At 72.7% G+C, this 207,677-nt stretch carries 204 protein-coding genes, 1 tRNA gene and 3 pseudogenes (1 of these 208 only partly in view); 103 read left to right on the forward strand and 105 right to left on the reverse strand.

All coding sequences use genetic code 11. The features are described 5' to 3' along the window. On the forward strand, positions 1–152 hold the final stretch of the coding sequence (locus tag ACFYUZ_RS12620) for an HAD family acid phosphatase (RefSeq protein WP_389308209.1). 478 nt of this gene lie to the left of the window's left edge; only the last 152 of its 630 coding nucleotides appear in the window; the start codon falls outside the window, past its left edge; the stop codon is at positions 150–152. Between the two features lie 5 nt (positions 153–157). Here the strand turns inward: ACFYUZ_RS12620 and ACFYUZ_RS12625 are convergent, their stop codons facing one another. Further along, positions 158–664, reverse strand: coding sequence for a hypothetical protein (locus tag ACFYUZ_RS12625; RefSeq protein WP_389308211.1), 507 nt, complete (start codon positions 662–664; stop codon positions 158–160). Between the two features lie 114 nt (positions 665–778). Here ACFYUZ_RS12625 and ACFYUZ_RS12630 point away from each other — a divergent pair, with 114 nt between their 5' ends. After that, entirely contained in the window at positions 779–1,426 is a 648-nt protein-coding gene (locus tag ACFYUZ_RS12630) for a lipoprotein (protein ID WP_389308213.1), read from the forward strand. A gap of 58 nt (positions 1,427–1,484) precedes the next feature. On the opposite strand, the gene ACFYUZ_RS12635 is transcribed toward ACFYUZ_RS12630, so the two are convergent. Next, positions 1,485–3,014 carry a ricin-type beta-trefoil lectin domain protein gene (locus ACFYUZ_RS12635; protein WP_389308215.1) on the reverse strand — a complete coding sequence of 510 codons (1,530 nt, stop codon included), beginning with the start codon at positions 3,012–3,014 and terminating at the stop codon, positions 1,485–1,487. Between the two features lie 106 nt (positions 3,015–3,120). Here ACFYUZ_RS12635 and ACFYUZ_RS12640 point away from each other — a divergent pair, with 106 nt between their 5' ends. The 3 genes from ACFYUZ_RS12640 to ACFYUZ_RS12650 all read left to right on the forward strand — a co-directional run bounded on the left by ACFYUZ_RS12640 (position 3,121) and on the right by ACFYUZ_RS12650 (position 7,561). Further along, a complete protein-coding gene (locus tag ACFYUZ_RS12640; protein ID WP_389308217.1) occupies positions 3,121–4,521 on the forward strand; it encodes a class II fumarate hydratase in 1,401 nt (466 codons plus the stop codon). A gap of 44 nt (positions 4,522–4,565) precedes the next feature. After that, positions 4,566–5,231, forward strand: a complete 666-nt coding sequence (locus ACFYUZ_RS12645; protein ID WP_389308218.1) for a DUF402 domain-containing protein — start codon at positions 4,566–4,568, stop codon at positions 5,229–5,231. A gap of 311 nt (positions 5,232–5,542) precedes the next feature. Further along, entirely contained in the window at positions 5,543–7,561 is a 2,019-nt protein-coding gene (locus tag ACFYUZ_RS12650; protein WP_389308220.1) for a SpoIIE family protein phosphatase, read from the forward strand. 80 nt (positions 7,562–7,641) lie between these two features. Here ACFYUZ_RS12650 and ACFYUZ_RS12655 read toward each other — a convergent pair whose 3' ends face one another. Then, positions 7,642–9,861 (reverse strand): transglycosylase domain-containing protein, encoded by a 2,220-nt coding sequence (locus ACFYUZ_RS12655; protein ID WP_389308222.1) that lies wholly within the window; start codon positions 9,859–9,861, stop codon positions 7,642–7,644. Between the two features lie 290 nt (positions 9,862–10,151). On the opposite strand from ACFYUZ_RS12655, the gene ACFYUZ_RS12660 reads away from it, so the two are divergent. From ACFYUZ_RS12660 to ACFYUZ_RS12670, 3 genes are read left to right on the forward strand one after another with little or no spacing between them, the layout of a single operon-like run. Continuing rightward, positions 10,152–10,676 (forward strand): PadR family transcriptional regulator, encoded by a 525-nt coding sequence (locus ACFYUZ_RS12660; RefSeq protein WP_389308224.1) that lies wholly within the window; start codon positions 10,152–10,154, stop codon positions 10,674–10,676. After that, complete coding sequence (locus tag ACFYUZ_RS12665; RefSeq protein WP_389308226.1) at positions 10,673–11,356, forward strand: ABC transporter ATP-binding protein; 684 nt, start codon at positions 10,673–10,675, stop codon at positions 11,354–11,356. The genes ACFYUZ_RS12660 and ACFYUZ_RS12665 overlap by 4 nt, the downstream gene beginning before the upstream one ends. Then, the gene (locus ACFYUZ_RS12670; RefSeq protein ID WP_389308228.1) at positions 11,353–13,725 is read left to right on the forward strand and encodes an FtsX-like permease family protein; all 2,373 of its coding nucleotides are present in this window, start codon (positions 11,353–11,355) and stop codon (positions 13,723–13,725) included. The genes ACFYUZ_RS12665 and ACFYUZ_RS12670 overlap by 4 nt, the downstream gene beginning before the upstream one ends. 66 nt (positions 13,726–13,791) lie before the next feature. Here ACFYUZ_RS12670 and ACFYUZ_RS12675 read toward each other — a convergent pair whose 3' ends face one another. Beyond that, positions 13,792–14,763, reverse strand: coding sequence for a hydrogen peroxide-inducible genes activator (locus ACFYUZ_RS12675; RefSeq protein WP_389308230.1), 972 nt, complete (start codon positions 14,761–14,763; stop codon positions 13,792–13,794). Between the two features lie 132 nt (positions 14,764–14,895). Here ACFYUZ_RS12675 and ACFYUZ_RS12680 point away from each other — a divergent pair, with 132 nt between their 5' ends. Together ACFYUZ_RS12680 and ACFYUZ_RS12685 are read left to right on the forward strand one after the other, a co-directional pair. Continuing rightward, positions 14,896–15,450 (forward strand): peroxiredoxin, encoded by a 555-nt coding sequence (locus tag ACFYUZ_RS12680; protein WP_086831070.1) that lies wholly within the window; start codon positions 14,896–14,898, stop codon positions 15,448–15,450. Positions 15,451–15,463: 13 nt separating this feature from the next. Continuing rightward, a complete protein-coding gene (locus ACFYUZ_RS12685; protein ID WP_389308232.1) occupies positions 15,464–15,997 on the forward strand; it encodes an alkyl hydroperoxide reductase in 534 nt (177 codons plus the stop codon). A 52-nt stretch (positions 15,998–16,049) separates the two neighbouring features. Here ACFYUZ_RS12685 and ACFYUZ_RS12690 read toward each other — a convergent pair whose 3' ends face one another. The 5 genes from ACFYUZ_RS12690 to ACFYUZ_RS12710 all read right to left on the reverse strand — a co-directional run bounded on the left by ACFYUZ_RS12690 (position 16,050) and on the right by ACFYUZ_RS12710 (position 21,791). Next, a complete protein-coding gene (locus tag ACFYUZ_RS12690; RefSeq protein ID WP_389308234.1) occupies positions 16,050–16,736 on the reverse strand; it encodes a hypothetical protein in 687 nt (228 codons plus the stop codon). Continuing rightward, positions 16,733–18,145: an AI-2E family transporter gene (locus tag ACFYUZ_RS12695; protein ID WP_389308236.1), complete on the reverse strand. Its 1,413-nt coding sequence runs from the start codon at positions 18,143–18,145 to the stop codon at positions 16,733–16,735. The genes ACFYUZ_RS12690 and ACFYUZ_RS12695 overlap by 4 nt, the downstream gene beginning before the upstream one ends. 164 nt (positions 18,146–18,309) lie before the next feature. Continuing rightward, positions 18,310–19,020, reverse strand: a complete 711-nt coding sequence (locus ACFYUZ_RS12700; RefSeq protein ID WP_389308238.1) for a transglycosylase SLT domain-containing protein — start codon at positions 19,018–19,020, stop codon at positions 18,310–18,312. A 377-nt stretch (positions 19,021–19,397) separates the two neighbouring features. Further along, positions 19,398–20,723 (reverse strand): PhoH family protein, encoded by a 1,326-nt coding sequence (locus tag ACFYUZ_RS12705; RefSeq protein WP_389308240.1) that lies wholly within the window; start codon positions 20,721–20,723, stop codon positions 19,398–19,400. A 306-nt stretch (positions 20,724–21,029) separates the two neighbouring features. After that, positions 21,030–21,791 (reverse strand): isoprenyl transferase, encoded by a 762-nt coding sequence (locus ACFYUZ_RS12710; RefSeq protein ID WP_389308242.1) that lies wholly within the window; start codon positions 21,789–21,791, stop codon positions 21,030–21,032. Between the two features lie 111 nt (positions 21,792–21,902). Here ACFYUZ_RS12710 and mgrA point away from each other — a divergent pair, with 111 nt between their 5' ends. Continuing rightward, a complete protein-coding gene (gene mgrA / locus ACFYUZ_RS12715; RefSeq protein ID WP_389308244.1) occupies positions 21,903–22,940 on the forward strand; it encodes an L-glyceraldehyde 3-phosphate reductase in 1,038 nt (345 codons plus the stop codon). Positions 22,941–23,349: 409 nt separating this feature from the next. Here mgrA and ACFYUZ_RS12720 read toward each other — a convergent pair whose 3' ends face one another. Next, positions 23,350–24,087 carry a prepilin peptidase gene (locus ACFYUZ_RS12720; protein WP_389308246.1) on the reverse strand — a complete coding sequence of 246 codons (738 nt, stop codon included), beginning with the start codon at positions 24,085–24,087 and terminating at the stop codon, positions 23,350–23,352. Between the two features lie 40 nt (positions 24,088–24,127). Between ACFYUZ_RS12720 and ACFYUZ_RS12725 the strand changes: the two genes are divergently transcribed. Beyond that, positions 24,128–24,499 (forward strand): DUF192 domain-containing protein, encoded by a 372-nt coding sequence (locus ACFYUZ_RS12725; protein WP_389308248.1) that lies wholly within the window; start codon positions 24,128–24,130, stop codon positions 24,497–24,499. Here ACFYUZ_RS12725 and ACFYUZ_RS12730 read toward each other — a convergent pair. Next, entirely contained in the window at positions 24,471–25,574 is a 1,104-nt protein-coding gene (locus tag ACFYUZ_RS12730) for a hypothetical protein (RefSeq protein WP_389308250.1), read from the reverse strand. The two genes, ACFYUZ_RS12725 and ACFYUZ_RS12730, sit on opposite strands and share 29 nt — an antisense overlap. A gap of 31 nt (positions 25,575–25,605) precedes the next feature. Further along, entirely contained in the window at positions 25,606–25,992 is a 387-nt protein-coding gene (locus tag ACFYUZ_RS12735; RefSeq protein ID WP_389308252.1) for a hypothetical protein, read from the reverse strand. Between the two features lie 122 nt (positions 25,993–26,114). On the opposite strand from ACFYUZ_RS12735, the gene ACFYUZ_RS12740 reads away from it, so the two are divergent. Then, a complete protein-coding gene (locus ACFYUZ_RS12740; protein ID WP_389308254.1) occupies positions 26,115–27,035 on the forward strand; it encodes a hypothetical protein in 921 nt (306 codons plus the stop codon). On the opposite strand, the gene ACFYUZ_RS12745 is transcribed toward ACFYUZ_RS12740, so the two are convergent. From ACFYUZ_RS12745 to ACFYUZ_RS12805, 13 genes and pseudogenes are all read right to left on the reverse strand, one after another. Then, positions 27,032–27,664, reverse strand: a complete 633-nt coding sequence (locus tag ACFYUZ_RS12745) for an OmpA family protein (protein ID WP_389308256.1) — start codon at positions 27,662–27,664, stop codon at positions 27,032–27,034. The two genes, ACFYUZ_RS12740 and ACFYUZ_RS12745, sit on opposite strands and share 4 nt — an antisense overlap. Before the next feature lie 9 nt (positions 27,665–27,673). Continuing rightward, on the reverse strand, positions 27,674–28,258 hold the full coding sequence (locus ACFYUZ_RS12750; RefSeq protein WP_389308258.1) for a hypothetical protein: 585 nt from the start codon (positions 28,256–28,258) through the stop codon (positions 27,674–27,676). Between the two features lie 28 nt (positions 28,259–28,286). After that, positions 28,287–28,892, reverse strand: a pseudogene (locus ACFYUZ_RS12755) (pilus assembly protein TadG-related protein); the annotation flags it as partial. Between the two features lie 41 nt (positions 28,893–28,933). Further along, complete coding sequence (locus ACFYUZ_RS12760; protein ID WP_389308259.1) at positions 28,934–29,149, reverse strand: Flp family type IVb pilin; 216 nt, start codon at positions 29,147–29,149, stop codon at positions 28,934–28,936. A 206-nt stretch (positions 29,150–29,355) separates the two neighbouring features. Next, a complete protein-coding gene (locus ACFYUZ_RS12765; protein ID WP_389308261.1) occupies positions 29,356–30,243 on the reverse strand; it encodes a DUF5936 domain-containing protein in 888 nt (295 codons plus the stop codon). 11 nt (positions 30,244–30,254) lie between these two features. Beyond that, positions 30,255–31,202, reverse strand: a complete 948-nt coding sequence (locus ACFYUZ_RS12770; RefSeq protein ID WP_389308263.1) for a type II secretion system F family protein — start codon at positions 31,200–31,202, stop codon at positions 30,255–30,257. After that, positions 31,199–31,396 (reverse strand): hypothetical protein, encoded by a 198-nt coding sequence (locus tag ACFYUZ_RS12775; protein WP_389308264.1) that lies wholly within the window; start codon positions 31,394–31,396, stop codon positions 31,199–31,201. The genes ACFYUZ_RS12770 and ACFYUZ_RS12775 overlap by 4 nt, the downstream gene beginning before the upstream one ends. Positions 31,397–31,541: 145 nt before the next feature. Then, complete coding sequence (locus ACFYUZ_RS12780; protein ID WP_389308266.1) at positions 31,542–32,885, reverse strand: CpaF family protein; 1,344 nt, start codon at positions 32,883–32,885, stop codon at positions 31,542–31,544. Next, complete coding sequence (locus tag ACFYUZ_RS12785) at positions 32,882–33,268, reverse strand: TadE/TadG family type IV pilus assembly protein (protein WP_389308268.1); 387 nt, start codon at positions 33,266–33,268, stop codon at positions 32,882–32,884. The genes ACFYUZ_RS12780 and ACFYUZ_RS12785 overlap by 4 nt, the downstream gene beginning before the upstream one ends. After that, positions 33,265–33,633, reverse strand: a complete 369-nt coding sequence (locus ACFYUZ_RS12790; RefSeq protein ID WP_389308270.1) for a TadE/TadG family type IV pilus assembly protein — start codon at positions 33,631–33,633, stop codon at positions 33,265–33,267. The genes ACFYUZ_RS12785 and ACFYUZ_RS12790 overlap by 4 nt, the downstream gene beginning before the upstream one ends. Before the next feature lie 3 nt (positions 33,634–33,636). Next, positions 33,637–34,887, reverse strand: coding sequence for a CpaE family protein (locus ACFYUZ_RS12795; protein WP_389308272.1), 1,251 nt, complete (start codon positions 34,885–34,887; stop codon positions 33,637–33,639). A 7-nt stretch (positions 34,888–34,894) separates the two neighbouring features. Then, positions 34,895–35,602: a Flp pilus assembly protein CpaB gene (gene cpaB / locus ACFYUZ_RS12800; RefSeq protein WP_389308274.1), complete on the reverse strand. Its 708-nt coding sequence runs from the start codon at positions 35,600–35,602 to the stop codon at positions 34,895–34,897. A gap of 118 nt (positions 35,603–35,720) precedes the next feature. Further along, positions 35,721–36,737, reverse strand: a complete 1,017-nt coding sequence (locus ACFYUZ_RS12805; protein WP_389308276.1) for a hypothetical protein — start codon at positions 36,735–36,737, stop codon at positions 35,721–35,723. Between the two features lie 353 nt (positions 36,738–37,090). Between ACFYUZ_RS12805 and ACFYUZ_RS12810 the strand changes: the two genes are divergently transcribed. Next, positions 37,091–38,812: a chitinase gene (locus ACFYUZ_RS12810; protein WP_389308278.1), complete on the forward strand. Its 1,722-nt coding sequence runs from the start codon at positions 37,091–37,093 to the stop codon at positions 38,810–38,812. A 57-nt stretch (positions 38,813–38,869) separates the two neighbouring features. Here ACFYUZ_RS12810 and ACFYUZ_RS12815 read toward each other — a convergent pair whose 3' ends face one another. Then, on the reverse strand, positions 38,870–40,258 hold the full coding sequence (locus ACFYUZ_RS12815; RefSeq protein WP_389308560.1) for a protein kinase: 1,389 nt from the start codon (positions 40,256–40,258) through the stop codon (positions 38,870–38,872). Positions 40,259–40,350: 92 nt separating this feature from the next. On the opposite strand from ACFYUZ_RS12815, the gene ACFYUZ_RS12820 reads away from it, so the two are divergent. Beyond that, on the forward strand, positions 40,351–41,703 hold the full coding sequence (locus ACFYUZ_RS12820; protein WP_389308280.1) for a M14 family metallopeptidase: 1,353 nt from the start codon (positions 40,351–40,353) through the stop codon (positions 41,701–41,703). Positions 41,704–41,763: 60 nt separating this feature from the next. On the opposite strand, the gene ACFYUZ_RS12825 is transcribed toward ACFYUZ_RS12820, so the two are convergent. The 3 genes from ACFYUZ_RS12825 to ACFYUZ_RS12835 are packed head-to-tail and all read right to left on the reverse strand — an operon-like array spanning position 41,764 to position 43,957. Then, complete coding sequence (locus tag ACFYUZ_RS12825; protein ID WP_389308282.1) at positions 41,764–42,174, reverse strand: RidA family protein; 411 nt, start codon at positions 42,172–42,174, stop codon at positions 41,764–41,766. Then, positions 42,171–42,932: an IclR family transcriptional regulator gene (locus ACFYUZ_RS12830; RefSeq protein ID WP_389308284.1), complete on the reverse strand. Its 762-nt coding sequence runs from the start codon at positions 42,930–42,932 to the stop codon at positions 42,171–42,173. Before ACFYUZ_RS12830 ends, ACFYUZ_RS12825 begins: the two co-directional genes overlap by 4 nt. Beyond that, positions 42,929–43,957 carry a sugar kinase gene (locus tag ACFYUZ_RS12835; RefSeq protein WP_389308561.1) on the reverse strand — a complete coding sequence of 343 codons (1,029 nt, stop codon included), beginning with the start codon at positions 43,955–43,957 and terminating at the stop codon, positions 42,929–42,931. Before ACFYUZ_RS12835 ends, ACFYUZ_RS12830 begins: the two co-directional genes overlap by 4 nt. Before the next feature lie 217 nt (positions 43,958–44,174). Here ACFYUZ_RS12835 and ACFYUZ_RS12840 point away from each other — a divergent pair, with 217 nt between their 5' ends. Together ACFYUZ_RS12840 and ACFYUZ_RS12845 are read left to right on the forward strand one after the other, a co-directional pair. Next, entirely contained in the window at positions 44,175–45,440 is a 1,266-nt protein-coding gene (locus tag ACFYUZ_RS12840; RefSeq protein WP_389308285.1) for an alanine racemase, read from the forward strand. Positions 45,441–45,458: 18 nt separating this feature from the next. Further along, on the forward strand, positions 45,459–47,039 hold the full coding sequence (locus ACFYUZ_RS12845; protein WP_389308287.1) for an amidohydrolase family protein: 1,581 nt from the start codon (positions 45,459–45,461) through the stop codon (positions 47,037–47,039). 19 nt (positions 47,040–47,058) lie between these two features. On the opposite strand, the gene mptB is transcribed toward ACFYUZ_RS12845, so the two are convergent. Both mptB and ACFYUZ_RS12855 read right to left on the reverse strand, forming a co-directional pair. Beyond that, a complete protein-coding gene (gene mptB / locus ACFYUZ_RS12850; protein WP_389308288.1) occupies positions 47,059–48,468 on the reverse strand; it encodes a polyprenol phosphomannose-dependent alpha 1,6 mannosyltransferase MptB in 1,410 nt (469 codons plus the stop codon). A 154-nt stretch (positions 48,469–48,622) separates the two neighbouring features. Then, positions 48,623–49,108, reverse strand: a complete 486-nt coding sequence (locus ACFYUZ_RS12855) for a hypothetical protein (protein WP_389308290.1) — start codon at positions 49,106–49,108, stop codon at positions 48,623–48,625. A 127-nt stretch (positions 49,109–49,235) separates the two neighbouring features. Between ACFYUZ_RS12855 and ACFYUZ_RS12860 the strand changes: the two genes are divergently transcribed. Together ACFYUZ_RS12860 and ACFYUZ_RS12865 are read left to right on the forward strand one after the other, a co-directional pair. After that, positions 49,236–50,447, forward strand: coding sequence for a pyridoxal phosphate-dependent aminotransferase (locus tag ACFYUZ_RS12860; RefSeq protein ID WP_030693207.1), 1,212 nt, complete (start codon positions 49,236–49,238; stop codon positions 50,445–50,447). 111 nt (positions 50,448–50,558) lie between these two features. Continuing rightward, on the forward strand, positions 50,559–50,951 hold the full coding sequence (locus ACFYUZ_RS12865; RefSeq protein ID WP_389308292.1) for a hypothetical protein: 393 nt from the start codon (positions 50,559–50,561) through the stop codon (positions 50,949–50,951). A gap of 127 nt (positions 50,952–51,078) precedes the next feature. Here ACFYUZ_RS12865 and ACFYUZ_RS12870 read toward each other — a convergent pair whose 3' ends face one another. Next, complete coding sequence (locus tag ACFYUZ_RS12870; protein WP_389308293.1) at positions 51,079–51,501, reverse strand: hypothetical protein; 423 nt, start codon at positions 51,499–51,501, stop codon at positions 51,079–51,081. A 116-nt stretch (positions 51,502–51,617) separates the two neighbouring features. Here ACFYUZ_RS12870 and ACFYUZ_RS12875 point away from each other — a divergent pair, with 116 nt between their 5' ends. From ACFYUZ_RS12875 to ACFYUZ_RS12895, 5 genes are read left to right on the forward strand one after another with little or no spacing between them, the layout of a single operon-like run. After that, positions 51,618–52,754 (forward strand): hypothetical protein, encoded by a 1,137-nt coding sequence (locus tag ACFYUZ_RS12875; protein WP_389308295.1) that lies wholly within the window; start codon positions 51,618–51,620, stop codon positions 52,752–52,754. Next, positions 52,751–53,968, forward strand: a complete 1,218-nt coding sequence (locus tag ACFYUZ_RS12880) for a toxic anion resistance protein (protein ID WP_389308296.1) — start codon at positions 52,751–52,753, stop codon at positions 53,966–53,968. The genes ACFYUZ_RS12875 and ACFYUZ_RS12880 overlap by 4 nt, the downstream gene beginning before the upstream one ends. Further along, a complete protein-coding gene (locus ACFYUZ_RS12885; protein ID WP_389308298.1) occupies positions 53,965–55,596 on the forward strand; it encodes a substrate-binding domain-containing protein in 1,632 nt (543 codons plus the stop codon). The genes ACFYUZ_RS12880 and ACFYUZ_RS12885 overlap by 4 nt, the downstream gene beginning before the upstream one ends. After that, entirely contained in the window at positions 55,583–56,173 is a 591-nt protein-coding gene (locus tag ACFYUZ_RS12890; RefSeq protein ID WP_389308300.1) for a hypothetical protein, read from the forward strand. The genes ACFYUZ_RS12885 and ACFYUZ_RS12890 overlap by 14 nt, the downstream gene beginning before the upstream one ends. 17 nt (positions 56,174–56,190) lie before the next feature. After that, positions 56,191–57,087, forward strand: a complete 897-nt coding sequence (locus ACFYUZ_RS12895) for a poly-gamma-glutamate hydrolase family protein (RefSeq protein ID WP_389308301.1) — start codon at positions 56,191–56,193, stop codon at positions 57,085–57,087. A gap of 138 nt (positions 57,088–57,225) precedes the next feature. On the opposite strand, the gene ACFYUZ_RS12900 is transcribed toward ACFYUZ_RS12895, so the two are convergent. Then, positions 57,226–59,061 (reverse strand): phosphoenolpyruvate carboxykinase (GTP), encoded by a 1,836-nt coding sequence (locus ACFYUZ_RS12900; RefSeq protein ID WP_389308302.1) that lies wholly within the window; start codon positions 59,059–59,061, stop codon positions 57,226–57,228. A 196-nt stretch (positions 59,062–59,257) separates the two neighbouring features. Here ACFYUZ_RS12900 and ACFYUZ_RS12905 point away from each other — a divergent pair, with 196 nt between their 5' ends. Then, positions 59,258–59,944 carry a hemolysin III family protein gene (locus ACFYUZ_RS12905; protein WP_389308304.1) on the forward strand — a complete coding sequence of 229 codons (687 nt, stop codon included), beginning with the start codon at positions 59,258–59,260 and terminating at the stop codon, positions 59,942–59,944. Between the two features lie 18 nt (positions 59,945–59,962). Continuing rightward, positions 59,963–60,565, forward strand: coding sequence for a TetR family transcriptional regulator (locus tag ACFYUZ_RS12910; RefSeq protein ID WP_389308306.1), 603 nt, complete (start codon positions 59,963–59,965; stop codon positions 60,563–60,565). Here the strand turns inward: ACFYUZ_RS12910 and ACFYUZ_RS12915 are convergent. The 3 genes from ACFYUZ_RS12915 to ACFYUZ_RS12925 are packed head-to-tail and all read right to left on the reverse strand — an operon-like array spanning position 60,531 to position 62,727. Then, positions 60,531–61,556, reverse strand: a complete 1,026-nt coding sequence (locus tag ACFYUZ_RS12915) for a glycoside hydrolase family 26 protein (RefSeq protein WP_389308308.1) — start codon at positions 61,554–61,556, stop codon at positions 60,531–60,533. The two genes, ACFYUZ_RS12910 and ACFYUZ_RS12915, sit on opposite strands and share 35 nt — an antisense overlap. Before the next feature lies 1 nt (position 61,557). Beyond that, positions 61,558–62,205: a vitamin K epoxide reductase family protein gene (locus tag ACFYUZ_RS12920; protein ID WP_389308310.1), complete on the reverse strand. Its 648-nt coding sequence runs from the start codon at positions 62,203–62,205 to the stop codon at positions 61,558–61,560. Positions 62,206–62,223: 18 nt separating this feature from the next. Then, positions 62,224–62,727, reverse strand: a complete 504-nt coding sequence (locus ACFYUZ_RS12925) for a DUF5949 family protein (RefSeq protein ID WP_389308312.1) — start codon at positions 62,725–62,727, stop codon at positions 62,224–62,226. A 150-nt stretch (positions 62,728–62,877) separates the two neighbouring features. On the opposite strand from ACFYUZ_RS12925, the gene ACFYUZ_RS12930 reads away from it, so the two are divergent. After that, a complete protein-coding gene (locus ACFYUZ_RS12930) occupies positions 62,878–63,279 on the forward strand; it encodes a tyrosinase family oxidase copper chaperone (RefSeq protein WP_389308314.1) in 402 nt (133 codons plus the stop codon). Continuing rightward, positions 63,263–64,129: a tyrosinase family protein gene (locus tag ACFYUZ_RS12935; protein ID WP_389308315.1), complete on the forward strand. Its 867-nt coding sequence runs from the start codon at positions 63,263–63,265 to the stop codon at positions 64,127–64,129. The genes ACFYUZ_RS12930 and ACFYUZ_RS12935 overlap by 17 nt, the downstream gene beginning before the upstream one ends. A 66-nt stretch (positions 64,130–64,195) precedes the next feature. Here ACFYUZ_RS12935 and ACFYUZ_RS12940 read toward each other — a convergent pair whose 3' ends face one another. The 6 genes from ACFYUZ_RS12940 to ACFYUZ_RS12965 all read right to left on the reverse strand — a co-directional run bounded on the left by ACFYUZ_RS12940 (position 64,196) and on the right by ACFYUZ_RS12965 (position 68,195). Continuing rightward, positions 64,196–64,474: a chaplin gene (locus tag ACFYUZ_RS12940; protein ID WP_389308317.1), complete on the reverse strand. Its 279-nt coding sequence runs from the start codon at positions 64,472–64,474 to the stop codon at positions 64,196–64,198. 297 nt (positions 64,475–64,771) lie between these two features. Then, a complete protein-coding gene (locus ACFYUZ_RS12945; RefSeq protein ID WP_389308319.1) occupies positions 64,772–65,248 on the reverse strand; it encodes a hypothetical protein in 477 nt (158 codons plus the stop codon). A 153-nt stretch (positions 65,249–65,401) separates the two neighbouring features. Further along, on the reverse strand, positions 65,402–66,301 hold the full coding sequence (locus ACFYUZ_RS12950) for a hypothetical protein (protein WP_389308321.1): 900 nt from the start codon (positions 66,299–66,301) through the stop codon (positions 65,402–65,404). A 234-nt stretch (positions 66,302–66,535) separates the two neighbouring features. Then, a complete protein-coding gene (locus tag ACFYUZ_RS12955; RefSeq protein WP_389308323.1) occupies positions 66,536–66,811 on the reverse strand; it encodes a hypothetical protein in 276 nt (91 codons plus the stop codon). A gap of 223 nt (positions 66,812–67,034) precedes the next feature. Continuing rightward, positions 67,035–67,682 carry a hypothetical protein gene (locus ACFYUZ_RS12960; protein WP_389308325.1) on the reverse strand — a complete coding sequence of 216 codons (648 nt, stop codon included), beginning with the start codon at positions 67,680–67,682 and terminating at the stop codon, positions 67,035–67,037. Positions 67,683–67,955: 273 nt separating this feature from the next. After that, the gene (locus ACFYUZ_RS12965; RefSeq protein WP_389308326.1) at positions 67,956–68,195 is read right to left on the reverse strand and encodes a chaplin family protein; all 240 of its coding nucleotides are present in this window, start codon (positions 68,193–68,195) and stop codon (positions 67,956–67,958) included. A gap of 382 nt (positions 68,196–68,577) precedes the next feature. On the opposite strand from ACFYUZ_RS12965, the gene ACFYUZ_RS12970 reads away from it, so the two are divergent. From ACFYUZ_RS12970 to ACFYUZ_RS13010, 9 genes are all read left to right on the forward strand, one after another. Further along, positions 68,578–69,636 (forward strand): DUF3344 domain-containing protein, encoded by a 1,059-nt coding sequence (locus ACFYUZ_RS12970; protein WP_389308328.1) that lies wholly within the window; start codon positions 68,578–68,580, stop codon positions 69,634–69,636. 1 nt (position 69,637) lies between these two features. Then, the gene (locus tag ACFYUZ_RS12975; RefSeq protein WP_389308330.1) at positions 69,638–70,774 is read left to right on the forward strand and encodes a glycosyltransferase; all 1,137 of its coding nucleotides are present in this window, start codon (positions 69,638–69,640) and stop codon (positions 70,772–70,774) included. Continuing rightward, on the forward strand, positions 70,771–72,222 hold the full coding sequence (locus tag ACFYUZ_RS12980; RefSeq protein ID WP_389308332.1) for a sugar transferase: 1,452 nt from the start codon (positions 70,771–70,773) through the stop codon (positions 72,220–72,222). Before ACFYUZ_RS12975 ends, ACFYUZ_RS12980 begins: the two co-directional genes overlap by 4 nt. Before the next feature lie 2 nt (positions 72,223–72,224). Then, a complete protein-coding gene (locus tag ACFYUZ_RS12985) occupies positions 72,225–73,553 on the forward strand; it encodes an O-antigen ligase family protein (protein ID WP_389308333.1) in 1,329 nt (442 codons plus the stop codon). A gap of 424 nt (positions 73,554–73,977) precedes the next feature. Continuing rightward, positions 73,978–75,537: a lipid II flippase MurJ gene (locus tag ACFYUZ_RS12990; protein ID WP_389308563.1), complete on the forward strand. Its 1,560-nt coding sequence runs from the start codon at positions 73,978–73,980 to the stop codon at positions 75,535–75,537. Continuing rightward, entirely contained in the window at positions 75,437–76,237 is an 801-nt protein-coding gene (locus ACFYUZ_RS12995; RefSeq protein ID WP_389308335.1) for a polysaccharide deacetylase family protein, read from the forward strand. Before ACFYUZ_RS12990 ends, ACFYUZ_RS12995 begins: the two co-directional genes overlap by 101 nt. Beyond that, positions 76,234–77,367, forward strand: coding sequence for a glycosyltransferase (locus ACFYUZ_RS13000; protein ID WP_389308337.1), 1,134 nt, complete (start codon positions 76,234–76,236; stop codon positions 77,365–77,367). Before ACFYUZ_RS12995 ends, ACFYUZ_RS13000 begins: the two co-directional genes overlap by 4 nt. Before the next feature lie 14 nt (positions 77,368–77,381). Continuing rightward, the gene (locus tag ACFYUZ_RS13005; RefSeq protein WP_389308338.1) at positions 77,382–78,059 is read left to right on the forward strand and encodes a lipopolysaccharide biosynthesis protein; all 678 of its coding nucleotides are present in this window, start codon (positions 77,382–77,384) and stop codon (positions 78,057–78,059) included. Then, on the forward strand, positions 78,056–79,201 hold the full coding sequence (locus ACFYUZ_RS13010; RefSeq protein WP_389308340.1) for a GNAT family N-acetyltransferase: 1,146 nt from the start codon (positions 78,056–78,058) through the stop codon (positions 79,199–79,201). Before ACFYUZ_RS13005 ends, ACFYUZ_RS13010 begins: the two co-directional genes overlap by 4 nt. A 30-nt stretch (positions 79,202–79,231) precedes the next feature. Here ACFYUZ_RS13010 and ACFYUZ_RS13015 read toward each other — a convergent pair whose 3' ends face one another. Beyond that, the gene (locus ACFYUZ_RS13015) at positions 79,232–80,650 is read right to left on the reverse strand and encodes a glycoside hydrolase family 26 protein (RefSeq protein WP_389308342.1); all 1,419 of its coding nucleotides are present in this window, start codon (positions 80,648–80,650) and stop codon (positions 79,232–79,234) included. A gap of 156 nt (positions 80,651–80,806) precedes the next feature. Here ACFYUZ_RS13015 and ACFYUZ_RS13020 point away from each other — a divergent pair, with 156 nt between their 5' ends. Then, positions 80,807–82,117, forward strand: a complete 1,311-nt coding sequence (locus tag ACFYUZ_RS13020; RefSeq protein ID WP_389308343.1) for an ATP-grasp domain-containing protein — start codon at positions 80,807–80,809, stop codon at positions 82,115–82,117. A gap of 26 nt (positions 82,118–82,143) precedes the next feature. After that, the gene (locus ACFYUZ_RS13025; protein WP_389308564.1) at positions 82,144–83,394 is read left to right on the forward strand and encodes a SidA/IucD/PvdA family monooxygenase; all 1,251 of its coding nucleotides are present in this window, start codon (positions 82,144–82,146) and stop codon (positions 83,392–83,394) included. Positions 83,395–83,460: 66 nt separating this feature from the next. Here the strand turns inward: ACFYUZ_RS13025 and ACFYUZ_RS13030 are convergent, their stop codons facing one another. Next, positions 83,461–83,694, reverse strand: a complete 234-nt coding sequence (locus ACFYUZ_RS13030; protein WP_389308345.1) for a chaplin — start codon at positions 83,692–83,694, stop codon at positions 83,461–83,463. A 176-nt stretch (positions 83,695–83,870) separates the two neighbouring features. Further along, positions 83,871–84,284 (reverse strand): rodlin, encoded by a 414-nt coding sequence (locus tag ACFYUZ_RS13035; RefSeq protein WP_389308347.1) that lies wholly within the window; start codon positions 84,282–84,284, stop codon positions 83,871–83,873. Between the two features lie 219 nt (positions 84,285–84,503). On the opposite strand from ACFYUZ_RS13035, the gene ACFYUZ_RS13040 reads away from it, so the two are divergent. Beyond that, positions 84,504–84,914, forward strand: a complete 411-nt coding sequence (locus ACFYUZ_RS13040; RefSeq protein WP_389308349.1) for a rodlin — start codon at positions 84,504–84,506, stop codon at positions 84,912–84,914. Between the two features lie 64 nt (positions 84,915–84,978). On the opposite strand, the gene ACFYUZ_RS13045 is transcribed toward ACFYUZ_RS13040, so the two are convergent. Then, on the reverse strand, positions 84,979–85,128 hold the full coding sequence (locus ACFYUZ_RS13045; RefSeq protein ID WP_389308351.1) for a hypothetical protein: 150 nt from the start codon (positions 85,126–85,128) through the stop codon (positions 84,979–84,981). A gap of 175 nt (positions 85,129–85,303) precedes the next feature. Between ACFYUZ_RS13045 and ACFYUZ_RS13050 the strand changes: the two genes are divergently transcribed. Both ACFYUZ_RS13050 and ACFYUZ_RS13055 read left to right on the forward strand, forming a co-directional pair. Beyond that, on the forward strand, positions 85,304–86,344 hold the full coding sequence (locus ACFYUZ_RS13050; RefSeq protein WP_389308353.1) for an LCP family protein: 1,041 nt from the start codon (positions 85,304–85,306) through the stop codon (positions 86,342–86,344). 94 nt (positions 86,345–86,438) lie between these two features. Beyond that, on the forward strand, positions 86,439–86,846 hold the full coding sequence (locus tag ACFYUZ_RS13055) for a rodlin (RefSeq protein ID WP_389308355.1): 408 nt from the start codon (positions 86,439–86,441) through the stop codon (positions 86,844–86,846). A 122-nt stretch (positions 86,847–86,968) separates the two neighbouring features. On the opposite strand, the gene ACFYUZ_RS13060 is transcribed toward ACFYUZ_RS13055, so the two are convergent. The 3 genes from ACFYUZ_RS13060 to mca form a co-directional block, all read right to left on the reverse strand. Continuing rightward, a complete protein-coding gene (locus tag ACFYUZ_RS13060; RefSeq protein ID WP_389308357.1) occupies positions 86,969–88,990 on the reverse strand; it encodes a thioredoxin domain-containing protein in 2,022 nt (673 codons plus the stop codon). Between the two features lie 150 nt (positions 88,991–89,140). Continuing rightward, positions 89,141–89,386, reverse strand: coding sequence for a hypothetical protein (locus ACFYUZ_RS13065; RefSeq protein ID WP_389308358.1), 246 nt, complete (start codon positions 89,384–89,386; stop codon positions 89,141–89,143). Beyond that, positions 89,379–90,260, reverse strand: coding sequence for a mycothiol conjugate amidase Mca (mca, locus tag ACFYUZ_RS13070; RefSeq protein ID WP_389308360.1), 882 nt, complete (start codon positions 90,258–90,260; stop codon positions 89,379–89,381). Before mca ends, ACFYUZ_RS13065 begins: the two co-directional genes overlap by 8 nt. Before the next feature lie 98 nt (positions 90,261–90,358). Between mca and ACFYUZ_RS13075 the strand changes: the two genes are divergently transcribed. From ACFYUZ_RS13075 to ACFYUZ_RS13090, 4 genes are all read left to right on the forward strand, one after another. Continuing rightward, entirely contained in the window at positions 90,359–90,760 is a 402-nt protein-coding gene (locus tag ACFYUZ_RS13075) for a DUF4307 domain-containing protein (protein WP_389308361.1), read from the forward strand. A 190-nt stretch (positions 90,761–90,950) separates the two neighbouring features. Next, entirely contained in the window at positions 90,951–91,448 is a 498-nt protein-coding gene (greA, locus tag ACFYUZ_RS13080) for a transcription elongation factor GreA (RefSeq protein ID WP_352023790.1), read from the forward strand. A gap of 108 nt (positions 91,449–91,556) precedes the next feature. Further along, positions 91,557–94,064, forward strand: a complete 2,508-nt coding sequence (locus ACFYUZ_RS13085; RefSeq protein WP_389308364.1) for a PQQ-binding-like beta-propeller repeat protein — start codon at positions 91,557–91,559, stop codon at positions 94,062–94,064. Between the two features lie 29 nt (positions 94,065–94,093). Then, entirely contained in the window at positions 94,094–96,385 is a 2,292-nt protein-coding gene (locus ACFYUZ_RS13090; protein WP_389308366.1) for a protein kinase, read from the forward strand. Positions 96,386–96,397: 12 nt separating this feature from the next. On the opposite strand, the gene ACFYUZ_RS13095 is transcribed toward ACFYUZ_RS13090, so the two are convergent. From ACFYUZ_RS13095 to ACFYUZ_RS13105, 3 genes are read right to left on the reverse strand one after another with little or no spacing between them, the layout of a single operon-like run. Continuing rightward, complete coding sequence (locus tag ACFYUZ_RS13095) at positions 96,398–97,252, reverse strand: ABC transporter permease (protein WP_389308367.1); 855 nt, start codon at positions 97,250–97,252, stop codon at positions 96,398–96,400. Beyond that, a complete protein-coding gene (locus ACFYUZ_RS13100) occupies positions 97,249–98,274 on the reverse strand; it encodes an ATP-binding cassette domain-containing protein (RefSeq protein WP_389308369.1) in 1,026 nt (341 codons plus the stop codon). Before ACFYUZ_RS13100 ends, ACFYUZ_RS13095 begins: the two co-directional genes overlap by 4 nt. A 40-nt stretch (positions 98,275–98,314) precedes the next feature. After that, positions 98,315–101,179: a BTAD domain-containing putative transcriptional regulator gene (locus ACFYUZ_RS13105; protein WP_389308371.1), complete on the reverse strand. Its 2,865-nt coding sequence runs from the start codon at positions 101,177–101,179 to the stop codon at positions 98,315–98,317. A 238-nt stretch (positions 101,180–101,417) separates the two neighbouring features. On the opposite strand from ACFYUZ_RS13105, the gene ACFYUZ_RS13110 reads away from it, so the two are divergent. Beyond that, positions 101,418–101,945 (forward strand): helix-turn-helix domain-containing protein, encoded by a 528-nt coding sequence (locus tag ACFYUZ_RS13110; protein ID WP_389308373.1) that lies wholly within the window; start codon positions 101,418–101,420, stop codon positions 101,943–101,945. A gap of 144 nt (positions 101,946–102,089) precedes the next feature. Here ACFYUZ_RS13110 and ilvA read toward each other — a convergent pair whose 3' ends face one another. Then, positions 102,090–103,319, reverse strand: coding sequence for a threonine ammonia-lyase (gene ilvA / locus ACFYUZ_RS13115; protein WP_389308375.1), 1,230 nt, complete (start codon positions 103,317–103,319; stop codon positions 102,090–102,092). A gap of 149 nt (positions 103,320–103,468) precedes the next feature. Between ilvA and ACFYUZ_RS13120 the strand changes: the two genes are divergently transcribed. From ACFYUZ_RS13120 to ACFYUZ_RS13130, 3 genes are read left to right on the forward strand one after another with little or no spacing between them, the layout of a single operon-like run. Next, on the forward strand, positions 103,469–103,990 hold the full coding sequence (locus ACFYUZ_RS13120; protein WP_389308376.1) for a MarR family winged helix-turn-helix transcriptional regulator: 522 nt from the start codon (positions 103,469–103,471) through the stop codon (positions 103,988–103,990). A gap of 31 nt (positions 103,991–104,021) precedes the next feature. Next, positions 104,022–104,492 (forward strand): sigma factor-like helix-turn-helix DNA-binding protein, encoded by a 471-nt coding sequence (locus tag ACFYUZ_RS13125; RefSeq protein ID WP_389308378.1) that lies wholly within the window; start codon positions 104,022–104,024, stop codon positions 104,490–104,492. After that, positions 104,489–104,740: a hypothetical protein gene (locus ACFYUZ_RS13130; RefSeq protein WP_389308380.1), complete on the forward strand. Its 252-nt coding sequence runs from the start codon at positions 104,489–104,491 to the stop codon at positions 104,738–104,740. The genes ACFYUZ_RS13125 and ACFYUZ_RS13130 overlap by 4 nt, the downstream gene beginning before the upstream one ends. A 34-nt stretch (positions 104,741–104,774) precedes the next feature. Here ACFYUZ_RS13130 and ACFYUZ_RS13135 read toward each other — a convergent pair whose 3' ends face one another. Next, on the reverse strand, positions 104,775–105,929 hold the full coding sequence (locus tag ACFYUZ_RS13135; RefSeq protein ID WP_389308382.1) for a cystathionine gamma-synthase: 1,155 nt from the start codon (positions 105,927–105,929) through the stop codon (positions 104,775–104,777). Between the two features lie 72 nt (positions 105,930–106,001). On the opposite strand from ACFYUZ_RS13135, the gene ACFYUZ_RS13140 reads away from it, so the two are divergent. The 5 genes from ACFYUZ_RS13140 to msrA all read left to right on the forward strand — a co-directional run bounded on the left by ACFYUZ_RS13140 (position 106,002) and on the right by msrA (position 110,935). Next, positions 106,002–107,111, forward strand: coding sequence for a hypothetical protein (locus ACFYUZ_RS13140; protein ID WP_389308383.1), 1,110 nt, complete (start codon positions 106,002–106,004; stop codon positions 107,109–107,111). Between the two features lie 137 nt (positions 107,112–107,248). After that, positions 107,249–108,865, forward strand: a complete 1,617-nt coding sequence (locus ACFYUZ_RS13145) for a M48 family metallopeptidase (RefSeq protein WP_389308385.1) — start codon at positions 107,249–107,251, stop codon at positions 108,863–108,865. 44 nt (positions 108,866–108,909) lie between these two features. Then, on the forward strand, positions 108,910–109,119 hold the full coding sequence (locus ACFYUZ_RS13150) for a hypothetical protein (protein WP_389308387.1): 210 nt from the start codon (positions 108,910–108,912) through the stop codon (positions 109,117–109,119). Beyond that, complete coding sequence (locus ACFYUZ_RS13155; RefSeq protein WP_389308389.1) at positions 109,116–110,243, forward strand: hypothetical protein; 1,128 nt, start codon at positions 109,116–109,118, stop codon at positions 110,241–110,243. Before ACFYUZ_RS13150 ends, ACFYUZ_RS13155 begins: the two co-directional genes overlap by 4 nt. 32 nt (positions 110,244–110,275) lie before the next feature. Further along, positions 110,276–110,935 (forward strand): peptide-methionine (S)-S-oxide reductase MsrA, encoded by a 660-nt coding sequence (msrA, locus tag ACFYUZ_RS13160; RefSeq protein ID WP_389308391.1) that lies wholly within the window; start codon positions 110,276–110,278, stop codon positions 110,933–110,935. A gap of 28 nt (positions 110,936–110,963) precedes the next feature. Here msrA and ACFYUZ_RS13165 read toward each other — a convergent pair whose 3' ends face one another. Together ACFYUZ_RS13165 and ACFYUZ_RS13170 are read right to left on the reverse strand one after the other, a co-directional pair. Further along, the gene (locus ACFYUZ_RS13165; protein WP_389308392.1) at positions 110,964–111,326 is read right to left on the reverse strand and encodes a DUF1330 domain-containing protein; all 363 of its coding nucleotides are present in this window, start codon (positions 111,324–111,326) and stop codon (positions 110,964–110,966) included. 72 nt (positions 111,327–111,398) lie between these two features. Then, entirely contained in the window at positions 111,399–112,451 is a 1,053-nt protein-coding gene (locus tag ACFYUZ_RS13170; protein ID WP_389308394.1) for an NAD(P)-dependent alcohol dehydrogenase, read from the reverse strand. Positions 112,452–112,579: 128 nt separating this feature from the next. Here ACFYUZ_RS13170 and ACFYUZ_RS13175 point away from each other — a divergent pair, with 128 nt between their 5' ends. Further along, positions 112,580–113,446 (forward strand): helix-turn-helix domain-containing protein, encoded by an 867-nt coding sequence (locus tag ACFYUZ_RS13175; RefSeq protein WP_389308396.1) that lies wholly within the window; start codon positions 112,580–112,582, stop codon positions 113,444–113,446. 53 nt (positions 113,447–113,499) lie between these two features. Here the strand turns inward: ACFYUZ_RS13175 and ACFYUZ_RS13180 are convergent, their stop codons facing one another. Both ACFYUZ_RS13180 and ACFYUZ_RS13185 read right to left on the reverse strand, forming a co-directional pair. After that, a complete protein-coding gene (locus tag ACFYUZ_RS13180; RefSeq protein WP_389308398.1) occupies positions 113,500–114,768 on the reverse strand; it encodes an Ig-like domain-containing protein in 1,269 nt (422 codons plus the stop codon). A 203-nt stretch (positions 114,769–114,971) separates the two neighbouring features. After that, the gene (locus ACFYUZ_RS13185; protein ID WP_389308399.1) at positions 114,972–115,307 is read right to left on the reverse strand and encodes a hypothetical protein; all 336 of its coding nucleotides are present in this window, start codon (positions 115,305–115,307) and stop codon (positions 114,972–114,974) included. A 111-nt stretch (positions 115,308–115,418) separates the two neighbouring features. On the opposite strand from ACFYUZ_RS13185, the gene ACFYUZ_RS13190 reads away from it, so the two are divergent. Next, on the forward strand, positions 115,419–115,697 hold the full coding sequence (locus tag ACFYUZ_RS13190; RefSeq protein WP_389308401.1) for an LPXTG cell wall anchor domain-containing protein: 279 nt from the start codon (positions 115,419–115,421) through the stop codon (positions 115,695–115,697). Between the two features lie 160 nt (positions 115,698–115,857). On the opposite strand, the gene hutH is transcribed toward ACFYUZ_RS13190, so the two are convergent. The 5 genes from hutH to ACFYUZ_RS13215 all read right to left on the reverse strand — a co-directional run bounded on the left by hutH (position 115,858) and on the right by ACFYUZ_RS13215 (position 122,067). Continuing rightward, positions 115,858–117,399: a histidine ammonia-lyase gene (gene hutH / locus ACFYUZ_RS13195; RefSeq protein ID WP_389308566.1), complete on the reverse strand. Its 1,542-nt coding sequence runs from the start codon at positions 117,397–117,399 to the stop codon at positions 115,858–115,860. 165 nt (positions 117,400–117,564) lie between these two features. Continuing rightward, entirely contained in the window at positions 117,565–118,725 is a 1,161-nt protein-coding gene (locus ACFYUZ_RS13200) for a GGDEF domain-containing protein (protein ID WP_389308403.1), read from the reverse strand. A gap of 132 nt (positions 118,726–118,857) precedes the next feature. Continuing rightward, positions 118,858–119,646 (reverse strand): enoyl-CoA hydratase/isomerase family protein, encoded by a 789-nt coding sequence (locus ACFYUZ_RS13205; RefSeq protein ID WP_389308405.1) that lies wholly within the window; start codon positions 119,644–119,646, stop codon positions 118,858–118,860. Between the two features lie 124 nt (positions 119,647–119,770). After that, positions 119,771–120,916 (reverse strand): adenylate/guanylate cyclase domain-containing protein, encoded by a 1,146-nt coding sequence (locus ACFYUZ_RS13210; RefSeq protein ID WP_389308407.1) that lies wholly within the window; start codon positions 120,914–120,916, stop codon positions 119,771–119,773. Positions 120,917–121,221: 305 nt separating this feature from the next. Next, positions 121,222–122,067, reverse strand: coding sequence for a biotin--[acetyl-CoA-carboxylase] ligase (locus ACFYUZ_RS13215; protein WP_389308409.1), 846 nt, complete (start codon positions 122,065–122,067; stop codon positions 121,222–121,224). 247 nt (positions 122,068–122,314) lie between these two features. Here ACFYUZ_RS13215 and ACFYUZ_RS13220 point away from each other — a divergent pair, with 247 nt between their 5' ends. Both ACFYUZ_RS13220 and ACFYUZ_RS13225 read left to right on the forward strand, forming a co-directional pair. Continuing rightward, on the forward strand, positions 122,315–123,928 hold the full coding sequence (locus tag ACFYUZ_RS13220) for an acyl-CoA carboxylase subunit beta (RefSeq protein ID WP_389308411.1): 1,614 nt from the start codon (positions 122,315–122,317) through the stop codon (positions 123,926–123,928). A 26-nt stretch (positions 123,929–123,954) separates the two neighbouring features. Further along, positions 123,955–124,167, forward strand: a complete 213-nt coding sequence (locus ACFYUZ_RS13225; RefSeq protein ID WP_030687388.1) for an acyl-CoA carboxylase epsilon subunit — start codon at positions 123,955–123,957, stop codon at positions 124,165–124,167. A gap of 66 nt (positions 124,168–124,233) precedes the next feature. Here ACFYUZ_RS13225 and ACFYUZ_RS13230 read toward each other — a convergent pair whose 3' ends face one another. Next, positions 124,234–125,658: an MFS transporter gene (locus tag ACFYUZ_RS13230; protein ID WP_389308413.1), complete on the reverse strand. Its 1,425-nt coding sequence runs from the start codon at positions 125,656–125,658 to the stop codon at positions 124,234–124,236. 37 nt (positions 125,659–125,695) lie between these two features. On the opposite strand from ACFYUZ_RS13230, the gene ACFYUZ_RS13235 reads away from it, so the two are divergent. The 3 genes from ACFYUZ_RS13235 to ACFYUZ_RS13245 all read left to right on the forward strand — a co-directional run bounded on the left by ACFYUZ_RS13235 (position 125,696) and on the right by ACFYUZ_RS13245 (position 127,305). Then, positions 125,696–126,385 (forward strand): TetR/AcrR family transcriptional regulator, encoded by a 690-nt coding sequence (locus ACFYUZ_RS13235; protein ID WP_389308415.1) that lies wholly within the window; start codon positions 125,696–125,698, stop codon positions 126,383–126,385. Between the two features lie 72 nt (positions 126,386–126,457). Beyond that, on the forward strand, positions 126,458–126,586 hold the full coding sequence (mmpB, locus tag ACFYUZ_RS13240; protein ID WP_093874383.1) for a morphogenic membrane protein MmpB: 129 nt from the start codon (positions 126,458–126,460) through the stop codon (positions 126,584–126,586). A gap of 113 nt (positions 126,587–126,699) precedes the next feature. Continuing rightward, positions 126,700–127,305, forward strand: a complete 606-nt coding sequence (locus ACFYUZ_RS13245) for a nucleoside triphosphate pyrophosphatase (protein WP_389308417.1) — start codon at positions 126,700–126,702, stop codon at positions 127,303–127,305. 15 nt (positions 127,306–127,320) lie between these two features. Here the strand turns inward: ACFYUZ_RS13245 and ACFYUZ_RS13250 are convergent, their stop codons facing one another. Beyond that, a complete protein-coding gene (locus ACFYUZ_RS13250) occupies positions 127,321–127,758 on the reverse strand; it encodes a hypothetical protein (RefSeq protein WP_389308418.1) in 438 nt (145 codons plus the stop codon). Between the two features lie 384 nt (positions 127,759–128,142). Between ACFYUZ_RS13250 and ACFYUZ_RS13255 the strand changes: the two genes are divergently transcribed. Together ACFYUZ_RS13255 and ACFYUZ_RS13260 are read left to right on the forward strand one after the other, a co-directional pair. Next, on the forward strand, positions 128,143–129,897 hold the full coding sequence (locus ACFYUZ_RS13255) for an acetyl/propionyl/methylcrotonyl-CoA carboxylase subunit alpha (RefSeq protein WP_389308420.1): 1,755 nt from the start codon (positions 128,143–128,145) through the stop codon (positions 129,895–129,897). 93 nt (positions 129,898–129,990) lie between these two features. Then, a complete protein-coding gene (locus tag ACFYUZ_RS13260) occupies positions 129,991–130,536 on the forward strand; it encodes a TetR/AcrR family transcriptional regulator (RefSeq protein WP_389308422.1) in 546 nt (181 codons plus the stop codon). A gap of 52 nt (positions 130,537–130,588) precedes the next feature. On the opposite strand, the gene ACFYUZ_RS13265 is transcribed toward ACFYUZ_RS13260, so the two are convergent. Both ACFYUZ_RS13265 and ACFYUZ_RS13270 read right to left on the reverse strand, forming a co-directional pair. Then, a complete protein-coding gene (locus tag ACFYUZ_RS13265) occupies positions 130,589–131,515 on the reverse strand; it encodes a DeoR/GlpR family DNA-binding transcription regulator (RefSeq protein WP_389308423.1) in 927 nt (308 codons plus the stop codon). Positions 131,516–131,740: 225 nt separating this feature from the next. Continuing rightward, a complete protein-coding gene (locus ACFYUZ_RS13270; RefSeq protein ID WP_123455044.1) occupies positions 131,741–133,180 on the reverse strand; it encodes an NAD(P)H-quinone dehydrogenase in 1,440 nt (479 codons plus the stop codon). A gap of 239 nt (positions 133,181–133,419) precedes the next feature. Between ACFYUZ_RS13270 and ACFYUZ_RS13275 the strand changes: the two genes are divergently transcribed. The 3 genes from ACFYUZ_RS13275 to ACFYUZ_RS13285 all read left to right on the forward strand — a co-directional run bounded on the left by ACFYUZ_RS13275 (position 133,420) and on the right by ACFYUZ_RS13285 (position 136,887). Further along, positions 133,420–133,857 carry a gamma-glutamylcyclotransferase gene (locus ACFYUZ_RS13275; protein ID WP_017239758.1) on the forward strand — a complete coding sequence of 146 codons (438 nt, stop codon included), beginning with the start codon at positions 133,420–133,422 and terminating at the stop codon, positions 133,855–133,857. A gap of 196 nt (positions 133,858–134,053) precedes the next feature. Further along, positions 134,054–134,857 (forward strand): purine-nucleoside phosphorylase, encoded by an 804-nt coding sequence (locus tag ACFYUZ_RS13280; RefSeq protein WP_123455042.1) that lies wholly within the window; start codon positions 134,054–134,056, stop codon positions 134,855–134,857. 377 nt (positions 134,858–135,234) lie between these two features. Beyond that, positions 135,235–136,887 (forward strand): phospho-sugar mutase, encoded by a 1,653-nt coding sequence (locus ACFYUZ_RS13285; RefSeq protein WP_389308425.1) that lies wholly within the window; start codon positions 135,235–135,237, stop codon positions 136,885–136,887. A gap of 169 nt (positions 136,888–137,056) precedes the next feature. Here the strand turns inward: ACFYUZ_RS13285 and ACFYUZ_RS13290 are convergent, their stop codons facing one another. The 3 genes from ACFYUZ_RS13290 to ACFYUZ_RS13300 all read right to left on the reverse strand — a co-directional run bounded on the left by ACFYUZ_RS13290 (position 137,057) and on the right by ACFYUZ_RS13300 (position 139,805). Continuing rightward, the gene (locus tag ACFYUZ_RS13290) at positions 137,057–137,773 is read right to left on the reverse strand and encodes a PH domain-containing protein (RefSeq protein ID WP_389308427.1); all 717 of its coding nucleotides are present in this window, start codon (positions 137,771–137,773) and stop codon (positions 137,057–137,059) included. 35 nt (positions 137,774–137,808) lie between these two features. Next, complete coding sequence (locus tag ACFYUZ_RS13295; protein ID WP_389308429.1) at positions 137,809–138,447, reverse strand: class F sortase; 639 nt, start codon at positions 138,445–138,447, stop codon at positions 137,809–137,811. A gap of 104 nt (positions 138,448–138,551) precedes the next feature. After that, complete coding sequence (locus ACFYUZ_RS13300; RefSeq protein WP_389308431.1) at positions 138,552–139,805, reverse strand: hypothetical protein; 1,254 nt, start codon at positions 139,803–139,805, stop codon at positions 138,552–138,554. 252 nt (positions 139,806–140,057) lie between these two features. Here ACFYUZ_RS13300 and deoC point away from each other — a divergent pair, with 252 nt between their 5' ends. From deoC to ACFYUZ_RS13320, 4 genes are all read left to right on the forward strand, one after another. Beyond that, entirely contained in the window at positions 140,058–141,017 is a 960-nt protein-coding gene (deoC, locus tag ACFYUZ_RS13305; protein ID WP_389308433.1) for a deoxyribose-phosphate aldolase, read from the forward strand. Positions 141,018–141,022: 5 nt separating this feature from the next. Continuing rightward, entirely contained in the window at positions 141,023–142,459 is a 1,437-nt protein-coding gene (locus ACFYUZ_RS13310; RefSeq protein ID WP_389308435.1) for an aldehyde dehydrogenase family protein, read from the forward strand. Beyond that, complete coding sequence (locus ACFYUZ_RS13315; RefSeq protein ID WP_389308437.1) at positions 142,452–143,345, forward strand: aldehyde dehydrogenase family protein; 894 nt, start codon at positions 142,452–142,454, stop codon at positions 143,343–143,345. The genes ACFYUZ_RS13310 and ACFYUZ_RS13315 overlap by 8 nt, the downstream gene beginning before the upstream one ends. A 79-nt stretch (positions 143,346–143,424) precedes the next feature. Next, positions 143,425–144,819 carry a TerD family protein gene (locus ACFYUZ_RS13320; RefSeq protein ID WP_389308438.1) on the forward strand — a complete coding sequence of 465 codons (1,395 nt, stop codon included), beginning with the start codon at positions 143,425–143,427 and terminating at the stop codon, positions 144,817–144,819. Positions 144,820–144,831: 12 nt separating this feature from the next. Here ACFYUZ_RS13320 and ACFYUZ_RS13325 read toward each other — a convergent pair whose 3' ends face one another. Then, positions 144,832–145,230 (reverse strand): hypothetical protein, encoded by a 399-nt coding sequence (locus ACFYUZ_RS13325; protein ID WP_389308440.1) that lies wholly within the window; start codon positions 145,228–145,230, stop codon positions 144,832–144,834. A gap of 52 nt (positions 145,231–145,282) precedes the next feature. Here ACFYUZ_RS13325 and ACFYUZ_RS13330 point away from each other — a divergent pair, with 52 nt between their 5' ends. Next, complete coding sequence (locus ACFYUZ_RS13330; RefSeq protein ID WP_389308442.1) at positions 145,283–145,972, forward strand: uridine kinase; 690 nt, start codon at positions 145,283–145,285, stop codon at positions 145,970–145,972. Between the two features lie 159 nt (positions 145,973–146,131). Here the strand turns inward: ACFYUZ_RS13330 and ACFYUZ_RS13335 are convergent, their stop codons facing one another. Beyond that, the gene (locus tag ACFYUZ_RS13335) at positions 146,132–146,854 is read right to left on the reverse strand and encodes a SigE family RNA polymerase sigma factor (RefSeq protein ID WP_030687432.1); all 723 of its coding nucleotides are present in this window, start codon (positions 146,852–146,854) and stop codon (positions 146,132–146,134) included. A gap of 168 nt (positions 146,855–147,022) precedes the next feature. Between ACFYUZ_RS13335 and afsQ1 the strand changes: the two genes are divergently transcribed. The 5 genes from afsQ1 (at position 147,023) to ACFYUZ_RS13360 (ending at position 151,111) form a co-directional block, all read left to right on the forward strand. Continuing rightward, positions 147,023–147,700, forward strand: a complete 678-nt coding sequence (afsQ1, locus tag ACFYUZ_RS13340) for a two-component system response regulator AfsQ1 (RefSeq protein ID WP_017239746.1) — start codon at positions 147,023–147,025, stop codon at positions 147,698–147,700. Further along, on the forward strand, positions 147,697–149,229 hold the full coding sequence (locus ACFYUZ_RS13345) for an ATP-binding protein (RefSeq protein ID WP_389308443.1): 1,533 nt from the start codon (positions 147,697–147,699) through the stop codon (positions 149,227–149,229). Before afsQ1 ends, ACFYUZ_RS13345 begins: the two co-directional genes overlap by 4 nt. After that, complete coding sequence (locus ACFYUZ_RS13350) at positions 149,226–149,831, forward strand: hypothetical protein (protein WP_389308445.1); 606 nt, start codon at positions 149,226–149,228, stop codon at positions 149,829–149,831. Before ACFYUZ_RS13345 ends, ACFYUZ_RS13350 begins: the two co-directional genes overlap by 4 nt. Positions 149,832–150,239: 408 nt before the next feature. Further along, on the forward strand, positions 150,240–150,821 hold the full coding sequence (locus ACFYUZ_RS13355; RefSeq protein ID WP_389308446.1) for a VanZ family protein: 582 nt from the start codon (positions 150,240–150,242) through the stop codon (positions 150,819–150,821). An 89-nt stretch (positions 150,822–150,910) separates the two neighbouring features. Continuing rightward, the gene (locus tag ACFYUZ_RS13360) at positions 150,911–151,111 is read left to right on the forward strand and encodes a PspC domain-containing protein (protein ID WP_389308448.1); all 201 of its coding nucleotides are present in this window, start codon (positions 150,911–150,913) and stop codon (positions 151,109–151,111) included. A 75-nt stretch (positions 151,112–151,186) separates the two neighbouring features. Here the strand turns inward: ACFYUZ_RS13360 and ACFYUZ_RS13365 are convergent, their stop codons facing one another. Together ACFYUZ_RS13365 and ACFYUZ_RS13370 are read right to left on the reverse strand one after the other, a co-directional pair. Further along, positions 151,187–151,552, reverse strand: a complete 366-nt coding sequence (locus tag ACFYUZ_RS13365; protein ID WP_389308450.1) for a hypothetical protein — start codon at positions 151,550–151,552, stop codon at positions 151,187–151,189. 173 nt (positions 151,553–151,725) lie between these two features. Continuing rightward, positions 151,726–152,880: an adenosine deaminase gene (locus ACFYUZ_RS13370; RefSeq protein WP_389308452.1), complete on the reverse strand. Its 1,155-nt coding sequence runs from the start codon at positions 152,878–152,880 to the stop codon at positions 151,726–151,728. A gap of 92 nt (positions 152,881–152,972) precedes the next feature. Here ACFYUZ_RS13370 and ACFYUZ_RS13375 point away from each other — a divergent pair, with 92 nt between their 5' ends. After that, a complete protein-coding gene (locus tag ACFYUZ_RS13375) occupies positions 152,973–153,764 on the forward strand; it encodes a GNAT family N-acetyltransferase (RefSeq protein ID WP_389308453.1) in 792 nt (263 codons plus the stop codon). 90 nt (positions 153,765–153,854) lie between these two features. Beyond that, entirely contained in the window at positions 153,855–154,631 is a 777-nt protein-coding gene (locus tag ACFYUZ_RS13380) for an alpha/beta hydrolase (protein WP_389308455.1), read from the forward strand. Here ACFYUZ_RS13380 and ACFYUZ_RS13385 read toward each other — a convergent pair. Continuing rightward, positions 154,617–155,588, reverse strand: a complete 972-nt coding sequence (locus ACFYUZ_RS13385; protein WP_389308457.1) for a LysR family transcriptional regulator — start codon at positions 155,586–155,588, stop codon at positions 154,617–154,619. The two genes, ACFYUZ_RS13380 and ACFYUZ_RS13385, sit on opposite strands and share 15 nt — an antisense overlap. Positions 155,589–155,650: 62 nt before the next feature. Between ACFYUZ_RS13385 and ACFYUZ_RS13390 the strand changes: the two genes are divergently transcribed. The 3 genes from ACFYUZ_RS13390 (at position 155,651) to ACFYUZ_RS13400 (ending at position 158,770) form a co-directional block, all read left to right on the forward strand. Beyond that, positions 155,651–156,910, forward strand: coding sequence for an MFS transporter (locus tag ACFYUZ_RS13390; protein WP_389308458.1), 1,260 nt, complete (start codon positions 155,651–155,653; stop codon positions 156,908–156,910). A gap of 96 nt (positions 156,911–157,006) precedes the next feature. Continuing rightward, on the forward strand, positions 157,007–157,714 hold the full coding sequence (locus tag ACFYUZ_RS13395; RefSeq protein WP_389308460.1) for a L,D-transpeptidase family protein: 708 nt from the start codon (positions 157,007–157,009) through the stop codon (positions 157,712–157,714). An 84-nt stretch (positions 157,715–157,798) separates the two neighbouring features. Further along, on the forward strand, positions 157,799–158,770 hold the full coding sequence (locus tag ACFYUZ_RS13400; RefSeq protein ID WP_389308462.1) for a sigma-70 family RNA polymerase sigma factor: 972 nt from the start codon (positions 157,799–157,801) through the stop codon (positions 158,768–158,770). On the opposite strand, the gene ACFYUZ_RS13405 is transcribed toward ACFYUZ_RS13400, so the two are convergent. Then, positions 158,767–159,042 carry an STAS domain-containing protein gene (locus tag ACFYUZ_RS13405; protein WP_389308464.1) on the reverse strand — a complete coding sequence of 92 codons (276 nt, stop codon included), beginning with the start codon at positions 159,040–159,042 and terminating at the stop codon, positions 158,767–158,769. The two genes, ACFYUZ_RS13400 and ACFYUZ_RS13405, sit on opposite strands and share 4 nt — an antisense overlap. A gap of 50 nt (positions 159,043–159,092) precedes the next feature. Between ACFYUZ_RS13405 and ACFYUZ_RS13410 the strand changes: the two genes are divergently transcribed. Together ACFYUZ_RS13410 and ACFYUZ_RS13415 are read left to right on the forward strand one after the other, a co-directional pair. Further along, positions 159,093–159,752: an HAD family hydrolase gene (locus ACFYUZ_RS13410; RefSeq protein WP_389308466.1), complete on the forward strand. Its 660-nt coding sequence runs from the start codon at positions 159,093–159,095 to the stop codon at positions 159,750–159,752. Next, on the forward strand, positions 159,749–160,828 hold the full coding sequence (locus tag ACFYUZ_RS13415; RefSeq protein WP_389308468.1) for a hypothetical protein: 1,080 nt from the start codon (positions 159,749–159,751) through the stop codon (positions 160,826–160,828). Before ACFYUZ_RS13410 ends, ACFYUZ_RS13415 begins: the two co-directional genes overlap by 4 nt. Positions 160,829–160,906: 78 nt before the next feature. Here the strand turns inward: ACFYUZ_RS13415 and ACFYUZ_RS13420 are convergent, their stop codons facing one another. The 11 genes from ACFYUZ_RS13420 to ACFYUZ_RS13470 all read right to left on the reverse strand — a co-directional run bounded on the left by ACFYUZ_RS13420 (position 160,907) and on the right by ACFYUZ_RS13470 (position 174,080). Continuing rightward, a complete protein-coding gene (locus ACFYUZ_RS13420) occupies positions 160,907–162,184 on the reverse strand; it encodes a thymidine phosphorylase (protein ID WP_389308469.1) in 1,278 nt (425 codons plus the stop codon). 80 nt (positions 162,185–162,264) lie between these two features. After that, positions 162,265–162,669 carry a cytidine deaminase gene (locus ACFYUZ_RS13425; RefSeq protein WP_389308471.1) on the reverse strand — a complete coding sequence of 135 codons (405 nt, stop codon included), beginning with the start codon at positions 162,667–162,669 and terminating at the stop codon, positions 162,265–162,267. Continuing rightward, positions 162,666–163,928, reverse strand: coding sequence for an ABC transporter permease (locus ACFYUZ_RS13430; protein WP_389308472.1), 1,263 nt, complete (start codon positions 163,926–163,928; stop codon positions 162,666–162,668). The genes ACFYUZ_RS13425 and ACFYUZ_RS13430 overlap by 4 nt, the downstream gene beginning before the upstream one ends. Next, positions 163,925–165,040: an ABC transporter permease gene (locus ACFYUZ_RS13435; protein ID WP_389308474.1), complete on the reverse strand. Its 1,116-nt coding sequence runs from the start codon at positions 165,038–165,040 to the stop codon at positions 163,925–163,927. Before ACFYUZ_RS13435 ends, ACFYUZ_RS13430 begins: the two co-directional genes overlap by 4 nt. Continuing rightward, positions 165,037–166,749 (reverse strand): ABC transporter ATP-binding protein, encoded by a 1,713-nt coding sequence (locus ACFYUZ_RS13440; RefSeq protein WP_389308476.1) that lies wholly within the window; start codon positions 166,747–166,749, stop codon positions 165,037–165,039. Before ACFYUZ_RS13440 ends, ACFYUZ_RS13435 begins: the two co-directional genes overlap by 4 nt. 117 nt (positions 166,750–166,866) lie before the next feature. After that, positions 166,867–167,931, reverse strand: a complete 1,065-nt coding sequence (locus ACFYUZ_RS13445) for a BMP family protein (protein WP_389308477.1) — start codon at positions 167,929–167,931, stop codon at positions 166,867–166,869. Positions 167,932–168,251: 320 nt separating this feature from the next. Beyond that, positions 168,252–169,472, reverse strand: coding sequence for an amidohydrolase (locus ACFYUZ_RS13450; RefSeq protein ID WP_389308479.1), 1,221 nt, complete (start codon positions 169,470–169,472; stop codon positions 168,252–168,254). A 116-nt stretch (positions 169,473–169,588) separates the two neighbouring features. Next, entirely contained in the window at positions 169,589–170,692 is a 1,104-nt protein-coding gene (locus ACFYUZ_RS13455) for a hypothetical protein (RefSeq protein WP_389308481.1), read from the reverse strand. After that, positions 170,689–171,582, reverse strand: coding sequence for an N-acetylneuraminate synthase family protein (locus ACFYUZ_RS13460; RefSeq protein WP_389308482.1), 894 nt, complete (start codon positions 171,580–171,582; stop codon positions 170,689–170,691). The genes ACFYUZ_RS13455 and ACFYUZ_RS13460 overlap by 4 nt, the downstream gene beginning before the upstream one ends. Before the next feature lie 9 nt (positions 171,583–171,591). Then, positions 171,592–172,791 carry a cytidylyltransferase domain-containing protein gene (locus tag ACFYUZ_RS13465; RefSeq protein ID WP_389308484.1) on the reverse strand — a complete coding sequence of 400 codons (1,200 nt, stop codon included), beginning with the start codon at positions 172,789–172,791 and terminating at the stop codon, positions 171,592–171,594. After that, positions 172,791–174,080, reverse strand: a complete 1,290-nt coding sequence (locus tag ACFYUZ_RS13470) for a DUF6716 putative glycosyltransferase (protein WP_389308486.1) — start codon at positions 174,078–174,080, stop codon at positions 172,791–172,793. Before ACFYUZ_RS13470 ends, ACFYUZ_RS13465 begins: the two co-directional genes overlap by 1 nt. Before the next feature lie 219 nt (positions 174,081–174,299). Between ACFYUZ_RS13470 and ACFYUZ_RS13475 the strand changes: the two genes are divergently transcribed. Next, the gene (locus tag ACFYUZ_RS13475; RefSeq protein ID WP_389308488.1) at positions 174,300–175,424 is read left to right on the forward strand and encodes a glycosyltransferase family 2 protein; all 1,125 of its coding nucleotides are present in this window, start codon (positions 174,300–174,302) and stop codon (positions 175,422–175,424) included. A gap of 50 nt (positions 175,425–175,474) precedes the next feature. Continuing rightward, on the forward strand, positions 175,475–176,740 hold the full coding sequence (locus ACFYUZ_RS13480; protein WP_389308568.1) for a polysialyltransferase family glycosyltransferase: 1,266 nt from the start codon (positions 175,475–175,477) through the stop codon (positions 176,738–176,740). A gap of 67 nt (positions 176,741–176,807) precedes the next feature. Here ACFYUZ_RS13480 and ACFYUZ_RS13485 read toward each other — a convergent pair whose 3' ends face one another. From ACFYUZ_RS13485 to ACFYUZ_RS13495, 3 genes are read right to left on the reverse strand one after another with little or no spacing between them, the layout of a single operon-like run. Continuing rightward, positions 176,808–177,629 (reverse strand): MerR family transcriptional regulator, encoded by an 822-nt coding sequence (locus ACFYUZ_RS13485; protein WP_389308489.1) that lies wholly within the window; start codon positions 177,627–177,629, stop codon positions 176,808–176,810. A gap of 50 nt (positions 177,630–177,679) precedes the next feature. Further along, on the reverse strand, positions 177,680–178,333 hold the full coding sequence (leuE, locus tag ACFYUZ_RS13490; protein WP_389308491.1) for a leucine efflux protein LeuE: 654 nt from the start codon (positions 178,331–178,333) through the stop codon (positions 177,680–177,682). Positions 178,334–178,393: 60 nt separating this feature from the next. Next, positions 178,394–179,974 (reverse strand): methylmalonyl-CoA mutase, encoded by a 1,581-nt coding sequence (locus tag ACFYUZ_RS13495; protein WP_389308492.1) that lies wholly within the window; start codon positions 179,972–179,974, stop codon positions 178,394–178,396. 181 nt (positions 179,975–180,155) lie between these two features. Here ACFYUZ_RS13495 and ACFYUZ_RS13500 point away from each other — a divergent pair, with 181 nt between their 5' ends. Further along, complete coding sequence (locus ACFYUZ_RS13500; protein ID WP_389308494.1) at positions 180,156–181,004, forward strand: peptidoglycan-binding protein; 849 nt, start codon at positions 180,156–180,158, stop codon at positions 181,002–181,004. A 153-nt stretch (positions 181,005–181,157) separates the two neighbouring features. Here ACFYUZ_RS13500 and ACFYUZ_RS13505 read toward each other — a convergent pair whose 3' ends face one another. Then, positions 181,158–182,285 carry a hypothetical protein gene (locus tag ACFYUZ_RS13505; protein ID WP_389308495.1) on the reverse strand — a complete coding sequence of 376 codons (1,128 nt, stop codon included), beginning with the start codon at positions 182,283–182,285 and terminating at the stop codon, positions 181,158–181,160. Beyond that, positions 182,285–182,965: an RNA polymerase sigma factor gene (locus ACFYUZ_RS13510; protein ID WP_389308497.1), complete on the reverse strand. Its 681-nt coding sequence runs from the start codon at positions 182,963–182,965 to the stop codon at positions 182,285–182,287. Before ACFYUZ_RS13510 ends, ACFYUZ_RS13505 begins: the two co-directional genes overlap by 1 nt. Positions 182,966–183,359: 394 nt before the next feature. On the opposite strand from ACFYUZ_RS13510, the gene ACFYUZ_RS13515 reads away from it, so the two are divergent. Then, on the forward strand, positions 183,360–184,097 hold the full coding sequence (locus ACFYUZ_RS13515; RefSeq protein WP_389308499.1) for a Clp protease N-terminal domain-containing protein: 738 nt from the start codon (positions 183,360–183,362) through the stop codon (positions 184,095–184,097). Positions 184,098–184,169: 72 nt separating this feature from the next. Here ACFYUZ_RS13515 and ACFYUZ_RS13520 read toward each other — a convergent pair whose 3' ends face one another. The 3 genes from ACFYUZ_RS13520 to ACFYUZ_RS13530 all read right to left on the reverse strand — a co-directional run bounded on the left by ACFYUZ_RS13520 (position 184,170) and on the right by ACFYUZ_RS13530 (position 187,167). Continuing rightward, positions 184,170–184,730 (reverse strand): hypothetical protein, encoded by a 561-nt coding sequence (locus ACFYUZ_RS13520; protein ID WP_389308501.1) that lies wholly within the window; start codon positions 184,728–184,730, stop codon positions 184,170–184,172. Positions 184,731–184,796: 66 nt separating this feature from the next. Then, positions 184,797–185,429 (reverse strand): DUF4328 domain-containing protein, encoded by a 633-nt coding sequence (locus ACFYUZ_RS13525; protein WP_389308503.1) that lies wholly within the window; start codon positions 185,427–185,429, stop codon positions 184,797–184,799. A 94-nt stretch (positions 185,430–185,523) separates the two neighbouring features. Beyond that, the gene (locus tag ACFYUZ_RS13530; RefSeq protein ID WP_389308505.1) at positions 185,524–187,167 is read right to left on the reverse strand and encodes a glycoside hydrolase family 20 protein; all 1,644 of its coding nucleotides are present in this window, start codon (positions 187,165–187,167) and stop codon (positions 185,524–185,526) included. A 140-nt stretch (positions 187,168–187,307) separates the two neighbouring features. Here ACFYUZ_RS13530 and ACFYUZ_RS13535 point away from each other — a divergent pair, with 140 nt between their 5' ends. The 6 genes from ACFYUZ_RS13535 (at position 187,308) to ACFYUZ_RS13560 (ending at position 192,148) form a co-directional block, all read left to right on the forward strand. Continuing rightward, the gene (locus tag ACFYUZ_RS13535) at positions 187,308–187,925 is read left to right on the forward strand and encodes a 2-oxo-4-hydroxy-4-carboxy-5-ureidoimidazoline decarboxylase (RefSeq protein ID WP_389308507.1); all 618 of its coding nucleotides are present in this window, start codon (positions 187,308–187,310) and stop codon (positions 187,923–187,925) included. 192 nt (positions 187,926–188,117) lie between these two features. Further along, positions 188,118–188,498 (forward strand): succinate dehydrogenase, cytochrome b556 subunit, encoded by a 381-nt coding sequence (gene sdhC / locus ACFYUZ_RS13540; protein ID WP_015035721.1) that lies wholly within the window; start codon positions 188,118–188,120, stop codon positions 188,496–188,498. A gap of 8 nt (positions 188,499–188,506) precedes the next feature. After that, positions 188,507–188,983 (forward strand): succinate dehydrogenase hydrophobic membrane anchor subunit, encoded by a 477-nt coding sequence (locus ACFYUZ_RS13545; RefSeq protein WP_389308509.1) that lies wholly within the window; start codon positions 188,507–188,509, stop codon positions 188,981–188,983. A gap of 25 nt (positions 188,984–189,008) precedes the next feature. Next, positions 189,009–190,763, forward strand: a complete 1,755-nt coding sequence (sdhA, locus tag ACFYUZ_RS13550) for a succinate dehydrogenase flavoprotein subunit (protein ID WP_123454928.1) — start codon at positions 189,009–189,011, stop codon at positions 190,761–190,763. Then, entirely contained in the window at positions 190,763–191,521 is a 759-nt protein-coding gene (locus ACFYUZ_RS13555) for a succinate dehydrogenase iron-sulfur subunit (protein WP_389308511.1), read from the forward strand. The genes sdhA and ACFYUZ_RS13555 overlap by 1 nt, the downstream gene beginning before the upstream one ends. Before the next feature lie 84 nt (positions 191,522–191,605). Then, positions 191,606–192,148: a hypothetical protein gene (locus tag ACFYUZ_RS13560; RefSeq protein WP_389308513.1), complete on the forward strand. Its 543-nt coding sequence runs from the start codon at positions 191,606–191,608 to the stop codon at positions 192,146–192,148. 21 nt (positions 192,149–192,169) lie between these two features. Here the strand turns inward: ACFYUZ_RS13560 and ACFYUZ_RS13565 are convergent, their stop codons facing one another. Next, entirely contained in the window at positions 192,170–192,466 is a 297-nt protein-coding gene (locus ACFYUZ_RS13565; protein ID WP_389308514.1) for a hypothetical protein, read from the reverse strand. A gap of 38 nt (positions 192,467–192,504) precedes the next feature. Next, positions 192,505–193,068, reverse strand: a complete 564-nt coding sequence (locus ACFYUZ_RS13570) for a MarR family winged helix-turn-helix transcriptional regulator (protein ID WP_389308515.1) — start codon at positions 193,066–193,068, stop codon at positions 192,505–192,507. A gap of 85 nt (positions 193,069–193,153) precedes the next feature. Here ACFYUZ_RS13570 and ACFYUZ_RS13575 point away from each other — a divergent pair, with 85 nt between their 5' ends. Next, on the forward strand, positions 193,154–194,377 hold the full coding sequence (locus ACFYUZ_RS13575) for an MFS transporter (protein ID WP_389308517.1): 1,224 nt from the start codon (positions 193,154–193,156) through the stop codon (positions 194,375–194,377). 32 nt (positions 194,378–194,409) lie between these two features. After that, positions 194,410–196,905, forward strand: coding sequence for a DUF4132 domain-containing protein (locus ACFYUZ_RS13580; RefSeq protein ID WP_389308519.1), 2,496 nt, complete (start codon positions 194,410–194,412; stop codon positions 196,903–196,905). Here ACFYUZ_RS13580 and ACFYUZ_RS13585 read toward each other — a convergent pair. After that, entirely contained in the window at positions 196,880–197,674 is a 795-nt protein-coding gene (locus ACFYUZ_RS13585; protein WP_389308521.1) for an alpha/beta fold hydrolase, read from the reverse strand. The genes ACFYUZ_RS13580 and ACFYUZ_RS13585 overlap by 26 nt on opposite strands. 150 nt (positions 197,675–197,824) lie before the next feature. Between ACFYUZ_RS13585 and ACFYUZ_RS13590 the strand changes: the two genes are divergently transcribed. The 3 genes from ACFYUZ_RS13590 to ACFYUZ_RS13600 are packed head-to-tail and all read left to right on the forward strand — an operon-like array spanning position 197,825 to position 199,471. Then, entirely contained in the window at positions 197,825–198,259 is a 435-nt protein-coding gene (locus ACFYUZ_RS13590; RefSeq protein ID WP_389308523.1) for a hypothetical protein, read from the forward strand. 5 nt (positions 198,260–198,264) lie between these two features. Then, positions 198,265–198,693, forward strand: coding sequence for a thiol-disulfide oxidoreductase DCC family protein (locus tag ACFYUZ_RS13595; RefSeq protein ID WP_389308524.1), 429 nt, complete (start codon positions 198,265–198,267; stop codon positions 198,691–198,693). 10 nt (positions 198,694–198,703) lie between these two features. After that, a complete protein-coding gene (locus ACFYUZ_RS13600) occupies positions 198,704–199,471 on the forward strand; it encodes a TetR family transcriptional regulator (protein ID WP_389308526.1) in 768 nt (255 codons plus the stop codon). 47 nt (positions 199,472–199,518) lie between these two features. On the opposite strand, the gene ACFYUZ_RS13605 is transcribed toward ACFYUZ_RS13600, so the two are convergent. The 3 genes from ACFYUZ_RS13605 to ACFYUZ_RS13615 all read right to left on the reverse strand — a co-directional run bounded on the left by ACFYUZ_RS13605 (position 199,519) and on the right by ACFYUZ_RS13615 (position 202,768). Next, positions 199,519–201,072 (reverse strand): ABC transporter substrate-binding protein, encoded by a 1,554-nt coding sequence (locus tag ACFYUZ_RS13605; RefSeq protein ID WP_389308528.1) that lies wholly within the window; start codon positions 201,070–201,072, stop codon positions 199,519–199,521. Positions 201,073–201,268: 196 nt separating this feature from the next. Then, positions 201,269–202,519 carry a metallophosphoesterase gene (locus ACFYUZ_RS13610; RefSeq protein ID WP_389308530.1) on the reverse strand — a complete coding sequence of 417 codons (1,251 nt, stop codon included), beginning with the start codon at positions 202,517–202,519 and terminating at the stop codon, positions 201,269–201,271. Between the two features lie 24 nt (positions 202,520–202,543). Next, complete coding sequence (locus tag ACFYUZ_RS13615) at positions 202,544–202,768, reverse strand: SCO4848 family membrane protein (RefSeq protein ID WP_389308570.1); 225 nt, start codon at positions 202,766–202,768, stop codon at positions 202,544–202,546. Positions 202,769–202,826: 58 nt separating this feature from the next. Here ACFYUZ_RS13615 and ACFYUZ_RS13620 point away from each other — a divergent pair, with 58 nt between their 5' ends. Beyond that, the gene (locus ACFYUZ_RS13620; RefSeq protein WP_030687556.1) at positions 202,827–203,066 is read left to right on the forward strand and encodes an SCO4848 family membrane protein; all 240 of its coding nucleotides are present in this window, start codon (positions 202,827–202,829) and stop codon (positions 203,064–203,066) included. Between the two features lie 244 nt (positions 203,067–203,310). On the opposite strand, the gene ACFYUZ_RS13625 is transcribed toward ACFYUZ_RS13620, so the two are convergent. Beyond that, on the reverse strand, positions 203,311–203,523 hold the full coding sequence (locus tag ACFYUZ_RS13625; RefSeq protein ID WP_389308532.1) for a DUF397 domain-containing protein: 213 nt from the start codon (positions 203,521–203,523) through the stop codon (positions 203,311–203,313). Between the two features lie 631 nt (positions 203,524–204,154). Between ACFYUZ_RS13625 and ACFYUZ_RS13630 the strand changes: the two are divergent. From ACFYUZ_RS13630 to ACFYUZ_RS13640, 3 genes and pseudogenes are all read left to right on the forward strand, one after another. Continuing rightward, positions 204,155–204,893 (forward strand): annotated as a pseudogene (locus tag ACFYUZ_RS13630) (XRE family transcriptional regulator). Positions 204,894–204,897: 4 nt separating this feature from the next. Further along, positions 204,898–205,368 carry an NUDIX domain-containing protein gene (locus ACFYUZ_RS13635; RefSeq protein WP_389308534.1) on the forward strand — a complete coding sequence of 157 codons (471 nt, stop codon included), beginning with the start codon at positions 204,898–204,900 and terminating at the stop codon, positions 205,366–205,368. 728 nt (positions 205,369–206,096) lie between these two features. Continuing rightward, positions 206,097–206,678: a hypothetical protein gene (locus ACFYUZ_RS13640; protein ID WP_389308535.1), complete on the forward strand. Its 582-nt coding sequence runs from the start codon at positions 206,097–206,099 to the stop codon at positions 206,676–206,678. A gap of 355 nt (positions 206,679–207,033) precedes the next feature. Here the strand turns inward: ACFYUZ_RS13640 and ACFYUZ_RS13645 are convergent, their stop codons facing one another. From ACFYUZ_RS13645 to ACFYUZ_RS13655, 3 genes and pseudogenes are all read right to left on the reverse strand, one after another. Continuing rightward, positions 207,034–207,372 carry an HNH endonuclease gene (locus ACFYUZ_RS13645; RefSeq protein ID WP_389308537.1) on the reverse strand — a complete coding sequence of 113 codons (339 nt, stop codon included), beginning with the start codon at positions 207,370–207,372 and terminating at the stop codon, positions 207,034–207,036. Positions 207,373–207,414: 42 nt separating this feature from the next. Continuing rightward, positions 207,415–207,488, reverse strand: a tRNA-Leu gene (locus tag ACFYUZ_RS13650). Between the two features lie 104 nt (positions 207,489–207,592). Continuing rightward, positions 207,593–207,677: pseudogene (locus ACFYUZ_RS13655) on the reverse strand (IS5/IS1182 family transposase); the annotation flags it as partial.

The raw sequence follows: 207,677 nt of genomic DNA on the forward strand, positions 1-207,677 counted from the left end.
AGGTCAGCGCGTACAAGACCGAGAAGCGCGCCGAGATCGAGGCCAAGGGCTACACGATCATCGCGAACATCGGCAACAACACGACCGACCTCGTCGGCGGCCACGCCGAGCGCGCCTTCAAGCTCCCGGACTACGGCGGCAAGCTCTCGTAACGGGCTCAGCGCGTGTTGATGTGGAACTCCATCCGGTCGTAGTCCCCGTCCGGGGTCGTGCGGATGTATCCGCGCGCGTCCTTGAAGTCGCCGGTGCCGCCGGTGACGGCGAGGTCGTAGGCGGCCGGCGCCTGGTTCGTGGTGTCGAGGGTGACGAGGGCCTGGGCGGTGAGCTGGCCGCCCGGTCCGCCGTTCAGGACGATGGTGCCGACGCAGTTCATGTCGGCCTGGTCGCCGGAGACGCGCACCACCGCGCAGGTCACGCCGTCGCGGCCGGTCTTGTCGCCGCCCTTCGTCTTGTAGAGGTCGTCCGCGAAGGCCATGACGTCCCCGACCTTGGGCTGTGGCGCGCTCTCGCCGGCCCCCTGGGCAGGGACCTCCTTGGCGTAGAGCGTGAACTCGAACCCGTCTCCGTCCTCGGCGACGACCGGGACGGCCGCGTACGAGACGGCGGCGAGGGCCGCGGCCGCGCAGACGCCGAGCGCTCCGGTCCTCCTGAAGCTGCGGATCATGTCCTGCCTCCCGTGGGATGGGGTCCCCCTCGGCATGCTTCACATTGTCCGGCGATCACCGCGGCTTCGCCCGTCCGGCGCGATCCGGGCCGCCCGGTCGGGGATCATGGCGCCATGCCAGAGAGAGCACGACCGACGCGCACGGCCGTCCCCGCCGCCCTGGTGGCGGCGGGACTGCTGCTGACCGCCTGCGGGACGACCCCGAAGCCCGACGCCCCGGCCGCCCCGCGGAAGACCGCCCCCGCCCAGCCCACCGCCGGGGCCACCGCCAAGGCCGCCGCCACGCTCGGCGGTCCCGGGACGGCCTGCGCGCTGCCCGTCTCCTTCGGGCTCGCGGAGGGCTGGAAGCCGGAGGCGATCGAGGACCCCGAGAACCCGGAGTTCGCGGCGCTCACCCGGCAGGGCCCGGCCGTCGTGCGCTGCGAGGTCGACGCCAAGCCCACCGGGAACATCGGCTACCTGCGGGTGTGGACGGTCGCGAAGGGCCCGGCCCGGGCCGCTCTCGAAGGCTTCGTGAAGGCGGCGGACAAGCCCTCCGCCGTCACCTACCGGGAGACGCGGGCGGGCGCGCTGGCCGCCACCGAGGTCACGTACACGTCGCGCAGCGCGCTCACGGACGAGGACAAGGAGCAGCGGGCCTTCGCCGTCTCCACCCCGAAGGGCGCGGTCGTCATCGTCCACCTCGGCGGTATGGACACCGACGAGCACCGCGCGATGCTCCCCGCCTACGAGCTGGCGAAGAGCACGGCGAAGGCGCTCTGAGCGTGACCGTGGCCCCCCGTCCCGCACCGGACGGGGGGCCACGGCGCGTGCGGGGCCCCTACGCGAACTTCTGGTTCGCGGAGCCGTCGCAGGTCTGGAGCCGGATCGGCTCCTTCGCCGCGCCCTGGGTGAGGCAGAGGCCGGTCGCGGCCGCGGGGCGGACGGTGGCGCCGTCGCGGACGAACTTCTGGTTGGCGGCTCCGCCGCAGTTCCAGATGATGAGCGCCTTGCCGGTCTGGTAGACGGCGCCCGGCACGTCCAGGCAGCGGTCCTGGGTGAGCTGGGTGTGGAGGGTCTGCCGGGCGGAGTCGTACCACCAGCCCTGGTTGCGGCCGCCGTGGCAGTCCCAGCCGAGGACGGCGGTCCCGTTGGCCGACTCGGCCGCGTTCACGTCCAGACAGTTGCCGGTCGCCTGGTTCTTCAGCGGCTTGTACGCGTCGTCCCAGGCGAGCGGGAAGAGCGTCGGGGTGCCGGAGGAGTTGACGTCGGCGCAGCTCGCCTCGCGCAGGCCCGAGTTGTAGATCTGGGTCAGGCAGGAGGCGAAGGCGCCGTGGCCGCTCTTGTTGGGGTGGAAGGACTGGCGGACGGAGTTCTCGTCGAGGCCGCCGGGCTTGGAGAGGTCGATGTAGAGGCCCCGGGCCCAGGTGTCCTCCATGCAGACCTCGTGGCCGTTGAAGAGCCGCGAGTTGTCGAGGTAGACCGCCCCGGTGTCGGCGGCGACGGCGCGCATGCCGCGCTCGAAGGCCGGGACGGCGGTGTTACGGCCCCACTTGGTGTCGGAGTCGTAGCCCATGCCGCCGCAGGCGAGCTTCCCGGGGAAGTTCGGGTTGTCGTGGAAGTCGGGGCCGATGGGGCTCGGGTAGCCCATGACGACGAGCTTGTAGTCGCCGTCGGCGTATCCGGCGTCGCGCATGACCGTCTTCAGGTCGCGGACGGTCTGCTCGACCTTGGGGACGAGTCCGTCGACGCGGGCCTGCCAGCCGGGGGCGTACTTGGGCTCGCAGGTGCCCTGGCTGAGCACGTAGCGCTGGACGCAGTCGGTCATGACGGGGCCGAACTGCAGGTCGTCGTTGGCGCCGGCGACGAGCAGGACCATCTTGATCCGGGTGTTGCGGGCCTTGATGGCGAGGTTGTCGCTCTGGACGAGCTCGTCGGCGTACTGCTTGGAACCGCCGATCCGGATGTTCCCGGTGTACGCGCCGGAGCAGGACACGTTGAAGGTGAGGTCCGCGGGGATCCCGGTGCGGTGGATGGCGGCGTCCGGGGAGCGGTGGCACCAGTTGGTGGGCCCGTTGGTGGGGGACTCGTACGTGCCGACGCCCTCGCCGGAGATCTCGCTGTCGCCGAGCGAGATCAGGCCGGTCCTGCGCTGGGCGAGCGGACGCTCCTCGGGGCTGCCGTAGATCTTGGTGGCCTCGGCCGCCCGGATCGCCTCCAGCTCGGGGGAGAGCGGTACGGAGGTGATTCCGGCCGCGGTGCTCGTGTCGGCCGCGCCGGCGGGGGCGGCGGCGGTCATGCTGCCGAGGGCCGCCGCGGCGGCCGCCACGGCCGCGACGGACCAGCGGACTCTGGACCTGGTGCGCTTCACTGCGCCTCCTGGAAGTGGGGTTACCCACGGTTTTTACTGGCCGGTACGCGCCTTGGGAATACATCGAACAAGACAAGTGCTCATCTTTTATTGGAGGTTGAGAAACATGAACGACACGGACGGGTACCGCATCGAGCACGACTCCATGGGCGAGGTGCGGGTCCCCGCACACGCCAAGTGGCGTGCCCAGACCCAGCGGGCGGTGGAGAACTTCCCGGTCTCCGGCCAGCGCCTGGAGCGCGCCCACATCGAGGCCCTGGCCCGGATCAAGGCCGCCGCCGCCAAGGTCAACGCCGAGCTCGGCGTGGTCGACGAGGACCGCGCCGAGGCGATCGTCTCGGCCGCGGAGGAGGTCGCCGAGGGCCGCTGGGACGAGCACTTCCCCGTGGACGTCTTCCAGACCGGCTCGGGCACCTCGTCCAACATGAACACCAACGAGGTGATCGCCACCCTCGCCACCGAGCGGCTCCCCGAGGGGCGCGAGGTCCACCCCAACGACCACGTCAACGCCTCGCAGTCCTCGAACGACGTCTTCCCCTCCTCCATCCACATCGCGGCCACCGCCGCCGTCACCCGCGACCTGATCCCCGCCCTCGACCACCTGGCCGCCGCCCTGGAGCGAAAATCAGCCGAATTCGCGTCGGTGGTGAAGTCCGGCCGTACGCATCTGATGGACGCCACCCCGGTCACCCTGGGCCAGGAGTTCGGCGGCTACGCGGCCCAGGTCAGGTACGGCGTCGAGCGCCTGCGCGCCTCGCTCCCCCGCCTCGCCGAACTCCCCCTCGGCGGTACGGCGGTGGGCACCGGCATCAACACCCCGGCCGGCTTCTCCGCGGCCGTCATCGCGGAGGTCGCCCGCGCGACCGGGCTGCCGCTGACGGAGGCCCGCGACCACTTCGAGGCCCAGGGCGCCCGCGACGGCCTGGTGGAGACGTCCGGGCAGCTCCGGACCATCGCCGTCTCCCTCACCAAGATCGCCAACGATCTGCGCTGGATGGCCAGCGGCCCCCGGACCGGCCTCGCCGAGATCAACCTCCCCGACCTCCAGCCCGGCTCCTCGATCATGCCGGGCAAGGTGAACCCGGTGATCCCCGAGGCCGTCCTGATGGTCGCCGCGCAGGTGACCGGAAACGACACCACGGTCGCGGTGGCGGGCGCGGCCGGGAACTTCGAGCTCAACGTGATGCTCCCCGTGATGGCCAAGAACCTGCTGGAATCCGTACGGCTTCTGGCCAACGCCTCCCGGCTCCTCGCCGACCGCACGGTCGACGGCGTCACCGCCAACGCCGAGCGCGCCCGCGAGTACGCCGAGTCCTCGCCCTCCGTGGTCACCCCGCTGAACAAGTACATCGGCTACGAGGAGGCCGCCAAGGTCGCGAAGAGGTCCCTCGCCGAGCGGAAGACCATCCGCGAGGTGGTGCTGGAGTCCGGCTACGTCGAGCGGGGCGACCTCACCGTCGAGCAACTGGACGAGGCGCTGGACGTGCTGCGGATGACTCATCCGTGACCTGCGCCGCAGCGCCGATGGGAGCGCGCCCCTAAGATCTGCGCATGACAGGATCGGACGGCTCCCAGCACTGGGCGCCAGGGGAGCACATCCTCTGGCGCTACCGCGGCAACGGCACCGGAGACGTGGCCATCTGCCGACCGGTGACCGTCGTCCAGGACACGCCCGAACTGCTCGCCGTCTGGATGGCGCCCGGCACCGAGTGCGTGCGGCCGGTGCTCGCCGACGGCACCCCCGTGCACGACGAGCCGCTCGCCACCCGCTACACCGCCCCGCGCACCACCGAGCGCGCCCACTGGTCCGGCACCGGGGTCCTCAAGCTGGCCCGGCCGAAGGACCCCTGGTCGGTGTGGCTGTTCTGGGAGCGCGGCTGGCGCTTCCGCAGCTGGTACGTGAACCTGGAGGAGCCCCGGACCCGCTGGACCGGCGGCATCGACTCCGAGGACCACTTCCTCGACATCTCCGTCTACCCCGACCGCAGCTGGCTGTGGCGGGACGAGGACGAGTTCGCCCAGGCCCAGCGGGCCGGGCTGATGGGGCCCGAACAGGCCGCGCGGGTCCTGGCCGCCGGGCAGGACGCGGTGGAGCTGATCACCTCCTGGGGGACGCCGTTCGCGGACGGCTGGGAGGACTGGCGGCCCGATCCCGCCTGGTCGGTGCCGGCGCTCCCGGCGGACTGGGACCGCACTCCGGCGCACACGGCTCCGTGAGACCCTTGATGCGCCCCCGGGGTTCAAACGTAGGATCGTCCTCCGCAAGGCCGACACCGAGCGAAGAGCACGTCAGACCGACCGAACAGCACGTCAAAGGCGTCATCCAGCGCAGGAACTGACCACAAGTCATCCACGAGGGGGAGAGCAGTGCCGGACGTGTGCCCGGGTGTGCCGACCCCCGCCCTTGCCGCCACTCGCGGAAGCTCCGCATCCACCGCGGAAGCGGGGTTTAGCCCTGCCGAAGGCGCGGCATCGGCCAACAGAGCGAGTGCATCGCACCACCGGCCCGGACGGACGGAATCCCACGCGTGACGGAGCATCCCACCTCCCACGAAGGCCGGCAGCCCCTGGCTGCCCGGCCGCAGGAACGCGCTCGCCCTCGCCAGGAGGCGGCGGCCGGCCTGCCCTCCGACGTGCCCGGCCAGGCGGGCGGCCCGGCGGCCGCCACGACCCCGGACGCGCCCCCGCAGCCCACCGGGCCGACCCCCGCCCCGGGCGCGGGCCGTCCCGACCCCCTGGGCGGCACGGACCACCCGAACTCCCCCGGCCTCCCCGGCGGTACGGGCCGTCCCGGCGGCACCGGGGCCGTGGCCCTCGCCGTCTCCCCGCAGCATCCCGGCGGCGGGGACACCTCCGCCCGGCGGGAGGGCGACCGGCTGCGGTTCGTCGGCGCCGCTACCCGGCGCATCGCCCGCGGCATCGACCTGGACGAGATCGTCCTCGGCCTGTGCCGGGCCACCGTGCCGACCTTCTCCGACGAGATCCTGGTCTACCTCCGCGACCCGCTCCCGGTGGGCGACGAGCGGCCGGTGGCGCCCTTCGTGCTGCGGCTGCGCCGCACCGACCGGCTGCGGTTAAGCGATCTGGAGGGCGAGGACCTCGTCCTCGTGCCCGATCCGGATCCGACCCCCGCGGCCGAACTCTGCGAGGTGCGGTCCGGCGGGGCGCTGGCCGAGGTGCTGCGCGGGGTGCGGCCGGTCTTCGGCGACTCCACGGCCGCCAAGACGGCGCTGGCCGAACTGCTCGGCCCCGAGCACCCGCTGCCCGGAGGCCTGCGCGCGGTCCTCGCGCCGCTGCGCGGCCGACGGCGGGTGATCGGCGCCGCCGTGTTCCTGCGCCGCCCCGAGCGGGCCGGCTTCGAGCCGAACGACCTGCTCGTCGCGGCGCAGTTGGCCACGCACACCGCGCTCGGCATCGACAAGGCCGTGCTGTACGGCCGCGAGGCGTACATCGCGGACGAGCTCCAGCGGACGATGCTGCCGGACTCGCTGCCGCAGCCGACCGGCGTCAAGCTGGCCTCGCGCTACCTGCCGGCGGCCGAGACGGCCCGCGTCGGCGGCGACTGGTACGACGCGATCCCGCTGCCCGGCAGCAGGGTCGCCCTCGTCGTCGGCGACGTCATGGGCCACTCCATGACCTCGGCGGCGATCATGGGCCAGCTGCGCACGACCGCGCAGACCCTGGCCGGTCTCGACCTGCCCCCGCAGGAGGTCCTGCACCACCTGGACGAGCAGGCGCAGCGGCTCGGCGAGAACCGCATGGCGACCTGCATGTACGCGGTGTACGACCCGGTCTCGCACCGGATCACCGTCGCCAACGCGGGCCACCCGCCGCCGATACTGCTCCACCTGGGCGGCCGCGCCGAGGTGCTGCGGGTGCCGCCCGGCGCCCCCATCGGGGTCGGCGGGGTGGACTTCGAGGCGGTCGAGCTGGACGCCCCGGCGGGCGCCACGCTGCTGCTCTACACGGACGGTCTCGTCGAGTCCCGGCTGCGGGACGTGTGGACCGGGATCGAGCAGCTGCGGGAGCGCCTCGCGGCGACCGCGCAGCTGACGGGTCCGGACCACTCGCCGCCGCTGGAGGCGCTCTGCGACGACGTCCTCGACATGCTGGGCCCGGGCGACCGGGACGACGACATCGCGCTGCTCGCGGCCCGCTTCGACGGGATCGCGCCGAGCGACGTGGCGTACTGGTTCCTGGAGCCGGAGGACGCGGCCCCGGGGCGGGCCCGGCGGCTCGCCCGGCGGGCGCTCGCCCGCTGGGACCTGGAGGAGCTGACGGACTCGGTCGAGCTGCTGGTCAGCGAGGTCGTGACGAACGCCGTGCGGTACGCGGAGCGGCCGGTGACCCTGCGGCTGCTGCGGACGGACGTGCTGCGCTGCGAGGTCGGCGACGACTCCCCGCAGCTGCCCCGGCAGCGGCGGGCGCGCGACACCGACGAGGGCGGGCGCGGCCTGTTCCTGGTGAACCGGCTGGCCCGGCGGTGGGGGGCGACCCGGCTGTCGGGCGGCAAGGTGGTCTGGTTCGAGCTGGCGACCCGTACCTGAGCTCCTCCGCCCCGCCCCGTACGACCTCCGTACGACCGAAGGCCGGACCCCCGTGCGGGGTCCGGCCTTCGGTCGTGTCGTCAGCGCGGCGGGCGGGTGGTGCTGTTCACGCCGGGGTCGCCACCGGCGTCCGGCGGCTGGATGGAGGTCGGCGGGACCGTCGGTTCCTCGGTCGCCGTCGGCTCCTGGGTGGGCTGCGGCGGCGTGGTGACGGGGTCGCGCGTCGGCTGCGGCGGCGTGGTGGCCGTCGAGGTCGGCGGGGCGGTCGGGGCCGTGGTGGCCGTGGTCGGCTCCTCGGTCGGCTCCTCGGTCGGCGCCTCGGTGGTGGTCGAGGTGGGATCGGGCAGCGTGCCGTCCTGGGCGGCGCCGTCGGTCTCCAGGTCGAAGGAGGCGTCCGAGCCGCCGTTCAGGGCGCGCTCGGTGTAGTCGCCCCAGATCTGGGCGGGCGTGCGTCCGCCGTTGGCGCGGCCGGGGTTGATGGTGTCGGTGAGGGTGACCTGGTTGCCCTTGGCGTCCTCGCCGAAGAGGCCGACGGCGGTGACCAGTTCGGGGGTGTAGCCGACGAACCAGGCGGAGCGGTTGTTCTCGGAGGTGCCGGTCTTGCCGGCGGCCTCGTAGTCGCCGGCGGCGCGGAAGCCGGAGCCGTTGCTCACGACGCCCTGCATGGCCCGGGTGGCGGTGTCGGCGGCCTCGCGGCTGATGACCTGGTCGCCGATCGCCTGGGCGCCCTTGACCGTGCGGTCCTTGTGCTCGGCGGTCTTCACGAGGGTCGGGGTGACCTTCTTGCCGTGGTTGTCGAGCGTGGCGTAGGCACCGGCCATGTCCATGGTGGAGGCGCCCATGGTGCCGAGGGAGATGGCGGGGGTCTCGGGGAAGCCCGCGCCGTCCTTCATGCCGAGGGCGAGGGCGGTCTTCTTCGCCTTGGCCGGGGTGACGTCGACGATCATCTGGGCGTAGACCGAGTTGATCGAGCTGTTGGTGGCCTTCTGGACGGTGACGGGGCCGTAGCTCTCGTCGTCCTCGTTCTCCGGCGCGAAGTCGATGGGGCTGCCGACGACGGGCCGCCGGCTGGTGCCGTCGTAGACGGTGCCGAGGCCGATCTCCCGCCCGTCCTGGGTGACCGCGTGGTTGTCGACGGCGGAGGCGAGGACGATCGGCTTGAAGGTGGAGGCGGGCTGGTAGTCGCGGCGGGTCGCGTTGGACATCCAGTGCTCGGTGGCGCCGATGCCGCCGTACATGGCGACGACCGCGCCGGTCTTCGGGTCGACGGAGGTGGCGCCGGCCTGGACGGTCGCCTGCTTCTCGTCGCCCTTGCGGTCGAGCTTGTCCTCCAGCTGCTTGTCGACCGCCTTGACGAGGTCCTTCTGCTTCTTCTCGTCGATGTTGAGGGTGATCGTCCAGCCGCCGGCCTTGATGTCCTCCTCGCTGACGCCCTGACGCATCAGCTCCTGGTTGGCGGCCTCGACGATGTAGCCGGTCTGGCCCTCCATGCCGGGGGCGGGCTTGGGCTTCTGCGGGACGGGGAACTTCATGCCGGCGCGCTCGGAGGCGCCGAGCCAGCCCTCGCCGACCATGTTGTCGAGGACGTAGTTCCAGCGGTCCTCGACGAGCTTGCGGCCGGTGGTGCTCGCGGAGGTCCAGTCGTACTGGTTGGGCGCCTGGAGCAGCGAGGCGAGGTAGGCGCCCTGGGCGGTGGTGAGCTTGGTGGCGTCGACGCCGTAGTACGAGCGGGCGGCGGCCTGGATGCCGTAGGCCGAGCGGCCGTAGTAGCTGGTGTTCATGTAGCCGGCGAGGATGTCGCTCTTGCTCATCTTCTGGTCGACCTTGATGGCGATGACCATTTCCTTGAGCTTGCGGGTCGCCGTCTGGTCCTGGCTCAGGAAGTAGTTCTTGACGTACTGCTGGGTGATCGTCGAGCCGCCCTGCTTGCCCTTGCCGGTGACCGTGTTCCAGGCGGCGCGGGTGGTGCCCTTGATGTCGACGCCGTTGTCCTTGTAGAAGGTCTTGTTCTCGGCGGCGACGAAGGCCTTCTGGACCGGCAGGGGGATCTTGTCGAGGCCGACGATCTCACGGTTGATCTTGCCGGTGCGGGCGAGGATCTTGCCGTTGGAGTACTTGTAGATGTTGCTCTGCATCGTCGCCTCGGCGTTGGCCGTCGGCACCGGGACCAGCAGGTAGACGACGTAGAGGGCACCCATGCCGAGCAGGCAGAACACGATGAAGGTGCCCAGGAGCTTCTTCCAGGTGAAGAGGCGGCGTATGCCGCTCTTCTTCGCCTTGCCCTTGTCCGGTCGGCCCATGTGTCCAGTCGCTCCGCTCGTCTTGTGTCCGGCGCCCTCGGTGCTGAGCCCGCCCGCGTCGGATCAGCTCAGCAAGCTAACACCGACGAGGCGGACAAAGGACAACCGATCACGTCTTTTCCGGACGTGAGAATCAGCACCCACGCCCAGAGGAACCGACGCTCGGGCGGCCCGGATGGTTGCGTGAGGGGATGGTTCCGTTTAGTGACCCCTCGGGGGCGCCTCGGCACCCGCGGGGCGCGCGCTCCGGCTATACATTGCGCGTATACACACCGTGTACAGTGGGCCGCATGTCCATCGGTCACACCCTCCTCGGGCTCCTGGAGTCCGGACCGCGCCACGGCTACGACCTCAAGCGCGCCTTCGACGAGAAGTTCGGCCAGGACCGGCCGCTCCACTACGGCCAGGTCTACTCGACCATGTCCCGGCTCCTGAAGAACGGCCTCGTCGTCGTCGACGGCATCGAGGCCGGCGGCGGCCCCGAGCGGAAGCGGTACGCCATCACCGAGGCCGGCATCACCGATGTCGCCCAGTGGCTCGCCACCCCCGAGAAGCCCGAGCCGTACCTCCAGTCCACGCTCTACACCAAGGTCGTCCTGGCCCTGCTCACCGGCCGCGGCGCCGGGGAGATCCTCGACACCCAGCGCGCCGAGCACCTGCGCCTGATGCGCGAGCTCACCCGGCGCAAGCGCGACGGCGACCTCGCCGACCAGCTCATCTGCGACCACGCCCTCTTCCACCTCGAAGCGGACCTGCGCTGGCTGGAACTGACCGCCGCCCGCCTCGACGCGCTCGCCGAGGAGGTCCGCCGATGAACTCCGTCCCGCTGCTCCGCGCCACCGGCCTGGACAAGGCCTACGGCCCGACCCCGGCGCTCGCCGGCGCCGACTTCGCCCTGCGGGCCGGCGAGGTCGTCGCCGTCATGGGCCCCTCCGGCTCCGGCAAGTCCACGCTCCTCCACTGCCTGGCCGGGATCGTCCGTCCCGACGCCGGCACCATCACCTACGACGGACGCGAACTCACCGCGCTCTCCGACGGCGCCCGCAGCTCCCTGCGCCGCACCGACTTCGGCTTCGTCTTCCAGTTCGGCCAGCTCGTCCCCGAACTGACCTGCGTCGAGAACGTCGCCCTCCCCCTCCGGCTGAACGGAGAGAAGCGGAAGGCCGCCGAGGCCAGGGCCGCCGAGTGGCTCGCCCGCCTGGAGGTCGACACCGTCGCGGACAAGCGCCCCGGCGAGATATCCGGCGGGCAGGGCCAGCGGGTCGCCGTCGCCCGTGCGCTCGTCACCGCCCCGCGCGTGATCTTCGCCGACGAGCCGACCGGCGCGCTCGACTCCCTCAACGGCGAGCGGGTCATGCGGCTCCTCACCGACGCCTCCCGGGACACCGCCGCCGCCGTCGTCCTCGTCACCCACGAGGCCCGGGTCGCCGCCTACTCCGACCGCGAGGTCGTCGTACGGGACGGCTCGGTACGGGACGCGGAGTGGGCCGCATGAGCCTCGGCACCTGGGCCCGCGACCTGACGCTCGGCGCCCGGTTCGCGGTCACCGGCGGCCGCTCCGGCCTGCTGCGCACCCTGCTGACCGCGACCGGCGTCGGCTTCGGCGTCGCCCTGCTGCTGCTCGCCGCCTCCTTCCCGAACATGCTCTTCCAGCGGGAGGTGCGGGAGTCGGTCCGGGCCGTCGACGGCAGCGAACAGGTCACCTCCGCCCGCCCCGACTCCTTTCTCCACCTCACCCGGAACACCGTCTACCGGGACGACGTCATCAGCGGACTGCTGCTGCGCCCCGAGGGCGACGCGCCCCCGCTCCCGCCGGGCGCGGACAGGTTCCCCGGGACCGGCGAGATGCTGGTCTCCCCCGCGCTCGGGGAACTGCTCGACTCCCCCGAGGGCGCCCTGCTCAAGGAGCGGCTCCCCTACAGGACCGTCGGGACGATCGGACCGGCCGGACTCATCGGCCCCGCCGAACTGCGGTACGTCGCCCACGTCGACTTCCTCAGCGCCGAGAACCTCGACGGACGCGGCACGCGCTACGGCTGGTCGGTGCCCGAGGAGCCGATGAACGCCTTCCTGATCCTCCTCGTCGTCGTCGCCTGCGTCGTCCTGCTCCTGCCGGTGCTCGTCTTCATCGCGACCGCCGTCCGCTTCGGCGGCGAGCAGCGCGACCGGCGGCTCGCGGCGCTCCGGCTGATCGGCGCGGACACCGCCATGACCCGGCGGATCGCGGCCGGCGAGTCCCTCGCGGGCGCGCTGCTCGGGCTCCTCGTGGGCCTCGGACTCTTCGCGGCGGCCCGGCAGTTCGCGGGCGTCTTCACCATCTGGGACGTCAACGCCTATCCCGGCGACGTGGTGCCGATGGCGGCCCTCGCCGTGCTCGTCCTCGCCGTCGTCCCGGTCGCCTCGGTCGTGGTCACCCTCTTCGCCCTGCGCGGAGTGGCGATCGAACCGCTGGGCGTCGTGCGGACCTCCGCCCCGCGGCGCCGCCGGCTCTGGTGGCGGCTGCTGCTCCTCGCGGCCGGCGCGGCCTTCCTCGTCCCGCTCGTCGGCGAGGTGCGGATGTCGGAGACCAGCATCGACGCCGTGGGCGTCGTGACCGGCACCACGCTCGCCCTCGTCGGCCTCACCACGCTGCTGCCGTGGCTCGTCGAGGCCGGCGTGAAGCGGCTGCGCGGCGGACCGGTGGCCTGGCAGCTCGCGGTCCGCAGGCTCCAGTTGAGCAGCGGCACCGCGGCCCGCGCGGTCAGCGGCATCGTCGTCGCGGCGACCGGGGCGATCGCGCTCCAGATGCTCTTCCAGGCCATGGAGACCGAGTTCACGCGGATCAGCGGCGAGGACACCACGCGCGCCCAGATCGCGATCGGCGCCGACGCCGGGACCGCGGCCGAGGCCCGCGGGATCATCGACCGCTTCGAGCGGACCGAGGGCGTGAGCGGAGCGATCGGCGTCGTCGAATCGCACGTGTGGCGAGCCGGACCGCTGAAGGCGGGCGAGGAGTTCTCCCCGATGGTCTCGCTCCGGGTCGGCGACTGCGCCTCCCTCCGGGAGTTCGCCACCCTCCCCTCCTGCGCGGACGGCGACGTCTTCGTCTTCCTCGCGCACGGCGCCCAGGGCAACCCGGACGACACGTTCGTCACCAGGGCCGCCCGCCCCGGCGCCACGGTCGCCCTGCGCGACCCGCATCCGCACCCGAGCGCGCCGAAGCCCCCGAAGGGCACCCCGCTGCCGCAGTGGCGCATCCCCGCCACGGCCAGGGTCGTCGACTCCCGCCCCGACCCGACGGGCATGTACGAGTACGGCGTCCTCGCGACCCCGTCGGCGATCGGCGCGCTCCCGCTCGACGAGCCCGAGGCCGTGGCCATGGTCCGGCTCGACCCGACGGTGCCGGACGCCGCCGACCGGGTGCGGAACACGGCGGACGCCATCGACCCGACCTCCTGGGTGCGCACCCTGAAGGACACCGAGCGGGACGCGGCGTTCTCCAGCGTCCGCACCGGCATCCTCGTCGGCTCCACCCTGACGATGCTCCTGGTGGCGGCCTCGCTGCTGGTCGCGACCCTGGAACAGCTCAGGGACCGCAAGCGGCTGCTCTCCTCGCTGGTCGCCTTCGGCACCCGGCGCTCGACCCTGGGCTGGTCGGTGCTGTGGCAGACGGCGGTGCCGATCCTCCTCGGCATCGCGCTGTCCGTGGCGGGCGGCCTCGGCCTCGGGGTGGTCCTCCTGAAGATGGGCGGGCAGCCCGTCCAGGACTGGTGGAGCTTCCTGCCGGTGGTCGGGATCGGCCTCGGGCTGATCGCGGCCGTGACGCTGCTGAGCATGCCGGTGCTGTGGCGGCTGATGCGGGCGGACGGGCTGCGCACGGAGTAACCCGCCGATCGCGTGTACGAGGGGCGGCGGTTCCCGGCACCGGGGGGTGTCGGGAACCGCCGCCCCTCACGCGTACGAGGTCACCCGCACCGGGAGCCCGCTCATCGCCCCGCGCAGCGCCTCCGCGAGCTCCTCGAACTCGGCGTGCCGGGCCGTGCCCGTCCGCATCGCGAGGGCGATCCGCCGCGAGGGCGCCGGTTCGGCGAACCGCCCCGTCCACAGGGCGGGGTTGCGGGCGGTCTCGACGGCCACGGCGGTGCGGGGCAGCAGGGTCACCCCGAGGCCGCCCGCGACGAGCTGGACCAGGGTGGCGAGTCCGGCGGCGGTGGTGGTGACCTCGGCGCCCTCGGTGCGCCCGGCCTCCCGGCAGATGTCGAGGGCCTGGTCGCGCAGGCAGTGCCCCTCGTCGAGGAGCAGCAGCCGGAGCTCCTTGAGGGCCTCGCGCGGGATGTCGTCCCGTCCGGCCAGCGGGTGCCCCTCCGGGGCGACCAGGACGAAGTCCTCGTCGAAGAGGGGGAGTTCGGTGACGCCGGGCACTCCGAGCGGCACGGCGAGCAGCAGCAGGTCGAGCCGGCCGGCCGCGAGTCCCTCCAGGAGCGAGGAGGTCTGCTCCTCGTGGACCTGGAGGTCGAGCTCGGGCCAGCGGCGGTGGACGAGCCGCAGGACGGTGGGCAGCAGATAGGGGGCGACGGTCGGGATCACGCCGAGCCGCAGGACGCCGGTGAAGGGGGCCCGGGCGGCCTCCGCCTCCTCCACCAGCTCCGCCACCGCGTCGAGGACGGTCCGGGCGCGGACCGCGAGCCGCTCCCCCGCGGGCGAGAGCAGCACCCTCCGCGTCGTACGCTCGAGGAGCTGGACACCGAGTGCCTCTTCGAGAGCCGAAACCGCGCCCGAAAGGGCGGGCTGGCTCATCCCGATGGCGGCCGCCGCGTCGCGGAAGTGCAGATGCTCGGCGACCGCCGCGAAGGCTCTGAGCTGGGAGAGGCTGGGCTGTTTGCCTCGGTGCGGGCCGTGCGGGGGGCTGTACGGGGATGCCACTGATAACCACCTTCGATCAACACGACCCACTCTAGCTATTTCACTGATCAATGCACTCCGTGCCATGCTGTGAGCCGTCCAACCCCCATGGAAGACCCCAAAAGGGACCCTTCCTGCCTGCAAGGAGAGCGTGTGCTCACTGTCGGTGACAAGTTCCCCGCCTACGACCTGACCGCCTGCGTGTCGCTGGAGAGCGGCAAGGAGTTCGCGCAGATCGACCACAAGTCCTACGAGGGCAAGTGGCGCGTGGTGTTCTTCTGGCCGAAGGACTTCACCTTCGTCTGCCCGACCGAGATCGCCGCCTTCGGCAAGCTGAACGACGAGTTCGCCGACCGCGACGCGCAGATCCTCGGCGTCTCCGGCGACTCCGAGTTCGTGCACCACGCCTGGCGCAAGGACCACGCCGACCTGCGTGACCTGCCCTTCCCGATGCTGGCCGACTCGAAGCACGAGCTCATGAGCGACTGCGGCGTCCGCGGCGAGGACGGCTTCGCCCAGCGCGCCGTCTTCATCGTCGACCCGAACAACGAGATCCAGTTCACCATGGTGACCGCCGGCTCCGTCGGCCGTAACCCCAAGGAGGTCCTGCGGGTCCTCGACGCGCTGCAGACCGACGAGCTGTGCCCGTGCAACTGGAACAAGGGCGAGAGCACCCTCGACGCCGCCGCCCTCCTCGCCGGCGAGTAAGGGCGGATCCGACATGGCTCTCGACGAACTGAAGTCCGCCATACCGGACTTCGCCAAGGACCTGAAGCTGAACCTCGGTTCGGTCATCGGCAACAGCGACCTTCCGCAGCAGCAGCTGTGGGGCACCGTCCTCGCCTGTGCGATCGCCTCGCGCTCGCCGAAGGTGCTCAGGGAGCTGGAGCCGGAGGCCCAGGCGAACCTGAAGCCCGAGGCGTACCAGGCCGTCAAGTCCGCCGCCGCGATCATGGCGATGAACAACGTCTTCTACCGGACCCGGCACCTGCTGTCGGACCCCGAGTACGGGACGATGCGCGCCGGTCTGCGGATGAACGTCATCGGCAACCCGGGCGTCGAGAAGGTCGACTTCGAGCTGTGGTCGCTGGCCGTCTCCGCGATCAACGGCTGCGGCCAGTGCCTGGACTCGCACGAGCAGGTCCTGCGCCAGGCCGGTGTCGACCGCGCCACGATCCAGGAGGCCGTGAAGATCGCCGCGGTGATCCAGGCGGTCGGCGTCACGCTGGACGCGGAGGCCGTGCTCGCCGAGTAGGTCCGAGCCGTACGAGAAGGGCCCCGGGGCTTCGCGCCCCGGGGCCCTTCCGTCACTTCTTGAGCGCCTCCATCAGCGCCAGCAGGTCCTGGGTCATGGGGACGTCGATCCCGGAGAGGTCGATCTCCCGGGTGTTCGCGGTCGCCTGCCCCGTGCTGGAGTCGTAGTCGTACTGCGACCAGATGCTGAGCTCGAACTCCGCCTGCCCGTCGAGGACGACCAGCTGTGCCCCCTCGTTCCCCGACTGCTCGAAGAAGGCCTGCTCGCCCAGGCCGTCGACGGGCTGCATGGTCCCGCCGTGGTTGTTCTTCGGCGCGAACTCGGGGCCGGGGTCCGCCTCCTTGTGCAGGGTGTACGTGACCGAGGCGCTGTACCCCTCGTCCGGGGGGCCGAAGGTGATCGAGCACCCGACCCGGAACAGGGCCGGGTCCTTGATGGACTCGCCGTCGCCGTCCTGCCCGGGCTTCCCCAGGACGCCTTCGAGCGCCTTCAGCCGGAGCGTGCGGCAGAAGTCCTCGGCGTCCCGGTATCCGCCCAGGTCGGGCCCCGGATCCTGCCGCTGCTGGTACGCGTAGAGGCCGCCGCCCCACACCGCCGAGGCGAGCACCGCGCCGCCGAGCGCCCACAGCCAGGGGCGGCGGGCCCGGGGCGGGCGCGGCGGACGGGGCGGCGGGACGTCGGTGAGCACCTCGGGAGCGTCGAACTCCTCGCCGCCCACGAGCTCCGGTTCCGAGATCACTCGCCCTCCCCCGCGCCGGCGCCCGGGGCCGGGACCGGCGCGACCGCGAAGGCCGTCGCGCCGCGCGGCTCCGGGGTGCTGCGCAGGGCCTGTTCGGTGCTGTACGCGCGCAGGTAGCCGACCACCGTGTTGAGGACGGCGACCAGCGGCACGGCGACGACGGCGCCGCCGATCCCGGCGGTGAGGCCGCCGGCGGCGACGGCGAGGACGACGGCGAGGGGGTGGACGCGGACGGCCCGGCCGAGGATGAACGGCTGGAGGACGTGGCCTTCGATCTGCTGCACGGCGAGCACGACGACGAGCACCATGAGGGCGGTGAACACGCCGTTGGTGACGAGGGCGACGACGCAGGCGAGGGCTCCGGAGATGACCGCGCCGACCAGCGGGATGAAGGCGAAGAGGAAGATGAAGACGGCGAGCGGGACGGCCATCGGGACTTCCAGGAACCAGAGCCCGAGGCCGATGAAGACGGCGTCGATGAGGGCGACGAGGACGGTGCCGCGGACGTAGGCGGTGAGGGTGCGCCAGGCGCGCGGTCCCGCGCCGGCGACGCCGGGCCGGGCCTGGGCGGGCACCAGCTTGAGCGTCCACTCCCAGACCTTCTTCCCGTCGTAGAGCAGGAAGAGGGTGCAGAACATGGCCAGCAGGATGCCGGTCATGGCCTCCACGATGACGGTGACGCCCTGGAGTCCGGCGGAGGTGATCTGCTCGGCGTTGGCGCCGATGGCCTCGCTGAGGTTCTTGGCGATGTCGTTGATCTGCTGCTCGGTGACGTGGAACGGACTGTCGAGCAGCCAGTGCTTGAGCTCCTCGATGCCGTCCTTGACGCGGTCGGACAGGTTGTCGACGTTGTCCATGACCTGCCAGACCACGAACCAGCCGACCAGGCCCATGACGACGAAGCCGGAGACGGCGGTGACGGCGGTGGCGAGGCCCCGGGGCAGGCCCTTGCGGCGCAGCATGGCGACGGTGGGCTGGAGCAGGGCGGTGACGAGGAGCGCGGCGACGAAGGCGAGGACGACCAGCTGCACCGAGCTGATCACCTTCATCAGCACCCAGACGGTGCCGGCGAGGACGAGCAGCCGCCAGCCCGCCTCGGCGGCCACGCGCATGCCCCAGGGGATGGCGGCGACGGGGTCGGGGCGGGCGGCGACGGCCGGGGCGTACGAGGGGGGCGCGGGGACGGAGAGGCCCGGGTCGGTGGCGGCCTCGGGGTCCGGAAGGGGCGTGGCCGTGTCCGGGTCGACGTCCGGCCGGACGGGTGCGGGGCTCGGGGCGTCGCGAGGGGGTCCGTACGGCGGTCCGAGCGGATCGTCCCGTTCCGCCTCGGCCCGGCGCTCGTCGAGGCGCTCACCCATGCGGCTCAGGCTCTCGCCCAGCCGGCTCAGCCATCCTGGCACTCTGGACATCTCTTCCTTCTTCCCCCCGCCGACTCTTCCCGCTCGCTCCCCCGGGAGCCCGTGGGGCCTACGAACCTACACGCAGGAAGCCCCTCACCTTAGGACGGTGAGGGGCTCCCGGAGGTTGAGCATGCCGGCACCGGGGGTTCGGAGGCGCCCCCGGACCACGCGGCCTAGTACCAGTGGTTGGCCTGCCAGAACGACCAGGCGCCACACGGGCTGCCGTAGCGGCCGTCCATGTAGTTGAGGCCCCACTTGATCTGGGTGGCGGGGTTGGTCTGCCAGTCGGCGCCGGCCGAGGCCATCTTGTGGCCCGGGAGGGCCTGGACGAGACCGTAGGCGCCCGAAGACGGGTTGGTGGCGCGGTAGTTCCAGCCGGACTCGTGGTCCACGATGTTGCTGAAGCACGAGAACTGGTCGGCCGACATCATCTGCCGGGCCATCGACTGGACCTCGGCGATGCTGTAGGAACCCTGCGCGGCGAAGGACGTGGAGCTGCGGATGGAGGAACGGCTGGCGCGCTCCTCGGCCTCCTTGCGCTCCTTCTCGGCCTTGGCCTCGGCGGCCGCCTTGTCGGCGGCCTCCTTCTTCGCCTCGGCGTCCTTGGCGGCGCGGAGGCGTGCCGTCTCCTCCGCGGACTTCTTCGCGGCGGCGTCCGCGGCGGCGGCCTGGACGTCGGCCTGCTCCGAGAGGGACGAGACCTGTACCTGGGCCTGCTCGCCCGCGGGGATGTCCGCGAGCAGCGTGGTGTCGGCCGCGGTGGCCTCGAAGTTGTCGTCCGAGGGCTGAGCGGCGTTGCCCGAGGCGACACCGGCGATGGCGCCGACAGTGGTGACCGCAGTGGCCGAAGCCACCGCGAATCCCCGGACCGAGATCCGGCTCACACGGTTTCCTTCCAGCACGCCCGCACAGGTGACCACGCGGGCGAAATCTTGCCCCTGGCACTGGTCTCCGACGTACGGGGTCACAGAAGACACGGGCCCGTGGTGCTGTGGGCGGCATACGACGACGGCTGTGGAGTTGTGTGGTGCGGTGCGCACCCCTGAGGGTGCACGTGTGCCGTATGCGGGGCCTGACGGAAGCAAGACTCTGCCGGACGGCGACACCGCAAGGCAATTCCGTGTTGCGTGTGAAAGCTCACACCTGGGTGGACGCACGGGATTTGGCGGATGGGGGCGACAGCGCGACGCCGCCCGGCTAAGCTCCTGCGCTCTGCCGGGCGGCGTCAACTTCCTTACCCGTACGGACGGGTGCGAATCGGTCAGATCTGGACGTCCTCCAGCATCTCGGTCACGAGCGCGGCGATCGGGGAGCGCTCGGAGCGGGTGAGGGTGACGTGGGCGAAGAGCGGATGCCCCTTCAGCTTCTCGATGACGGCGACGACTCCGTCGTACCGGCCGACCCGGAGGTTGTCGCGCTGGGCGACGTCATGGGTCAGCACGACCCGCGAATTCGCACCGATACGGGACAGAACGGTCAGCAGGACGTTCCGCTCGAGGGACTGGGCCTCGTCCACGATGACGAAGGCGTCGTGGAGGGAGCGGCCCCGGATGTGGGTGAGCGGCAGGACCTCCAGCATCCCTCGGCCGAGCACCTCCTCGATGACCTCCCGGCCCGCGACCGAGGACAGCGTGTCGAAGACGGCCTGCGCCCACGGGCTCATCTTCTCGGCCTCGCTGCCCGGCAGGTACCCCAGCTCCTGGCCGCCGACCGCGTACAGCGGACGGAAGACCATCACCTTCTGGTGCTGACGGCGCTCCAGGACCGCCTCCAGGCCCGCGCAGAGCGCGAGCGCGGACTTGCCGGTGCCGGCCCGGCCGCCCATGGAGATGATGCCGACGTCCGGGTCGAGCAGCAGGTCGAGCGCGATCCGCTGCTCGGCGCTGCGGCCGCGGAGCCCGAAGGCCTCCCGGTCGCCGCGGACGAGCCGCACGTTCCCCTCGGAGGTCACCCGCCCGAGCGCCTTGCCGCGCTCGGACTGGAGCACCAGGCCCGTGTGGACCGGGAGCTCCACGGCCTCCGGCACGTACAGCGAGTCCTGGTCGTAGAGCAGGTCCACCTGCTCCCCGGAGAGGGCCAGCTCGGACATCCCGGTCCAGCCGTTGGCGTCCGTGATGGCGAGTTCGGCGCGGTACTCCTCGGCGAGGAGCCCGACCGAGGAGGCCTTGATGCGCAGCGGCAGGTCCTTGGAGACGACCGTGACGTCGTACCCCTCCGCCTGGAGGTTGCGCGCGACCGCGAGGATCCGTGAGTCGTTGTCCCCCGACCTGTACCCGGCGGGCAGGACGCCGGGGTCGGAGTGGTTGAGTTCGACACGCAGGGTGCCGCCCAGGTCCCCGATGGGGAGCGGGGCGTCGAGGCGTCCGTACCGGACCCGGAAGTCGTCGAGCAGGCGCAGCGCCTGCCGGGCGAAGTAGCCGAGTTCGGGATGGTGCCGCTTGGCCTCAAGCTCCGTCACCACGACGATGGGGAGCACCACCTCGTGCTCCTCGAAGCGCGAGACGGCGTTGGGGTCGGCCAGCAGGACGCTGGTGTCGAGAACATAGGTGCGCCGGTCGGAAAGGCGGCGCTTCGTGCTGGTCACCACGGAAGGACAGACCCCCTCTGAAGACCCCTGTGAGGTCGGGGTGCGACGGAACCGGTGTCGCTGCGGAATGGGACCGGGCTCAGGCCGCGATGCGCGGGCCGAACCACGGCCCTCCGCTTCTCCCGTGCTTGTCCCGCACGGTCGTCCTGGTGCAAGGGGCCTCCCGGGTGGCGGTCTCCGTGCCGCTCACTTCAACAGGGATATGCCCTCGAACACCCTCTGCCATGCCATGGCATATGACGACGTGTTCATGAACACCAGGTGATCGGTTCCGACCGGGATCGCCCGGAGGGGGTCTCGTGGCCGTCAGGTCCCGTAACGACGGTGCCGGGCCGCGTAGTCCCGCAGCGCGCGCAGGAAGTCCACCTTCCGGAAGGCAGGCCAGTGGACCTCGCAGAAGTAGTACTCCGAGTGGGCGCTCTGCCACAGCATGAAACCGGACAGCCGCTGCTCGCCGCTGGTGCGGATCACCAGGTCCGGGTCGGGCTGACCCCGCGTGTACAGGTGCTCCGAGATGTGCTCGACGTCGACGATCTCGGCGAGCTCCTCGAAGCTCGTCCCCCGCTCCGCGTGCTCCAGGAGCAGCGAGCGGACCGCGTCCGCGATCTCCTGACGCCCGCCGTAGCCCACCGCGACGTTCACGAGTATCCCCGTGTTGCCGCGGGTGGCCTCCTCGGCCTCCTTCAGCACCGTCTGGGTGCGGGAGGGCAGCAGGTCCATCGTGCCGACGTGGTGGACCCGCCAGCGGCCGTCGGCGGCCAGCGCGCGCACCGCGTTCTCGATGATGCCGAGCAGCGGGACGAGCTGCTCCTCGGGGCGGTTCAGGTTGTCCGTGGAGAGCATCCAGAGCGTGACGACCTCGACGTCCGTCTCGGCACACCAGCCGAGCAGCTCCTGGATCTTGTCCGCGCCGGCCTTGTGTCCCTGCTCGGGGGTCCCGCCGGACGCCTTGGCCCAGCGCCGGTTCCCGTCGAGGATGACCCCGATGTGCTTGGGCACCTGGGTGTGGTCGAGGCGGCCTTCCACCCGGCGTGCGTAGAGCCCGTACACCAGGTCGCGCAGGTTCACTGTTCTTTACCCCTCCATGCAGTGTCGGCCCCCCGAAGCCGCCACACTACTGCGGAGGGGTGACGAGCTCCCAGCCCGGGACTGTCACAAGTCCGTGATAAGCAGAGATACGTGACTGATTCCCCCCTCTACCGCGCCTCCGCGGACCGTTACGACGCCATGGAGTACCGCCGCACGGGCCGCAGCGGCCTCAAGCTGCCGGCGATCTCCCTCGGCCTCTGGCACAACTTCGGCGACGACCGCGCGCTCGACTCCCAGCGCGCGATCCTGCGCCGCGCCTTCGACCTCGGCGTCACCCACTTCGACCTGGCGAACAACTACGGACCGCCGCCCGGCTCCGCCGAGCTGAACTTCGGCAAGATCTTCGCCCAGGACTTCGCGCCCTACCGGGACGAGCTGATCGTCTCCACCAAGGCGGGGTACCTGATGCACCCCGGGCCGTACGGCGAGTGGGGCTCCCGCAAGTACCTGCTGTCCTCGCTCGACGCCTCCCTGAACCGGATGGGCCTCGACTACGTCGACATCTTCTACTCGCACCGCTTCGACCCGCACACCCCGCTGGAGGAGACGATGGGGGCCCTGGCCTCCGCCGTCCAGCAGGGCAAGGCGCTGTACGTCGGCGTCTCCTCGTACAACAGCGAGCAGACCGCCGAGGCCGCGCGGATCCTCACGGAGATGGGCGTCCGTCCGCTCATCCACCAGCCCTCGTACTCCATGATCAACCGGTGGACCGAGGAGGACGCCCTCCTGGACACCCTGGAGGCGGCCGGCATGGGCTGCATCTCCTTCGTCCCGCTCGCCCAGGGCCTGCTCACCAACAAGTACCTGAAGGGCATCCCGGAGGGCTCGCGCGCCACCCAGGGCAAGTCCCTCGACCCGGGCCTGCTCTCCGAGGAGGTCCTGCGGCGCCTGCGCGGCCTCGCCGACATCGCCGAGCGGCGCGGGCAGTCCCTCGCCCAGCTGGCGCTGTCGTGGGTGCTGCGGGACGAGCGGATGACCTCGGCGCTGATCGGCGCGTCCAGCGTCGCCCAGCTGGAGGAGAACGTGGCCGCGCTCGCGGGCGCGCCGCTCACGGACGAGGAGCTCAAGGAGATCGACTCGTTCGCCGTCGACACCGCCGGCACGAACATCTGGGCCGGTCGCGGCTGACGGTCGCCCCACGTCCCGCCCCGGTCCCGCAAGCGGCCCGGGGCAAGAAAACGGGCCGGTCCGTGGGGGGGATACGGACCGGCCCGAGGGGGGGTTTCCACCATAACCCTTCGATAGTCGTCCTGCGCGCCACGTACGCCGAACGAACCGCCCCGGATTCGCCGGAACCCAAGCGGCACAAGGGCTCCGAGGCCCCGTGGCGGGTTTGCGCCCCGGCGTGGCGGCGGGGTTCCGTCCCTCCGAAGAGGGACCGGCCGGCACGGGCACGGCGTTGACGCGACGAAGCGGCCGGGCTGGCTTTCCGGCAGGTCAGCCGACGGTTCGCGGCAGCGGCGGCGAGCCCCGCCCCCTCCGCGCGACCGCCTCGTGACCGTACGTACCGGCGACGGCCCCCGTGCGGCGGCGGCCCTCAGGGCAGGGCGGTGAACGCGCCGAGGAGCAGGCCGAGCAGCCCGCCCCCCAGCATGAAGGGGCCGAACGGGATCGCCGAGGAACGCCCTGCCTGGCGCAGCAGGACGATGCCCAGGCCGTACACCGCGCCGAGGAGGAATCCCGCGAAGGCCCCGGCGAAGAGCACGCCCCAGCCGTACCAGCCGAGGGCCGCGCCCAGGGGGACCGCCAGCTTCACGTCGCCGAAGCCGAGCCCGCTCGGGTTGATCAGGAACAGCACCAGATAGGCCCCGCCGAGGGCGAGCCCGCCGAGCAGCGCCTGCGTCCAGGACCCGGCGTCGTACGGAAGGAGTTCCGCGCCGCCGAGGAGCAGCGGGACCGCGACCGCGAGCGGCAGGGTGAGGCCGTCCGGGAGCCGGTGCACGCGCGCGTCCACACAGGCGAGGAGGACGGCGAAGGGCGCGCCGAGCAGCCAGACCGCGAGCTCGGGCCGGGGCCCGCCGGTGGCCGCGGCGAGCACGGCACAGACCAGGGCGGTGAGCAGCGGGGCGACGAACGGGCTCGCGGTGGTCGCGCAGCCCTGCCGCCCGGGACCGCCGAGCCAGCCGCGCCCGGGCCCGGCCAGGACGTGCCCGGCGGGGCAGCGGTCCCGCCACGGCTCCCCCGGTTCCACGGCGAGCCGGTAGGCCGCCCGGGGCACGAGCAGCCCGACGGCGGCCCCCCACAGGGCGGCGACGGCGATCAGCGTGACGTACACGGACGAGACCCTAGGCGGCCGGGCCGCTACGGTCTGCCGCATGGGGAAATGGGTGGACGGGACGGGGACGTTGGGGGTGGCCGCCCTGGACGTCCCGCTGGAGGTGGCGGCCTCGTACCGGGCGCGGCGGCGGGGCCTCCTGGGCCGGGACGGGATCACGGGGGCGCTGCTCATCGTCCGGACGAACAGCGTGCACACCTTCGGCATGCGGTTCCCGATCGACGTCGCCCATCTGGACGGCTCCTTCACGGTCCGGTCCGTGGTGACGATGCGGCCGGGGCGGCTCGGCATGATCCGGCCGCGCGGCCGGCACGTCCTGGAGGCGGAGGCGGGCGCGATGGCGGAGTGGGGTCTGGAACCGGGAGTACGCGTGCGCGTGGACCTCACGGAGGCCCCGGACCGAGCAGGGTGAACGCCCCGTACGCGCCGGAGGCGAGCGCGAGACCGGCGAGGACGGGCACGGCCGTACGGGTCCGCACGCGCGCGAGCGCCACGGCGGGCGGGAGCAGCAGCCCGAAGGCGGGCATCATCAGGCGCGGCCGGGAGCCGAAGTAGGCGGCGCCGACGAGGGAGACGAACACGACGCCGATCGTGTGGACGAGCAGGGGAAGCGGCTGCCGCTGCCGCACGCAGAGCGCGATCAGCCCGCCGAGCAGGGCGAGCGCCGCGCACAGGCCGAGGGCGGCGGGCCACGGCAGGCCCGCGACGAACAGGGCGAGGGCGACACCGCCGTCGATGGAGTTGCCCCAGGCGGCCTGCACGTCGAAGTAGGCGGTGGGGCCGCCCTCCCGGACCCCGACGTAGGCGACGTACGCCAGCCAGCCCAGCGGGGCGATCAGCACCCCGGCCACGGTCCGCGCGGGCAGCCGCCGTTCCCGCACGAGGGCGACGAGGGCGGTGACGCCGAGGGCCGCGATCAGCGCGGCGGCCGTCGGCCGGGTGAGCCCCGCCGCCGCGCACAGGACACCGGCGAGGACCCAGCGCCCGCGCAGCACGGCGTACAGCGACCAGGCGGCGAGAGCGGTGAACAGGCTCTCCGTGTACGCCATGGACTGGACGAACGCGGTCGGATACACGCCCCAGAGGACGGCGAGGAGGACGCCGGCCCGCGGCCCCGCGAAGTGGGCCCCGCACTTCGCGATGCCCCAGGCGGCGGCGAGCCCCGCGGCCCAGGAGACCAGGAGCCCCGCGGTGGCCGCGTCGACGGGGAGGACGGCGGAGAGACCGCGCTCCAGGGCCGGGAGGAGCGGGAAGAAGGCGAGGTCGGAGTGGACGTCGCCGTTCGGCAGGGTGACCTGGTACCCGTAGCCGTGCTCGGCGACGCGGACGTACCAGACGGAGTCCCAGCGCCCCTTGAGCCGGTGCAGCCCGTCCTCGCCGGTCGCCGCGGCGGCGACGGCGAGGACGACGAGGCCGACGAGGCGGGTGGCGGCGTAGCCTCCGACCGCGAGGAGGGTGGGGTCGCTGGGCCTGGTGGTCCGGAACATGCGTCCGATTATGCGGGGGCGTGGACCGGCCTCACCCGAGAGGCCTTATCCGGACGAACTTCGCGGCCATGACGGGACCGAGCTGCTCGACGATGGCGTGCCCGGGCTCCTGCGGCGAGGGCAGGTCGCCGAGGAAGGACGTGACGATGACCTCGTCGATGCCGAGGACGCCGCGCGCGCTCTGCTCCTCCAGGAAGTCGAGCGTCCGGCGCCAGTCGGCGACTCCGGGGGCCTCGCCGAGGAAGGACCGGACGGTGTCCTGGACGACGTCCCAGAAGAACACGTGCGGCAGGACACCGCCCTGATGGAAGACATGGGTCTCGTACGCTCCCCGGAACTCGGGGATCCGGGTGACGAGATCACTCACCAACTGGACGCCGGAAGTGAGGTTCGGGCTCGTGCTCGGGGTCGCCGTCATCTGTCCAGAATGCTCCCGCCGAAGAGGGTTGTCCCGCCGGATTTACGCTTTCCTGGCGACGTCTTTCGCCGGGTTTTCCACAGGGGGTGCGAAGTGTCCCCCTTCCGTGGATCGTTGGGCGTATGTACGAGTTGGCGATCCTCGCCAGGGGCGGGGTCCTCCTGACGGTCTGGGCGGTCGCGGCGGGCTGGCCGCCGGGCCGGCTGGCCGGACGGCTGCGCCGGGACGGCTGGCAGCGGATCTGCCGGGGCGCCTGGGCGGCCCCGGGGAGGGAGGTGGACTGGCGGCTGAGGGCGACGGCCCTCCAGCTCCTGCGCCCGGAGCTGGTCTGCAGTCACGGGACGGCGGCGCGGCTGCACCGCATCGAGGTACTGGGCGGGGAGTCCCCGCCGCGGCGCCTCGACTTCACGGCGCCGCCGCCGGCCAGGCCGGCACGGGGTGACCTGATACGGATCCACACCACGGCCTTCCTGACGGACGGGGACCGGTCCGTCCGGCGCGGTCTGCGGACGACGACGCCGGCGCGGACGGTCGGCGACCTGATACGGGCCGCGGCGACCCGGGAGGAGGCGGTGGTCGTCGCGGACTCGGCGCTCGCGCGGCGGGCGGTCGAAGGAGTGCGGCGCGAGGCGCTCGTCCGCCACGAGGACCTCGCCGCCGAACTCGCGGCGCCCCGGCGGGGAGCGGCCCGCGCCCGGGCCTGGCTCCGGCTGACCGAACCGGCGTCGGGCTCCCCCGCGGAGACGGTCGCCCGGCTCCGGATACGGGACGCGGCCCTGACCCCCGAATCCCAGCCGACCCTGCTCACGGCGGCCGGGAAGCCGCTGCGCCCCGACTTCCTCTTCCGGGCGGAAGGCCTGGCGGTGGAGATCGAGGGCCACGCCTTCCACGGCACCCGCCGGGCCCACGAACGGGACGTCGCCCGCTTCAACGCACTCCAGTCCTGCCCGGAGGTCCGCCGCGTGCTGCGCTTCACGGCCGGGGAGGTCTTCCGCCACCCGGACCGCATGACGGCGACGGTCCGGGCGGCGCTGGCGCTCTAGGGGGCGGGGGTGGCGGCGGGGGCGGTGGTCCGGGGGAAGGAGATCTCGACGCGCCGGTTCTTCTTCCGGCCCTCCTCCGTGCGGTTGTCGGCGATCGGGTAGTCCTCGCTGTACCCGCGGATGTCGAAGGCCGTCCCCGGGTCGAGGGCACGCGCCAGCACCTGCTGCACGGCCACGGCCCGCTCCTTCGACAGCTTGAGCCCGTGCTCGTACGTCCCCAGGTTGTCGGTGAACCCGAACACCCGGACCCGTCCGGACCCCATCCTGCCGATCTCGGCGGCGATGGCGGCGATGCGGGCGGTGGCGTCGGGCGAGAGCTTGGCGCTGTTCTTCGGGAACAGCACCTCGGCCTGCAGCGCGAACGTCACGTCCACGTTCGTGTCCTGCCGGCGCTCCTGCCCGCCCTCCTCCTCGACGATCTGCTTGATGTCGAGCACCTTGGCGGGGGCGAGGGTGGCCCCGTCGGGAAGCATCAGCCCCGGGGAGTCGGGATCGATGACGGGCGGGGGCGAGGAGGTACCGGCGGGCCCGGGCCCGTCCTCGGCATACGCCGACGGCCCGGCGAACGGCCCCAGGGCCACGCACACGAGCAGGAGGGAGGCGAGGCGGCGGTTTCTCGTCGTCGTCATGGGGTCGCCTCAGGAGAGCTTGAGGGTGGCGGGTTCGAAGGTGGGGAGCTGGAAGCTCACTTCGGTGGTGGAGGCGGGGGGTGCGGGGAATTGCAGGAAGACGTCGACCGACTTGCCGGGACCGATGCTGTCGAGCCCTGTGGTGGTCAGAGGTCGCCCGTCTGTGTCACGCAGGACGTAGTACCGCTTCTTTCCCACCGAGTCGACGAGCGTGGCGCCGCCCAATGTCAAGCCGTGTTTGATGACTTCCGTCTCATCCCCCCTGATCTCCACGGGAAGAAGAACGGAGGAACCGGAGGAATTCTTCAGCTGTCCCTTGATGGTGAGGAAGCCGCCCGGGTCGCGCTCGGCGGAATTGATGACGAGTTCCACACCCTTTTGCCCCTTGATAAGTGCCAACGTCTCCGCGGGTTCCGCGGACTCTTGTGACCCCTGAGTGGCTGATGCTCCCCGCTGAGGCGCGGCACTCCTTGAGGCGGGCTTGTTCTCGCTGGGCTTCTCCTCGGCGCCGCACCCCGACACGAAGAATGCCACGGACGTGATCGTGACGGCGATCACCCCTCTGCGGATCGTCCTTGCGTAGCGCGCGTTCATGAAGCGTGCTTCCTTTGCTCGTCGCGGGTCAGTCCGACAGTCGGACTCTGAAGAGATCAGCGGCGCCGGGGAGAGTGGGGCTGTCAGGATCGATCACCCATGGCTCACCATCGCAGATGAGGCCGACTACGGGTTCCTCATCGTCGGGCTCTCCGTCGCCCTCATCAGGGCTCGTAGGCGTGGGATTCGGCGTGGGATCCGAAGGATCCGGAGTGGGATCTGGCGCGTCGAAGGTGCAACGCGGCTCAAGTACTGCTTCAGCTGACGCTGTTGCGTGATGCGACTCTCGCCCCGTTGTGATTACGGTTACCTTAAAACCATGCTCGCCGGTGGCGAGAGGTACACATTCGCTGCCCGAGAGCGCCGCCCCGTTTCGAACCGCGAACTCCCCTGCTCGTTGACAGGCTGACGCATCGACATACGCAACGCCCCGAAGGAAACCACCCCACTGCTCAGGATCGAGAATCACTTCGATCCAGCCGTCCCGCAGCTGGTCCCGGGCGTCCTGAGCCGCGGCGAGGGCTGCTGCGTCCGCTGCGGTCTGGGCGCTGTTCCTTGTCAAGGCTGCCTCCCCCACCAGGAAGTAGGCAAACGCCAGAAACAAGAGACCCGCAATGACCGCGATATAGACGGGAAACGCCTGCCCCTCATCGCCGCGAAGCCCGGTGCACCCTACTAGCTGCCGGTAAGCTCGGAGATCTTCTGGCGAATCGCATTCATGATTGACGTACCGATGTCCGTACCGGTGATCGCCACCACGATCGCCACCACCACCACGATGATCCCCAGATACTCCACCGCCGTCTGACCCCGGTCCCCCGCTCTGCGGGTCGTCCAGTCGGTCAGCTTCACGCGGCCCTTCGTCAGGGCCTTCAGCATCGCGTCGTTCATCGTGGTCCCCTCCGCGTTCGGACGCCTGCGCCTGGGCACCGTACGCCGACGCGCGGGTCGGCGGACAGGGGCCCGTCATCGGGTGGGCCGGTTGGCGCGGGTCGCGGCGATCCGGTCCATCGGCTCCACCCCCCTCACACTCAGTCCGCACTCTGGCACATCGGGTTGCGCGCCCGAAACCGTTTCCCCCGAATATGTCACCGCGCTCATTCGCCGGTCACCGACCCGAAGTCCGTCCCCGTGCCCAGGAACAGGCCCGCGCCGAGCAGGATCATGGTCGCCGGGACCATCAGGGTCGTGATCACCATCGTCGCCTTCGGGACCGCCTTCGCCGCCTTGCGGCGGGCGTTCTGCGCGTCCGTGCGCCGCATGTCGTTGGCGATCTGGATCAGCGTGTCGACGATCGGCGCTCCCAGCTCCTCGCCCTGCTGCAGCGCCGTGACGAACTGCGCCACCTGCTCCGAGTCGTTGCGGCGCCGCAGTTCGTCGAAGGCCTGCCGCCGGCTGACGCCCATGTCCATCTGGCGGAGCGTGATGCGGAGTTCGTCGGACCACGGGCCCTCGTACTTCTCCGCGACCCGTTCCAGCGCCTGCCGGAAGCCGAGGCCCGCCGAGACCACGACGGCCAGGACGTCCAGGAAGTCCGGCAGGGTGCGTTCGATCTGGTCCTTGCGGATCCTGACCGCCGACCAGATCCCCACCTCCGTCCAGAACGCGCCGAACGCGAGCAGCAGCAGGGCCGTCACGTACGAGCCCTTGCTCAGCATGACCAGGCCGCCGAGGCCGCCCAGGAAGCCGTAGACCGCCCGCCTCGCCCCGTACCGGTCGATGGTCAGGCCGCCCGGGTTGCCCGCCAGGTCGATCCGGCGGCGGACGGCGTTCACCCGCTTCGGGCCCATCAGCCGGAGCACCGTCGGCGACCAGCGCATGCCCAGGCGGTCGACGGCCGAGTCGACGGCTCCCGTGCGGGTGGCGCCGACCTCCAGGGCCAGTTTGAGGTCGTCGGGGAGCTTCGCGTCGGCCCGGTAGAGGCGCAGGCCGTACGCGAAGCCGGCGACGGCGAGGCCCGCGAGGAGGGCGAGGAGGAGGTCCATCACGCGGCCCCTTACACGTCGATCTTCGAGAAGCGGCGGATGACGGCGAAGCCGACCACGTACAGGGCGAACGCCGTCACGACGGCGAACTGCCCGATGCCCGAGGCCGTCATGCGGTCCAGTGCCCCCGGCTGCATGTTGTCGATCAGCAGGAGCGAGCCGACGCCGATGACCGGCACGGAGTACGCGGTCATGCTCACCTGGGAGAGCTGGGTGCGGACCTCGCGCCGGGTCTCCTTGCGCTCCTCCAGGGTCTCGGTGAGGTTCCGCAGGGAGGAGACGACGGTGCCGCCGGCCCGGTTGGCGAGGACGAGGGTGGTGACGAGGACGACGAGTTCTCGGGAGGGGAGGCGTTCGGCGAGCTCCCCGAGGGCGTCGTCGAGGCTGGTGCCGACCGCCAACTGCTGTGCCACCTTCTCCAGCTCGTCGCCCGCCGGCGCCTCCAGCTCGTCGGCGGCCAGGCTCAGGGCCATCCGGAGGGCGAGGCCGGCCTGCGTGGCGTTGGCCAGGATGCGGGAGAGCTCGGGGAGCTGGTTGATGAACTTCTCGATCCGCTTCTGGCGCTGCCAGTTGAGGAACCCCACGGCGACCCAGATGCCGAGGAGTCCGCAGATCGGGCCGAAGAACGGGGACAGCGCCGCCTGTCCCACGACCCAGAGGACCGCCACGGTCGCCGCGAGGCCCACCGTGAACTCGCCGGGCGTGATGTCGAGGCCGGTCGCCGCGATCCGCAGTTCCAGTCTCCGGCCGAGGGCGGTCTTCCGTACGCGCCGGTCGATCCCCCGGAAGCGGCGTCTGCGGCGGCCGGTCACGGCCTCCGGTTCGCCGCTCTCGTCGAGCCGGGCGACGAGGGCGGCGTGGCGGCGGGCCCCGCTCGCGTACAGCTGGACGCCGACGACGCCCAGGACGCAGGCGAGCAGCGCCACGCCCACCGTCAGCCAGAAGGGGTCCGTCGTCATCGCCGCGCCTCGGGTCGCCAGGTCGGGTCCGTCGTCGTCCGCCGCTCCCCCGGCAGCCAGGTGGGATCGGTCGTCGTCCAGCGCTCATCCCGCAGCCGGGTCGGAGCGGTCGTCGTCCAGCGCTCATCCCGCAGCCGGGTCGGAGCGGTCGTCGTCCAGCGCTCATCCCGCAGCCGGGTCGGAGCGGTCGTCATCGCCCCTCCCCCGGGCGCCACGTCGGGTCCGTCGTCCAGCGCTCTCCCGGGCGCCACGTGGGGTCCGTCGTCCACCGCTCCCCCGGCAGCCAGGTCGGGTCCGTCATCGTCACTGCGCCTCCGGTGGGCATGTGGGCTTCGGTCATCACTCCGCCTCTCGGGTGGCCAGGTGGGCGTCCGTCGCCGCCACGCCGAACGCCTGCGGGATCGGCTGGCCCGCCAGGTAGAGCCGTTCGGCCACGCGCCGGGGCAGCGGGTGGTACGTGAACCTCCCGTACACCCGTCCGTCGGCCGCGACCGGCTGCGCCTCGAAGCGGCAGACCGTGGCCAGCAGGAAGCGTTCCCGGCCGTGCGAGGCGAGGACGGAGATCTCGGTGACGCGGCGCGTGCCGTCCGGGTGCCGGGTGAGCTGGACCAGGACGTCGACCGCGCTGTTGATCTGGTCGCGGAGCGCCTCGAACGGCACCTTCACCTCGGACATCGAGGCCAGGGTCTGGAGCCGCATCAGGGCGTCCTCGGCCGAGTTGGCGTGGACGGTGGCGAGCGAGCCGTCGTGGCCGGTGGACATCGCCTGGAGCATGTCGAGGGTCTCGCCGCCGCGGACCTCGCCGACGATGATGCGGTCGGGGCGCATGCGCAGGGAGTTGCGGACGAGGTCCCGGATGGAGACGGCCCCGCGGCCCTCGATGTTGGGCGGGCGGGCCTCCAGGCGGATGACGTGGGACTGCTGGAGCTGGAGTTCGGCCGAGTCCTCGATGGTGATGATCCGCTCGCCGTCCGGGACGAGGCCGGAGAGCGCGTTGAGGAGGGTCGTCTTCCCGGTGCCGGTGGCGCCGGAGACGATCAGGTTGAACTTGGCCTGCACGAGCCCGGAGAGCAGGAGCAGCATCTGCTCGTCGAGGGAGCCGAGGCCGATCATCTCGTGGAGCGTGTACGCCCGGGGGAAGCGGCGGATCGTGAGCGTGGCCCCGGTCAGGGAGAGCGGCGGGATGATCACGTTGACGCGCTCGCCGGAGGGGAGCCGGGCGTCGACCATCGGGTTCGACTCGTCGACGCGCCGGTTGACGGTGGAGACGATCCGCTCGATCGTCTGCATCAGCTGCTCGTGGGAGGCGAAGCGGAGCGGGAGGAGTTCGACGCGGCCGCCGCGCTCGATGAAGATCTGGTCGGGGCCGTTGACCATGATCTCCGTGATGGAGGCGTCTTCGAGGAGCGGTTCGAGCACGCCGAGGCCGAGGGCCTCGTCCACGACCCGGCGGATCAGCTGCGCCCGCTCGGCGGTGGAGAGGACCGGGCCCTCGCGGCTGATGATGTGTCCGAGGACGCGCTCCAGGCGGGCCCGCCGCTCGGCCGCCGCGAGCGCGGACATCTCGGTGAGGTCGATCTCCTCCAGGAGCTTGGCCCGGAAGGCGGCGACGAGATGGCCGTCCTCCCGGCCCCCGCCCGTGGCCTTCTCCTCGGGGGCGCTGATCCGGGCACGCAGGCTCATGGCAGGTCCTCCTCGTCGGACGCCTCGGACAGGGGCATGGTGGCGGACTTCTCGACGGGGTCGAAGCTCCAGAAGGGGACGACCTGGGGGATGCGGACGCGGACGGTGGCGACGACCTCTCCCCCTCGGCGCACGACGTCGACCCGGGTGGCCCAGCTCGCGGCCGCACGGCCGGCCGCGCTCGGGTCGGGGGCGTCGTCCGCGTCGCTGGTGGCGGCCCGGGCGGCCGCCCGGGCCGCCGTGCCCGCCTGCTGGGCGGCGTACGCGGCGACGCCGAGCTGGAGCCCGGCGAGCCCCACGATGAGCAGGACGGGGAGGAACCCGAGGTACTCGATGGCGGCCTGGCCGCGGTCGCGCCGGGCCTTCCGCTGGTCGCTCCTCATGGCGTGGGACCCCTCTCGTCCACGGCGGCCGCCTCGCCCCTCACCCGGAACAGGCCCCCCACGCCCGGGACGAGCACGGGGACTCGGACCGTCACGACGGCGTCGACCATGCCCCCGCCGGCGCTGCAGTCCGGCTCGACGCCGTCCGCCCATGCCCCGTCCAGGTGCCGCCTCGCGGCCTCTCCGCAGTCGTCGCCGACGGCATAGGCCCGCGCCGCCTCGTCCGCCGCGTTCCCCGCCAGCGTGTACGTATACCCGACCAGGACCACCTGCCACAGCAGCGCCAGCGTGAGCAGGATCAGCGGCACCATCCCGAGGAACTCCACCGCCACCTGCCCCCTGTCGTCGTCCCGGTGCGTCCGCATCGTTCAGCGTCCTCCGGTGCGGCGGCGCAGGCCCAGGGAGCCCCGGTCGCCCGCGCGGGCGAGTTCCTTGCCGGACTGTCCCGCCGCCCGCACCAGGCCCAGCTCTCCCGCGAGGGCCCACAGCGCCTGCTTGACGGTGGACTTGGCGTCGAGTTCGTGGAGGCGGCCGGCGTCGACGACGGCGGAGAGTTCCTTGAAGTGGGCGGGGACGGCGACGCCCGCGATCCGGGTGCCGGTGATCTTCTGGACGAGGGGCGGCTGGATCTCGGTGGAGCGGTGGTGGCGGTTGACCACCGTCGTGGTCTCCTCCGCCTTGCGGACCTGGAGCCGTTCCCACATCCGTACGGTCCGCTTGGCGGCCCGGACCGCGACCACGTCCGGGGTGGTGACGAGGAGCGCGGTGTCGGCCATCTCGATCGCGGCGGCGTTGGCGCTGTCGAGCCGGGAGCCGCAGTCGAGGACGACGACGTCGTGCCGGCCGCGCAGGGCGCTGACGACCTGGCGGGCGGCGCGGTCGGTGACCTCCTCGCCGCGCTCGCCCTCCGCCGGGGCGAGGAGCAGGGAGAGGCCGGTCTCGTGGACGTAGACGGCGTCCTGGAGGACGCGGGGCGAGATGTCGGCGATGGTCGCGAGGTCGGCGACGGAGCGGCGGAACTGGACGTCGAGGTAGGAGGCGATGTCGCCGCTCTGGAGGTCCAGGTCGACGAGGGCGACGCTGCGTCCGGAGGCGCGGGCGGCGAGGGCGAGGTGGACGGCGGTGACGGTGGCGCCGACGCCGCCCTTGGCGCCGCTGACGGTGACGACGGTGCCGCCGGGTCCGGCGATCGGCTCGGCGCCGGCGCCGAGGTGGCGGCGGACGCCGAGGGACCACTGGGCGGCGGCCTGGACGCGGCTGGCGAGTTCCTCGTAGCCGAGGGGGAGGGTGACGAGGCCCCGGGCGCCGGAGTCCATGGCGGCGGAGAAGAGGACGGGGCTGGCGTCGGCGGTGATGAGGACGACGCCGACGGCGGGGAAGCGGAGGGCGACCTCGCGGACGAGTTCGAGCGCGGGGACGGGTCCGATCCGCTCGTGGACGAGGACGACCTCGGGGAGTTCGTCGAGGGAGGCGGCGGCGAGGCGCGCGAGGGTGTCGACGAGCTGGGTGGAGTCGGCGACCGGCTGGGCGGGTTCGGCGTCGGGGAGCTGGCTGAGCAGCGTACTGACGGACCGGGCCGCGTCGGGGTCGCCGACGGCAGGCAGGATCCTGGTGGTCATACCGGCCTCACTTGTCCTTGTCGAGCGTGTAGGTGCGGTCGCCCTTGTCGACCGGGGAGCCGGCCGTGGACGGGGCGACGAGGGCGAGGCGTACGTGCTCGGCGAAGGACTCGGCGTACGCGACGCGCTGGGTGTCGAGGGTGGAGAGCGCGAAGGTGATGGGGACGGCGGAGATGGCCCGGCTCGTGCGGTCGGAGCTGTCGGAGACCGGGGTGAGCTTGCCGACGTCGAGGACGCGGGCGCCGGTGACGATCAGCCGGGACTGGTCGGGGTCGCCCTTCTTCTCGCCGGCGAAGGTCGCGTAGATGTTGACGGTGGCACCGGCGTTGATCTTGCCCGCGACGCCGGCGGCGGCGTCGACCATGATCGCGATCTCCTGCTGGCCCGGCCGGAGCCGGGGGCGTTCGACGATCATGTCGGTCTGGAGGAGGGAGCCGGCCTTGAGCTCGGTGACGGCGATCTTGCCCTCGATCTGGCGGAGGTCGGTGACGGCGGTCGGGGAGAGCCAGCGCTTGGGCATGGAGATCTTCTCGAACTGGTCGGCGCTCAGGGGCTTGTAGGGCTCCACGTTCCTCATGAGCCGGTACGCCGTGGTCTCCGGGCCGACCTTGGAGTTCACGTCGCTGATGACGGCGAGGACACCGGCGAAGGCGCCGAGGGCGCACAGGACGGAGAGCAGCAGCAGGATCACGCCGCGGCGCTGGCGGGAGTTCATGGCCGTACTTCCTCGGTCGGAGCGGTCGGAGCTGTCGGGGTGATCGGGGCTGTCGGAGACGTGGGGCCGGGCGTGCGGGCGCGGCCGGCCGGGAGCGGGTGGTGGTGCGCGGGGCCGCTCACGGCAGCGCGGCGCGGGCGGAACGGGCGCCGGGCCCGAGGGCGCGGGTCCACGGGTCGGCCTGCGGTCCCGGTCCGAGCTCCCGCCCCCCGCCGTGTCCCGGGGCGCGGGTACCCGGGTCGGGTGGTGGCGGGGCGGCCGGGGGCAGCGGGGCGGAGCAGAAGCCGCAGCGGTCGCCGATGAGTTCCATCCCGCACCAGTGGCAGGTCTCGCGGCGCACGGAGGAGACGAGCTGGTAGAGGACGGACGGGTCGGGCAGGTACGCGGCGAACTCGACGAGCTTGCCGGTGCCCCACCAGCCGGGCGAGGAGGCGGGCAGGGGCACCTCGTGCACGGGGCCCGGGATCCGCCACCGGGGTACGAGGGTGGTGGTGGGCCAGTCGGTCTGGAGCTGGCCGCGGGCGAGGAGGAGTTCGGTGGCGAACTCCGGTCCCGCGAGGGACTCCCCGCCGGAACCGGAACCGAAACCGGAACGGGAACCGGAAGCCGGTCCGGAGCCGGAGCGCGAGCCGAGCCGGACGATCTGCGGGGTGGGTCCGGCGAGGACGGCGAAGTGGGCGCCGGGCAGCCAGCCCTTGAGGTGGGAACCGAGGCTCACGGGGACGCGGTCGAGCCGGGAGACGGAGCCGAGGACGGCGCCGGCGTAGATGTAGTGGGCGAGCAGCCGGGCGGCGGAGGCGAGGACTCCGGGGCTGAAGTCGCAGCCGGCGAGCTGGCGCAGCTGGCGGACGAGGACGGCCGCGCCGAGGGGCGGCAGGTCGGTCCTGACCAGTGCGATCCGGTCGCTCTCCAGGAGGCCGCGGACGGCGTGCAGGCGGTGCTCGACGGCGGGGGGCGCGGCGGTGGGGCAGACGACGACCACGTGTCCGTACCGGGCGAGGAGCTGCTGCACGTCGGCGACGGAGGCGTCGAGCGAGCGGGTGCCGGGGGGCGGGAGCACGGCGGCCTGCGGGGTCCCGGGGTCGGTCGGCGGCAGCACCAGGTCGGTGCTGGTGACGGCGATCGCTGTCGGCACGTCGGACCCCCCGTCCCCTCCGGCCTCCGGTGCCCCGGGGGCCGCGGATCACTTACCGCGTTCGTGGCGTCACCGCAGGGTGTCGCCGTCTCTGCACCTTATCCACGTCCCCCGGGGTGGTGAACACACAATCCGCCAAGCCGTCCCCACTAATTTGCGCCCTGACCTCGGGCCCTGGCACCGCTCCCTCCGCTCCGGCCGAACTCCGTTCCGCGCCGGAGGTATTGACAACGCGATTGGTCTGGACCAACTTGTTCCGACAGCGGTGGCCGCCGCCGGTACCCCCGTACCCGCACCTCCCCTCCGTACGACGACGTACGGCACCTCCACATCCCCAACTCCCCCACCGGAGGATGCACGTGGACCGCACCACCACCCGCCCGCACGGACGGCGCCGGCTCGCCGGAGCCCTCGCGCTCGCCGTCGGCTCCGGGCTCGTCCTCGTCGGCGGAGCCGGCACCGCACAGGCGGCGGACGTCAACGTCGCCAAGAACGCCGGGTTCGAGAACGGCCTCGCCAACTGGTCCTGCTCCGCCGGGAGCGGCGCCGCCGTGTCCTCGCCGGTCCGCACCGGCGCCGGCGCCCTGCGCGCCACCCCGGCCGGTCTCGACAACGCCAAGTGCGTGCAGACCGTGACCGTGAAGCCCAACTCGACGTACACGCTGAGCGCCTGGGTCCAGGGCGGCTACGCCTACCTCGGCGCCAACAACACCGGGACAGGCACCGGGACCGTCTCCACCTGGACGCCCGACAGCCCCTCCTGGAAGCAGCTCACCACCACCTTCACCACCGGGGCGAGCACCACCTCGGTCGAGATCTACACCCACGGCTGGTACGGCACCTCCCCCTACGTCGTCGACGACGTGAGCGTCTTCGGACCCGACGGGGGCGGCGGCCAGGACCCCGACCCGACCGCCCCGTCCACCCCGGCCGGCCTCTCCGCCGGCACGGTCACCAGCGGCTCGGTCGCGCTGAGCTGGGGCGCGGTCAACGGCGCCACGGGCTACAAGGTGTACCGGGACGGCGCCAACCCGCAGGCGGTGACGGGCACGTCGACCACCGTCACCGGGCTCACCGCCGACACCGCCTACCAGTTCCAGGTCTCCGCGACGAACGCCGCCGGCGAGTCCGCGAAGTCCGCCGCCGTGACGGTCCGCACCGCCAAGCCCACCGACCCGGGCCCCGGCCCGGCCGTGCCCAAGCACGCCGTCACCGGCTACTGGCAGAACTTCGACAACGGCGCCGCGAAGCAGAAGCTGCGGGACGTCCAGGCGGCGTACGACATCATCGCGGTCTCGTTCGCGGACTCCACCGCCACGCCCGGCCAGATCACCTTCAACCTCGACCCGGCCGTCGGCTACGCCTCGGTCGCCGACTTCAAGGCGGACGTCGCGGCCAAGAAGGCGGCCGGCAAGTCCGTGATCCTCTCCGTCGGCGGCGAGAAGGGCAACGTCACGATCAACAGCGACGCCACCGCGACCGCCTTCGCCGACAGCGCGTACGCCCTGATGCAGGAGTACGGCTTCAACGGGATCGACATCGACCTGGAGCACGGCGTCAACGCCACGTACCTCACCAAGGCGCTGCGGCAGCTCTCCGCCAAGGCGGGCTCCTCCATGGTCCTGACGATGGCCCCGCAGACCATCGACATGCAGAACACGGGCTCCGAGTACTTCAAGACCGCCCTCGCCGTGAAGGACATCCTCACGGTGGTCAACACCCAGTACTACAACAGCGGTTCGATGCTCGGCTGCGACGGCAAGGTCTACAGCCAGGGCTCGGTGGACTTCCTCACCGCCCTCGCCTGCATCCAGCTCCAGGGCGGCCTCGCCCCGTCCCAGGTCGGCCTGGGCGTCCCCGCCTCCACGCGGGGCGCGGGCAGCGGCTACGTCGACCCGCAGGTCGTGAAGAACGCGCTCGACTGCCTGACCAAGGGCACCGGCTGCGGCACCTTCAAGCCGGCCCAGACCTGGCCGTCGCTGCGCGGCGCCATGACCTGGTCGACCAACTGGGACGCGACGGCCGGCAACGCCTGGTCGAACGCGGTGGGCCCGCACGTGCACAACCTGCCGTAGCGGCCCCGGAGTGACGGCGCGGCGCCACCGCTCCCCCGGTGGCGCCGCGCCCTCGTCTCACGCGGGCAGGTAGTGGCGCAGCACCGGGTCGAGCAGCCGGATCCACTCGTCGACCCGGGCGGCGCGGCGGCCGTCGACCTCGCAGTCGTAGACCGAGCCGTCGTAGAGCGTGACGGCGACGCGCAGCACCCGGTCGCGCCGGATCCGCTCGTACCGTACGGCGCCGATCTCGCTCCAGAGGAAGTCGGCCTCCTCGCCGAAGAAGTGCAGGGACACCCCGCTCCCGTCGACGGCGATCCCGGAGTTCCGGTCGGCGGCGGTGAAGTCCGGCGCGGGCGGCGGCGGCACGAGGGGCGGCGGGGGGACGTACAGGTAGGCGGGATGCGGTACGGACGCGGGCGCGGGCGCGGGTACCGGTGCGGGTCCGGGCGCGGGCACGGCGTCCCGGACACCACCGGACCACGGCGGCGCCACCGCGTCGACCGGCCCGGAGGGAGTCGACGGCTGCGCCACCGCGTCGACCGGCCCGGAGGGAGTCGACGGCGAGGGCACCGCGTCGACGGGCCCCGGGGCCACCCTGGGGTCCGGGACCGCCGGAGGCGCCGATCCCGCCGCCTCCGGCGCCAGCTCGTCCATGATGGCGTCCGGAGTGGGCCGTTCGGCGGGGTCCTTGGCGAGGCAGCGCCCCACGAGCGGCCGCAGCGCCTCCGGTACGGCGCCGAGGTCGGGGGCCTCGTGCACCGACCGGTACATGAGCCCCATCGGAGTGCCCTCGCCGAAGGGCCGCCCGCCGGCCGCGGCGACGAGGACGGCGCCGAGCGCGAAGACGTCGGCGGCGCCGGTCACCTCCTCGCCGAGGGCCTGCTCGGGGGCGAGGTAGCCGGGGGTGCCGAAGGCGGAGCCGGTGGCGGTGAGCCGGGTGGACTCCAGGGCGCGGGCGATCCCGAAGTCGAGGACGCGCGGCCCGTCGGCGGCCATCACGATGTTGCCGGGCTTGAGGTCGCGGTGGACGAGCCCGCAGGCGTGGATGGCCTCCAGGGCCTCGGCGAGCGCGGCGCCGAGGGAGCGCAGCCGCCGCTCGTCCATGGGGCCCTCGGCGGTGACGAGTGCGGACAGGGTGGGGCCCGGGATGTAGGCGGTGGCGAGCCAGGGGGACTCCGCCTCGGGGTCGGCGTCGACGACCTGCGCGGTGTGGAAACCGCCGACCTGCCGGGCCGCGGCGACCTCGGCGCGGAAGCGGGCGCGGAAGGACGGGTCGGAGGCGAGTTCCGGCCGCGCGACCTTGACGGCGACGGCGCGCCCGCCACGCGATCGGGCCAGATAGACGGTGCCCATGCCGCCTTCGCCTAGCTTGTGTTCGATGACATATCTACCGATGAGGGTCCCCACGCGGGACAGTATGGCCGAACTCCCCACCTTGACCCGTTCATGACATAGCCGGACCATGTGCCCGGACACCCATGCGTCCGGGCCGTCATGCGCTCGGACGCCCGCACGACTCGGTCGCACTCCCCCACACTCCCCACCCAGGAGACAGCATGCGACGTCCCCTTCGCGGCAGAAGGTCCGCCACCCTCGCGGCCCTCGTGGCGTTCGCCCTCGCGGCGCCCCTCTCCGCGCTCACCACACCCGCCGGGGCCGACCCGGCGCCGACCGCCGCCCGGATCGCCTCCGGCGCCGAGGAGGTGATCCGGCAGTACGAGATCGCCGGACCGTCCACCGTCGCCGCCCGCACCGCGCTGGCCGCCACCGGCGTCTCGATCGACGAGGTCGACGCCCGTTCGGTCGTCGTCAGCGCCAACACCGAACAGCTCGCCCGGCTCAAGGCCCTCGGCTACAGGCCGGTCGCCCTGCCCGGGCCGCCGGACCGCCGGACCGAGGCCGACAAGACGGCCGGCCCGCTGGACTTCCCCTCCGCCGACGCGAAGTACCACAACCACGCGGAGATGAACGCGGAGATCGACCAGCGCCTCGCCGCCCACCCCTCCATCATGAGCAAGCGGGTCATCGGCAAGACGTACCAGGGCCGCGACATCGTCGCCATCAAGGTCAGCGACAACGTCGCCACCGACGAGGCCGAGCCCGAGGTCCTCTTCACCCACCACCAGCACGCCCGCGAGCACCTCACCGTCGAGATGGCGCTCTACCTGCTGCGCGAACTCGGGGCGGGCTACGGCACGGACTCCCGCATCACGAACATGGTGAACAACCGCGAGATCTGGATCGTCCCCGACCTCAACCCGGACGGCGGCGAGTACGACATCGCGAGCGGCGTCTACCGCAGCTGGCGCAAGAACCGGCAGCCCAACGCCGGCTCCTCCTACATCGGCACCGACCTCAACCGGAACTGGGACTACAAGTGGGGCTGCTGCGGCGGCTCCTCCGGCACGAAGAGCTCCGAGACCTACCGGGGCACGGCCCCCGAGTCCGCCCCCGAGGTGAAGGTCGTCGCCGACTTCGTCCGCTCCCGGGTGGTCGGCGGCAAGCAGCAGATCACGGCGGCCATCGACTTCCACACGTACAGCGAGCTGGTCCTCTGGCCCTTCGGCTGGACCACGGCGAACACCACCACCGGCATGACCCAGGACGACCGCGACGCCTTCGCGACCGTCGGCGGCAAGATGGCGGCGAGCAACGGCTACACGCCCGAGCAGTCCAGCGACCTGTACATCACGGACGGCTCGATCGACGACTACCTGTGGGGCGCGCACAAGATCTTCGCGTACACCTTCGAGATGTACCCGTCGAACGGCGGCGGCGGCTTCTACCCGCCCGACGAGGTCATCGAACGCGAGACGAGCCGCAACCGCGACGCCGTCCTCCAGCTCCTGGAGAACGCCGACTGCATGTACCGCTCCATCGGCAAGCAGGCGCAGTACTGCGCGGCCTGACGGCCCGTAGGCGAGGGGTGCCCCGGTCGCGACGGCCGGGGCACCTCGCGCGTCGACGGGTCAGTCGAGGACGGCCAGCGCGTCGATCTCGACGAGGAGGCCGGCCGGGAGGCCGACGTAGACCGTGGTGCGCGCGGAGGCGGGGGCCTTGAGGTCCTGCTCCTCGAAGTACTGGTCGTAGATCTCGTTCATCTCGGCGAAGTGGTCCACGTCGGTGAGGTAGACGCGCATCATCATCACGTCGTCCCAGCTCGCGCCGCCCTCCTCCAGGATCGCCTTGACGTTGGCGAAGGTCTGCAGGGTCTGCTCGCGCAGGGTCGGGCCGGCGACCGTCGGGGCCCGGCCCTCGGCAGCGGGCAGGAAGCCGACCTGGCCGGCGACCTGGAGGACGTTGCCCTTCCGCACCCCGTGCGAGAACTTCGCGGGCGGGGCGGTGTGGGTGGCGGGGGTGAGGGCGGTCTTCTCGCTCATGCGGTGTCCTTCGTAGCAGGCTGGCCGGAGTACTCGCGGCTGATGGCGTCCGCGGTGCCGCGCACCTCCGGGAGGAGGGTGAGGAGTTCCTCGGCGGTGACGACGACGTTGGGCGCCGAGACCGACAGGGCGGCGACGACCCGCCCGTCGGTGCCCCGGACGGGTGCGCCGACGCAGTTGATGGACTCCTCGTGGCCGCCGAGATCGGTGGCCCAGCCCTGTTCGCGCACGGTCGCCAGCTCCTTGAGGAAGGAGGCGGCGTTCGGTGTCGAACGGGGCGTGTACGGGGGGTAGTCGAGCTTCGCGGCGACGGCGCGCCGCTCCGGCTCGGGCAGGTCGGCGAGGAGCAGCTTGGCCACGGCGGCGACGGTGATCGCGACGGGCTTGCCGATGCGCGAGTACATGCGGACCGGGTAGCGGCTCTCGACCTTGTCGATGTAGACGACCTCGCCCTCCTCGTACACGGCGAGGTGGACCGTGTGCCCGGTCCGCTCGTTGAGGGCGAGGAGGTACGGGTGGGCGATCTCGCGGACGTCGAGGTTCTCGACGGCCTCCTGGGCGAGCGCGAAGAGACGGGCGCCGAGGCGGTAGCGCTGGTCCTGCTGCCGGTGGACGAGACCGTGCTCGTGAAGGGTGCGCAGCAGCCGCAGGGCCGTGGACTTGTGGACGCCGAGCCGCTCGGCGACCTGCCCGAGGTCGGCGGGCCCCTGGGCGAGCAGCGGCAGGATGCTGAGCGCCCGGTCGACGGTCTGGCTCATGGCGTACGTACCTCCTGGTCGTCCCCCGTCCAGCCGGGGCCGAGGTGAAGTGTGCCCCAGGCCGCGCCGTCGAGCGCGGCGAGGCGGTCGGCGTGCTCGCGGCGCGGCGGGGCGGCGCAGTCGCCGGGGACGGTGAGCACGGCGGCGGCCGCGAGGTGGCCGTGGCGCAGCCGCGCGGTCATGTCGAGCCCCCGGAGGGTCCCGGAGAGGAACCCGGCGACGAAGGCGTCCCCGGCGCCGACGGGGGAGACGAGGGCGACGCGGGGGGCGGGGACGGGGGTGACGACGTCGCCGCGCTCGAACGCCACCGCACCCTCCCCGCCCCGCTTCACCACCAGCACCGCCGGCTCCGCCAGCACCGCCCGGATCGCCTCCGGATCGCTCGTCCCCCAAAGCCCCTCCGCCTCGTCCGCCCCGACGAACACCACGTCCGCCCGCCGCGCGAGCCCGAGGAGGACCTCGGGGGCGCCGCCGTCGCGCCACAGCCCCGGCCGGTGGTTCACGTCGAACGAGACGAGCGGTCGCCCCGGCCTCGGCGCGGTGAGGTCCCGCACCAGCGCCAGGCAGTCCGCGGACAGCGCGGCGGTGATGCCGGTCAGGTGGAGGATCCGGGCGCCGGCGACGGAGTCGTACGGAACGGTGACGGGCGACATGGCCGAGGCCGCGGACCCGGCCCGGTAGTAGACGACCTCGTGGGCGTCCGTCGCCCGGTCCCCGTCGGTGCGGAAGTAGACGCCGGTCGGCCGGTGCGGGTCGCGGCCGACGGCGCCGACGTCGACCCCGTACGCCGCGATCGTGTCGACGAGGTGGTCGCCGAAGCCGTCGCGGCCGACGCGGCCGACCCAGCGGACGCGGTGTCCGGCGGCGGCGAGGGCGCAGGCGACGTTGGACTCGGCGCCGCCGATCGCACGGGTGAAGGAGGGGACGTCGGCGAGGCGGCCGGGCCGGGAGGGCAGGAAGGTGACCATGGACTCGCCGAGGCAGACGACGTCCGGGCCGACGCCGTCCGGGCGGACGACGTCCATACGGACGCCCTCCGGACGGGCGGCGCCCCGGCGGGCGGCGCCCCTCCGGACGCCCTCCGGGGCATCGCCCCCGGGCGCGGGTCCGCTCATGGTCGGCTCCCTGCGTCTCGACTCGTACGGGTCCATTGACCCGGCCTCGGCCCGGATGTTAGACAGCCGTGAGCACCATGCGCAATGAGCGTTGCACACCCCGCAACGCCCACAACGAGGAGGCCTCATGCCCGACCTGGCGAACGAGCGCGTCGACCACCGCTTCAAGGCCCTGCCCCCGGACGCCGAGGGCCTGACCGTCGGCGAACTCTCCGCCCAGCGGCGCAACCTCTTCACCGGCGGCTACACCACCCCCGTCCTCGCCCTCTCCGCCGAGTCCGTCGAGCACAACCTGCGCCTCCTGGAGACCTACGCCGAGCGCCACGGCCTCGCCTTCGCCCCGCACGGCAAGACCTCCATGGCCCCGCAGCTCTTCGACCGGCAGCTGGAGCACGGCGCCTGGGGCATCACCGCCGCCGTCCCCCACCAGGCCCGCGTCTACCGGGCGCACGGCATCGCCCGGATCTTCCTGGCCAACGAGCTCGTGGACGCCGTCGCCCTGCGCTGGCTCGCCGCCGAGCTCGACGCCGACCCGGACTTCCGCTTCGTCTGCTACGTCGACTCCGTGCGCGGCGTCGAGCTGATGGACGAGGCCCTGCGCGCGGCCGGCGCGACCCGCCCCGTGGACGTGGTCGTCGAGCTGGCCGCCGGTTCGACCGGACGCACGGGCGTACGGACGGAGGCGGAGTGCGCGGCCGTCGCCGACGCGGTGGCGGCCGTCCCCACCCTGCGGCTCGTCGGCGTCGCCGGCTACGAGGGCACGATGCCCGGCGCCGACGCCGACTCGGTGCGCGCGTGGCTGCACCGGCTCGTCGGGCTCGCGGCCGACTTCGACAAGGCCGGCCGCTTCGACCCCGCCATCGGCGAGATCGTGGTGACCGCGGGCGGCAGCGAGTGGTTCGACACGGTCGCCGAGGTCTTCGCGGGGATCCCCGACCTCTCCCTCCCCGTCCTGAAGCTGCTGCGCTCCGGCGCGTACGTCTCGCACGACGACGGCCAGTACCGCGACCGCACCCCCTTCAACCGGGTCCCCGAGGAGGGCGCGCTGCGGCCCGCGTTCCGGCTCTGGTCGCAGGTCGTCTCCCGTCCCACCGCCGAGCAGGCCTTCACCAACGCGGGCAAGCGGGACGCCGCCCACGACCTGCACCTCCCCGAGGCGCAGGCGGTCCGCGACGCCCGCACGGGTGAGATCCGCGCCGCGGAGGGCATCACCGTGACGGGCCTCTCCGACCAGCACGCCTGGCTCCGCACCGGACCGGACGCGGACCTGGAGGTCGGCGACTGGGTGGGGATGGGCCTGTCCCACCCCTGCACGATCTTCGACAAGTGGCAGCTGATCCCGCTCGTCGAGGCGGACGGCACGGTGGTCGACCACATCCGCACGTTCTTCTAGGAGCGAGGGAGCGCCAGGGTGATGGATCTCGTCTTCCGGGACGCGGAGGTCGTCGACGGCAGCGGCGGCGACTCCTACCGGGCCGACGTCGGGATCGAGGACGGCCGGATCGTCTCGATCGTCAAGGAGGCCGCGGCGGCCGGCTGCCAGCGCCCGACCGCCCGCCGCGCCCTGGACGCCGAGGGCCTCGTCCTGGCGCCCGGCTTCATCGACATGCACGCCCACAGCGACCTCGCGCTGCTCCGCGACCCGGACCACAGCGCGAAGGCCGCGCAGGGCGTGACCCTGGAGGTCCTGGGCCAGGACGGACTGTCGTACGCGCCCGTCGACGACCGCACCCTCGACGAGGTCCGCCGGGCGATCACCGGCTGGAACGGCGACGCCTCCGACGTCGACCTCGACTGGCGCACGGTCGGCGAGTACCTGGACCGGCTGGACCGGGGGATCGCCGTGAACGCCGCGTACCTCGTCCCCCAGGGCACGGTCCGGATGTACGCGATGGGCTGGGAGGACCGTCCGGCGACCGGGCGCGAGCTGGACCGGATGCGGCGACTGGTGGCCGAGGGCCTCGAACAGGGCGCGGTCGGCATGTCCTCCGGCCTCACCTACACCCCCGGGATGTACGCGCCGGACTCCGAGCTCACCGAGCTGTGCCGGGTCGTCGCGGAGTACGGCGGCTACTACTGCCCGCACCACCGCTCCTACGGGGCGGGGGCGCTCCGCGCGTACGAGGAGATGGTGACGCTCGCCCGCGAGGCCGGCTGCGCCCTCCACCTGGCCCACGCCACCATGAACTTCGACGTGAACGAGGGCCGCGCCCCGGAGCTCCTGGCCCTCCTCGACGAGGCCCTCGACGCGGGCGCCGACATCAGCCTCGACACGTACCCGTACACCCCCGGCAGCACGACCCTGCTCGCGCTGCTCCCCAGCTGGGCGGGCGAGGGCGGCCCCGACGCGACCCTGGAACGCCTCCGTGACGCCGCCACGGCGGAACGGATCCGGCACCACCTGGAGGAGCTCGGCTCGGACGGCTGCCACGGGGTGCCGCTCGACTGGTCGACGATCGAGATCGCGGGCGTCGCGGACCCGGCCCTCGCGGACCACGTGGGCCGCCGGGTGGACGGCTGGCCGACGGCCCGCCGGCTCCTCCTGGGGGACCGTCTCGGGACGACGGTCCTCCAGCACGTGGGCCACGAGGAGAACGTCCGGACGATCATGCGCCACCGGGTGCACACGGGCGGTTCGGACGGCATTCTCCACGGCCTCAAGCCGCATCCGCGCGCGTACGGCACGTTCCCCGAGTACCTGGGGCGGTACGTGCGCGAGCTCGGCGTCCTCTCCCTGGAGGAGTGCGTCGCGCACCTCACCTCCCGCCCGGCGGCCCGCCTCCGCCTCCCGGACCGGGGCCTGGTGAAGGAGGGCCACGTGGCGGACCTGGTCCTCTTCGACCCGACGACGATCGCGTCGGGCGCGACCTACGAGAACCCCAGGACCCTCCCGGTGGGCATCCCCCACGTCCTGATCGACGGCAGGTTCGTCATGGAGGACGGCAAGAGGACGGACGTCCTGGCGGGAAGGTCGGTCCGCAGGACCCCCTGACCCCGTCGTGCCCGAGCCCCTACCGCCCGGCGGCCACGGGAGCGGCCCCCTCCGAGGTGCCGCTCCCCCACGGCTCCCGCCGCACCCAGACCAGCCCCAGCGCAAGCACGGCCCCCGCCAGTACGAACCCGTACCACGGCGTGTGCCCCGACGGCTGGGTCTCGTACACGAGGGCGGCCGACAGCACGGCCAGCACCTGCCCCGCCCGCCCCCGCCAGGCAACGGCCGCGACGACGACCGTCCCCCACAGCAGGTACCAGGGCTGAACCATCGGCGAGAGCGCGACCAGCGCGACCAGCGACAGCCCGAGACCGAGAACGGGGTCGAGAAGGCCCTGGTAGGCACGCCGCGCAAGGGCGGCGATGACGGCCAGGGCGAGAAGCAGTCCCAGCTTCTGGAAGACGGCCCTGACCGGATCCGGCTCGCCGGTGAGGAGGACGCCCAGCCCCAGCCCCAGGTCACTCGTCACGGACAGCGGCGTATGAATGGCCGCGGCCACGCTCTGGGTCCGCACCCACCCGAACCCGGTCCCCGCGAGGACCGACGCCCCCGCCGCCACCGCCCCCGCGACGGCCCCCGGCAGGACGAGGCCCTTCACGAGCCCCCGTACACCGCTCCCACGCGCCACCATCACCCCGATGAAGAGCAGGGCCACGGCCGCCGGGGACTTCACCATCATCGCGAGGCCGACGAGGACGGAGCCGAGCACCCACCGCCCGCGCGTGGCGAGCAGGACGCCGCCGAGCATGAGGCCGATCATCAGCCCGTCGTTGTGCATGCCGCCGACGACGTGGATCAGGAACAACGGGTTGAGCACGGCGAGCCAGAGGGCGCCCCCGCCGCCCCCGAACCCGCGCACCGCCCGGACGATCAGGGCGAGCGCGCCGAGGGCGATCAGCCGCATGCCGAGGACGGCGGGCACGATCGCCCCGCCGGTCGCCTTCGCGACGGCCGCGGCGAGGAGCAGGAAGGCGGGTCCGTACGGCGCGGGGGTGTCGGTCCAGTTCCCGCCGACGCCGGCGGCCGCGTCGGCCCCGAGGTCGCCGGGGCCCAGGACGGAGGGCCCGGCACCGTACACGTCGTGGCCCGACAGGACCATCGCGCCCTGGGCGATGTAGCTGTAGACGTCGGCGCTGTGCAGCGGCGGGGCGAGGAGCAGCGGCGCGGTCCAGCAGGCGAGGGTGGCGAGGACCCCGTCCCGCAGGCCCCGGGCGAGGAGGACGCCGTAGCGCCACCAGGCGGCGACGAGCAGGGTCAGGCCGAGGTACGCGAGGACGGCTCCGGCGACGGTGAGCGCGGAGCCGCGCGGCTGCCACAGCGGCCCGCCGCCGAGGACCGGAAGGGTGCCGGCCGCGTAGCCGCCCACGGCGACGGCGAGCGATCCGCCCGCACCCAGCCACCGGCATCCGGAGGCGCTGAAAACCCACATGACGTGCCAACCTATCCCGACCGCCCGAAGCCCCGAACCGGGGTCACGGCCCCGCCGCACGGCTCGCCCGTCCTCCGGGGCCGCGGGCCGAGGCCGCCGTCCGGCCCTCGCCCGGCCCCCCGGCCGGGGGCGGACCCCCGCCGCACGGGCCTCCCTACTTGGGGTGCCTGTTCCCGCCCCGTCCCTTGCCGGGCTTCTCCGGCCTCCCGCCGGCCGAGGCGGTGGCGGACGGCTCGGCCGTCGGGGAGGCGTCCGGGGCGGTGGTCACGGGCCCGGACGGAGCAGTGGTGGCCGTCGTCTTCGCGGAGGGCGCGGACGCGCTCGTGGGCCCGCCGGGCACGGACGTGGCGCCGCCGCCGGAGGAGCCGGAGGCCGCGCCTCCCGCCGTGCCCGGCGTGCCCGCCGTCCCGTCGGACGGGTCGGCCCGGATCATCGAGGGCGGCCCGTCCGCCCCGCCGTCGACGGAGGACCGGGGGTCGCCGCTCTTGCCGAGGCCGCCGGCGAGCAGCGCGGCGGCGAGGCCGAGGACGGTGGCGCCGCCCCCGGCGAGCAGCCACACCGCTCCGCGGCCCCGGCGTGCGGAGGCGTGGCGGCGGCGGGCGCGCCGGGGTCCGGCGGCTCCGGGGGCGTGGTGGTCCATGGCCCGGATTGTAGGGAGCACGACACCGCCGATGCGATCCGGGTCACAGTCCGCCGCATCCGGTCCGGTTGTCCGACGTGTCCCAAAACACTCGGCGTCGCGGCCGGGCCCGCCGTAAGCTCTCGTCATGCAGGTGATCCAGTCCACGAAGCTCGCCAACGTCTGTTACGAAATCCGGGGTCCGGTGCTCGAAGAGGCGATGCGGCTTGAGGCTGCGGGTCATCGCATCCTCAAGCTGAACACGGGCAATCCGGCCGCTTTCGGCTTCGAGTGTCCGCCCGCGATCCTCGAGGACGTGCTCCGCAACCTCTCCGAGGCGCACGGCTACGGCGACGCGAAGGGGCTGCTCTCGGCCCGCCGGGCGGTGATGAGCCACTACGAGACCAAGGGCATCCCGCTCTCCGTCGAGGACATCTACCTCGGGAACGGCGTCTCGGAGCTGATCCAGATGTCGATGCAGGCGCTGCTCGACGACGGCGACGAGGTCCTCGTCCCGGCCCCGGACTATCCGCTGTGGACCGCCTCGGTCTCGCTCGCGGGCGGTACGGCGGTGCACTACCGCTGTGACGAGCAGGCGGACTGGATGCCGGACCTCGCGGACATCGAGCGGAAGATCACCGACCGCACCAAGGCGATCGTGATCATCAATCCGAACAACCCGACGGGCGCCGTCTACGACGACGAGATGCTCCGCTCACTGACGGAGATCGCCCGGCGGCACAACCTGGTCGTCTGCTCGGACGAGATCTACGACAAGATCCTCTACGACGGCACCACGCACACCCCGACCGCCGCGATCGCCCCCGACCTCCTCGTCCTCACCTTCAACGGGATGAGCAAGAACTACCGGGTGGCCGGTTTCCGCTCCGGCTGGCTGGCGGTCTGCGGTCCGAAGCACCACGCGTCCTCGTACATCGAGGGCCTCACGATCCTCGCCAACATGCGCCTCTGCGCGAACATGCCGGCGCAGCACGCGGTGGCCGCCGCGCTCCAGGGCCGGCAGTCGATCGAGGATCTGGTGCTGCCGGGCGGGCGTCTCCTTGAGCAGCGGGACACGGCGTACGAGCTGCTGACGCAGATCCCGGGCGTGACGTGCGTGAAGCCGAAGGGCGCGCTGTACCTCTTCCCGCGCCTCGACCCGAACGTCTACAAGATCAAGGACGACCGGCAGATGGTCCTGGACCTGCTGCGGGCCGAGAAGATCATGGTCGTGCACGGGACGGGCTTCAACTGGCACGAGCCCGACCACTTCCGGATCGTCACGCTGCCGGCGGCCGCGGACCTGGCGGACGCGGTGACCCGGATCGGCCGCTTCCTGGACGGGTACAGCCAGCCCTGATTCCGGCCGGGGCAGGAGACCGCCGCCCCCGTCCCGAACTCCGGACAACGCTCAACTTTAGATCGGTTCCAAGCTAGGATGGCCTTCAGAGCATCTCAGGAGGCCATCCCCATGTACGAACCGATCCGCACCAAGTCGGTCCACCGGATGGCCGACGACGCCCAGGACGCGTACCCGCACCGCTCCCGCGAGGAGGAGCTGGACATCCAGCTCGCCGGACACCTCGCCGCCCTGCTCGCCGTCACCGACGAGCTGGGCGACACGGAGGCCGGCGAGCTGATCGCCCGGCAGGTGGCGCGGCTGCGCGGCGCACCGCCCGCGCGGCACGCCGGACTGAGCGGTTCGCCCGCGCAGGACCTGCACCGCAAGGCGCACGCCCTCGCGGGCCGCGCACTGGTCGTCGCCGCCTCCCGGGCCGACACGGCCGCCGCGATCCTCGCCGCCGAGCGCATGGACGCGCACACCGCGGCGCTGGCCGGGGACACCCTGGTCGCCGCCCCCTGACGGCCCCGGTCCGCGTGGCACGAACCACGCGGACCGGGCGCCACCCACCGGCGCGCCCGCATCCGCCCCCGTATCCGCGTCCGCACCCCGTCCGCACCCCCGTCCGCGTCCGCGTCCGACGGGCGTCTCACCGGGTGGCGGTCGCCACCGGTTCGGTCGACTCGAACTCGGCGTCGAGGACGACACACCGCGGTGCGCCCCCTCCGTAGGCCCTCGCGCCCACGACCGCCGTCCGGCCGGTCGCCCCGACCGCGAGGTCCCCGACGGTCCCGGTCCCCCGGTCGACGGCCTTCTCCCGCTCGTCCCGGAACTCCACCGTCACCGTGTAGGTGCCCTCGCGGGCCGCCCCGCTGGTGACCGAAAGCTCCGCCACCGGCCGCCCGGTGGCCGGATCGAGGGCGCACCGCGCCACCGTCACGTCGTCGGACGGGAACCGCATGTCCTCGTGGACCTTCCCCGAGACGTAGATGTACGCGGCGAGCGCGCCGACCGGAACCAGTACGACCAGCGCACCCATCGCCACCCACAGAACGACCAGCCAGCGCGGCATCCCGTCACCCCCTCCGTACCGGAAGGCCACGGTACAAGGGAGTCACGGCGCACCCCGCTCCGGTTCGGTACCGGGATCACTCCTTCACTCCCCGTACACCCGACTCACCCCGGAACGTGGGTTTCCGCGAGCACGCTGCCCGCGTGAGACGCATCCTGGGAATCGTCCTGGCCGTCCTGCTCCTCGGCGGCGTGGCCGCCGTCCTCCTGACGGACGGCGACAAGGACACGGGCACGGCAACGAAGACCGTGCGAGGAGTCATCGGATCGGAGAAGGCCGAGTTCTTCGCCGATCCGCAGGTGGTGAAGGCCCTGGCCGCCAAGGGCTTCACCGTGGGAACCGAGACCTCCGGGTCCTGGGACATGGAGGAACTGCCCCTCGACGGCTACGACTTCGCCTTCCCGTCCTCCAAGGGACCGGCCGACGAACTGCGCGCGAAGGCGCGGAAGCAGGCGAAGGACAAGGCGGCGGGCGCCCCGCTGCGCCCCTTCTACTCGCCCCTCGTCGTCGTCGCGCACAGCGCCGCCGCGCAGGTCCTCGCCGACAACGGCCTGGCGACCCTGGGCCCGCGCGGCACGAGCGGCACCCTGAAGATGGACGCCTACCTCGCGGCGGCCCGCGCCGACCGGACCTGGCAGCAGCTCAAGGGCTCCGCCGGGCACGCCGAGCTGAGCGGCACCCTCTTCATCACCTCCACCGACCCGGTCGCCTCCAACTCCGGCGCCCTCTACCTCGCCGCCGCGAGCTACGTCGCCGACGGCGGGCGGGTCGCGGGCGACAAGGCGGCCGTCGCCCGCACGGCCCCGCTCATGCGCAAGCTGGTCCAGGTGCAGGGCGCCCAGCAGTCCGGCTCGGACGCGCCCTTCCGGGACTTCGTCAGCGGCGTCGGGAACCCGCTCGTCCTCGTGTACGAGTCGCAGGTCGCCTCCCAGCTGCTCGCCGGGCGGCCCATGGGCGACCTCGTCGTCCTCTACCCGGACACCACGGTCAACAGCGACCACACCCTCGTACCGCTCACCGAGAACGGCCGGAAGCTCGGCGAGCTCCTCTCCACGGACCCCGAGCTGCGCAAGCTCGCGGTCCGCCACGGCTTCCGCCCGCAGGGCGCCGCGAGCGAGTTCACCGCCGCGACCGACGGCCACGCCGCATACCTCAACCAGACGCTGACCGGCGTCCGCCAGGCGCCCGTGCCCACCAGCGAGGTGCTGCACGAGATGGCGCTGCGGGCCCGCGACCAGGGGGACACCGCATGACCACGTCCGACGATCCGAGAAGAACGATGGCCCTGACACCGCCCGAGCACGACACCCCGCTCGTCCTCACCCCGCCCGAGCCCGTGCCCGCCGTCCGCGCCGAGCAGGCCTCCGGCCTGGTGCCGCTGGACGAGTCGGTCCGGACGGAGATGGCCCGCCGGGCCGAGGAGTACGTCGGCTCGCTGTCCGGGCTCGACCCGCGCTCCCCCGAGTTCGCCGGCCGGATCGGCGAGATCGCGCAGCTCGGCGCGGGTGAGATCCGCTCCGCGGCGCAGCAGTCGAACCGGATGCTGGACCGCACGATCCGCTCCCTCGGCGAGGGCGCGGGCGGCGGTGACGCGCAGACCCGGGTCGGCTCCTCCCTCGTCGAGCTGCGGCGCACGGTCGAGGACCTGGACCCCCGCGACACCCCCGCCAAGGGCTTCAAGGGGCTGCTCGCGAAGCTCCCGGGCGGCAACAGGCTGCGCGACCACGTCGCCAAGTACGCCTCCTCGCAGGCCACGCTGAACCGGATCGTCGGTTCGCTGCGCGGCGGCCAGGACGAACTGCGCCGCGACAACGCCGCGTTGCAGACCGAGCGCGCCCGGCTGTGGGAGACCATGGGCAAGCTCCAGGAGTACGCGGTGCTCACCGCCGCGCTCGACGCGGCCGTGGAGGAGCGCGTCGCCCTCACCGCGGACCCGGCCCAGGCGGACGCGCTGCGCGCCGACGTCCTCTTCCCCGTCCGGCAGAAGCACCAGGACCTCCTGACCCAACTCGCCGTCTGCGCCCAGGGGTACCTGGCGATGGACGTGGTCCGCCGGAACAACGACGAGCTGATCAAGGGCGTGGACCGGGCGGCGACGACGACCCTGTCGGCGCTGCGGATCGCGGTCATGCTCGCCTCCGCGCTGGAGAACCAGCGGAAGGTCACCGAACAGGTGATCGCACTGCGCTCCACGACCGAGGAGATCGTCCGGGGCAACGCCGAGATGCTGGACCGGCAGGCCGGGGAGATCCAGGCCCTGGCGGCGGACCCGGCGGTGGGCGCCGAGACGCTCCGCACGGCCTTCCAGCAGATCTACCGGACGCTCGACGCCATCGACACGTACAAGGTGCGGGCGACGGAGTCGATGGCGGCGACCGTCGAGTCGCTCACGGCCGAGCTCCAGGAGGCGAGCGCCCACTTGGACCGCAGCCGCCGCACCGGAGCCCCCGAGGGCGGTCTCGGATGAACCGCGGCACCACCGACCGCGGCACCACCGCCCCCGGGACCGCCCGTCGCGTCACCGCCCGGCTGCGCCGCACGACCGCCGCCCGCGCCGCGACCGCCGTCCTCGCGCTCGCGCTCCTCGCCACCGCCTGCTCCGGCGGCGGCGACCGTCCCGACGAGCACGGCATGGAGTACAAGGCCGGCACCCTCCGGGTCCTCGCCTCCTCCGAACTGGCCGACATGGGACCGATCCTGGAAGAGGCCGCCGAGGCGACCGGGGTCACCGTCCGCCCCACCTACGCCGGCACCCTGGACGCCGTCGAGCGCATCGCGTCCGGCGAGGCGGACCAGGGCTACGACGCGGTGTGGCTGTCCTCCAACGACTACCTCCGGCTGCGCCCGGACACGGCGAGGAGGATCACCGACGAGACCCCGATCATGACCTCGCCGGTGGCGCTCGGGGTGCGGCCCGCCACCGTCGCCCGGCTCGGCTGGGACCCGGCGAAGGTGACCTGGTCGCAGCTGCACCGGGCGGTCGCCGACGGGAAGCTGACGTACGGCATGACGGACCCGAAGCGCTCCAACTCCGGTTTCTCCGCGCTCGTCTCGGTCGCCTCCGGGCTCTCCGGCGCCCAGTCCGCGCTGACCGAGCGGGACGTCGCCCGGGCCACCCCGCGCCTGAAGGAGTTCTTCACGGGCCAGAAGCTGACCTCGGGCTCCTCCGGCTGGCTGGCCACGGCCTACGCCCGCCGCACCGACGTCGACGCGCTGGTGAACTACGAGTCCGTGCTGCTGTCCGCGCCCGAGAAGCTGACCGTGATCCGGCCGTCCGACGGTGTCGTGACCGCCGACTACCCGTTCACCCTGCTCACCTCCGCCCGCCCCGAGGCGAAGGCGGCGGCGGACCGGCTCACCACCTATCTGCGCACCCCGGACGCCCAGCGGCGGATCACCGGGACGACCCTGCGCCGCCCGGTGGTCGCCGGGGTCCGCCCGGCCTCGGCGCTCGCCCGGGACCAGCGCCGCGAGCTGCCGTTCCCGGGCAGCCGGGCGGTCGCCGACGGCCTGCTCGACGCGTACGACAACATCCTGCGCCGGCCCTCCCGCACGGTCTACGTGCTCGACACCTCGGGGTCCATGGGCGGGGAGCGGCTCGACCGGCTGAAGTCCGCGCTCGCCGAGCTGACCGGCGACTTCCGGGACCGGGAGGAGGTGACCCTGATGCCCTTCGGCTCCTCGGTGAAGCAGAGCGAGGTCCGTACGCACACGGTCGACCCGGCCTCGCCGAAGGCGGCGCTCGACGCGATCCGCGCCGACTCGCAGCGGCTCTCGGCCTCCGGCGGCACGGCCGTCTACTCCAGTCTCCAGGAGGCGTACCGCTTCCTGGGCAGAGCACCGTCCGACAGCTTCACCTCGGTCGTCCTGATGACGGACGGGGAGAACACCGACGGAGACCCGGCGTCGGCCTTCGACGCCTTCTACCGCTCCCTGCCGGCCGAGCAGCGGCGCACGCCGGTCTTCCCGATCCTCTTCGGGGACTCCGACCGCGGCGAGCTCGACCACCTCGCGAGCCTGACCGGCGGGAAGCTCTTCGACGCGAACCGGGGTTCGCTCGACGGCGCCTTCGAGGAGATCCGTGGGTACCAGTGACCGCCTGCTCGGGTACGTCGAGTCCCGCAAGAACCTGACCGGCAGCGTCTGCGGTCTGGCCGGTGTCGGGATCGCCCTCACCGGCGCGGCGGGCGGGCTCTGGCCGCTGGTGATCGCGGGGCTGTACGCGGCGGGGGCCCTGATCGCCCCGCCCGAGCGTCCCGAGACCCCGCGCTTCCCGGACGCGGACGAGCAGCTCGACGCCCTGCGCGCCGACTTCACGAAGCTCCGCGCCTACCTGGCGGAGGTCGAGCTGCCGGAGGCGGCCGGTGACCGGCTCACCGAGCTCGCCGCCCTCGTCGAGGCCCTGCTCGAACCGGGCTGGGTGAGCGACCCGGAGCACCTCCACGTCCTGGCCCGCGCGGTCCGCCAGGACGTCCCGGAGGCCGTCGACACCTTCGTACGGACGCGGTGGTGGTCGCGGTTCACGCCGGGCGCCGAACCGCCCGAGAGCCACCTCGACCGCCAGCTGTCGGTGCTGCACGAGGAGGTGTCCGCCGTCGCCGCAGCCCTCCGGGAGGCGGAGGCGATCCGTCAGGAGGTCCACACCCGGTACCTGGAGGAGCGCGGCCCCTGATCAGTTATGTTCCGCGCATGACATATTCTGAGCGCACCACGTCCCGCCGCACGGTCCTGTCGGCCTTCGCCGCCGCCGCTGCCGTGGGCACCCCCCTCATCGGCCAGCTGGCCGCCGCCGCCCCGGCCCTCGCCGTGGACGGCGAGTACGCCAACAACACCACCCTCTACAAGGACCCGAACCTGGTCGAGGGCACCTCGTACAGCCGCCGTTACCGCCGCCACGAGAAGTTCGACCTGAAGCAGAGCGAGAAGTACGACTTCCCGCGCACGGCGATCCTCGCCCTGCACGGCGGCGGCATCGAGATCGGCACCAGCGAGCTCGCCCTGGGCATCGCCGGCTACAGCCCGAGCGACGCCGCCGGCGCGCCGGTCCTGCCGACCACGTACGACTACTGGATGTTCGAGGGCCTGCTCTCCAGCGGCAACACGGCGCTGCACGTCACCTCGAAGAACTGTGACGACCACGTCGCCCTGTCCCTGGCCAAGAGCCACCTCAACGTGCTGTCGCTGCACGGCTGCCAGTACAACCAGCTGGGCATGCCCGAGCCCATGATCTGGCCGCCGAGCACCGACCCCCGGCTGGCCGTCGTCGGCGGTCTCAACCCGGCGTTCCGCACGGCCCTGGTGAGCGAGCTCACCAAGGCGGGCTTCCCGGCGATCGACGCCTTCGACCCCAAGTACGGCTCGCGGCTCGACGACTTCAACGGCAGCCACGTCACCAACCCGTGCAACCTCACGATGCTCGGCAAGGGCGCCCAGATCGAGATGACCACCGAGCTGCGCCAGAGCTTCTTCGACGACTACTCGTCCCGTTCCGCCCGTGCGGCCACCTGGAACGGCGAGTTCGTGAAGTTCCGTGACGCCTGCCGTCGCGCCATCGCGACCGTCGAGGCCTCCCAGCCGATCCTCTAGTCGCGCGCGGTACGCCGGACATGCGCCGGCCCCCGGAGCCTGAGGGGGCTCCGGGGGCCGGTTGCGTCGTGGTGGGCCGTCGTGACCCCACTGGTCAGGGCGGTGTTTCGGGGCAACCCACCACGAGTCTCGGAGGGACTAGCCGAGGCGCTCCACGAGGGCGCGGTACTCGTCCCACAGCTCCTTCGGCGTGTGGTCGCCGAAGGTGTTCAGGTGGTCGGGGACGAGGGCGGCCTCTTCGCGCCACACGTCACGGTCGACCTTGAGGAGGAACTCCAGGTCCTCGGCCGGCAGGTCCAGGCCCTCGGTGTCCAGGGACTCGGCGGTCGGCAGGATGCCGATCGGGGTCTCGACGCCCTCGGCCTTGCCGTCGAGGCGCTCGACGATCCACTTCAGGACGCGGCTGTTCTCGCCGAAGCCGGGCCAGACGAACTTGCCCTCGTCGTTCTTGCGGAACCAGTTCACGTAGTAGATCTTCGGCAGCTTCGCCTGGCGTCCTTCCCGCGTGGCGTCCCGACCGACCTTGACCCAGTGGGCCATGTAGTCGCCCATGTTGTAGCCGCAGAAGGGCAGCATGGCGAAGGGGTCGCGGCGCAGCTCGCCGACCTTGCCCTCGGCGGCGGCGGTCTTCTCGGAGGCGACGTTCGCGCCGAGGAAGACGCCGTGGTTCCAGTCGAAGGACTCGGTGACCAGCGGGACGGCGGAGGCGCGGCGGCCGCCGAAGAGGATCGCGGAGATCGGGACGCCCTTGGTGTCCTCCCACTCGGGGGCGATCGTCGGGCACTGGCCGGCCGGGACGGTGAAGCGGGCGTTGGGGTGGGCGGCCGGGGTCTCGGACTCCGGCGTCCAGTCGTTGCCCTTCCAGTCCGTGAGGTGCGCGGGGGCCGTCTCGGTCATCCCCTCCCACCACACGTCGCCGTCGTCGGTGAGCGCGACGTTCGTGAAGACGGAGTTGCCCCACAGGGTCTTCATGGCGTTGGCGTTGGTGTGCTCGCCGGTGCCGGGCGCGACGCCGAAGAAGCCGGCCTCGGGGTTGATCGCGTAGAGGCGGCCGTCCTCGCCGAAGCGCATCCAGGCGATGTCGTCGCCGATGGTCTCGACCGTCCAGCCGGAGATCGTGGGCTCCAGCATCGCGAGGTTGGTCTTGCCACAGGCCGACGGGAAGGCGGCGGCGACGTACTTGGCCTCGCCCTGCGGCGGGGTCAGCTTGAGGATGAGCATGTGCTCGGCGAGCCAGCCCTCGTCACGCGCCATGACGGAGGCGATGCGGAGCGCGTAGCACTTCTTGCCGAGCAGGGCGTTGCCGCCGTAGCCCGAGCCGTACGACCAGATCTCGCGGGTCTCGGGGAAGTGCGAGATGTACTTGGTGGAGTTGCAGGGCCACGGCACGTCCTCCTGGCCCTCCTCCAGCGGGGCGCCGAGGGTGTGGACGGCCTTGACGAAGAAGCCGTCGGTGCCGAGCTCGTCGAGGACGGCCTGTCCCATGCGGGTCATGGTGCGCATGGAGACGGCGACGTACGCGGAGTCGGTGATCTCGACGCCGATGGCGGAGAGCGGGGAGCCGACCGGGCCCATGCAGAAGGGGACCACGTACATGGTGCGGCCCTTCATGGAGCCGCGGAAGATGCCCTTCTCGCCGGCGAAGATCTCCTTCATCTCCGCGGGGGCCTTCCAGTGGTTGGTCGGGCCCGCGTCCTCCTCCTTCTCGGAGCAGATGAAGGTCCGGTCCTCGACGCGCGCGACGTCGGTCGGGTCGGAGGCGGCGTAGTACGAGTTCGGGCGCTTGACCGGGTCGAGCTTCTTGAAGGTCCCCTTGGCGACGAGCTCCTCGCACAGGCGCTCGTACTCGGCCTCGGACCCGTCGCACCAGACGATGTTGTCCGGCTGGGTGATCTCGGCGATCTCGTTCACCCAGGAGACGAGCTCCTGGTGCTGGGTGGGGACGTCGGTGGGAGCCGCGTTGTCGCGCGCCACGATTGCTCCTTGAAGAGGGGTTTTTAGATGTATGCCCCGTGGGGGCCGCGACCCGGATGCTTCGTAGCTGCTCATCCGGTGCCGACCGCACTCATTTGATCATCCGATGGATACGCCCATATGTCCAGGGGGGTGCACACGTGAGCATCGCCACTCATATCCGGTACCTACGGAGGCGTAGCTAGGATTCGGTCTCATGACTGCAGCCACGCCGGAAGTGACCCCGATCGAGCGCGCCCTGCCGCTCCCGACGAAGCCCCGGCTCAGAGGATGGCTGCACGCGGGCATGTTCCCCGCCGTGATCGTCGCGGGCCTCGCCCTCGTCGCGCTCTCCGACTCGCCCCGCGCCCGCATCGCCTGCGGGATCTACGCCCTCACCGCCTGCCTGCTCTTCGGCATCAGCGCGCTGTACCACCGCGGCGACTGGGGTCCGCGCGGCGAGGCCGTGCTCCGGCGCCTCGACCACGCCAACATCTTCCTGATCATCGCGGGCACCTACACCCCGCTCACCCTGCTGCTGCTCCCCGACTCCACCGCGAAGCCGCTCATGTGGGCGGTCTGGGCCGCGGCCGCCGCCGGCATCGCCTTCCGCGTCTTCTGGGTCGGCGCCCCTCGCTGGCTGTACACGCCCTGCTACATCGCGATGGGCTGGGCCGCCGTCTTCTTCCTGCCCGACTTCATGCGCGAGGGCGGCATCGCCGTCCTCGTCCTCGTCATCGTCGGCGGACTGCTCTACAGCGCGGGCGGCGTCATCTACGGCATCAAGCGCCCGAACCCCTCTCCGCGCTGGTTCGGCTTCCACGAGGTCTTCCACTCGCTGACCCTGGCGGCCTTCATCGTCCACTACATCGGCATCTCGCTGGTGGCGTACCAGCACGCCTGACCCGGGACAATGCAGGTCATGAACGACCGCCCCGGCCTCCGCGAACGCAAGAAGGCGAAGACCCGCGCGGCGATCCGGAAGGCCACCTACCGGCTCGCCGCCGAGCACGGCTGGGACGCGACCACCACCGACCGCATCGCCGCGGCCGCCGAGGTCTCCCCCTCCACCGTCGTGCGCTACTTCCCGGTCCGGGAGGACATCCTCCTCACCGACGAGAACGACGAGCTCCTCGAAGCCCGGCTGCGCGCCCGCCCCGCGACCGAGGAACCGCTCGAATCGCTCCGGGCCGTCGTCCTCGAAGCCGTCCGGACCGCCCTCGACGAGGAGCCCGAGGAGACCCGGCTGCGCGCCCGGCTCATGGTGGAGATCCCCGCCGTCCGCGCCCGGCTCACCGAGACCACCGCGGTCACCGGCCGCCGCCTCGCCCGCGCGATCGCCGACCGCACCGGCCGGGACGCGGACGGCCTGGAGGTGCGGATCTTCACGGCGGCGGTCCTCGGCGCGTTCCGCGAGGCGACCGTCCACTGGGCCGAGAACGGCCGCGCCGGCGACCTCGCCGCCCTCCTGGACCGCACGGTCGACACCCTCAAGACCGGCCTGACGCCCCCAGCGCGGCCCTGACGACCCGCGCCGACTCCGGATTGTCGGCGCACTCCCACACTCCGTGCGGGCAGTAGTCGGTGACGGTCTGGTACACGGGCCGGTGCACCGCGAACCAGTCCAGCATCCCCCGCACGTACGCCGGGTTGTCCCCGTTCCTGAAGAGTCCCCACTCCGGGTACGAGACGGGCTTGCCGTGCGCCGCCGCGAAGCGCACGTGGTGCTCCAGCCCGTACTCCTCGTCCACCTGCTCCTCGAAGGAGAGCCCGGCGGGCTGGTCGTAGGCGTCCATACCGATGATGTCCACCACGTCGTCGCCCGGGTAGCAGTGCGGCCAGGGGATCGCGTCGAGCCCCCGGCTCGGCGTGAAGTCGAAGCGGAACCGCTGCCCCGGCACCTCCCGCAGCACCCCCGCCACCCGCCGCCAGTACGCCTTCCAGGCCGTCGGGTCCGGTCCGCAACGATGGCCGTACGTGGTGCCGTTCATCTCCCAGCCGAGCACCAGGACCGCGTCGCCGAGCCCGTGCTCCACCAGCCGCTCCCCCAGGGTCCGGAAGTGTCCGTCGTACGCCCCGTCCGCGCCCCGCCGCAGCCCGGCCCGCACCTCGGCGTCCGACAGCCCGGCCTCGTTGCGGTCGAGCATCGGCACGTTCAGCACGAAGAGGCGCCCCGGACGCTCCGCCTTCCAGCGCGCCCAGGGTTCGAAGAGCGCCGGATGCCCCTCGATGTTGGACCAGCGGTCGCCCGGCAGATAGGTGTGGCCGACGGTCAGGGAGTCGCCGCCGAGCCAGGCCTGCACCTGCGCGATCCGCCGCACCCCGGCCTCGTCGGATCCGGTGAAGAACCCCGACGGGACGCCCGGCAGCGGCTGTTGCTCGGGCACGGCCCCCGTCCCGGCGTGCCGGCCGCCCGGCACGAACCGGTCGGGCAGCAGGAGGAGCACGACAACGGCCGCGAGCAGCACGGTCAGTGCGGCCCGCGGCCAGGTGAACCAGGCGGGGAGGCGGCTCACGTCAGCTCGTCCAGAAGTCCCACCAGCGGGTCAGGATCAGCATCCCGATGATCCCGATGTGCAGGACCGGCAGGGCGAAGGCGAACTCGCCGAGGAAGGTCCGCAGCCCCGCCGGGGCGGGCAGCAGGCGCTCCCGCACGTTGTGCGCGGTGACGTACCAGAACATGGTGATGGTGGCGGTCCAGGCCAGGCAGCACCACAGGCAGAGCGCGTTGATCTCGTACAGCGACTGGTACATCAGCCAGGTGCAGAAGCCGACGCCGAAGAGCATCCCGGCGTTGAGGCCGAGCCAGAACCAGCCCCGGTAGCGGGCCCCGGCGAGCAGCCCGGCGCCGACGGCGACGACGACGGCGTACGTGACGAGGCCGAGCATCGGGTTCGGGAAGCCGAACACCGCCGCCTGCTCGCTCTTCATGATGCTGCCGCAGGACACGACCGGGTTCAGGCTGCAGCCGGGCTGGAAGCCCGGGTCCTCCAGGAGCAGGAACTTGTCGATCGTGATCACCCAGCCGGCGAGCACACCCGCGGCCCCGGTGACGACCAGCAGCCAGGCCAGGGCCCGGCTCGCGCCGATCGGCCCGCCGGTCTCCCGCGCGGTCTCCTCCCGCCGCTGGCCCGGCACCCCGCCCCGTACGTCCACCGTCGCCATGACGCGGCCCCTTCCCGCTCAGCCCTGGACGCGGCGGACCGGCAGCAGGACGTGGGCGCAGTCGGCGAGCATCTCCTCGTCCGAGACGAAGGCCCGCAGTTGCGCCTCGTCGACGGGCTGTCCGGGCACTCCCTCGGACCAGGGGCGCACGGAGCAGAGGAAGTAGACCTTGCCCTGGGCGTGGGCGGCCGCCTCCCACTCCTGCGGCACCGGGCACTGGACCTTCAGGAAGGGCAGGGTGAGCACGGCGGAACCGCCCTCGACGAGCAGCGTGGCGTTGATCCCGGCGTCCTTCTCCAGGTCGAAGAGCCGGTCGCCGACCGAGAGGTTCATCGACTCCAGGGCGGCGCGCATCGCCTGCTGACCGGCCTCCGGGCCGTCCCGGCCGTCGCCGAGCGAATACGCCATCAGGAACGGCGTGCCCGCCGAGTCGGCGGAGGGCTCGCTGGCCCACGGAATCACCGTGAGCGTTCCCAGCGGAGAGGCGCTGCGCGCCGAGGAAACGACGTGGGAAGTGGTCATGCAACCGGATGCTAATGCTCCAACCGCCCTTTCCCCCCGCCGCTTTCACCCGAACGGCCGACATTCACGCCGCTGGCATTTCCGCCGCAACGAACCCGGGTTTTCATCGTTGTGCCCTGAGGGCATAAGCCGACCACCAGGAGATCACTGATGATCGTCCCGCGCCGCGTCGCACTGCGGTCCCTGTTCGCCCTTGCCGTCACCGCCTTCACGGGCGGCGCGCTCGGCCGTGTCGCGGGCCGACCGGCATCGGGGGGCACGCCCGATCCGCACGCCTTCGACGAGATGTACCGGGGCCGTCGCCTCCTGGGCTTCTCCGGCCCCGGCGGCGAGCCGGTGGCCCTCGTCGACGGCCGGCCGCTGCATCTGATGCGCTGCGCCGACGGCGGCTACGTCACCCCGATCGACCACTACGAGTCCTGCCCGACGCCCCTGGCGGCCCTCCGCGCGGCCGTGGACGAACTGGGCAGCGCCCGGCTCTCCCCCCTCGCGGGCGCCCACGGCGTCCCCACCGACCCGACGGGAGGGAGCCCGCGTGGTGTACACGCGTAAGAACCAGCGCGATCTGACCGGCGCCGAGCGCCGCAAGTTCGTCGCCGCCGTCCTGGAGCTCAAGCGCACCGGTGTGTACGACCGCTTCGTCCGCACCCACATCGACCACTACACGGCCGACGGGGAGGGCCGGCTCCGGATCGCCCACATGACGCCGAGCTTCCTGCCCTGGCACCGCAAGTTCCTGCTGGAGTTCGAGACGGCCCTGCGCCGGATCGACCCGACGGTCTCCGTCCCGTACTGGGACTGGACCCGGGACAACTCCCCGGCCTCCTCGATCTGGCGCGAGGACTTCATGGGCGGCAACGGCCGCCGGGCCGACCTCCAGGTCATGACCGGCCCGTTCGCGCACTCCGCCGGGCGGTGGGCGATCACCCAGTCGATGACCGACACCCGCTATCTGACCAGGGACTTCGGCCGTCCCCGCGATCCGATCACGCTCCCCACCGCCGCCCAGCTCGACGAGGTGATGCGCGAGCGGGTGTACGACGCCGCGCCCTGGAACTCGACGAGCTCCACCGGCTTCCGCAACGCCCTGGAGGGCTGGGCGCCCGGCCGGGGCAACGACCGGTTCCGCATCCACAACCGGGTGCACCGCTGGGTGGGCGGCCTGATGCTGGGCGGCGGCTCCGTGAACGACCCGGTCTTCTGGCTGCACCACTCCTTCGTCGACCTGGTCTGGTCGCGCTGGCAGCAGCGGAACCCCGGCGCCGCCTATCTGCCGGCGGAGCCGCCGCCCCTGGGCGACGCGCAGTACCGCAAGGTCGCCGCCCGGCACGAGCCGATGGCGCCCTGGGGCGTGACCCCGGCGTCGATGTTCGACCACAGCCGGATCTACCGGTACGCGTGACCCCCGCACACGGATGTCCCCCCGGCCGCGGCGGCCGGGGGGACATCCGTGTGGAGCGGGGGGGGATCAGCCGCCGTAGCCGCCGTCACCGTGGCCGTGGCCGCCGTCGGCGTTGATGCAGGTGTTGCCGAACGCCGGGTTCAGCAGACCGATGACGTTGACGGTGTTGCCGCAGAGGTTGATCGGGACGTGGATCGGAACCTGGACGGCGTTGCCGGAGGCGACACCGGGCGAGTGGGCGGCGACGGCCCCGGCTCCGGCGTCGGCGACGGCCAGGCCGGCTCCGCTGAGGGCAACGGCACCCGTGCCGGCGAGGACGGCGGCAGCCTTCGCGATGCGAGACATCAAGAACTCCTTGGACTGGAAAGCGACCGCAGGAATCACGGCCGTCACTTCCGTTCAACGCCGATCACCGGAGGGGGTCACGGGCATTGGGCCGAAAGGGAAGAGGGGAAATCGAAAATGGCCCGCGAGCCGAATGCCGTCCGCCGCCGGATACGACGGGACGCCTTCGGCCCGCGGGCCGCGGCCATGCGACAAGCCTTCTCTTGCAACGACCGACAGCCCTTGGGGTGGCGGGGAAGAATCGTGTCTTCACCCGCCCGGTCAACGGTCGTACGAATGAACGGGGACGCGAAGTCCTCAGCCCGCGTCCGGCGCCAGGCCCAGCTGCGGGTCGAGGGCTCCGCTGAGCACCGGGGTGAGGAGGCCGATCTGGGGCTTCGCCAGGTCCGGCAGTCCGGCGAGCCCGTTGCCGCGCGGGGCCTCCACCGGGGTGCCGACGACGGCGCCCGGGGTGGCCGCCTTCATCTCCGAGTGCGGGCTGCTGAGCAGGGCGCGGCCGGGCTCGCTGCCCTTGAGGAGCTCGGGCAGCGGCGCGTCCACGACGGTCTCCGGCAGGGTGCCGGTCAGCGGGACGCTGGGCAGCGCGACGTCCGGGAGCGAGCCGACGCCCTTCTGGAAACCGGTGGGCGCACCGGGCATCGGGACGGGAACACCGGTCGCCACGGTCGGCGCGTCCATCGGCAGGACCGGCTCCAGGCCCTGGAGCGGGACGATCACCGGAGCCTCGACGGCGGCGGCGGGAGAGACCAGGGCGGCGGAGGCGAATGCGGTCATGAGGAGCCCCATGCCGGCGTGAGAACGCAGAGTCATGTGAGGAGAACGAGCCCTTCGGCCGAAACGTCGCGGGACTAACCCGTGTGCAGCAACGCGCAGGGCCCTCACCGGTGAAGGCGAGGGCCCGGGTTGACGCGGTGCCGGCGGGCGGGGTCAGTGCCGGCGGGCGAGCCGTCCGCCGCGGAGGTAGACGACGCCACCACCGATGACCAGTGCGGCGCTGATCGCGGCGGCGCCCATGAGCGCGGGGTCCATACCGGTCCCGGGCAGCTCCCCACAACCGTGATGCGGCCCTTCCCCGGGCGCGGGCTGCTCACAGGTGGGGTGATCGGTGGGGTGACCGGTCGGGTGGTCGGTGGGGTGCCCGGTGGGGTGGTCGGTGGGGTGCCCAGTGGGGTGGTCGGTGGGGTGACCGGTCGGGTGGCCGGTGGGGTGACCCGTCGGGTGACCGGTCGGGTGACCGGTCGGGTGGCCGGTGGGGTGCCCCGTCGGGTGACCGGTCGGATGACCCGTCGGGTGGCCGGTGGGGTGCCCGGTCGGATGACCCGTGGGGTGCCCCGTCGGGTGACCGGTGGGGTGGCCCGTCGGGTGACCGGTCGGGTGCCCGGTCGGATGACCCGTGGGGTGCCCCGTCGGGTGACCGGTGGGGTGGCCCGTCGGGTGACCGGTCGGGTGCCCCGTCGGGTGACCGGTCGGGTGCCCCGTCGGATGCCCGGTCGGGTGACCCGTCGGATGCCCGGTCGGGTGGCCCGTCGGGCCCGGTCCCTCGCCGTGGCCGCCCGGACCCTCGCCGTAGCCGCCCGGCTCCTCGCCGTAGCCGTCGGGTTCCTCCGCGTGGGCGCAGAGGTCTCCGACGGCCACCCCGGCGATCCCGCCGAGCTCCATGGTGCCGCAGACGTCCGCCGGCAGGGTGGGCCGGGCGTGGCCGGCCGTGCCGGGCCCGTCGCCCGTGCCGGGGTGGGAGTTCGCGGCCAGGGCGAAGCCCCCGCTCAGCGACAGGATGCCGGTCGCTGCCGCCGCGGTGAGTACTTTCCTGCTGATGATGGACCGCATACCGCTCTTCCTCTGGAGAAAGGGAGAGACCGGCGAGGATCCCCCCTCGCTCCGACCGGCCTGATCCGCATCGACGTTCACGTGGGATCGGCCAGAGGGTATGGGTCGGCGCCCGGCGCACAGCCGGGGCCACACGGCAGCTGATCAGAAAATCATTCGATCAGCCGACCGTGAGGAACGGCGGCCCGAAGACCCGCCGTAAGTGCCCCTGGGGCAGGTGGTACTGATGTGGCGTCAGCCGCCGAGACCGCCGGCGACCGGGAGGCCGCCCAGCAGCGAGCCGCCCTTGGTGGCGCTGTTCAGCTGGTCCGCCGCCTTGGTCACGGTCTGGACCGGGGAGCCGTCCGTGGTGCTGCTCAGCATGTCGCTCTTGAGCCCGTTGGCGGCGATCGCTTCGAGGCCACCGTTCAGGCTGGTGGGGGTCAGCGCCTCCGTGGCCATGGCGGGCGCGGCGGCGCCCAGGGCCATCAGCGAACCGGCGAAGACCGCGGCGACCTTGGTGGGCTTCATGGAGTGAATCCTTCCTCTGTGCTTCCAAGTCACTTTCCGTACAGGGTTCTTGGCGGAATCCTGCACGTCGTTCTGCTTCTGTAACGAGGAGTGAGCGCGCCGGAAACTCCGGGAGGAAGGATTTCTCGGTACTGCACCCGATCGATGCGGACCGGTGCTATTTGCCGATCGCACACGCCCGTACCGGCCCGACGGAGGCCGGGCCGGTACGGGGTGCGGGGCGCTAGTGGGCGGCCGGCGGGGGATCGACCGGCAGCTCGGGCGCCGCGGCCGGCGGCTTGACCGGCAGCTCGGGCGCGGTGGCCGGGACCTCGGGCGCGAGGGCCGTGGGTGCCGGGAGCGTGGGCAGGCCGCCGCCGAGCAGGGTGCCGGTGACCAGGTTGACCAGGGAGGTCAGCGTGGAGGTGACCTGCGGCACGAGTCCGCCGGCGCCGCCGGAGGTGACGGTGGCGAGCAGGGCGGCGACCGTCTTCTCGACGCTCGCGAGGGCGTCGGACACGACGTCCGCCGGGGCGGCCGGGAGCTCGGGGGCGGCGGGGGCGTCCGGGAGGGAGGCGGTGGCCTTCGCCTGGTCGACCGCCGTGGCGATCTCGGCCTTGAAGGCCTCGGCCTCGGCCGCGGACAGCCGGCCGGAGTCGGCGTCCAGGACGGCCGTGACGAGCTCGGCCACGGGGGTCGCCACCGAGCCGAGATCGTCGAGCGCCTCGGCCCGGGTCGGCAGGGCGGGGGCGTCCGGGAGGGACGCGTGCGCGGCCCGGTCGACCGCGGGGGACGGGTGGTGTTCGTCGGCGAAGGCGGGTCCCGCCGTGCCGAGGGTGACGGCGGCGGATATCGCCAGGGCGGTGAGGTGGCGTGTGGCCAGGGGACGCATATGTGTTCCTTTTCCTTATGCGTCGGACAACTGCCCTCTCACGGTGCCTGCGGGTATAGCCCTCCGCAACCGCAGAACTACGGAGCGCCACGCCTCCGTTCGGGTGAATCCGCCCCGGGGCCCTGCCCCCGGAGGGGCGTACGCCGTTGCACCGGACGGCGCACGAGGGTGCGTCCGAACGAGTACCGGACCAGTGGCGGCAAGGAAAAAGCCGGTGCGCCCACCCGGACGGGGGGCGCACCGGCTTCGGAAGGACCGATCAGGCGTGCGAGATCAGGCGTTGACGCAGACGTTGCCGAAGGCCGGGTTCAGCGCGCCGATGACGCTGACGGTGTTGCCGCAGACGTTGACCGGGACGTGCACCGGGACCTGGACGACGTTGCCGGAGATGACACCGGGGGACTTCACGGCCGCGGCCTCGGCACCGGCGTCGGCGGAGGCGGCACCGGCGGTACCGGCGACGGCGGCGGCGGCACCGACGGTCAGGACTACGGCCTTGGCGATACGGGACATGGGGAGGTGCTCCTCGATCGAATTCATCCAACTCGGACTGCGCGGACTGTTCGGCCCGGCTCCTTCAACAACGCCCCGGCTTTTCATCGGTTGCTCTCCCGAACGGGTGACGTTCAACCGATCTTTGGGCCATAGGAGGGCCATTGGAGGGACTGGGCGTGGAATGGCGCAACACGCTCAACGAGGAACCGGGCGCCCGGATACGGGAGTTAGCGTTTCCGGGCATCTAATGCTTACTATCGCCCCGCATCGGGGTTATAACGTTCCCGAACGTTGCTTCCGGGCCCGCCGCGCGTTCACCCATTTCGTGCGGACGACACCTCCCTCTCCCCCGGCCTACTCGGGTCTTCCCTCCCTTCTCTCATCAAAGCGGAGAACCTGTATGCGGAATTCAGCGGTTCTTGCTGTGCGTCGCAGCGTGTTGTGCGCCTTGTCGTGTGCGGCCCTGACCGCCGCGCTGCCCGGCGCCTCCGCAGCCGCGCCCAGGCCCCGGGAGGCGGCCCGCGTCCCGTTCACCGCCCGCCACCAGGCCGTACAGCACGGTGGGATCGTGCGCGCCGCCAACACCTCGGCGAAGGGCGCGAAGGGCACCGAGTCCGTCAACGACGGCGCCTCGATCAGGTGCGTCGACGTGGACCGCGACCCCAACACGTACAACTCCAGCCGCGCCGAGCTCGCGGTGCCGGCGGGCGCCCGGGTCACCTGGGCCCGGCTCTACTGGGGCGGGAACCTGCGGGTGGGCGAGCAGAAGCCGCCGAAGGACAACGGCCGCGTCCTGATCGCCGAGCCCGGCGGGCGGTACAAGGCGCTGTTCGCCGACTCCGTGATCGGCCACCGCACGGCCGACGGCGCCGACGCCTTCCAGGCCTCCGCCGACGTCACGCAGCTGGTCCGCCGGTCGCATCCGGGGCAGTGGACCGTCGCGCAGGTCAATGTGGCGATGGGCCGTTCCGCGGTGGGCGGCTGGGGCGGCTGGACGCTCGTCGCCGCGTACGAGAAGGCCTCGGAACCGCTGCGCAGGATCAGCGTCTGGGACGGTTTCGAAACGGTCGGTCCGCGCGCCGGGGAGCTGCGTGTCCCGGTCGACGGAAACCGTTTCCCCAAGGGCGTCTCCGGCCGCCTCGGCCTGATCGCCTATGACGGGGACCGCGGGACTTCCGGGGATTACCTGACGGTGGAAACGAGCCGTTCGAAGAGCACCCGCCTCTCCGATTCCGCCAATTCCGCGGACGACGTGCTGAACTCCACCGTCACCGAATTCGACGCCGGTCGTACCGTACGCCGACCGGATCGTACGAACACCCTCGGATACGACTCCGACGTGTTCGACCTGCGGGGGGCGCTGCGCTCCGGGGGCGACCGGGTCCACGTCCGGGTCGGCAGCCGGAAGGACACCGTCTGGCTCGGCGCGGTCTTCCTCCAGGCGGACGTCCGGCGCTGACGTGCTGTCACCACTCGACACGGACCCCGGGTCCGTCACCGTCCTGCACGCGGTCCAGCCCGGCGACGGCGGGGTCGCCCGTGTCGTCGTCGACCTGGTCCGCGCCCAGCGCGCCGCCGGCCTGCGGGTCGCGGTCGCCTGCCCGCCCGGCACCTGGCTCTCCGCCGCCGTCCGCGCCGAGGGCGCCGAAACCCACGACTGGCGGGCCGGTCGCGACCCCGGGCCCGCCGCCCTGCGCGAGACGCGGGAGCTGGCCCGGCTCGTCCGTGCGGTCCGACCCGGGCTCGTCCACGCGCACAGCGCCAAGGCCGGTCTGTGCGCCCGACTCGCCGTGCGGGGAAGGATCCCGACGGTGTACCAGCCGCACGCCTGGTCCTTCGAGGCGGTCGAGGGGAGGACCGCCGCGATCGCCCGGCGCTGGGAGCGCTTCGGCGCCCGGTGGACGGACCGCGTCCTCTGCGTGAGCGAGGCCGAGCGGCGCACCGGCGAGGCGGCCGGGGTCGTGGCGGACTGGTCGGTCGTCCACAACGGCGTGGACACGGCCCGGTTCGCCACCGACGGGCCGCCCCGCAACGCGGCGCCCACGGTCGTCTGCGTGGGCCGGCTCTGCCGGCAGAAGGGGCAGGACGTCCTGCTCGCCGCCTGGCCCGCCGTCCTCGCCGAGGTGCCCGCGGCCCGGCTCGTCCTGGTCGGCGACGGCCCCGACGCGGAGGCGCTGCGGGCCGCGGCCGGCCCGTCGGTGCGGCTCACGGGGGCCGTGGAGGACCCCGTGCCCTGGTACCGGGCCGCCGACGTGGTCGTCCTGCCGTCCCGCTGGGAGGGCATGGCCCTCGCGCCCCTGGAGGCCATGGCCGCCGGCCGGCCGGTCGTCGTCAGCGACGTGGACGGCGCACGCGAGAGCCTGCCGCCCGCCCACGCACCCCAGTGCCTGGTCCCGCCCGAGGACCCGGCCGCGCTCGCCACCGCTCTGGGCCGCCTCCTCGGCAGGCCGGAGCTGCGGCACCGCCTGGGCCGCGAGGCCCACGAGCACGTACTCAGCAGATTCGATGTCCGGCGCACCGGCGCGGCCGTCGCGGACGTCTACCGCGAGCTGGCCGGAGTGCGGGGGGCCGAGCACAGAGAGCCGATTGCGCAGTGACCACGGAAAGTACCAGCGTTCCCTCCTCGCCGGGCCCCTGGCCCACGGCGGGCCAGGCCTACGGCCGCGCCTCCCTGGTGCCGCGCCGCGGCACGACCGGCCGGCTCGCGCTGCCGCGCCACCGGCGCGAGCGGCGGCGGTCCGGCACGGCGGCGCTCGTGGCGGTCGACGCCCTGGCCGTCCTCGCCGCGGCGTCGGTGCTGAGCGCGGCGCACCACGACGTCCGGCTCGTGCTGCCGGTCGTGGCGGTCGTCCTCGTCCTCGACGGCCACGCGGGGCTCTACCGGCCGGCCGCGCACACCCGGGCCCTGGACGAGCTGCCCGCCCTGGGCTCCCGCGCCGGGTTCGCCTGGTGCCTGGCGGCGGCCGCGGTCGCCGCGTACTCCCCCGCCCTGGCGATCGGGCCGCTGCGGCTCTGCGCCGCCTACGGCACGCACGTCGCCCTGGTGTGCCTGGTCCGCGCCGCGCTGCTCGGACGGCGGCGCCGGATCGCGCGGGAGCGTCCGCGGTCGGCGCTCGTCATCGGCGGGACGGGGGCGGCGCGCCGGTTCGCGGCGGCGGCCGCCCAGCACCCCGAGTACGGGGTGCGGCCGGTCGGGATCGTGGGCGTGCCGGAGCAGGGCGGTGCTTCCCGGGCGACCGGGGAGGCCGGGCTCCCGGTGCTCACCACGACCGAGGAGATCCACCGGGCGGTCATCCAGAACACCGTGCGCGACGCCGTGTTCCTCGATGACGACCCGGGCCTGGTGGCGCTCTTCCAGCAGTACGGCTGCGCCACCTGGCGGGTCGGCGGCCGGCACCAGGACGGGCCGATGGGCGCGCACATGTGGGGGTACGCCTGGCACCGGATCGTCCCGCTGCGCGAGCGCCGCGGGCGGGCCGCGAAGCGGGCCCTCGACATCGTGCTGGCCGCGCCCGCGCTCGCGGTCGCGCTGCCGGTGCTGCTGCTGTGCGCGCTGGCGGTGCGGCTCTCGGACGGTCCCGGGGTGCTCTTTCGGCAGGAGCGGGTGGGCCAGCACGGGCGCCACTTCACCCTGCTCAAGTTCCGTACGCTGCGCCCCTCCGACGACACCGAGTCGGCGACCCGCTGGAACGTGGCGGGCGACCGGCGGATGAGCGCGGCCGGAAGCTTCCTGCGGAAGACCTCCCTGGACGAGCTGCCGCAGCTGTGGAACGTGCTGCGCGGGGACATGAGCCTGGTCGGTCCGCGGCCCGAACGCCCGTACTTCGTGGCCCAGTTCAGCAAGATCCACGCGGGGTACGCGGCCCGTCACCGGATGCCCGTGGGGCTCACGGGACTGGCGCAGGTGCACGGGCTGCGCGGCGACACCTCGATCGAGGACCGCTGCCGCTTCGACAACCACTACATCGACCACTGGTCGCTCTGGCAGGACGTCTGCATCCTGCTGCGCACGGCGGCCGGGCTCGTCCGACCCACGGGGAGCTGAGGATGGCCACGGCCGTGACGACGGCGCCGGCGGTCCCGGCCGCGCCCGGGGCCGCGGGCGTACGGGACGGGCTGCGCCGGGCCGGGGTGCTGGCCCCGGTCCTCGCCGTGATCGCACTGCTGCTCGTCCCGGGCGGCGGCGGCGCGCAGGGCGGCACCGGAGGCACGGGGACGGTCGCGGACGCGGCCTCCGGGCTCCTCGTCCTGATCTGTCTGGTGCGGGTGCTGCGCGGCGGGGCCAGGCCGCTGACCCGGGCGGCGGCCGTCGTCCTCGGCCTGCCGGTGCTCGGGATCTGCCTGGCCGCGATCACCTCGAACGACCCGGCGGCGAGCCTGCCGGGCGTCGCCCGCTACCTGCAGGTCTTCGTCCTCGTCCCGGCGGCCGTGCTCCTGACGGTCCGCGACCGGCGGGACTTCGCCGTGATCGCCTGGGGCCTGGTCGCGTTCGCGCTGCTCCAGGGCGCGGTCGGCGTCGTCCAGTACCTGACGGGCACGGGCGCCTCGTACCAGGGCGAGGACGTCCGGGCCGTCGGCACCTTCGGGGCCACCGACGTGATGGGCATGGCGACGGTCGTGGCGTACGGGCTCGTCGTCGTCACGGGGATCGCGCTCGGCAGCGGCCCCGGCCGCGTCCGCACGGTCGCGACGGTCTGCGCGGCTCTCCTCTTCGTCCCGCTGGTGCTGTCCTTCAGCCGGGGCGCGTGGATCGCGACCGTGCTCACCTGCGCGCTCCAGCTGCTGCTCGCAGGGGTCCGGCGGGCGGTGCGGGTGGCGCTCGCGGCGGCCGCGCTGGGGGTGGTCCTGGTCGGCGGCCTCGGGATCGGGTCGGAGATGGTGGAGGAGCGGGTCGCCAGCATCACGCAGGTGACGGCCGCGCCGGACCAGTCGGTGACGGACAGGTACACGATGTGGGCGGCGGCCGGGCGGATGTGGCGCGCGGAGCCGGTCACGGGCGTCGGCCTCAAGGGCTTCCCCCGGTACCGCGACTCGAACGCCTCCCTCGCGCTCTCCTCCGGCAGCGACACGGCCGGCGCGGGTGCCTCCTTCGCGCGCCAGCCGCTGCTCTCCCCGCACAACATGTACCTCCTGGTGCTGAGCGAGCAGGGCCTGGTGGGTCTCCTCGCCCTGGCCGGGAGCTGGGTGGCGCTGCTCGTCGGCGCGCTGCGGCGGCAGCGGCTCGGCGCGGACTGCGCGCTCGTCGCGACGGGCCTGCTCGCCTGGCAGCTCGTCGACTTCTTCTACGCGGACATCGGCGGCCCCTCGACGGTCCTGATGTCGGTCGTGTTCGGCCTGGCGGCCTGGTGGTCGCTGGCGGAGGTGAGGCGTGCGTGACCCGTGGGCCGGGGAACCGGAGCCCACGGACGCGCCGTGGGCCGACGGGCCGCGCCCCGCGCCCCGGCCGCCCTGCGGCACGCCGCTGACCGACCCCTGGCAGGCCTCGCCTCCGGGGCCCACGGACTCCCCGTGGGCCCCGGAGGCCGTCGTGCTGCCGGGGGCGGGCGCCGCGGGCGCGGGCGTCTCCACCGGGCTGCTCGCCGGGGCCCGGCGCGTGACGCGCCACCCCGCCGGGCCCCGGGCCGCCACGCCCGCGACGGCCCCGCGGGCCGCCGCACCCGCCGGGCGCCGGGCGCACGCCCGGCCCCGGGGGCCTCGCGCCGACGCGTCCGGAGGCGGCGGGTTCCTGGCGAAGGCGGCGGCCGTGACGGCGGGCCTCACCGCGGCCGGGGCGGTCCTCGGGCTCGTGCGGGACCAGATCATGGCCGGGTACTTCGGGGCCGGGGCCGGGACCGACGCGTTCCTGGTGGCGTGGACGGTGCCCGAGTTCGCCTCGACGCTGCTCATCGAGGACGCGATGGCGCTGATCCTGGTGCCCGCCTTCTCCCGCGCCCTGGCCCGCCGTTCCGCCGGTCTGCCCCGTGACCCGGTGCGCGAGCTGGTGCGCGGGACGCTCCCCCGGATCGTCCTCGCCCTCGGTCTCGCCGCCGTCGTCCTGATCGTCGCGGCCCCGCTGCTCGTGGCCGCGCTCGCTCCGGGGCTGCCCGACCCGGCGCTCGCCGTCGACTGCACGCGGCTCACCGGGACCTGCGTGCTGTCCTTCGCCCTGGTGGGGTACTGCTCGGCGGCGCTGCGGGCGCACGGCCGGTTCCTGCCGCCGGCCGCGATCTACGTGGCGTACAACACGGGGATCATCGGCACGATCCTGGTGCTGCGCGGGCCGTGGGGGGTGCGGTCCGCCGCCGCGGGGGTCGCCGTCGGCGGGATCCTGATGGTCCTCGTGCAGGCCCCCTCGCTCCTGCGCGCGCTGCGGGCGCCCGGGCGGGCTCCTCGGCCGAAGGGGCCGTCCGCCCCCACCGGCGAGGGGCGCGTCCTGGTCCTCGGTCTGATCGCGCCCGTCGTCGCCTTCTCGCTGTGCCGCCAGTCCCAGACCCTGATCGAGCGGTTCCTCGCCTCGCCGCTGCCCGCCGGCGCCATCTCGCACCTGAACTACGCGCAGAAGGTCGCGCAGATGCCGATGATCCTCTCCCTGATGCTGTGCACGGTCAGCTTCCCGGTGGTCGCCCGCGCGCTCGCCGCCGGCGATCCGGAAGCGGCCCGCCGCCGGGTCGAGCGGGATCTGCTGCTCGCCGCGGTCGTCGTGCTCGTCGGCTCCTCGACGGTCATCGCCGCCGCCCCCCGGATCGTGGAACTGCTCTTCGAGCGGGGCGAGTTCACCGCCGCCGACACCACCGCCACCGCCGCCGTCATGCGGGTGTACGCGCTCGGCCTGCTGGGCCAGACCCTGGTCGGCGCCCTCGTCCGCTGCTACTTCTCCGCCGCCCGCCCGCTCTGGTACCCGGCCGCCGCCATGGCCGCCGGTCTCGCCACGACCGCCGTCGCCGGCGTCCCGGGCGCCCACTACTGGGGCGCGGTCGGCATCGCCGCCGCCAACGCCCTCGGCATCACCCTCAGCGCCGTCCTGCTGCTGCGGGGCGCGCACCGCCAGGCCGTCCCGGTCCGCGTCGACCGGCTCGGCGAGGGACTGCTCCGGCTCGCCACCGCGGGCGCGTGGGCCACCGGCGCCGGCTGGCTCTGCCAGCTGGCGATCGGCTCCGCCGTCCTCGCCGTGGCCGTCGCCGGTCTGGTCGTCGCCGGCGTCTTCCTGCTCTTCATCGCCTGCGCCGCCAAGGCGCCCGAGATCCCGCCCCTGCCCCGCTCCGCCTTCCGGAGGACCCCCCATGCCCGCCGCCACCGCGCCGCGCCGTCCGCTGCCGAAGCCGCCCCTGTGGAAGCCGCCCCCGTGGGTGGCGATGTACCACTCGATCACGGACACCGCTGACGATCCGTACCGGGTGACCGTCTCCCCCGTGCGCTTCGCCCGGCAGCTGCACTGGCTCGGCGACCGGGGGCTGCGCGGGGTCTCGGTGCGGGAGCTGCTCGCCGCCACCGCCGCGGGGCGCGCCAAGGGGCTCGTGGGCCTGACCTTCGACGACGGGTACGCGGACTTCCTCGACTCGGCGCTGCCGCTGCTGCGCCGGCACGGGTTCACGGCGACGGTGTACGTCCTGCCGGGCCGCCTCGGCGGCGAGAACGGCTGGGACGCGGACGGGCCGCGCAAACCGCTGCTCGACGAGGACGGGATCCGGCGGATCGCCGACGCCGGCATGGAGATCGGCTCGCACGGCCTGAGGCACGTCCCGCTGACCGAGGCCGACGACACGGCCCTCGCGGCCGAGACCCGGCACAGCCGTGAGCTCCTGGAGGAGATGACCGGCCGGCCGGTGGACGGCTTCTGCTATCCGTACGGACAGGTCGACCCGCGCGTGATCCACGCCGTGCGCAGGGCCGGCTACCGCTACGGCTGCGCGATCGACCCGGGCCCGCACACCGGCACGTACGCCCTGCCCCGCGTCCACATCGGCGAGAACGACACCTCCTGGCGGCTCGCCGCCAAGCGCGTCCTGCACCCGCTGCGCCGCCGCCGTCCCGCCGACCTGCTCGCCGCCCCCTGCGGCCCGGCCCCGGTCGGTGCGCCGTGAGGGTCCTGCACGTCATCACCGGGCTCGGCATCGGCGGCGCCGAGCAGCAGCTCCGGCTGCTGCTCCGTCACCTCCCGGTGGACGGCGGGGTGGTCACGCTCACCAACCCGGGCGCGGTCGCCGCGGGCATCGAGGCCGACGGCACGCCCGTCACCCACCTCGGCATGACCGGGAACCGCGATGTCGGGGCGCTGCCCCGGCTCGCCCGGATCGTCCGGCAGGGCCGCTACGACCTCGTCCACACGCACCTCTACCGGGCGTGCGTGTACGGCAGGGCGGCGGCCCGGCTCGCCGGGGTGCGCCGGGTCATCGCCACCGAGCACTCGCTCGGCGAGCACCAGATCGAGGGCCGGCCGCTCTCCGCGGGCACCCGCGCGCTCTATCTGGCGTCCGAGCGGCTCGGCACCTCCACGGTCGCCGTCTCGCCCAGCGTCGCCCGCCGGCTCGCGGACTGGGGCGTGCCGCCGGACCGCATCCGGGTGGTGCCGAACGGCATCGAGACCGGCCGGTTCGCCTTCGACGCGCGCGCCCGGCGCCTCGCCCGGGGCGTGCTCGGCATCCCCGAGGACGCGTACGTCGTCGGCGGCGTCGGGCGGCTCACGCCCGGGAAGCGGTTCGACCGGCTGGTCCGGGCGGTGGCCTCGGTGCCGGAGGCCCGGCTGCTCCTCGTCGGCGAGGGCGAGCACCGCGAGGAGCTGCTGCGGATCGCCCGGAAGTGCGGCGCCGCCGGCCGGATCCTGCTCGCCGGGGCCTGCGAGGACCCGCCGGGCGCCGCCGCGCTCGGGCCCTCGCTGCCCGAACTCCTCTCCGCCATGGACGTCTTCGTGTCCACCTCCCCCGACGAGGCCTTCGGGCTCGCGATCGTCGAGGCGCTCGCCGCGGGCCTTCCCGTGCTGTACGTGGCCTGCCCGGCGATCGACGACCTGCCCCCGGACGCGGCACCGGGCGCGCGCCGGATCGGCGGGTCCGTCCCCGAGCTGGTCTCCGCGCTGCGCGGCGCCGGGGACGCCCGGCCCGCCCGGCTCCCGCTGCCGGCGGCCGCCCGCCGCTACGACATCGCGCACAGCGCACGGCAGTTGATGTCCCTCTACGACCAGGCCGTCCACGGCATCCCCTCCCCCGCGAAGTGAGAGAACCCACCCCGATGAACACCACCCCACCCCGTGCCCTCCTCCCCGCCGGCCTGCGGTCCCCCGGCCGCTGGGCGGTGCTGCCCGCCGCCGTCCTCGCCGGGGCGGTCCTCGGCGGCGGCTACGGAGCCGTGAAGGCGCCGGAGTACGCGGCGACCAGCTACGTCATCGTCGTGCCGGCCGAGAAGGCCGACCCGGGGGCGGTGGTCGGCTTCGCCCAGGCGTACGGGCGGGTCGCCACCGACATCGCGGTGACCGGCGACGCCCAGGTGTGGGCGGGGGTCACCGCCGACACCCTGCGGAAGAGCGTGCAGGCCGAGACCTCCCCGGACGCGCCGATGATCTCGATCACCGCGCGGTCGGCGAAGCCCGCCCAGGCGGTCTCGATGGCCGACGGGGTGGCCCGCGCGCTCGTCCTCGACAGTTCGCACGTGGCGGGCAGCACGGGCGTGAAGGTCGTCCAGTTCTCCCGCGCGACCAAGCCCGTCTCGCCCGTCTCGCCCTCCGCGCCGCTCTCCGCGCTCGTCGGCGGCTGCGCGGGCGGACTCCTCGGCGGCCTGGTCCTCCTGGTCCGCCCGAGGCGTCCCGCCGCGCGCGGCGAGGCCCGGCACTCCCGGCAGGCGACCGCCCCGGCCGCGTCCGCCGCGGTGCCCGCCCCGGCGGTCGCCACGCACCGGCCGGAGGCGGTGTGAGCGCGAGAACCACGATCGGCCGGGGAGCCCTGCGGAGCGAGACCTGCCGTGACGAGGAGGAGTTCGGGCGGCTTTCGGCCGAGTGGACGGCGCTGTACGGGCGCTGCTCCTCCGCCACCCCCTTCCAGTCCCACTCCTGGCTGCACTCCTGGTGGCTCTCGTACGGCCGGCCCGGTGCGCTGCGGGTGGTGCTCGTACGGCGGGAGAGCGGCGAACTCGTCGCCGCCGCGCCCCTGATGCGGGCCGGCGGGCCGCTGCCCGTCCTCACCCAGCTCGGCGGCAGCATCACCGACTTCACGGACGTCCTCCTCGACGACGCCTGCCCGGAGGCGGCACCCGCCCTCGCCGGGGCCCTCGCGCGGGCCGCCCGGGGCGCGGTCGTCGACCTGCGGGAGGTCCGGCCCGGGGCGGCCAGCGAGCGCGTCTTCGCGCACTGGCGCGGCCCGCGCCGCCGGCTGCCCGACTCGCTCTGCCTGGAGCTGCCCGCCGTCCCCATGGAGGGGCTCCTCGAACGGATCCCGTCCGGGAAGGCCCAGCGGGTCCGCGCCAAGCTGCGGAAGCTGGACGCGCTCGGCATCGACGCGCACGTGGTGACCGGCGAGGAGGTCCCCGCCGCCCTCGACCGGCTCCTGAAGCTGCACCAGCTCCAGTGGCAGGGCCGGGGCGTGACCGCCGAGCACACCAGCGAGCGGTTCGCCCAGCACCTCACCCGCGCCGTCCGGCCCATGGTCGAGCGCGGCGACGCGATGGTCACCGAGTTCCGGCTCGCCGGGGACGTGGTCGCCGCCGACCTGACGCTGATGTCCCCGCGGCTGGCGGGCGGCTACCTGTACGGCGCCGATCCGGCGCTGCGCGCCCGCAAGGTCGACGTGGCGACGATGCTGCTCCGGCACGGGGCGCGCGAGACCAGCGCGGGCGGGCGGGCCACGCTCAGCATGCTGCGGGGCAGCGAGTCGTACAAGCAGCACTGGCGTCCCGAACCGGTGCGCAACCGCCGTCTGCTGCTCGCCGGGCGCGGTACGGCCCCGCTCCTGTGGCTGCGCGCGGGCGCGGCCGACGCCCGCCGCTGGGCGGCCCGGCAGGCGCGGGAGCGGGCCTGGGTGGGGCGGGTGCTCGGCCGCGGTGGCGGTGGCGGCGGATGAGCTCCGCCGCCACCGCCACCGTGAAGGGCGTCAGAAGGGCCAGGCCTCCTTCAGGCTGTCCTTCCAGCCGAAGTCGACCTCGTCCTTCCAGTGCTCCTCCGGGACGCAGAGGGTCCCGCCGAGCCAGCTCTCCACCCACGAACCGAGGTCCACGGTCCAACAGTCGGGCTTGGGTTCCGGCTTGGGCTCAGGCTTCGGCTCGGGCTTCGGCTCAGGCTTCGGCTCAGGCTTCGGCTCAGGCTTCGGCTCAGGCTTGGGCTCAGGCTTGGGCTCAGGCTTCGGCTCGGGCTTCGGCTCGGGCTTCGGCTCAGGCTTCGGCTCAGGCTTCGGTTCCGGCTTGGGCTCAGGCTTCGGCTCGGGCTTCGGCTCGGGCTTCGGCTCAGGCTTCGGCTCCGGCTTCGGTTCCGGCTTCGGTTCGGGGATCGTCGGGTCCGTCGGGAGTTGCGGTTCCGTGCCGTACAGCATCTGACGGAACACCAGCGACGACTGCGGGTTGTCGTCGCACTGCCAGACCCCGTGCGGGCAGTAGTCGGTGATCGTGTGGTACAGCGGCTTGTGCTGCTTCATCCATTCCAGCATGCGCCGGATGTATTCCGGGTTGTCGCCGTTCCGGAAGAGCCCCCATTCGGGATAGGAGATCTGCTTCCCGTGCTCGGCGGCGAAATCGACCTGCTTCTGGAGGCCGTACGGTTCGCTGACGTGCCGGTCGAAACTGCTTCCGGACGGCTGGTCGTACGAATCCATGCCGATGATGTCGACGACGTCGTCGCCCGGGTAGCACTCGGTCCACGGAATCGCGTCGAGGCCACGGCTCGGATTGAAGTCGAAACGGAACTTCTGGCCCGGTACGGAACGCATCGCGGTGACGATCCGGTTCCAGTACTTCTTCCACGCCGTGGGATCGGGAGCGCACCGGTGGCTGTAGGTGGTGCCGTTCATCTCCCAGCCGAGGACGACGACGGTGTCCCTGGCGCCCTGTTCGACGAGGCGTTCGGCGAGGGTCGTGAAGTGGTGGTCGTAGTACCCGGCGGCGCCGATCTGGAGCTGGCGGCGGACCTCGCGGTCGGAGAGGCGGGCCTCGTTGCGCTCCAGCATGGGCACGTTGAGGACGAACATGCGGTTGACGCGCTCGTTGCGCCAGTCGGCCCAGGCCTCCAGGAAGCCGGGGGTGCCCTCGATGTTCGACCAGAGGTCGCCCGGGAGGTAGGTGTGACCGACGCGGAGCTCGTGGCCGCCGAGCCACCGTTCGAGCTCTCTGATGCGGGTGACGCCGAGCCTGCCCGAGTCGAGGAAGGCGCCCATGGCGCCGGCCGCGACCGGTCCGGGGTCCGTCGTCACGGATTCGGCGGCGTGGGCGGGGGAGGAGAGCACGGCTGAGCCCGAAGCGAGGAGACCGGCGGTGAACACCCCCAGCCACATTCTCGATCTTCTTCGGTACGCAGATGCCATGGCCACTCCTTCACGTAGTACGCCATTTGATGATCCGTCAATCCGATGTTCCGAAAGTATTCCTAATGGGCCGACCGTGAGCTCGGCTTCCCTTGATCAGTAGTCCGTTAGAGGATTTCATCGCCCAGTTGGGGCACCCGAGATGAAGGGCATGCCGTGCCGCGCCGTCAGCGTTTCGACACCAGCGTCCCCGCCGTCCTCGTACGGCTCGACCGGAATCCCTTCCATCACGGCACCCTCGGCGCCGCGCGGTCGCTGGGACGGGCGGGAATTCCGGTCCACGCCGTCATCGAATCGAGCACCAGTCCGGTCGCCCGCTCCCGTCATCTCCGCTCGGTCCGCGTGCGCCCCGGGACCGACTCCGCCGCCGGGCTCGCCGAGCTCCTGACGCGCCTCGCGGACGAGATCACCGACGACCCGTCGCACCCCGTCCTCGCCGTGCCGCTGGACGACGTCAGCGCCCTGGCCCTGGCCCGCCGCCGCTCCGCGCTCGTCCCGCGCCTCCTGCTGCCCGAGCAGTCCGAGGAGCAGCTGCTGAAGGTCGCGGACAAGGCGGAGCTCGCCGAGACCTGCGCGGGCCTGGGCCTGCCCCACCCCCGTACCGAGCTCCCCGACGACGCCGACGAGGCCGCCGCCATGGCGTGGTCGCTCGGCCTCCCGGTCGTCGCCAAATGGAGCCGCCCGTGGCTGCTCCCGGCCGGGGGCGGGCTGCGGAGCACCTCGATCGTGCGCTCACCGGCCGAGGTGCGGGAGCTGTACGCCCGCACCCCGGAGGCCGGCAGCCGGCTGCTGCTCCAGGAGCTGCTGCCGGCGGGCCGGGACCTCGACTGGTTCTTCCACGGGTACGTGGACTCCACGGGCCGCTGCTCGCCGGGCGCGACCGGCCGCAAGGAGCGCTCCTGGCCGGACGGGGCCGGGCTCACGGCCTCCGGCCGCTGGACGGTGAACCCGACCGTCGAGCGGACGGCCCGCGACCTCCTCGACGCCCTGGGCTACCGGGGCGTGTGCGACCTGGACTTCCGGCTGAACAGCGCGACCGGCGCGTACCACCTGCTCGACTTCAACCCCCGGCCCGGCGCCCAGTTCCGGCTCTTCACCGACCCGGACGGCCTGGACGTGGTCCGGGCGCTGCACCTGGACCTCACCGGCCGCCCCGTACCGCCGCACTCCCCCGTGTACGGCCGCCGTTTCCTGGTCGAGAACTACGCGGCCCTCTCACTGCTCGCCTCCCCGCGCCGCCGGTACGCCCCCGAGCCCGGCGCGGCCCGGGGCCGGACCGAGTGCGCCTGGTTCGCGGCCGACGATCCGGCGCCCGCGCTCGCGATGGGCGGTGCCTGGCTGGCGCACCTGCTGCGCAAGGCCCTCGCCGCGCTCCGCCGGGCGCTCGCGTCCCGCCGTACGCCCCCGGACGTCACCGCCGCGGCGCCCCCGGCCCGCACCTCCGTCGAGCAGCTCACCCCCCGATGAACGCGGAAGGCACGATGTCGAAGTCGATGTACGACCTGGTGGTGGTCGGGGCCGGACCCTACGGCCTGTCCGTGGCCGCCCACGCCGCCGTCCACGGACTGCGCCTGAGGACCTTCGGCCGCTCGATGGAGTCCTGGCACGCCATGCCCTCCGGGATGTTCCTGAAGTCGGAGCCCTGGGCCTCCCACCTCTCCGACCCGGCGGGGACCTACGGCCTCGACGCCTACGCGGCGGCCAGGGGCGTCCGCGCCGAGCACGGCGTGCCCCTCCCCGTGGACTTCTTCGCCGCGTACGGCGACTGGTTCGCCCGGCAGGCCGTGCCCGTCCTCGACGAGCGGCTCATCGGCTCGGTCGCGCCCGTCGCCGGGGGCTTCGCGCTGCGCACCGAGGACGGCGAGCCGCTGCGCGCCCGGACGGTGGCGCTCGCCGTCGGAGTCCTGCCGTTCATCGAGCTCCCCGAGCCCCTGCGGGGGCTTCCCCGACGGTACGTCACCCACTCCAGCCACCACGGCGAACTCGACGGCTTCGCCGGCCGGGACGTCACCGTCGTCGGAGCCGGCCAGGCGGCCCTGGAGACCGCCGCGCTCCTCACCGAGCGGGGCGCCGCCGCCGTGCGGATCGTCGCCCGGGCCGGCCGGCTGAACTGGAACACCCTGCCGCCGGCCCTCGACCGCGGCCTGTGGCCCTCGCTGCGCGCCCCGCACACGGGGCTCGGCTGCGGCTGGCGGAACAGGCTGTACGCGGACGCCCCCGGGATCTTCCGGCGGCTGCCGGCCGCCACCCGGGAGCGGATCTTCGACCAGGCGCTCGGCCCGGCGGGCGCCTGGTGGCTCCGCGAGCGGTTCGGGGCGGTCGGCGACGTCCGCCTCGGGCACCGGATCGCCTCGGCGGCGGCGACCGGGGACGGGCGGCTCCGGCTCGACGTGTCCGGCCCGGACGGGACGGCCGTCCTGGAGACGGACCACGTGATCGCGGCCACCGGCTTCACCCCGGACCTCGACCGGGCCGGGATCCTCTCCCCCGTGCTGCGCGGGGCGCTGCGCAGGGTCGGCGCGGGCGGCGCCCCGGAGGTCGGCGGCCTCTTCGAGTCCTCCTGGCCGGGCCTCTTCCTCGCCGGTCTGCTCACGGCCCCCTCGTACGGGCCGGCGATGCGCTTCGTCCTCGGCGCCGAGTACACGGCGGGGCGGCTGGTGAAGGGGGTCCGGCAGCGGTTGCGGGCGGGCGCCGGCGTCCCGGGCCGGCCGCGTGCGGGCGGGAGGGCGCCGGTCTCGGCATGACGGAGGGCCGGCCCCGGGAGCGGACGCTCTCCGGAACCGGCCCTCCGTGCCCGCGGGCGCCGGGACTCAGGCGTTGATGCAGGTGTTGCCGACGGCCGGGTTCAGCAGGCCGATGACGTTCACGCTGTTGCCGCAGACGTTGATCGGGATGTGGATCGGGACCTGGACGACGTTCCCGGAGAGGACGCCCGGCGAACCGGCGGCGATACCGGTCGCGTCCGCGTCGGCGAAGGCGGGCGACGCCACACCCATGGCCATGACGATACCGGCGACGACGGCCGCGACCTTCTTGCAGTTCATTTCGTCTGGATCCTTTCCTCGGCGGAATGAATTTCCGCTGCACACGACACAACGAACATGCCGCACAAAGGAAACCGGAATAACACCGACACCTTCTGTTTCACTCCATTGCCCGCACGGGACGGGGTCGGAGGGAACGAGCCGGTTCCCTCCGACCCCGTCGTGCGCGAAACGGGTCAGCTGTTGTAGGCGCCGTTCCCGGAGAGGATCGGGATGTCGTCGACGAGGTGCGACAGCGGCTCGTCGCCCTTGGCCTGGGTGGAGTTCTCCGCGCACTGCTGGTTCTGCGGCGAGGACAGGACGTTGACGTCCTGGACGGCGACCGGAACCAGGAGGCCGAAGAGGGGGCCGACGTTGCCCTTCACCGGGACGCCGAGGCAGAGCTTGTTCAGCGAGCCCTGGACGGCCGAGAACTGGGGGCTCGCGTCGCCGGTGGTCTTCGAGTTGCCGAACGACTGGTGCGCGCCGTTGCCGCTGAGCGAGGTCGTGCCGCCGTCGTTGGCGATGGCGAGCGCCGGGGAGGCCGCCGCAGCAGAAGCGCCGACAACAGAGGCCGTCACAGCCGCAGCCGCCATAATCTTCTTGATCACGGTGATTCCGTTCCTGTTCCCACCAATCGACCTGATTGATGCGACGGGATCAACTCCGGTCGTGGGCTTTGGTTCCGGCGCTTCACTCGTTCGACTGTGTCCGCGTTTCGCGCTGCCGCGCGCGCTCCGCCAAGGGGGTGACACAGCGGAACCCCGGCGTCCGGAGGCCTGTTGATCAGGTCGCTCCCTGCACGGAGCCGGTTCTAGAAGGGAACTCCCGTGATCAAGAAGGTTATGGCCACCGCGGCCGCAGCCGTCTCCATCGTCGGCGTCACCGCCGCCGTGGCCTCCCCCGCCCTCGCCACCGCCAACGACGGCGGCACCACCTCGCTGTCGGGCAACGGCGCGCACCAGGAGTTCGGCAACTCCTCCACCCACGGCAACATGAGCCCGCAGTTCGCGCTCGTCCAGGGCTCCCTGAACAAGCCCTGCATCGGCCTGCCGGCCAAGGTCAACGCCGGTTCGCTCATCGGCGCCATCCCGATCGCCGTCCAGGACATCAACGTCCTGTCCTCGCCGCAGAACCAGCAGTGCACCGAGAACTCCACCCAGGCCAAGGGCGACGAGCCGCTGTCGCACATCCTGGACGACATCCCGGTCCTGTCGGGCAACGGCATCGGCAACAGCTGACGTACCGTCCGAGCACGGCGACGTTCACGCGTCAGGGGCCGCCCTCCGGGGCGGCCCCTTTCGTCTACCAGGTCGGCCAGACCGGCGCCGCCATCAGACGCTCCCACTCCCGGTCGGGCATCCCCGGCACCGCCCGTCCCGCCTGCACCCACTGCGTGACCAGCTCGGAATAGACGGGGAACGGATCGCTGTCCGCCGGAGACGGATCGCTCACATATCGGCTCTTCGGAATGAAGGCCATCCGTTCCCATTTTCCGGGGCCCGGCGCCATTTTCGCTCCTTCCGCTGCGATTCCCGCATCATTACACAGGCGCCGCAGGAGAGTGATTCGTCCTGTTCATGTCGCGTCGCGTACCTGTGTGCGAGCGGGTCGAAATTACGGTGCGGGCATGAAATTCCCGCGTCCACGGCTGTCCCGGCGTCCGTTGCTCGCCGCGGCGGCTCTCGCCACCCTCTCCGCCCTCGCCCCGGGTGCCCTCGCCCTCGCCCCCACCGGCCTTCCGGCCCCCGAGAAGGGGCTGAACCTGCTCGTCGTCGGCATCGACAGCCGCAAGAACGTCACCGAGGAGGAGAAGGAACGTTTCCACCTCGGCGGAAAGGAGTGCGGCTGCACGGACGTGATGATGCTCGTGCACGTCTCGGCGGCGAACGACCGGGTCGAGGTCGTGAGCCTGCCGCGCGACTCCCTCACCTCCTTCCCCGCGGGGCACCGCGACCGGCGCACCGGGAGGACGCACGACGCCCACCAGGCGAAGATCAACAACGCCTGGGCGGAGGGCGGGCCCGCGTTCGCCGTGGAGACCGTCGAGTCGATGACCGGGCTGCCCGTCCACCGCTACCTGGAGATCGACTTCCGGCGCTTCATGGACACCGTGGACCGCGTCGACGGCGGCGTCCCGGTCTGCACGGCACAGCCGCTCAAGGACCCGTCCACCGGCATCGACCTCCAGCCCGGGACCAAGCGGGTCGCGGGCGGCGAGGCGCTCCAGTACGTGCGGTCCCGGAAGGCCGACGGGCAGATGGACTTCGGCCGCATCCGCAAGCAGCAGCAGTTCGTCGTGAACACCCTGCACCGGCTCCGCGACGGCATCCTCGACGACCCCGAGCGGCTGAAGGACTTCGCGGCGACCCTGCGCGGGACGGCGGCGGCCGAACGGGGGATCTCCGCGGCGGAGCTGCTGACGCTCGCCGCGCACCTGCGGGAGCTGCCGCCGGAGCGCATGGAGTTCGCGACCGTACCCGTACGGGGCTTCAACCCGGACATCGAGGGCGTCGGGTCCACGCTCGCCTGGGACGAGGAGGGGGCCGCGGAGGTCTTCGGACGGCTGGCCGAGGACCGGCCGCTGCCCGCCGCCGGGGCCGTCACGCCGAGCCAGATCCCGGCGGCCGCGTACCGGCCGGCCGAGGGATCTTCGCTCATCTGCCCGTAGTCCGTCCGGTGGACTTCCCGGAACCTCCGGGCCGCCGACCAGTTGATCAGCGCGGCTCGCCACTCAGCGGGCCGATACCCGAAAGGCCTGAACAATGAAGAAGCTCTTGGCGACGGCCGCTGTGGCCGCGTCCGTCCTCGGCGCGACGGCGGCGGGCGCCGGGCAGGCACTCGCGATCGCCGACGACGGCGGCACCACCTCGCTGTCGGGCAACGGCGCGCACCAGGAGTTCGGCAACTCCGCCACCTACGGCAACATGAGCCCGCAGTTCGCGCTCGTCCAGGGCTCCCTGAACAAGCCCTGCGTTGGCCTGCCGGCCAAGGTCAACGCCGGTTCGCTCATCGGCCTGATCCCGATCGCCGTCCAGGACGTCAACGTCCTGTCGTCCCCGCAGAACCAGCAGTGCACCGAGAACTCCACCCAGGCCAAGGGCGACGAGCCGCTGTCGCACATCCTGGAGGACATCCCGATCCTGTCGGGCAACGGCGCCGGCAACAGCTGAGCCTCGACGCCTGGACACGGCGCGGCCCCGCCGCCCCTCCGAGGAGGGGCGGCGGGGCCGTCCCCGTTCCGGCCGGGGCCGTCGGGGCCGTCGGGGCCGTGAAGGCCGTCGGGGCCGTCGGGTCAGAGCTTCGCCCGCAGCTCGCCCGGGTCGGTGACGGGGGCGTCGCAGGTGAAGTGGCGGCAGACGTACGCGGCGGCCGCTCCGCCCACCAGGGGCCGGTCCGCCAGGAGCGGGAACTCCTCGCCGCCGGGGGCCCCGGTGGCGAGGACCGCGCCGGGCGTGGTGGCCAGGAGCGCGGTGCGCCGCAACTCCCGGAAGGCCGGGTCGGCGGGGTCGCCGACGACGGCGACCTCGCGGGGCCCGTCGAGGAGGGCCTCGGCGACGGCCAGGCCCCAGCCGATGAAGCGGGGCGCGCGCGGGCCGAGGGCCTTGACCACGCCGAGGGCGCCCACGGCGGCGGCGCGGTGGGCCTCGGAGCCGGTGTGCGCGGCGTAGGAGAGGAGCGCTCCGGCGGCGGCGGTCCAGCCCGACGGGGCGGCGTTGTCGGTGGGGTCCTGGGGGCGCCGGATGAGGGCCTCGGCGTCGTGGGCCGTGTCGTACAGCGCGCCGCCCTCGGCGGTGAAGCGGTCGAGGACGATGTCCAGGAGGAAGCCGGCGAACTCCAGCCAGGTGCCCTCGCCGGTGACGGCGGCGAGGGCGAGGAACCCCTCGGCGACGTCGGCGTAGTCCTCCAGGACCCCCGCGTTCGTCCCGGCCCGGCCGTCCTTGGACGTCCGGGTGAGCCGGGCGGCCTCGTCCATGTGGACCCGGACGAGGAGGTCGGCGGCCTCGGTGGCGCGCTCGACCAGGTCGGGGCGGTCGAAGAGGGCGCCGGTCTCGGCCAGGGCGGCGATCGCCAGGCCGTTCCAGGCCGCGACGACCTTGTCGTCGCGGCCTGGGCGCGGGCGCTCCTCGCGGGCGGCGAGGAGCCGGGCCTCGATGGAGGCGATCCGGGCGGCGTCCGCCGGGCCCGCCTCCCGCGGGAGCTGGAGGACGGAGCTGCCGTGCTCGAAGGTGCCGTCCTCGGTGACGCCGTAGTGGGCGGCGGCGAGGGCGGCGTCCTCGGCGCCCAGGACCTCGGTGAGCTGCGCCGGGGTCCACACGTAGAAGGCGCCCTCGACGTGCCTGCCCCTGCCGTCGTCGCTGTCGGCGTCGAGCGCGGAGGCGAAGCCGCCCTCCGGGGTGCGCAGCTCACGGACCATGAAGTCGGCGGTCTCCAGGGCGACCCGGCGGGCCAGGTCGCTGCCCGTGGCCTTCCACAGGTGCGCGTACGCCCGGCAGAGCAGGGCGTTGTCGTAGAGCATCTTCTCGAAGTGCGGGACCACCCAGGCGCGGTCCACGGCGTAGCGGGCGAAGCCCCCGCCGAGCTGGTCGTAGATGCCGCCGCGGGCCATCGCCTCGCAGGTGTCGGCGGCCATCTGGAGGGCGCCCTCGGAGCCCGTGCGGGCGTGGTGGCGGAGCAGGAACTCCAGGACCATCGACGGCGGGAACTTGGGGGCGCCGCCGAAGCCGCCGCGGGTCGCGTCGTACTCCCGGGTGAGGGCGAGCAGGGCCCCCGCCAGCTCCTCCTCGCCGGGGACGCCGTCGCCGCCGTACGCGAGGGAGCGGCCCGCCAGGTCCTTCACGATGCGGTCCGCGACCTCGTCGACCTCGCCGCGGCGGTCGGCCCAGGCGGCGCGGACGCCTTCGAGGACCTCCGGGAAGGACGGCATGCCGTGGCGGGGCTCGGGCGGGAAGTACGTACCGAAGTAGAAGGGGGCGGCGTCCGGGGTGAGGAAGACGGTCATCGGCCAGCCGCCCTGACCGGTCGCCGCCTGCACGGCCTCCATGTAGACGGCGTCGACGTCGGGACGCTCCTCGCGGTCGACCTTCACGGCGACGAAGTTCTCGTTGACCAGGGCGGCGGTGGCGTCGTCCTCGAAGGATTCGTGCGCCATGACGTGGCACCAGTGACAGCTGGAGTACCCGACGCTGAGCAGCACGGGGACGTCGCGGCGCCGGGCCTCCTCGAAGGCCTCGGCCGACCACGGCCACCAGTCGACCGGGTTGTCGGCGTGCTGCAGGAGGTACGGGGAGGTCTCATGGGCCAGTCGGTTCGGCATGGGCCCATCCTGCCGCAGCGGTCTCCTCCTTTTCCCGCTCCCTCGCGCCGACGCGCGCACGCGGGGGACCGGCCCGGCGCGGCGTCGTCCCCCGGGGCGGGGCCGCCCCCCGGGCCGTACCTCCGCGGTACGGGCCCGGGGGGCGGGTGGTCACTTGCCCTGGGTGGCGGCCGGCTTCTTCGGGGTGTTCCCGGCCGTCGCCGGGTCCGGGGTCTCCTCGAAGGAGATCTTGCCCATGTGGCGGTTCATCGACTTCATCAGCAGCCAGACCGCGAGGGCCAGGACCGCGAAGACGACGAAGCCGAGGACGCCGGGGGTCACCTTGTTCTTGTCCAGCTCCTCGGCGGCGAAGGGGACAAGCTGGGTCAGTGCCGGGTGTGCGCTCATGTCAGGCATTGTCGCGGATGCCCGCGAAGAGATCTTCCTCGGGGAGGGAGGTCGGGACCAGCGCCTTGCTGAGCTCGTACTCCTCCGTCGGCCAGACCTCCTTCTGGATCTCCATCGGGACCCGGAACCACCCGCCGTCGGGGTCGATCTGGGTGCGGTGGGCGATCAGGGCCTTGTCGCGGGTCTCGAAGAAGTCCGCGCAGGGGACGTGCGTGGTGAGGTTGCGCTCCTTGCCCCCGAACTCGTCCCAGCGCTTCAGCCAGTCCCCGTACGGCGACTCCAGGCCGCGCTCCAGGAGGGCCTTGTGCAGGGCCTCGGTGCGGGGGCGGTTGAAGCCCTGGTTGTAGTAGAGCTTCAGGGGCTGCCAGACCGGGCCGAACTCGGCCTCCGGGTACTTCTCGGCGTCGGCCGCGCCCTCGAAGGCCACCATCGTGATCTTGTGGGTCATGATGTGGTCGGGGTGCGGGTACCCGCCGTTCTCGTCGTAGGTCGTGACGACCTGGGGACGGAAGGAGCGGATCTTGCGGACCAGCGCCCCGGCCGCCGTGTCGACGTCCTCCAGGGCGAAGCAGCCCTCGGGCAGCGGGGGCAGCGGGTCGCCCTCGGGGAGGCCGGAGTCGACGAATCCGAGCCATTCCTGGGAGACGCCGAGGATCTCGCGGGCCTCGTCCATCTCCTTGCGGCGCACCTCGTGGATGTTCTCCTCGATGTAGGGGTCGCCCTGAAGCTTGGGGTTCAGGACCGAGCCGCGCTCGCCGCCCGTGCACGTCACCACCAGGACGTCCACCCCCTCGGACACGTACTTGGCCATCGTGGCCGCACCCTTGCTCGACTCGTCGTCGGGGTGGGCGTGAACGGCCATCAGTCGCAGCTGCTCAGTCAAGACTCGATCCTCAGTGATTCGACGCGGAGGGTGGTCTCTATAGTGACGGAATCGGGGGAGTGAAAATTCCGCCACCCCCGGCTTCGAGAGGATCATCCATGAGCGCGGTGCGAGAGCAGCTGCCCGAGGGGCGCTACGGGCGCTCCGCGGATGAGCGGGCCGACCGCAAGCTCAAGATCACCGGCGCGGTGCTCGGGGTCCTCTTCCTCGGCATGATGGGCTGGTTCGGCTGGCACTACGTCGTCGACAACAAGATCAGCGCCGAGATGATCAAGTTCGACGTGGTGAGCGCCGACGAGGTCCAGGTGCACCTGGAGATCCGCAAGGACGAGGGCGTCAAGGGCGTCTGCACGCTGCGCTCGCGCTCCGAGGACGGGGCCGAGGTGGCCCGCAAGGACGTCCGGATCGACGACGCCGCGAGCCGGATCGACCGCGTCTTCTCGCTCCGCACGACCGCCCGCGCGACGAGCGCCGAGCTCATCGGGTGTACGGCGCGGTAGCGGTGGGTAGGGACGGGGTGACGAGTCCCGGCGAGTCACCGCGGTGACCTGGGGAGACGCCATTCCCGTGGTTTATGTCCTCCCGCTTTTCGCCACTCATTGTTAGGCTCGTGGTTTCGCCCACCCGGGACAGCACCGCTTTTCCGTGTAGGGCGATGCTTTGTATTCCCAGTACCTACGAGGAGCACCTGTGACCCAGACCAGCGACAACGTCACCTGGCTCACCCAGGAGGCGTACAACAAGCTCAAGGACGAGCTTGAGTACCTGTCTGGTCCCGCGCGTACCGAGATCGCCGCCAAGATCGCCGCGGCGCGCGAAGAGGGGGACCTGCGCGAGAACGGCGGGTACCACGCGGCCAAGGAGGAGCAGGGCAAGCAGGAGCTCCGGGTCCGCCAGCTCACCCAGCTGCTCCAGCACGCCAAGGTCGGCGAGGCCCCGGCGGACGACGGCGTCGTCGAGCCCGGCATGGTCGTGACGATCGCCTTCGACGGCGACGAGGACGACACGATGACCTTCCTGCTCGCCTCCCGCGAGTACGCGAGCGGTGACATCGAGACCTACTCCCCGCAGTCGCCGCTCGGCGTCGGCGTCAACGGCAAGAAGGCCGGCGACGACGCGGAGTACGAGCTGCCGAACGGCAAGAAGGCCACGGTGAAGATCCTCAGCGCGAAGCCGTACACCGGCTGATCCGCAGTCCTTGAGCGAAGGGCCGGCCCCCGTCGGGGGCCGGCCCTTCGTCTTGCGTGTACATGCAATGATGCGGACCTGACGTCGCGTCACCAGGGGGAGGACGAGGTGCTGGGACCGCTGCGCGAGGGCGCACCGCGCCGGATCGGACCGTACGAGGTGCTCGCCCGGCTCGGCGCCGGCGGGATGGGCGAGGTGTTCCTCGCCCGGGACGCCGGGGAGGGGCCGGAGGGCGGGCCCACGGGCGGGTCCACGGGTGCCGGGGGCGGTTCGGGCAGCGGGCTCGGAGCCGGGGCCGGGGCCGGACCGGGCGGGATCGCGAGCGGACCGGGCGGGATCGCGAGCGGCTCCTTCGTCGCCGTGAAGACCGTGCGGCGGGACGTCGCCGGGGACCCGGCCTTCCGGGACCGGTTCCGGCGCGAGATCAGGGTCGCCGCGCTCGTCGACAGCGCGTACGCCGCCGCGCCCGTCGGCGGCGACCCCGACGCCGAGGTGCCCTGGCTGGCCACCGTGTACGTCCCCGGCCCCAGCCTCGCGCAGGCCGTGCGGCGCGGCGGCGCGCTGCCCGTCGCCACCGTGCGGGCGCTCGGCACGGACGTCGCCCGGGCCCTCGCCGACCTGCACCGGGCCGGGGTCCTGCACCGGGACCTCAAGCCGGGGAACGTCATGCTCTCCGTGGAGGGCCCCCGCCTCATCGACTTCGGCATCGCCCGCAGCAGCACCGCGACCACCATGACCGCGACCGGTCTGATGGTCGGCACGCCCTCCTTCATGTCCCCCGAGCACGTGGCCGGCGCCCGCCGGGTCACGGCCGCGTCCGACGTCTTCTGCCTCGGCTCGCTGCTCTGCCACGCGGCGACCGGCGAGGACCCCTTCGGCGACGGGCCCCTCGCGGCCGTCCTGTACCGCGTCTCCCGGGCCGAGGCCGACCTGACCCGCGTCCCGGAGGAGCTGCGCGGGACGATCGCCGCCTGCCTGGCCGTGGACCCGGCCGCGCGGCCCACGCCGGAGGCGCTCGCCGGGATGCTCTGCGGCACGGCCGGGAAGGTCTTCCCGTGGCCGGAAGGCGTACGGGAGCACATCGGCGAGTACGGCAGGGAGCTCGCCCAGCTCGTCGCCTCCGGCGGGCCGCTCCTGGAGGCGCCGTCCGGGCCCGTCGTCACCCCGGCGGTCCCGGGTCTGCACTCCGTGCCGACGCTCGCGCCCGTGTCCGCACCGACCGTGCCCGCCTCCGAGGCGCCCCGGAAGCGGCGGAGGCGCGCGGTCGCCGCCGTCCTCGCGCTCGCCGTGGTGGCCGGGGGCGTCGGCGCGTACCTGCTGTGGCCGGAGGGCACGGAGCAGCCGCCCGCGAAGGCCGCCCCGCCCGCCGGGCCCCGGATCGCGGGCGTCGACGACCGCGGCACCGCCGACGCCTCGGGCGTCGTCCCGCAGAACGCGGCCCAGCGCCCGGCCGGCTGGAAGCCCTGGCACACGAAGCTGAGCGCGCCGGCCTTCGGCTGCTCGGCCGGCGAGAAGGTCCTCGTGTGCCGGACGACGGACGGGCGGTACGAGGCACTGGACCCGGCGAGCGGGAGGAAACTGTGGGGGGCGAAGGTCGACTCGGAGTCCCCGACGGATTCGTACATGAGTGACCGCGTCGTGTTCTTCGTGGCCCGGGACAGCACCCGGCCCACCGTCCACGACGGGAGCGTCGTGCTCGTCACCGGCCGGAGGCTCCAGGCTCGGGACGCACGGACGGGCGCCGTGCGCTGGGAGAAGTCCGCCCTGGGCCCGCAGTACATCTGGGCCACCAGGCCGCTGGTGGGCGACGGAATCGTCTTCGCCGCGACCGAGGTGACGGAGGACGTCAGCTCGGAGCAGGTGGCCCTGACGGCCTTCTCCCTCGCCGACGGCAAGCAGCTGTGGACCAAGGCGCTCACGAACTCGGAGATCTCGAACGCCGAGCGGCGCGCGTACGAGCCGGTGGCGTACGCGAAGGGCATCGTCTACGCCCTCAGCCAGGGCGGTCTCGTGGCGTACGACGGAAAGACGGGCACCCTGCTCGGCGAGGCCGCCCCGGAGGCCGGGGAGTGCCATGAGATCAAGGTCCTCGGCGACTCCGGGTACTGCTCGGGCTCCGGGAACCGACGCGACTCGCAGCCGGAGCTCCACGCGCTCGACGCCCGCACGCTCGCCGTGAAGGCCTCGGTGCCCGCACCGCTCGCTCCGGTCGCGGCCGCCGCCGTCGGGCCGAACGCCGTCGTCGCCTTCGACAAGGGCCTGAAGATCCTCGATCCGCGCACCGGCGAGACCCTGGCCTCCTACCCGGCGAAGGCCGCGCCCTCGGGTCTCGCCCAGGAGTGGTCCTCGCCTCTGCTCGCCGGCGACCAGGTCGTGTACGCCGACTTCTCCGCGCTCCACACCGTGCGGCTCGGTGCCGACGGGAAGCCTGCCGGGCTGAAGGTGACACCGGTGCCGGGCGCGCCGGGGCCACGCGTTCCGGAGGAGGCGAGGGACCCCCTCTACGGCACCTTCGTCAGCAGGCAGGTCCGGGCCCCGGAGGTGCTGCCGGTCGGCGGAATCGCGTACATCGTCTACGACAAGGGGGCCGTGGCCTCCGTCGAGCTCCCCAAGTAGCCCCCCGATCCTCCGAGAGGACCCGTTCGGTGCTGAAGGCTCTCCCGTCCGATCTGCCGCCGCGGATCCTCGGTCCCTACCGGCTGCTCGCCCGGCTCGGCGCCGGCGGCATGGGCGAGGTGCACCTCGCCTGCCGTGCGGACGCGCCGACGGCCGATCCGCACCGGATGGTCGCGGTGAAGACCGTGCGGGACGACCTGGAGGTCGACGGCGACTTCAGGACCCGCTTCCGGCGGGAGATCGCGGCGGCCCGGACCGTGGACGGGCCGGGCGTCGCCCGGCTCGTGGACGCGGACGCCGACGCGCCTTCGCCGTGGCTGGCGACCGAGTACGTGCCCGGCCCCTCACTGGCGGAGGCGGTCGTACGGTCCGGGGCGCTGCCCGCCGGGACCGTCCGGGCGCTCGGGGCGGCGCTCGCGAGGGCGCTGGCGGGCGTGCACGCGGTGCAGGTGCTGCACCGGGACCTCAAGCCGGCGAACGTGCTGCTCGCCGCGGCCGGGCCGAAGCTGATCGACTTCGGCATCGCGCAGGCCTTCGAGGCGACGGCACTGACCTCGACCGGCCTGGTGGTGGGTTCCCCCGGCTTCATGTCGCCGGAGCACCTGGTGGGGAGCCGGGCGGTGGTGCCCGCCTCGGACGTGTTCTGCCTGGGCGCGGTGCTCGCGTTCGCGGCGAGCGGCCGGGGGCCGTTCCACGACGACGAGATGGCCGCCGTGATCTACCGGATCAGCCGGGCCGAGGCCGACCTCGACGGGGTTCCGGAGGAGCTGCGGCCGGTCCTGGAGCGCTGTCTGCGGCCGGACCCGGCCGGGCGGCCGTCGGCGGCGGAGCTGGCCGGGCTGCTCGGCGGCGGGGCCCCCGACGTCTTCCCGTGGCCCGGCGCGGTGCTGTCGCTGCTCGCCGAGTACGGGGAGGCGGCCCGGAGCGTCGGCGAGGCGGCGGCCTCCGGCGCGGGCGTGGCCGATCTGCCGACGCTCGCGCCCGTGGTGCCGTACTCCCCCACCGCCCTGACCGTCCGGCCGCCCTCGGCTCCGGTGGCGGGCGTGACGCGGCGGCGCCCTTGGGGCGTGGTGGTGGCGGGCGCGGTGGCCGTGGCCGTGCTCGCGACGGTGGGCGTGGTGCTGGTGAACCGTACGGACGGGCGGGCCGGCCCGTCGGGCGGGCCGGCCACCGGGGCTCCGAGCACGGCCACCGGGGCTCCGAGCACGGGCACCGGCGCTGCGGCTCCGGCGACGCTGAGCCAGGTCGTCCTGCCGTACGGCGGCCGGGGTCGTACCAACGACTTCGGTCGGACGGGTACGGACCGTGCGTACCGCCCGGCGGGCTGGTCGCCCTGGACGGCGAAGGTCGAGCCGGGCACCGGCGCGTGCGCGCTCTCGCCGAAGGTCCTGGTCTGCGCGGGTGCCGGGGGCTCCGCCGTCGGGCTGCGCGCCTCGGACGGCAAGCGGCTGTGGACGGTGCCGGGGCGGCGCGAGACCTCGCCGGTCGGCCCCCTGTACCCGGCGGTGGTCGACGACGCCGTGTACCTGACGGACGCGGACGGGATCCACGCGTACGGCCTCGCGGACGGCGCGGAGCGGGGGGTCGTACCGGTCCCTGACGGCGGCTGGGAGGTGAAGAGCACCGACCTGGTGGACGGAGTGCTGTACTCCGCCTACTTCAGCGCGCGGGAGGACGGCAAGGGGCTCGTGAGCGCCGTACGGCTCAGGGACCGCACCCGGCTGTGGCGCACTCGGCTCGACGGAGTGCCTGAACAGCTCGTGGCGGGGGCGGGAACGGTGCTCGTGCCGCTCGGCACGGACCGGTCGGTGGCGCTCGACGTCCGGTCCGGTGGAGTGGTGGCCCAGAGCCGGGAGGGCTGCGGCGCCTTCACCGTCCACGCGAAGAGCGGGAGCGCGCTCTGCTCGGGCCGCGAGGACGGGGACGTGATCGTCCTGGACGCCCGGACGCTGAAGGCGCGCCGCACCCTGGCACACGGGGTGACCGACAGGCCGGCGGTGCGCGCGGACGGGCTCGTCACCGTGGTCGACGGCGCCGGGACGCTGGCCGCGTACGACCTGGGCAGCGGCCGGGAGCGGTGGCGGGTCCCGTCGGGCGAGCGGGTCTACCTCGTGGGGGACCGGGTGCTGGCGGTGGACTCGGCGTCGGTGAAGTCGTATCCGGCGGCGGGCCCCGCTTCCGCGAACGACTTCGAGGACTACCGGCCCAACCTCCCCGACGACTTTCCGACCCCGACGAGCGCCGGTGAGCCCCTGGCCGCCGGAGGAGCGGTGTTCCTTCCGTTCCCCGACGGCCTCGTCGTCTCCGGCTACCTGCCCTGAGGCCCCCGGTCGTCACGCCGTCGCCGAGCGGTACTTCCGTACCGACAGCGTCCGGAAGACCGCGATGATCAGGACCGACCAGAGGAGCGACGCCCACACCGGGTGCTGCATCGGCCAGGCGTCGGAGGTCGAGACGCCGGGGTTGCCGAAGAGCACGCGGCAGGCCTGGACGGTCGCGCTGAACGGGTTCCACTCGGCGATGGGCTGCAGCCAGGAGGGCAGGTTGCTGGAGTCCACGAACGCGTTCGAGATGAACGTGACGGGGAAGAGCCAGATCAGTCCGCCCGAGGTCGCCGCTTCCGGGGTGCGGACCGAGAGGCCGATCAGCGCCCCGATCCAGGAGAAGGCGTAGCCGAGGAGGAGCAGGAGGGCGAAGGCGCCCAGCGCCTTGGGGACGCCTTCGTGGATGCGCCAGCCGACCAGCAGGGCGACGATCGCGAGGACGACGAGGGTGAGCGTCGTCTGGACCAGGTCGGCGAGCGTGCGGCCGGTGAGGACCGCGCCGCGGGCCATCGGCAGGGAGCGGAAGCGGTCGATCAGGCCCTTGTGCATGTCGTCGGCGATGCCCGCGCCCGCTCCGGCCGTGGCGAAGGTGACGGTCTGGGCGAAGATGCCGGCCATCAGGAACTCGCGGTAGACGGTCGGGGAGGTCGAGTCGCCGATCTGCATCGAGCCGCCGAAGACGTAGCTGAACAGCACCACGAACATGATCGGCTGGATGAGCCCGAAGATGATCATTTCGGGTATCCGGGACATCTTGATCAGGTTGCGGCGTGCGATCACGAGCGAGTCGTTGACGGACTGGACGATCCCCCCGCGCGGGCGCGGGGCGGTCAGCCCGTCGGCCGACCCCAGGGCGGTGGTCACTTCGCGGTCTCCTTCCGGCTCTTCCGGCCTCCGGCCGCCGGCTCGCGCGCGCCCTCCTCCTCTCCCCGCTCGGCGGCGTGGCCGGTGAGGGAGATGAAGACGTCGTCGAGGGTCGGGCGCCGCAGCCCGATGTCGTCGATCTCGGCGTCGACGGCGTCCAGGTCGCGGATGACCTCGGCGAGCAGCTTGGCGCCGCCGGTGACGGGGACGGTGAGCTTGCGGGTGTGCTCCTCGACGGACACCTCGCCGTGGCCGATCCCCGCGGCGCCGTAGCGGGCGAGGACGTCCCGGGCGTCGTCGATCATCTCCGGCTCGTGCACGACGACCTCGACGCGTTCGCCGCCCGTCTGGGCCTTGAGCTGGTCGGAGGTGCCGCGGGCGATGACCCGGCCCTGGTCGACGACGCAGATGGCGTGGGTGAGGTGGTCGGCCTCCTCCAGGTACTGGGTGGTGAGGAGCAGGGTCGTACCGCCGGCGACGAGCTCCTTGATGACGTCCCAGAGCTCCTGCCGGTTGCGCGGGTCGAGGCCGGTGGTCGGCTCGTCCATGAACATGACCGGCGGGGAGACGACGAGGGCCGCCGCGAGGTCGAGGCGGCGGCGCATGCCGCCGGAGTACGTCTTGGCCTGCCGGTCCGCGGCGTCGGCGAGGTGGAACCGTTCGAGCAGTTCGCCGGCCCGCGCCTTCGCCGCCCTGGCCTTCATCTGGTAGAGCTGCCCGACCATCTGGAGGTTCTCGCGGCCGGTGAGGTACTCGTCGACGGCCGCGAACTGGCCGGAGAGACCGATCGAGCGGCGGACCTCGTTGGGATGTCTGAGGACGTCGATCCCGGCGACGACGGCTCTTCCGCTGTCCGGTTCGATCAGGGTCGTCAGGATCCGCACGGTGGTCGTCTTCCCCGCCCCGTTCGGGCCGAGCAGACCGAGGACCGTGCCCTCCGGCACGTCGAGGTCCACCCCGTCCAGAGCTCGTACGTCCCCGAAGGTCTTCACCAGACCCTCGGCGTATATCGCGCCTGGCATGTGGATTCTCCCGGAGAGATTCGGGCGTTTCCTCCCGATCCTAAAATTTCGGAGCGGCTCCCGCCCGGTGAGTCCCGACGAGCCGGCGGCGCAGCTCCACGGCCCTGCCCGCGTCGCCGACCCGCTCCATGCCGAGGAGCGCGCTCTCCCAGCAGGCCATGGCCTCGGCCCGTTCGCCGAGGTCGGCGAGGGCGTTCCCGAGACCGAACAGCGAGATCGCCTCGCCGTGCAGGTCCCCGCCCTGACGCTGGAGGACCAGCGCGCTCCGGTACGCCCCGACCGCCTCCGCCGGGCGTCGGGCGCCGCGCAGGACGTCGCCCCGGATCCGCAGGCCGATGGCGAGGCTCACCCGGTCGCGGGTCGCGCGCTGCTTCCTCTCCGCCTCGTCGAGGACGGCCAGGGCCTCGTCGTGGCGGCCCAGGTTGGCCAGCGCGTCCGCCATGTTGTTCATGGTCGCGGTGCTGTCGGGGTCGTGGACGAGGGCCTGCCGGTAGTGGCGGAGCGCGGACCGGTGGTCACCGAGGTCGGTCCAGCAGGTGCCGACGTTGCTGAGGACGGCCCCGAGCTCACGGTCCCGGTCCGGCTTCCCCTCGTGGATGCGGAGCGCCTGACGGTAGTAGTCGATCGCCTCGTCGGGGCGGCCCGCCTGTATCCGGCCGTTGCCCAGACCGTTCAGCATCCACGCCTCGGCCCGTTCGTCGCCGGCGGCCCGCGCCGCCGCGAGGCCGGTGATGTGGGTGGACTGCCAGTCGTCGCTCCGCCCGAGCCTCACGTACGCCCAGAGGGAGGCCGCCAGCTTCCAGGCGAGGGCGTGGAGCCCGGTGCCGTGCGCCAGGGACACCCCGGCGACCAGCAGCTCCCGCTCCCGCTCGCACCAGGCATGGGCCTCGTCGTATCCGACGAAGGGCGCGGGCCCCTTCTCCGGCTCCTGGTCCTCCGGCCCCCGGTCTCCCGGCTTCCCGTCGAGGGGTACGCGGCGGGCCGAGGGCGCGAGGCGGGCGGTGGCCGCGTCGGCGCCGCGCAGGCACCAGGTGACGAGGCGCTCGACGGCCCGCAGCCGTTCGTCCTCGGTGTCCGTCTCCTTGGCCAGCTCCCTCGCGAGCGCCTGGACCAGGCAGTGGAACTGGTAGCGGCCCGGCGCGGGGGACTCCAGGAGATGGGCGTCCACGAGCGCCTCCAGCCAGTCCTCCACGCACAGCGCGTCGCACGCGAGGAGGGCCGCGGCCGCCTCGACGCCGAACGCCACGCTCGGCATCAGCCCGAGCAGCCGGAACACCCGCGCCGGACCGGCCGGACCCGACGGCTCCTGGAGCAGCAGCTCGTAGCTCATCTGGAGCGCCGTGCGGACGTGCAGGTCGTCGGCGTACAGCTCGCGCAGGACACGGCCGTGGTTGTTCAGCCGGTGCGCCAGGTCCTGGACCGACCAGGCGGGGCGGGCGGCGAGACGGGAGCCCGCGAGGCGCAGCGCCAGCGGCATCCCGCCGCACGCGCGCAGCACCTCCGCCGTCGCCTCCGGCTGCGCCGCGACCCGCTCCTCCCCGACGATCGAGGCGAGGAGCCGGTGCGCCGCGTCCTCCGGAAGGGCCCCGAGGTCGATCCGTACGCCCGGGAAGCTGACCAGCCGGCGGCGGCTGGTGACCAGGACGGCGCTGCCCGCCGCGCCCGGCAGCAGGGGCCGTATCTGGGCGGCGTCACCCGCGTCGTCCAGGAGGATCAGCATCCGACGGCCGGCGACGAGGCTGCGGAAGAGCGCGCTGCGGGCCTGCACCCCGTCCGGCACTTCCTCCGGGGCCACGCCGAGGGTCCGCAGCAGCAGTCCGAGCGCGTTCTCGGTGGTCATCGGCATCGTGGTCATGCCGCCCAGGTCGAGGAAGACCTGCCCGTCGGGGAACCGCTCGCGGATCCGGTGCGCCGCCTGCACCATCAGGGTCGTCTTGCCCATGCCGCCACCGCCGGAGACCCGGTGGACGAGGACCGTCGCGCCCTCGGGGCGGTCGGTGGCGGCGAGCTCGCCGACGATCCGCGCGAGCTCCTCCTCCCGGCCGGTGAAGTCGGCGATCGCCGAAGGCAGTTGGTGCGGTACGCGCGCGGTGGCGGCGCTCGGTCCGACGGCGGCGGGCGGCTCCTCGGGCGCCGGCGGGGGCACGGCGAGCGAGGGGTCGAGCCGGAGGATGCGCCGGTGCAGCTCCACGAGCCCCGGCTCCGGGTCGACGCCCAGTTCGGCGCGGATCGTGCGGCGCGCGGTGTCGTAGGCGAGGAGGGCGTCGGCCTGCCGTCCGCTGCGGTGGAGCGCCAGCATGAGCTGGCCGTGGAAGGTCTCCCGCAGCGGATGGGCGGCGACGAGCTCGGCGAGTTCGGCGGCGATGCCCTGGTGGCGGCCCAGGTGGAGATCGGCCTCGTAGCGCCACTCCAGGACCTGGAGCCTGGCCTCCTCCAGGCGCCGGACGAAGGGTCCGCGCTCGGTGTCGGGCAGGGCGATGTCGGAGAGCGGCTCGCCGCGCCACAGGGCGAGCCCCGAGCCCGTCAGGGCCTCTACGGCGGTCCAGTCCTTGGCGAGTCTCGCCGCGCGCGCCCGGCAGAGGAAGTCGTCGAAGAGGGTGACGTCCAGCTCGTCCTCGCCGACCCGCAGGCGGAAGCCCAGGGGGGCGACCTGGATGCGGGACTCCGTCTCGCCGCCGGTGTCCAGGACGCGCCGGAGACGGGCGACGTGGTTGTGGAGCGAGGCGCGGGCGGTGGCCGGAACCGACTCCCCCCACATCGCGGCCTTCACGGTGTCCCAGGACACCAGGGAGTTCGGCCGCATCAGAAGCACCGCGAGAAGGGCCCGCGCCTTCGGCGTCCCGACCGGCCGGGGCGCGCCCCCGGCGTCCTCCACGACGAACGAACCCAGCAGCCCGAATCGCACGACGCTCCTCCCCCTCGCCGTTCACCACCTGTCAGGGGGGTGATCCGACGGACGCATCGTAGGCCCGGAACGGCCGGGACGTGACGGGGTTTCGCATGGTGGCGCGGCGGCGCGCCGGGCCGTCCCGGTGTACCGGAGGGGGCCCGGGACACCCGTTGGCGTGCCGTTGGCGGGCCGTTGGTCCCGGGGGTGAAGCTGGGGTCCTGGCACGGAGTACGACGACGACGGGGAGCTTGAGATGGCGGTCGGCGCACACGGCACGGGCAGGACCAGCGGGACCGAGGGGACGAGGGAGACGGGCGACCGGGAGTGCTCGGGGTGCGGCGGCGACACGACGACGCCCTGGGCCGAGCTGGCGGCCGAGATGCGCCGCATCAAGGACGTCACGGAACTGAGCTACGGCAAGCTCGCACAGCGCACCCACTACAGCCGTTCCTCGTGGGAACGGTTCCTGAACCAGAAGCAGTTGCCGACCCGGGTCGCGGTCGAGGAGTTCGCCGCGGCCGCCGGGACGGACCCCGGCCCCCTCCTGCTCCGTCTGGAGCGCTCCCTGGCGCACGAGACGGCCGCCCGGGCGGCGGCCGCCGTCCCCCGCGGGGCGCGGGGCGGGGAGCCGGCGCTCGCCCCCGCGATCCCGGCCGCCCGGCCGGAGTCCGGCCTGCCGGGCCTCGGCCGGCCCCTGGGCCTGATCGCGGCGGGGGCCCTGGTCGGCGGCGGCCTGGTGACCGTCCTCAACCGGGCGGCCCGGGAGCGCAGGGGCCTCTGAGACGGGGCCCCGGGAGGGGGCGTACGGGAGGGGCGTACGGGGGGAGGCACACGAAGGAGGCGTACGGAGGGAGGCGTGCGCGCGGGAGGGCGTACGGAGGGAGGCGTGCGCGCGGGAGGGCGTACGGAGGGAGGCGTGCGCGCGTCAGCCGAGCACCGTGTACCCGGCCTCCCGCAGCGCCTCCTCCACCTCCCGGCAGTGCTCCGGGCCCTTCGTCTCCAGGTGCAGCTCGACCTCCGCCTCCGTCAGTCCGAGGCGCGGATCGGTCCGCACGTGGCTCACGTCCAGGACGTTCGCGTCGACCACCGTCAGGACCGCGAGGAGGGTCGCGAGCACCCCCGGCCGGTCGGTGACGCGCAGCCGCAGGCTCAGGTAGCGGCCGCCGGCGGCCATGCCGTGCCGCAGGATCCGCTGGAGCAGCAGGGGGTCGACGTTCCCGCCGGAGAGGACCGCGACGACCGGCCCCCGGAAGGACGTCGGGTCGGCGAGGAGGGCCGCCACCGGGCTCGCGCCGGCCGGTTCGACCACCAGCTTCGCCCGCTCCAGGCAGAGCAGCAGCGCCGAGGAGAGCGCGTCCTCGGAGACCGTGCGGACCTCGTCGACGTACTCCCTGATCAGGGCGAACGGCACGTCGCCCGGGCGTCCCACCTTGATCCCGTCCGCCATCGTCACCGGCGACTCGATCACCACCGGGTGCCCGGCGGCCAGCGAGGGCGGGTAGGCGGCCGCGCCCTCCGCCTGGACGCCGATCACCTTCACGTCCGGGCGCAGCGACTTCACCGCGAGTCCGATGCCGGCCGCGAGCCCGCCGCCGCCGATGCCGACGAGGACCGTCCGGACCTCGGGGCACTGCTCCAGGATCTCCAGGCCGACCGTGCCCTGTCCGGCGATGACGTCGGGGTGGTCGAAGGGGTGGATGAAGACCGCGCCGGTCTCGTGGGCGTACTCCTGCGCCGCCGCGAGCGTCTCGTCGACGACGTGGCCGTGCATCCGGACGTCCGCGCCGTAGTCGCGGGTCGCCGCGACCTTCGGCAGCGGGGCGCCGACCGGCATGAAGACGGTGGCGTGCACGCCGAGGAGCTTCGAGGCGAGCGCGACGCCCTGAGCGTGGTTGCCGGCGGAGGCCGCGACCACCCCGGCCGCCTTCTCCTCGGGCCGCAGCCCGGCGATCCGTACGTACGCCCCGCGCAGCTTGAAGGAACCGGTCCGCTGCAGGTTCTCGCACTTGAGGTGGACCGGGGCCCCCACCAGCGAGGACAGATGGCGGCTGCCCTCCATCGCCGTCATCCTGGCCACCCCGGCCAGCATCTTCTGCGCCCCCCGCACGTCGTCGAGCATCAGCCGGTGCAAGGGGTCTGGCGTACGGAAGCTCATGACAGCAAGTCTCGCAGCTCACGGCCCCCGTGGCCGACCGGCGGGCGGGCCGTGGAACGGGTTTGCGCAGCGCCGGTACGGACCCCGGCGGGGCCGCGTACTCTGTCCCCCACCGACCGACCACCCCCGCACGAGAGAGACCCACAGCCATGCCCAATTCTCAGGACATGACGACTGCGCTCGACCCCGGTCTCCTCGATGCCCTCCAGCACCAGGTGGCCGTCTTCGCCCGCCGCGCCGAGCAGACCCGTCTCGGCGGCACCGGCCAGCTCCGCAACTCCATGGACCGCGCGGCCTACCTCCTCCTCAACCGCCTCGACCAGGAAGGCCCCATGGGGGTGAAGGCGCTCGCGGCGGGCATGGGGATCGACTCGTCCACCGTGACCCGCCAGGTCGCCCCGCTCGTCGACACCGGCCTGGTGAAGCGGACCTCGCACCCGGAGGACGGGCGGGCGGTCGTCCTCCAGCTCTCGCCGCGCGGCCTCGCGCGCCTGGAGGAGGTCCGCTCCTCGCGCCGGCAGCTGATGGCCGAGGTCACCGAGGGCTGGACCCCGGACGAGCGGGAGTCCTTCTGCACGCTGCTCACCCGCTTCAACACCGCCCTGTCCGCACGGCAGTCGGCGCACGCGGGCCACGCACCGGCCGGGACCGAGTCCACGCAGACCTCTTGACCCCGCACCCGCGCTGTCCTCAGACGAGGAGGTGCGAGAGCAGCAGCGCGGACGGGGCGCCGAACACGCCCACCGCACAAGGGAGTTCGAGGAGTTCGTGGCGGGGGCCGCGGGGCGGCTGCTGCACGCCGCGACGCTGCTCACCGCCGAGACCCGCGCCCACAACCCGTACGCCCAGGCCCTGCTGACCGCCACCCTCGCCCACGCGTACGCGGTGTGGGACCGGCTGCGCGACGAGGACCCGTACGACCTCGCGCGCCGCGATCTCGCCGCCCGCTTCGCCCGTACCGCCTGGCGCCGTCACGGCGGGCAGGGCGGGGTGCTCGCCGCGCTCTCCCCGCAGGAGCGGCTCGTCGTCGTCCTGCGGCTGTACGAGGGGGTCGCGGAGGAGCAGGTCGCGGCCCTGCTGGGCCTCTCCGAGGCCCGCGTCCGCGCGGTGTGCGCCCGCTCGGTCGCCACGCTCAGATCCGCCGCCAGGGGCGCCGCGGGGGCCGCGGCGTGAGCCGGTACGAGGACAAGGAGGAGGCGGTGCGGCGGCTGCTCGACACGCCGCATCCGCCGGTCCCCCGCGACCTCGCGCTGCGGGCCGCCGCGCGCGGGACCCGGCTGCTCCACCACGCCCGGCGGGTCCGGCGCGTGCTGTGGGCCCTGGGCGCGGTCGCCGTCCTCGCCTTCGTCGTGTGGGCGTCGATGACCCACCCGTGGGAGGTGCCGCCGGCGGAGACGACACCGCCGCTGGAAGGCTGGTGACGGCCGGGCGCCCCGGCCGTCACCGGGGGTGCTGCTAGCCGAGCGCCTGGCGCAGGTCGGCGAGCAGGTCGTCGACGTTCTCGATGCCCACCGAGATGCGGACCAGGTCGGCCGGGACCTCCAGGAGGGAGCCCGCGACGGACGCGTGGGTCATGCGGCCCGGGTGCTCGATGAGGGACTCGACGCCGCCCAGCGACTCACCGAGGGTGAAGAGCTGCGCGCGGTTGCAGACCTCGACGGCCGCCTCCTCGCCGCCCTGCACGCGGAAGGAGATCATGCCGCCGAAGGAGCGCATCTGCTTGGCCGCGATCTCGTGCCCCGGGTGCTCCGGGAGGCCCGGGTAGAGGACCTGGGTGACCTTGGGGTGCTGGGTCAGCATCTCGGCGATCTTCGTCGCGTTCTCGCTGTGGCGGTCCATGCGCACGGCGAGGGTCTTGATGCCGCGCAGCACGATCCACGAGTCGAAGGGACCGGCGACCGCGCCCATCGCGTTCTGGTGGTAGGCGAGTTCCTCGCCGAGCGCCTCGTCCGCGGTCACCAGGGCGCCGCCGACGACGTCGGAGTGTCCGCCCATGTACTTGGTGAGCGAGTGCACGACGACGTCCGCGCCGAGCGCCAGCGGCTGCTGGAGGTACGGCGAGGCGAAGGTGTTGTCGACGACGAGCTTCACGCCGGCCTGGCGGGCGACGCCGGCGACGGCCTCGATGTCGGTGATGCCGAGGAGCGGGTTCGAGGGGGTCTCGACCCAGATCAGCTTCGTACGGTCGTTGACCGCGCCGCGCACCGACTCGATGTCGGAGGTGTTCGCGACGGAGAAGTCCACGCCCCAGCGCTGCACGACCTTGGCGAAGAGCCGGAAGGTGCCGCCGTAGGCGTCGTTCGGGATGACCACGTGGTCGCCGGGCGCGAGGAGCGCGCGCAGCAGGCAGTCCTCGGCGGCGAGGCCCGAGGCGAAGGCGAGGCCGCGACGGCCGCCTTCCAGGGCCGCGAGGTTCTCCTCCAGGGCGGTGCGGGTGGGGTTGGCGCTGCGGCTGTACTCGTAACCGCCGCGCAGCCCGCCCACGCCGTCCTGCTTGTAGGTGGACACCTGGTAGATGGGCGGGACGACCGCGCCGGTCAGCGGGTCGGCGGTGTTGCCCGCGTGGATCGCGCGGGTCTCGAAGTTCTGATGGGAGTGCTGGTCGCTCATGGGTCAGGAGCGTAGTCCCGTACGCCGCCCACCGCTTCGATCGTCTCACCGGGTGTCCTGGACAATGGACACATGGACATTCTCTGGTTCCTGATCGCGCTCGGGCTGCTGTTCGGCGTCCTCGGTCCCTTCGTGCTGCGCCGCCGGGGCGGCGGAGGGATCCGGCAGGTCGCGCCGGGGGCGCCGGACGCGGCGGACCCGGAGGCGTACGGCTTCGTGCGCCAGGAGGAGCAGGACGTGCGGCTGCCCGGCGCCGACGACGAGCTCCTGCACGTCCTCGACGTCGTCCAGGCCACCCAGGACTGGCGGCCGGCCTCGCGGCTGCTCGCCGCCACCGGCACGGAGGGCGAGGTGCGCTGGCAGCGCGTGCAGGCCTTCGCGGGCGCGGCCTCCCTGGAGCTCCGGGAGCGGCCCGGCGTCGGCGGCGCGTGGCTGCGGACCTGGCGGGCGGAGGAGCCGCAGGACGCGGGCGGCGCGGCCGTGCACGCCGAGTTCCTGGTGCAGCAGGCGTGGCGCTCCTCGTCGGCCGGGACGGACGACTTCCGGATCATCCTGGAGGAGGGGCTGAAGGTCACCGAGGAGGCGGCGCTGCTCGCCCCGGGCGACCCGGTGCCGTACATCACGCGGCTCGCGGTGGCGCGCGGACTCGGTTACGGGCACGAGCAGTTCGACCAGGTGTGGGCGAAGGTCATCGACCGGGCCCCGCAGCACATGGGGGCGCATCTGGCGGCCCTGCACTACTGGTGCGAGAAGTGGCACGGTTCGCGCGAGGAGGCCGACCACTTCGCGACGACGGCCGCGGCGCGCGCGCCCCGGGGGTCGCTGCTCGCCGCTCTTCCGCTGTTCGCGGTGTTCGAGCACGTGCCGGACGTGGTGCTCGTGCAGGACTTCTGGCGTACGGCGGTGGTGTCCAAGGCGATGGACGGCGCGCTGTACGCGGTGCACTCGGCCCGCCCCGACGACCCGATGCTCGCGCACGTCCGCCACCTGCTCGTCTGGTTCCTCGTCCGCTCGGAGCGCTGGGCGGAGGCCATGCACCAGCTGGTGCTGGTCGACGGGCACGTGGGCGCGGTCCCGTGGACGCTGAGCGCCGACCCGGCGGCGGAGTTCACGGTCTTCCGGAACCTGGCGGTCGCGGGCTACGAGGCGAACGGCGGCAGCCCGGCGACGCTGCCGCGCTGATCCGCTCGGACAGGCCTCCACCTGCGTGAACCCACGGAATCCGGTTGACGGTGTCCGCCCCCGTGGGCCATGATCCGGGCTCCCCCCACCTGCTCGTACGATGATCGTCACGCCTTTCCCGTGGGGGGATCTGCCTGATGGGCGCCACTCTGCGCGCGCTGCGCGCCCTCGTCCTGCTCACCGGTTTCCATCTGCTCGGCCTCGTCCTGCTCGCCCTGCTCGGCGCGCTGGACTGGGCGGCCTGGCTGTGGGCCCCGGCCGTGTGGGCGCTCAGGACGTACGCCGTCAGCTTCGTGCTCGCCGTCCCCGTCGTCCGCGGCATGCTCATGCTCCGCGCCCCCCGCGACGAGGGCCTCGCCGGCGTCCCCGTCACCGGGGCCGAGGAGCCCCGGCTCTGGGAGGCCGTGCGGGAACTCGCCGCGCTCCTCGGGACCCGGGCGCCCGACGAGATCCGGCTCACCGCCGACATGAACGCCGCCGTCACCGAGGACGCCCGCCTCCTCGGCCTCCTCGGCGGCACCCGCCGCCTCTACCTCGGCCTCCCCCTGGTCGCCGGCCTCACCGAGGCCCGGCTGCGGGCCGTGCTCGCCCACGAGCTCGGCCACTACGCCCACTCCGACACCCGGCTCTCCGGCATCACCGAACGCAGCCGCCTCCACGTCGCCCGTACCGTCGAACGGTTCGAGGAGAAGTCCGGCCTCAAGGTCGCCAAGGAACGCGCCCGGCAGGAACGGAAGTCCGCCCGACGGGTCGCCCGGGGCAAGACGGCCAAGGAGGTCGACACCACCGGCGTCGGCTTCACGTACCGGGTGATGGCCCGCATCTACACGGCGTACGGCCGCTTCTCCATGCGCGCCACCCAAAGCGGCTCCCGCCGCCAGGAGATCGCCGCCGACCTGGCCGCCGCCCGCATCGCGGGCCGCGACGCCACCGCCTCGGCGCTGCGCGCGCTCCCGGCGCTCGACTCGGCGCACGAGTTCTACCTGAACTCGTACGCCACCCTGGGCGTCGAGTTCGGGATGCTGCCGTCGCGCGGGGAGGTCTTCGGCGGGGTGCGCCACCTGCTCGACGCCCGCGCCGGGGAACTGGCGGGGATGCGCGCCGACCTGCCCGCCGAACCCGCCACGCCCTACGACTCGCACCCGCCGACCGCCGAGCGCGTCGCCGCGATCGAGTCCCTGCCCGACGACGGCCGCGCCGCGGAGGAGGACCGCCCGGCCTTCGCCCTGCTCGCCTCGCCCGAAGAGGCCCTGCGCGCGGTCGAGGACGCCACCCTGACCCCGGACGCCCTGCGGATGCGCCGCCTCGACTGGCCGGACCTGGTCCACGAGTCGATGACGGCGAGGTACGTACGGGACACGGAGGCGCTGAGGGCCGCGATCGGGGAGCAGGCGGAGGCGCCGGCGGGCGGAGCCGAAGGGCTCCGGTGGGAGGTCGAGGCCTTCCTCGACGCCGTCGACGCCGGAACCGTCTGGGACCTCGTCGACCGGCTGCCCAGGTCCGAGGAGGCCGCGGCCGCGACCGGCCGGGCGGCGCGCGAGTTCGCCCGCTCCTCTCTGCGGCGCGAACTCGCCCGCCTCCTGACGACCGCGCTCGCCGTGGACGGCCGGGCCCGCTGGCAGCTCTCCTGGTCGGCCCCCGCGTCCCTGCTGCTGCCCGACGGGTACGCCGAGGAGCTCCCGGCGGCCCTGGACGCGGCGATCGAGGACCGCCCGGACACCGAGCGGCTGCGCAAGCTGCTGGCGGCCGGCTGACCGCCCGTCCCCCTCCCCGAAGCCCCGTACCGAGGAAGTCGCCCGTGCCCCGCCTCATCCCCCTGATCGCGATCGCGGTCTCCGCCCCCTTCCGCTGGAAGTCCCGGCAGGCCCGGACACGGACCGCCCCGGCCGCGCGGCAGGCGTGCGCCTCCGGGCGCGCCGGGGACTTCGCGCCCGCCGCCGCCCCGCTCTCCACCACCGTCGACGGCTCCGACGGGGAGCTCCGCACCGGCCTTGTCGGTGCGTCGTGACCGTACTGCTCTGGATCGTCCTCGCCCCGCTCGCCCTCTGCGCGGCCGCCGTCGCCCTCGTCTTCCTCATCGCGATCGTGCGCGGCCTCGCCCGGGACGTGCGCACGGATCCGGGTGCCGGGGAGAGCGCCGCCCGCGTCGCCGCGCTCGGCCTCCTGCCCGCCGAGCGGCAGCACACCGACCTCGCGGGCCCCCGGCCGCCGGACCTCACCGTCGCGCTCGCGGCCGCCCGGGCCGGCGACTGGACGCCGGCCGCCGGGCTCCTCGACGCGGCCGCGGAGGCCCGCGACTGGGAGGGCCGCGCGGCGCTCTGCGAGCGGCTCGCGGACCTGGCCGCCGAGGAGGACGGGTGGCTGCGGGCCTGGGAGGAGGCGCGGCCGGCCGATCCGGGGGCGGCGCTGGTGCGGGCGCGCGGGACGGTGTTCCTGGCGTGGAACGTACGGGGCGGGCAGCGGGACGCGGACACCACGCCGGAGCAGGCCGAGGGGTTCCGTCGCGTCCTGGCCCGCTCCCGGGCGGAGCACACCCGTGCGGTGGCCCTGGCGCCGGCCGAGGACCCCTCGCCGTACGTGGGGGAGATCTGGACCGCGCTCGGCCTGGGCCTGCCCCACGAGGAGCTGCGACGGCTCTGGCACGAGGTCGCCGTCCGGGCCCCGCACCACTACGAGGCGCACTTCGCGGCGCTGCAGTACTGGTGCGGCAAGTGGTGCGGCTCGGCGGAACTGGCCACCGCGTTCGCGGTGCGGGCGGCGGCGGGCGCCCCGCCCGGCAGCCTGCTCGCGGCGCTCCCGCTGGTCTCCCACTTCGAGCACGACACCTCGGACACGACGGACGCCGACCGGACCCCCGAGATGTACGCGGCCGTGGACGCGCTCCTCGCGGACGTGACCGCCGCCGACCCGGCCCACCCGCGCCTCCCGGAGGCCCGGCACCTGCTGGCGTACTACCTGTGGCTCCAGGACCGGCACACGGAGGCGTTGGAGCAGTTCCGGCTGGTGGACGGTTACGTCGGCGCCCTGCCCTGGCGGTACAAGACGGACCCGGCGGAGGAGTTCTGCCGGGCCCGCGACGACTGCGCGGGGCACGTTCCGGGCGGGGAATCCCTTCCGGCACGGGACGGTTGACACTGCTGCCGACCGTCGAGGAGAGATGCAGCATGTTCCTGTCCCGGACCCCCGTCCTCCCCACTCCCGAGCAGGCCCTGCGCGGCCGCCCCGAGCCGGAGTTCTCCGTGCCCGAGCGCCACACCGTCCTCGGCAACCCGCTCCTCGGCCCCTATCCGGAGGGCCTGGAGGTCGCCGACTTCGCGCTGGGCTGTTTCTGGGGGGCGGAGCGCAGGTTCTGGCGGACCGAGGGCGTCTGGACGACCCTCGTCGGCTACCAGGGCGGCTACACGCCGAACCCGTCGTACGAGGAGGTCTGCTCGGGCCTGACCGGGCACACCGAGGTCGTCCGCGTCGTCTTCGACCCGTCGAAGGTGTCGTACGAGGCGCTCCTGAAGCTCTTCTGGGAGTCCCACGACCCCACCCAGGGCTTCCGCCAGGGCAACGACGTCGGCACCCAGTACCGCTCGGCGGTCTACACCCACTCCCCCGAGCAGGCGCGGCAGGCCGAAGCCTCCCGCGAGGCCTACCAGAAGGTCCTGACGGCCTCCGGCTACGGCGAGATCACCACCACCGTCCTCCCGGCCGACGATCGCCCCCTGTATCCGGCGGAGGCCTACCACCAGCAGTACCTGGACAAGAACCCGGCGGGCTACTGCGGCATCGGCGGCACGGGCCTGTCCTGCCCGATCGGCGTCGCGAAGGCGGAGTAGGGGCGCTTCGGGCGGGACCCGGCCGTGCTCAGGCGGCCGGGGCCCCGTCCCGTGCCGCGCGCAGGGACGCCGCCGTCCTCGCGGCCTCGTAGCCCTCCGGGGTTCCTTCGACCAGGAGGACGTCGCCGGCCATGTGGCGGGTGCGGAGGGGGATCAGGGCCTGGTAGGGCTCCGAGTCGTACCAGGCGCGGGCGGCCTCGTACGTGGGGAAGCCGATGATCACCAGGGCGCCGGGCCAGGTGCCCTCGCGGACCTCGCGGGCGGGGGCGCCGTGGACGAGGAAGCGGCCGCCGAAGGGGTCGAGGGTGTCCTGGATGCGCTCCATGTAGACGAAGACCTCGTCGTCGAGGACGGGCTTCGGGTGCAGGTTTCCGATGGCGTATGCGGTCATGACGCAAGCGTGCCGGGGCACGGCGCCCGGGGTCGATTACCCCGGACGTCATGCCCCGGCCGCCGTGGTGGATCAGATCGTGGCCGTGTCGATCACGAAGCGGTAGCGGACGTCGCTCTTCAGGACGCGCTCGTACGCCTCGTTGATCTGGTCGGCGCGGATCAGTTCGATCTCGGCGCCCAGGCCGTGCTCGGCGCAGAAGTCGAGCATCTCCTGGGTCTCGGCGATGCCGCCGATCATCGAGCCGGCGAGGGTCTTGCGGCCCCCGATGAGGGAGAACAGGCCGATCTGGACGGGCTCCTCGGGCGCGCCGACGTTCACCAGGGCGCCGTCCGTCCTGACCAGGCTCAGGTAGGCGTTGAAGTCGAGCGGCGCGGAGACCGTGGAGATCACCAGGTCGAAGGTGCCGCGCAGGGCGGCGAAGGTCTCCGGGTCGTTGGTGGCGTGGTAGTGGTCGGCGCCCAGCTTGAGGGCGTCCTCCCGCTTCTTGAGCGACTGGCTGAGGACGGTCACCTCGGCGCCGAGCGCGTGGGCGATCTTGACGCCCATGTGGCCGAGGCCGCCGAGGCCGACGATCGCGACCTTCTTGCCGGGGCCGGCCTGCCAGTGGGCCAGCGGGGAGTAGAGGGTGATGCCGGCGCAGAGCAGCGGGGCGGCCTCGTCGAGGCCGATGCCCTCGGGGATGCGCAGGGTGTAGTTCTCGTCGACGACGATGTGGGTGGAGTAACCGCCGTAGGTCGGCTCGCCGTTCTTGTCGCGGGAGTTGTACGTGCCGGTGCCGCCGGTGACGCAGTACTGCTCCAGGCCGCGCAGGCAGTACTCGCACTCGCGGCAGGAGTCGACGAAGCAGCCGACGCCGACTCGGTCTCCGACCCGGAACTTCGTCACGCCGGGGCCGACCTCGGCGACGATTCCGGCGATCTCGTGGCCGGGGACCATCGGGAAGATGCCCTCGCCCCAGCCGTTGGTGGCCTGGTGGATGTCGGAGTGGCAGATTCCGGCGTACTTGATCTCGATGAGGACGTCGTGCTCGCCGACGGGCCGGCGCGGCACGGTGGTGCGCTCCAGCGGGGCGTCGGCGGCGGGTGCGGCGTACGCGGGGACGGTGGTCGCGTTCGTGGTCATGCGTTCAGCCTGCCGGAGGGCGGCGGCGCCACCCAGCCACCTGCTCTGCCTACGTCCGGCGTGCCTACCACTGGCAGGGTCAGGAACGTCCGTCCGTCCGCGCGCGCCGGCGGCGATAATGGGGCGGTATGGACCTCAGCGCCGAACTCAGTGAATTCCTGCGCTCCCGCAGGGCCCGGCTGAAGCCGCAGGACGTGGGCCTGCCCGAGTTCGGGCGGCACCGGCGGGTGCCGGGGCTTCGCCGCGAGGAGCTGGCGCAGCTGGCCGGGGTGTCCGTGGCGTACTACACCCGGCTCGAACAGGGCAACGGGCGGAACGTGTCCATGGAGGTCCTCGACTCCATCGCGCGGGCGCTGCGGCTGAGCGACACCGAGCGGGCGCATCTGACGCATCTGGCGAAGCCGACGGTGAAGAAGCGGCAGCGGGCCGCGATCGCCCGTCCGCAGCGGATCCGGCCGGGGATCGCGTTCCTGCTCGACTCGATGGACGGGGTGCCGGCGGTCGTCCTGGGGCGGCGGCTCGACGTCCTGGCCTGGAACCGGATGGCGCGGGCGCTGATGGGTGACTTCGCGGCCCGGGAGCCGGCCGAGCGGAACATGGCCCGGCTGGTCTTCCTCGATCCGAACGCGCGCGACCTCTACGTCGACTGGGAGTGCAAGGCGGTCGAGATCGTGAGCGCGCTGCGGTTGTACGCGGGCTGCTATCCGGACGACAAGGAGCTGCTGGCGCTCGTCGGCGAGCTGTCGGTGCGCAGTGAGGAGTTCCGCTCGTTGTGGGCGGCGCACACGGTGACCGACAAGGGGCACGGCACGAAGCGGCTGCGGCATCCGCTGGTGGGCGAGATGACGCTGTCCTACGAGTCCCTGAAGGTCGCCGGCGACGATCCGGACCTGATGATCGTCACGTACCACGCCGAGCCGGGGACGCCCTCGGCGGACGCGCTGCGGCTGCTCGCCCAGTGGGGCGTGGACGAGGCCGCGGACGTACGGAAATGACGTGAGGGCCCCCTCCCGGTGCGGGAGGGGGCCCTCACGTGCGATTCCGTGGATCAGACGGCCGAGCCGGCCTTCCACTCCGACCAGCTCATGTTCCAGCCGTTGAGGCCGTTGTCGGGCTTGATCGTCTTGTCGTTGGAGTTCTTGACGATGACGACGTCGCCGATGAGCGAGTGGTCGAAGAGCCAGGCCGCCGTCTGGTTCGGGTCCCCGGCGCCCTTGACGTCGGCGAGGCCGACGCAGCCGTGGCTGGTGTTCACGTTGCCGAAGATCGACCGCGCGCCCCAGTAGTTGCCGTGGATGAAGGTGCCGGAGGTGGACAGGCGCATGGCGTGCGGCACGTCCTTGATGTCGTACTCGCCCTTGCCGTCGTCGTCGGTGAAGCCGACGGTGGCGCCGTTCATCCGGGTCTCCTTGAACTTCTCGGAGATCACCATCTGACCGTTGTAGGTGGTGTTCTCCGGGGAGCCGGCGGAGATCGGGATGGTCTTGATCGTCTTGCCGTCCTGCTGGACCTTCATGGTCTTGGTGGCGACGTCGACGACGGAGACCTGGTTGCGGCCGATCGTGAAGCGGACGGTCTTTTGCTGGACGCCGAAGACGCCGTCCGCGCCCTCGACGCCGTCGAGGTTCAGCTTCAGCGTGACGGTCGAGCCCTCGGTCCAGTACGCGTCGGGGCGGAAGTCCAGGCGCGTCGAGCTGAACCAGTGGCCCACGACCTCCTGGCCGGAGCTGGAGGTGACCGTGATGCCGCTCTGGACGGCCTTCTTGTCGGTGATCGCCTTGTTGAAGTTGATCGAGACCGGCATGCCGACGCCGACGGTCGAGCCGTCCTCGGGCGTGAAGTTGCCGATGAAGCTGTTGGCCTCCGAGACGGTGGTGAACGAGGAGTTCTCGTGGGCCTCCAGGCCCTCCGCGTCGGTGGCGGTGGCGGCGATCTTGTAGACCGTGGCCCGCTTGAGCTGCTCGCTCGGCTTCCAGCTGAGCCCGTCGGCCGCTATCTCGCCCTTGACCGCGGCGCCCTCGGCGGAGGTCATGGTGACCTCGGTGAGCTTGCCCTCGGTCACGGTGACCTTGGCGTCGTTGTGGATGGAGGCGTTCTGGGCGCCGTTCTTCGGCGAGATGGTGATCTGCGCCTTGGAGGTCTTCTGCGCGGCCGCCTCGTCGACCTGGGCCTGTGACTGCGGCGTCGCGGAACCGGAGGCACTGCCCTCCTTGTCCCCGTCGTTGCACGCCGAGAGCACGAGTACGCCGCTGAGCACCGCGGCCGCCGCCGCCAGGCTCCTGCGGCGCTTGCCGACCGTCATCACACGCTTCTCCATCGTCGCCGGTTCCCTGCCAACTTCTTCTATGAACGCCCATGACACCCCGTACGGTTCCGTGACCGGAGGGTTTGTGGGCAACGCCACTGATCCACGGGGAACACCACTGCTCCACACGCGCGAAGTCCCGTCACCGGTTCCCGGCGCCGCGGAAGGGCCCCGGGACGGCGTCCCGGGGCCCGCGCCTCGTGCGGATTCCCGCCTCAGCGGTCGTCGTCTTCCTCGGCCCCATCTTCCTCGTCGAGGTCCCACTCCAGCGCATCGGGGTCGTAATCGATCTCCTCGCTGCTCCAGGAGGCCTGGACCATCTCGATCCCGGGGACGTCGCGGATCAGGTCGAAGGGCTCGACGAGGTAGGAGAGCGCCTCGGCGCTGTCCTCGCGCGCGGCCTCGCGCGCGTGCGCCCGCTCCTCCTCGGGCATGAACTCGTCGTCGTCGATCCGGGCCTCGGCGGCCTCGGTCAGCTCGGCGGGACCGTCGATCTCCAGGACGACATCGACGCGAAGGCGGACATAGCGTGTGGACTCAGTTGCGCTCATGGATCGGAGCGTAGGGGTCGGGAGGCCCTCGGCTTTCCCGCGACCCGCTGTGTTCCGTAGCATCGGCGCACCTGCCAATTCGCGGTTTCCGCAAGGGGGATCGAAATTTCCGTGTCCGCCGCCCGACGCCTGCTGCTGACCGCCGTCGCCGCGGGGACGCTGCTGTGCGCCCTGTGGTTCGTGCCGACCGCGACCGCCACCGACCAGGGGGGAGGGGCGCGGATCGGGGTGACCCGGGACGGTCCCCTCACCTCCCTCACGGACGACGGGCGCCTGGCCGAGACCGGGGGGCGCAACACCACGGCGTACCTGCTCGGCGGGACGGGTTTCCTGGGGGTCGGGGCGGGTTTCGTGGCGCTCGCGATGCGGCGCCGGGGGCGCGCCTTCTGAGGGTCCTCCGGTACGGGTGAAGTGCCGCTCCCCGTAGGCGTGAAGGGCCGCTTTCCCCGGGTGTGAAGAGCAGCTCCCTCGTACGCGTGAAGGGCCGCCCCCGGGGAGAGGGCGGCCCTTTCGTACGGCCCGGCGGTCACGCCGGGCGTACGGCTCGTCGTTACGCCAGCGGGCCGGTGACCGGCTCCACGGCCGCGACCAGCTTCCCTTCGCGCACGAAGGCGTCCGCGCCCGCCAGGTCGGGGGCGAGGAACCGGTCCGGGCCGGGGCCCTCGACACCGGCCGCGCGCAGGGCCTCGATGACGGCCCGCGAGGCGGGCGCCGGGGTGAGGCCCTGGCGGAGCTCGATGCCGCGGGTGGCGGCGTACAGCTCGACCGCGATGATCCGGTTGAGGTTGCCGATCGCGGTGCGCAGCTTGCGGGCGGCGGACCAGCCCATGGAGACGTGGTCCTCCTGCATCGCGGAGGACGGGATGGAGTCGGCGGAGGCCGGGACGGCGAGCCGCTTCATCTCGCTGACCAGGGCGGCCTGGGTGTACTGGGCGATCATCAGGCCCGAGTCGACGCCGGCGTCGTCCGCGAGGAACGGCGGGAGGCCGTGCGAGCGGTTCCTGTCGAGGAGCCGGTCGGTGCGGCGCTCGGCGATGGAGCCGAGGTCGGCGGCGGCGATCGCGAGGAAGTCGAGGACGTACGCGACGGGGGCGCCGTGGAAGTTGCCGTTGGAGCGGACCTCGCCGCTGGGCAGCACGATCGGGTTGTCGACGGCGGCGGCGAGCTCGCGCTCGGCGACGAGCCGGGCGTGGGCCATCGTGTCGCGGCCGGCGCCGGCGACCTGCGGGGCGCAGCGGACCGAGTAGGCGTCCTGGACGCGGGGGGCCTCGCCCGCCTGGGCGTGGCCGGTGAGGCCGGAGCCCTTGAGCACGGCCAGCATGTTGGCGGCGGAGGCGGCCTGGCCCGGGTGCGGGCGGACGGTGTGCAGCTCGGGCTCGAGGACCTTCTCGGTGCCGAGGAGGGCTTCGAGGGAGAGGGCGGCGGTGATGTCGGCCGACTTGTAGAGGGTGTCGAGGTCGGCGAGGGCCATGACCAGCATGCCGAGCATGCCGTCGGTGCCGTTGAGGAGGGCGAGGCCCTCCTTCTCCCTGAGCTCGACGGGGGTGATGCCGGCGGCGGCGAGGAGCTCGCCGGCGGGCTTCACCACGCCGTCGGGGCCCTCGGCGTCGCCCTCGCCCATGAGCGCGAGGGCGCAGTGGGAGAGCGGGGCGAGGTCGCCGGAGCAGCCGAGGGAGCCGTACTCGTGGACGACGGGGGTGATGCCGGCGTTGAGGACGTCGGCCATGGTCTGGGCGACCTCGGGGCGGACGCCGGTGTACCCGGAGGCCACGGTCTTGAGGCGGAGGAACATCAGGGCGCGGACGACCTCGCGCTCGACGCGCGGGCCCATGCCCGCGGCGTGCGAGCGGACGATGTTGCGCTGGAGCTGGGCGCGGAGCTCGTGGCTGATGTGCCGGGTGGCGAGTGCGCCGAAACCGGTGGAGACCCCGTAGACGGGCTCGGGCTTGGCGGCGAGCGCGTCGACGATGTCCCGGGCGGCGGCCAGGGCGGCCACGGCCTCGGTCGACAGCTCGACGCGGGCGCCGTGGCGGGCGACGTCGATGACGTCCTGCGGGGTCGTGCCGGACGTGCCGAGGACGACTGTCTGCATATCCATATTCAGCACCCTACGGACTGAAGACCAACATGTCACTAGCCGATTTCGTCACCGTCCCCACACGGCACGGCCCCTTACCGGATCGAACCCCGCCGCCGGGCCCCCGTCCGCGCCCCGGCGGCCGTCCGGGCGGCGCCGGAACCGCCGCCCGGACGGCTCCTACGGGTGCCCCTCGCCCGGGGCGTCCGGCTCGTCCCGGCGCGGGCCGGCCGCCGGGGCGTCGCGGAAGCGGCGGCGGTCACGGGCTCCGGGAGGAGCGTCCGCGAGACGGATGACCGTGCCGTGGCGGCCCGCGACGACGGGCTTCGTCGAGCGGTCGGCCTTGGCCTGGTACTGGGCCGCGTCGGCGAGCCGGAAGAGGCGGCGGGCCGACCTGAGCGGGCCGATGGGGTCCCCGGTGGACGCGACCCCGCAGGCCACTCCCTCGCCGAGCTCCAGCTCCGCCGCCCGTACGCACAGCTCCTCGGCGACCGCCACGACCTCGTCCGCCGTCGGGCCGACGGTGAGGAGGCAGAACTCGTCGCCGCCCAGGCGGGCCGCGAGGGCGCCGGGGAGCATGGCGCCGCAGCGGGAGAGGACCGATCCGAAGCGTTCGAGGAGGCGGTCGCCGACGGCGTGGCCGTGGGTGTCGTTGACGCGCTTGAGGCCGTTCAGGTCGCAGACCATGAGGCTCACGACGGAGCCGTCCGCCCGGTAGCGCTCGATGGCCTCGTCCAGGCGGGTGTCGACGGCCCGCCGGTTGGCCAGCCCCGTCAGGGGGTCGGTGAAGGCCAGCTTGCGGACCTCCTCCAGGCGTTCGGCCTGGGCGATGCCGGCGGCGACGACCGCCGCGAGGACGGTCGCGAAGTCGGCGTCCGCACGGCTGAAAGGTTTCTCCTGCGGCGGGCGGGCCACGTACAGCTCCCCCCACGCGCGCCCGTGCAGCACGATCGGGGCGACCACGCAGCAGCCGCGCCCCCGCCGCCGCAGGCCCCGCACCCGACCGGTCGGCACGGGGTCGGCTGCGGTCTCCACCCAGGCGTCGGGCTCGCCCCCGCCCGCCCACTGCTCGTGCAGGAATTCGGTGATCTCGGGGAACTGGTGCACCGGATACGTCTCCGAGTCCGGGAACTCCTCCTCGCCCACGGCCCGGTCCCCGGCGTTCACCAGGACCTTGAGGCGGCCGTGGTCCCGCTCCCAGACGGACAGGGCGGCGAAGCTCCCGTCGAGCCCCTCGCGGGCCCCGAGCGCCGCCGCCCGCCAGAACTCGCGCGGGGTGTGCGCCGCCGCCATCGCCTGCGCCAGCGCCACTACGGCCCGCAGCCGTACGTCCTCACCCATTCCTCCAGCTTAGGGAGGTTTGATCCGTTTTCCCCACCGAGACGTCACCGTCAGTCACATTTGATACAAAACGTCAGAAATCCGAAGTCACTCCCGGTCGAAGTCACCCCGGCCGGAGTCACCCGGCCGAAGTCACTCACCCGGCCAGTTGGGCTTCCGCTTCTCGTTGAAGGCCGCCACGCCCTCAGCCCGGTCGCCCGAGAAGGCCACCGAACGCCAGGCCGCGTCCTCGACCTCCAGACCCGCCCGCAGGTCCAGGCCCTGACCGAGCCGCATCGCCTTCTTCGCCGCGCGCAGGCCGACCGGCGAGTTCGCCGCGATCCGCCCGGCGAGCTCCAGGGCCGCCGTCCGCGCGTCCTCCTCCAGGAGGTCGACCAGGCCGAGCTCGCGGGCCTCGGTCGCCTCCACCCGGCGGGCCGTGAAGACCAGCTCGGCGGCGCGCGCCGCGCCCACCCGGCGCGGGAGCAGCTGCGTACCGCCACCGCCGGGGATCACGCCCACGGAGACCTCGGGGAGACCGACGACGGCGGTCGCGTCGGCCACGATGACGTCGCAGGAGAGCGCCAGCTCGAAGCCGCCGCCGAGGGCGTAGCCGTGCACGGCCGCGACGGTCGGCATCGGCAGTTCCAGGACCCCGGTGTAGGCGGCGCGGGCGGTGGGGCGCTGACGGACGAGCTCGGCGTCGGTGAAGGAGTTGCGCTCCTTGAGGTCGGCGCCGACGCAGAAGGCGCGGTCGTTCGAGGAGGTCAGGACGGTGACGCGGACCTCGGGGTCGGCGGCGAGGGCGTCGCAGGCGGCGCCGATGGAGCGGGCCATCTCGGAGGAGACCGCGTTCATGGCCTTGGGCCGGTCGAGGACCAGCTCCGCGACGTGTCCGTTCTTCCGGACCACCACGAACTCACCAAAGCGCTGCTCGGACATGACCGCACACCCTCCCGGTTCAAGCCTGTTAACGGGTGTTAACAGGCGTTCACCAGGAGATCCTAGGGCCTGGCGGCCGGATCCGGCAGGCTCAGGGAGCGGCGCCGGATCCGGCCGCCGGGCCCTAGGTCGGGCGGCGGCTCAGGAGCCAGGGTTCGACGACGCCGAGGCCTCGGACGGGGCGCTGCCACATGGGCTGGAGCGCGAAGCGGTACGTGGCGGCCCGGCGGCCCTCCTTCTCCGCGCGGGCCGCCTCCTCGGCCGCCTCCGTCTCCGAGGCGGGCGCCTCGCCGGTCCTGGTCAGCTCCTCCGCGAGGGCGCCGTCGACGAGGACGGCGTCCTTCGGGGCTATCGAGGTGAGGCGGCTGGCCAGGTTCACGGTGGTGCCGAAGACGTCGCCCATCCGGGTCGTCACCGTGCCGAAGGCGATGCCGACGCGCAGCGCGGGCATCGTCTCGTCGTGACCGAGGGTCTCGATGAGCCGGAGCGCGATCTCGGCGGCCGTGCCGGGGTCGTCGGCGCAGTACAGCACCTCGTCGCCGAGGGTCTTGATGAGCCGGCCGCCGTGCGCGGCGACGAGGTCGGCGCAGGTGGTCTCGAAGGCCTCGACGAGCTCGCCGAGCTCCTCCTCCTCCAGGCGGCGGGTGAGCCGGGTGAAGCCGACGAGGTCCGCGAAGCCGACGGCGAGCCGGCGGTCGACCATCTCCTCGTCGTCGGCGGCCTGGACGACCCGGCCGGTGGCGGCGGCGAGCTGCCGGCGCCACACGTAGATGAGGAACTCCTCCAGCTCGGGCAGGAGCAGCTCGACCAGCGGGTACGTGACCTCGGTGCGGGTCATGCCGGGCTCGGGGGGCTCGGTGAGGCCCTCCAGGAAGGAGTCGATCTGCCACTCGGCGAGCCGGGCGGTGGTCTGTCCGGTGGAGCGGGCCACCTGGACGGCCATCGGCTCGCTGAGCAGCCCGGCCTCGACGAGGCCGGCGAGCCGCCGCAGGGCGAGGACGTCGGCCTCGGTGAGCGCCTTGGCCTGGCCGATGTCGGCGAAGCCCATGGCCCGCCAGAAGCGGGAGGCGAGCTCCATGGAGACGCCGGCGGTGCGGGCGGCCTGGAAGGGGGTGTAGCGGCGGTCCGCGCCGAGGATGAGCTGTTCGAGGCGGATGGCGAGGGGGTCGTGGGTCGGCTCGGCCGTGTGGTCGACCTCGTGGTGGGGAGTGGGGTACGTCGGCGGTTCCGGCTGGGCGCCGCCGCCCGTGTTCGCGTCGTCGACGGTCACCGGCCGCCTCCTGCCCGTTCCCTGCCCACTTGTCCTGCCGATCTGTCGCCATCGATCGCGGTCAACGATACGGCAGCTGTGCGCTGGGTCACGCGCGCACGGCGGCCGCCCCGGTTCACGCCACGCGGGTCCTCGGGGCGAACGGGCCGGAGGGCGCCGCGCGCGTGGGGGGTGTGCCCACCCTCCCCCCAAGCTCTCGGCTTCGCCCGAGCAGGGAGGACCCCCTCGCCCCGGGGGTGCCTCCCGGACGGAGTCCGGTGAGGAACGACTGCCCACGCGGCGCGGACGCATGCCCGCACCGGGGGTCAGGTCCGCAGGTGGACGATGTCGCCCGCTCCCACCGCTTCCGTGCCGCCGCCTTCGGTGGCGACGACGAGGCGGCCGTCGCCGTCCACGGCGACGGCCTCCCCCTCCAGCATGCGCTCGCCGGGCAGCTCGGCGCGGACGCGGCGGCCGAGGGTGGCGCAGCCGGCCGTGTAGGCCGCCTGGAGGCCGGAGGCGGCGGGATCGCCGTCGGCCCGCACCCAGTCGCCGTAGTGCTGCTCCAGGGAGCGCAGGACGGCCCGCAGGAGCGTGTCGCGGTCGGTGGAGACCGCTCCGGCGAGGAGGAGGGAGCCGGCCGCCGGGACGGGCAGCTCGTCCTCGCGGAGGGTGACGTTGATGCCGAGGCCGACGACGACGGCGTCGGCTCCGGCCCGCTCGGCGAGGATGCCGCCGGCCTTGCGTTCCTCGCCCGCGACGGAAACCAGGAGGTCGTTGGGCCACTTGAGGGAGGTGTCGACGCCGGCGGCCTTCGCGAGGCCGGTGGCGGCGGCCACGCCGGTGAGCAGCGGGAGCCAGCCCCAGCGGTGGACGGGCACGGCGGGCTTGAGGAGGACGGAGAGGAAGAGCCCGGAGCGGGCGGGCGCGGTCCAGGTGCGGTCGAGCCGGCCGCGGCCCGAGGTCTGCTCCTCGGCCACGAGCACCGCGCCCTCGGGCAGTTCGTCGGCCCGGGCGGCGAGGTCGCCGTTGGTGGAGCCGGTGCTCGTGACCAGGTCGAAGGAGGTCCACAGGCCGTCGGGGAGAACGAGCGCGCGGCGCAGCGCGGGGGCGTTCAGCGGGGGCCGGTCGAGGTCGGACCAGGGTCCGCCGGAGCCTTGGGAGGTCGTCATGCAGGCCACACTATGAGCTGCTCGCCGGTAGTTCCCGGAACGGCCGGTCGCGGTCCGGTCGTCCACCGGGACGAGCCGGCCCGCCCACCCCAAGCTCACCCTTCGGTGTTTTGGGAACAAGTCTCGGGTGTGGCAAAGACCGCAGTGCCGAACGGTATCGGCGTCGATACGCTACGGGTCAGTAGGCCAGCAGTAGCCCATTCGTAGTCAAGAAACCCCCCGTGACCAGGCAGGGAGCCGCATCCCGATGTCCGAGCCGGCAGAGCAGTACGAGATCGACATTCACACGACCGCGGGCAAGATCGCGGACCTCAAGCGCCGTATCGACGAGGCCACGCACGCCGGCTCGGAGCGCGCGGTGGAGAAGCAGCACGCCAAGGGCAAGCTGACCGCGCGCGAGCGGATCGCCCTCCTCCTGGACGAGGACTCGTTCGTGGAGCTGGACGAGCTGGCCCGGCACCGCTCGACCAACTTCGGCCTGGAGAAGAACCGGCCGTACGGAGACGGTGTCGTCACCGGCTACGGCACGGTCGACGGCCGTCCGGTCGCCGTGTTCTCGCAGGACTTCACGGTCTTCGGCGGCGCGCTGGGCGAGACGTACGGCCAGAAGATCATCAAGGTGATGGACTTCGCGCTGAAGACCGGCTGCCCGGTCGTCGGCATCAACGACTCCGGCGGCGCCCGCATCCAGGAGGGCGTGAGCGCGCTCGGCATGTACGGCGAGATCTTCCGCCGCAACACGCACGCCTCCGGGGTGATCCCGCAGATCTCCCTGATCGTCGGCCCCGCCGCGGGCGGCGCGGTGTACTCCCCCGCGATCACCGACTTCACGGTGATGGTGGACCAGACCTCGCACATGTTCATCACCGGTCCGGACGTCATCAAGACGGTGACCGGCGAGGACGTGGGCTTCGAGGAGCTGGGCGGCGCCCGGACGCACAACTCGACGTCCGGCGTGGCGCACCACCTGGCGGGTGACGAGAAGGACGCGATCGAGTACGTCAAGTCCCTTCTCTCGTATCTCCCGTCGAACAACCTCTCGGAGCCGCCGGCCTTCCCGGAGGTCACGGAGACCGGGGTGACGGACGAGGACCGTGAGCTCGACACGCTGATCCCGGACTCGGCGAACCAGCCGTACGACATGCACAAGGTCATCGAGCACGTCCTGGACGACGGCGAGTTCCTGGAGACGCAGGCGCTGTTCGCGCCGAACATCGTGACCGGCTTCGGCCGGGTCGAGGGCTTCCCGGTGGGCGTGGTCGCCAACCAGCCGATGCAGTTCGCCGGCTGCCTGGACATCAACGCCTCGGAGAAGGCCGCGCGGTTCGTCCGCACGTGCGACGCCTTCAACATCCCGGTGCTGACCTTCGTGGACGTGCCGGGCTTCCTGCCGGGCGTGGACCAGGAGTACGGCGGCATCATCCGGCGCGGCGCCAAGCTGATCTACGCGTACGCGGAGGCGACGGTCCCGCTGATCACGGTCATCACCCGGAAGGCCTTCGGCGGCGCGTACGACGTCATGGGCTCCAAGCACCTGGGCGCCGACCTCAACCTGGCGTGGCCGACGGCGCAGATCGCGGTCATGGGCGCGCAGGGCGCGGTGAACATCCTGCACCGCCGCACGATCGCGGAGGCGGAGGCGAACGGCGAGACCGCCGAAGAGATCGAGGCGGTCCGCGCCCGGCTCATCCAGGAGTACGAGGACACCCTGCTCAACCCGTACACCGCCGCGGAGCGCGGCTACGTCGACGGCGTGATCCTGCCGTCGGACACGCGCCCGCAGATCGTCAAGGGCCTGCGTCAGCTCCGTACGAAGCGGGAATCCCTGCCTCCGAAGAAGCACGGCAACATCCCGCTCTAGCCCGTCCGGACCCTCAAGGAGCCGACATGATCAAGGTCGTACGAGGCAACCCGACTCCGGAGGAGTTGGCCGCCGCACTGGCGGTGGTTCAAGCCCGGGCCGCGGCCACGGCGGCGGCGTCCGCCGAGGCGGGCGGCCCGGCGGTACCGGAGGGGTGGTCGGATCCCTCCCGTATCGCGCGGGCGGTGCGGCAGCGGCCGGGCCCGCGGGCCTGGGCGCGGTCGTACTGGCCCGTGTAGCCGTCGCGGCACGCCGAAAGGCCGGACCCCTTGTGCGGGAGGTCCGGCCTTTCGCATGCCGCTTCCTCACGCTCGCGCACGGCGCAGGAAGAGGCCGGAGAGCACGGCTCCGACGGCGACGATCGCGGCGTTGACGAGGACCGCGCGGCCGATGCCGTCGAGGAGCACGGGCGCGGTGACGACGACGGCGCTCATGACCGGCGTGCCCATGGTGATGCCGATCTGCTGGGTCATGGTGGCGAGTCCGGTCGCCATGCCCTGCTCGCCGTCGGGGAGGCCCGAGGTGGCGGTGACCATGAAGCCGACGATCGCGAGCATGTTGCCGACGCCGCCGGCGAAGGTCGCGGCGAGCAGCAGCGCGAGGCCGCCGCGGTCGTCGCCGAGCCCGTACAGGGCGAGCGTGGCGGCGGCCTGGAGGAGCCCGCCGGAGACGAGGGCGGCGCGGGCGCCGAAGCGGCCGATGAAGCGGGAGGCGGCCACTCCGCCGAGGACCGTGCCGGCGCCGAGGACGCCGAAGGACAGTCCGGCGGCGAGCGGGGAGAAGCCCAGGACGTCCTGGAGGTACAGGGTCATCAGGAAGACCAGGGAGGTCTCGGTGACGAAGGCGACGAGCCCGGCGAGGTTGCCCCAGACGACCGTGCGGCGCTTCAGGACGTGGATCGGGACGAGGGGCGAGGCGGCCCGCCGTTCGACGAGGACGAAGGCGACGAGGAGCGCGGCGCCGACCGCGAGGGAGACGAGCGCCGTGGGGTCGGTCCAGCCGTGCTCGCCGGTGACGGTCAGTCCGTAGACGAGGGCGAGGAGCCCGCCGGTGACGGTGGCGGCGCCGGGCACGTCGAGGCGGGGCCGGACGGCGGGGCGGCTCTCCTTCAGGACGGCGGGGGCGACGAGGAGCACGGCGAGGGCCACCGGGACGTTGACGAGGAAGGCCCAGCGCCAGGAGAGCAGGTCGGTGAGGACGCCGCCGAGGATCGCGCCGGTGGTGAAGCCCGCGGACATCAGGGCGCCGTTCAGCCCCAGCGCCTTGGCCCGCAGCGGGCCCTCGGGGAAGGAGGAGGTGAGCAGGGAGAGCCCGGCGGGGGTGACGGCGGCGGTGGCGAGGCCCTGGGCGACGCGGGCGGCCATGAGCGTCTCGGGGCCGCCGGCGAGGCCTCCCACGAGGGAGGAGGCGCCGAGGAGGGCCATGCCGCCGAGGAAGAGGCGGCGGCGCCCGACCAGGTCGGCGACGCGCCCGAAGAGGAGGGTGAATCCGGCCGCGGCGAGGGCGAAGGCGGTGGCGATCCACTGGAGGCCGCCGAGGCCGAAGCCGAGTCCCTCGCCGATGACGGGCAGGGCGACGTTCAGGATCGAGAAGTCGACGGCCAGCATGAACTGGGCGAGGAGGAGGACGACGAGGACGAGCCGCATCCGTCCGGTCATCCGGGCTTCGGCGGGGTCCGTGGAGGCGGAGGCGGGTGTGGACGTGGACGGGGGGAGATCGAGGGCAGCCATGCGTACGACCCCTTAATGGGATATCAGTTCCGTTAAGATGTCCCGTACCGTAGCAGAGTCGACGGCGTTAATGGAACAGGAGACCCATTTGACTGAGAGCCGACCGGCCACGCCCGGCACCACGCGCCCCGGCGGCCGCACCGCCAAGGTCCGCAGGGCGGTCCTCGACGCCACCCTGGAGGCCCTCGCCGACACCGGCTTCCACGCCCTGAACATGGACCGGATCGCCGCGGGCGCCGGCGTCGGCAAGACCACCGTCTACCGCCGCTGGGGCTCCCCCGTCGGCCTGGTCACCGACCTCCTGCACGACATGGCCGAGCAGTCCCTCCCCGCCTCGGACACCGGCACCCTCGCGGGCGACCTGCGGGCCAACGCCGAACTCGTCCGGGCCACCCTCGCCGACCCCCGGATGGGCGCCGTCTTCCGCGCGGTCATCGCCGCCGCGGCCTGCGACGAGGAGTGCGCCCGCGCCCTCGCCGGCTTCTACCGGACCCGGCTCGCCGAATGGGCCCCCGTGGTCACCAAGGGCACGGCGCGCGGCGAGGTCCCGGCGGGGACGGACCCCCTGGAACTGCTCCGCGCCGTCTCCGCGCCGCTCTACTACCGCTTCGCGGTCACCCGCGAGGAGCTCGACGCGGCCGTCGCGGAACGGGCGGTGACGGCGGCGCTGGCGGCCGCGCGGGACGGAGTGTTCGTGGCGGCGCAGGGGCCGTCCCTCCCCGAATAGTCCCTCCGCACCGGGGGCGCCTGAGTATCCGTACTCAGGCGCCCCGCGCCTCCCGCCCGCAGGATCGAAGGCATGCTGTGGTCCGACCCGAAGAACCAGCCGCCGAAGTTCCTGCGCGACATGCAGGCGATGCTCCGCCGCACGGGCGTGCTGCTGGCGCTGGCGATGGTGGTGGCGATGTTCGTGGCCAGCGCCCGCTGACCGCGCGCACAACCGTACGAACGCGCGCGTGCGCTCCGGTCACGCGCGCGCACCTGTGCGACGGGGCCCGGCCACGCGCGCGTGCGTACCCCGCCACTGGCTACGCTGCCCCCATGACTGCTGATCCGCGCCGTGTCGTGCTCGCCTCCGCCTCCCCCGCCCGGCTCGGTCTGCTCCGGCAGGCCGGACTCGCCCCCGAGGTGATCGTGAGCGGCGTCGACGAGGACAGGGTCCACGCCCCGACGCCGGCCGAGCTCGCGCTCGCCCTCGCGGAGGCGAAGGCCGCTCATGTCGCCGCCCGGCCCGAGGTGTTCGGCGCACTCGTCATCGGCTGCGACTCGGTCCTGGAGCTCGACAAGCAGGCCCTCGGCAAGCCGGCCGACGCCGAGGAGGCCACCGCCCGCTGGAAGGCGATGCGCGGCCGGGTCGGCATCCTCCAGACCGGCCACTGCGTCTACGACACGGCCGCCAAGCGCTTCGAGTCGGCGACGGCCTCCACCGTGGTCCGCTTCGGCGAGCCGACGGACGAGGAGATCGCCGCGTACGTGGCGAGCGGCGAACCGCTCCACGTGGCGGGCGCGTTCACCCTGGACGGCCGCTCGGCGCCGTTCATCGACGGCATCGACGGCGACCCGGGCAACGTGATCGGCCTGTCCCTGCCGCTGCTGCGCCGGCTCCTGCGCAAGCTGGACGTCGAGATCACCGCCCTCTGGACCTGACGGCCCGTGAGGGCGCTACGCGGACGCCGGTGCCTCCCCGGGGGCGTCGGCGCCCTTCCCGTACCCCTCGCCGTACGCCACCAGGGTGAGGACGACCAGACCGAGGACGGTCACGAGGAAGGCGAAGGCGCCCCAGCCGATGAGGGCGACGGCGACCGCGCCGAGGACGCCGTGGACGATCGCGCAGCCGATGAGGAGCGCCCGGCCGAAACGGCCCGGGCGGCGGTCGCGGACGCCCGCCAGGAGGGCGACGAGGGCGCAGAGGAGGAGGGCGGCGCCGGAGGCGATGCCGAGGCCCCAGGTGCCGGCGACCATCGCGTCGGGGTCCATGCCGTCGAGGGACATCGACTGGGCCTCCAGGAAGCCCGCCATGACGGCGTTGACGGCGACGATGCCGGGCGCTTCGAGGAAGAGCACCGCGGCCGTCACGAGCGCTATCGGTCTGCGGGCCACCTCGGCCACCCCCTGGATTCGCCTGTTACCGACAGTACGGTCGACAGCGCGAAGGCTACTGGCCGGTAAACCCTCGGACAAGGGTTCGCACACGGCGGGCGACGACGGGAGGCTGACGGACGGTCGGGCAAAGAATCGTTGAGCCATTCGTAGGGACTCCACAAAGAAACCCGAACGGCCCCTGGCCGCGCGAACAGAGACCTGCGCCACACCTCGGAGCTACTGTGCCGTCAAGGAACCCTGCGTACCGTGGTGCGACAAGGGAATTCACGACCCGAGCGGGCCCGTGGTCACGCTCCGTGTGGGCAAGCTCACCACTGGGGACGGGTCGAAAGGCCGTGTCGGCAGTCCCTAAACTCAGCTTGTTTCAAGGAGGGAGCCATCGTGCGCAAGGTGCTCATCGCCAACCGTGGCGAAATCGCTGTCCGTGTGGCCCGGGCGTGCCGGGACGCGGGTATCGGCAGCGTGGCCGTGTACGCCGAGCCGGACCGGGACGCTCTGCACGTCCGGGCGGCCGATGAGGCGTTCGCTCTGGGCGGTGACACTCCGGCCACCAGCTACCTGGACATGGCCAAGGTGCTCCAGGCCGCGAAGGACTCGGGCGCGGACGCCGTCCACCCCGGCTACGGGTTCCTCTCCGAGAACGCGGAGTTCGCCCAGGCCGTTCTGGACGCCGGTCTGACGTGGATCGGCCCGCCGCCGCAGGCGATCCGCGACCTGGGTGACAAGGTCGCCGCCCGTCACATCGCCCAGCGCGCCGGCGCCCCGCTGGTCGCCGGCACCCCGGACCCGGTCTCGGGCGCCGAGGAGGTCGTGGCCTTCGCCGAGGAGCACGGCCTGCCGATCGCCATCAAGGCCGCCTTCGGCGGCGGCGGCCGCGGCCTGAAGGTCGCCCGCACCCTCGAAGAGGTGCCGGAGCTGTACGACTCCGCCGTCCGCGAGGCCGTCGCGGCCTTCGGCCGGGGCGAGTGCTTCGTCGAGCGCTACCTCGACAAGCCCCGCCACGTCGAGACGCAGTGCCTGGCCGACACCCACGGCAACGTGGTCGTCGTCTCGACGCGCGACTGCTCGCTGCAGCGGCGTCACCAGAAGCTGGTCGAGGAGGCCCCCGCGCCGTTCCTGACTCAGGAGCAGAACGAGCAGCTGTACGCGGCCTCGAAGGCGATCCTGAAGGAGGCCGGCTACGTCGGCGCCGGCACGGTCGAGTTCCTCGTCGGCCTCGACGGCACGATCTCCTTCCTGGAGGTCAACACGCGTCTGCAGGTCGAGCACCCGGTGACCGAGGAGGTCACGGGCCTCGACCTGGTGCGGGAGATGTTCCGCATCGCCGACGGCGAGGAGCTCGGCTACGGCGACCCGGAGATCCGGGGTCACTCCTTCGAGTTCCGCATCAACGGCGAGGACCCGGGCCGCAACTTCCTGCCCGCCCCCGGCACGGTCACGCTCTTCGACCCGCCGACCGGCCCCGGCGTCCGCCTCGACGCGGGCGTGGAGTCCGGCTCGGTGATCGGCCCGGCCTGGGACTCGCTCCTGGCCAAGCTGGTCATCACCGGCGCCACCCGCGAGCAGGCGCTCCAGCGCGCCGCCCGCGCCCTGGCGGAGTTCAAGGTCGAGGGCATGGCGACGGCCATCCCGTTCCACCAGGCCGTCGTGGTCGACCCCGCCTTCACCGCCGACCCGTTCCGCGTCCACACCCGCTGGATCGAGACGGAGTTCGTCAACGAGATCAAGCCGTTCGCCCCGGCCGGCGCCGAGGCGGACGAGGACGAGGCGGGCCGCGAGACCATCGTCGTCGAGGTCGGCGGCAAGCGCCTGGAGGTCTCCCTGCCGTCCTCGCTCGGCATGACGCTGGCGCGCACGGGCCTGGCGGCCGGTGCGAAGCCGAAGCGGCGCGCGGCCAAGAAGTCCGGCCCGACCGCCTCCGGCGACACCCTCGCCTCTCCGATGCAGGGCACGATCGTCAAGGTCGCGGTCGAGGAGGGCCAGGAGGTCAAGGAGGGCGACCTGATCGTCGTCCTGGAGGCCATGAAGATGGAGCAGCCCCTCAACGCCCACCGCTCCGGCACCGTCAAGGGCCTGACCGCCGAGGTCGGCGCCTCCGTCACCTCCGGCGCCACCATCTGCGACATCAAGGACTGATCCGTCGAGGACTGATCCGTCGCGACCAGTACGGTACGAAGGGCCCGCAGGCTGCCGCCTGCGGGCCCTTCGTCGAGGGGAGCTCTTTCGCACATGCGCGCCGACGCACGCCGCAACCACGAGCGACTGCTCACCGAGGCCCGCGCCGTCTTCGCGGAGCAGGGCGCGGACGCACCCCTGGAGGAGGTCGCGCGCCGCGCGGGCGTGGGGATCGGCACCCTCTACCGTCACTTCCCCACCCGTGCCGACCTGCTGAACGCGGTCTTCCAGGAGGCGCTGGCCGAACTGCTGGACCGCTCGCGGGAGTTCGAGGAGGCGGACGCGCCGTGCCGGGCGCTGGCGGAGTGGCTGCGGGCGCTGATCGCCCACGCGGGCGAGTACCGGGGGCTGGCGCACGCGCTGATGTCCGCCTCGCACGACCGGGGTTCGGCCCTGGCGCGGTGCAGCGACCCGCTGCGCGCGGCGGGCGAGCGGCTGCTCGAACGGGCCCGGAGGGCGGGGCAGGTGCGCGCCGACGTGTCGATCGGCGACCTGATGCAGCTGACCAACGCGATCGCGCTGGCGGCGGAGCAGTGCCCGGAGGACGCGCTGCTGGCGGACCGCCTGCTCGCGCTGACGCTTCGGGGGCTCGAGGACTGACCGGAGGGGCCGAACGGCGTGGGACCCCTGGGGGAGGGTCCCTCGGACGGCTTCAGCGGCGGCGCATGTCCGCGACCCGGGCCGTGCGCTCCAGCGTCTCCGCGGTCATCGCGCCGCCCGGGCCCCGGAACTGACCGGCCGCCATCCGCCCGCGCTGGACGGGGAGGGGCATGTCACGGCGGGGCCGGGCGCCCGGGGGGAGCTGCTCACCGCCGGCGGGACCGGCCGCCGCGCCCGTACCGGCGACGGCGATCTGCACGCCCTGGTCGGCGAGGGCCTGGAGCTCGGTGGCGGCCCGCTCGTCGTGGGCGGGGGGCTCGTCGGTCACCAGGCGGGTGATGACGTCCGTCGGCACCGTCTGGAACATGGTGTCGGAGCCGAGCTTGGTGTGGTCGGCGAGGACCACGACCTCGGCCGCCGCCTGCACGAGCGCCCGGTCCACGCTCGCGGAGAGCATGTTGGACGTGGACAGGCCGCGCTCGGCGGTCAGACCGCTGCCGGAGAGGAAGGCCCGGGAGACCCGGAGCCCCTGGAGCGACTGCTCGGCCCCGCTGCCCACGAGGGCGTAGTTGGAGCCGCGCAGGGTGCCGCCGGTCATGACGACCTCGACCCGGTTGGCGTGGGCGAGGGCCTGGGCGACGAGCAGGGAGTTGGTGACGACGGTGAGGCCGGGGACGCGGGCGAGCCGGCGGGCCAGCTCCTGCGTGGTGGTCCCGGCGCCGACGACGATGGCCTCACCCTCTTCGACGAGGCCGGCGGCGACGTCGGCGATGGCCGTCTTCTCCGCCGTGGCGAGATGGGATTTCTGCGGGAAGCCGGATTCTCGCGTGAATCCGCCCGGCAACACCGCACCGCCGTGGCGGCGGTCGAGGAGTCCTTCTGCCTCCAGGGCCCGTACGTCTCTCCGTACGGTCACTTCAGAGGTCTGGACGACGCGGGCGAGCTCGCGGAGCGACACGGCCCCATTGGCTCGCACCATTTCGAGGATCAACTGGCGACGTTCTGCAGCGAACACGAAACTGACAGTAACGTGACCGGCCGATAGTTTTCAGCACTATGCGCCGAATTGCAGAAGATGCGCACGGACGGGGTCTCCAAGTGGTATGGGAGACCCCGTCGTTGATCGTCGTATGCCCCGCCTTGCCGGGGGTTGTCCGAGTCGGCGAACCGTTCCCGCAGGCGGGGGCCCGGCCCGGGCGCGACCTCAGGCCTCGCCGGTCGCCTTTCGGGTGTGCAACTGCCGTGCCACTTCCGCGATCGAGCCCGACAGGGAGGGGTACACGGTGAAAGCGTTTGCGATCTGTTCGACCGTCAGATTGTTGTCGACCGCGATCGAGATCGGATGGATCAGTTCGCTCGCCTTCGGCGCGACGACGCAGCCGCCGACCACGATGCCGGTGCCCGGACGGCAGAAGATCTTCACGAAGCCGTCCCGGATGCCCTGCATCTTCGCGCGCGGGTTGCGCAGCAGCGGCAGCTTGACGACCTTGGCGTCGATCTTGCCCGCGTCCACGTCGGCCTGGGTGTAGCCGACGGTGGCGATCTCGGGGTCGGTGAAGACGTTCGAGGAGACCGTCTTCAGGTTGAGCGGGGCCACCGCGTCGCCGAGGAAGTGGTACATCGCGATCCGGCCCTGCATGGCGGCGACCGAGGCCAGCGCGAAGACGCCCGTGACGTCGCCGGCCGCGTAGACGCCGGGGGCGGTCGTACGGGAGACCTTGTCGGTCCAGATGTGACCGGAGTCCTTCAGCCGGACCCCCGCCTCCTCCAGACCCATTCCGGCCGAGTTCGGGATCGCGCCGACCGCCATCAGGCAGTGGGTGCCGGAGATGACCCGGCCGTCGGAGAGGGTGACCTCGACGCGGTCGCCGACCCGCTTCGCGGACTCGGCGCGGGAGCGGGCCATGACGTTCATGCCGCGGCGCCGGAAGACGTCCTCCAGGACGGCGGCGGCGTCCGGGTCCTCGCCGGGCAGGACGCGGTCGCGGGAGGAGACGAGCGTGACCCGGGAGCCGAGCGCCTGGTAGGCACCGGCGAACTCGGCGCCGGTGACGCCGGAGCCGACCACGATGAGCTCCTCGGGGAGCTCCTTCAGGTCGTAGACCTGGGTCCAGTTCAGGATGCGCTCGCCGTCCGGCTTGGCGTCGGGCACCTCGCGGGGGTGGCCGCCGGTCGCGATCAGCACGGCGTCGGCGGTCAGCGTCTCCTCGGTGCCGTCGGCGGCGGTGACGACCACCTGGCGGGAGCCGTCCATCGCCTGCCGCCCGTCCAGCCGGCCGCGGCCGCGCAGGACCCGGGCGCCGGCCCGGGTGACGGAGGCGGTGATGTCGTGGGACTGGGCGAGCGCGAGGCGCTTCACCCGTCGGTTCACCTTGCCGAGGTCCACGCCGACGACCCGGGCGGCCTGCTCGATGTGCGGGGTGTCGTCCGCCACGATGATGCCCAGCTCCTCGTAGGAGGAGTCGAAGGTGGTCATCACCTCGGCGGTGGCGATCAGGGTCTTGGAGGGGACGCAGTCGGTCAGGACGGAGGCGCCGCCGAGTCCGTCGGTGTCGACGACGGTCACCTCCGCGCCGAGTTGGGCGCCCACCAGGGCCGCCTCGTATCCGCCGGGTCCGCCGCCGATGATCACGATCCGGGTCACTGGGATCTACGCCTCGCGCTCTCGTTCTGCCGGGGAGTCCCCCCGCTGGGATGCAGTGCGTACGCCATTGTCCCGCACGCTTCAAGTGCGTAGCCCATTCTCCCGCACTCCCGGCGCGCCCTCGCGCCGGGGCCCGCGGAGGGGGCGCGCGGGCGTCCGGACGGGGCCCGCGCCGGGGTCCGTCCGGCCCCACCTCGGGTTTCGCCGGACATCCCGCGCCCTCCCGTACCCTCGGTCCCATGTCGCTCTACGCCGCTTTCGCCGGCAACCTCGACGCACGGCTGATGAGCCGCCGCGCACCGCACTCCCCGCTGCGCGGCACCGGCTGGCTGAACGGCTGGCGGCTCACCTTCGGCGGCGAGCAGATGGGCTGGGAGGGAGCGCTGGCCACGATCGTGGAGGCCCCGCGCTCCCAGGTCTTCGTGGCGCTGTACGACATCGCGCCGATGGACGAGGACTCCATGGACCGGTGGGAGGGCGTGGGCCTCGACATCTACCGGCGGATGCGGGTGCGGGTGCACACCCTGGACGGCGAGGAGCCGGCCTGGGTGTACGTCCTCAACGCGTACGAGGGCGGCCTGCCGTCCGCGCGGTACCTGGGAGAGGTCGCCGACGCGGCCGAGTCGGCGGGCGCGCCGCACGACTACGTGATGGAGTTGCGCAAGCGCCCCTGCTGAACCGGTCCGCCCCCGGCGGGCCCGGCGCTCCGTCCGGGTGACCGATTTCCGCCGTTCGTCGGAAACGACAAGACAACGATCACATGTCCGTCAGCATCGTCATCTACGCGCGTAGGAATTCTCCGGCTACGCTGCTGCGCGTACCAAATCCGTCCGGGGTTCCCCTCGGACCCCCCTCCCCGAGGCGAGAGAGTTAGTGAACGCAACTGCCACCCCGTACGAGGCCGCCGAGGCCGCTGCCGCACGTCTTCGCGAGCTGACCGGTGTCGAGAACCACGACGTCGCCCTGGTCATGGGCTCCGGCTGGGCGCCCGCCGTCGACGCCCTCGGCGCCCCCGAGGCCGAGTTCCCGGTGACCGAGCTCCCCGGCTTCCCGCCGCCGGCCGTCGAGGGCCACGGCGGCAAGGTCCGCTCGTACAAGATCGGTGAGAAGCGCGCGCTGGTCTTCCTCGGCCGCACCCACTTCTACGAGGGCCGGGGCGTCGCCTCCGTCGCCCACGGCGTCCGCACCGCCGTCGCCGCCGGCTGCAAGACCGTCGTCCTGACCAACGGCTGCGGCGGCCTCCGCGAGGGCATGCGCCCCGGCCAGCCGGTCCTCATCAGCGACCACATCAACCTGACGGCCGCCTCCCCGATCGTCGGCGCGAACTTCGTCGACCTCACCGACCTGTACTCGCCGCGGCTGCGCGCGCTGTGCAAGGAGGTCGACGAGACGCTGGAGGAGGGCGTGTACGTCCAGTTCCCCGGCCCGCACTACGAGACCCCGGCCGAGATCAACATGGTCCGCGTCCTGGGCGGCGACCTCGTCGGCATGTCCACCGTCCTGGAGGCCATCGCGGCCCGCGAGGCCGGCGCCGAGGTCCTCGGCATCTCCCTCGTCACCAACCTGGCCGCGGGGCTCTCGGGCGAGCCGCTGAACCACGAGGAGGTGCTCCAGGCGGGGCGCGACTCGGCGGCGCGGATGGGTGAGCTGCTGACGCGGGTCCTCGACCGGATCTGAGTTCTTCCGGCGCTCCTCGCACCGATCGGCCCCGGGGGGCCGGCCGGGCTCCGGAGCGCCGCGGCGGCTCCGGCCGCCGGGCCGTCCGGCTCGCCGGCACCCGCCGCGCGGGGCCTCCTCCCCACCCTCCCCTCCGCCCGGCGGCGCGGGACACCCCTTCCCGTGACCGGGGCTCCGCCCCCGGCCCCCACGCCCCGGACGCCGGCCGTCCGGCCCGTCCGACGTCGGAGGACCCGGCCGCAGGCCGTACGGGGCCCGGGGTCCCGCCCCCGGTTTCGGGAAGGGGCGGGGTGGGGGAAGGCTCCGCGCAGCGGCCACCGCACGCCCCGCCGGCCCGCCCCCGCCCCTCCGCCCGCACCTCCGAAAGGCACATCACCGTGACGCAGGACGACCTCCTCGCCCGGGCCCAGGCGTGGCTCGCCGAGGATCCCGACCAGGAGACCCGCGACGAGCTCGCCGCGCTCCTCGACCGCAACGCCACCGACGAACTCGCCGCCCGCTTCGGCGGCACCCTGCAGTTCGGCACCGCCGGCCTCCGCGGCGAGCTCGGCGCCGGGCCCATGCGGATGAACCGCTCGGTCGTCATCCGGGCCGCCGCCGGCCTCGCCGCGTACCTGAAGGCGAAGGGAGAGACCGGCGGTCTCGTCGTCATCGGCTACGACGCCCGCTACAAGTCGGCCGACTTCGCCCGGGACACCGCCGCCGTGATGACGGGCGCCGGGCTGCGCGCCGCGCTGCTCCCCCGTCCGCTGCCGACGCCCGTCCTCGCGTACGCCATAAGGCACCTGGGCGCCGTCGCCGGCGTCGAGGTCACCGCGAGCCACAACCCGCCGCGCGACAACGGCTACAAGGTCTACCTGGGCGACGGTTCGCAGATCGTGCCGCCGGCCGACGCGGAGATCGCCGCCGAGATCGCCGCGGTCCGCTCGCTGGACGACGTGCCGCGCCCCACCGAGGGCTGGGAGACCCTGGGCGACGAGGTCCTGGACGCCTACCTGGAGCGCACGGACGCCGTCCTGACCCCCGGCTCCCCCCGCACCGCGCGGACCGTCTACACGGCCATGCACGGCGTCGGCAAGGAGGTCCTGACGGCCGCCTTCGGCCGGGCCGGCTTCCCGCCGCCCGCGCTCGTCGCCGAGCAGGCCGACCCGGACCCGGCCTTCCCGACGGTCGCCTTCCCCAATCCGGAGGAGCCGGGCGCCATGGACCTGGCCTTCGAGGCCGCCCGCGCCGTGGACCCCGACATCGTGATCGCCAACGACCCCGACGCCGACCGCTGCGCCGTGGCCGTCCCGGACGCCTCCGTCGACGGCGGCTGGCGGATGCTCCGCGGCGACGAGGTGGGCGCGCTGCTCGCCGCGCACCTGGTGCACAAGGGCGCCACCGGCGTGTTCGCCGAGTCGATCGTGTCGTCCTCGCTGCTCGGCCGCATCGCCGAGGCGGCGGGCGTCGGCTACGAGGAGACGCTGACCGGCTTCAAGTGGATCGCCCGCGTCGACGGCCTGCGGTACGGCTACGAGGAGGCGCTCGGCTACTGCGTCGACCCGGAGGGCGTCCGCGACAAGGACGGCATCACCGCGGCGCTGCTCGTCACCGAGCTGGCCTCGGTGCTCAAGGAGCAGGGCCGGACGCTCACCGACCTGCTCGACGACCTGGCGGTCGCGCACGGGCTGCACGCCACGGACCAGCTGTCGGTGCGCGTCGAGGACCTGGGGATCATCGCGAACGCGATGGCCGCGCTGCGCGAGCGGCCGCCGGTCTCCCTCGCCGGCCTGACGGTCGTCTCGGCCGAGGACCTGACGAAGGGCACGGAGACGCTGCCGCCGACGGACGGGCTGCGCTACCACCTGGAGGGCGACTACAAGGCCCGGGTGATCGTCCGCCCGAGCGGCACCGAGCCCAAGCTCAAGTGCTACCTGGAGGTCGTCGTCCCGGTCGCCGACGCGAGCGAACTGGCGGCGGCCCGCGCGACGGGCGCCGGACTGCTGGCCGCGATCAAGCGGGACCTGTCCGAGGCCGCCGGGCTGTAGGGCGCGGATACGCGGGTACGCAGACACGCGGATACGCGGAAGGGCCGGTGCGGAAGCGATTCCGTACCGGCCCTTCGGCGTGCGGGCCCTGGATCCGAGACCCTGGATCCGAGCTCCTGGGTCCAGGATCCGAGGTACTGGATCCGAGGTACCGGATCCAGGATCCAGCTCAGCCCGTCGCGACCAGGATCACGAGCAGCAGCAGCCCGGCCAGCGCGGGGCCGACGATCTCGTACGCCCAGCGCACCCGCGGCTCGCCCTGCGCGCCCGGGGCCGTGGCGCGCAGCTCGGCGAGCTCGCGCAGCTCGGCGACGGTCTTGTCGCTCGGCGCGAGCCGGGAGGCGTTGTCCCGTACGTCGGCGGTGACGGAGGTACGGCCGTGCGGGTCGTCCTGGGAGGCGCGGGCGGCGCTGCGGGCGGCCTTCTTCCGCTGGCGCAGCGAGACGGGGATCGCCCACAGCTGGTACTTGGCGCCCTCCTGCGTGAAGACCTCGCTGGAGTAGCCGGCGCGGACGTCGGCGACCGAGGCCCAGGGCAGCGTGATCGACCGGAACGGGTTGCGGATCCGGAGCCGGTCCTCGTTCGTGTACACGGCGGGCCGGATCGTGAAGGCGACGATCAGCGGGACGGCGAGGACGAGGCTCGCGAGCGCGAACCAGGGCGTGCGGCCCTCTCCGCGGGCCATCGCGTCCGCGGCGAACAGGGCCGCGAGGAGCAGCAGGAAGACCCCGCTCGCGACGCCGAGGGGCGACCGGTGGACCTTGTCGGCGGAGGCGGGCGCGGCGGAGGCCTGCCCGCCGGGGGTCTGCCCCGCGGACGGCTGCTCGGGGGTCGACTCGCGGCTCGGCTCGTGGCTGGGCTCGGGGGTCGGCTCGGGGGTCGTCATGCCGCCGATTGTGCCTCAGCGGGCGGGGTGGGGGCTCAGGCGGCCCGCGCGGCCACCAGATCCGCGTACACGATGATGTTGTCGGGGCGGTGGCCGTCGACCAGCTCCCCGCCGCAGGTGACGAGGCGCAGCTCGGGGCGGGTGGTGTTCCCGTACACCTTGGCCGTCGGGAAGGCGTCCTTGTCGACCTGCTCCAGCTCCCGGACCCGGAAGACGGCGGTCGTGCCGTCGGCGCGGGTGACGGTGATCTCGCCGCCGACCCGGACGCGGGAGACGTTCTTGAGGACGGCCGGGCCGCGGGCGGTGTCGAAGTGGCCGATGAGGACGGCGGGGCCGGTCTCGCCGGGCGTGACGCCCTTGTCGTACCAGCCGATGCGGTCGGCGTCCGCGACCGGGGGGACCTCGACGGTGCCGTCGGGGTTCAGTCCGAGGGAGAGGACGGGGCCGGTGTCGACCCCGGCGGCGGGGATCCGGACGCGGACGGGCGCGGAGCGTGCCAGCGGCTCGGCCGCGAGCTGTCCGGCCGGGGCGGGCAGGGCGGTCGGCGTGACGCGCGGGGCGGGGACCGCCGGCCGCGCGGAGGCGGCCGCGGGGTCGGCGGGGGCGGCGCAGCCGGAGAGCGCGAGGGCGGCCGTGGCGCCGGCCAGGGCGAGGAGGAGGGGGCGGCGGGTCATGGGCGTGCTCCGGGAAGAGGGTGCGGCGGGCCGCCTGAGGAGGAGGGCGGCCCGCCGGGGGTGTGCGGCGCTGTGAGGGGTGTGCCGCGTGGGGTTGCTCGGGGTCAGCCGCGGACGGCGGCGCGACGGCGGCGCAGGGTGGTGAAGCCGAGGCCGGCGACGACCAGGGCGGCACCCGCGGAGGAGGCGAGCAGCGCGTCGTCGTTGTCCTGCTCGACGGTGCCGAAGTCGGCGCCGGCGGCGACGCCGCCCTTCGGGACGACGCTGGTCTGGCCGCCCTGGGCGTCGGTCTGCGGGGCGTGGGTGGCCGGGGCGGTGGGCGTGGCGGTGGTGCCGCAGTTCTCGGGGAGCTTCGGGAAGTCGTTCCAGCGGTACGGCGCGGTGTCGCCGCCGTTGGTGTGCTGCCCGAAGCGCGGGGTGCGGGTGTCGGCGCGCACGATCTTCGAGCCCGGACCGGTCGGGCCGGGGTGGGCGCGGTCGACCGTGTCCAGGACCTTGCCCTTCTCGTCCTCGAGGACGGCCTTGGGGCCCTTCTCCAGGTCGTTGGTGAGGGTGACGGTCCAGCCGCCTCCGTAGGAGGAGGCGATGACCTCGGTGACGGTGCACGGGCCGACGGCGGTGGGGCCGCTGATGACCGGGGCGGGCGACCGGGTGGCCGCGGGCTTCGAGGGCCCGGTCGGGGAGGGAGTCGCCTCGGGGGTGCCGGTGCTCTTGCCGAGGTACTCGGGCTTGCCCTGCTCGGCGGCGCCGGGGACGTGGGCGGCGAATCCGCCGTCGGCCTCCAGGACCACCACGGCCTTCCCGTAGGTCCACACCGAGCGGACCGGGTGGTAGGCGTAGGAGAAGCCGCGGCCCTTGCCGGCCCCGTCGATCAGCTGGAAGCCGAAACGGCCGTCCGCCGGGTTCTTGCCGAGCTCCACGACGGTGCCGTCGGCCAGCCGGTACAGGCCGAGGGGGGCGGGCGAGACAAGGTCGCCCCGCCACGCGAGCGTGCGGCCGTCCGCGAAGAGGACGAGGTAGTCGCCGTTGTCGTTGCCTGCCGTGGCGCGGTTGCCCGTCTCGAGCGTGCCGATCGACCGGCCGTTCTTGAAGCTCTCGGCGCGGTACCAGGCCGGGCCGAGCTTGTAGACCTTGACGACGGTGCCGTTGTGGAGGGTCTCGGTGCGGACGAGGGTGCCCTGCGCGGCGCCGGCCGTGCCCCCGGCCCCGGCCCCGGTGTCGGCCCGCTTCGCTTCGGAGGTGCTCACGGCCACCGGGCCGTCGGCGGCGAAGGCGGCGCCGGTGGCGAGGGCCGGGGCGGTGATCGCGATGCCCGCGACGAGGGCGGTGGCGATGGCGGTGCGAAGGGCGGTGCGCATAACGACTCCTGTGAGGTCAGGCAGGTGGGTGGGAGAGTCGCATGCCGCTTTTTCTCGGTCCGACTGTGTCCGGTGAGGTCTGGCTGGCTGCTGGAAGAAAATCTATTGATCTCGTATTCGGGAGCCGTCCGCTCCCTGTCACAGCCGCGTGACAGGGATCACCACGCCGAGGGACCCCCTGTGACCTCGGGCTCGATGAACGGGCTCCCCTGTACAGGTCGCTACGCGCGTAGATATGCTCGACTGGTGACCATGCCCACCACTGCACCCGCAGCTCTCGCATTCGCCGACGTGACCGCGTCCGACAGTGCGCTGCGCCGCTTCCTCCACGGGCTGCCCGGCGTCGACGCCGTCGGCCTGGAGGCGCGCGCCGCGTCCCTCGGCACCCGCTCGATCAAGACCACGGCCAAGGCGTACGCCATCGACCTGGCCATCTCCATGATCGACCTGACGACGCTCGAAGGCGCGGACACCCCGGGCAAGGTCCGGGCGCTCGCCGCCAAGGCCGTCAACCCCGATCCGACCGACCGCACGACCCCGAAGACCGCCGCCGTCTGCGTCTACCCCGACATGGTGGCCACCGCCAAGGCCGCCGTCGCGGGCTCGGGCGTCAAGGTCGCCTCGGTCGCCACCGCCTTCCCGGCCGGGCGCGCCGCGCTCCCCGTGAAGCTGGCCGACACCGCCGACGCCATCGCCGCCGGCGCCGACGAGATCGACATGGTCATCGACCGTGGCGCCTTCCTCGCCGGCCGGTACATGGAGGTGTACGAGCAGATCGCCGCCGTCAAGGCCGAGTGCGGCGACCGCGCCCGCCTCAAGGTGATCTTCGAGACCGGCGAGCTCTCCACGTACGACAACATCCGACGCGCCTCCTGGCTCGGCATGATGGCGGGCGCGGACTTCATCAAGACCTCGACCGGCAAGGTCGCGGTCAACGCCACCCCGGCGAACACCCTCCTCATGCTGGAGGCGGTGCGCGACTTCCGCGCCCAGACCGGCGTGCAGATCGGCGTGAAGCCGGCCGGCGGCATCCGCAACACCAAGGAAGCGATCAAGTTCCTGGTTCTCGTCAACGAGACCGTGGGCGAGGACTGGCTGGACAACCACTGGTTCCGCTTCGGCGCTTCCAGCCTGCTCAACGACCTGCTGATGCAGCGCCAGAAGCTGGCGACCGGCCGTTACTCCGGCCCCGATTACGTGACGGTGGACTGATCAACATGGCATCTGCATTCGAGTACGCACCGGCACCGGAGTCGCGCTCGGTCGTCGACATCGCGCCGAGCTACGGCCTGTTCATCGACGGCGAGTTCGTCGACGCCGCCGACGGCAAGGTCTTCAAGACCGTCTCCCCCTCCACCGAGGAGGTGCTCTCCGAGGTCGCCCAGGCGGGCGCCGAGGACGTGGACCGCGCCGTGAAGGCGGCCCGGAGGGCCTTCGAGAAGTGGTCGGCGCTGCCCGGCTCCGAGCGCGCCAAGTACCTCTTCCGGATCGCCCGGATCATCCAGGAGCGCAGCCGCGAGCTGGCCGTCCTGGAGACCCTGGACAACGGCAAGCCGATCAAGGAGACCCGCGACGCGGACCTCCCGCTGGTCGCCGCGCACTTCTTCTACTACGCGGGCTGGGCCGACAAGCTCGACCACGCGGGCTACGGCGCGAACCCGCGCCCGCTCGGCGTGGCCGGCCAGGTCATCCCGTGGAACTTCCCGCTGCTGATGCTGGCGTGGAAGATCGCCCCGGCGCTCGCGACCGGCAACACGGTCGTGCTCAAGCCGGCCGAGACGACCCCGCTCTCCGCCCTGTTCTTCGCGGACATCTGCCGCCAGGCCGGGCTGCCGAAGGGCGTCGTCAACATCCTTCCCGGGTACGGGGAGACGGGCGCCGCGCTGGTCGAGCACCCGGACGTGAACAAGGTCGCCTTCACCGGTTCGACGGCGGTCGGCAAGTCGATCGCCCGCTCCGTCGCCGGCACGCACAAGAAGGTCACCCTCGAACTGGGCGGCAAGGGCGCCAACATCGTCTTCGACGACGCCCCGATCGACCAGGCCGTCGAGGGCATCGTCAACGGCATCTTCTTCAACCAGGGCCAGGTCTGCTGCGCGGGCTCGCGCCTCCTCGTCCAGGAGTCGATCCAGGACGAGCTGCTCGACAGCCTCAAGCGCCGCCTGTCGACGCTCCGCCTCGGCGACCCGCTCGACAAGAACACCGACATCGGCGCGATCAACTCGTCCGAGCAGCTGGCCCGCATCACCTCCCTGGTGGATCAGGGCGAGGCGGAGGGCGCCGAGCGCTGGACCGCCGCGTGCGAGCTCCCGTCGGCCGGTTACTGGTTCGCCCCGACGCTCTTCACGAACGTCACGCAGGCGCACCGGATCGCCCGTGACGAGATCTTCGGACCGGTCCTCTCGGTGCTGTCCTTCCGTACGCCCGACGAGGCCGTCGCGAAGGCCAACAACAGCCAGTACGGCCTGTCGGCCGGCATCTGGACGGAGAAGGGCTCCCGCATCCTCGCGGTGGCCAACAAGCTCCGGGCCGGCGTCGTCTGGGCCAACACGTTCAACAAGTTCGACCCGACCTCGCCCTTCGGCGGCTACAAGGAGTCGGGCTTCGGCCGCGAGGGCGGCCGCCACGGTCTGGAGGCCTACCTCGATGTCTGACGCGAACCGTCTGAGCGTCTTCAAGACCTACAAGCTGTACGTCGGGGGCAAGTTCCCCCGCTCCGAGAGCGGCCGGGTGTACGAGGTGACGGACTCCAAGGGCAAGTGGCTGGCGAACGCCCCCCTCTCCTCCCGCAAGGACGCCCGTGACGCGGTCGTCGCCGCGCGCAAGGCCTTCGGCGGCTGGGCCGGCGCCACCGCGTACAACCGCGGCCAGATCCTCTACCGCGTCGCCGAGATGCTGGAGGGGCGCAAGGGCCAGTTCGTGCACGAGGTCGCGCACGCGGAGGGCCTGTCCAAGAACAAGGCGGCCGAGGTCGTCGACGCGGCCATCGACCGCTGGGTCTGGTACGCGGGCTGGACCGACAAGATCGCCCAGGTCGTGGGCGGCGCGAACCCGGTCGCGGGCCCGTACTTCAACCTGTCGACCCCGGAGCCGACGGGCGTCGTGACGGTCGTGGCCCCGCAGGACTCCTCCTTCCTGGGCCTGGTCTCGGTGATCGCCCCGGTGATCGCGACGGGCAACACCGCCGTCGTCATCGCCAGCGAGAAGGCCCCGCTCCCGGCACTCTCCCTGGGCGAGGTCCTGGCCACCTCCGACCTCCCCGGCGGCGTGGTCAACATCCTCTCCGGCAAGGCCTCCGAGATGGGCCCGCACCTCGCGGCCCACCAGGACGTCAACGCCCTCGACCTGACGGGCGCGACCGACGGCGACCTCGCCCGCGACCTGGAGATCGCGGCGGCGGACAACCTGAAGCGCGTCCTGCGCCCCCGTACCGAGGACTTCACCGAGTCCCCCGGCACGGACCGCATGACCGCCTTCCTGGAGACGAAGACGGTCTGGCACCCCACGGGTTCGCTGGGCGCGAGCGGCTCCTCGTACTAGTCCCACCGCGACGGGCCCCCGGGCAGCAGCACTGCCCGGGGGCCTTGCGCATCCCCGCTATCGACCGCAGGATCCGTTCATGCTGAGGGGATTGATCAAGGGAGACAACGCCTTCGTGCCGACGGCCGCGCTGCGCGTCACCGTCCGGAGCGGGGTGGACGTCGCGGCGCTGCTCGTGACGGAGCAGGGCAGGGTCCGGGGGGACGCCGACATCGTGTTCCACGGCGCTCCGGCGCACCCGTCGGGCGCGGTGCGGCTGTCCGGCGGCGCGGACGGCGACGAGGAGGGCACGGTCCGGCTGGACGCCGACCTCACGGGCGTCGAGGAGGGGATCGCCCGCGTCCTGATCGTCGCGTCGACGGAGGAGGGCGCGCTGCGGGACGCGCACGGCCTGTCCGTGGAGGTCTCCGGGCCGGACGGCGGGACGGTCGTGGCGTACGAGGTCACCGACGCGGGCTCCGAGACGGCGATGGTCCTCGCGGAGCTGTACCGCCGCTCGGGCGGCTGGAAGTTCCGCGCGGTCGGCCAGGGGTACGTGGACGGGCTGACGGGCCTCGCGGTGGACCACGGCGTGGACGTGGGCGAGGAACCGCGGGAGGCCCCGGAACGGATCCCGGCCCCCGCCCCGCCCGCCGCTCCTTCCGACGCCCCGGCCCAGGGCATGGGCCTCACCCGGGACCAGCTCCTGGACATGACCCCCGACCAGATCCGCGCCCTGGCCCGGAACCGGACCCGGGCCCAGGCCGAGGCCCCCGTGGCGGCGTCTCCCCCGCCCGCGTCGCGGCCCGACCCGTCGGTCTGGACGTGCGGGCCGGTCTTCACGCCGCGCACCGTCACCGGCCGGGACAACGACGTGATCACCGTGAAGGACCTCCCGCCCGGCCCCGTCATGGCCGAACTGGCCGTGAAGGGCGGCGGTTACACGGGGCTGTGGCCCCTCGACGACTCCAACGCCAAGGGGCGCGCGGTCGTCAACAGCACGGAGAAGGACTTCCGGGGCCGGGTGATCACCTCCGTCCCCGAGCACGGGCGTCTGCGCCTGCGGCTGGAGGCGAGCGGGTCCTGGCAGGTGCGGATCCTGCCCCTGTCGGAGGCCCGGCGACTGACGGAGGACCGGCTGGAGAGCTGGGGCCCCGACGTCCTGCTCCACACCCGGGGGACGGCCGACGTCGCGTTCCGCTACAAGGGCGGCGGCAACTTCATCGTCCACGTGTACAGACTGGCGGGACACACGGACCCCACCACGCTTCCGAGCCCCGGAAGAGCCGCCGTCAACGAGATCGGCGCACGCAGGGAGACCCTGCCGCTGCCCGAGGGCCCGCTCCTCGTCCACCTGTCCGCGGCGGAAGGCCCCTGGGAGGCGCGCCTGAAGGACGTGCGGCCCCACAGCGGCGGCCAGGACGCCGGCAGCCCGGCCGGAGCGTCCGCGCCGCCCCGCGGGGCACTGGGCTGGCTGCGCCGGGCGAAGCGCTGAGCGGCGTGCCCGCTACGGCAGCAGCCCCCGCGTCACGCCGCCGACCACCGGCAGGTCGGCGACCGCGCCGCCCTTCGTGACGTGGTCGGTGACCAGGTGCGTGCCGACCGGCTTGAAGTCGGCGACCTGCGTGCCGAGGCCGTTGTCGAGCGGATCGACGCCCGTGTTGGCGAGCGGGTCGAGCTGAAGCCGGGTCAGCGGGCCCACGCCGTGGGTGACACCGTCCAGTGCGCCCGCCCCGGCCGCACCGGCGTCCGTCCGGCTCAGCGAGTCCAGGGGCAGCGGCACCGGGGCGGCGGCCTGCGCCCCGGCACCCGCGCCGATCACCGCGGCGCCCGCCGCCGTGACGGTGAGACCGGCCTTGAGCAGGGCGCTGCGGCGGGGGGTCCGGGGGGCTGCGTGACGCGCCATGGAGATCCTTCCAGGGGGTGAGCGAGCGGGCACCGACAGTAGTGGAGGTGTGATGCTCGATACCAACGGCCTTCCTCGGTGGTCCCCTGGACGGGGGAATGCCTCACACTGGTGTTCCGTGAGTTCCCAACCGATCCCGACCCGGGTCGTCCTGCTCGCGGGCCCCTCCGGCTCCGGCAAGTCGTCCCTCGCCGCCGTCGCCGGCCTTCCGGTCCTGCGCCTCGACGATTTCTACAAGGAGGCCGACGACCCGTCGCTGCCGCTCGTCGACGGCTCCACGGACATCGACTGGGACTCCCCGGCGTCCTGGGACGCGGACGTCGCCGTGGCCGCGATCGTCGAGCTCTGCCGTACGGGGCGGACCGACGTCCCCGTGTACGACATCGCCACCAGCTCCCGCGTGGGCCGTGAGCCGCTCGACATCGGGCGGACCCCGCTCTTCGTGGCGGAGGGCATCTTCGCGGCCGAGATCGTGACCCGCTGCCGCGAACTGGACGTCCTCGCGGACGCGCTGTGCCTGCGCGGCCGCCCCTCGACGACCTTCCGCCGCCGGCTCCTCCGCGACCTCCGCGAGGGCCGCAAGTCCGTCCCGTTCCTGCTGCGCCGCGGCTGGCGCCTGATGCGCGCCGAGCGCGCGATCGTCGCCCGCCAGACCGCCCTGGGGGCGCACCCCTGCGCGAAGCCGGAGGCGCTGGGGCGGCTGGCGGCAGCGGCGGCGGGCCGCCACCGCACCCCCGTCTAGACCCGGGCCCACAACGGCCGAAGCGGGCCGTACGAGACCCCCGGACTCGTACGACCCGCTTCGCTTTTCCCCGTACCCCCGTACGGTTCCCCCGTCTTTCCCCCGTACCCCCGAGGCCCCGTCTCCCCCGTGGCCCCCGCGGGTGCGTCCCCCCGACCTTCAGGCCACCAGCTCGCCGAAGGACTCCTCCTCGTCACGGCCGAAGCTCAGCACCTCGTCCTCGCGCAGTCGCCGCAGCGAGCGCCAGATGCTCGACTTCACCGTGCCGACACTGATGTCCAGGATCTCCGCGATCTCCGGATCGGTCCGGCCCTCGTAGTAGCGCAGCACCAGCATCGTCCGCTGGAGCTCGGGCAGGCGGGCCAGGGCCTGCCACAGGACCGCGCGCAGCTCGGTGCCCCGCATCGCGTCCGTCTCGCCGACCGTCTCCGGCAGCTCCTCGGTCGGGTACTCGTTGAGCTTGCGCCGGCGCCAGGCGCTGATGTGCAGGTTGGTCATGGTGCGACGCAGGTATCCGCCGACGGCGGCCTTGTCGCTGATCCGGTCCCAGGCGCGGTACGTGGAGAACAGCGCGCTCTGGAGCAGGTCCTCGGCCTCGAAACGGTCACCGGTGAGGTGGTAGGCGGTGGCGTACAGGGAGGCACGACGCTCCTGGACGTAAGCCGTGAACTCGGCTTCCGAACAGCCGGAGCGCTCCCCCGTGACCTCCCCGTACGCCGCTCCCCCGTCAGCAACGGCCACCATGTACGGCGCCTTGCGCTGACGCCCGACGCCGCGAACGCACCCCCGTCCGTTCACACCGCCGGACTTCTCCGTGCTCCGCACGACGTCGTGGAGACGCGTGACAACTGCGCTTGAGGTGGTGCTGTGCAGTGCGTTCATCTCGCGCCCCCCGTCGGTTGGAGTGTGTTTCGGTCCGTGTGCCAAGAAGCTTGCCCCCCGGACTTCATGGCGTTGTCCGCCGACTGTCACAGCCGTGTCACAGGGAACGAGACGGAAGCGAGTCCGGGAGCGGTCGATCTCGGACGGCCCATGCGACAGAATGTCGCCGTGCCTTTTCTGCTGCTGATCGAGGACGACGACGCCATCCGCACGGCCCTCGAACTCTCCCTGTCCCGGCAGGGCCACCGGGTGGCCACCGCCGCGACGGGCGAGGACGGTCTCCAGCTGCTGCGCGAGCAGCGGCCCGACCTGGTCGTGCTCGACGTCATGCTGCCCGGCATCGACGGCTTCGAGGTCTGCCGGCGGATCCGCCGGACCGACCAGCTGCCGATCATCCTGCTGACCGCGCGCAGTGACGACATCGACGTGGTCGTCGGCCTCGAGTCCGGCGCCGACGACTACGTCGTGAAGCCCGTGCAGGGGCGGGTGCTCGACGCCCGCATCCGGGCCGTGCTGCGGCGCGGGGAGCGCGAGTCGACGGACTCGGCGACGTACGGCTCCCTGGTGATCGACCGCTCGGCTATGACGGTCACGAAGAACGGCGAGGACCTCCAGCTCACCCCGACCGAGCTGCGGCTGCTCCTGGAGCTGAGCCGGCGGCCCGGGCAGGCGCTGTCCCGCCAGCAGTTGCTGCGGCTCGTGTGGGAGCACGACTACCTGGGCGACTCGCGGCTCGTCGACGCCTGTGTGCAGCGGCTGCGCGCCAAGGTGGAGGACGTGCCGTCCTCGCCGACGCTGATCCGTACGGTGCGCGGCGTCGGCTACCGGCTGGACGTTCCTGCGTGAGCAAGGGGATCTACGCGCGGCTGCGGTTCTCCAGCCTGCGGCTGCGGCTCGTCGTCGTCTTCGCCCTCGTCGCGCTCACCGCGGCCGTCGCCGCCTCAGGCATCGCGTACTGGCTCAACCGCGAGGCGGTGCTGACGCGTACCCAGGACGGGGCCCTCAACGACTTCCGGCAGGAGATGCAGAACCGGACGGCGACGCTGCCGCTCCGGCCCGCCCAGGACGACCTGCGGCGGACCGCCGAGCAGATGGCGTCCGGCAGCGCCGCGAACTACCAGGTGCTGCTGCTCGGCGAGCGGGACGCGGGCAAGCCGATCGTGGGCGCCTCGGACCCGGACGACTTCACCCTGGCCGACGTGCCGCGCTCGCTGCGGGAGGCCGTGGACACGAAGCGGCCGGTGACGGAGGCCAACCCGTATCCGTACCACCTGTTCTGGCAGCGCACGGAGCGGAACGGGACGCCGTACCTGGTCGGCGGCACGCGGATCGACGGCGGCGGGCCCGCCGGGTACATGTTCAAGTCGCTGGCCGCGGAGAAGGCCGATCTGAACTCGCTCGCCTGGTCGTTGGGGATCGCCACCGCCCTCGCGGTGGCCGGGTCGGTGCTGCTCGCGCAGGTCGCGGCGACGACCGTGCTCCGCCCGGTGCACCGGCTGGGCGAGGCGGCCCGGCAGCTCGGCGAGGGCAAGCTCGACACCCGGCTGCGGGTCTCCGGCGCGGACGAACTGGCCGACCTCTCCCGCACGTTCAACAGCGCGGCCGAATCTCTGCAGAAGAAGGTCGCGGACATGAGCGCCCGGGAGGAGTCCTCGCGGCGCTTCGTCGCCGACATGTCGCACGAGCTGCGGACCCCGCTGACCGCGCTGACGGCCGTCACCGAGGTCCTGGAGGACGAGCAGGACTCCCTGGACCCGATGATCGCCCCGGCGGTGGCCCTCGTGGTGAGCGAGACCCGGCGCCTCAACGACCTGGTGGAGAACCTGATGGAGGTGACCCGCTTCGACGCGGGCACCGCGCGGCTCGTCCTCGACGACGTGGACATCGCGGACCAGATCACCGCGTGCATCGACGCGCGGGCCTGGCTGGACGCGGTGGACCTCGACGCGGAGCGCGGGATCGTGGCGCCGCTCGACCCGCGGCGCCTCGACGTGATCCTGGCGAACCTCATCGGCAACGCGCTCAAGCACGGCGGTTCCCCGGTGCGGGTCTCGGTCCGCACGGAGGAGGACGAGCTGGTCATCGCGGTACGGGACCACGGCCCCGGCATCCCGGAAGAAGTGCTGCCGCACGTCTTCGACCGCTTCTACAAGGCGAGCGCGTCCCGGCCGCGGTCCGACGGCAGCGGGCTCGGCCTGTCGATCGCCATGGAGAACGCGCTGATCCACGGCGGTTCGATCACGGCGTCGAACTCGGTCGGCGAGGACGGGAAGGTCGACGGCGCGGTGTTCGTGCTGCGGCTGCCGCTGGACGCCTCGGGAATCACGCGCGAGGTGCAGACCCGCAGCAGCCAGGGCGAGGTGGAGGAAGCGTGAGGCGTCGCGTCTTTGTCCTGGCGGTCGCGCTCACGGCGCTGGCCACCGGCTGCGGCATCCGGACCACGTCGGTCCCGGTGGACGCGGGCGCGGCCCCCTCCCGGGTGCCGTGCAGCATGACCGAGGACGGCACGACGGAGGCGGCGGCGCAGGGCGTGCCGGTCCGGGTGTTCCTGGTCTGCGGGTCCCAGCTGGAGGCGGTGGACCGCCGGTCGCCGCTGCCGGAGGAGAAGGCGGGCGGCGATCCGGTGCGGACCGCCGGGCGGCTGCTCGCGCAGCTGCTCGCCGAGCCCTCGGAGGGCGAGCGGCAGGCCGGCTTCACGACCGAGGTGCGCGGGCCGCTGACCGTGGGCGGCGGGCACCGGGGCGACCCGGCGGGCACGCTGCGGCTGAGCCGGCAGCCGGAGGACCTGGCGCCGACGGCGCTGTCGCAGCTGGTCTGCACCTTCGCGGAGAGCTCCGCGGGGGCGGGCGGCCACACGGTCCTGCTCGGCGGGCCGGGGGCGTACGCGCCGAAGCGGTACCGGTGCACGACGGAACTCCGCGAACGTCCCGACTCCACCCCGCCGACGGCCCCGCCCCCGACGCCGACGACCCCCTGACCCCACCTGCCGGGGCGGTGCCCCGGCCCACCTGCCGTGTGGGCAGTCGTCCCGCTGGGCGGTGCCCCTCCCGCACCCGCCCGTGTGGGCAATCGTCCCGCTGGGGCGAGGGGGCCCCTGCTCGAGCGAAGCCGAGAGCTTGGGGGAGGGTGGGCACACGGGACGGCGCCCTTCGCAGCGCCTCCGCGTTCCGCGCCCGGACCCGCACCACTTTGCGCGGCGCACAGCCGGTGCGGGTCCAGGCACGTGAGCCTCTGGCGCCGGCAAGGGCGCCGTCCGTTGTGCCCACCCGTTCCGCCCCTTGCGGAACGCCTGCCCACAACGGGGGCGCGGGGTGGGCGCGGCCCGCGGCGGGGTGGGTCAGAGTGCGGCGGAACCGATTCCGCTGTTCGCCGCGTCTTGGGGGACGTGCAGCGTCAAGGTTCGGGCGGCAGTGCCGCCGTGGTCGTCCGCGTGGCGGGGTTCGTCCTCCTCCTCGCGCATCTGCTGCTCGTCGCCTGGGTCAGTCTGCGTCCACGGGACGTGGCCTGGGTGACCGCGCCGAACACGATCCCGATGCACGGCCTGCGGACCGTCCTCGCGCTGGGCTGGACCGAGGCGGCCCGGCTGATCGGCGAGGGCCTGCTGCTCCTGGCCCCGCTCGGGGTGCTGCTCCCGATGGCCGACGGACGGCTCCATGTCTCCGGGTGGGCCTCCCTGACCCGTACCACCGCCGCGGGCGCGCTGGTGTCGCTGGCCGTGGAGCTGCTGCAGACCGCGGTGCCGGGCCAGGTGGTGGACGTGGACTCGGTCCTCCTGAACACCGCGGGGGTCGCGCTGGCGCACCTCCTGGTGGTCCCGGCCGGCCGGACCCGGCTGCGCCGCAGGTGGGAGGCGGGGAGGTCGTCCTCCTCCGCGGGGAGCACTCCGGACGGGGGCGCCGCCCTGCTGCGGAACGAGGCCCCTCAGGGTGCGACCCCGACGATTTCCAGGGTCCCGATCGCCCCGTAGACCGACGCTTCGTCCCCTGTCCGGCGGGAACATGGAGTCATCGGGAGCCCGGAAGAGCGACTCCCGGACCGACTCCGAAGGAGCCCACCATGGCCGCACTGACCCGCCCCCGTGACGGACGCGTGCTCGGCGGAGTGTGCGCGGCGCTGGCCCGGCGCTTCGGCACCTCCGCGACGACGATGCGTGTGATCTTCCTGGCCTCGTGCCTGCTGCCGGGCCCGCAGTTCCTGATCTACCTGGGCCTGTGGATCTTCCTGCCGGCGGAGAAGACCGCGAGCACGGCCTGGTAGCCGTCGCACGAGCACGCCGAAGGGGCGCGCACCCGGATCACGGGTGCGCGCCCCTTCGGCGTGCGGGGGCCGGGGTCAGCCGAGCGGGAGGCCGTTGAGCGGGAGGCCGCCGAGGAGGCCGCCGAGCGGGGTGGCGCCGAGGCCGCCGGCGGCGGCGTCGAGCGGAAGGTTCTGGGTGGCCTGGCCCGCGGCGGCCGGAAGGGTCTTCACGCCCTGGTCGACTCCCTGGCCGAGGGCGCCCTGGCCGGCACCGAGGGACTCGGCGGCGCCGTCGGGGAGCGTGGTGAGGCCGTCCCCGAGCGGGACGGCCTGGGTCACCGTGCCCAGCGCGTCGGCGTCGAGCGGCAGGGACGGCGCTGCGGAGGCCGTGCCTGCGGCGGCGGCGGCGAAAGCGGCACCGAGGGCGGCGACACCGAGCTTCTTGGCGGCAGACTGCTTCATCAGTAAATCTTCCTTGGGGAATCCGGGGGCTTCGGGGAAAAGCCGGGAGGGGAAATCCTGGGAATCGAGAGCGGCTCTGCAACCTAACCAGCGAACGTCGCCTTCGCAAACACCGGAAAGCGGCCGGGTGTCGCCTCCCCCCGGCCGCCCTCCTCCCCCTCACGGGGCGCTTTTCAGCCCGTCGCGCGGGAAGACTCGCTGGTCGTGGCGGTCTGCTGGAACAGCCATTCGGACTTCAGCTCGGCATATCCCGGCTTGATCACCTCGTTGATCATGGCGAGTCGTTCATCGAAAGGAATGAACGCTGATTTCATCGCATTGACAGTGAACCACTGCATGTCGTCGAGCGTGTAGCCGAAGGCGTCGATCAGCAGCTCGAATTCCCGACTCATGCTCGTCCCGCTCATCAGCCGGTTGTCGGTGTTGACCGTGGCCCGGAAGTGGAGCGTGCGGAGCAGGCCGATGGGGTGCTCGGCGAACGAGGCGGCGGCGCCGGTCTGGAGGTTGGAGGAGGGGCACATCTCCAGCGGGACGCGCTTGTCGCGGACGTAGGCCGCGAGGCGGCCGAGGCGGACGGAGCCGTCGTCGGCGACCTCGATGTCGTCGATGATCCGGACGCCGTGGCCGAGCCGGTCGGCGCCGCACCACTGGAGCGCCTGCCAGATGGAGGGCAGACCGAAGGCCTCGCCGGCGTGGATCGTGAAGTGGTTGTTCTCCCGCTTCAGGTACTCGAAGGCGTCGAGGTGCCGGGTGGGCGGGTAGCCGGCCTCGGCGCCGGCGATGTCGAAGCCGACGACGCCGGAGTCGCGGTAGCGGTTGGCGAGTTCGGCGATCTCCAGGGCGCGGGCGGCGTGCCGCATGGCGGTCAGGAGGGCGCCGACCCGGATGCGGTGACCGGCGGCCCTGGCCCGCCGCTCGCCCTCGCGGAAGCCGTCGTTGACGGCCTCCACGACCTCTTCGAGGGTGAGTCCGCCCTCCAGGTGCTGCTCGGGGGCGTACCGCACCTCGGCGTACACGACGCCGTCCTCGGCGAGGTCGACGGCGCATTCGGCGGCGACGCGGAAGAGGGCGTCCCGGGTCTGCATGACGGCGCAGGTGTGCGCGAAGGTCTCCAGGTACCGCTCCAGGGAACCGGAGTCGGCCGCTTCGCGGAACCAGATGCCGAGCTTGTCGGGCTCCGTCTCGGGGAGCTGCTCGTAGCCCTGCTCCCGGGCGAGTTCGATGATCGTGCCGGGGCGCAGTCCGCCGTCGAGGTGGTCGTGGAGCAGCACCTTCGGGGCACGGCGGATCTGGTCCGCGGTGGGGACGTTGGGGGTCTGGCTCGTCATCTCCGCACTGTAGCCCCTACGCGCGTAGAACACCTCTCGCGGCGCCTGATTTCTTGTGGCGGGGCGAGGGACCGCGCACCTAGCCTGCCCGCATGACCTCCACCTCGACCACGGCCGCGTCCGAACTTCCGCGCGTGCACCGCTTCTTGTCCGAATTCCACCGGCGCCAGGCGGCCCGCACCGTCGGCTTCCCGGGCGCCTTCGCGGTGCTCGACGACGCCTACGCGAACTCCCGGGGGAACAACCACCTGCTCGTCGACGGAGCCGTGGACCCGGAGGCGCTGCCCGGGTACGCGGAGGAGGCGCTCGGCCATCTCCCGTACCGCTGCGTGTACGTCCTCGACGAGACGGTCGCCGCCGCCTGCCGGGCTCCGATGGAGCGGGCCGGGTACCGGCACGCCACGACGATGCTCATGGCGCACACCGGCCCGGTGCCGGAGCACGGCGGGGCGGCGGAGGTCGACTTCGACGAGCTGCGCGAGCCGGTGGCGGCCTCCTGGCCGCGGTTCGCCCCGCAGGCGCCGCCGGAGCACATCCGCGACCTGGTGGAGCGGCGGGTGGCGCGCCGGCGCGGCGCCGACGACGTGCGCTTCTTCGCGGCGCGCACCCCGACGGGCGAGGTGGCCGCGTGGGTCGACCTGTACATGGACCCGGCGACCGGCACGGCGCAGATCGAGGACCTGGTCACCGTGGAGGCCCACCTCGGGCAGGGGTACGCCGGGAAGGTGCTGGACACGGCGCTGCGCGAGGCCGCCGACGCGGGCTGCTCGACCCGCTTCCTCACCGCCTTCGCGGACGACTGGCCGCGCCACTGGTACGGCCGGAAGGGCTTCGCGACCATCGGCTCGGTGGCCCGCTTCGAACGGATCCGGGAACGGGCCTGACGCGCACGCCCGTTCGAGCCGGCGCGGCGATGCGTAACAGTGACCGCGCGTACGGCTGGCGTACACCTCCGCTTCTGAGACTGTTCTGTCATGGCGCACTTCGCACTCGTGGGGCCGCCCGAAGCACGGAGACCCCGGCTCGGACGGCCTGTTGGAGGTTCCCGCACGTCGGCGGCGGTGGGCGGTGTGGTGCTGCTCCTGCCGGACGGTGAGCCGGTGTCGGCGCGGCGGGCCTCCGCGCGGGCGCACGCGGCGATGCTTCCGCTGGGGCGCGGTCTGGCCCGGGCGGGACGGTCCGAGGAGCTCGTCGCGCACGTGGTGCGCTACCGGGCGCGCGGCTGGAACGGGGCGAACGCGGACCTCGTGGCGGACGCCTCCTGGGCGGTCGCGGAGGCGGTACGGCGCTACGGCGACGTGCCGGTCTGCCTCCTCGGTCACGGGATGGGGGCGCGGGCGGCGCTGCGGGCGGCCGGGCATCCCGCGGTCGCCGCGGTGCTCGCGCTCGCGCCGTGGCTGCCGGAGGACGACGTGGCGGCGGAGCCGGAGCCGGTACGGCAGCTGGTGGGGCGCAGGGTGCTGCTCGTGCACGGCACGAACGACGCGCGGACGGATCCGGAGCTGTCGTTCCGGTTCGCCGAGCGGGCGAAGAAGGCGAACCGGGACACCTGCCGCTTCGAGGTGCACTCGGACGGCCACGCGCTGCGCCAGTACGCGGCCGAGGTCCGGGCCCTGGCCGCGGACTTCGCGCTGGGCGCCCTCTTCGGCCGCCCGGTCGCCCGGCCGGTGACCGACGCGATGGCGGCTCCCCCGCCGCTCGGCCTGCGGATGCCGCTGGCGGCGGGGTTCGGGGGCTCACGCCGGAGGTGACGGCTCCTTCGGGAGGAGGTGGCCGCGCCTGCTCAGCAGGAACTTCTTGAAGGCGGCCACCGGGGCCGTGTCCGGGTGCCCGTCGAGCCAGGCCACGCCGATCTCGCGGACCGCCCGCGGCGCGGTGACGGTGAGTTCCACGACGCCGGGGCGGGGGACGGCGGGCGGGGGCAGCAGGGCGACGCCGAGGCCGGCGGCGACGAGGCCGCGCAGGGTCTCGGCCTCCTCGCCCTCGAAGGCGACCCGGGGCTTGAAGCCGGCCTCCGCGCACAGGTCGTCGGTGATGCGGCGGAGCCCGTATCCCGGCTCCAGGGTCACGAAGGTCTCGTCCGCGGCCTCGGCGAGGCGCACCCGCTTGCGGCCGGCGAGCCGGTGGTCGTCGGGGACGACGAGCCGCAGCCGCTGCTCGTCGAGGCGCCGGGCGACCAGGTCGGGGGCGTCCGGCACGGGCGAGGTCAGGCAGAGGTCGAGGTCGCCGGCCCGCAGCCGCTCGATCATGGCCTCGCCGTAGTTCTGGACGAGGGTGAAACGGATCCTCGGGTGGTCGACGCGGAAGGCGCGGATGAGGCCGGGGACGGTCTCGGAGCCCATGGTGTGCAGGAAGCCGAAGGCGACGCGCCCGGCCGCCGGGTCGGCGTCGGCCCGTACGGTGTCGGCGGCCCGCTCCACCTCGGCGAGGGCGCGCTCGGCGGCGGTGAGGAAGCGGCGGCCGGCCGGGGTGAGGGAGACCGTGCGGCCGCGCCGGGCGAAGAGGGTGACGCCGAGGTCCTGTTCGAGCCGGACCATGGCCCGCGAGAGCGTGGACTGCGGCACGCCCATCTCGGCCGCGGCGCGGGTCACGTGCTCGTGCCGGGCGACGGCGGCGAAGTACGCGAGCCGCGGCGCCAGCAGCGGTCCCATGTCTTCTTCGTTACTGTTCGGTGACAGGCGAGGCTGTGACCTGTACTCATGCACCATGGGAACGATTACAGCAGTTCCGTGCATTGGACGCATGAACCGGACCGGCCTACGTTCGTGACATGCCTCCCGCCAGTACCAAGGCGGCCGCCACCACCGCGTCCGCCGACACCCGCCTCGCCCCCGGCACCCCCGGCCACCGCCGGATGAGCCTCGCGCTCTTCGCCGCCGGACTGGCCACCTTCGCCCTCCTCTACTCCACGCAGGCCCTCCTCCCGGCCATCTCGGCCGAGTTCGGCGCCACCGCCTCCGCCGCCTCCTGGACGGTCTCCGCCGCCACCGGCGCCCTCGCCCTCTGCGTCCTGCCGCTCAGCGCCCTCTCGGAGCGCTTCGGGCGGCGCGCGATGATGACGGCCTCCCTCTCGGTCGCGGTCGCGGTGGCGCTCCTGGTGCCGTTCGCCCCGAACCTGGCGTCCCTGATCGCGCTCCGCGCCGTCCAGGGCGCCGCGCTGGCCGGCCTCCCGGCCTCCGCGATGGCGTACCTCGCCGAGGAGGTGCGGCCCAGGGCGCTGATCGGCGCGATCGGCCTCTTCGTGGCGGGCAACTCGATCGGCGGCATGAGCGGACGGCTCGTGACCGGCTGGGTCTCCCAGCTGTGGGGCTGGCGCGCCGGCCTGGCCGCCGTCGGCCTGACCTCCCTGGTCTGCGCGCTCGTCTTCCGGGCGCTGCTCCCGAAGGCCCGGCACTTCACCCCCGGCACGCTGAACCCGAAGTCGCTGGCCCGGACCGTCCGGGGCCACCTCTCCGACCCGCTGCTCATGCGTCTGTACGTGATCGGCGCCCTGTTCATGACGGTCTTCGGCGCCGTGTACACGGTGATCGGCTACCGCCTGGTGGAGGCCCCGTTCTCGCTGCCGCAGGGCGTGATCGGCTCGATCTTCCTGATCTACCTGGTCGGCACGGTCTCCTCCGCGGCCGCCGGCAAGCTCGTCGGACGGCTCGGCCGGCGCGGGGCGCTGTACCTGGCGGTCTCGACGACGGCGGCGGGCCTGCTGTTCTCGCTGTCGGACTCCCTCGCCCCGGTCCTGGTGGGCCTGGTCCTGATCACGGCCGGCTTCTTCGCGGGCCACGCGGTCGCCTCCTCCTCGGTGAGCCGCACGGCGAAGACGGGCCGCGCGCAGGCCTCGGCGCTGTACCAGTCCGCGTACTACCTGGGCAGCAGCGCGGGCGGCACGCTCGGCGCGATCGCCTTCCACGCGGGCGGCTGGGCGGGTACGGTCCTGATCGGCCTGGTCGCGGTCCTCGGAGTCGTCTCGGTCACCCTGTACGGCTCGCACAGCGCGCGCGTCGCGGCCCGGCGCCCGCATCCGGCCACCGCCTAGGACTGACCGGGAACGCGTGGTTCCCCTTCTGGCCTGCAACCGCCACACTCCCCCGTACGTCCTCAAGGACAGGGACTCAAGGGGGAGTTGACGATCATGAACAGAGTCACTCGACGGATAGGCAGGAGAGCGGGCATCGCCGCCGGCATCACGTCGCTCGTGGTGCCGATGACGATCGCGCTCGGTACGGCCCCGGCGCAGGCGGCGTCCTGCAACGTGACGACGGGGCCGTACCAGAAGCAGGTGGAGAAGTTCCTCGGGCGGCCGGTCGACGGGCGCCAGTCGCTCGCCGACTGCCAGGCCACCCAGGCCTTCCAGCGCAGGCACGGCATCACCCCGACCATGGGGTACGCCGGGCCGGTCACGTGGCGCACCATGAACACGATGCTCCAGCAGAGGGCGGCGGGCACCAACCCCAACCGCTCGGGAGCCTGCCCGACCAACAAGGGCCGGATCGCCTGCGTCGACCTGACCCGCCAGCTCAGCTGGATCCAGGACGGCGCGCGCCTCAAGTACGGGCCGGTGCCGGTCCGCACGGGCAAGGACGGCACCGAGACCCGTACCGGTCTCAAGAAGATCTACTGGCGGAACATCAACCACTGGTCGACGCTCTACCACGTCTCCATGCCGTACTCGCAGTTCTTCGACGGCGGGCAGGCGTTCCACTCGACGACCAAGTCCATGTGGAACCCGCCGGGTTCCGGCGGGTGCGTCAACATGACGTCGAAGGACGCGAAGGCGTACTGGAACCTGCTCAGGAACGGCGACGACGTCTTCGTCTACGGGCGCAAGCCGGGAACCTGACCCCGGCTGTCAGTCGGCTGCGGTAGCTTCCCTCTCACCGGCACCGAACGGGTGCCGGTGAGGGGTGAGTGGGGTGTGGACCCGATGAACGACGTGGTGACCGCGACGACCGACGATCTCGACAAGTACCGCAGGGAACTGACCGGTTACTGCTACCGGATGCTCGGCTCCTCCTTCGAGGCGGAGGACGCGGTGCAGGACACGATGGTCCGCGCCTGGAAGGCCATCGACTCCTTCGAGGGCCGCTCCTCGCTGCGGTCCTGGCTGTACCGGATCGCCACCAACGTCTGTCTGGACGCGCTGAACGCCGGCAACCGGAGGGCGCGGCCGATGGACCTGACCTCGCCGACGCCGGTGGCGCAGGCACAGCTCGTCAAGCAGCCGGAGATCACCTGGCTGGAGCCGATCCCCGACGGCCGGGTCCTGCCGTCGGCCGGCGACCCGGCGGAGACGGCCGTCTCCCGCGAGACCGTGCGGCTCGCCTTCGTGGCCGCGCTCCAGCACCTGCCGCCTAAGCAGCGGGCCGTGCTCATCCTGCGCGAGGTCCTCGCGTGGAAGGCGAGCGAGGTCGCCGAGCTCCTCGGCACCTCCGTCGCCTCCGTCAACAGCGCGCTCCAGCGGGCCCGCGCGACCCTCGCCGAGCAGGCGCCGGCCGCCTCCGACCCGGCGAACCCGCTGGACGAGGAGCAGCAGGCGCTCCTGGAGCGCTACGTCGCGGCCTTCGAGGGCTACGACATGAAGGCGCTGACGGCGCTGCTCCACGAGGACGCGACGATGTCCATGCCGCCGTACGACCTGTGGCTCCAGGGCCACGACGACATCGTCGGCTGGATGCTGGGCGTCGGCGACGTGTGCCGGGGCTCGAAGCTGGTCGCGACCGTGGCGAACGGCTCGCCGGCCTTCGCCCACTACCACCCGGACCCGGCGGGCGGCTACAGCCCGTGGGCGCTGATCGTCCTGGAGCTGCGGGACGGCAAGGTCGGCGGGATGGACTTCTTCCTGGACACCGAGCGCTGGTTCCCGCTCTTCGACCTGCCGGCGCGGCTGGACGGCTAGAGCTCCAGGGTTTCGGCGAGGCCGGTCAGGAGGAGCAGGGCCCGCAGCTCGGGCCGCACCCCCTCGAAGCGGATCCGGTGGCCCCGGCGCCCGGCGGCGAGGCGCAGCCGGGCGAGGGCGTCGACGGCGGTGAGGTCGGCGTCCGCGAGCGCGCCGGCCTCGCAGACGACCTCGCCGGGCGGGGCGGCGGCGAGCTCGGCGCAGAGCCGGGCGACGTCCTCCCCGCCGGGCCGGGCGGGCAGGGTCACGACGAGGGGCTGACTGGTGTCCACGTTCCGTACGACCGTCCGGGTGCGCGGAACTCATCGCTAGGCTCGCGATCATGACTGTTGAGCCTGTCGAACTGGTGATCTTCGACTGTGACGGCGTGCTGGTGGACAGCGAGCGGATCTACTGCCGGGTGGACCGGGAGGTCTTCGCCTCGCTCGGTGCCGAGTTCACCGAGGCGGAGACGGCCGAGTACTTCGTGGGCTCCTCGCACGAGATGCTCACCGCGATCGTGGAGGAGCGGCGGGGCCGTCCCCTCGCCCCCGGCTGGCAGGCCCCCTTCCGGCAGCGGTACGAGGACGCCCTGGACGCGGAGCTGACGGCCGTCGAGGGCGTCGTCGACGTCCTGGACGCCCTGTCCGTCCCGTACTGCCTCGCCTCCAACGGCAGCCACCCCACCATCGGCAGGAACCTGGGCCGGGCCGGGCTGCTCGACCGCTTCGAGGGCCGGGTGTTCAGCGCCCGTGACGTCGCCCGGGGCAAGCCCGCCCCGGACCTCTTCCTGCACGCGGCGGCGGCCATGGGCGTCCCGCCGGAGCGCTGCGCGGTCGTCGAGGACAGCCCCTACGGGGTCCGGGCGGCGCGCGCCGCCGGCATGCGCGCCTTCGGCTACTGCGGCGGCCTGACCCGCGCGGACCGTCTCGTGGGCGAGCGGACGGTCGTCTTCGACGACATGCGCGAGCTCCCGGCCCTGCTGACGGGGGTCCTGCGATGACCGACTGGTCCCGGCTCTTCCACGCGTACGGGACGGCGACGGACACCGCCGGGGTCCTCGCCGGTCCGCTGGCGGCGGCCGGCGACCACCTGTGGTCGGCGATCCTGCACCAGGGCTCGGTCTGGCCGGCGACCCCGCCGGTGCTGCGGGCGGTGGCGGCACGGCTGCCGGAAGCCCCGGTCCTGGGCCTGTCCTTCGTACGGGACGTGGCCTCGGCGGTGCGCATGGGCTCCGGTGTCGAGGAGCTCCGCGCCCGGGTCGCGGCGGCCCCGACGGAGGCGTGGACCGTCGCGTACGCCGCCGCCGACGAGGACGACCAGGTCGACCGGTGGGGCGACGAGACCGGCGACCTGGTCCTCGCGGAGGCGGCCCTCGACTGCTGGGACCTGCTTCCGGAGCTCGTGGCCCCGGTGGCGGACTTCCTGGAGGACCCGGACGGGCAGGTGCGGGCGCACGCGTGGGCGGCGGTCACCGCCCTCCTGGCCCACCCGGACGCGGCGGACCGGGCGCCCGGGCTGCTGCCCCGGCTGGCGCGCCTCGCCGCGGCGGCGGAGTCCGTGGAGGAGCGCGCCTCGCTGGTCATGGACCTGGGAGGGCTCGGCGGCGACCCCGCGCCCTTCCTCGCGGACCCGAGCCCGCTGGTGCGATGTGCCGCGGCGATGACCCCGCCGCTCGCGGACGACCCCGCGGCGCACGAGGAGCTGCTGCGGATGGCGGTGACGCCGACCGGGTTCGACGCCCTGGCGGGCCTTCCCCGCTTCGGGGGCGAGCCGCCCCGCTGGACGCTGGTCGCGGTGCTGTGCGACCGGGTGCGGGACTTCTCCCGGCTGTACGGCGCGTCCCTCGCGGCCCTGCCCCGGGCCTTCCGCCTCGCCCCCTGTCCGGATCTGGGCCCGTATCTGAAGGTCGCGTTCCCCGCGGGGTGGCCGGACGGCCCGACGGAGGAGCAGCGGGGTCTCGCACGGGAGGTGGCGGCCCGGGAGGAGCTGTGGGGCCCGATCAACGGCAATCGCCGCATCACCCTCGGCGGCCTCGGTCTGCCGGACGACCGGGAGGCGTGGCGGGCGCTCGGCTGAGGACGGGGCGCGACGTGCCGGACGGGGCCGGTGGCGGTCCACCGGCCCCGTCCTGCCGGGGGTGTCGCGGGCGGATGCCTACGCGATGCGGTCCAGCACGATCGGGTCCGGGGTGAACGCCGTGCCCGGGGCCGCGATGTCCCAGGCCGACTCCAGGGACTTCAGGGCGTAGTCGAACTTCTCCGGGGTGTCCGTGTGGAGGGTCAGCAGCGGCTGGCCCTCCGTCACCGTGTCGCCCGGCTTCGCGTGGAGCTCGACGCCCGCGCCCGCCTGCACCGGGTCCTCCTTGCGGGCGCGGCCCGCGCCCAGGCGCCAGGCGGCGATGCCGATGTCGTACGCGTCGAGGCGGGTGAGGACACCGGTCGACGGGGCCGTGACGACGTGCTGCTCGCGGGCGACCGGGAGGGTCGCGTCGGGGTCGCCGCCCTGGGCCGCGATCATCCGGCGCCAGACGTCCATCGCCGAGCCGTCCTTGAGGGCCTTCGCCGGGTCGGCGTCCTTGATGCCGGCCGCGGCCAGCATCTCGGCCGCGAGGGCGATCGTCAGCTCGACGACGTCCTTCGGGCCGCCGCCGGCGAGGACCTCCACCGACTCGCGGACCTCCAGGGCGTTGCCCGCGGTGAGGCCGAGCGGGGTCGACATGTCGGTGAGGAGCGCGACGGTCTTCACACCGCTGTCGGTGCCGAGGCCGACCATCGTCCGCGCCAGCTCCCGCGCGTCCTCGATGTTCTTCATGAAGGCGCCGGTGCCGACCTTGACGTCCAGGACGAGCGAGCCGGTGCCCTCGGCGATCTTCTTCGACATGATCGACGAGGCGATCAGCGGGATCGCCTCGACCGTGCCCGTGACGTCGCGGAGGGCGTACAGCTTCTTGTCCGCCGGGGCCAGGCCGTCGCCCGCCGCGCAGATGACCGCGCCCGTGGTGTCGAGGACGTGCAGCATCTCCTCGTTGGAGAGCAGCGCGCGCCAGCCGGGGATGGACTCCAGCTTGTCGAGCGTGCCGCCGGTGTGGCCGAGGCCCCGGCCGGAGAGCTGCGGCACGGCCGCGCCGCAGGCCGCGACGAGCGGGGCGAGCGGAAGGGTGATCTTGTCGCCGACGCCGCCGGTGGAGTGCTTGTCGGCGGTGGGGCGGGAGAGCGCGTCGAAGTTCATGCGCTCACCGGACGCGATCATGGCGGCGGTCCAGCGGGCGATCTCCGTGCGGTTCATGCCGTTCAGCAGGATGGCCATGGCCAGGGCGGACATCTGCTCGTCGGCGACCGCCCCGCGGGTGTAGGCGTCGATGACCCAGTCGATCTGCTCGGGGCTCAGCTCGCCCTTGTCCCGCTTGGTGCGGATGACGGAGATGACGTCCATGGTGGTGCCTCTTTCTACGCGCATAGAGGGGGAAAGGGGGAGCGACCCTTCCATGGTGGCGGAAGGGCCGCTCCGAGGTGTTACTTGGCGAGGTGGTCGGGCCCGAAGGCCTGCGGGAGCATCTCGGCCAGGGTCAGGAACCCCGCCGGGGTCTCCAGGACGAGCTCGGGGCCGCCGAACTCGTACAGGAGCTGACGGCAGCGCCCGCAGGGGACCAGGGACTCGCCCCGGCTGTCCACGCACACGAAGTGCGTCAGGCGCCCGCCGCCGGTCGCCTGGAGCTGCGAGACGAGCCCGCACTCGGCGCACAGGCCGAGGCCGAAGGAGGCGTTCTCCACGTTGCAGCCGGAGATCACCCGCCCGTCGTCCACGAGGGCCGCCGCGCCGACCGGGTAGCCCGAGTACGGGGCGTACGCGTGGGACATCGCCTCGCGGGCGGTCTCCCGGAGCAGGTCCCAGTCGGGCCCCTGGGGGGCGGGCGTCACTTGCCCTGGCCCTTCCGGTACGGCAGGCCGTCCGCCTTCGGCATCCGCAGGCGCTGCGCCGAGAGGGCGAGCACCAGCAGGGTGGTGATGTACGGGGCGGCGTCGACGAACTGGCTCGGAACCTCGTCGGTCAGGAAGTACCAGAGGAAGAAGGCCGCGGAGAAGGCGGCGGAGATGGCCGCCACCACGTACTTCTTCTTGTACAGCTGCCACAGCGCGGCGATCACCAGGAGCAGCGCGACGAGCAGCAGCAGCGCGTGGACGTTCTCGGCGCCGCCGCGGATCTTGAGACTGTCGGTGAAGCCGAAGAGGCTCGCGCCGAGCGCCATGCCGCCGGGCATCCAGTTGCCGAAGATCATCGCGGCGAGACCGATGTAGCCGCGGCCGCCGGTCTGGCCCTCCTGGTAGATGCCGGTGGAGACGATCGCGAGGAAGGCGCCGCCGAGGCCGGCGAGGCCGCCGGAGACGACGACGGCGATGTACTTGTACTTGTAGACGTTGACGCCGAGGGACTCGGCCGCGACCGGGTTCTCACCGCAGGAGCGCAGGCGCAGGCCGAAGGCCGTGCGCCACAGGATCCACCAGGTGGCCGGGATGAGCAGGGCGGCCACGATCGTCAGCAGCGACAGGTGGGTGACCAGGCCGCCGAGGATGCCGGCGATGTCCGAGATCAGGAACCAGTGCTTCTGCTGGAGGTCGATCAGCCAGTCCGAGAGTCCCGGGATGGTGATGTCGGTGATCTGGTCGATCCGCGGGGACTGCTTGGAGGAGCCGCCCTCGGCCTCGGCGAAGGTGAAGTTCGACAGGTACTTGGTGAAGCCGACCGCGAGGATGTTGATCGCCACACCGGAGACGATGTGGTTCACGTTGAACGTGACGGTGATGATCGCGTGCAGCAGACCGCCGACCGCGCCGCCGAGGATGCCGACGACGACACCCGTCCACGGGCCCCACTGGTAGCCGGCCCAGGCGCCGAACCAGGTGCCGAGGACCATCATGCCTTCGAGGCCGATGTTGACGACGCCCGCGCGCTCGGCCCACAGGCCGCCGAGACCGGCCATGGCGATCGGCACGGCGAGCTGGAGCGCGCCGGAGATCTGGCCGACGGAGGTGAGGTCGTCGGCCCCGGAGACGGCCCGGACGAGCGAGAAGAGGACGAGACCGGCCGCGACGATCAGCAGGATCCAGGGCCAGGTCAGCTTGCGGCGTCCGGCCTTCTTGGGCGCGGCGCTCGGCTTGGCAACGGTGCCGGTGCTCATGCCGTCACCTCCTTGTCGGTCTTGATGGCGCCGCCGGCGGCGAGCTCCTCGCCGACCTTCTGCTGCTGGCGGCGGAGGCCGTAACGGCGGACGAGCTCGTAGGAGACGACCACGGCGATCACGATGATGCCCTGCATGATCTCGGTGATCTCCTTCGGGTAACCCGCGACGTCCAGGCTGGAGGACGCCTTGTCGAGGAACGCGAAGAGGAGGGCCGAGAAGAGGATGCCGACCGGGTGGTTGCGGCCGAGCAGCGCGATGGTGATGGCGGTGAAGCCGACGTTGACCGGGAAGGCCAGGCTGTACGTGTGCGACTCGCCGAGCAGGATCGGCATGCCGGCCAGACCGGCGAGGCCGCCCGAGATCAGCATCGCGGTGAGGATCATCTTCTTGGCGTCGACGCCGCTGGCCTGGGCCGCGGACTCGCTCCCACCGGTGGCGCGCAGGTCGAAGCCGAAGCGGGTGCGGTTGAGCATGAACCAGTAGACGACGCCGAGCGCGAGCGCGACGAAGGTGAAGCCGTAGATCTGGCCGCCGTCGCCCATGTCGATGCCGGGGAACCAGCCGGACTCGGGGATCTGACCGGTGGTGAGGTCGTTGGAGCCGGCGGGCTGGACGCCGAAGTTCTTCGGCAGGATCAGCCAGGCCACCAGGGAGGTGGTGATGGCGTTGAGCATGATCGTGGAGACGACCTCGGAGACGCCCCGGGTGGTCTTCAGGATGCCCGCGATACCGGCCCAGAGGGCACCGGTCGCGATGGCGACGAGCACGATGACCAGGATGTGCAGCGGACCGGGCAGGTCGATGGCCGCACCCACCAGCGCCGAGACCATCGCGGCGAGGCGGTACTGGCCCTCGACGCCGATGTTGAAGAGGTTCATCCGGAAGCCGATGGCCACGGCCAGCGCTGCCAGGTAGTAGATCCCGGTCTGGTTGACGATGAGGACCTGGACGTCGGAGTAGCCGGCGTTCTCGATCATCAGCCGGATCGGCTCGATCGGGTCGAGGCCCGTCGCGAGCAGCACCAGGACGGTGAGCACGAAGGACGAGACCAGCGCGAGCACGGGGCCGGCGGCCCCGATGATCAGCTTGTCCTTGTCGATTTTCATCATCGGGCGTCACCGTCTTCGGACTGCTCTTCGGTGCCTTCGAGGCGGCCGGTGGCTGCGCCGGTCATGGCGGAGCCCAGCTGCTCGGGCGTGATGGTGGCGGGGTCGGCGTCGGCGACCAGCTTGCCGCGGTACATGACCCGGAGCGTGTCGGACAGGCCGATCAGCTCGTCGAGGTCGGCGGAGATCAGCAGCACCGCGAGGCCCGCGCGGCGGGCGTCCCGGATCGCGTCCCAGATCTGCGCCTGCGCGCCGACGTCCACGCCGCGGGTGGGGTGGGCGGCGATCAGGAACTTGGGGTTGTGGCTCATCTCGCGGCCGACGATCAGCTTCTGCTGGTTGCCTCCGGAGAGGGAGGCCGCGGTGACGTCGATGCCGGGCGTGCGGACGTCGTACTCGCGCACGATCCGCTCGGTGTCCTTGCGGGCGGCCTTGGGGTCGAGGATGCCGCGCTTGGAGTTGGGGGCCTCGGTGACGTGGCCGAGGATGCGGTTCTCCCAGAGGGGGGCCTCCAGGAGCAGGCCGTGCCGGTGGCGGTCCTCGGGGATGTAGCCGATGCCGCCCTCGCGACGCTTGCGGACGGAGACCGTGGAGATGTCCTCGCCGTCGAGGCGGATGACGCCCGCGTCGGGCGAGTTCATGCCCATGAGGGCCTCGATGAGCTCGGTCTGGCCGTTGCCCTCGACACCGGCGATGCCGAGGATCTCGCCCTTGTGGATGGTGAGCGAGATGTCGTCGAGGAGCTTGCGGCCCGCGCCGATCTCCTGGACGGCGACCGCGCCGGACGGGTCCGGCGGGGCGGCGGTGGTGAGCGGGGCGGCCGCGGCGGCGCCGGCCTCGGTCAGGGTCAGGCCCTCCACCTGGAGCATCGGGACGTCCGTGACCGTCGACTCGCGGGTCTCCGGCGAGGGCAGCTCGCTGCCGACCATCAGCTCGGCGAGCTGCTTGGTGGTGGCGGTCTTCGGGTCGGCGGTGCCGACCGTGGTGCCCCGGCGGATGACGGTGATGTCGTCGGCGACCTTCAGGACCTCGCCCAGCTTGTGCGAGATGAAGATGACCGTGAGGCCCTCGGCCTTGAGCTCGCGCAGGTTGTCGAAGAGCGCGTCGACCTCCTGCGGGACGAGGACGGCGGTCGGCTCGTCGAGGATGAGGATCCTCGCGCCGCGGTAGAGGACCTTGAGGATCTCCACGCGCTGCCGCTCGGCGACGCCGAGGTCCTCGACGAGCGCGTCGGGGCGGACCCCGAGGCCGTACGCGTCGGAGATCTCCTTGATCTTCTTCCGCGCCTGGGCGCCGATGCCGTGGAGCTTCTCGCCGCCGAGGACGACGTTCTCCAGGACCGTGAGGTTGTCGGCGAGCATGAAGTGCTGGTGCACCATGCCGATGCCGCGGGCGATGGCGTCACCGGGGGTGGAGAAGGTGACCTGCTCGCCGTCGACCGCGATGGTGCCCTCGTCCGGCTTCTGCATGCCGTAGAGGATCTTCATGAGGGTCGACTTGCCGGCACCGTTCTCGCCGATGAGGGCGTGCACGGTGCCCTTGCGGACCGTGATGGCGATGTCCTTGTTGGCGACGACGCCGGGGAAACGCTTGGTGATGCCGTGCAGTTCTACGGCAGGGGGGCTGGACGCGTTGATGACGCACTCTCCTTGGCCGGAAGGAGTGGGAGCGGGAGGGCAGGGCGGGGCGAAGTTATCGTGCCAGGGAGACATCTACGCGCGTAGCGCTGCCGAAAAATGAAAACCCGTACGGGAATGGGCCCAGGGCCCGGGATCCGGCGGGGGTGCCATCGGATCCCGGGCCCGGGCTCAGGTCGTGACCTGGTGCCCTTACGGAGCGGTCTTGACCGTGATCTTGCCGTCGACGATCTCCTTCTTCGCCTTGTCCACCGCGGCGATGAGGTCCGTCATCTTCGTGTACGCCGGGTTGGAGTCGGCCAGGCCGACGCCGTTGGTGGCGAGGCCGTAACGGATCTCACCGTTCTGCGGCTTGCCGTCCTTGACCGACTTGATCACGTTGAAGACCGAGCCGGAGACGTCCTTGGTGACCGAGGTCAGGATGTGGTCCTTGTACGCGGCCAGACCCGCCTGCTTGTACTGGTCGGAGTCGACGCCGATGGCCCACTTGCCCGCGGTGGCGGTGGCCTCGATGGCACCGGCGCCGGCCAGACCGGCGGCGGCGTAGATCACGTCGGCGCCCTTGTCGAGCTGGCCCTCCGCGGCGGCCTTGCCCAGGTCGGGCTTCGAGAAGCCGTCGAAGTTCGGCGGCTGGGTCAGGTACTGGGTGAGCACCTTCGCCTTGGGGTTGGTGTCCTTGACGCCCTGCGTGAAGCCCGCCTCGAACTTCTTGATCAGCGGGACCTCGACGCCGCCGATGAAGCCGACCGTGCCGGTCTTGGACGCCTTGGCGGCGGCGACGCCGGCCAGGTAGGAGCCCTGCTCCTCGTTGAAGACGAGGTTGGCGATGTTCGGGCCGGTCTTCGACGTGTCGTCGATGAGGCCGAAGGTGGTCTTCGGGAAGGTCTTGGCGACCTTCTCGATGGCCGGGGCGTAGGAGAAGCCGACGCCGATGACCGGGTTGTTCCCGGCGCGGGCCAGCGAGGTGAGGCGCGCGACCTTGTCGGCGTCGCTCTCGCCCTGCGACGGCTCGGCCTCGGAGCCCTTGACGCCGAGCTCGGCCTCGGCCTTCTTCAGGCCGGCGTAGGCGGCGTCGTTGAACGACTGGTCGCCACGGCCGCCGATGTCGTACGCGATGGCGGCCTTGAGGGCGCCCGAGGCCGAGGACGAGCTGGAGCTCGAACCCGGGTCGTTGGACGACTTGCCGCACGCGGTGGCGGACAGCGCGAGCGCCGCGGAGGCGATGCCCACGGTCGTGATCCTGGTGATCCGGCGCAAGAGGAGGGTCCCTTCAAGACTGACCGAAAGCGCCTCTTCCGGCGCTGGTTTCGCGGCGATCGTAACGCGCGTAGATGTCAGTTAAAGACCCGTTCATGAGTCGTTATCGGATCGTCGCGAACCGGCCAGCCGAGGCGACCGGGGGCGTTCGGCCCGGTACTGCCGGTTATACCGCCGGAGACGGACGGCCGGACAGGGGCCGGGAGGCGACGCGCCGGGCGCTGGGCCGGCCGTGGGACGGCGGTGGGCCGGACGGATGAGGGGGCCGCGGGGCGCCGTTTCCGCCACCCCTCCGGCCCTCCCCGCCCGTCCGGCCGGGGTCAGTTCTGGGGCGCGGCGTCCAGGAGGGCCGCGGCCGTGAAGAGCTCCACGCCGGACTCGATGCACCGCTCGTCCACGTCGAAGTCACCGGCGTGCAGGTCGCGGACCCGGGTGTCGCCCGGGGTGCGGACGCCGAGGCGGGCCATGGCGCCGGGGACGTGCTCCAGGTACCAGGAGAAGTCCTCGCCGCCGAGGCTCTGCTCGGTGTCCTCGATCGCGTACGGTCCGCGGCGGGCCGTCATCGCGTCGCGGAGCAGCTCGGCGACCGCCGGGTCGTTGACGACCGGGGGGACGCCGCGGACGTAGGTGACGGTGGACTTGGCGCGGTGCAGGGTGGCGACCTCGTCGATCGCCGCGTGGACCAGGTCGGGCGCGTCCCGCCAGGCGGGCAGGTCGAGGCAGCGGACGGTGCCGGAGAGCTCGGCGTGCTGCGGGATGACGTTGGGGGCGTGGCCGGCCTCGATGCGGCCCCAGGTGACCGAGAGGCCCGAGCGGGCGTCGACGCGGCGGGCGAGGACGGCGGGGACGTCGGTGGCGACCCGGGCGGCGGCGGTGACGAGGTCGGTGGTGAGGTGCGGGCGGGCGGTGTGGCCGCCGGGGCCGTCGAGGGTGATCTCCAGACGGTCGCAGGCGGAGGTGATGGGGCCCGCCCGGAGCCCGATCTTCCCGGCGTCGACCCGGGGGTCGCAGTGGACGGCGATGATCCGGCCCACGCCGTCCAGGATCCCGGCCTCGACGGCGTCGGCGGCGCCGCCGGGCAGGACCTCCTCGGCGGGCTGGAAGATGAGCCGCACGGCGTTCGGCAGGAGGCCCTGGCGGTCGAGCTCGGCGAGGACGAGTCCGGCACCGAGGACGGTGGTGGTGTGGACGTCGTGTCCGCAGGCGTGGGCGCGGTTGGCCACGGTGGAGCGGTAGGCGACGGTCTTGGCGTCGGGGATGGGCAGGGCGTCGAGATCGGCGCGGATCGCGAGCATGGACCGGCCGACGGCCCGGCTGCCGATGTCACAGTGAAGTCCGGTGCCGCCCGGCAGGACCTTCGGCGCGAGGCCGGCCGCCTCCAGACGGGCCTTGAGCGCGGCGGTCGTACGGAACTCCTGGTTCCCGAGCTCGGGGTGCATGTGCAAGTCCCTGCGGAAGGCCACGAGTTCGGCCCGCAGGGGTTCGGACAGCGTTCCGGGCAGGGTGACGGAGCCTGGCTCACGGGACTTCAACTGGTTCACCCTTTGAAGGGTAGGCCCGCGGAGAGGTCAACTGCCCGTTGATCACGAGAATTTCAGCCCCTTAGGGGAAAGAATCTCGGTTTCCCAGGCATGAACCTCACTCCCAGTGGGTACGCTCAGCCGAATTCGAGCCGCTCCGTGTGATGCGTCACACGGGTGGTGAGCCGGTCGACCTCATGGGCCGCGGTACCCGCCACGCCCGCCAGAAAACCCTGCGCGCGCGGCGAGGCGGTCGCCCGCAGCCACTCGGGCGCTATCTCGACGACGGCGACCTTCACCCCCGTGCCGGCGAGGGCCAGCGGCAGGGTGTGCACCACCGTGGACGGGAAGCTGACGACCGTACGCCCGATGGGGCCGCGCCGGGCGATCAGTTCCAGGGGCAGATCGGGCCGGACCACCTGGAGGCCCGTGTCGACCGCGATCCGGTGCAGCTTCTCGGCGCTCTCCCTGCGGTGGGCGAAGTAGCGGGTGGCACCGTGGGCGCGGGCCAGCTCGTCCACCACGCGCGCGTAGTGGTCGGCGTCGACGACGCCCGTCTCGACCAGCGAGGTGCCGACCAGGTCCGCCCCGCCGGTGAGCAGCGGCGGCCCGAAGGCGTCCCGGGTCCAGGCGTACGCGTTCTCGGTGACCGTGATGCCCGGCGGGGCCTCCACGGGCAGCGAGGTGAAGATCTCGACCGTACGGCTCCCGGCGGGGGCGAGCCGCCGCCGGGCGAGGGTCGTGACCGGGGCGAGGACCAGCTCGCGGGGGCCCAGGCCGCCCTTGCGGTGCCAGCGCACCAGTCGCTCGCCGCGGCCGAGCTGGGCGGCGAACTCCATGGTCGCGGTGCCGTCGTCGACCACCGTCAGGTGCCGGGGGGCGAAGAGGGTCAGGAGCAGCTGGACGTACCGGGAGAAGGGATCCCCGATGATCACCCGCTCCGCCGCGCGCAGCGGCCCGGCGAGCGCGCGCAGGGTGCGGACGAGCGAGCCCCGGCCGCCGCGGGCCTCCTGCCAGCGGACGGTGAGGCCCTGGTCGCGGGCCAGCTGCGCCATCCGGCGCAGCTGGCCCCGCGACATGGGGTCGGTCGGCGAGAGGACGACGACGGTGAGGGGCGGGGCGGCGTCCGCCGGTCCCCCGGTCGAGGGGGCCGTGCGGCCCCCCGGGTTCTGCGTGTGCGCCCACTCCAGGACGTTCAGAAGCTGGACCGGGCTCTCGACGAACGCCAGCTGCCCGGTCATGCGGCGACGGTGCCCTGGACCCGGCGGAGCTTCTTCATCGGGCCGAGCTCCGACTCGTACACCTTCTTCACGCCGTCGCCGAGCGCGGCCTCGATGGTGCGGATGTCGCGGACCAGGCGCTGGAGGCCCTGCGGCTCGACGGAGGCGGCCTGGTCGGAGCCCCACATGGCGCGGTCGAGGGTGATGTGGCGCTCGACGAAGGTGGCGCCGAGGGCGACGGCGGCCAGCGTGGTCTGGAGGCCGGTCTCGTGGCCGGAGTAGCCGATCGGGACGTTCGGGTACTCCTCCTGGAGCGTCTGGATGACGCGGAGGTTGAGCTCCTCGGCCTTGGCCGGGTAGGTCGAGGTGGCGTGGCAGAGCAGGATGTTGTCGCTGCCGAGGACCTCGACGGCGTGCCGGATCTGCTTCGGCGTCGACATGCCGGTGGAGAGGATGACCGTGCGGCCGGTGGCGCGCAGCTCGCGCAGCAGCTCGTCGTCGGTGAGGGAGGCGGAGGCGACCTTGTGGGCGGGGACGTCGAACTTCTCCAGGAAGGCGACGGCCTCGGTGTCCCACGGGGAGGCGAACCAGTCGATCCCCTTCTCCTTGCAGTACTCGTCGATCTTGCGGTACTCGTCCTCGCCGAACTCCACGCGGTGGCGGTAGTCGATGTACGTCATCCGGCCCCAGGGGGTGTCGCGCTCGATGTCCCACTGGTCGCGCGGGGTGCAGATCTCCGGGGTGCGCTTCTGGAACTTGACGGCGTCGCAGCCGGCCTCGGCGGCCACGTCGATCAGCTTGAAGGCGTTGTCGAGGTCGCCGTTGTGGTTGATGCCGATCTCGCCGCAGACGTAGACGGGGTGCCCCGGGCCGGCGGTCTTGGAGCCGAGGGTGCGCAGACGGGAGTTCATGATCGTTCCTTACGGGGTGGGCGAGTTGGGGGTGTCGAGCTCGGGTCCGAGGAGCCAGGCGGCGATCTCGCGGATCGCTCCGGCGCCGCCCGGGGTGACGGTGACCGCGCGGGCGGCGGCCCGCACGGAGTCGTGGGCGCTGCTCACCGCGACGGGCCAGCCGACGAGGTGGAAGCAGGGCAGGTCGTTGACGTCGTTGCCGGCGTAGAGGACGCGCTGCGGGTCGATGCCCTCGGCCTCGCACCACTCCTTGAGGGCGCGGTCCTTGCGGTCGATGCCGTGCAGGACGGGGATCTTGAGCTTGCGGGCGCGGGCGGCGACCACGGCGTTCTGCTCGGTGGAGAGGATGAGGACGGGCAGTCCGGCGCGGCGCAGGGCCGCGATGCCGAGGCCGTCGCCCCGGTGCGCGGAGACGAACTCGCGTCCCTCGGCGTCGAGGTGGACCCGGTCGTCGGTCTGGGTGCCGTCGAAGTCGAGGACGACGGCGTCGACGTCGGCGAAGCCGGGCGTGACGGGCTCGTCGAGGAGCGGCGCGAGGACCTTGGCGCGGGCGAGGTCGTGCGGGTCGTCGATCTCCAGGACCCGGGCGGGGTCGGTGACGACGAGCGCGGTGCGGCCGAAGAAGCGGTGCCCGTGGGTGCGGAAGCCGGCCGCGTCCATCGCGTAGACGGCGCCGGTCTCCAGGTACTCGGGCTCGCGGTCCTGGCGGCGCGGGCGGTGCGCCTTGTCGTGGTTGACGCCGGTGGCCCCTTCGGGGGTGTCGCGCCACAGGAAGCCGTGGGACGGGGCGGCCGTGAAGGCGGTGTCGGCGGCGCCCGAGGTGATGCGCCCGGCGGTCTCGGCGACCTCGGCGGAGGTGAGGAAGGGGCTCGTGCACTGGACGAGGAGGACCACGTCGGCCGGGCGGCCGTGGGAGGCCTCGAAGGCGTCCAGGGCGTGCAGGACCGCGGCCTCGCTGGTGGCCGTGTCGCCGGCGATCTCGGCGGGCCGCCGGACGGCCTCGGCCCCGGCGGTGCGGGCCGCGGCCGCGATGGCCTCGTCGTCGGTGGAGACCACGACGTGCGTGACGGTGCGGGCGCCGAGGCAGGCGTGGACGGCGCGGGCCACCAGGGGGACCCCGGCCACCGGCGCGAGGTTCTTGGCGGGCACGCCCTTGGAGCCGCCCCGGGCGGGGATCACGGCGAGGACGGTCGGCACGGTCGGGGTCATCACAGTTCTCCCAGGCGGCGGATGACGGGGGCGACGCGCTGCACGCCGTGGCGGTACGCGCCCCGCGCGGCCTCCCGGACGACCCGGCGCAGCCCGCTCTCGCGGGGCTCGGGCGCGGTGACGTCCAGGCGGTGGCGGGCGAGGATCCCGGGCAGGTAGCCGGGGGCCGTCTCCGCGGTGTAGTAGGGGCTGATCGGGGGCAGGGCGGGGAGCGCGAGGAGCTCCGCGACCCGCTCCCGGGCGGCGTCGAAGGCCTCCTCGTACGAGCCGTCGGACGCCACGCCCTGCCGGGCGAGCCAGGCCTCGTCGGGTGCCGGCACGTCCCCCTTGTCGAGCCGGTCGAAGGAGGTCAGCAGGCCGGAGCCGACGAAGTGGTGGTTGCCGAGCGCCTCGCGGACCCCGAGGTCGGTGAGGATAGCGGTGGGGATCCGGCGGTGGAGCGCTTCGAGCGCGGCCGTGGAGGAGACGGTGACCAGCAGGTCGGTGCGGTCGAGGACCTCGCCCATGTGTCCGTACACCAGCCGGAAGTTGGCCGGCGGGTCGAGCTCGCGCACCAGCTTCTGGAACGGGAACTCCTCCAGGTGCGTGGTGTGTTCGCCCGGCTTGGAGCGGAGCTTGAGGAGCACCTCCCGCCCCGGGTGGAGGCGGGCGTGGGCGATCAGCCGCCGCAGCACGTAGGACCGCTCGGCCCGGGTGGCGGGCACGGAGGGCTGGGCGGCGAAGACCAGCGTGTCGCGGCCGGCCTCGGGGGCGTGCGGCGCGCCGCCCAGGAAGGGCAGCGCGGCCTCGACGACGGATGCGGCGCCGACGCCCACGCCCTCGTAGACCGCGCGGAAACGCTCGGCGTCGTGGCGGGAGTTGGCGAGGACCACGTCGGCGCCGTGGCGCAGCAGCAGGCCGTCGGTCAGCTTCTCGTAGACGACGCCGACATAGCCGGTGACGACCACCGGACGCCGCTCCGGGGAGAGGTCGGCCAGCCCCTGGAGGACGGCCCGGACGGTGCCTCCGACCAGGGCGAGCACGAGGACGTCGAATCCCTCGCCGCGCGCCTCCGCGTCCCGTATCGCACGCAGGAACTCCGCGCCCGTCACCTCGCGCGGGGCGGTCTCGGACACCCCGGTCTCGGCGAGCTGGCGCGCGGTGGGCGTGGCCCGTCCGCGCAGGACGAATCCGGTGGGTTCGGCGGTCGCCGTGGTGATGCGGCGCGCGGTGAGGGCGCCCCATTTCCACCGGGTGTCGGAGTCGGCGAGTACGGCGACCCGTACCGCTTCTCTGGTACTTGCTGGCACGTCGAGGACGCTAGAAGGGCATTCCGCTTTTCGTCCCAACTGAGTCGCAACAAACGGTGAACAGAGCCTCTCCGCCCGCTGAAGCGGGTCGCCATTCGGCCGCGGTAAGGCCGATTCTCCTTGCGGGGAAAGGCGGTTAATCGGCCCGCCGCTTGGTGTTCACCGAAAGGCCGTCCGGCGGTCGGCGGCAATGCCGGGGCGGCGCCTAGCGTCGGCCGCGTGGTCAAGCTCTCCGTCGTCGTGCCGTTCTTCAACGTGCAGACATACGCCCCCGACACCCTCACGAGCCTGCGGGCCAACGCCCGCGAGGACTTCGAGTTCCTCCTCGTCGACGACTGCTCGACCGACGGGACTCCCGAACTCCTCGAACGGGCCGTGCGCGAGATCCCGGGTGCCGTCCTGATCAGGCACGAGCACAACGAGGGCCTCGCCACGGCCCGGAACACCGGCCTCGACGCCGCCCGCGGCGAGTACGTCGCCTTCCTCGACGGGGACGACTGGCTCGCCCCCGGCTACTACGGCCGGCTCGTCGCCGCCGCCGAGTCGCTGCGCTGCGACTTCCTGCGCACCGACCACGTCACGGTCACCGGCCGCAACCGCGCGGTGCGCCGGGTGCCGGTCCCCCGGCGGGGCGAGGTGCTGCGCCCGCGGGACGCGATCCTGCCGGCGCACCGGACGACCTCGGTCGACTACCCGTACGCCTGGGCCGGGATCTACCACCGGCGGCTCCTGGACCGCGGCCTGCTGCACTTCCCGCACGGGCTGCGGACCGCCGAGGACCGGCCGTGGATCTGGAAACTCCACCGCGAGGCGGAATCGTTCGCCGCGATCGGGGAACTCGGCGTGTTCTACCGGCGCGGGGTGGCGACCTCGCTCACCCAGATCGGCGACGTCCGGCAATTGGATTTCATTCGCGCCTTCGATCAGGTGATCGAAGAGACGGCGAAAGACCCGGACGCGGATCTTCTTCTCCCCAAGGCCGTCCGTACGTATTGCGCGGTGATTTCCCATCACATCGGTTCGATCGAAAGGTTCGAGCCGCAGGTGGCGCGTCAGCTGAAGGCGATGAGCGCGGGCGCGCTGCGGCGGATGCCGCAGGAGGTCCTCGACGAGGCCCTGACCGCGATGGGCGGGGACCGCGCGACGCTGCTGCGCAGGCTGCGCAGGCGCCGGCCCGCACCACCGCCGACGGGCCCGGCCCGCGAGCCGGTCACGGGCCCGGACTCGGGCACGGGCACAGGCACGGACTCCGGCACGGGCTCGGCCACGGCCCCGGACTCCGGCACGGCCTCGGCCTCCGGCACGGGCTCCGGCTCCGGCGCGTCGGCGGAGGTGGCCGCGTGAGCGCCCGCCGGACCACCCAGATCTTCTGCGCCTCCACGCTCTACGGCGCCGTGACGCTCGCCGCGGCGCTCGACAGCGGCTGCTTCGGCCCCGCCGACCGCCGGATCCTCCTCGTCACCAACAACGCGGCCGTGCCGGAGACGACCCCCGCCCTGGACGAGGCCGAGGGCTTCGAGCGGCTGCGCGGCCGCTTCGACTCCGTCCTGTCCTGGAACGAGACGATCTCCCCGCTCCACCCGGCCGGCTGGACCCCGCGCCCCAGCGATCTGCCGCTCCTCCAGCGCCATCTGCGGAAGCTCTGGGACCTCGGCGACGACCGCGTCGAACTCGCCCTCGAATCGCTCCAGGTCACGCCCGCGCTCGCCATCGCCCAGCTGCTCCCCGACGCGCCGATCACGGTGTACGCGGACGGCCTGATGAGCTACGGCCCGACCCGCAACAAGATCGACCCGCTCATCGGCGGCCGCGTGGGCCGGCTGCTGCACCTGGACCTCGTCCCCGGACTCGCGCCGCTGCTGCTCGCCGAGTTCGGCGCGGTGCCGGAGGCGGTGCCGACGGAGGCGTTCACGAAGGTCGTCGAGGAGCTGGCGGGGCCCCCCGCCAGCGGCTCGCAGGACGGCCCCGCGCTGCTCCTCGGCCAGTACCTGGCCGCGCTGAACCTGCTGACCGCCGCCGAGGAGGAGGAGCTGCACCTGCGGATGGTCCGGGGCGCGATCGCCCGCGGCCACCGGAGGCTCGTCTTCAAGCCGCACCCGACCGCCCCGGACTCCTGGTCGCGGGCGCTGGTGGAGGCGGCGACGGAGCTCGGCGCCGAGCTGACCGTCGAGGACCGGCCGGTGCTCGCCGAGGTGCTCTACCGCGAGCTGCGGCCCGCGCTCGTCGTCGGCTGCTTCTCCACGGCGCTGCTCACCGCGGCGACCTTCTACGGGACACCGGCCGCCCGGGTCGGCACGCGCGCCCTCCTGGAGCGGCTCACGCCGTTCCAGAACAGCAACCGGATCCCGCTCACGGTCGTCGACGCGGTCGTCCCGCCCCTGGAGGAGGGGGACGGCGGCGGCACCGGGCTCGGTACGGAGCAGCTGAACGACCTGGTCGCGGCGGTCGGCTTCGCGATGCAGCCGAAGATACGCCCGGAGCTGCGGGAGCCGGCGGTGCGGCACCTCTCGGGCCCGCTCGCCGAGCGCACCCGGCACCACTTCACCCGGCGCCGCCTCACCGTCCTGAACCTGCCGGGCGGCCTGCCGATCCCCCGCCACCCGAAGGTCCGCCGGCTCGCGCGCCGCGCCCTGCGGCTGCGCAAGGCGCTGAAGCGGTAGGGAACCACCACCGGGACGGCGGGGCCCGGGACCCGTGCGGGGGTGCCGGGCCCGCGGGGACGTGCGGTCAGACGCGGACGATCGGCTCCTGGATCTCGGAGACCCAGCCGGCCGGGTCCTCCGGGCACTCCAGGTACAACTCACGGGCGTACCCGGCGGAGGCGTAGCCGTTGGTGTCGATCCAGGCGGCCAGGGTCTGCACGGTCGGCAGGATCTCGTCCATCGAACCCCGGTGGACGACGGTCGCCGCCTCCTCGATGCCGGGCAGGACCACCACCTCGACGCCCTCCACGACCGTGCCCTCGGGCACGGTCATGCCCGCGTGCACGAGGACCGAGCCGTCCCCCCTGCCCGCGTCCTCGTAGTACGCGATGCCCGGTCCGAAGCCGGTGACGCCCGCGCTCTCCAGACGGCCGCACAGCTCCTCGTACAGCGGTCCGACGACCGGGCCGATGTCCTCGGGTGCGAAGCCCGCGGCGACCCCGCTCAGTTCGGCGACGCGGACGGCGGGAACCTTCTTGACGACGACGTCCTGGGTGGACATGCGTCCCTCGCTCTCGATGGCTCGGAGCCTCGCACCGACCTGGGCGAGCCGGGCCCGCGCCGCCTCCAGGGCCGCTTCCAGCTCGGCCTGGCGCAGGCGCAGCATCCCCCGCAGCTCCTCCGCGCCGAGCTCGTCCCGGAGGATCGCCCCCACCTGTTCGAGGGTGAAGCCGAGGTCCTTGAGCGCGATGACGCGGTTGAGCGGGGCGAGCTGGTCCGCCGAGTAGAAGCGGTAGCCGCTGTGCGGGTCGACGTGGGCCGGGCGCAGCAGTCCGATGGCGTCGTAGTGGCGCAGCATCCGGACCGACACCCGCCCGTGCCGGGCGAAGTCTCCGATGGTGAACATGACGCCCCCTACGGAACGGCCTCACACGGTGTGAGGGTCAAGCGGCCCGGTCAGGCGCTGCTGAGCGAGAGCTTCGCGGCGAAGCCGAGGAAGAGGGCTCCGGCGGCGGAGGTGGCCCCGGCCGAGAGGCGCTTGCGGCGGCGGAACGCCTCGGCGAGGCGGGTGCCGCCGAATATCAGGGTCGTCAGGTAGAGGAAGCTGCCGAGCTGGAGCAGGGTGCCGAGGACCAGGAAGGAGAGCGCCGGGTAGGCGTAGGACGGGTCCACGAACTGCACGAAGAAGGAGATCAGGAAGAGGATCGCCTTCGGGTTGAAGAGGCTGATGATCAGCGCGCGGCGGTACGGGTGCTCGGACGGTCCGGCGTCCGGCTCGTCGGCGGACCCGACGGCTGTCTCGTGCCGGGTGCGCCACATGGCCAGGGCGGCCCGCAGCATGCCGATCGCCATCCAGGTCAGATAGCCGGCGCCCGCGTACTTCACGATCATGAAGAGGAGCGGGGTGGTCTGGAGCAGCGAGGCGGCGCCGAGGGCGGCGAGCGTCATCAGGACGGCGTCGCCGGTGAACACCCCGGCGGCGGCCTTGTATCCGGTCCGGGTGCCCTTGCGGGCGGCGACGGACAGCACGTACAGCGAGTTCGGCCCCGGCAGGAGGATGATGAGGACGAGCCCGGCGAGATAGGTCGGCAGATCGGTGACACCCAGCATGAAGCGGAGTGTCGCACACCGGTACGACACCCCGCTTTGAGTTTCGACGGGTGGAATCGGCTAGAACGCGTCGGTCGGGACGTACGTGCCCCAGACCTCGCGCAGGGCGTTGCAGACCTCGCCGACGGTGGCGCGGGCCTTGAGGGCGTCCTTCATCGGGTGGAGGACGTTGTCCGTGCCCTGCGCCGCCTTCTTCAGGGCGGCGAGGGCCGTGTCCACGGCCGCCCGGTCGCGCCCGGCCCGCAGCCCGGCGAGGCGCTCGGCCTGCTGGGCCTCGATGGCCGGGTCGACGCGGAGCGGCTCGTAGGGCTCCTCGACGTCGATCGCGTAGCGGTTGACGCCGACGACGACCCGCTCGCCGCTGTCGGTCTCCTGCGCGATCCGGTAGGCCGAGCGCTCGATCTCGTCCTTCTGGAAGCCGCGCTCGATGGCCGCGACCGCGCCGCCCATCCCCTCGACCCGTTCCATCAGCTCCAGGACGGCGGCCTCGACGTCGTCCGTCATCCTCTCGACGACGTAGGAGCCGGCGAAGGGGTCGACGGTGGCGGTGACGTCCGTCTCGTACGCCAGGACCTGCTGGGTGCGCAGGGCGAGGCGGGCGGACTTGTCGGTCGGCAGGGCGATGGCCTCGTCGAAGGAGTTGGTGTGCAGCGACTGCGTGCCGCCGAGGACGGCCGCGAGGCCCTGGACGGCGACGCGCACCAGGTTGACCTCGGGCTGCTGGGCGGTGAGCTGCACGCCGGCGGTCTGGGTGTGGAAGCGGAGCATCAGCGACTTGGGGTTCTTCGCGCCGAACTCCTCCTTCATCACCCGCGCCCAGATCCGACGGGCGGCGCGGAACTTGGCGACCTCCTCCAGGAGGGTCGTGCGGGCCACGAAGAAGAAGGAGAGGCGGGGCGCGAAGTCGTCGACGTCCATGCCGGCGGCGACGGCGGTGCGGACGTACTCGATGCCGTCGGCGAGGGTGAAGGCGATCTCCTGCGCGGGCGAGGCGCCGGCCTCGGCCATGTGGTAGCCGGAGATCGAGATGGTGTTCCACTTCGGGATCTCGGCCCTGCAGTACCGGAAGGTGTCCGCGATCAGCCGCAGCGAGGGCTTCGGCGGGAAGATGTACGTGCCGCGGGCGATGTACTCCTTGAGCACGTCGTTCTGGATCGTGCCGGTCAGCCGGTCGGCCGGAACGCCCTGCTCCTCGCCGACGAGCTGGTAGAGCAGGAGCAGCAGCGCGGCGGGGGCGTTGATCGTCATCGACGTGGAGACCTCGTCCAGCGGGATGCCGTCGAACAGGACCCGCATGTCGTCGATCGAGTCGATGGCGACGCCGACCTTGCCGACCTCGCCGTGCGCGATCGGGGCGTCGGAGTCGTGGCCCATCTGGGTCGGCAGGTCGAAGGCGACCGACAGGCCCGTGGTGCCGTTGGCGATGAGCTGCTTGTAGCGGGCGTTGGACTCCGCGGCCGTGCCGAAACCGGCGTACTGCCGCATGGTCCAGGGCCGGCCGGTGTACATCGAGGGGTACACACCGCGCGTGAAGGGGTACGAGCCCGGCTCGCCCAGCTTCTCGGCGGGGTCCCACCCGTCCAGGGCGTCCGGTCCGTAGACCGGCTCGATGGGCAGTCCCGACTCCGACTCGCGCGCCATGTCCTGTGCCTCCCGACGGACCCGTGACCCGGGCCTGCCGCCCGGGCCTGTCGCCCCCTCTCCACAGGATGCGCGGTTCACGGCCCGGGTGCGCAACCGTACGCGCGCGGAAAGCATCCCTACGTACACACGACACACCTCGGGGGAAACGATGAAGCGGTCTTCGTCCGTCATACGCAGAGTGGTGCTGGCAGCGGCGGCGGTGGCACTCGCCGCCGGCTGCACACCGGACGCCGTCGGCACGGGTACGGGTACGGGGACGGGGGCGAGCACGGCTCCCGCGCCGAGCTCGGGCGCGCCCGGCACCGCTCCCACCGCCACCCCCGCCACGGACGACAAGCCGCCGTCCCCCTCCGCCACCTCCCCCTCCGCCGCGCCCTCGACCGGGAAGCCCACGGCGAAGCCCCTCATGGACGACGGGGACGAGAACGAGCAGGTGCGCGAGCTCCAGGCGCGGCTGCGGCAGCTCGACTTCTTCGACCGGGCCCCCACCGGCTTCTACGGGACGATGACGGCGGCCTCGGTGAGGAAGTTCCAGGCGCGCCAGGGGCTGCCGGAGACGGGCACGGTCGACGCGACGACCTGGCAGCAGCTGCTCTCCGCCACCCGGAAGCCGACCGCCGACGAGCTGAAGCCGTCGACGACGAACAAGCTGGACACCCCGGACCCGCGGTGCATGACCGGCCGGGTGATGTGCATCAGCAAGGAGAGCCGCACCCTCGCCTGGATGATCGACGGCAAGGTCGTCTCCTCGATGGACGTCCGCTTCGGCTCGGAGAACACGCCGACCCGCGAGGGCCTCTTCAAGGTCGAGTGGAAGGCCAGGGACTGGACGTCGACGATCTACCACACGCCCATGCCGTACGCGATGTTCTTCAGCCGTGGCCAGGCCGTGCACTACTCCGCGGACTTCGCGGCCCGCGGTTACGCCGGTGCCTCGCACGGCTGCGTCAACGTCCGGGACCGGGCCAAGCTCTCCGCCCTCTTCGACCAGGTGAAGGCCGGCGACAAGGTCGTCGTCCACTGGTAGGGGCCGCGGGAGCGGAAGGGGCGCGGGTGGGACCGGGGGAACGTGTCCCACCCGCGCCAGGTGCGCGGAGCCGTAGGTACGGGGGGAACCCCGGCTCTCTGCGCGGCCGATGACCAGTCGGCACTTCTTACTGCGCCGGCGGGTCGAGAAGTGTTACACCCCGAGCGGAAGGCGTGTCCCGGCGGTGATTCCCGCGGGCAGCGCGGCGGTGACTCCGGTGTCGAGGCGGACGCCTCCGTTCTGGTTCCCGGTGCCGCCGCGCCGGTCGCCGCCGTCGCCGGCGCTCGCGGAGCCGCTGCCGGATCCGCCCTTGGTCCCGCCCGTCGAGCCGGTCTTCCGGCCGTCGTCGGAGGCGTCGTCGGAGTCGTCCTTGCCGTCGCCCTTGGAGCCGCCCCCGGCGGAGTCCCGGCCCTCGCCCTCGGAGACGCCGGTGTCGCCGGTGTCGCCGGAGAGGATCCGGTCGCAGTAGACGCGCAGGGTGTCGCCGTTGCGCAGGGTGTTCAGGAGCTGCTGCCGGCCGGCGGGGTCGAGGTTTCCCGTCCGGTACTTCCGGCAGGCCTGGAGGGCCTTCTCGCGGCCGTCCGCCGAGCCGGTGCCGGCCGCGGCGCCGCCTCCGGGGGTCCTGTCCGGCGTCGGGGTGCCGGGGGGCCCGGTGACCGTGCCGCGCCCGTCCGGGGTGCGGGGTGTGGGGGCGGTGGACCCGGAGTCGGCCGAGGGGGACGAGCCGGGCGTGGGGTCGCCGCCGTCGCCCGGTTCCGTCGGGGGCGTCTCGGGGTCCTGGCGTATGCCGGGCTCCTCGGAGACGAGCGGGTCCGTCGTCTCCCCCGCCGAGACGGAGCTGGCGGGCGCGGGGCCGACCAGCGGGAGCACGCCCGTGCCGGCGGCGACGGCGACGCCGCCGACCGTGACGGCGGCGACCGCGGCGGCCAGTCCGTACCGTACGGAGCGTCCCCAGCGGCGCGCCGGGGCGGTCACGGGCGCGAGCCGTATCCGGCCGAGTTCGGCGGCGGTGGTGCGGTCGGCGGGTGCGGAGGCGCCGACGGCCGCGGAAGCCGCGGCCCGCTCGGCGGTGGCCTTGCGGAAGGCGGCGAGCGCCGCCGCCTCGCCCGGCAGTTCGGTGTGCGCGGCCGGGGGGACGGCCGGGACACGGGCCGTGCCGAGGAGCTCGGCGAGGCGCTCGGCCTCGGCGCGCGCACGGTCGTCGACGGCCTCGACCGGCTCACCGCGGAGCAGTCGCTCCGCGGTCTCCTGATCGAGCCACTGGTACCGCTCGTCGGCCATCACATGTCCTTCTGCGTACGCGGACGTGATTGCGTCACACCGCCGGGGGCCACGGGCCCCGGTGCGCGGCCGCGTTGCGGAGGGACGCCGTCCAGGGGGACGACGGTTCCCGGGCCGTCGCCCTGGCCGCCGTCGGCCCCGAGGAGTTCGGCGAGCTTCTTGAGTCCCCGGTGCGCCGCGGTGCGCACGGCACCGGGGCGTTTCCCCAGGGTGTCGGCGGCGCTCTTGGCGTCGAGGCCGACGACGACGCGCAGGACGACGGCCTCGGCCTGGTCCTGCGGGAGCTGGGCGATCAGCTGCATGGTGTCACCGGTGGAGAGGGCCTCCAGGGCCTCTCCGGCCGTGTCGGAGTCGGCGGGCTTGTCGGCGAGTTCGGTCTCGTCGGCGCCCACGGCGGGGCGGCGGCCGCGCATCCGGACGTGGTCGAGGGCGCGGTTGCGGGCGATCCGGGCGGCCCAGCCGCGGAACCGGTCCGCGTCGCCGTCGAAGCGGTCGAGGTCGCGGGCTATCTGGAGCCAGGCCTCGGAGGCGACGTCCTCGGCGTCCGCGTCGCCGACCAGTGTGCGTATGTAGCCGAGCAACCGGGGATGCACGGCGCGGTACACAGTACGGAAGGCGTCCTCGTTCCCGTCCTGCGCAGCGAGCACCGCGGCCGTCAGCTCCGCGTCGTCCCCCAGCACTCCCCTAAACCCTGTTCGTCGGCAGCGTGGTCGCGCCCCCGCGTCATCGCGGCTGGTCATCACCGCCACGCCGGCTCGCGCACCTGCACGCTACGTGGTGTCGCGGTGTCCCGTCCACGCGGTCCGGGGTCTTTGTACAACTTGCAACCTCTGGGCGGCCCGAGGGGGTGTGACAGAAACCGCACGCCTGGCGCTGATAGGAGTACGGAGCCGTGCTGCGGCTCCGTGGACGACGACCGGGGCCTCTCCTGTGGGGGGTGGCGGCCCCGGTCGTCTCCCTTTTCCCCTCCTCTTCTCACTCTTTCTCGCGACCTTTCGCCTCACGGGGCGCGGTACGCCCTTCGAGTGTCAACCAGCCGTTGACAGTGGAGGAGTGTCAACCTAGGGTTGCCTCATGACGAATCCAGTCGGCGTGAACGTCCCTGTCCGTCTCGACGAACTCATCGAAGCCATCAAGAAGGTCCATCCGGACTCCCTGGAGCAGCTCTCCAGCGCGGTCATCGCCGCGGACCACCTCGGCGACGTCGCCGACCACCTCATCGGCCACTTCGTGGACCAGGCCCGGCGCTCCGGCGCCTCCTGGACCGACATCGGCCGCAGCATGGGCGTCACCCGCCAGGCGGCCCAGAAGCGCTTCGTGCCGAAGGAGCCCGACGCCTCCACGATGGACCCGAACGCCGGGTTCAGCCGCTTCACCCCGCGCGCCCGGAACGTGGTCGTGGCCTCGCAGGAGGAGGCCCGTACGGCCGCCAACGACCAGGTCACGACCGGTCACCTCGCCCTCGGCCTGCTCGCCCAGCCCGAGTCGCTCGCCATGCGGTGGCTGGCCGGGCACGACGTGACGGAGGAGGCGGTGCGCGACGCGGTGACCCCGACGCTGCCGCCGCGGGCCGAGAAGATCCCGGCACTGATCCCGTTCGACGCGGACACGAAGAAGGTCCTGGAGCTGACGTTCCGCGAGGCCCTGCGCCTCGGCCACCACTACGTCGGCACCGAGCACATCCTGCTGGCCCTCCTGGAGCACGAGGACGGGCGGGGCGTGCTGAGCGGACTCGGTCTGGACAAGGCCACGGCGGAGCGGGAGATCGCCGAGGCGATCGCCTCGGTCGAGCTCCAGGCACCGGAGGCCTGACAGGGCCTCCCGCGTGAAGCGAGGGGGTGGCCGGCGCCGGCCACCCCCTCGTCGCGTACGGAACCCCGCGGCTCAGGCCGTCCGCGCCCGGCGCGAGACGACCGCGCGCAGCACCCTGCCGCCCTCGACGGACACCTCACGGGCCCGGCGCAGCCCGGTGGGCCCGTGCGCGGCGGCTTCCAGGACGGCCGACTGGCGGCGGAGCTCCCCCGCGAGCAGCGGGCCCGCGCCGTCCGCGTCCCCGGCCCGGCAGCGCTCGACGAGCCCGTCGGACACCTCGGCCGCGTCGTACCGCCCGTGCAGGGCGAGCGCCGTGACGGAGCAGTCGCCGGCCCAGGCACGCAGGGCGTCGGCGGTCCAGGCCGCCGGGGCCTCGGCGAGCATGCGGCGCACGGCCTCGGCGTCCCCCGTGCCGTCGACGTCGAGGTCGACGCGGGCCTTGGCGACGGCCTCGCCCCACGCGCCTCCGTCGCCGCGCGCGACGGCCGCCCACACGGGGCGCAGGGCGTCGGCCCGGTCGGGGGCGAGCAACGGCAGACAGCGGTCGAGGCAGGCGAGCCCGGCCGCGGCCAGCCCTCGCTCGTCGGCCCCGTCGATCAGTTCCAGCAGGCTCCGGCCGTTCCCCGACGTCATGGACGCCTCCTCGCCACCCGATGCGGACGCAGTACTTCCACTACTGCGCCGAGGGGCGCTTTTTCGTCACTGCGCGGCCGGAATCATGCCAGTGGCCTTGGCGTGCTGCATAGAGGTGAGACGCCGGACGAGGAGGATGGCGAGGACGGCGGCGGCGGCGTTGAGGCCGTAGCCCGCCAGGGACCAGGCCGTCGCGGTGTCATAGGCCTCGACGGTCTCCGCGTTCTTGTACAGCCGCCCGGCGATCGAGTCCGTGACGTTGCCGACGACGAAGCACACCCACCAGCCGTTGAGCAGCGTCAGCTCCCCCTTGGTGTCGGGGGCGTACGGCGCCCAGCGACTGGCCCGCCAGATGTCGGCCGCGATCACCCGCGGGATCCAGAGGTTGCCGATCGGCACGAACCAGCCGCCGATCGCCCAGCCGGGCTTCCGGCCCTGCAGATCACCGGCCCAGACCTCGGCGTTGTTCCGCAGCCGGTGGAACCAGACGATGAAGAGGACGACGGTCGCCAGGTGCACCAGGCCCGCCGTGCCGTAGGCCCCGTCGACCGGCCCGACTGCCACGTCGGAGTAGTACGGGTCGTCGGCCACCAGATCGTGGCCTTCGATCCCGGCGAGCAGGACGTCGAAGAAGATGTTGCCCGCGAGCAGGACCACGACGGCCCGTGAGAGGCCGATCGGGTTCTTGAGCGTGCGCATGTGGTGGGTTCCCCCCAAAGGAACACGCGGCGGCCACTCGGCCGCCGCCGGAGGAACGTATGCGATCCGAACCGATCGCGTCCACGACAAAAAGTCACCGCACCTTCGCCGCCAGCGCCCGGAACTCCGCCCAGGTCAGCGCCGGTGGCCTCGGGTCCCAGACCTTCTGGGCCAGGGCCGCCAGCGGCAGGCGGATGCCGTCCGCCACCTGGGCCTGCGTCTGCGCCCGCGACAGGTCGCACCAGACCGCGAGCCGGCCGCCGAGGATCTGGGGGTCGTACCGCGCCGGCACGGGGGTGGAGCCGCGCAGGACGCGGGGGGTCCACTGCTCGTAGATCCGGCGGCCGGTGGGGTACGGGAACTTATTGGGCTCGCCCAGGATGTAGTAGAGGTAGTCGTCGTTGAGGTTGACCACCTTGCGGCCCTCGGCCAGGTACGAGACGGGCAGCCGGGCGCCGATCTCGCGGCCCGTCCAGTACTCGACCTCCAGGTCCTTGTCCGGGCTCACCACCCCGCCCGTGAAGAAGCCGTCGTTCCAGGCCTTGAGGGTCTTGCCGGTGGGCCGGACGACGGCCGCGCGGTCGTTGAGCCAGCCGGTGGCGAGGTCCTGGACGCGGCCGGAGGGCCCGTACTTCGCGACCGCGGCCCGCGCCAGCTTCGGATAGCTCGCCTCGGGGTTCTTGGACATCAGGGCGACGTACTCGTCGCCGCCGAGGTGCCAGTACGCGCCGGGGAAGAGCCCGGTGTACTCGCGCAGCAGCTCGTCGACGATCTTCGCCGCGTCCGGGTTCGAGATGTCGACGGTTCCGCGCGGGGTCCGGCCGCTCGCGCTGACGAGCTGGAGCCCGGGGTGGGCGGCGATGACGGCGCCGAGGTGCCCCGGGGAGTCGATCTCGGGGATCACCGTGACGTGGCGGCTCGCGGCGAGGGCGAGGATCCGGCGCACCTCGGCCTTGGTGAGGTGCTGGGCCGAGACGACCTCGGGGTGGCTGGAGGACTCGATCCGGAAGCCCTGGTCGTCGGAGAAGTGCAGCCCGAGCTGGTTGAGCTTCAGGTCGCCCATCTCCCGGATGCGGTCCTCGATCCAGGCGGCGGTGAAGTACTTGCGGGCGATGTCGAGCATGAGTCCGCGCTGCGGCTTCGCGGGCCGGTCGGTGACGGTCCCCTCGGGCATGGCGCCGGTGGCCTTCACCGACTGCTTGAGGGTGCGGGTGCCGTAGAAGACCCCGGCCTCGTCGGGGCCGGCGATCCGGACGCGGCCGCCCGTGACCGCCAGGGTGTACGACTCGGGGGCGCCCGTGCCGCCGAGGGCCAGTTCGACGTCCCCGGGACCGGCCGCGACGGCGCCGCGGTACGGGATGCCGAGCTCCCCGGCGAGCAGCCGCCCCTCGTCGGCGAGGGCCCCGCTGTTCGCGGCGAGGACGACCCCGCCCGTGGGCGCGGGCTTCCAGCCGGGGCCGCGGGCGGCCTGGTGGGCGCGGACGGCGGGGACGGTGCGGGGCGCGGTGGAGAGGGGGTGGGTCTTCGTGGGCGTGGGCGTCGGCGTGGGCGCGGGCGTCGGCTCGGAGCCGGGCGGCGCGGCGCTCGTGGGCGCGGCGCTCGTGGACGCGCCCGTGGCGGCCGGGCCGGAGGGCGGGCCGGACGGGGAACCGTTCGAGCAGGCCGCCACGGTGACCAGCGCCACCGCGGTCGCCAGGAGGGCGGGGGCCCGACGAGGCCCTCGGGGGGAGTACCGCATCACTCGGAATCCTCCCGCAAGGACGAGGGTCCGACCACTCGGCGGGGCGGAAGCCGATCGTCCATCATCTGTTCCGAAACTCTCCCTTCCGGGTGAAAATCGCGCATCCGTCGGACACTTCCCTCTTCCCGTCGATAACGTTGAGTCACGCCCACCCCACCCGTCCCGGAGCACCGGAGTCCACGCTGACCAGCGACACCCACGCCCCCTGCCGGAAGCCGGGCGCCGCGGACACCCCTGCCATACCTGCCCAGCAGACCCGCTCCCGGCACGCCGGCGGTCTCGTCGGATTCAACGCCGCCTCGCCCGCCGAGGCGGTGGCGCTGCTGCTCACCTGCTGCCACAGCACCCGCTGGGCCGAACGGGTGGCGGCGCACCGCCCGTACCCGACCGTGGACGCCCTGCTCGCCGCCGCCGACGAGGCCGGGTACGACCTCTCCCGCGCCGATCTCGACGAGGCCTTGGCCGCCGAGTCCTCCGCGCCGCCCCATCCGGACGCCCCGCCGGCCGCCCGGACCGCGCTGCGGGCCGCCCACGCCGCGTACGAGAGCAGTTTCGGACACGCGTTCGTGATCAGCCTCGACGGAGTGCGCCCCGGGGAGCGGCTCGACCAGTTACTGGCCGGTATCCGGTCACGTCTCGGCAACGAAGCGGAGGAGGAGCGGGTGGTCGCCGCCGACGAGCTCCGCCGCCTCGCCCGCGCCCGGCTGGCCTCCCGGGTGACCCGGGGGCTCACACCGCGACACTCCGGGCCGTGATTCCGTCCGCAATGCGGTGATTTCGGCCTGTGTGATAGCCCGTCCGTGCCTGTTTGATCACACCGATGGACCCCGGGCGAGCGAACCGACAAGTCGTCGCTACGATGACCGGGGCCGGTGGACCGTACCCGGCCGGGTCAGACCGACAGAGAAGCCGGCCGACCCCGATCCCCGCTCCCGGAGGGTTTTTCCGTGCCGGCTGGAACGCTGTACCGCGGCCGGGAAGGAATGTGGTCCTGGGTGGCTCATCGAGTCACCGGCGTCCTCATCTTCTTCTTCCTGTTCGTACACGTGCTGGACACCGCTCTCGTCCGCGTCTCCCCCGAGGCGTACGACGAGGTCGTCGCGACCTACAAGACGCCGATCGTCGCTCTTCTGGAGTACGGCCTGGTCGCCGCCATCCTCTTCCACGCGCTGAACGGCCTCCGGGTCATCGCCGTGGACTTCTGGTCCAAGGGCCCGCGCTACCAGAAGCAGATGCTCTGGACCGTCGTGGGCATCTGGGTCGTGCTGATGGCGGGCTCCCTGTACCCCGTCCTCGGCCACGCCGCACGTGAACTGTTCGGGAGCTGACGCCAGACATGTCGACTGACACCACCTCCGCGATCGGACCCGTCGAGGGCGGCCCGCGCTACGACGCGGACAACCCCGCGCCGTACATCGAAGCCCCCCGCAAGCGCACGGGCAAGACCCCTCGCGCGACCCGCGGCAACTTCGAGATGGCCGCATGGCTCTTCATGCGCCTCTCCGGCGTGGTCCTCGTCGTCCTGGTCCTCGGCCACCTGCTGATCCAGCTCTTCCTGGACGGCGGCGTCACCAAGGTCGGCTTCGCCTTCGTGGCCGGCCGCTGGGCGTCCCCGTTCTGGCAGGTCTGGGACCTGCTGATGCTCTGGCTCGCCATGCTGCACGGCGCCAACGGTCTCCGCACGGTCATCAACGACTACGCGGAGCGGGCGAACACGCGCCTGTGGCTCAAGGGCCTGCTGTACACCGCCACGGTGTTCACCATCCTTCTGGGCACGCTGGTGATCTTCACCTTCGACCCGAACATCCGCTAGGCACGGGGCTGAGGTAATCCACGTCATGAAGATCCACAAGTACGACACCGTCATCGTCGGCGCCGGCGGCGCCGGCATGCGCGCCGCCATCGAGGCGACGAAGCGCAGCCGCACCGCCGTGCTGACGAAGCTCTACCCCACCCGCTCCCACACGGGCGCCGCGCAGGGCGGCATGGCCGCCGCGCTGGCGAACGTGGAGGAGGACAACTGGGAGTGGCACACCTTCGACACGGTCAAGGGCGGTGACTACCTGGTCGACCAGGACGCCGCCGAGATCCTGGCGAAGGAGGCCATCGACGCCGTCCTCGACCTGGAGAAGATGGGCCTGCCGTTCAACCGGACGCCCAACGGGACGATCGACCAGCGCCGCTTCGGCGGTCACTCCCGCAACCACGGCGAGGCCCCGGTCCGCCGGTCCTGCTACGCCGCGGACCGCACCGGCCACATGATCCTCCAGACGCTGTACCAGAACTGCGTCAAGGAGGGCGTGGAGTTCTTCAACGAGTTCTACGTCCTGGACCAGCTGATCACCGAGGTCGACGGCGTCAAGAAGTCCGCCGGCGTCGTCGCGTACGAGCTGGCCACCGGCGAGATCCACATCTTCCAGGCCAAGGCGGTCATCTACGCCTCCGGCGGCACCGGCAAGTTCTTCAAGGTGACGTCGAACGCCCACACCCTGACCGGTGACGGCCAGGCCGCCTGCTACCGCCGCGGCCTGCCCCTGGAGGACATGGAGTTCTTCCAGTTCCACCCGACGGGCATCTGGCGCATGGGCATCCTGCTGACGGAGGGCGCCCGCGGTGAGGGCGGCATCCTCCGCAACAAGGACGGCGAGCGCTTCATGGAGAAGTACGCGCCGGTCATGAAGGACCTCGCGTCCCGTGACGTCGTCTCCCGCTCCATCTACACGGAGATCCGCGAGGGCCGCGGCTGCGGTCCCGAGGGCGACCACGTCTACCTGGACCTGACGCACCTCCCGCCGGAGCAGCTCGACGCCAAGCTCCCGGACATCACCGAGTTCGCCCGTACGTACCTCGGCATCGAGCCGTACACGGACCCGATCCCGATCCAGCCCACCGCGCACTACGCCATGGGCGGCATCCCGACCAACGTCGAGGGTGAGGTCCTGGCGGACAACACCACCGTCGTCCCGGGCCTGTACGCGGCCGGCGAGGTCGCCTGTGTCTCCGTGCACGGCGCCAACCGCCTCGGCACCAACTCGCTGCTCGACATCAACGTCTTCGGCAAGCGCTCCGGCATCGCCGCCGCCGAGTACTCCGCCAAAAACGACTACGTCGAGCTGCCGGAGGCCCCCGAGGCCTTCGTGGTCGCCCAGATCGAGAAGCTCCGCAACTCCACGGGCAACGAGCGGGTCGCCGACCTGCGCCGTGAGCTCCAGGAGACGATGGACGCCAACGTGATGGTGTTCCGCACGGAGCAGACCATCAAGACGGCCGTCGAGAAGATCGCCGAACTGCGCGAGCGCTACGAGAACGTGTCCATCCAGGACAAGGGCAAGCGCTTCAACACCGACCTCCTGGAGGCCATCGAGCTGGGCAACCTGCTCGAACTGGCCGAGGTCATGGCCGTCTCGGCCCTGGCGCGCAAGGAGTCCCGCGGCGGTCACTACCGCGAGGACTACCCGAACCGCGACGACGTCAACTTCATGCGCCACACCATGGCGTACCGCGAGGTCGGCGAGGACGGCTCCGAGACCGTCCGTCTCGACTACAAGCCGGTCGTCCAGACCCGCTACCAGCCGATGGAGCGTAAGTACTGATGGCTACCCCCGTACTGGACAAGGTCGAGGCGGAGTCCGCCGCCTCCCCGTACATCACGGTCACGATGCGGATCCGCCGCTTCAACCCCGAGGTGTCGGACGCCGCGGTCTGGGAGGACTTCCAGATCCAGATCGACCCGAAGGAGCGTGTCCTCGACGCCCTTCACAAGATCAAGTGGGACGTCGACGGCACGCTGACCTTCCGTCGCTCCTGCGCGCACGGCATCTGCGGCTCCGACGCGATGCGGATCAACGGCAAGAACAGGCTCGCCTGCAAGACGCTGATCAAGGACATCAACCCGGAGAAGCCGATCACGGTCGAGGCCATCAAGGGCCTGACGGTCCTGAAGGACCTGGTCGTGGACATGGAGCCCTTCTTCCAGGCGTACCGGGACGTCATGCCGTTCCTGGTCACCAAGGGGAACGAGCCCACCCGCGAGCGCCTGCAGTCCGCCGAGGACCGCGAGCGCTTCGACGACACCACCAAGTGCATCCTGTGCGCCGCGTGCACGTCGTCCTGCCCGGTCTTCTGGAACGACGGCCAGTACTTCGGTCCGGCCGCGATCGTCAACGCGCACCGCTTCATCTTCGACTCGCGTGACGAGGCGGGCGAGCAGCGCCTGGAGATCCTGAACGACAAGGACGGCGTGTGGCGCTGCCGCACGACGTTCAACTGCACGGACGCGTGCCCGCGCGGCATCGAGGTCACGAAGGCCATCCAGGAGGTGAAGCGCGCGCTGATCACGCGTCGCTTCTGACATCCTGTTCGGCCGGAGAGCCCGCTTCTGTACGCTGCGGCGTGCAGGAGCGGGCTTTTCCATTGCACAGAGAATCGGGGACTGATGAGCGAGCCGAACCCTTACGCGGACGGTGAGTACAAGTGGGGGCCGGGGCAGCAGGGCGGGGCGCCCGGGAGCCCGGCGTACGGATACCCGCAGGACGCGACGCCGGGGTACGGGTACCCGCAGACGCCGCCGCCCTACCAGCCGACCCTGCCGGGCGGCGTGCCGGTGCCGCCGCAGCACGGGCCCGTGGGCGGGGGCGCGCCGGTGCTGAGCCTCGGTGACATCACCGTGGTCGGCGACCAGATCATCACGCCGGCCGGCAACATGCCCCTCAAGGGCGCCGTGTGGAACGCGATGGACATGTCGCGGACCGAGGAGAAGATGCCCACCGTGGCGATCGTCCTCGCCGTGATCTTCTTCATCTTCTGCCTGCTCGGCCTGCTGTTCCTGCTGATGAAGGAGAAGACCACGACGGGCTTCATCCAGGTCACGGTGACCAGCGGTGGCCGCCACCACTCGACGATGATCCCGGCGACGGGCCCGGACACCATCCACTGGGTCATGGGACAGCTGAACTACGCGCGCTCGCTGAGCATGTGACGGTCGGGCAGCCGGGGGGGGTCAGCCGCCCACGAGGGGGACGAGTCTGAGGAAGACGACCTCGGTCTCCGGGCCCACCGTCACCGTCTCGTCGAGCTCCTCGACCTGACGGTCGCCCACCAGGACCAGGAAGCCGTTGCGTCCGAAGGCCTCGACGGCCCGGGCGAAGGCGGGCGCGCCGTCCTCGGGGGCCGTCTCGTGCTCGACCCTGCGGCGGATCAGCTCCCGCAGGGCGAGCCGTTCTTCCGTGACGGGCAGGCGGGGGCCGGCCGTGCGGCCCCCCGTGGTCGTCTCGTCGACGAAGGTCACCGTTCCCATGCCGAGCAGCGTAGGGACGGCCACCGACAACGCCCCCGTCAGGCGTGCCAGGACTGGGTGGGGCCGCCCGCCTCCGCCTCGACCATGATCCGGCGCAGCATGCCGTTGAGCAGGTCGCGTTCCTCGGGGGTGAGGACGCCGAGGAGCCGCTCCTCCTCGTGGCCGAGGACGTCCATCGCGCCGAGCCAGGTCTCGCGCCCGGAGGCGGTGAGCTCGACGACGACCCTGCGGCGGTCGGTCGTGGACTGGGTGCGGCGGACGAAGCCGCGTTTCTCCAGGGCGTCGAGGCGCCCGGAGACGGAGGCCGGGGCCAGGTCGAGGTCCTGGGCGAGTTCGGAGGGGGCGGCGCTGCCGCCGCGCCCCGCGAGCTTGTGGAGGGTGTCGAACTCGTGGCGCTCCAGGTCGAAGTCGACGAGGGACTGCTCCCTGACCCGGCGCAGATGCACCGAGAGCTTCTTCATCCGGGTGACCGCGCCTTCGACGACGGGGTCGAGGCCGGGCAGGACGGGCTGCCAGCGGTCGACGTGCCCGTCGGTCCAGTCACGTGGTGCGTGTGCTTCGCGGGGTTCGCGGGGGGCACGCGGTTCCTCGGGGTGTGCCATGGGGTGATCGTACGTCGGCGGGGCGCCGTTCTCCCGAGAAGTATTTCGTTGACGAATTATTCGGTGCCGAAATAACCTGCGCTCCATGTCCACTGCCCCCGTGCGCCCCCTCACGTCCCCGCCCGTCCCCCACCCCCTGCGCACCCGCCCCTTCCGCCTCCTCTTCACCGGCCGCGCCCTCTCCCTGCTCGGCGACGCCGCCATCCCCGCCGCCCTCGCCCTCGCCGTCCTGGAGGCCACCGGCTCCACCTCGGCGCTCGCCCTCGTCCTCGGCTGCGCGATGGTCCCCAAACTGCTCCTGCTGCCGCTGGGAGGCGTCGCCGGAGACCGCTTCGACGCCCGTACGGTCGCGCTCACCACGGACCTCGTACGCTGCGCCACCCAGCTCGTCGTCGGCGTCCAGCTGCTCGGCGGCGCCCCCAGCCTCGCCGTCCTCGCCGTCGCCGAGGCCCTCGGCGGCGCCGCCGGAGCCTTCGCCATGCCGACCGGCTCGCCGCTGGTGAAGGGCACCGTGCCGGAGGAGGCCCTGCACCGGGCCAACGCCGCGATGGGCGTCGCCCAGAGCGCCACCCGCCTCGCCGGACCCGCGCTCGCCGGCACCCTGGTCCTGACCGTCGGCCCCGGCTGGGCGTTCGTCCTGGACGCGGCCACCTTCGCCGTCAGCGCCCTGCTCCTGACCGCCGTACGGGTGAAACGGGTCCCGGTCCCCCGCCGCTCGCTCCGCGCCGACCTCGCCGAGGGCTGGCAGGAGGTCCGCTCCCGGGACTGGTACTGGACCAGCCTCGTCGGCCACAGCGCCTGGAACGGCGCCGCCGCCGTCCTGATGACCCTCGGTCCCGCCATCGCCGTGGACCGGCTCGGCGGAGGCACCACCTGGGTCGTCCTCCTCCAGGTCGGCGCCGTCGGCTTCCTCCTCGGGACGCTGCTCGCCGACCGGGCCCGCCCCCGGCGCCCGGTCCTGACCGCGAACCTCGGCCTCGCCACGTACGCGCTGCCGCTGGTGCTGCTCGCCCTCGCCGCGCCCGCGCCGGTGACGATCGCGGCGTACGGGCTCGCGCAGGCGGGGCTCGGCTTCCTCTCCCCCGTCTGGGAGACCGCCGTCCAGCGCGCGGTGCCCACCCACGCGCTCGCCCGGGTCACCTCGTACGACTGGCTGCTCTCGCTCGCCGCGATGCCCCTGGGGTACGCCCTCGCCCCGCTCGCCGCCTCGGCCTGGGGCCCCCAGGTCCCGCTCCTCGCGGCCGCGGTGGCGGTGGGCGGCTGCTGCGCGGGGACGGCGCTGGTGCCGGGCGTGAGGCGGTTCAGGTAGGGCTGTCAGTGGGGTCCTCTACCTTCGGGAGCATGGTGGGGATCACGGGCCTGGAGAGCAGGCTGGACGAGGCGCTGGCGCGCGAGCTCGCGGAAGGGCCGGGGCCGGTGGGCGAGTTGCTCGCGTCCCTGGACGCGCGGGGACGCAGGGAGTGCGCGATCGCGCTCCAGGAGCGGGCCGCCCGCGGCCCGGACACCCGGGCGGCACCGGCCCTCGCGGCCCTGGCCGAGCAGGAGTTGGGGTGGGGCGCGGCGGAGGCCGACCTGCTGCTCGCGCGGCTCCTGGGGAAGGGCGCGCTGGTCTCCCCGTACGAACTCCGGGGCGCCTTCCTGACGCTGGTGCCGATCGCCCTCGCAGCGGCCGCGCAGGCCGGGGACTTCGACCGGCCCCGGGTGCGGGCGCTGCGCCGGATGGCCGAGTCGCTGCGCATCTACCGGAGCGACGAGTTCGCCGGGATACGGGACCGGATGGACCGGCTGCTGCGCCGGGAGGAACCCGTGGTGACCGGCCGGCTGCCCCGTCATGTCCTCGACGGTCTCGACCAGTTCGGTCCGGCGATGCGCGCGGCGCACGGGGAGCTGCTCGCGGGAGCGGGCGTGGCGGCCTTCCTCGGCCACTGCGCCCTCCTGGACAGGCCCCGGGCGACGCGCGTCTGGCGCCGGACGGCGGCGGCCCTGCTCGGGGAGGCCGAGCAGGGTGCGGAGGTGGTGCGGCGGCTGTTGGAGGGGATCGCCGCACAGCCCGAGCACCGGGTGACCGACGTCAACCCGTGGCGCGCGGTCGAGCGGGGTCTCGCCGGCGACACCAACACCTGCCTCGTCCGCGGCCTGCTGTGGGCCGCGCTCGACGTCGACGCCGAGTGGGTCGTGCCGCTCGTCGGGGCCGTCGCGCTGAACGCGGGGACGGGGCTCGGCGGTTCCGGCGGGTTCTGCCGCAGTCAGCCGCTGGCCACGACGGCGGTCGCGGTGCTCGGGGAGTGCGGGGGCGTCCGGGGCGAGGAGGCCGTGCAGTGGCTCGGGCGGCTGCCGAAGAAGGTGCGGAACCGGACGGTGGCGAAGGGGATCGCCAAGGCCTTGGAGGCCGTCGCCGCGCGCTCGGGCCTCACCCCCTCGATGCTCCGCGAGCGCGGGGTGGCGACGCTCGGGCTGGACGGGCGCGGGGTCCGGGAGGTGCCGATGGGGGCGTACACGGCGGAGCTCTCGGTACGGGAGCCGGGCACGGTCGCGCTCTCCTTCAGGAGCCCGGAGGGGAGGCTCCCGAAGACCGCGCCGAAGGAGGTCCGGGAGGCGCACGCGGAGGAGTTGAAGGAGGTCAGGGCGGCCCTGAAGGAGCTCAAGGGCCTGGTGGCGGCCGAGCGGTCCCGGCTGGAGGAGCACCTCGCGGCGGGGACGGTCCGGCCCGCGGAGGACTGGCAGCGGTACTACGTCGACCATCCGGTGACCGGGGCCCTGGCCCGTGCGCTGCTCTGGGAGGTCACGGAGGACGCGGCGGACGGCGGGTGGACGGCCGGCCTCCCGGAGCGGGCGGGCGGCGGCTGGGCCCTCGCCGGGCACGACGGGACGGCGCGTCCGGTCGGTCCGGGCGCCCGGCTGCGGCTGTGGCACCCGCTGCGGGCCGGCGGCGAGGAGGTCGCCGAGTGGCGGGCCGCGCTGGCGGAGCGGGAGGAGCGCCAGCCGTTCAAGCAGGTCTTCCGCGAGGTGTACCCGCTGACCCCGGCGGAGCTCGCGACCGGCTCGTACTCCAACCGCTTCGCGGGACACGTCCTGCGGTACGGGCAGGCGCGGGCGCTGATGGCCGAGCGCGGCTGGACGGGGAACCACCTGGGGTACTTCTCGGACGGCTGGTCCTCGGAGCTGGTGAAGGAGCTGCCCGCGCCGGGCGAGCTGCCGGTCGGGGAGGGGACGCGCTGGCGGGCCCGGTTCTTCGTGGAGCTGGTCGACGAGGGCGCGCGCGGGGACGGGGTGGCCCGGCTCTGCTCCACGGACCAGGTGCGGTTCGAGAGGAGGGCGGGCGCGCGGGGCGCCTGGGCGGCGGCCGCGCTGACCGACGTGCCGGCGCTCGTGCTCTCCGAGGCGCTGCGGGACGTCGACCTGTTCGTGGGGGTGGCGTCGATCGGGGCGGACCCGCGGTGGCGGGACCGCGGGGAGCACCGGGCCCACGACGGGTACTGGGAGAGCTGGTCGTTCGGTCCGCTGACGGAGTCGGCGCTGATCCGGCGCGAGACGCTGGCCCGGCTGCTGCCCCGGACGCGGATCGCGGACCGGGTGGAGCTGACCGACCGCTTCCTGCGGGTCCGGGGCGAGCTGCGCGCGTACCGGATCCACCTGGGCTCGGGGAACGTGCTGATGGAGCCGGACGACGCCTATCTGTGCGTGGTGCAGGACCGCGTGCGGGACCGGGGGAAGGTGTTCCTGCCCTTCGAGGAGGACGGCGGCCTGCTCTCGGTGATCCTGTCGAAGGCACTGCTGCTCGCCGCCGACGACCGGATCACCGACCCGACGATCACCTCGCAGATACGCCGGGGCTGAAGTCGGCGGCCGTCTCCGCGAGGAAGTCGACGAGCAGCCGGGCGGTCTCCTCCGGGCGCTCCAGGGCCGGGAAGTGGCCGGCCCAGTCGAGGTCGACGCGGCGGGCGGCGGGCAGGAGCCGTCCGAGGTCGTCGGCGACCGCCCGGAAGTCGGGCAGGTCGTGGGCGCCGACGGCCACGAGGGCGGGCACCCGGATCCGGGCGAGGTCGTCGCGGGTGACCTCGGGGGCGACGGGGTGGTGCTCCTCGGGGGCGGCGAGCTGGAGGTCGAAGGCGCGCCGCTGCGCGTCCCGGACAAGGGCGCGGGCGGCCTCCCCGGCCTCGGGGCCGAGCCAGGTGTCGACGTTGAGCTCGACGGCCGCGTCGAGGTCGCCCGCGTCGAGGAGCGCCTCCTCACGGGCTTCCCAGGCGCGCAGTTCCTCGCTGGGTGCCATGTCGGGGGCGGCGGGGGCGAGCAGGGCGAGCGCGACGACGCGTCCGGGGTGGCGGGCGGCGAGTTCGAGGGCGACCCGGCCGCCGAAGGAGGAGCCGACGACGGCGGCGCGCTCGGCGCCGAGGTGGTCGAGGAGCTCGCGCACGTCCTCGGCGTGGGTGTGCGGGGCGTCCATGGGACTGTCGCCGAAGCCGCGGAGGTCGCAGCGGACGACCCGGTGTCCCGCTCCGGCCAGCGCGCGGAACTGGCCGTCCCACATCCGGCGGTCGCAGACCCCGGAGTGCAGCAGGACGACGGTCGAGGGGCCGGTGCCGGCCAGGTCATGGGAGAGCGTCACCCGCCCGACCCTAGGGGGTGTCCTGCCGGTCATGCCGGGCTCCCGGCGCATGACGGGGCCACCCCGCCCCCCCAAAGACTTGAACGCGTTCAAGAAGAGGTCTACAGTCATGACCGCCAGCTTTTGAACGCGTTCAAGGGAGGGTGGGGCATGGACCTCACTGTCGTCGCGTACATCGTCTACCTGCTGATCAGCGTGGCCCTCACCATCTGGGTCGCCCGCACGCTCAGCCGCAACGGAAGGATCTTCCTCTCCGACGTCCTGCACGGGAACGAGAAGCTCGCGGACGCCGTCAACCACCTCCTGGTGGTCGGCTTCTACCTCGTCAACTTCGGCTTCGTCGCCCTCTACCTGAGCCAGGACGCCGCCGTCGTCGACGCCCGGGCCCTCTTCGAGGCCCTCTCCGTCAAGCTCGGAGTGGTCCTGCTCGTCCTCGGCGTGATGCACCTCGGAAACGTCTACGTGCTCAACAAGATCCGCCGCCGCGGGGTCATGGAACGCGAGCAGGTGCCGCCGGTCGGCCCCCAGGGCTGGACCACCACGCCCAAGGGCGGCCCCTGGGCCCCGCCCGCACCCCAGGGCTGACCGCGATGTCGGCCCCCACGACCCCCGTGGGACGCCTGACCGTGCTGTACGACGCCGACTGCCCGCTCTGCGTGCACCTCAGGCACTGGCTGCTGCGCCAGAGGCAGCTCGTCCCGCTCGACTTCGTACCGGCCGGCTCGCAGCAGGCGCGACGCCTCTTCCCGGCCCTCGACCACACCGCCACCCTGCGGGAGATCACCGTGATCGGGGACCGGGGCCAGGTCTACCGCGAGACCTCCGCCTGGATCGTCTGCCTCTGGGCCCTGGCCGACCACCGGCCCAAGGCCCACTGGCTGGCCACTCCCGCAGGACAGCCCTTCGCCCGGATGACCGTCCTGGCGGCCGCGAAGTGGCGCGAGGCCCTCAAGGGGCCGGGGCCGGACGACGGGCCCTGCCGGGACGGGCACTGCGAGGTGCCCGGTCCGCCCGGTTAGGCTCGGCCCCGTGAAGGACGTGAAGGAAGAGAAGAAGGCCGACGAGAAGAAGGCCCCCAAGAGCGAGCAGACCCGCACGCTCATCCTCGAAACCGCGCTCCGGCTGTTCAAGGAGCGCGGTTACGACAAGACGACGATGCGGGCCATCGCCCAGGAGGCCGGGGTCTCCGTCGGCAACGCGTACTACTACTTCTCCTCCAAGGAGCACCTCGTCCAGGGCTTCTACGACCGGATCGCCGAGGAGCACCAGGCGGCCGTCGAGCCCATCCTGACCGGTCCCGAGAAGGACCTGACCGCCCGGATCCGCGGGGTCTACCTCGGCTGGCTCGACATCGCGGAGCCGTACCACGAGTTCGCCGCCCAGTTCTTCAAGAACGCCGCCGACCCGGACAGCCCGCTCAGCCCCTTCTCCCCCGAGTCGGAGGGCCCCCGCGAGGCGGCGATCGAGGTCCACCGACGGGTCATCGCCGGCGCCTCGGTCAAGGTCGACCCGGAACTGAAGGAAGCGCTCCCGCAGTTGCTCTGGCTCCAGCAGATGGGCCTGGTGCTGTTCTGGGTGTACGACCGCTCGGAGGGCGCGGCCAACAGCCGGCGCCTGGTGGAGCGCCTCGCGCCGGTCACCGCCCGCGCGATCTCGCTCTCCCGCTTCCGGATCCTGCGCCCGCTGGTCAAGGAGACGCACGAACTGCTCTCCGACTTCATGCCGACGGCGGCCGGGATGGCGGCCTCGGGCAAGCCCCAGAAGCGGACGAGCCCGAAGCCGCAGGAGAAGGCCTAGCCCTCTGGATCCTGGAGCCTGGATCCAGAAACCTGGATCCAGGATCCCTAGATCCAGTTGAGCTCCCACAGGCGCCAGATGCCCGTGCCGTCCGACAGGTACTGGGAGCCGGTGACCGCCTCCGTGGAGAGGACGTAGTCCTTCTTCTGCCACAGCGGCACGAGCGGGACGTCGACGGCGACCTCGTTCTGGATCTCCTTGAAGTCGTTCGTCGCCCGGCCCCGGTCGCTGTACTGCTGCGTCGAGGCGATCAGGCTGTCGATCCGCTTGCTGGAGAAGCCGTTGTGCAGAGTGTTCGCGGTGCCGACGAGCGGGGCGGTGAAGCTGTCGGAGTCGGGGAAGTCGGGGAGCCAGCCGACGGGGTAGGCGTCGTAGCTGCCCTTCGCGTACCCCTTCTGGAAGCTCTTCCAGTCGACCTCCAGGATCTTCACCTTGAAGAGGCCCGTCTCGTCCAGCTGCCGCTTGATCTCGGCGGCCTCGGCGACGTAGGTGGCGTCCTTGCGGACGCCGAGGGTGAACTTCACCGGCGTCTTGATCCCGGCGTCCTTCAGGAGCTCCTGGGCCTTCTTCCGGTTCGGCTCCGGGTAGACGTCGAAGAAGGCGGTGCTGTGGCCGACGAAGCCCTGCGGGATGAGGGAGTAGAGCGGTTCGACCGTGCCCTTGTAGGCGCCCTCGGTGATCTCCGGGCGGTCGACGACGGCGGCGACGGCCTGCCGTACGGCCTTGTCCGCCATGGGCGAGCCGGGCCGGACGTTGAAGTTGAGGTTGCGGATCTCGGCGCTCTCCGCCTCGGTGATCCGGGTGCCGTCCTTGGTGTCCAGGGACGCGATGAAGTTCGGCGGGAGCTGCCGGTGCGTCACCTGGACCTCCTTCGCCTTCCAGGCGGCGGCGAGGTCCTCGGACTGGCCGAAGTACTTCACCAGGACCGTGTGACCGGTCTTGGTGACGGCGCCCCTGTACCGCGGGTTGGGCTCCAGGCGCGCGGACTCGCCCTCCTTGTACTCCTTGAGGACGTACGGCCCCGAGCCGTCGACCGCGGAGTCCGTCCGCAGCCGGTTGGCCGGGTAGTGGTCCTTGTCCACGATCGAGCCGGCGCCCGTGGCCACCTTCAGCGGGAACGTGGCGTCACGGCCGCTCAGGTGGAAGGTGACGGTTCGGCCCTCGGCCGAGACGCTCTTCAGCGTCGGGAAGAGCGGCTGCGGGCCCACGTCGGTCTTGATGCGCAGCATCCGCTCGAAGGAGTACTCGACGTCCTCGGCGGTGATCTTGCGCCCACTGGCGAAGGTGAGGTCGTCGCGGAGCGTGCACCGGTACGTGGTGAGCTTGGTGCCCACGAACTTGCAGCTCTCGGCGGCGTCCGGGACCGGCTGGGTGAGACCCGGCTTGAAGGTCAGCAGCGACTGGAAGACGTTGCTGTACATGGCCCAGGAGCCGGCGTCGTAGGCGCCCGCCGGGTCGAGCGAGGTGACCTCGTCGGTCGTGCCGACGGTGATCGGATCGGTCCGGACGCCGTCGGAGGGCAGGAGTTGCCAGCCCCCCACCCCGGCGGCCACCAGTACTCCACAAGTGATGAGGATCCGCAGACGGACCGTCGACCGCATTGCCGTGCTTCCTTTTTTTGGTACCACCCCAGAGATGCGACGGCCCCCGGAAAACGTCGCGCTGGCTGCATCCCATCACACGGTTTTCACAGGGGGAAGGAAAAACTTTCACATGACAGGTATATGTCCGGGATATGAGAATTTAAGTCGATGAGCGGCTCGTACCGGTCCCGGTGCGGGGAGTCACGACGGCCCGTCAGGCCTGCTTCGAGGCGAGTTCGACGATCGTGATGTCGGAAGGCGCCCCGACCCGGACCGGAGGCCCCCAGGCGCCCGCGCCCCGCGAGACGTACAGCTGCGTGTCCCCGTACCGCTCCAGGCCGGCGACGGTCGGGTTGGCGAGCTCGGCGAGGTAGTTGCCGGGCCAGAGCTGGCCGCCGTGGGTGTGGCCGGAGAGCTGCAGGTCCACGCCGTGGCGCACGGCGTCGTGGACGACGATCGGCTGGTGCGCGAGGAGCACCGCGGCGCGGGCCCGGTCGCGGTCGCCGAGGGCCCGCGCGAAGTCGGGGCCCTGCCCCTCGCTCTCGCCCGCGACGTCGTCGACGCCGGCGAGGTCGAAGCCGGCCGGGATCTCCACGCGCGCGTTGCGCAGCGGGCGCAGGCCGAGCTCGCGGACGTGGTCGACCCAGGCGTCGGCGCCCGAGAAGTACTCGTGGTTGCCGGTCACGAAGAAGGAGCCGTGGCGGGCCCGGAGCCGGGCGAGCGGCTCGGCGGCCGGGCCGAGGTTCTCGACGGTCCCGTCGACGAGGTCGCCGACGACCGCGATCAGGTCGGGCTGGGCGGCGTTGATCGCGTCCACGATGCGCTGGGTGTGCGCGCGGCCCAGGATCGGCCCGAGGTGGATGTCGGACACGACGGCGATCCGGTAACCGTGCGCGGCGCGCGGGATCTTGGCCAGCGGCACGGTGACCCGCTTGACCCGGGGCCCGCGCAGCACGCCGTACGTCCCGTACCCGACGGTCCCGACGGCGACGGCGGCCGCGGAGCCCCCGACGACCCGGGAGACGAACAGCCTGCGGGAGAGGTCGGACTCCGGCGACCCGGTCACGGACGCGGGCACGGGCTCCGCCGACTCGGCCGCGGGCGCCGCGGGGGCGGCGGCGGGCACGGGCTCCACCGGGACGGCGGCACGACGGCCCGTCCGGGCGCGCAGGAGCGGCCGGACGGCCTCGCCGACGAGCAGGGCCAGGACCAGGTACAGCAGGACGGCGAGCCAGAGGAAGCCCGGCCAGGCGACCGCCTGCTGGAGCGGGAAGGGCGCGCCCGCCCGCGAGGAGACCAGGGCCGCGAGCGAGAACAGCGGCAGGGCCACGACGACGGCCGTGCCGAGCCGGCGCGCGAGGCTCCCGGCCACGGTGACGTCCCGCACGAGACGCCGCCACACGTACCAGTGGACCGCCCCGAGCAGCGCGAGCACCACGACCAGGACCAGCAGAAAGACGACCACGCCCCCGAAACCCCTCTTCCAGGCCTAGGCGCCCGCGCGGCGCGCGGCGCGCACCCCACGCAACCCGAGCACCCCGATCACCGTCCCCAGGACAAAGGACGTGACGGCGAGCAGCAGATGAACCCAGAAGTAGGCCGTCGGGTCGCCCGCGTCGTCGAAGGCGAGGCCGCTCCCGTCCTTCCACAGGTTCTTGACGAAAGTGGTCCACAAGCAGCTAACCACTAGCGTACAGAGACCCAGCCGCAAGATCGCGGCAGGCCCGTTCGATACTGGCAGGGCACGGCCACCCCACTCCGAAGGACACCCCATGAAGCTCAGCCGCCGCGTCTCCTGGTTCCTGCTCGCGTTCGGCGTCTGGTCTTGGGTGATCTGGGTGACCTTCGCGAAGAACCTCTGGAAGGACGGGAGCGGCCTCGCCTTCGACGACGCGGGAAACCCGACGGCGTACTTCTGGGTCCACCTCGCCCTCGCTGTCACATCGTTCATCCTAGGGACGGCCGTCGGCGTGATCGGACTGAGGGGCGTCCGAGCGAACGCAGGCAAGTAAAAAGCCCCGCCCATGCGCTGCGAGGGAAGCGCACAGACGGGGTTTCTGGGGAGTCGTCCCGCTCAGCGCTCGCGCCGCCGGACCGGCTGACGAGTGGCAGCGTTGCGCGACCACCACAGCCCCCGGCAGGCGGGCAGCGAGAGAGCGAAGTGCGCACCGCAGCGCGCGCACCACGGCAACCCGCACTCGGGGTCCGTGGGGCACTCGGCGTCACAGCGAGGGCAATTCGGCACGGGACCTACTCTCAGGCGATCACGTCATACTCGCCGGCCTTTACGGCGTCGGTGAGCGCAACCCAGTCGGCGGCCGTCATCGTGACGATGGTGTCCGGCCGCTCGCTGGCACGCAACGCGACCACGCCGGGGACGTTGGTCGCCACCTCGGGACAGTTGTTCACCCGCGCGTCACGGCAGGCGGCCGTCCTGACGAACTGGAACTCGGGCAGCTTGGCGGACATGGGCACTCCTCTCGGAGGACGTGTCGGGGAAGCGGTCCCCGCGCCGTCGTGCACCCGCCCCCGCCGTGCGCGTCGGTGTCCGCGCGGAGGGGCGGGATTCTCAGACCGGCCGAACGGTGTCCGGCGGGACCAGCCACTCACGGCCCCCGCCCTCAGGTCGCAGAAAGGCTGTAGGGCGCTTCCTACGCTTGCCTGGCAGCTCGGCCGGATCTTCGTAGTCCTGGATCACGTCGCACAGAATGCCGACCCTGCCCAAGCCGTCCTCTGCCAGGCTGCCTACGTCCGCCTCGGTAGCCATCAGGGGCACTTCCCGATGTGCCGGTACACGACGACCGGGGAACCGGACTGCCTTTCGAGCGTCCCTCGGTAGACGCGCTCAAGCGACGCGATCGGCTGCATACACGCGGGGCACGTCTCGCCCTTCGGCGCGTATGTCGCGTACTCCCACTGACTCGCGTCTGTGCCCTGTTTCAGCGTCTTACTGGTCATCCTGCGTCGTCCCCTCAGGTCGCCTGGCACTGATCGTCACGCCGCTAGCGGGGACGTAGGAACTACGTACGTTTCCCACTTTGGGACGTCCCGCGTGGGGTAGAACGTCCCTAACGCACGGAGCGCAGGAAGGGCAGCGAGCATGCCGAACGAGCGGTTACGAGCCGTCATGCAATCCGGCGGATGGACATACGCAACCCTTGCCGACGCAGCGGACGTTGATCCGAAGAGTGTCGAGCGATGGGCGAACCTGGGACGCACGCCGAGGCGAGTGACGGCCTCAAGGCTGCCGAAGCGCTGGGGGAAGACGTCCACGCACTCTGGCCGGCGCTAAGGCAGGCGCGTGCGGCGCGGGCAGTCAGCCCGGAACTGGTCACGCTGTACGACCAGCGTGCAGACCTTCCCGTTTCTACATTCGTCGACCTGTTCAGCCACGCCACCGAGCGAATCGACGTGCTTGTATACGCCGCCGTCTTCCTGCATGAGGCGTATCCCCGCCTCAATGACCTACTGCAGGAGCGGACCGCCGAAGGATGCCGGATCAGAATCGCTCTGGGCGACGCCGACAGCGAGAACGTTCAACAGCGTGGCAGGGAAGAGAGGTTCGGGCACGGCATCGAGTCACGCTGCCGACTCGCCCTGATGCATTACCGACCGCTGCTTGACGTTCCGGGGGTGGAACTTCGGACGCACGGGACCACTCTCTACAACAGCCTCTATCGCGCTGACGATCAGATGTTGGTCAACGCTCGTGTCTGGGGCGTGAGCGCTTACGGCGCGCCAGTCTGGCACCTTCGGCGGCACGGCAACGGGGGATGTTCGACACCTATGCAGAGAGCTTCACGGCCGTGTGGGAGACCGCCCGACCCGTGGAAGGCTGAGCCTATGGCGCGAACCGAGTGCTACGACGATCCGAACGCCCCCAAGCCCAACAGCATGGTCGTAGCGGCATCAGCCGTGGTGACCGACGACCGAGGCCGCATCCTGCTACAGCGCCGCAGGGACAACGACCTTTGGGCACTGCCTGGTGGCGGAATGGACATGACCGATTCACTCCCGGGAACGGCGGTGCGGGAAGTCAAGGAAGAGACAGGTCTGGACGTGGAAGTCACGGGCCTTGTCGGTACTTACACGGACCCACGCCACATCATCGAGTACAGCGACGGGGAAGTGCGGCGACAGTTCAACGTATGCTTTCGGGCCCGGATCGTCGGGGGAGAACTCCGCATCTCTGATGAGTCGACGGAACTCCGCTTCGTGGATTCAGTCGAACTGGACATCCTGCCCATGCATCACACCCAGCACCTAAGGCTGTCGCATTATCTGGAGAATCGCAGTCAGCCATACCTCGGATGAGGCGACTTCCTCACGGCCTGGACGGCGGACAAAACACGAAGAGCCCCGACCGGAAGTCAATGAAGACTAAGGGTGCGGGGCTTGGTGCTGGATTTGCAACTGGTGCAATCCAAAGGGAGCGGCGGGCGCTTCCACCGAAACGCTCAAATAAGCCATGCGAGTTTTTTGCCTCCCTGCCGTGCTTTCAGGGCTCTGGGAGGGGGGCACCCCCTGGTCGGAGGCTCGGGCAAGCGCGGACGGACACGCTCGGCAGCCCACCCGCCGGGCTGGTGCTTCGCGGTCTCGCGGTTGTGGCACGACGTGCACAGCGGACGCAGCCGCGACCACGCATCCGGATCGGACACGTCACGAGACAGCAGCGAGCGAAGCGACTCCGGGAAGTGGTCAGCCACCGTCGCCGGCTTCGTGCACAGCACGCACCACGGATGGGCGTAGAGGTGGCGGCGCCGGATGTTCGGCCACCGTCGCCCGTACGCGCTCGTCCCTGGTGTCTCCCGAAGTGCGTTCGCCTCACGCTGGTGAGTGGCACAGCGGCCACCACTGGCAGTCAGTTCGGGGCACCCGGGTGCCGAGCACAGGGGGCGGGGTCGTCTAGGCGTAATCATCACCTCGTGCTCGCCACTTGTCTTGGAGCACAGTTGAAAGGAGAACGTGAATCCATCTACCGACATGCGCAGGCAACACGGCAGGGGGACACTAAAGACGTGATCCGCCTCTAGGAGGCATCCATGGGTGCTGAGCCTGCGGCAGAATCAAGAGGAAGTAGGCTGCGAGCCCACATCGGCTGGTGGGTGGGAATCTGCTCGGCGGCCATCGGCATCTTGGCCTTCTTTTTGACACAGTGCCAGAGCAAGGCCCCGAGCCTGAGCGAGTGGCGAGCCAAGGCAGATGCGATGTGCGAACAGGAGTTTCCGGGCATTCTTCAGAAGATGCGGGCTTCGGACGCTGCATTCCTTGAGCTGATACGGAAACCCAACCCCACACAAACCGATCGAAATAATACGGCGGACACATACCAGGAAGTCTCTGTTTCCATTCGGCATCTGGTTGGGAGTTGGCGCGAACTTGAGCAGCCAGGCGAGCAGCGAAGCGAGATCGACAAACTTCATGCCGCTGGCTCCGCTTACAGTGAATCGTATGCAAGCTTTGCGTCAGCCATTTACGCCGACGAATACCAAAATGAGGCGTATGCGGAGCAGCAAAACGCCGCACTAACCGCGCTGGACAAGCAGGTGCAGATTCTAAATTTGAAGGAATGCAAGGCTCAGATAGGTAGCCCGGAAGACGAGGGCGTGATCATCGTTCCGTGACGGCACGGCAGTGCTACGCACCGCGGGCGCCAGTGACCATCGCTCGAGCCATCAGCCCAGGGCACCGGGTACCGAGCAGGGGGGCGGGGTCTGCGGGGCGGAGGGGCATTCCCTACGAGGAGCGGGATTTCCACTGCAGGGCCCACCATTCGACGTAAGGTCTTGGCCTCTCCCTACCGGCTTGTGGTGGCACGTGTTGTCCTAGCGTCATGAGCCAAACGGATGGAACTCTCGAACGTCCCGCATTGGAACTCCGTCTAGGTGGGCTGCACTTGACTGTGCGGCGCGTCCCCGGATGGCTCGTCACCCTGATCACCACCGCCGGCGGGGCAGCGATCACGTGGTGGACTCAGCGCTAGGCCGCACGCCCGATCTCCGTCGCCGTCTTGAGCTGGTGACACCCCCGGCACAGCACTTGAACGTTGCCGTCCGTGTCGGTCCCTCCCATCGAGAGGGGCCGCACGTGGTCCACGTCCACGTCCGCCGCGGGGAAGTCGCCTAGGCACCAGTCACACCACGCGCGCCCCTTCCGCTCGATGATCCGGCGGAGTCGTGCAGCAGCGTCGTTCCGGGCCGCTCGTCGTCGGTCCCGTGCTCGCCGGGTGCGGACGGTCGGTCGTCGCTCGTACGCGGCGTGGTGGGTCTTGCAGCGGCCCCGATGGGTCGCCGGCTCCGTGCAGTCGATACAGCGCATGGCGCCCCCTCGATGTCGTCGGCCTGGTCGTCGTTCTCTGCGTGCCCGCCCCCGGACTCGAACCGGGAACCTTCGCGGTCTAAGCGCGACGCCTCTTGCCATTGGGCTAGGCGGGCTGGTGGTGCCGTGTGCCCACCCCGGGACTCGAACCCGGAACTCTGCGGCCGATATCCCGGACGAGCCGGGCCGGTACCGCGCACCTCTGCCGATTGAGCCGTTTTCATCCTGAATAGCCGCAGGTCATCAGCGTGTGGACGGCCTGAACGATGGTGCTGATGCGGCGGGTGGAGCATCTGGCTCGCCGG

The sequence above is a fragment of the Streptomyces sp. NPDC004266 genome (genome assembly GCF_042874095.1).
GTDB lineage: Bacteria > Actinomycetota > Actinomycetes > Streptomycetales > Streptomycetaceae > Streptomyces.

What these genes read in the sequence shown, in the direction of transcription:
- ACFYUZ_RS12625 (WP_389308211.1), bottom strand. Translation starts at nt 664, where the DNA reads ATGATCCGCAGCTTCAGGAGGACCGGAGCGCTCGGCGTCTGCGCGGCC.
- ACFYUZ_RS12630 (WP_389308213.1), top strand. Translation starts at nt 779, where the DNA reads ATGCCAGAGAGAGCACGACCGACGCGCACGGCCGTCCCCGCCGCCCTG.
- ACFYUZ_RS12640 (WP_389308217.1), top strand. Translation starts at nt 3,121, where the DNA reads ATGAACGACACGGACGGGTACCGCATCGAGCACGACTCCATGGGCGAG.
- ACFYUZ_RS12645 (WP_389308218.1), top strand. Translation starts at nt 4,566, where the DNA reads ATGACAGGATCGGACGGCTCCCAGCACTGGGCGCCAGGGGAGCACATC.
- ACFYUZ_RS12655 (WP_389308222.1), bottom strand. Translation starts at nt 9,861, where the DNA reads ATGGGCCGACCGGACAAGGGCAAGGCGAAGAAGAGCGGCATACGCCGC.
- ACFYUZ_RS12660 (WP_389308224.1), top strand. Translation starts at nt 10,152, where the DNA reads ATGTCCATCGGTCACACCCTCCTCGGGCTCCTGGAGTCCGGACCGCGC.
- ACFYUZ_RS12665 (WP_389308226.1), top strand. Translation starts at nt 10,673, where the DNA reads ATGAACTCCGTCCCGCTGCTCCGCGCCACCGGCCTGGACAAGGCCTAC.
- ACFYUZ_RS12670 (WP_389308228.1), top strand. Translation starts at nt 11,353, where the DNA reads ATGAGCCTCGGCACCTGGGCCCGCGACCTGACGCTCGGCGCCCGGTTC.
- ACFYUZ_RS12685 (WP_389308232.1), top strand. Translation starts at nt 15,464, where the DNA reads ATGGCTCTCGACGAACTGAAGTCCGCCATACCGGACTTCGCCAAGGAC.
- ACFYUZ_RS12695 (WP_389308236.1), bottom strand. Translation starts at nt 18,145, where the DNA reads ATGTCCAGAGTGCCAGGATGGCTGAGCCGGCTGGGCGAGAGCCTGAGC.
- ACFYUZ_RS12725 (WP_389308248.1), top strand. Translation starts at nt 24,128, where the DNA reads ATGGGGAAATGGGTGGACGGGACGGGGACGTTGGGGGTGGCCGCCCTG.
- ACFYUZ_RS12730 (WP_389308250.1), bottom strand. Translation starts at nt 25,574, where the DNA reads ATGTTCCGGACCACCAGGCCCAGCGACCCCACCCTCCTCGCGGTCGGA.
- ACFYUZ_RS12735 (WP_389308252.1), bottom strand. Translation starts at nt 25,992, where the DNA reads ATGACGGCGACCCCGAGCACGAGCCCGAACCTCACTTCCGGCGTCCAG.
- ACFYUZ_RS12740 (WP_389308254.1), top strand. Translation starts at nt 26,115, where the DNA reads ATGTACGAGTTGGCGATCCTCGCCAGGGGCGGGGTCCTCCTGACGGTC.
- ACFYUZ_RS12745 (WP_389308256.1), bottom strand. Translation starts at nt 27,664, where the DNA reads ATGACGACGACGAGAAACCGCCGCCTCGCCTCCCTCCTGCTCGTGTGC.
- ACFYUZ_RS12750 (WP_389308258.1), bottom strand. Translation starts at nt 28,258, where the DNA reads ATGAACGCGCGCTACGCAAGGACGATCCGCAGAGGGGTGATCGCCGTC.
- ACFYUZ_RS12760 (WP_389308259.1), bottom strand. Translation starts at nt 29,149, where the DNA reads ATGAACGACGCGATGCTGAAGGCCCTGACGAAGGGCCGCGTGAAGCTG.
- ACFYUZ_RS12765 (WP_389308261.1), bottom strand. Translation starts at nt 30,243, where the DNA reads ATGGACCTCCTCCTCGCCCTCCTCGCGGGCCTCGCCGTCGCCGGCTTC.
- ACFYUZ_RS12770 (WP_389308263.1), bottom strand. Translation starts at nt 31,202, where the DNA reads ATGACGACGGACCCCTTCTGGCTGACGGTGGGCGTGGCGCTGCTCGCC.
- ACFYUZ_RS12775 (WP_389308264.1), bottom strand. Translation starts at nt 31,396, where the DNA reads ATGACGACCGCTCCGACCCGGCTGCGGGATGAGCGCTGGACGACGACC.
- ACFYUZ_RS12780 (WP_389308266.1), bottom strand. Translation starts at nt 32,885, where the DNA reads ATGAGCCTGCGTGCCCGGATCAGCGCCCCCGAGGAGAAGGCCACGGGC.
- ACFYUZ_RS12785 (WP_389308268.1), bottom strand. Translation starts at nt 33,268, where the DNA reads ATGAGGAGCGACCAGCGGAAGGCCCGGCGCGACCGCGGCCAGGCCGCC.
- ACFYUZ_RS12790 (WP_389308270.1), bottom strand. Translation starts at nt 33,633, where the DNA reads ATGCGGACGCACCGGGACGACGACAGGGGGCAGGTGGCGGTGGAGTTC.
- ACFYUZ_RS12795 (WP_389308272.1), bottom strand. Translation starts at nt 34,887, where the DNA reads ATGACCACCAGGATCCTGCCTGCCGTCGGCGACCCCGACGCGGCCCGG.
- cpaB (WP_389308274.1), bottom strand. Translation starts at nt 35,602, where the DNA reads ATGAACTCCCGCCAGCGCCGCGGCGTGATCCTGCTGCTGCTCTCCGTC.
- ACFYUZ_RS12810 (WP_389308278.1), top strand. Translation starts at nt 37,091, where the DNA reads ATGCACGTGGACCGCACCACCACCCGCCCGCACGGACGGCGCCGGCTC.
- ACFYUZ_RS12815 (WP_389308560.1), bottom strand. Translation starts at nt 40,258, where the DNA reads ATGGTCCGGCTATGTCATGAACGGGTCAAGGTGGGGAGTTCGGCCATA.
- ACFYUZ_RS12820 (WP_389308280.1), top strand. Translation starts at nt 40,351, where the DNA reads ATGCGACGTCCCCTTCGCGGCAGAAGGTCCGCCACCCTCGCGGCCCTC.
- ACFYUZ_RS12825 (WP_389308282.1), bottom strand. Translation starts at nt 42,174, where the DNA reads ATGAGCGAGAAGACCGCCCTCACCCCCGCCACCCACACCGCCCCGCCC.
- ACFYUZ_RS12830 (WP_389308284.1), bottom strand. Translation starts at nt 42,932, where the DNA reads ATGAGCCAGACCGTCGACCGGGCGCTCAGCATCCTGCCGCTGCTCGCC.
- ACFYUZ_RS12835 (WP_389308561.1), bottom strand. Translation starts at nt 43,957, where the DNA reads ATGGACGTCGTCCGCCCGGACGGCGTCGGCCCGGACGTCGTCTGCCTC.
- ACFYUZ_RS12840 (WP_389308285.1), top strand. Translation starts at nt 44,175, where the DNA reads ATGCCCGACCTGGCGAACGAGCGCGTCGACCACCGCTTCAAGGCCCTG.
- mptB (WP_389308288.1), bottom strand. Translation starts at nt 48,468, where the DNA reads ATGTGGGTTTTCAGCGCCTCCGGATGCCGGTGGCTGGGTGCGGGCGGA.
- ACFYUZ_RS12855 (WP_389308290.1), bottom strand. Translation starts at nt 49,108, where the DNA reads ATGGACCACCACGCCCCCGGAGCCGCCGGACCCCGGCGCGCCCGCCGC.
- ACFYUZ_RS12860 (WP_030693207.1), top strand. Translation starts at nt 49,236, where the DNA reads ATGCAGGTGATCCAGTCCACGAAGCTCGCCAACGTCTGTTACGAAATC.
- ACFYUZ_RS12865 (WP_389308292.1), top strand. Translation starts at nt 50,559, where the DNA reads ATGTACGAACCGATCCGCACCAAGTCGGTCCACCGGATGGCCGACGAC.
- ACFYUZ_RS12870 (WP_389308293.1), bottom strand. Translation starts at nt 51,501, where the DNA reads ATGCCGCGCTGGCTGGTCGTTCTGTGGGTGGCGATGGGTGCGCTGGTC.
- ACFYUZ_RS12880 (WP_389308296.1), top strand. Translation starts at nt 52,751, where the DNA reads ATGACCACGTCCGACGATCCGAGAAGAACGATGGCCCTGACACCGCCC.
- ACFYUZ_RS12885 (WP_389308298.1), top strand. Translation starts at nt 53,965, where the DNA reads ATGAACCGCGGCACCACCGACCGCGGCACCACCGCCCCCGGGACCGCC.
- ACFYUZ_RS12895 (WP_389308301.1), top strand. Translation starts at nt 56,191, where the DNA reads ATGACATATTCTGAGCGCACCACGTCCCGCCGCACGGTCCTGTCGGCC.
- ACFYUZ_RS12905 (WP_389308304.1), top strand. Translation starts at nt 59,258, where the DNA reads ATGACTGCAGCCACGCCGGAAGTGACCCCGATCGAGCGCGCCCTGCCG.
- ACFYUZ_RS12910 (WP_389308306.1), top strand. Translation starts at nt 59,963, where the DNA reads ATGAACGACCGCCCCGGCCTCCGCGAACGCAAGAAGGCGAAGACCCGC.
- ACFYUZ_RS12920 (WP_389308310.1), bottom strand. Translation starts at nt 62,205, where the DNA reads ATGGCGACGGTGGACGTACGGGGCGGGGTGCCGGGCCAGCGGCGGGAG.
- ACFYUZ_RS12925 (WP_389308312.1), bottom strand. Translation starts at nt 62,727, where the DNA reads ATGACCACTTCCCACGTCGTTTCCTCGGCGCGCAGCGCCTCTCCGCTG.
- ACFYUZ_RS12930 (WP_389308314.1), top strand. Translation starts at nt 62,878, where the DNA reads ATGATCGTCCCGCGCCGCGTCGCACTGCGGTCCCTGTTCGCCCTTGCC.
- ACFYUZ_RS12940 (WP_389308317.1), bottom strand. Translation starts at nt 64,474, where the DNA reads ATGTCTCGCATCGCGAAGGCTGCCGCCGTCCTCGCCGGCACGGGTGCC.
- ACFYUZ_RS12945 (WP_389308319.1), bottom strand. Translation starts at nt 65,248, where the DNA reads ATGACCGCATTCGCCTCCGCCGCCCTGGTCTCTCCCGCCGCCGCCGTC.
- ACFYUZ_RS12950 (WP_389308321.1), bottom strand. Translation starts at nt 66,301, where the DNA reads ATGCGGTCCATCATCAGCAGGAAAGTACTCACCGCGGCGGCAGCGACC.
- ACFYUZ_RS12955 (WP_389308323.1), bottom strand. Translation starts at nt 66,811, where the DNA reads ATGAAGCCCACCAAGGTCGCCGCGGTCTTCGCCGGTTCGCTGATGGCC.
- ACFYUZ_RS12960 (WP_389308325.1), bottom strand. Translation starts at nt 67,682, where the DNA reads ATGCGTCCCCTGGCCACACGCCACCTCACCGCCCTGGCGATATCCGCC.
- ACFYUZ_RS12965 (WP_389308326.1), bottom strand. Translation starts at nt 68,195, where the DNA reads ATGTCCCGTATCGCCAAGGCCGTAGTCCTGACCGTCGGTGCCGCCGCC.
- ACFYUZ_RS12970 (WP_389308328.1), top strand. Translation starts at nt 68,578, where the DNA reads ATGCGGAATTCAGCGGTTCTTGCTGTGCGTCGCAGCGTGTTGTGCGCC.
- ACFYUZ_RS12985 (WP_389308333.1), top strand. Translation starts at nt 72,225, where the DNA reads ATGGCCACGGCCGTGACGACGGCGCCGGCGGTCCCGGCCGCGCCCGGG.
- ACFYUZ_RS12990 (WP_389308563.1), top strand. Translation starts at nt 73,978, where the DNA reads ATGGCCGGGTACTTCGGGGCCGGGGCCGGGACCGACGCGTTCCTGGTG.
- ACFYUZ_RS12995 (WP_389308335.1), top strand. Translation starts at nt 75,437, where the DNA reads ATGCCCGCCGCCACCGCGCCGCGCCGTCCGCTGCCGAAGCCGCCCCTG.
- ACFYUZ_RS13005 (WP_389308338.1), top strand. Translation starts at nt 77,382, where the DNA reads ATGAACACCACCCCACCCCGTGCCCTCCTCCCCGCCGGCCTGCGGTCC.
- ACFYUZ_RS13015 (WP_389308342.1), bottom strand. Translation starts at nt 80,650, where the DNA reads ATGGCATCTGCGTACCGAAGAAGATCGAGAATGTGGCTGGGGGTGTTC.
- ACFYUZ_RS13025 (WP_389308564.1), top strand. Translation starts at nt 82,144, where the DNA reads ATGTACGACCTGGTGGTGGTCGGGGCCGGACCCTACGGCCTGTCCGTG.
- ACFYUZ_RS13030 (WP_389308345.1), bottom strand. Translation starts at nt 83,694, where the DNA reads ATGAACTGCAAGAAGGTCGCGGCCGTCGTCGCCGGTATCGTCATGGCC.
- ACFYUZ_RS13050 (WP_389308353.1), top strand. Translation starts at nt 85,304, where the DNA reads ATGAAATTCCCGCGTCCACGGCTGTCCCGGCGTCCGTTGCTCGCCGCG.
- ACFYUZ_RS13055 (WP_389308355.1), top strand. Translation starts at nt 86,439, where the DNA reads ATGAAGAAGCTCTTGGCGACGGCCGCTGTGGCCGCGTCCGTCCTCGGC.
- ACFYUZ_RS13060 (WP_389308357.1), bottom strand. Translation starts at nt 88,990, where the DNA reads ATGCCGAACCGACTGGCCCATGAGACCTCCCCGTACCTCCTGCAGCAC.
- ACFYUZ_RS13065 (WP_389308358.1), bottom strand. Translation starts at nt 89,386, where the DNA reads ATGCCTGACATGAGCGCACACCCGGCACTGACCCAGCTTGTCCCCTTC.
- ACFYUZ_RS13075 (WP_389308361.1), top strand. Translation starts at nt 90,359, where the DNA reads ATGAGCGCGGTGCGAGAGCAGCTGCCCGAGGGGCGCTACGGGCGCTCC.
- ACFYUZ_RS13100 (WP_389308369.1), bottom strand. Translation starts at nt 98,274, where the DNA reads ATGCCAGGCGCGATATACGCCGAGGGTCTGGTGAAGACCTTCGGGGAC.
- ACFYUZ_RS13110 (WP_389308373.1), top strand. Translation starts at nt 101,418, where the DNA reads ATGGCGGTCGGCGCACACGGCACGGGCAGGACCAGCGGGACCGAGGGG.
- ilvA (WP_389308375.1), bottom strand. Translation starts at nt 103,319, where the DNA reads ATGAGCTTCCGTACGCCAGACCCCTTGCACCGGCTGATGCTCGACGAC.
- ACFYUZ_RS13120 (WP_389308376.1), top strand. Translation starts at nt 103,469, where the DNA reads ATGCCCAATTCTCAGGACATGACGACTGCGCTCGACCCCGGTCTCCTC.
- ACFYUZ_RS13135 (WP_389308382.1), bottom strand. Translation starts at nt 105,929, where the DNA reads ATGAGCGACCAGCACTCCCATCAGAACTTCGAGACCCGCGCGATCCAC.
- ACFYUZ_RS13140 (WP_389308383.1), top strand. Translation starts at nt 106,002, where the DNA reads ATGGACATTCTCTGGTTCCTGATCGCGCTCGGGCTGCTGTTCGGCGTC.
- ACFYUZ_RS13145 (WP_389308385.1), top strand. Translation starts at nt 107,249, where the DNA reads ATGGGCGCCACTCTGCGCGCGCTGCGCGCCCTCGTCCTGCTCACCGGT.
- msrA (WP_389308391.1), top strand. Translation starts at nt 110,276, where the DNA reads ATGTTCCTGTCCCGGACCCCCGTCCTCCCCACTCCCGAGCAGGCCCTG.
- ACFYUZ_RS13165 (WP_389308392.1), bottom strand. Translation starts at nt 111,326, where the DNA reads ATGACCGCATACGCCATCGGAAACCTGCACCCGAAGCCCGTCCTCGAC.
- ACFYUZ_RS13170 (WP_389308394.1), bottom strand. Translation starts at nt 112,451, where the DNA reads ATGACCACGAACGCGACCACCGTCCCCGCGTACGCCGCACCCGCCGCC.
- ACFYUZ_RS13175 (WP_389308396.1), top strand. Translation starts at nt 112,580, where the DNA reads ATGGACCTCAGCGCCGAACTCAGTGAATTCCTGCGCTCCCGCAGGGCC.
- ACFYUZ_RS13180 (WP_389308398.1), bottom strand. Translation starts at nt 114,768, where the DNA reads ATGGAGAAGCGTGTGATGACGGTCGGCAAGCGCCGCAGGAGCCTGGCG.
- ACFYUZ_RS13185 (WP_389308399.1), bottom strand. Translation starts at nt 115,307, where the DNA reads ATGAGCGCAACTGAGTCCACACGCTATGTCCGCCTTCGCGTCGATGTC.
- hutH (WP_389308566.1), bottom strand. Translation starts at nt 117,399, where the DNA reads ATGCAGACAGTCGTCCTCGGCACGTCCGGCACGACCCCGCAGGACGTC.
- ACFYUZ_RS13200 (WP_389308403.1), bottom strand. Translation starts at nt 118,725, where the DNA reads ATGGGTGAGGACGTACGGCTGCGGGCCGTAGTGGCGCTGGCGCAGGCG.
- ACFYUZ_RS13205 (WP_389308405.1), bottom strand. Translation starts at nt 119,646, where the DNA reads ATGTCCGAGCAGCGCTTTGGTGAGTTCGTGGTGGTCCGGAAGAACGGA.
- ACFYUZ_RS13215 (WP_389308409.1), bottom strand. Translation starts at nt 122,067, where the DNA reads ATGACGACCTCCCAAGGCTCCGGCGGACCCTGGTCCGACCTCGACCGG.
- ACFYUZ_RS13220 (WP_389308411.1), top strand. Translation starts at nt 122,315, where the DNA reads ATGTCCGAGCCGGCAGAGCAGTACGAGATCGACATTCACACGACCGCG.
- ACFYUZ_RS13225 (WP_030687388.1), top strand. Translation starts at nt 123,955, where the DNA reads ATGATCAAGGTCGTACGAGGCAACCCGACTCCGGAGGAGTTGGCCGCC.
- ACFYUZ_RS13230 (WP_389308413.1), bottom strand. Translation starts at nt 125,658, where the DNA reads ATGGCTGCCCTCGATCTCCCCCCGTCCACGTCCACACCCGCCTCCGCC.
- ACFYUZ_RS13235 (WP_389308415.1), top strand. Translation starts at nt 125,696, where the DNA reads ATGTCCCGTACCGTAGCAGAGTCGACGGCGTTAATGGAACAGGAGACC.
- mmpB (WP_093874383.1), top strand. Translation starts at nt 126,458, where the DNA reads ATGCTGTGGTCCGACCCGAAGAACCAGCCGCCGAAGTTCCTGCGCGAC.
- ACFYUZ_RS13245 (WP_389308417.1), top strand. Translation starts at nt 126,700, where the DNA reads ATGACTGCTGATCCGCGCCGTGTCGTGCTCGCCTCCGCCTCCCCCGCC.
- ACFYUZ_RS13260 (WP_389308422.1), top strand. Translation starts at nt 129,991, where the DNA reads ATGCGCGCCGACGCACGCCGCAACCACGAGCGACTGCTCACCGAGGCC.
- ACFYUZ_RS13265 (WP_389308423.1), bottom strand. Translation starts at nt 131,515, where the DNA reads ATGGTGCGAGCCAATGGGGCCGTGTCGCTCCGCGAGCTCGCCCGCGTC.
- ACFYUZ_RS13275 (WP_017239758.1), top strand. Translation starts at nt 133,420, where the DNA reads ATGTCGCTCTACGCCGCTTTCGCCGGCAACCTCGACGCACGGCTGATG.
- ACFYUZ_RS13290 (WP_389308427.1), bottom strand. Translation starts at nt 137,773, where the DNA reads ATGACGACCCCCGAGCCGACCCCCGAGCCCAGCCACGAGCCGAGCCGC.
- ACFYUZ_RS13295 (WP_389308429.1), bottom strand. Translation starts at nt 138,447, where the DNA reads ATGACCCGCCGCCCCCTCCTCCTCGCCCTGGCCGGCGCCACGGCCGCC.
- ACFYUZ_RS13300 (WP_389308431.1), bottom strand. Translation starts at nt 139,805, where the DNA reads ATGCGCACCGCCCTTCGCACCGCCATCGCCACCGCCCTCGTCGCGGGC.
- deoC (WP_389308433.1), top strand. Translation starts at nt 140,058, where the DNA reads ATGCCCACCACTGCACCCGCAGCTCTCGCATTCGCCGACGTGACCGCG.
- ACFYUZ_RS13310 (WP_389308435.1), top strand. Translation starts at nt 141,023, where the DNA reads ATGGCATCTGCATTCGAGTACGCACCGGCACCGGAGTCGCGCTCGGTC.
- ACFYUZ_RS13315 (WP_389308437.1), top strand. Translation starts at nt 142,452, where the DNA reads ATGTCTGACGCGAACCGTCTGAGCGTCTTCAAGACCTACAAGCTGTAC.
- ACFYUZ_RS13320 (WP_389308438.1), top strand. Translation starts at nt 143,425, where the DNA reads ATGCTGAGGGGATTGATCAAGGGAGACAACGCCTTCGTGCCGACGGCC.
- ACFYUZ_RS13325 (WP_389308440.1), bottom strand. Translation starts at nt 145,230, where the DNA reads ATGGCGCGTCACGCAGCCCCCCGGACCCCCCGCCGCAGCGCCCTGCTC.
- ACFYUZ_RS13330 (WP_389308442.1), top strand. Translation starts at nt 145,283, where the DNA reads ATGCTCGATACCAACGGCCTTCCTCGGTGGTCCCCTGGACGGGGGAAT.
- ACFYUZ_RS13335 (WP_030687432.1), bottom strand. Translation starts at nt 146,854, where the DNA reads ATGAACGCACTGCACAGCACCACCTCAAGCGCAGTTGTCACGCGTCTC.
- ACFYUZ_RS13360 (WP_389308448.1), top strand. Translation starts at nt 150,911, where the DNA reads ATGGCCGCACTGACCCGCCCCCGTGACGGACGCGTGCTCGGCGGAGTG.
- ACFYUZ_RS13365 (WP_389308450.1), bottom strand. Translation starts at nt 151,552, where the DNA reads ATGAAGCAGTCTGCCGCCAAGAAGCTCGGTGTCGCCGCCCTCGGTGCC.
- ACFYUZ_RS13370 (WP_389308452.1), bottom strand. Translation starts at nt 152,880, where the DNA reads ATGACGAGCCAGACCCCCAACGTCCCCACCGCGGACCAGATCCGCCGT.
- ACFYUZ_RS13375 (WP_389308453.1), top strand. Translation starts at nt 152,973, where the DNA reads ATGACCTCCACCTCGACCACGGCCGCGTCCGAACTTCCGCGCGTGCAC.
- ACFYUZ_RS13380 (WP_389308455.1), top strand. Translation starts at nt 153,855, where the DNA reads ATGGCGCACTTCGCACTCGTGGGGCCGCCCGAAGCACGGAGACCCCGG.
- ACFYUZ_RS13385 (WP_389308457.1), bottom strand. Translation starts at nt 155,588, where the DNA reads ATGGTGCATGAGTACAGGTCACAGCCTCGCCTGTCACCGAACAGTAAC.
- ACFYUZ_RS13390 (WP_389308458.1), top strand. Translation starts at nt 155,651, where the DNA reads ATGCCTCCCGCCAGTACCAAGGCGGCCGCCACCACCGCGTCCGCCGAC.
- ACFYUZ_RS13395 (WP_389308460.1), top strand. Translation starts at nt 157,007, where the DNA reads ATGAACAGAGTCACTCGACGGATAGGCAGGAGAGCGGGCATCGCCGCC.
- ACFYUZ_RS13400 (WP_389308462.1), top strand. Translation starts at nt 157,799, where the DNA reads ATGAACGACGTGGTGACCGCGACGACCGACGATCTCGACAAGTACCGC.
- ACFYUZ_RS13410 (WP_389308466.1), top strand. Translation starts at nt 159,093, where the DNA reads ATGACTGTTGAGCCTGTCGAACTGGTGATCTTCGACTGTGACGGCGTG.
- ACFYUZ_RS13415 (WP_389308468.1), top strand. Translation starts at nt 159,749, where the DNA reads ATGACCGACTGGTCCCGGCTCTTCCACGCGTACGGGACGGCGACGGAC.
- ACFYUZ_RS13420 (WP_389308469.1), bottom strand. Translation starts at nt 162,184, where the DNA reads ATGGACGTCATCTCCGTCATCCGCACCAAGCGGGACAAGGGCGAGCTG.
- ACFYUZ_RS13430 (WP_389308472.1), bottom strand. Translation starts at nt 163,928, where the DNA reads ATGAGCACCGGCACCGTTGCCAAGCCGAGCGCCGCGCCCAAGAAGGCC.
- ACFYUZ_RS13435 (WP_389308474.1), bottom strand. Translation starts at nt 165,040, where the DNA reads ATGATGAAAATCGACAAGGACAAGCTGATCATCGGGGCCGCCGGCCCC.
- ACFYUZ_RS13440 (WP_389308476.1), bottom strand. Translation starts at nt 166,749, where the DNA reads ATGTCTCCCTGGCACGATAACTTCGCCCCGCCCTGCCCTCCCGCTCCC.
- ACFYUZ_RS13455 (WP_389308481.1), bottom strand. Translation starts at nt 170,692, where the DNA reads ATGACCGGGCAGCTGGCGTTCGTCGAGAGCCCGGTCCAGCTTCTGAAC.
- ACFYUZ_RS13460 (WP_389308482.1), bottom strand. Translation starts at nt 171,582, where the DNA reads ATGAACTCCCGTCTGCGCACCCTCGGCTCCAAGACCGCCGGCCCGGGG.
- ACFYUZ_RS13465 (WP_389308484.1), bottom strand. Translation starts at nt 172,791, where the DNA reads ATGACCCCGACCGTGCCGACCGTCCTCGCCGTGATCCCCGCCCGGGGC.
- ACFYUZ_RS13485 (WP_389308489.1), bottom strand. Translation starts at nt 177,629, where the DNA reads ATGTTCACCATCGGAGACTTCGCCCGGCACGGGCGGGTGTCGGTCCGG.
- leuE (WP_389308491.1), bottom strand. Translation starts at nt 178,333, where the DNA reads ATGCTGGGTGTCACCGATCTGCCGACCTATCTCGCCGGGCTCGTCCTC.
- ACFYUZ_RS13495 (WP_389308492.1), bottom strand. Translation starts at nt 179,974, where the DNA reads ATGGCGCGCGAGTCGGAGTCGGGACTGCCCATCGAGCCGGTCTACGGA.
- ACFYUZ_RS13505 (WP_389308495.1), bottom strand. Translation starts at nt 182,285, where the DNA reads ATGGCCGACGAGCGGTACCAGTGGCTCGATCAGGAGACCGCGGAGCGA.
- ACFYUZ_RS13515 (WP_389308499.1), top strand. Translation starts at nt 183,360, where the DNA reads ATGACGAATCCAGTCGGCGTGAACGTCCCTGTCCGTCTCGACGAACTC.
- ACFYUZ_RS13520 (WP_389308501.1), bottom strand. Translation starts at nt 184,730, where the DNA reads ATGACGTCGGGGAACGGCCGGAGCCTGCTGGAACTGATCGACGGGGCC.
- ACFYUZ_RS13525 (WP_389308503.1), bottom strand. Translation starts at nt 185,429, where the DNA reads ATGCGCACGCTCAAGAACCCGATCGGCCTCTCACGGGCCGTCGTGGTC.
- ACFYUZ_RS13530 (WP_389308505.1), bottom strand. Translation starts at nt 187,167, where the DNA reads ATGCGGTACTCCCCCCGAGGGCCTCGTCGGGCCCCCGCCCTCCTGGCG.
- ACFYUZ_RS13545 (WP_389308509.1), top strand. Translation starts at nt 188,507, where the DNA reads ATGTCGACTGACACCACCTCCGCGATCGGACCCGTCGAGGGCGGCCCG.
- sdhA (WP_123454928.1), top strand. Translation starts at nt 189,009, where the DNA reads ATGAAGATCCACAAGTACGACACCGTCATCGTCGGCGCCGGCGGCGCC.
- ACFYUZ_RS13555 (WP_389308511.1), top strand. Translation starts at nt 190,763, where the DNA reads ATGGCTACCCCCGTACTGGACAAGGTCGAGGCGGAGTCCGCCGCCTCC.
- ACFYUZ_RS13560 (WP_389308513.1), top strand. Translation starts at nt 191,606, where the DNA reads ATGAGCGAGCCGAACCCTTACGCGGACGGTGAGTACAAGTGGGGGCCG.
- ACFYUZ_RS13565 (WP_389308514.1), bottom strand. Translation starts at nt 192,466, where the DNA reads ATGGGAACGGTGACCTTCGTCGACGAGACGACCACGGGGGGCCGCACG.
- ACFYUZ_RS13570 (WP_389308515.1), bottom strand. Translation starts at nt 193,068, where the DNA reads ATGGCACACCCCGAGGAACCGCGTGCCCCCCGCGAACCCCGCGAAGCA.
- ACFYUZ_RS13575 (WP_389308517.1), top strand. Translation starts at nt 193,154, where the DNA reads ATGTCCACTGCCCCCGTGCGCCCCCTCACGTCCCCGCCCGTCCCCCAC.
- ACFYUZ_RS13580 (WP_389308519.1), top strand. Translation starts at nt 194,410, where the DNA reads ATGGTGGGGATCACGGGCCTGGAGAGCAGGCTGGACGAGGCGCTGGCG.
- ACFYUZ_RS13590 (WP_389308523.1), top strand. Translation starts at nt 197,825, where the DNA reads ATGGACCTCACTGTCGTCGCGTACATCGTCTACCTGCTGATCAGCGTG.
- ACFYUZ_RS13595 (WP_389308524.1), top strand. Translation starts at nt 198,265, where the DNA reads ATGTCGGCCCCCACGACCCCCGTGGGACGCCTGACCGTGCTGTACGAC.
- ACFYUZ_RS13605 (WP_389308528.1), bottom strand. Translation starts at nt 201,072, where the DNA reads ATGCGGTCGACGGTCCGTCTGCGGATCCTCATCACTTGTGGAGTACTG.
- ACFYUZ_RS13620 (WP_030687556.1), top strand. Translation starts at nt 202,827, where the DNA reads ATGAAGCTCAGCCGCCGCGTCTCCTGGTTCCTGCTCGCGTTCGGCGTC.
- ACFYUZ_RS13625 (WP_389308532.1), bottom strand. Translation starts at nt 203,523, where the DNA reads ATGTCCGCCAAGCTGCCCGAGTTCCAGTTCGTCAGGACGGCCGCCTGC.
- ACFYUZ_RS13635 (WP_389308534.1), top strand. Translation starts at nt 204,898, where the DNA reads ATGGCGCGAACCGAGTGCTACGACGATCCGAACGCCCCCAAGCCCAAC.
- ACFYUZ_RS13640 (WP_389308535.1), top strand. Translation starts at nt 206,097, where the DNA reads ATGGGTGCTGAGCCTGCGGCAGAATCAAGAGGAAGTAGGCTGCGAGCC.
- ACFYUZ_RS13645 (WP_389308537.1), bottom strand. Translation starts at nt 207,372, where the DNA reads ATGCGCTGTATCGACTGCACGGAGCCGGCGACCCATCGGGGCCGCTGC.